A 230,686-nucleotide genomic window follows, 5' to 3' on the forward strand; every position below is an offset into this window, starting at 1 on the left:
GTTTGATTTTGGTTGCGGGTATCGCGTTCAAATAATGGTCCTTGTAAAAAAACACATACCACAGGCGGCCATCATCACCGGTTGCCTCGACAAATTTGCCCTGCAAAAAAACGGCCATCCTTTCTATATCCGCGTGAACCACATGTTTGCGGTCTGTAATGGTCAATTGGGCTGCCATAAAATCCCCTCCTTGATAGTTTGATTATACCATACGAGAGCGGGATTGCGACCATCGGATATTTCGGAACAGGTTTACGATGTTGAAGGATCGCGGGCCGTTCTAAGAAAGATTTTAGACCCGGTTTTGGCTCTGAACCACAAGTAAAAGGTCCGTGGTCTCTCATCTGTGCAAAGTAAAAAAACCGCTGCATGTGGGGGAAATGCCAATTTTTAAATGAACAGGATTAAATTGCAAAACGAATTGATATGCGTTCCGGTCCCGGGTCAGCATTTCAGTACCTTCACGAAAAACTTCACGTACGTCCTTTTATTTAGGGTTTGCTGAACAAATCCGATTCTGAGTTGGTACCCAATTTGTCAACAAGATCTGTCTCAAATATAGCCTTTCTTCACATAGAACGCGTCTAAGTTAAGGAAGCGCAGAAAAAAGGAGGTCTTCCTTCACATAGAGCCCGTCTAAGTTAAGGAAGTGCGGAAAAAAAGGAGGTCTTTCTTCACGTAGAGCTCGTCTACGTGAAGAAAGCGAGGAAAAAAGGAGGTCTTTCTTAACATAGAGCCCGTCTATGTTAAGGAAGCGAGGAAAAAAGGAGGTTTTCCTTCACATAGAGCCCGTCTAAGTTAAGGAAGCGTGGAAAAACGGCGGCCTTTCTTCACATAGAACAGTCAAGTCCAGGTTATTGTGTAAATTTATGGGCAAATGTTTTCAACCACCCTTTCATTTTTTCGGCTTAACTTCCATGGATTTTTTTCTTCATCTCCGGGAAGGGATGTCAAATGCCTTTCAATTTGACATCCCTTCCCGGAGATGAAATCATCCATGATGGAAGTTAAGCTGAAAATGCTGCTAACTATTCTTTCCCATAAGTGACTTCCTCTTCGAGTATTCTGTATCTTGATACTGCATTAAAACGGCACCAACCAAACGAAAAGCAGATTGGGTATTAGGAAAAATGCGAATGACCCTTTCCCTTCTACGAACCTCTTGGTTAAGCCGCTCGAGGGAATTAGTACTCCGTATGTGCATACGGATATTCTCAGGAAAGTTCATGTATTGGATAGTATCTTCAAAACCTTCATCTAAAATGGCCAGGGCTTTTTCAAATCTTGCTTCTGTACCAAATTTGTTTATTAATTCATCTTTAAACTTGCGTATGTCCTCAATCGTAACGGCCTCAAACACGCGCTTAATCATCACCCGGATTTCTGCAGTATCTTTTTTGGGCAGTTTTTCAATGATATTGCGTTTAAAATGAACATTGCACCTTTGCCAAGCAGTGCCAATGAATTCCCGTTGTATTGCTTTCTGAAGGCCCGTGTGAGCATCGGAAATAACGAGTTTTGGTGATTGGAGTCCACGTGATTTAAGTTGTTTAAAAAATGAACTCCAACTCTCCAAACTTTCTGCATGGTCAACGCTTAAACCCAGTATTTCACGTGTATTCTTCTCTGTAATGGCAGTCGCAATATAAACAGCCTTTGATATGACCTTATGGTGCTCCCGTACTTTTATATACATGGCGTCCACAAACACATAAGGGTAGTAGGTTGTATTCAACGGTCTCTCGGCCCAAGCATTCACAATGGGATCCAGTTTTTGCGTAAGGGAAGAGACAAACGACTTGGATACATTCTTACCGCAAAGCTGTTCTACGACATTTGTGACCTTACGGGTAGAGACGCCATTGATGACCATCTCCAACATTGAAAGGACGAAAGCTTGGTCACATCTGGCATACTTTTCAAATAAGGTAGTTGAGAATTCGCCATTACGTGTCCGGGGAACTTTTAATGTAACATTGCCGATGCTCATCAACAGCTCGCGTTCATAGTAACCGTTCCGGTAATCCCGGCGTTCAACAGCGCGTTCATAAGGGCTCGTTTTTAAATAGTCATCCCTTTCCTTTTCCATAAACTCGTTTAACACGAGGACAACCGCTGATTTAATTACCGCGTCAAGATCTGAAGTCATGATGGCTTCTTTTAAAACATCCAAATTTAGGTTAAACTGTAAGTGAGTCATTTTATCTCCTCTTTTCATTGTTTATTGTTGTTGAAAACAGTGTTGCCAAGAGTTGATAAAATGACTCCTTCTTTTTACACAATTATACGGACTTAATCCATAGAACACGTCTAAGTTAAGGAAGCGAGGAAAAAAGGAGGTCTTTCTTAACGTAGAGCTCGTCTATGTTAAGGAAGTGCGAAAAAAGGAGGTCTTCCTTAACATAGAGCCTGTCTGAGTGAAGGAAGCGCAGAAAAAAGGAGGTCTTCCTTCACGTAGAGCCCGTCTAAGTTAAGGAAGCAAGCAAAAATAAAGGCCCTTCTTAACATAGAGCCCGTCTAAGTTAAGGAAGCGAGGAAAAAAGAAGGTCTTCCTTCACGTAGAGCCCGTCTAAGTGAAGGAAGCGTGGAAAAAAGACGGCCTTTCTTCACATAGAACCCATCTAAGTTAAGAAAGCGCGAAAAACGAAGGTCAATCTTAACATATTCTAATCATTGAAACAGCTTTCAATCACAAAGTTTTCCTATATTTTGCATTTAAAGTTTCACAAAATCCTCAGCATCCCTTGCCGATTCTGTAGGTTTTGCTTATTCAGCAAGCCCTATTTCATGTGCAAATTTTTACTCTGCCGTGTTCCATGACGAAGCAAACAAAACAGTTTCTGCAGCCGCCAAGCAGATGCAGGCATATCCGGGAAGGATGGAAAAGAACGATAAGAGTTACAATTTCTTACAATCCAAATTTTTTCTTAATTTGTTATATTTCTATATTGATAAATTTTCAATGAAAAGTATAATAGAATTATGCAATTATCCAAAAATTCTTGGGGAGGATGAGAAATGAGCATCTTTCAGACAAAAGCAATCGCAAACCTTGTAGAAGGGACCCAGGGCAAGCAAGGGCTGAAAAAAGCGCTTGGTGCACTCGATCTCACTTTGCTCGGGATCGGCGCCATTATCGGCACAGGGATATTCGTGCTGACAGGTGTGGCTGCAGCAAACTATTCCGGCCCTGCACTCGTTATTTCCTTTATCCTGTCGGGGCTCGCATGTGGATTTGCTGCCTTGTGTTATGCAGAATTTGCATCAATGGTGCCGGTTGCCGGAAGTGCTTATACTTACGGGTATGCGGCGCTGGGTGAATTTTGGGCATGGATTATCGGCTGGGATTTGATTTTGGAATACGGCCTGGCTGTTTCAACCGTTGCGATCGGCTGGTCCGGATACGCCGTGAACTTGCTTGGAAATCTCGGAGTTCATCTGCCAAAAGCGCTGACGCTTGCACCGATGGACGGTGGCATTGTCAACCTGCCGGCCATTCTCATTATCGCTCTAGTTGCCTGGCTGTTGTATTCAGGGGTCCAGCAGACATCTCGCCTGAACGGCATCATCGTAGCCATAAAAGTAGCCGTTGTCCTGCTGTTTGTGGTGCTTGCTGTCGCACATGTGAAACCGGTCAACTGGCATCCGTTTATGCCGTTCGGATTTAAAGGCGTGCTTTCGGGCGCAGCGGTTATTTTCTTTGCTTACATCGGCTTTGATGCTGTATCGACAGCTGCAGAAGAAACGCGCCGCCCGCAAAAAGACGTGCCGCGCGGAATTTTGTTCTCCTTGTTAATTTGTACCGTGTTGTATATCATCGTTTCCGCCATTTTGACAGGCGTTGTCAAATTCAGCATTTTCAGCAGGCCGGAAGCTGCTTCTGCTCCCGTTGCGTATGCATTGCAGCAAATTGGCATTCACTGGGGTGCGGCACTGGTTTCCGTTGGGGCCATTTGCGGGATTACTTCCGTATTGGTTGTTATGGCATACGGGCAGACGCGTGTATTGTTTGCCATGTCGCGTGACGGACTTTTGCCTAAAATTTTTTCAAAAGTCAGTGAAAAGAGAAAAACTCCAGCGACTTCAACTGTTTTGGTCGGAATCGTCACCGCGATCACAGCCGGGTTCCTCCCGATCAATATTGTGGCTGAGATGACCAATATTGGGACGCTTGCTGCATTTGTGATTGTATGCGTGGCAGTCATTGTGCTCCGCTATAAACGCCCGGATCTGGAACGTCCGTTTAAAACACCGCTTGCCCCGGTTATACCGGCTCTCGGTGCAATTACTTGCGGCATATTGATCGCAAGCCTACAGCCGGCAACCCTGATCCGCTTCGTTGTCTGGTTCGCAATCGGCATGGTGATCTACTTCGGATACAGCATCCGCCACAGTGAGCTGCAACAAGAAGCGAAAAAAACAGCGTAAAACCAAAAATAGATGGCCTGTTTCAACAGGTCATCTATTTTTTGAATTTTTTGCGTTTTATTATTTGTCGTTCACAACAATGTAAGCCGCTTTGACTGGCCCGTGCACGCCGACGATCAAGTTCATTTCAATGTCAGCAGAGTTGCTTGGGCCGGTAATAAAATTGATGCATGACGGGACGGTTTCCCCGTTTTTGATCTTTTCGCGGATCTGTAAGGCGGCCTGCGTCATGCGCGGGACAATCGTGCTTTTCGGTACAATCGCGATATACGTCTTCGGCAGCAGGCTGACCGACCGGCCGCGTTCTTTGCTGCTGAACAAAACCACTGTGCCGGATTCCGCCAATGTGATATCACTGAACGTAATCCCGACATTCGCTTTTTCGCACAGCGCAATATTTTTTTCGCCGATTTCGGGATCCCAGACATGGGTTTCGATTCCCATTTCCGGCCAGCCTTCCTCAATCAGCGGGGTTAAGCCGAATTCCCCGAACCGCTTGTCATTCCAAAGCGAGACAGGCCCGCCGCCGTACAGTTCTACGACTTCGTTTAATTTTCCGGGCAAAGTTTTTGCATCCGTTTCAAAAAAATCAACATGGACACTGAGCGACTGCTGGCGCAATACTTCCAGCAGTTCCTCCTGGTTTGCATTTGGCAGTACATCATATTGCGGCTTATGCTTGTAATCCGGACGGGCAACGCCGGATACAACCGGTTTGCGGCCGAGCCTGCCGGCAATATTATTTAAAAATGCATCCCGGTTTTGGATGGCTCCGTTCATTTTTTCTGCCCCCTGTCTTTCTCCCGCTTTTCAAACCAGTCACGGAAAGGTTCTTTGTTCGGCGCAGGGAAATCGCGCACATCCGTCCACGGTTTCATCGGCCCCGGTCCTTTATGGATCAAATCGTCTTTTAAAAACGGACGGACGACTTTGGAAGCCATTTTTGCCCCGGCCCCGTAAAGTCCAGGTTTTGAAGCGCCGACGCCGAACGCTTTCATCAACAGCCGTTCTGCTACCGGTGAGCGTTTTTCTTTTTCCGCGATCACTTGGCGGTGCTTAATCAAAAGCTCATGCAGCGGAATTTTCACCGGGCAGGCTTCTGTGCAGGCTCCGCAAAGCGAAGAGGCGTACGGGAGTTCTTTGTATTTGTCGTATCCGCCTAAAAGTGGGCTTAATACCGCGCCGATCGGTCCTGGGTAAATGGAGCCGTACGAATGGCCGCCGATATTCCGGTAAACCGGGCATACATTGATGCAGGCTGCACAGCGGATGCACTGCAGCACCTGTTGGAATTCCGTCCCGAGAATATCGGAACGCCCGTTGTCGACAATCACGAGGTGGAATTCTTCCGGCCCGTCGACTTCGCCTGCTTCTTTCGGGCCGGTCACAGTTGTAATATAGCTCGTCAGCCGCTGACCGACCGCGCTCCTCGTTAACAGGCTCACCAAAACTTCGAACTCTTCGTAAGTCGGGACAAGCCGTTCCATCCCCATCACAGCGATCTGTGTTTTCGGGAGGGTTGTGACCATGTCGGCATTCCCTTCATTTGTGACAAGGCCGACCGAACCGCTTTCGGCAATGGCAAAGTTACAGCCGGTAATCCCAATTTCCGCCGATAAAAATTCTTCGCGCAAAACTTTACGTGCAAACGCGGCCAGTTCCTCCGGTTTTTCCGTGCCGGTATAGCCGAGACGGTCGCGAAACACGTCGCGGATTTGATCTTTGTTTTTATGCAAAGCCGGCGCGACGATATGGGAAGGATGGTCGCCGGCCACCTGTAAAATGTACTCGCCGAGGTCGGACTCAACAACAGTGCTGCCCGCTTCCATCAGGGCTTCATTCATGCCGATTTCTTCCGTCACCATCGATTTCGATTTAATCACTTTTTTCGCGTTTTTTTTCTGCACGACTTCTTTAATATACCGGCTCGCTTCTTCAGCGGTCTGGGCAAAGAAGACATGGCCGCCGCGTTTTGATACATTTTCGCTTAATTGATAAAGATAATAGTCCAGATTGTTTAAAACGTGCTGGCGGATTTCTTCGCCGAGCGAACGCCAGTCTTCCCAGTTTCCGAGTTCATTCGCCGCCGCCAGCCGGTTGGTTTGCAGCCGTTCCTGGGCACTGCGGACGGCACCGCGCATAAAATCATCGTTGATGCCTTCTTCGACCCTGCCTTTAAATTTTTCATCACTAATCGATAAACCCATTTTTTTCACCCCTTTGCCGTTTTTTAATCTCTGCTGTTCAAAACTTCTGCAATATGCATAATTTTCATCGGTTTTCCTTTACGCGTCATCCGGCCGCCAATATTCATTAAACAGCCGCAGTCGCCGCCGATTAAAACGTCGGCACCGGTTTCTTCGACGTGCTCCACTTTTTCGTCCACCATTTGCTCGGAGATTTCGCTCATTTTCACGGAGAACGTGCCGCCAAATCCGCAGCATGACAATGCATTAGGTAGTGGCACAAATTCAAGGCCGTCCACATGTTTTAACAGTTTCATAGGCGCGTCTTTTACTCCGAGCAGGCGCGTCATATGGCATGATGGATGGTAGGTGGCCTTTACGTGCAGGCTTGCCCCGACGTCTTCCACTTTTAATACATCCACGAGAAATTGTGTAAATTCGTATGTTTTCGCAGCGAGCGCTTTTGCTTTTGGTTCCCACACCGGGTCGCCTGCAAAAATTTCCGGGTATTCTTTAAACATGTATGCGCATGAGCCGGAAGGGGATACAACGTAATCTGCGTTTTCAAACGCTTTCATCATTTGTTTCATCGCAGGTTTTGTATCTTCCAGATAACCGCTGTTATAGGACGGCTGCCCGCAGCAAATCTGGCCTTTTGGAAGATCAACTTCACAGCCCTGCCGCTCCAGCACTTCCACCATTGCTTTCCCGACATCCGCTTTGAACATGTCGACAAGGCAAGTGATGAACAAACTCACTCTCACAATATTCACCTTCTTAAAGTATTAGGTCAATCATCAGATGACCGGATTACAGTTATTATACTCCTTATAGTGAAAACTTGGCAATGAAAGAAATATAGGTTTTAAAACTTTTGCCCTACGAAACGGCAGTTCTGATTGGTTTCCATTCCGGAATCAAAAAGTTAATTCCATTCTATATGTTTATTTTAATGGAAAGATACAAATAAAACACCTGATTTACCGCTTTTTCTATCTTTAGTGACCTTTCTGGAGAGCCCAGCCTTTTTAGTCAAGCCGAACAGTTCTCTTAACGGAAAAGATGCTGCCTTCCTGTAAATAATTCAAAAATTTTAGATACTTATTTACATTTTATCCTTGTCTCTTTACGATATAAATATATGAACATGTTTGGAAAGGGGATGATGATTTGGTCACTTTGGAAAAACTTGTCGAATTGCCTGCGTTTGGCCGGATTGTGCTTGCCGCCGGAAAGTCAGGAATCAGCCGGGCGGTTACGGGGGTCAATGTGACGGAGAGCGTTGATTGGGCGGATTTTTTTAAGCCGAACGAACTACTTGTCACCACTGGGGTCACCATGGGCAATGATCCTGAAAAATTGGAGGAGATGGTGGCGTTTGCCTGCGGTCGGCGCGCAGCCGGGATTGTCATTAACACGGGCCCGTATATTCCTGAAATTCCAGAGGCGGTCATCCGGTTTGCCGATTCACAACATTTTCCGGTTTTTCAAATGCCATGGGATTACCGGGTAGCAGATTTTATAAAAATTACCGTCCAATTTTTGATGATTGAGCAAGGTAAAGAAGCGCTTTCCCAGCAAATACTTGCGGAACTCCTTTTTAACCCGGGGATGGACCGGGCGTATATGCGGAACGGGCTGTTCAAACTCGGTTTTGGGGAAGATGCAGATTACGGCATCATCGTTTGTACCCAGGACACGGAAAAGCCTGATATGTTGCCGTTTGCACAAACGGTGGAAGATGTTTTCCATGCCCGTTATGCGCAGTATCTGGCCGGCGTTTATGAAGACCAGATTATTTACCTTGTCGACCGTTCAAAAGTGCGGACGCCAGATATCCCGTTTGCAAGGGCAGCGGCAAAAATTCAGGAATCCATTTATAAACGGAATATGGAAAGCCTGCTTGTGGGGATGGGAAATTTTTACCGGGATATTGCCGGGATCCATAAAAGCTACCACGAAGCAAAAATGGTCATCCAGCTTGCCAAGCGCCAAGCTGTACCGCCTATTTGCAAATACAAGGAAATCGGCGCCTATAAAATTCTAATGGAAGTCAAGGATCGCGAAAGGATTGCAGGGTTCCACGGGGATATGCTTGGCAACTTGTACCGCTACGATGAGTTGCACGGCACAGATTATGTCCATTTCCTGAAAATTTATTTGGAAGAAGACGGCCAGACTGCTGCGATCAGCCGCCGCGAATTTATTCACCGCAACACCGTGCTGTATAAGGCGAAAAAAATAGAAACGATACTGGATGCAGACCTGACCCGCAGTTTTACAAAGACCAATCTTTCGCTTGCGTTCATGATTGAAGACATTCTCCAATGAGTATGTGCAACCGCACAAAATAATTTGTTCCAATCATCATTACATTCTGAAAAAAACCTTTTTATAATGAGGTTATCATTTACAAAATAGAAATGGAGCTGTCAATCATGAATGAAGCGGAGATTACGCAAATCCAGCAAGACGATCGGCAGTATGTCATGCACTCGTGGGCGAAACAGGCGTATGTGCGGCCAACGGTAATCACGAAAGCAAAAGGCATTTTTTTCTGGGATGAAAGGGATCATAAGTGCTATGACATGTGCTCCCAGCTTGTTTATTTGAATGTCGGGCACCGGCACCCAAAATTGTTGGAGGCGTTTAAATCGGTCGGGGAAATTCCGCTCGCCGCGCCGGCGTTTGCCACCGCGCCAAAATCTCAACTTGCCCGCAAAATTGTTAAGGCGGCACCGGAAAACATGGCCAAAGTATTTTTTACAAATGGGGGTGCGGACGCCAATGACCATGCTGTGAAAATTGCGCGGATGGCCACCGGGCGTTATAAAATTTTTTCGCGCTATCGTTCCTACCATGGCGCGACATTTGGAGCCGGCAACCTGACAGGGGAATCGCGGCGCTTTCTCGTGGAACCAGGGATCCCCGGTTTTGTAAAATTTGAAACACCCTATCTGTACCGCGAAACGCTGGATTTTGAAAGTGAGGAAGCGGCGTCCGCTTTTTACCTTAACCGTCTGCACAGCCAGATCCTCTATGAAGGGCCTGATCAGATTGCCGCTGTTTTCCTTGAGCCGGTTCCGGGCTCAAATGGCGTCCTCATCCCGCCGAAAGGATATCTTGAAGGCGTGCGCGAATTGTGCAGCCGCTACGGAATCCTGATGATCTGCGACGAAGTGATGACCGGCTTTGGTCGGACGGGCAAAATGTTTGCTGTCCAGCACTATCCTTTTGAACCAGATATGATTACTTTCGCAAAAGGAGTGACAAGCGGATACAGCCCGCTTGGCGGTGTCATTCTCAGCCGGGACGTAGCGGAATACTTCGATGAGCATATTTTTCTGACTGGCCTGACCTACAGCGGTCACACGGTTTCAGCTCAAATTGGCTGTGCCTCGATGGACATTTACCAGGAAGAGAATCTGCTTGAAAATGCCCGCGAAACCGGGGGTGTGCTGGCAGAACGGCTCAAACAGTTGAAAAAATTTCGCGCAGTCGGAGATGTCCGCTCGATCGGCCTCTTTGCCGCAGTCGAGCTCGTAAAAGATAAGGAAACGAAGGAACCGCTTCAGGCATATGGCATGGATTACGGAAAAGATCCGTCCGGCCTTATGAAGAAATTTGTAGCGCTGCTTGCAGAAAAAGGTTTTTATACCTATTCGCATGAGTCAAGTGTGATTATTGCCCCGCCGCTGATCATTACAGCCGAACAGGTGAATGAAGCGATGAACTTGTTTGAAACGGCCCTTCGCGAGTTTGAAGAGAACGTATTGTTTCCTGCAAATACTTTAACGGTAAAATGAGGAAAAGCATTGTTGGGATAGAAAGTTTTTCAAAAACTTCATTGGCGCCGGCCGGTGAACTGCGGAAAGGTAAGGGATTGTTGAAATGGAGGACTTTTTTTATAAACAGCCCGTCCCGATTGATTTCGGGGCCGGCAAGATCAGGAAGCTACCTGAAATCATCAAACAGACAGGCGGAAAAAAGGGCATTTTAATCAGCGCCCCGTCGATGCTCAGACAGGGAATTGCGCAGGATATCATGAAAGAAGCTGGTGGTGCGCTTACGGCGGTGTTTTCAAGTATTCAGCAAAATCCGACCGTAAAAAACACGGATGATTGCGCGCGGATGCTGCGTGAAGAAGGAGCAGATTTCGCGGTTGCCATCGGGGGAGGCAGTGTCCTCGATTGCGCGAAAGCTGCTGCCTGCATCGCGCAGACGCCATACAGCGCGTCTGCGTTTCTGGCAAAAGCACAAACGCTTGTGCAACCGGGCATTCCGCTGATCGCCATTCCCACAACTTCAGGGACTGCGAGCGAAGTGACCAATGTGTCGGTCCTGACCGATACCAAAAAAGGCATTAAGGCGCTGATTTCAAGTGATTTCCTTTACCCCGCGTATGCTCTCGTGGATCCTGAATTGACGCTCTCGTGCCCGAAACATGTTACAGCGTCAAGCGGGCTTGATGTGCTTGCACATTCCCTTGAAGCCTATTATGGGAAAAAGCACCAGCCTTATACAGATATGGCGGCTGAACGGGCTGCAGCGCTCGTGTTTGAATACCTGCTCCCGGCTTACCATGAACCTGGAAATCTGCAGGCGCGGGCAAAAATGAGTGAGGCATCCGTCACAGCCGGGCTTGCTTTTAACATGACGCAGACGGCCGCCGCCCATGCCTGCTCTTACCCGCTGACTCAGGAATTCGGCATTGCGCACGGGGAAGCCTGCGCTTTTACCCTGCCGTCGTTCTGGCGTTTGAACAGTGTGGAAGGACCGGAAAGCGGGCGCCTTGAAGCGTTCAGCCGCTGCCTCGGGTTCAAAGATGCGGACGCGCTTGCCGGTCGTATTGATGAAATGAAAAAAGAAATGGGGCTTATCACGACGCTTGAGGAAGCAGGTATTGAAACGGAAGCAGATCTGGACCGGCTTGTCGCAGCGAGCTTTGCACCAAATATGCAGAATAGCCCAGTGAATATAACAAAAGACAAATTGAAAGTTATGTACAGCCGGCTCGCAGGCGGAAAAGTTAAACTGGCTTGATAAAAGCTTCGGCGTTCATTAGCGGTGAACAGTAGATTTTTTCACAAAAAAATAAACTGAAAATTAGCTTAAAAATAAACATTAAAACAATAAAAATAGTGATTTTGTTTTTTCAGTGATATTCAACAAAAGGAGGAGAAAGGCATGCAGCAACAAAAAATGCTGGTTAATGCACAAAGGTTACAGGAAACGCTGGAAAAGTTTGCGTCATTCGGGCGGACGCCGAATAACGGGGTTACACGGTTATCATTGTCGCAGGAAGATCTTACAGCAAGGGAGTACTTGGAAACTTGCTGTAAGGAAATCGGGATGGAAGTGAAATACGATGACATGGCAAACATGTATGCTACAATGCCCGGCAAAGAAGGCAAGCCGCCTGTGGTGATGGGCTCCCATCTCGATTCCGTCAAGAAGGGCGGACGCTTTGATGGCGTTCTTGGTGTCGCGGCGGCATTGGAAGTGGCTCGCACGATTCATGACAACCGGATCAAATTGGAAATCCCTTTTACCATCGTCAATTTTACAAATGAAGAAGGGGCAAGATTTGAGCCGGCGATGATGTGCTCGGGGGTCATTTCGGGCAAATTTGATAAGCAAACCGTTCTTCAAAGCCGGGATGAGACGGGGATGACATTCGGAGAGGCGCTTTCGGCGAGCGGTTATGCCGGCAGCGTTGAAAACCGCCTGAAGAAAGCAGCCGCCTTTCTTGAAATGCATATCGAGCAAGGTCCGGTCCTGGAAAGTGAAGACAAACAAATCGGAATTGTCGAAGGGGTCGTCGGCATGGTCAATTATGAAATTGAAGTCACTGGCGAATCCAACCATGCTGGCACGACGCCGATGGGCATGAGGAGGGATGCATTGTTCGTTGCTTGTGACATCATCAGGGATGTTCGTGAACAATTGAGTATGCTTGACCCGGAACTTGTTTATACGATGGGGCGGATGAATGTGTATCCGAATATCCATACCGTCATTCCGAATAAAGTGGTGTTCACACTTGAAGCAAGGCACAAAGATCCTCAAGTAGTGTCGCAGGTGGTGAGTACAATCAGGACGTTACCGCAGGAAATGGGCGGATGCACGATTGCTTCAAAAAAATTATGGTCCCGTGATACCGTTGCATTTGATCAGGGCATTGTCAGCCGGCTTGAAAAATCGGCTCAGTCGCTTGGGATTTCCGCCAAAAGAATGTACAGCGGCGCTGGCCATGATGCGCAATTTATTGCAAGCTACCTGCCAACCGCGATGATTTTTGTACCGAGTGCAGGTGGCAAAAGCCACTGTGAGGAAGAACTGACGTCATATGAAGACTGCGCGCGCGGCGCAAACGTGGCACTGGATACCGTGTTGTCTTTGCTTACAGGGCAATAACAGCAAATGAAAACGGAGGGGAACGGATGAAATCACAAATTGAAGAAAACGGTATTGTCATCCTGACGAAGGAAACGGCAGAACAATTGCAGCACTCAAACCTCTGGAATGATGACCTGCGCCCTGCAACAAAAGAAGAGCATACCTGGACAGGAAGGAGTTTTGCAGCTTTATGGATCGGCATGTGCCTGATCATTCCTTCCTATACAATGGCAAGCGGCATGATCTCGCTTGGGATGAACTGGTGGCAGGCACTTCTGACCATTTTTCTTGGAAACTGCGTTGTGCTGGTCCCGATTTTGTTAAATGCGCATGCCGGTGCAAAATTTGGGATTCCTTATCCGGTATTTGCAAGGCTCTGGTTCGGATCAAAAGGCGCACATATTCCGACTTTGGCTCGTGCGATCGTGGCAGCCGGTTGGTTCGGGATTAATACCTGGATCGGCACGACAAGTATTGACGCCTTGATGTCGCGCATGGTCTCGGGCTGGTCCGGCCTGCCTTTTCATACCGGAATTGTATTTCTGCTTTTCTGGGCGTTAAATGTTGGCATTGGGATCAAAGGGCCTGAAGCGATTAAATGGCTTGCCACCATTTCTACACCGGTGGTTGGGGTCTCGTCCATAATTTTATTTATCTGGGCGGCCACCCATGTCAATGGCTGGGGGCCAATACTCACAGCGCCGAGCAAGTTCCAGACGACAGGCGAATTTCTCGCGGTGTTCTTCCCGGCACTGACCGGCGTCATAGCCTTTTGGGCAACGCTTGCGCTTAATATTCCCGATTTTGCCCGCCATGCGGTGAACCAAAAATCGATGATGATTTCCCAGTCGTTTGCGCTGCCGCTGACGATGACAATATTCTCTTTTATCGGCATTTTCGTCACTTCCGCCACCGTTGTGATTTTTGGTCAGGCACTTTGGCAGCCGGTTGATCTGCTTTCAAAATTCCCGACTCTTGTCGTTTTTATCGGGGCCATTGTTGTCGCCATTTCATCCATTACGGTCAATGTCGGCGCGAACCTGGTGGCCCCGGCCCGGGCAGTTGAAAATTTATGGCCGCGGCGCCTGACATTTGCGTCGGGCGCAATTGTGACAGGCCTTTTTGCCATTGCCATGCAGCCATGGTACCTCATGTCAAACTTTCAAAATCTGATTTACGGTTTTCTTGGCACATACGGTGCGCTCCTCGGCCCGATTGACGGTATTGCGATCGCCGATTACTGGATTGTAAGGCGCCGGAGGTTTGACCTAAAAGAACTGTATGAGACGAACGGGCGCTACAACTATTCTTCCGGAATTAATACGAGCGGGGTATTTGCGCTTGTGATCGGCATTGCGGTTCCGGTTGTGGGGCTTCTTGTCCCGGGCCTTAGATTTTTGTGGGACAATGCGTGGACAGTCGGAATCTTAGTTGCCGCTGTTGCCTACAGCTGGCTGATGCGCAATGACAGGAGTTTGTTGTCCCAGAAAGCATATGAAGACATCACCGTTTTTGTCAGCCGTCATGAAAAAGGCGGTGCGGTGACCGCAACCGTTGCGGAACAAAGCAATCAAATATAACTTGCAGGGGGTGTTTGAATGGAATCTTTGACGGTCTCAGCCGTGTTTAAAGAAGTTCGGCGAGATTTATCCGCACAGGAAGCAGTGGAAGAAGCAAACCGTTGTTTATACTGTTATGATGCGCCATGTACGAAAGCCTGCCCGACCGGCATTCCCGTTCCTTCTTTTATCCGGAAAATCGCCACGGGCAATTTGAAAGGTTCCGCGCGTGCGATTCTGGAAGCCAATCCGATGGGGGCGACCTGTGCCCGCGTCTGCCCTACCGAAGAATTGTGCGAAGGGGCATGCGTGCTGAACGAGCTTTCCCTGCCGATTATGATTGGCGATTTGCAGCGGCATGCCGTTAACTGGGCGATGCAGTCCGGGGAGACTCTTTTTGAAAAACGCACGTCAAACGGCATGAAGGTTGCCATTATCGGCAGCGGCCCAGCCGGTTTATCCGCGGCTAGGGAACTGGCGAGGTACGGCTTTGGCGTCACTGTTTATGAAGCAAAGGAAAAAGCGGGCGGACTCGATACATACGGGATTGTCCCGTTCCGCCTTCCCCAGGAAATTCCGCTCTGGGAAGCGGACCAAGTGACAGCTTTGGGCGTGGAGATTTTGACAGAAATAAGGGTCGGCGAAGACATTTCAGCGGAGGAAATCCTCTCCCGCTATGATGCCGTGCTAGTTGCATGCGGAATGGGAAATGTTCCGCGCCTCGGCATCCCCGGAGAGGAGTACAACGGCGTTTTGGATGCAATTGAATTGATCGAGAATATCAAAGAAGGCAGGATAACGAATGAATTTAAGGGCAAAAGGGCGGTTGTCATCGGTGCCGGGAATACAGCGATCGATGCTGCCACCTGCCTGAAGCGCGCGGGGGCGGCGGATGTAAAAATTGTCTACCGCAGAACCGAAGCGGAAATGACGGCTTACAAAAGTGAATACGAATTTGCGAAGCGGGAGGGAATTGAATTCAGATGGCAGTGGCAGCCCGCAGAAATCATCAGCGATGTATCCGGCAATGTTACGGCGCTTTCTTTGAGCCGGGTCGTGCTTGGCGCACCTGATGCCTCTGGAAAACGCAAGATCCAGGCAACAGAAGATCCGAAATTTAGGCTAGAAACAGACGTGGTGGTCCGGGCGATTGGCCAAAACCGCCGTACTGATCTAATCAATGCATTCGGCCTTGTGCATCACCATGGTATTCTTGCAGTGGATCCGGAAACTTATCAAACTTCCAATGAAAAAATTTATGCGGCCGGAGACGTTATTTTTGGCATCGGCCCCACGGAAGCGATGGTAGTCAGTGCGGTTGAACAGGGAAAGAAGGCAGCATATGCCATTCAACGCGCCATGCAGACGCGTTACATGAGAGAGGAGGTTTAGTTTTTGGCAAATTTAAACGTTGAGATTACCGGCATCCGTTCGCCCAATCCTTTCTGGCTGGCATCGGCGCCGCCGACCAATTCCGGCTACCAGGTACAGCGTGCATTTGAAGCCGGATGGGGCGGGGTGGTTTGGAAAACGCTCGGCGATCCGATTTTAAATGTCACGTCCCGGTTCGCCGCACTTTCCTATAGCGGAAGAAGAATGGCCGGTTTCAATAATATTGAACTGATTACAGACCGGCCGCTGGATGTAAACCTGAAAGAAATTACTGAAACGAAAAAGAAATTTTCTGATCGAGCAATTATTGCCTCGGTGATGGTGGAGCCAAAACGGGAAAAATGGCATGAAATTGTCAAAAGGGTGGAGGATGCCGGTGTTGATGGACTCGAATTAAATTTTGGCTGCCCGCACGGCATGGCGGAGCGCGGGATGGGTGCGGCATCCGGCCAGGTCCCGCAGCTGGTTGAACAGCAGACTTACTGGGTCAAGGAAGCCGCAAAAACCCCGGTGATTGTAAAACTGACTCCGAATATAACGGATATTACAGCCACTGCCTTCGCTGCTGTACAGGGTGGAGCCGATGCCGTCAGTATGATCAATACGATTAACAGCCTGATGGGGGTGGACCTCGATACCTGGCAGACCGTCCCCCACGTAGCAGGCCTTGGCACACACGGCGGCTACTGCGGCCCGGCCGTGAAGCCGATCGCATTAAGTATGGTGGCAGAATGTGCCCGCAACCCTGACATCCCCGTCCCGATTTCCGGAATCGGAGGGATCGCCACCTGGAAAGACGCAGCTGAATTTATGCTGATGGGCGCCTCCAATGTCCAAGTTTGCACAGCCGTCATGCACCACGGATTCTCAATCGTGGAGGATATGATTGACGGATTGAACCATTATTTGGATGAAAAAGGGTTGCAATCAGCTTCGGACCTTATTGGAAAATCCGTACCGAAATACAAAAACTGGGGAGAACTCGACCTTAATTACAGGACAGTCGCCCGCATTAACGAGGAGCATTGCATTCATTGCAATAAGTGCTATATCGCTTGTGAGGATACGGCTCACCAGTGTATTGACAGGCTGGTGGATACTTCCGGAAAAAGCATTTTAAGGGTGCGCGAAGAAGACTGCGTCGGCTGCAATCTTTGCTCGCTTGTCTGCCCAGCGGACGGCGCCATCACAATGATACCGTTACGAGGGGAAATGCCGCTTACCTGGAATGAACGCCAGCGAAAAATATCCGGTCTTGAAGCCGACGAAATCACAATCAGTTAAATGGAGGGAAATACATGAAAAAACTTATTAAAAATGGAATTGTTGTAACCGCAGCGGACACTTATGAAGCTGATTTGCTGGTTGATGGGGAGAAAATTATAGAAATAGGACGCAATCTCACAGCAGATGATGCAGAAATCATAGATGCAAAGGGGGCTTATATTTTTCCGGGCGGGGTCGATCCGCATACACACCTAGACATGCCGTTCAACAATACGGTAACCGATGATGACTGGGAAACCGGCACAATTGCCGCAGCATTCGGCGGCACCACCACGATCATTGATTTCTGCCTTACAACAGGGGATGATACGTTGGAAAAAGCCGTTGCGCGCTGGCATGGCAAAGCGGAGGGCAAAGCTGCCATTGATTATGGTTTCCATTTGATGCTTGCCAATCTGGATGAAAAGGTGCTGGAAGAATTGCCACTCTTACTGGAAAAAGAAGGAATCACCTCGCTGAAAGTTTTTATGGCATACGCAAAAGAATTCCAAGCTGATGACCGCACCCTGTTCCGCGCATTTAAAGCCGCAAAAGAAGCAGGCGCGCTCGTAATGGTCCACTGCGAAAATGGGAGCGTCATTGACGAACTGGTTACAAAGGCGCTTGCAGAGGGACACACGGAACCGATTTACCATGCTTTAACCAGGCCTCCCGAAGCGGAAGGGGAAGCGACACACCGGGCAATCGAGCTGGCCCACATGGCGGATTCCCAGCTGTATGTCGTCCATGTCACCTGTGCCGAAGCCGTCAAGCAAATCGCCGAAGCACGCGCCAAAGGATACAAAGTATGGGGAGAAACATGCCCGCAATACCTTGTGCTTGACCAGTCTTATTTGGAAAAACCGGATTTTGAAGGCGCCAAATACGTCTGGTCGCCGCCGCTCCGCGAAAAGCATCACCAGAAAGTGCTGTTTGACGCTTTAAAGGCCGGCATTTTGCAAACCCTTGGCTCGGATCAATGCTCTTTTAACTTTAACGGAAAAAAACAGCTCGGACGCAATGACTTTTCTAAAATCCCGAACGGCGGCCCGTTTATCGAAGACCGGTTCAGTATTTTTTTTTCAGAAGGCGTGAAAAAGGGGATCTTATCCTTGAACCAGTTTGTGGACATTGTTTCCACCCAACCGGCGAAACTGTTCGGCCTGTTCCCGGAAAAAGGAACAATAGCTGTCGGGGCGGACGCAGATCTCGTTATTTTTGATCCGGAAGTAAAGTGCGTAATTTCTGCAAAAACCCATCATATGAACGTGGATTACAGCGCGTTTGAAGGCATGGAAATCACAGGAGAGCCAATCTCTGTTTTATGCCGTGGCAATTTTGTCATCAAAGACAAAAAATTTATTGGCCAGCCGGGAAGTGGGAAATATTTGAAACGCAAAAAAATTAACCAGGGTGCTCTGCAGTCCCCGACAGCAGCCACAGTGTAAAAGGAAAAAATGATGCGCGAATCCATTTTATTCCTGAAAGAAAAAGCGGAGATTGACCGTCTGCTGGATTGCGGATTTCGAATTACAGCGGTAGAAGAGGACCTGAACGGTTCTCTGGTCACCTTTACGAAAGAAAACCGATGCTCAGTGCGGCAGATCGTGACCACGGAAGGAAGAAAGTATTTTCCATTAAAAATTTGATCCATCGGAAACCCGATTGCTTGATGCAATCGGGTTTCCCATTTCCAGAAAATCTATTCCAAAATTTATTTTAACGAATTACTAATTTACCACTTTACTAAACTAAAGAAACACGCTAAAATAAAGTCATAAATTTTACCGAGAACAACACAGAGGGTGAACATATATGAATAAAAAATGGGGACTTTGGACATTAACCACGTTCGTCGTCGGTAATATGGTGGGCGGCGGGGTCTTCATGCTGCCGGCTAATCTCGCAAATAAGGCCGGGGCGCTCGGTTCTACACTTGCGTGGGTGCTGACCGGTTTTGGCGTTTTGATGATTGCGCTCGTGTTCGGAAACCTGGCCATCCGGAAACCGGAACTGAAAGCAGGACCGCAAAGCTACGCACAGTCGCTTTTTAAATCGAAACAGGCAGGCCGGGTCGCCGGCTACAGCATGGCATGGGGCTACTGGGCAGCGAACTGGGCGGCAACGGCTTCCGTCATTATTTCGTTTGCGGGTTATTTAACGACATTTTTCCCGATTATGCAAAGCACGAAAATCCTGTTTACGCTCGGATCTTTCCAAATGGAGACCGGAAAATTTTTGACATTTGCTGTGTGTACAGTCATGCTTTGGGGGATTCAATCGATCCTGTCGCATAGCTTTAACAGTGGCGGAAAAATGAATCTTATCGCGACGGTCACAAAAGTACTCGGCTTTATGATGTTTATCGTCATTACCGTTTTTGCATTCGATGCCGCGAACTTCGGCAATGCGAAAGCTTTTACCGATGCGGACGGCCACGCCGTTTCTCTCTTCGGGCAAATTAACGGCGGCGCCATCTCCACATTGTGGGCGTTTATCGGCATAGAATCGGCAGTGATGCTGTCAAACCGCGCCAAATCACAAAAAGATGTGAAAAAGGCAACACTTCTCGGCCTGTTGATCTCGATCCTGATTTATGTCGGCATTACACTACTGACAATGGGCGCTTTGTCCCAGGCGGAACTGCGCGTTTCACATAAACCGCTTGTCGATGCGCTCGGTCAGGTGCTCGGTGCAAACGGCCAGTATATATTAGCCGCACTGGCGCTCATTTCCTTGTTTGGTTCAACTGTCGGCTGGATTATCGTCAGCTCCGAAGTGCCATACCAGGCGGCAAAGGCCGGCCTTTTTCCGGCATTTTTCGGGAAAACGAACAGAAAAGGATCACCGTCCCGTTCGCTATTGGTAACGAATATCATGACGCAAATCTTTTTATTCTCCACTGTGTCGGACACCATTTCGGAAGCGTACGATTTTGCCATTGTCGTGGCAACACTGGCCTATTTGATTCCGTATCTTGTATCGGTTATTTACCAGTTGAAGCTGGTGGCAGCCGGTGAAACTTATACGTCGCTAGGCGCTCGCACAACAGACGGTATCATTACCGGTATTGCGCTAGTGTATTCGGTATGGGTTATCATTACCGGCACTGCCGATTTAAAAACGTTCTTCCTCGGCATCGGGCTGTTTGTCATCGGCCTGGTTTTATACCCGGTTTTGATGCGGGAAAATAAAGTATATAAAGAAGTGTTGGAGTAACTGCAACCCGTTGGGAAGACTGCTTCCTGACGGGGTTCCTTTGCTTAGGCTAGTCACCCGGCCACCTCTATTGCGAGATGATTCAGAAGTGGAGGCGGATTGTAACCCCCATTTCTTAGGTTCCTTTCTTGGCCGGTTTCCAACGGTCCGCCACTATGACCAGTTGATTCAAGTGGAGGCGGGTTGTAACCTCATTTCGATTCTTGTGCCAGTTTCCAATGGGCCGCCGCTATTGCGAGATGATTCGTACGGAGACGGGTTCAACCCCCGTTTCGCATTCTCCATTCATGTACCGGTTTCCAATGGATTGACACTATGGCCAGATGATTCAGAAGTGGGGGCGGGTTGTAACCCCATTTCGATTCTTGTGCCAGTTTCCAATGGGCCGCCGCTATTGCGAGATGATTCGTACGGAGACGGGTTCAACCCCCGTTTCGCATTCTCCATTCATGTACCGGTTTCCAACGGGCCGACGCTATGGTCAGATGGTTCGGAAGCGGAGGCGGGTTTTAATCCTCTCATTTCGCAGGCTCCCATCAAAAAGAAAAGGATGCCCTATAAAGGACATCCTTTTCTTTTTACAAACTCATCTTCAAAATTTCCCGCACATCTTCCTTGCCCAGTTTTTTAAAGTTGCCGATCGGGCCGAATGGCAAAGCTTTTTCTGCCATGACGTCGAGCTTGTCATCGCCGATATTGTAATCTGCAAGCCGGCTTGGCGCGCCGATTTCGTTAAAGAAAGCGCGGACTGCATCAATGCCAGCAAGTGCAATTTCCTCATCCGTTTTCCCTGCAGGATCCACGCCCCATACCTCAACGGCAAACCGTTTGAAACGCGGGATATTTTCTTTATAGACGTACTTCATCCAGTTCGGGAAGATGATCGCAAGCCCGCCGCCGTGCGGGATATCGTAAACAGCGCTGACGGCGTGCTCGATCGAGTGCGTTGCCCAGTCGGTTTCCACGCCGGTCGCAAGCAGGCCGTTGAGCGCAAAAGTGGAGCTCAGCATTAAGTTTGCGCGCGCATCATAGTCCTCAAGGTTTTGCAGCACTTTACGCGCATTTTCGATCACTGTTTTCATAATCGTTTCTGCAAAACCGGTTTGCAGCGGAATTTCTTTTGTATGCGAAAAATATTGCTCAAATACGTGCGAGAGCGTATCCGAAATGCCGTAAACAGTCTGGTTACGCGGCACGGTAAACGTATTTTCCGGGTCTAAAATCGAGAACGTCGGGAAAGTCATGCTTGCTCCGTGTTTTTGTTGCGTTTCCCAGTTCGTAATCACCGAGCCTTTATTCATCTCTGAACCCGTCGCAGCCAGCGTCAGCACAGTGCCAAGCGGCAGCGCTTTTTCCACTTTCGCCTTTCTTTCGTAAAAATCCCATACATCGCCGTCATACAGGGCACCGCCTGCGATTGCTTTCGAACAGTCGATGACGCTGCCGCCGCCGACAGCAAGAATCCAGTCGAGTTCATTTTCGCGGATCAGGGAGATGCCTTTTTTAACGGTGGACAGGCGCGGATTCGGTTCAACGCCCGCAAGTTCGCGCACATGGCAGCCTTTCTTCTCAAAAATTGCCTGCAATTTGTCATACAAGCCGGAACGTTTGATGCTGCCGCCGCCATATACAAGCAAGATCCGTTTTCCGAGCTGGTCGATTTTTTCATCGAGCTTTTCGAGCTGCCCTTTTCCGAAAATCAGTTCAGTCGGGTTGTAAAACGTAAACGGGTTCATCCAATTCCCTTCTTTCTTTGGAGTTTTACAGACAGATTGTACCACATTTTAGGATGCGCCAATCATTTTAAAAGCTTGCATGAGGAAAACAGTCCTTTTCGTTTAAAATTTGAAAGCGCGTTCTGATCGGTATGTAAGAAAACCTGACAACAAATATAAAAATTTTAAAAAAATTAACGAAAAAGTATTGAAAAAATGGCTGACATCACATATGATAATTTATATAACAAAGATGCGTTATAAAATCTAACATCAGAAAGGAAGAGGCAAATGGTTCCTGCAGATTCGGTCTTTATGTTTGTATCGACGGCGCTTGTTTGGGTCATGACACCTGCGATTGCGCTGTTTTACGGGGGGATGGTGAAAAGCAAAAACGTTTTAAGCACCGCGATGTACAGCTTCGGTTCGCTTGGGATTGTATCGGTATTATGGATTCTTGTTGGTTATTCGCTGGCGTTTTCAACCGGCGGCAACGCGATTCTCGGCGATTTAAGCTGGGCGGGGTTGCACGATGTCACGTTTAAACCGAATGCAGATTACAGTGCGACGATTCCGCATAACTTATTCATGATGTTCCAAATGACGTTTGCGGTTTTAACCATTGCCATTATTTCAGGCGGTTTTGTCGGACGGATGCGGTTTTCGGCATACTTGATTTTCATTTCCTTATGGTGCGTGCTCGTCTATGCGCCTGTTGCCCACTGGGTATGGGGCGTTGGCGGCTGGATCCGCAACCTTGGCGCACTCGACTTTGCAGGCGGCAATGTGGTTCATATTTCTTCCGGCGTGGCGGCCCTCATCCTCGCGCTTGTGCTCGGAAAACGGAAAGAATCCGAGACCGGACGGCATAACTTAATGCTTGTCCTGATCGGCGGCAGTCTCCTTTGGCTCGGGTGGTTCGGATTTAACGTCGGAAGTGCCTTATCGTTAAATGAAGTTGCCATGTATGCTTTCATCAATACCAATACTGCGGCGGCTTGCGGGTTAATCGGCTGGGCCGCGGTGGAATGGATTGTCAATAAAAAGCCGACATTGTCAGGCGCGATCTCGGGCGGCATTGCAGGGCTTGTAGCGATCACGCCGGCAGCCGGGTTTGTAACGCCAATGGCTTCGATCCTGATCGGCCTGGTTGGCGGCATCGTCTGCTTCTGGGGCGTCACGTATTTGAAATCGAAACTCGGCTATGATGATACGCTGGATGCATTCGGCATTCACGGCATCGGTGGCACATGGGGCGGCATTGCAACCGGCCTGTTCGCCTCTAAAGCGGTCAATTCTGCTGGCGCGAACGGTTTGTTCTACGGTGATCCGTCGCTCGTCTGGAAACAGCTCGTCGCCATTGTGTCCACCTATATTTTCGTTGGTATTGCCTCCTTTATTATCATCAAAGCGATCCAATTGTTTATGCCGATCCGTGTTGATGAAGAAGCGGAAAAAAGAGGTCTTGATATTACGTTGCACGGCGAACATGCTTACGGCCAGCCGTACGAAGATGCGGTTTACGAACAGGCTGCAGCAAAATAATAGAAGAAATACCAGCCCCTTTCCAGGCTGCCGGGACAATCCCGGCGGCTTTTATTTTGCTTAGATTGGGAACGCGGTTTAGCGCATCATGCCATTTTCGCCGCAACATTTCCAAAAATCATGTAAAATGAAGATAAATCCTTTTTGGCGGGGGATGGGGATGCGTAAAAGAAAGGTTTCATTGCAGACAAAAATACTGGGGCTTGTGCTGCTTCTGTCTTTTTTGATCATCGGCACGATTTCCGGTTATTTTATGGTGCTGGAGCAGCGCCGAATCGAACAACAGGAAGGGCGCCTGGCGTTAAATATTGCGAAAACGGTGGCGGCAATGCCGGCTGTTGTGAATGCTTTCCAAAGCAAAGATCCGTCCAAAACGATTCAGCCGCTTGCGGAAAAAATCCGCAAAGAAACCGGCGCCGAGTTTATCGTTGTCGGCAACAGGGAAGGGATCCGCTACTCCCATCCGCTCCCGGACCGGATTGGCAAAAAGATGGTTGGCGGTGACAATGAACGGGCCATTTTGAAAGGGGAATCCTATATCTCAAGCGCAAAAGGATCACTTGGCCCGTCATTAAGAGGGAAAACACCGGTACGCGACCGGAACGGAAACATTATTGGCATCGTGTCGGTCGGGTTCATGTTAAGTGATGTGAATCGGCAGACCAACATGCACATGATGAAAGTGGCTGGCGTCGCACTGCTCGCTTTTTTCGGGGCCATTATCGGAAGCGTGCTGCTTGCCCGGGATATCCGTAAAGACACAATGGGGCTTGAACCGTTCGAAATCGCGTCGCTTTACAAAGAAAAGCGGGCCATTTTACATGCGGTTAAAGAAGGGATTATTGCTGTTGACCGGGAAGGGTTTGTCACTACCATGAATCAGCCAGCGAAAAAAATGCTGCATATTGACGGATCGGTCAGGCGTACAAAGATTGACAAGCTGATACCGGCTTCCATTTTTTACGCCGTGTTAAAATCCGGCAAGCCGCAAAAGGACCGGGAAATGGTATGGAAAGACCGGACGCTCATTGTAAACAGTACTCCGATTCTGAATGAACGAGGGAAAGTGCAGGGGGCGGTTGCTTCTTTTCGCGACCGTTCGGAAATTGAACGAATGGCCAATACATTGAGCGAAGTCCGCCAATACTCGGAAGATTTGCGGGCCCAGTCCCATGAATACGCAAATAAGCTGCATGTCCTTTCCGGGCTGTTGCAGCTTGGGGCTTATGAAGACGCAATTGAATTTATCAGGGAAGAGACGGCATCTTTGAAAAACCAGCACGCCCGTGTTTTTGAGAAGATAAAAGACATGAAAGTCCAGGCGGTTTTGCTCGGCAAACTCGGCAAAGCATCCGAAAAAAAGATTCATTTTGATATTGATCCGAACAGTTCTTTAGAAAGGTTGCCAAAGCAAATCGATGTGATGCGGCTGATTGTCATGCTTGGCAATCTGCTCGACAATGCTTTTGAAGCAGCGGGAAAAACCGATCACCCGGCCGTCTTGTTTTTTGCGACAGATATGGGGGATGACATTGTATTTGAAATCAGCGATAACGGACCTGGCATGGAAGAAGCGGTCCTCGGGCATATATTTGAAAGGGGTTTTACAACAAAAGCAAAAGAAGCGAACAGAGGGTTTGGCTTATCCAATGCCGCTCATGCTGTGTCTGAACTTGGAGGTTTTATTGAAGTCCACAGCCACCCCGGGGAAGGAACGGTTTTTACGGTTTATTTGCCGAAAAGGGAGGGTGTCAACAGTTGAAAACAATAAAAGCGGTGATCGCCGAGGATGATTTCCGTGTGGCGCTTGTCCATGAAAAGTTTCTGGCGGAGTTCCCTTGTTTCGAAGTGGTTGGCAAAGCCTTGAATGCAAAAGAAACACTGGCGCTTGTAGAGGAAAAGTCTCCGGATTTTTTGCTTCTGGATGTATATTTTCCCGACCGGATCGGTGTTGATCTGCTTCCTGACCTGCGGGCGTTGTCGCCGCATCTCGACATTATGATGATTACAGCCGCTGTGGAAAAGGATTTTATCGAAAAGGCGCTTCATTATGGGGTGGAACATTATTTAATCAAGCCGGTTTCGCTTAAGCAGTTTAAGGAGACGGTCGAAAAGTATCTGGATAAAAAGCGCCTCCTGGAAACAGCGGGTACGGTGGATCAGGCCTGGGTTGATTCGCTGTTCGGGTCGCCACGCCGGGAAGCGGGGACGCAGGAAACGGAGCTGCCGAAAGGAATTGATGCGATTACGCTGAGCAAAGTAAAAGCAGTGCTGATTCCGGACCAGGGGCAGTCCGCCGAACAGGTCGCCGAAAAAATCGGCGCCTCCCGGACAACCGCCCGCCGCTATTTGGAATACCTGGTTTCAATCCGGACGTGCAGGGCAGAAGTCGAATACGGCATCGTCGGCAGGCCGGAGCGGAAATATTACCTTGTTTAAACGCCTGTACGGCAGGTTGTGAAAACGAGGGTTACAAAAAATGGAAATCGGGTTTTCCATAAGTGTTGGGACCGTGACGGGATACTGGGGAGTACTGGGTACGTGTTGCTCTTGCACGAGGCTCACCGACCATTAGATCGGCCGGGCTTCGTTAGCGAGTACTGGGCACATGTTGCTTTTACACCCTTCCCCCTTTTCTGTTCGTGAACAAAATAAACAAAATAATCAAAATGGATTTTATATCAATAATGTTGAAAACGCTTACAATGGTTGCTTCGTTGGGTAAACTGAAAGAAACGAACGAAGGGGTGGCTGTTTTGTTGGCATTCATGGGTTTTTTGATGATTATTGTTTTCATGTTTTTGATCATGACGAAACGTTTGTCCGCCATGATTGCGTTGATGTTGGTGCCGATCATTTTTGCGGTTATCGGCGGGTTTTGGAAAGGAATCGGGAAGATGGCGATCGACGGGGTTACAAGCGTTGCGCCGACCGGCATTATGATTTTATTTGCCATTCTTTATTTTGGACTCATGATCGACGCGGGGTTATTTGACCCGGTGATCTCGCAAATATTAAAACTCGTAAAAGGGGATCCGCTCAAAATTGCGATCGGGACAGCGGTTTTAGCCGTTTTGGTATCGCTTGACGGGGACGGCACGACCACCTATATGATTACCATATCCGCGATGCTGCCGCTTTACCAGCGGATCGGCATGAAACCGCTCGTGCTTGCGGGCATTGCCGTTTCCGGATCGGGCGTGATGAACCTGCTGCCATGGGGAGGCCCGACAGCTAGGGCAATGAGTGCGCTCGGCCTCGAGACGTCAGATCTATTCACGCCGGTGATTCCGTCTATGATCGGCGGCTTGCTATTTGTCTTTCTCCTTGCTTTTTATCTCGGGCGTAAAGAAAGAAAACGGCTGGGGATCATCAGCTCAGAAAATGAAGCAATTTTGGAACAGGCTGCAGCAGTTGCAGTCGGTGAGGGGAATGAATTAAAGCGCCCGAAACTCATTTGGTTCAACGGCCTTTTGACGATTGCGCTGCTTGTTGGGCTCATTATGGAAGTCCTGCCGACAGCGGTTTTGTTTATGCTCGGTTTTGCCATTGCGGCGATGGTCAACTATCCGAATATGGATGTCCAGAAAGAAAGGGTTGCAGCCTATGCCGGAAATGCGATGTCGGTTGTGGGAATGATTTTTGCAGCCGGGATTTTTACAGGCATTTTGTCCGGGACAAAAATGGTTGATGCAATGGCAAACACATTGATTACCCACGTTCCAGCAGCCTGGGGCCCGCATTTTGCTGTCATCACGGCAGTCATCAGTGCACCGTTTACCTTTTTCATGTCCAATGATGCATTTTATTACGGCGTTCTCCCGCTCGTTGCAAAGGCAGCGGCAGCGTACGGCATTAGCGCGGAGGCAATTGGCAGGGCATCATTGCTCGGGCTTCCGGTCCATTTGCTGAGCCCGCTCGTCCCATCCACCTATCTGCTGGTCGGCATGGTCGGTGCCGAGTTTGGTGATTTGCAGCGTGCTTTCTTAAAATGGGCGTGCGTATCGGCACTCGTTATGATCATTGTGGCATTGGTGATTGGCGTGATTCCATTTTGAAGCAGGAAAAGCGAAAGGATGATGTGTGCCTTTCGCTTTTTTGCACTTGAGGGAGCCTAGGTTTCGTTCCGGTCCTTACAGGCTGGTCTGTGGTTTTCGCGGCTCTTTTCGTAAAATGACCTGAAAGAAAAGAAGCCCGTGTTTACGCGTTCACCGAGGTGCTTTGCCGCATACGAAAACACGGCTTCCCAAAAAAGCGAGATAGAAGGAAGCGGCGGGGTGGAACAAGCCAACCACCGCTTCTGATACGACGTAAAAAGCGACAACAGGCTTGTCAATTAATCCTTTTTGCCGAATCCTGCTGTGTCCGCAACAATTGCTGGCTGATTGTCTCCTGCTGTGCATCCTGCGCAATCGTGTAGCGCGGACGCCTTTTTGTTTCCTGGTAAATTTTACCAATATACTCGCCGATTAACCCCATACTCATTAACATAAAGCCGCCTAAAAACCAAATGGAGATGATAATCGAAGCCCAGCCGTCATCCGCATGGCCGGAAATTTTTACAAAAAGTGCATACAAGCCGGCGATGGTGCTTGATAAAAAAGTAAACAAACCGACAAGGGTAATAAAGTGAATCGGCACCACACTAAAAGAAGTAAGGCCGTCAAAGGCAAACGCCAGCATTTTTTTGAGCGGATACTTGCTCTCGCCGGCTGCCCGTTCTTTCCGGTCGTAAAGCACTTCGGCCGTTTGCAAGCCGATTAACGGCACCACACCGCGCAAAAATAAATTTTGCTCAGGGAAGCGGGAAAGCTCCTCCAGCGCACGCTTACTCATCAGCCGGTAATCCGCATGATTGTATACGAGATCAACGCCGAGTTTTTTCATTGCCCGGTAATACCCCTGGGCAGTCGCTCTTTTAAAAAAGGTATCTTTCTCCCGCTTTTTCCGCACGCCGTACACAATGTCACAGCCGTCGTGAAACTTCAATAGAAATTCGCGCATAACCGAGATGTCATCCTGCAAATCAGCATCGATGGAAATGACACAGTCAGCCTCTTCTTTTGCTGTTTCGAGCCCGGCAAGCAGCGCTTTTTGGTGCCCGAAATTGCGCGAAAGCTTCAATCCTTTGACAAGCCGGTTTTTCCTTACAATTTCCTCGATCATCGTCCATGTCTGGTCACGGCTGCCGTCATCGACAAACAAAATACTGCTTTTCGGGCTGATCAGGCCTTCGTTCATCAAGGAATACACCATTTCCGTCAGCTGGCGTTCCGTTTCGTATAAAACAGCCTCTTCGTTGTAACAGGGAACGACAATGGTCAGTACTGGATTTTCCACGTTAGCAACCTCCAACAAACAGTATTACGGATAGGTTTTGCCAGCGTGCATCACTTTATGCTTGAAAAAGGGAAATGAAGAAAAAGAATGGCAAGATGAGAGATTATGCGGTCTTCTCTATAAAATAACTTAAGTTTTTACATCAACCCCGAGCACCCATTCGGCATGAGTCCTACTTTTTGTGGCAGGCAACAGAACGGAAAAAAACATGGAATGGTAAAAGAGAACAGACCAGACATTGGAAAATCAGGCGGAAACGTGGTATACTAAGATGCGGAGTGCAACGGATGGGGAATATATATTTTACCATCTTAATTATATCATCTCCTCATCCCATTGTCAAATTTATTGGCTTGCGGTGCTACATTTTTCCCTACTGGTTGGGATGCCGGGGTATACCGCTTCATGCCATATAAAATGAACTTATGTTTTGACATCAAGCCAATTTGCATGATGACTACTTTTACAGCAGGCAACAGAGCTAAGATAGTTTGTTCATTTTTTTAAGAAAAATTTTCTATACTCTTACTGTCAGGAAGGGGCCGGTTCTATGCCACACGATGAAGAATGGTTAAAGGAACAAAAACGCGTTGATGATACAATTGAAAAAATGAAGCACGAAAAGGATACACTGCTCTCCAAAGTAAGGGCTGTCCGCGGCGAGGCACAGGAAATCCGCAATACGTTCTGGGAAGACGTAACGGTGAACCTCGATGAGCCGGATGATGTCGTAGAAACATCGGCGAGCGTCCGCCAGCAGGCAGAACTCCTTGCTGAACGCGAACGAAGCTATGGGCATATGGAAAAAGATGTGAAAAAACTTGATCGCCTCATTTATTCTCCATATTTTGCCCGCGTCGATTTTCATGAAGAAGGGGAACCTTCCGAGCCCATTTACATCGGCATTGCTTCCTACCGGGATGAGGATGAGTATCTCGTTTACGATTGGCGTGCGCCAATTTCCAGTATTTATTATGACGGAGTGCCCGGCCCGGTTTCGTACCAGGCGCCGGACGGCAGGCGCGAAGGCATCATGGATTTGAAACGGCAGTTTTTAATCCGGCGCGGCCATATTGAAGCGATGTTTGATACCGGTGTTTCGATTGGCGATGAAATGCTGCAGGAAATGCTTGGAGCAAATGCAAATACCCATATGAAAAATATTGTGGCGACGATTCAGAAAGAACAGAACCGGATTATCCGTGATGTTTCCAGCAATCTTCTGTTCGTGCAAGGGGCCGCCGGAAGCGGAAAAACATCGGTTGCCCTGCAGCGGATTGCGTATTTGCTGTACCGTTACCGCGATTCGCTCCATTCCGAGCAAATGGTTTTATTTTCGCCGAACCAGCTATTTAATCATTATGTGTCAAAAGTGCTCCCGGAGCTCGGGGAAAACAATATGCAGCAGACGACTTTCCTGGAATTTGCCCAGGCACGTGCCGGCAAAAAGCTAAAAGTCGAAAGCCTGCTCGAACAAATGGAAGAAGCGCTCGAAGGCAAAGCCGAAAATAGGAAAGAAGCACAAATCAAAGGCAGCCTTGCCTTTTTCCATGCCGTTCGGGATTATGTGGAAAAACTTTTAAACGGCGGCATCCTTTTCCGCGATATCCGTTTTAAAGGCGAGACGATCGTGGCAAAGGAAAAAATTGCTGAGATGTTTTATGCCTATGATAAAAGTTACTCGCTGTCGAACCGGTTTCAGCTTGTCAGCAAAAAGCTGCTGAAAGAACTGGAACAGATTGCAAAAGAAGAGCGGAAAAAGCCATGGGTGGAAGAAGAAATGGAACTGCTCGGGACGGAAGCTTTTCTTGCCGCCCATCAATATGCCGAGCGCAAATCGCGCAAGAGCAATGATGCGTTCAGCGAGTCCAATTATGAGAAAGAATTTCTGGCGCGTAAAATTGTCAACCGCCGCTTCAGCTCGATCCGAAAACAAATTAAAACGTTCCATTATCTCCATATCCGTGCCCAGTATCTGGATTTTTTACGGCGCGCACCAGAATTTGTTCCCGGTGCGGAAGAACGGCTTGATGCAAAAACGCGCGCCGCTTTCCGTGAAGGGTGGCTGCCCTATGAAGATACCGTGCCGTTTTTGTATCTCTTTGACCTTTTGACAGGCAAAGCAACGAGCAGTTCGATCAAATATGTGTTTATTGATGAAATCCAGGATTATTCGCCGGTCCAGCTTGCCTATTTGCGCTATTTGTTCCCGTACAGCAAGTTTACGATGCTCGGTGACTTGAACCAGTCCATATTCGGCACAAGCGGCCGTTCGCAGATGGAGCTGATCAAGGAGATTTTCGGTGAAGAAAAAGCGCAGGTCGTATACTTGACGAAAAGCTACCGCTCGACTGCCCAGATCACCCGCTTTACGAAAGAAATTTTAGCAGGCGGGGAGAAGATTGAATGGTTTGAACGCGAAGGCGATTTGCCGGTTGTTACGGTGGCCCGCGGCAAGGAAGAAGCTTTGGCAAAAGTTGTACAGTTTGCGAAAAAATACGCAAAAGAGAGCAATACCGTTGCGATCATCGGCAAGTCACGGAAACAGTGTGCCGAAGCGTATGAAACATTGCGGGAAGAACTGGATCTGACCTTTATTGAAAAAGAATACAGCGATCTTCCGGAAGGCATCATCCTGATCCCGTCTTATCTTGCGAAAGGGCTGGAATTTGACAGCGTCATCGTGCTCGATGCTTCGGCGTCTGTATATAAGGATGAAGCAGAACGCACCCTGCTATATACAGTCGGGACGCGGGCGATGCACCACCTCGCCCTTGTCAGCAACGGTCCGGTGACCCCGCTTTTAGATAAAGTGCCTGAGACGCTATACGTTAAGAAATAGGAAACAGGATAACAACGGCCGGCTGCCAAACGCATCAGCCGGCCGTAATCTTTTCCAGTAAGTAAACCAGAATGCAGAATGGTTCGTAATGTTCATGATGTGAGAATCAAATGGATGGTCCTTGAGAATCTTTAAATCGGTTACGGGTGTGATGGCGTCACGAAACAGACATTACTGTTTAGGGAATTTAGCAGGAGTTTTTGGGTGAGGTGCAGAAACATTAACATAAATACTTTTTATATAGGGGGAACGTATGGAAAAGTTTATTAAAATATGGAGGAGTACTTATATTTGGCTTTTGATCTTTCTACCGGTTCTTTTATTCGCAACTTTCGATCATGTCCATATTTCTTTTTTCATCTTAGCCTTTTATTTCTTTGTTCACCTTATCATAGAATTCTATAAAAAAGTTGCAGCCAGGGAAAAAGTTGTTACTGTTTGCTTGATATTGATTTTTCTTTATTTTAGCTTTGTTAAATGAAATAACCAAGGCAGTTGCCTTGGTTATTTCATGTACGAAGTCACAGCGTCATATGAACTTACCAGCTTCGTTCTCGAAGAATTTGAATACAACTTTGTACTCCATTTTACGTATATTGCGGCATTATCTTCGTCAACATATTTTTTAGTAGTCCAATAATAATTTTTGCTCTTTGATACAGGCATGACACTGGTTACTAAACTAGCAGAAGCGGCGCCTTTCCATCCTCCTACTCTTTTAGCAATATAACTAGATACAACTGCTTCAAAAGCCTTGTATAAAGTGCTAGCTATTTTGTTACCAGAAACATTATCGCCTTTATAAGTCGCTTTATATTTCCAACTCCAATTGCCACCAGAGCCGTTTACAAGTTGGACATAAGATACTGTTCCCAAACCCGATGGGTTTGTAGGTGAAGAAGCAATAGGTGTTGTTGTAGAGTTTCCATTTTTATCATAATAAGTAACACTAATAAGCTGAGGAGTAGAAGCAGAATCACTACTATTGCTACTACTTATATCATCATCTGCCTTTACTTTTGATGAAACTAAAGGAATTAAAGGAACAATCAACAAAACACTCAGAAACAATAAAAAATTTTTTTCATAAAAAAACTCCTTTCAATTTTTTGTTTGCACAATTATTATACTACTTTTAAAAATTTTTTCAAAGGGAAAAATGCGTTTTTTCAAAAAATATTTGTTCCATACTTAGAACTTGCTCATTAAGCAAAGTTCCTGGACTTGACAAGAATTCTGGAAGATTGGTTAAACATTAAATACAAGGATTTTATAAAAATACATGAAAAAGCATTGCACTCGTAAGCTTTTCAATGGTAGAAGAAGGAAAAATCAGTCCGTATTTGCAGTATCTCTTCTTAGGCGTATGAGTAGCCCGCTCTTGATAGCCGAACGTATTTCAGGACTTTCGTGGGTATCGGATTTTGGATTTTTGGGGAGCTGGATTATGATTAGAAACTGGAAGTGTTCCAAGATGACTTTGGCCATCTGACATATCGGGAAAATCTTGTCATATACACAATGCGTACCGGCCCATCGTACGTGGTAAACTAAATTTGCACTAATATAAGGAGGAGAAAAAATGGCCTTTTCTCAAAGAATTCTTCCGGCTTCTGTCAACATGAAGGAGTTTGAAAGGTTTTTAAAAAGTGATTATGAAATCGGGATTTTTCTGGAGCTTCACATTTCACAGCTCAAATATGTCGCGGCAATGGCAAAGGCGGAAGGCAAAAAAATGATTTACCATGTGGACTTGATCCAGGGCTTGAAGAGTGATGATTACGCAACGGAATATTTATGCCAGGAGTATCAACCTTTCGGGCTAATTTCCACGAAAGCCAATGTCATACAAAAAGCAAAGCAAAAGGGAGTCGTGTCGATCCAAAGAATGTTCCTGATTGATTCGCATGCGCTTGAGAAAAGTTACAAATTAATTGAACGGACGAAACCTGATTATATTGAAGTTTTGCCGGGAATCGCGCCATGGATGATCACCGAAGTAAAAGAACGGCTTGGCATTCCAATTTTTGCAGGCGGGTTGATCCGTACGCGGGAAGATGTGGAAAAAGCATTGAAAGCCGGAGCGGAAGGCATCACTACCTCGGACACGGAATTGTGGGAAGCCTTTTTGGAAAAGAAATAAAGATAAGCGGCTGTTCCGGGCGGCCGCAGTGGTTTTTTGCATGGGACGGCACCCGGGTGTACAGCGGGCATATTGACAAGCCGACTCCTAACCAGAAGTGGAAGCGATGTGAAACATTCTCCCATTGGAGCCGAATGCAGCCCAGCGGAATCCTAAGTCTGCTGGCAAGGATGTCCGCTTCTTTCAACAAAATCTGGAAAAATCCGGTATATATTTTTTTGTGAACATGGATTGACAAAATTTAAAGTAAGCGTTATCATCATACATAAGTTAATAAACTTGGCAGGAGAACAAAGAGATCCACTCCATTCGCAACAAATTTGCGGGCGTCGTGGGTCTTTTTGTTCTTTTTTGATGAAAGGGACCGGAGTGTTGCCGGATCAGCTTTTAATTCATTCGAAATGGAGGAAGGGGTATGAATCCATATTTAGCAGAATTGGTTGGCACAGCCATCCTGATTATTTTTGGTGGCGGTGTTTGTGCCAATGTCAATTTGAAAAAGTCATTTGCCTACCAGAGCGGCTGGATTGTCATTTCGTTCGGGTGGGGACTTGGCGTCGCCATGGCGGCTTATGCAGTCGGAAAATACAGCGGTGCCCACTTAAATCCCGCACTTACCGTCGGGCTTGCATTTAACGGGGATTTTCCATGGTCGAAAGTGGCCGGGTATATTTTGGCGCAAATGGTCGGAGCCATGATCGGCGCTGCCGTCGTATTTTTTCACTTTTTGCCGCACTGGAAGGAGACGGACGATCCGGGAGCCAAACTTGGCGTATTTTCGACCGGGCCGGCCATTCCAAACTATTTTGCCAATCTTATCAGTGAAATGATTGGGACCTTTGTTCTTGTGCTCGGTGTTCTTACGATCGGGGCAAATAAGTTTACAGACGGGCTGAACCCGTTCATCGTTGGCATGCTGATTGTAGCGATCGGGGTTTCACTTGGCGGGACGACGGGTTATGCGATCAACCCTGCCCGCGACCTTGGCCCGAGAATTGCCCATTTTCTGCTCCCGATTGCAGGGAAAGGGCCTTCGAATTGGGGTTATGCGTGGGTGCCGGTTGCCGGTCCGTTGCTCGGGGGTTCTCTCGGGGGCGTTTTTTACCGGGCTGTGTTTAAAAATGATTGGACGCCCGCGTTTTGGTGTGTTTTGCTAACGTGTTTACTTGTATTATTGATAGTATGGATGATAGAAAACAAGAAAAAGAGAGCGTAAGGAGGAAACGGGATGGAGAAATTTATTTTATCCATTGACCAGGGGACAACAAGTTCAAGAGCTATTCTTTTTAACCAAAAAGGGGAAATTGTGCATACAGCCCAGCAGGAATTTCATCAGTATTTTCCACAGCCTGGCTGGGTGGAACATAATGCGAATGAAGTGTGGGCATCGGTGCTCGCGGTTACGACGACCGTTTTAACAGAAGCAGATGTAGAGCCGAAGCAGATTGCCGCGATTGGGATTACCAACCAGCGTGAGACAACGGTCGTCTGGGATAAAAAGACGGGTCATCCGATTTACAATGCGATTGTCTGGCAGTCGCGGCAGACAGCGGATATTTGCGCTGACTTAAAAGAAAAAGGCTATGCTGATATGGTCCGTGAAAAAACAGGGCTCCTCATCGACCCGTATTTCAGTGGGACAAAAATCAAATGGATTCTCGACCATGTTGACGGAGCAAGAGAACGCGCTGAAAAAGGCGAGCTCCTGTTTGGCACAATCGACACTTGGCTGATCTGGAAATTTTCAGGCGGCAAAGCCCATGTTACCGACTATTCGAACGCGTCCCGGACACTTTTGTACAATATTTACGATTTGAAATGGGATCCCGAGCTGCTTGAAATGCTGGACGTTCCTGCTGCGATGCTTCCGGAAGTCAAACCTTCCTCCCATGTTTATGCGCAAACTGCACCGTACCATTTCTTCGGTGAGGAAATTCCGATCGCAGGCGTGGCGGGCGACCAGCAGGCGGCGCTGTTCGGGCAGGCGTGCTACGAAGAAGGGATGGCGAAAAATACGTACGGCACCGGTTGCTTTATGCTGATGAATACCGGCGAAAAAGCTGTTTCTTCCAAGCATGGCTTGCTGACGACGCTCGCATGGGGTATTGATGGAAAAGTCGAGTATGCCCTTGAAGGCAGCATCTTTGTGGCAGGGTCAGCGATTCAATGGCTGCGTGACGGGATGCGCATGATCAAAGACAGCGCTCAAAGTGAATCGTATGCAGAGCGGGTTGATTCAACAGATGGTGTGTATGTCGTGCCGGCATTTGTCGGGCTTGGGACACCGTACTGGGAAAGCGATGTGCGCGGCTCGGTGTTCGGGCTGACACGGGGCACCACGAAAGAACATTTTATCCGGGCCACGCTTGAATCGCTCGCCTATCAGACGAAAGATGTGCTTGCTGCAATGGAGGCAGATTCCGGACTGCCGCTTAAAACATTGCGTGCGGACGGCGGCGCAGTGAAAAACAATTTTCTCATGCAGTTCCAAAGCGACATGTTAGGCGTGCCGGTTGAGCGCCCGGTTGTGAGCGAGACCACTGCACTTGGCGCCGCATACTTGGCGGGGCTTGCGGTCGGTTACTGGGAATCGCGTGAAGAAATTGCCCGCCAGTGGAAAGTGGAACGCAAATTTGAACCGTCACTCGCGGAAAAAGAACGCGAAGCCTTATATGACGGATGGAAAAAAGCAATCCGTGCAACCATTGCCTTTAAATAGATTTGCAGATTGCTGCAGGCAGCGCGGTAATCTGGCTTAGCCTGCGACCAAATTGGGCAGTCATACGGAAGTGGGCATGCAGTAGGCAACGTGGTTTATCTGGGTTAACCTGCGACCCAAATTGAGCAGCTGTACGGAACCGGGCATGTAGTAGGCAACACGGGTAATCTGGCTTACCCTGCGACCGAACTGGGCAGCCATACGGAAGCGGGTATGCAGTAGGCAACGTGGTTTATGTGGCTTACCCTGCGCTAGCATTGCTGTTGCAGGCGGCCCCTGCTTTTAAAAAGCTTGCAGGGATACCATGGCAATAACACCTTGGATTCTGGGTAGCTGCAATACTAGCAGGCAACTAATAGTTTTGCGTAAGCTTTTACGTAGCCAGCTATTGCGTTGTTATCGCTCATCGTTCTGGCGCCATTGCGTCTATGTTTTAGCCGCAATACTAGCAGGCAATCAATAGTTTTGCGCCAGCTTAACCTGTGAGTTGATGTGGCCAGCTATTGCTATTCGGGCGGCGTTGCCTTCCATGTTTTTCCGGCGCTGCCTTATCTAACGGGGCAACGGCAAGAAACGGGGATTACTACATTTTCCCGGTGCATAACAGCTGAAAATCAGCGGAAGGTCTGTTATAATAAAAACAAGTTCATAAAATGTCAAGAGATGCAGAGAGACCTGGCTTGTTTTATGGGAGTTTTCCATAATGCATGGTTCAGGTCTCTTTTTATTTTATAGGAGGGGACAAAAATGGAATTTTCAGGAAAAGAGCGTGGGGCAGTTTTACAAAACATGAAGGATAAAACGTTCGATCTGCTTGTGATCGGTGGCGGCATTACAGGGGCCGGCATTGCGCTTGACGCAGTGTCGCGCGGCATGTCTGTAGCGCTTGTCGAGATGCAGGATTTCGCGGCGGGCACATCAAGCCGGTCAACCAAACTTGTCCACGGGGGCCTGCGGTACTTGAAACAATTTGAAGTAAAAATGGTGGCGGAAGTCGGAAAAGAGCGCGCCATCGTTTATGAAAACGGCCCGCATGTGACAACGCCGGAATGGATGCTGCTGCCGTTCCATAAGGGCGGGACGTTCGGCGCATTTACAACGAATATCGGCTTGCGGCTGTACGACTTTTTAGCCGGCGTGAAAAAAACGGAACGCCGGAAAATGCTGTCGGCTTCGGAAACCTTAAACAAGGAACCGCTGATCAAAAAAGATGGGCTGAAAGGCGGCGGTTATTATGTCGAATACCGGACGGACGACGCGCGGCTGACCATTGAAGTGATGAAAGCAGCAGTCGCACACGGGGCGCTGGCTGTCAACTATACAAAAGCGGAAGAGTATTTATATGAAAACGGCCGCATCTCGGGGGCCACTGTTCGTGACCAGATCAGCGGGGAAACCGTAAACGTGCGGGCGAAAATGGTCGTCAATGCGACCGGGCCGTGGAGTGACAAAATGCGCAATAAAGACGGGAAAGGGAGCAAAAGCCTCCGCCTCACAAAGGGCGTGCATATTGTGTTTGACCAAAGTATCTTTCCGCTCCGGCAGGCCGTGTATTTTGATACGCCGGACGGCCGCATGGTGTTTGCCATTCCGCGCGGCGACAAAACGTACGTCGGCACAACGGATACATTTTACGACAAAGACCCGATTCACCCGAAACCGCTCCCGAAAGATATTGATTACTTATTAAAAGCGATCCACTTTATGTTTCCAAAAGTCAAAGTGACAGCCCGTGATGTCGAATCAAGCTGGGCCGGCGTCCGTCCATTGATTTACGAAGAAGGAAAAGACGCCTCCGAAATTTCGCGTAAAGATGAAATTTGGGAATCCGACAGCGGCCTCGTGACAATCGCAGGCGGCAAACTGACCGGTTACCGGAAAATGGCGGAAACGGTTGTAGATCTTGTAGCACGCAGGCTTGGCGGCAATTTTCAGCCGTGCCAAACGAAGCACTTGCCGATTTCCGGCGGTGATGTGGGCGGCTCTGAAAATTTGCCGGCGTTTGTCAAAGCAAAAACAAAAGAAGGCGAAGCAAGCGGCCTGTCTGCGGAAGCAAGCCGGGCGATTGCGGAAAAATACGGCACGAACGCGGATCACGTATATGCATATGCGAAAAGCTGGAAAGACGACTATCCGCTACCGCGGGAAGTGTACGCCGTATTGAAATATGCAGTGGAACAAGAAATGGTGGTAAAACCGGTCGATTTCTTCATTCGCCGTACCGGTGCCCTTTTCTTCGATATCAACTGGGTCCGCAAATGGAAAGAGCCGGTTATAACATGGATGGCCGCTGAATTTTCCTGGGATGAAGAGACAGAACAGGCGTACAGGAAAGAATTGGAAGAAGCATTGCGGGAAGCGGTCCCGGAAGTGTAAACTTGTTCCGGGAAAGAGCACAGACCCTGGTGGCGAAAAAGGATTGGTTTCATTTTGGAAGTAACAAGCAAAGACAGCTAGAAAAAAGCAGCGGATATCTGCCCCGCTGCTTTTTTGCGCTTTGCTTGCACCGATATTTTTTAAAAGCAAAATTTTTTTAATATAAAAATAGTGAAAACAGGGAAAACCTGTACTATAATAGAAATATAATGGATGACACTAAAATGTAAGCGCAAACAGAGGGGATGGCAAATGAGGATCAACTTTCGGAATCTTACAGTACAAGTCATTATCGGCATCATTCTGGGTATTATTGTAGGACTTGTTTCACCTAAATTCGGCGCGGAACTGAATATTCTCGCGCAATGGTTTATTAAACTGATCAAAATGCTCGTCCCGCCGATTATCTTCTTTACGGTCATTATCGGGATCGGCGGCATGGGGGATTTGAAAAAAGTCGGTCGAATCGGCGGCAAGGCGCTTATCTATTTTGAAGTCGTCAGCACGGTTGCGCTCGCCATCGGTCTGATTATCGTGAATTTGATCCAACCCGGCCACGGCATTGATACAAGCCATGCGAAAACAAGCCAGGTTTCACAATTCGTCACGCAGGCAAAAGACAGCGAGCACGGTTTTATCGGTTTTATTTCCGGTATTATTCCGGAAAGCATCGCCGGGGCTTTTGTCAAGGGAGATCTTTTACCAATTTTATTTTTTGCGGTACTGTTCGGGGTTGCTGCCGCATCCCTCGGGGAGAGGGCAAAACCGGTTATCCGCTTTTTTGAAGACATGACGGAAGTTTTCTTTAAAATTGTCGGTATTGTCATGAAAGTGTCACCGATCGCTGCATTCGGGGCAATGGCATATACAGTTGGCCAGTTTGGCGCAAGCTCGCTGATCAATCTCGGCGAATTAATGGGGTCTGTCTACCTGACGATGATCATTTTTATCTTGCTTGTCCTCGGCGGGATTGCAAAAGCGTTTGGTTTCAACATTTTCAAGTTCATCGCTTATATAAAGGAAGAACTTTTACTCGTGCTCGGGACCTCTTCATCGGAATCGGCGATGCCTTCCCTGATGAGAAAACTCGAAAAATTCGGTTGTTCAAAATCGGTTGTCGGCCTTGTCGTTCCAACCGGATACTCGTTTAACCTGGACGGCACCGCCATCTATTTGTCGATGGCATCCATTTTCATTGCGCAGGCGTATAATGTGCACCTGACGATCGGGCACCAAATCATGCTGCTGCTGATTTTAATGCTGACATCGAAAGGGGCGGCCGGCGTGACCGGTTCCGGTTTCATTACCCTTGCTGCGACTTTGTCTGCGTTCCCGGTTATCCCGGTTGCAGGGATTGCGCTGTTGATCGGCGTGGACCGGTTCATGTCTGAATCACGCGCGCTCACAAATATTATCGGGAATGCCGTCGCGACGGTCGTCATCTCCAAAACGGAAAAAGAATTTGACAAAAAGGAAGCACTGGAAACGGCTGCCCATCCTACAGAATCGATTCCTTCTTAATAAGAGGCGCTCCGATTGGGGCCCTCTTCTTTTTTAACATTGGCTTTGGAGAATACGCGGGGTAATTGAGAGATAGTTGCACTTTATTGAAGGAAGGATAAGAGGCGTTCCGAGGGGGGACACTCTTATTTTTTTAACATTGACTTTGACTTTGGGCGGTGTGCTTATTTTTGTGTACAATAGGGTGTGTTGAGGGATTTGTCCAGCAGGCCGCCTGCAGCTACGTAATGATATCTATGAAATTTGGAGAATACCGAGTAATTGAGGGATAATTGCACTTTATTGAAGAAGGGAAGTGAGCGCTTTGGAAAACCTGCGTAAAATGCCGCTTTTTAAAGGACTCGGGGACGCGGATCTGGCTGTGATCGCCGATATATCTGTTAAAAAGCATGCAGAAAAGGATGCGCATATTTTTTTCCAGGGGGACCCGCAGGAAGCCGTTTATTTTATTGAAAGCGGGGAAGTGAAAATTTACCGCACCGATGCGAACGGCAAAGAGCAAGTTGTCACACTGCTTCGCGATGGCGACATGTTCCCGCATGTTGGTTTTTTCCGTAAAATAAGCTACCCGGCGAATGCGATGGCGGTTGTAGACACGAATCTCGTTGCGATCCGGATTACTGATTTTGAAAACGTGTTGCTCAACAATCCGCAGCTGACCATGACTTTATACGGTGTGATGAGTGATGAAATCCTTGACTTGCAGGACCGGCTCGAAGCCCAGATTTTAAACAACGCTTACGAGCAAGTAGTCAAACTTTTTCTGCGCCTCACCCGCACACATGGCGTTCAGGAAAAAGACGGGTTTGTCCTCGTGAAAACCCCGCTCAACAACTCCGACCTCGCCAACATGATCGGCGTCACCCGTGAAACGGTCAGCCGCACGATCCGCCAGCTTAAAGAAAAAAACCTCATCCTCCCGCAGGAAAAAGGCACATACCTCATTCACCAGGAAAAACTGACGGAGGAACTGCTCGGGGTATAAAGATTTTCCCGCCGGTAAGAATTAAAGCAAAGAAAGACAAGGGGGCGTCGTGGGAGCGAAATGTCTTTCATCGGGGTGATGAAGGACAAAAGAGAGGCGTCCAGGCAGCGAAATGTCTTTCATTGGGGTGATGAAGGACAAAAGAGGGGCGTCCGGGCAGTGAAATGTTCTTCATCAGAGCTATGAAAGACAAAAGTGAAGTGCCCGCGCAGCGAATTGTCTTTCATCAAGGTGAGTGACCACTGAAAAAAGCCATTTTTTTATGTAAAATTTGCTGTGTAGTGTAAGAAATTTTCTGTAAATGGTACTCTTTACCATAGAAATTAGTAAAAATGACAAATGTTTGGCTATAATTCGCCTTTTTAGAGGATAGTATGGCGGCTATCCTCTTTAAATTTACTGCCAAGGCTGTTAGCTTGGCTTGTAAGCCCATGCTTTTTAGACCGTACCATTTGGCACGATCTAACCCGTGGAAATTCTTCATTTCGCCATTTTTCCCTTCTTGGCATGCTCTTTTTTTATACTTCTCTTTAAATCCCTCCGATTTCTGTTGTTGACTATACTCATAAAATTCTGGGGTGTTGATTCCGATCCCTAATACTTTTCCGACTGTTTTTCCGGTTATGCAAACTTCTCGCATTGGGCAATTTCTACATTGTTCTCTGTCAAAATAGTAATTATACGTTTCTTTTCCACATTTTCTTATATAGTGTTTCTTTTTGATTGTTTTGTTTCCTTGACTACAGAACCACTCGTCAGAATCTTTGTTATAACTGAATCTTTCTTCGTCTATGCGATATGCAGCTTCACTTACAGGGATGTATGCCTTTGCTTTAAGTTCAGAGATTTTGTCTAAGATTGGCTTTTTAAAATAGGCTTTATCACCATATACTTCTGGCATTTTTATTCTCGTTTTCTTGGTTAACTCTAATAATTCATCAAACTTCGTTCCATCCACATAAGCTCCATTACCAGTATGAACAGCTGTAATCATTCGATCTTCTGTTGTCATCATAAATTCCGTTTTATAACCAAAGAAAGGATCATTTTTGCTTTTATACCCTATTCTCGCTTCTTGGTCGACAATCGATCGTACCCCTTTTTGCTCCATAAACTTCGGGTCTGCTAAAATTTCTTTCGCATTATTAACGAGTGCTTTTGTTTCAGGTGCTTTCTCCAGTTCAACTAGTTCTTCTACCTTTGATACCGTTTCTTCAAGATAGGACTTCATTGTTTTTCTAGCTTCATCATGGTTTTCTATTTCTTTATAATCAGGGATTTCTTGGTTGATTTCACTTGGTATTTCTCCGTTTTCTTCTTTAACGGTTTTAAAGATTTTTTTCGCTAATTGTTTCATGACTCGTTCCGGTCTATATTTTTTGGTGTTGGCTTCTGTATGAGTGGAATCAATCGTTATACCAGAAACCTTTTGTAAAATTCCTTTTTCAATGCATTGGTTTATGATTTCAATAATAATTTCATCTATAGTGAGATTGCCTTCTAATCTACTTTTACGAAATTTTGCCAAAAGACTTGGGTGAGGGAGGTCGTCTTCCGGATTGATTCCTAAAAAATACATATATGCAAGGTTTAATGAGCAATTTTCTATAACTTTCTCATCAGATAAGTCATAGAGTTTTTGTAACACCAAGATTTTAACCATAAGTTCGGGCTCTTTTGCTGGCCTTCCATATTCTTTACAGTAAGTTTTTTCAAGCATTTTATTGATAAAACTAAAATCCACTTCATCTCTTAATAATTTAAGTGTATGATTTTCAGGAATTTTATCGTATAATATGGAATAGATGCTTAATTGATTATCTTTTTCTTTAAGCATGATAGATACCCCCAGTTTGGTTTTGGTTTGTAGTATAACTTTATTATACCAAATACTGGGGGCATTTTTTTTCAATTTATTGTACATATAATTATTTTGAATTTTCAGATTGACTTTTTCAGTGGTCCCTCAAGGTGATGAAAGACAAAAGGGGGTTGCCCACGCAGCAAAATGTCTTTCATCGGAGTTATGAAAGACAAAAGAGAGCTGGAATCCGAGCAAATTGTCCTTTTGGGGGATTCAAAAAGACAAAAGAAAGCCGGACCCGGGGTGAATTGTCCTTTTGGAGGTTTCAAAAAGACAAAAGAAAGCCGGACCCGGGGTAAATTGTCTTTTTGGGGGCTTCAAAAAGACAAAAGAGAGCTGGAATCCGAGCAAATTGTCCATTTGGAGGTCTCAAAAAGACAAAAGAAAGTCGGACCAGAGGCAAACTGTCTTTTTGGAGGTCTCAAAAAGACAAAAGAAAGCCGGACCCGGGGCAAATTGTCCTTTTGAAGGTCTCAAAAAGACAAAAGAGAGCTGGGATCCGTACAAATTGTCCTTTTGAAGGTCTCAAAAAGACAAAAGAGAGCTGGAATCCGGGCAAACTGTCCTTTTGGAGGTTTCAAAAAGACAAAAGAAAGCCGGACCCGGGGCAAATTGTCCTTTTGGGGGGTTCAAAAAGACAAAAGAGAGCTGGAATCCGAGCAAACTGTTCTTTTGGAGGTCTCAAAACGACAAAAGAGGAACGCACGCGCAACGAGTTGTCTTTCCCCGGGGCCAGGAAAGAAAAATAAAAAGCAAACCGCCCCTTTTTAAAAGGCTGCCTGGGAGGACAGCCTTTTAAAAGTCAAACGGCTTCTTCGAGCAACCGCTTAAATAGAATATTATTCTCCAGGTGAATGTGCTGGAATGTATCATTTTCAAAATTTTCAAGGCGGTGGTATACGAGCTGGAATGTACGGCATGCCCCTTCTGGCAACGTATAGTCATTCGTAATTTCGCGGAGCCGGTGCAAAATTTCCCCGACAGCAGCATGTTCTGTTTCAAGGTCGGTCAAACCGGCTGTCGCGGCTTTCAGGTTAGCGGCAGTTGGAAGATTTTCGTATGCACGAATGGCAGGAAATTGTTCGGTATCTTCTTTTTCAGTGTGCTCCAGCAGTTCTGCTTTTAATTGGTTAAACAGTTCATGCACTTCGATGAGATGCGGGTGGTTGCCGCCGTGGACACGCATCACTTTTGTTACATACGGGCTCAAGTTTGGCAGTTCCTCGCGCAAAAACGCGTGATGGGTGGCCTGAATATAGTTGACAATTTCCGTATAGCCCGCTTCATTCCAATTTTGCTCAGTGCCTTTTCCGGCATATTGGCCATAAAGGTTGCAAATAGCATCAAGTAGTTCATCTGCTGATAGGTTGCGCTTTTCCGCAGCTTCTTTCACAGACACATTGCCGCCGCAACAAAAATCGATACGATTTGCTTTAAACAGATCCGCCGCTTTTGGGAATAAGGTTACGATTTCCCCGACAGTCTGGCTCGTTGTAAAACGTTCCATCGAATTCACTCCTCCATTTCATTGCTGCCTTCATCATAAACCATCAGCACCTGCTTATTTGTGATGCACATCACAGCAATTGAGGAAAGTTCTTATTTATGTTAAGGAAGCGCGAAAAAACGAAGGCCTTCCTTCACATAGAGTGCGTCTATGTGAAGAAAGCGTGGAAAAATGACGGCCTTCCTACACATAGAAGGCGTCTACATTAAGGAAGCGTGGAAAAACGAAAGCCTTTCTTCACATAGAGTGCGTCTTTGTTAAGGAAGCGTGGAAAAATGACGGCCTTTCTTCACATAGAACCCGTCTACGTTAAGGAAGCACGAAAAAAAGATGTCCTTTCTTCACATAGAGTGCGTCTAAGTTAAGGAAGCGCGGAAAAAAGACGGTCTTTCTTCACCTAGAGCCCGGCTATGTTATTTAATAGAAAAAAAGCATCCCAAAACCTTGGCCATAAGAAGCATGATCTGCCCAAAGAAAAAAGCGCCAATCTAAATTGGCGCCTCCGCAATTATTCCGCTTTGCTTGCTTCTAATTCCACCGTAAATTTGATTTCATCGCCAACGAGGACACCGCCTGTTTCAAGGGCTGCGTTCCAAGTAAGGCCGTAATTGCTCCGTTTTACGGTCCCTTCTGCACTAAAGCCGGCTGTTTCCGCGCCGCTCATCGGGTTTTTCGAAATCCCTTCAAATGTGACTTTAAATGTTTCTTCTTTTGTCACGCCATGAATCGTTAAATCACCGGTAACGTTATAATCATTGTCCCCTGCCTTTGTAACCGACTTGGAAACAAATGTAATATTCGGATATTGTTCAACATCTAAGAAATCAGCAGAACGAAGATGATTATCGCGGTCATCATTTTTCGTATGAATGCTCCTGGCATCAACAATAAAAGAAACTTTTGCATCCGTTAAATCTTGGGGATCAGCTTCGATTTCGGCTTCGAAATTTTGAAAAGACCCTTTTACTTTTGAAATCATCATATGTTTTACTGTGAAATCAATGGTGCTATGTGCATAGTCAACTGCCCATTTTGTTTTTGTCATCCTAAATTCCTCCTGTTTTTAAAACTTACTTTTCGTAACTTAGTTTAATATCGTAAGTTAAAAAAGTCAAGAAAACCGAACCCTTTTTTTAAAAGGGTTCGGTTTCTGAATCAGCAGGTAGGCAACATCCTGCATGTTAATGGTGCTTTTTGCACTTTCTTTTGCAGTATAGTGGTTCTTACACCAGGCAGAATCCTGCATTGTTAACGGTGTTTGCGGGAACAAATTCGGGCACGCCGTAAGTCGCGCAAAAGCCGCGTGCTGAAAACCCGCAGCAATGCGTGTCAATCAATAACTGGAGAAGGTAGGTAATTCCAGCCCAAAAATTGCATGCCAACTTATATATAATGATGCCCATTCCATCGCATCCATATACTCCGGCTCTAGCTCTAGGCCAGATTAGGCAGGTGCAGCCATTCATTCCTTGACCATTACATATGCTTCACTTCAGTTGTCAACCGAGCTTCGCGGCGCAGCCAATCATTTCTGGACAATTGCGTATGCTCAATTCGATCGCCAACTGGGCCCCGCAGTGAGCCATTCAATCTTTGGCCATTATATATGCTTCGTCAACCGAGCCCCGCGACAAAGCCAACCATTTCTTGACCATTACGTATGCTCAATTCGATCGCCAACTGGGCCCCGCAGTGAGCCATTCATTCTTTGGCAATTACATATGCTTCAATTCGATCGCCAACCGAGCTCCGCGGCAAAGCCATTCATTTCTTGACAATTGCGTATGCTCAATTCGATCGCCAACCGAGCTTCGCGGCAAAGCCATTCATTCCTTGGCCATTACGTAAACTTCAATTCGTGTATCAACCGAGCCTCGCAAGCGCAGCCATTCATTCTTTGACAATGCCGTGCAACATGCAGATGTCATTCTGCAAACGGGAACCAGCCCGGCGTTGAGATGATCATCTTCCACAGCGGTTCCGGAATAACGAGCCGTTCGCGGTCGTCTTTTCTTAACGCGGTTTGAATTGCATCCTCCTGGCCGGCTTTAATTTTTTCCACCCAATGCGGCTCCATGACAAGCTCACGGCCGAGGGCAATAAGCGGTACATCGGTTTCCATTGCCTTCAAAACCTCGTCTCCTGTGTGCAGGGAGCCGACGCCGATCAAAGGCACGCGGCCTGCGACATGTTCCACGATCTGTTCCATGCGCGGACGGCCGGGTTCACCGCCGCGGCGGGCTTTAGACCAGAAGTGCTGCAGGGAAATATGCACATAGTCGAGCTCTTTTTCCATCAGCGCATCCAAAAGCGCGAACGTGTCATCCATCGTAATCCCCGGTTCGTACGGTTCTTCCGGGGATAAGCGGTATCCGACTAAAAACGGCCGGTCCGCATATTCCGCCACCGTTTTTTTCACAGCATCGACGACAGCAAGCGGGAATGCAAGCCGTTTTTCCAGACTGCCGCCCCACTCGTCTTCACGCCGGTTCGTATACGGGGAGAAAAATTGTTGAATCAGATAGCCGTTTGCACCGTGAATTTCAACGCCATCAAAACCGGCTTCGATCACGCGGCGTGTTGCTTCGCCAAATGCCTTCACAATTTCAGCGGTTTCTTCTCCCGTCAACGCGCGTGCATGGACACTGCCATCTGACGAATCTGTTTCACTCGCGCTCACAACATCTCCGCCCGGCACGAGTTCAGCCGGGCATTCGCGGCCACCATGGTGGATTTGCACAACCGCTTTTGCACCGTTTTGCTGAATCGTTTGTGCCAGTTTTTTCATGCTCTCAACCATTTCGTCTGTATGTGCGCCAGGTTGCCCGGTAAACGCTTTGCCGTTTTCCGTAACATTGGCACATGCCGTCACGACCATCCCCGGCCCTTTTGCACGTTCTGCATAATAACGCAGCTCAGCATCCGAAATCGTGCCGTCATCATTCGAGGAATAATGGGTCATCGGCGCCATCACGATGCGGTTTTCCGCCCTGACGCCGCTTTTAAACGTAATGGGTTCAAACAGTTTATCGTATTTGCTCATGGTCATGCTCCTTTCCTGGTTGCTATCGCTTTTTTATTATGTTCCAATCTGTAAAAAAACGAAAATGAAAAGCACCGATCAAACCATGCAGGCATATCATATAGGAAAGTATTTTTTACATCATGAATTGGGAGACGTGAATGATGAGTGATGTCCTTTTACTGCTTCAAATGGTGGCAAAAAGGTTGAGTATCCTTTCGTTGATTACAGCGGTATTGCTGTTGTTGTCCCATTTATGGCTGTACGCTGTATTCGCGTTCATCATAATGGGCGGCCTGATTTGCGTTGACCGGATCATTAGTGAAAAAGGCAATTCACGGGCAGCGGAAAACCGGCGCTATTATACTTTGATCGTTGTAACAGATGAAGATTGGTACGAAGAAGAGCATGTGCCGTTTCTTGAAATGGATCATGTCTCCTTAGAGCTGCATTATCAATATGAAGATATCCGTCGCATTAATCCGTTGATCCAGCTGCAGGCGTTTCCCGGATTTGTTCTCGTCGAAACGGATGATACAAAAAGAATAGAGGAATCGTTGCAAAACCCGGCGCTCGTTACGGGAAACTATGCGGAAGTCATCCATTTTCTGAAACAGGAAAGCGCGGCGGAAAGCTGAAAAAGAAACGGAATCCAAACAAAGCCGATGCCCATTTGTTGCGTGAAATTGCTTGGGAGAAGTCTTTTTCCGAAACAGGAAGTGCGACTGGAAAGCTGAAATAGATACGGAAATCCAAGCAAAGCCGATGCCCATTTGTCTCGAAAATTGCGCGGGGTCTGTTTTCTGAAACAGAAAGTGTGACGGGAAACTGAAAAAACGGAATATCAAGCAACCATGGAAAGCCCGATGTCTGTCTGGAGAGGATGCTTTCTAAAACAGGAAACCCGCACCAAAAGAGCAGTCTGTATTCCGAAGTGCGGCGGAAAACGGAAATAGACACGGAAATCCAAGCAAAGCAAAGATGATACTCATTTGTTGCGGAAAATGCATGGGAGCAGTCTTTTTCCGAAACAGGAAGTGTGACGGGAAAGCTAAAATAGATGCGGGAATCCAAGTAAAGCAAAGCCGATGCTCGTTTGTCTCGAAAATTGCGTGGGAGCGGTCTGTTTTCTGAAACAGAAAGCGCGGTGGGAAGCTGAAAAAACTGAATATCAAGCAACCATGCAAAGCCCGATGTCTGTCCGGAGAGGATGCTTTCTAAAACAGGAAACCCGCACCAAAAGAGCAGTCTGTATTCCGAAGTGCGGCGGAAAACGGAAATAGACACGGAAATCCAAGCAAAGCAAAGATGATACTCATTTGTTGCGGAAAATGCATGGGAGCAGTCTTTTTCCGAAACAGGAAGTGTGACGGGAAAGCTAAAATAGATGCGGGAATCCAAGTAAAGCAAAGCCGATGCCCGTTTGTCTCGAAAATTGCGTGGGAGCGGTCTGTTTTCTGAAACAGAAAGCGCGGCGGGAGCTGAAAAAACCGAATATCAAGCAACCATGCAGAGCACGATGTCTGTCCGGAGAGGATTTTGTTTTTTGAAGTAGGAAACCCGCGCCAAAAATTGAAGTAGAACGGGATATTGCGTGGGCTTGATCTTCTGAAACGCGGGAAAGTACGAGAAATTTGAAATGAGGTGGAAATTCAAAAAAGCAAAGTTGCTCCCCGTTTGAGAATTGTGCGGAGATGGTCCGTTGTTTGAAGTCGAAAATCATGGCAGGCAGCGGAACATAAATGAACTTTTTAAGAAAAATCGGAAAGGCTCCTTTTCACTAACATTTCCTGTGTTAAAATGTAAAAAAAGTACGTTCAAGGGGAGCTTTTTCAATGGTGTTTCGAAAAGGGGAAAAGTTAGCAGAAGATTTGTATTCCAATAGCGGCGTCCTGTTGCTGCGAAAAGGGACGTTTCTTACAGAAAGGCTTGCTGCCATTTTAAATAAATATGAAGTCATCCTCGATCCGCAACTGGACGGCAGGCGCATTGCCACCGAAGCGCCCGGGATCTTCCATGACTTATTATATGAGAATATTTACCATGAAATGGAAGAGCTCCAGCACATCATTCAAGTGAAAACAACCCTTTGTGATGCAGAAGTGGAGAGTATGGAAAGAAATTTTCGCAAGCTTTACAAAGAAGTGTTTGCCACCCGGACGTCTATTTTGGAACTAATGGAGCATTTCTCCGCTGACGAATATTTGTTCAAACACTGTATCCATGTCGGGCTGATCGCTGCCAATATCGGGAAAATTTTGAAGCTGCATCCCGAAAAGCAAAGCCTGCTGGCGCAAATGGGGCTTTTCCACGATATTGGCAAGTTCACCATTGACCCGCAAATTCTCAATAAACCGGGAAGGCTAACAGATGAAGAGTTTGCCTTGATCAAGAAGCATCCGGAAGCGGGTTACCGGCTGCTTGAGAAAACATCGCTTGACCCGATGATTTTAAAAGGGGTCCTGATGCACCATGAACGGCTGGACGGCTCAGGCTACCCGGATGGCAGGAAAACCATTCCTTTTCTTGTCAGAATATTATCTGTGGCGGATACGTTTGACGCCATTTGTTCCAACCGCGCATACCGCAGGAGGCAGCCGGTGTTTTTTGCGATTGACGAATTAATGGCAGATGCTGATGCCGGCCGGCTCGATCGGGAAATTGTCCTCCCGTTTGCCAACTTCCTGATGGAAAATTACCGGAAACAACCGATTACACTCCGTAACGGGGTGAAAGGGAGCATTATCCGGATCCATCCGCTTCATCCAAATCAGCCTGTCCTTAAAGTCGAAGGGTACCCGGTTTTAAACCTGATGGAACAAAAGCTGACCTTGTTTCAAATTGCCAATCCTTATTAATCGGGGATTCTTATGTACCCCATGTAAAAAAGACAAAGCGTGTCTTTTTGGAGCCGGAAAGGTGAACCGGAGAGTACGGTCCGGTCCGCCCCGGTAGTTCAACAAAACATTCCCGGAAAGAGCGAAGGGTTTGGCAAAGCGCGGAAGCCTCTGTCACAATAACGCGATTACTACATTCATTCCAAAGCAAGTCGGGCATTGACTTGTCCTGCCCAGGTTTGGTATAGTATTTCTATTCAAATAGCGACGATGAAGGATCAATAGTAGCCGGAACTTTTCCTTTTAAAGCGAGCCGGGGGCGGTGGAAGCCCGGCAAGGAACCCGGTGAAACGGCAGTCCGGAGTTTTTTTCATGGAAAGTGGGTGCGAAAATTTCGCATCAACTGGGGTGGAACCGCGGGAATTCAAGCTCTCGTCCCCAGGCTGTTGCCTGGAGCCGGGAGCTTTTTATATGGAAACATTCCCGTCCCCAGGGGAAACCATTTCAATGAAAAAAGGAGAGATGACAATGAGCGTCACGATGGATCAAATCGTCTCGCACGCGAAACACCGCGGGTTTATTTTCCCGGGTTCGGAAATTTACGGAGGGCTTGCCAACACTTGGGATTATGGCCCGCTCGGCGTCGAATTCAAAAACAACGTTAAAAAAGCCTGGTGGAAAAAATTCATCCAGGAGTCGCCGTACAATGTCGGCCTTGATGCTGCCATTCTGATGAACCCGCGCACATGGGAAGCAAGCGGCCACCTCGGCAATTTTAATGACCCGATGATCGACTGCAAACACTGTAAAGCTCGGCACCGTGCCGACAAACTGATCGAAAATGCCCTGCATGAAAAAGGGATCGACATGATTGTTGACGGCCTGCCGTTTGAAAAAATGGAAGCGCTGATTAAAGAGCATGACATCGCCTGCCCGGATTGCGGCAGCAAAGACTGGACCGGCATTCGCCAGTTTAATCTGATGTTCAAAACGTACCAGGGTGTAACCGAAGACAGCACGAATGAATTGTATTTGCGCCCGGAAACCGCACAAGGCATTTTTGTCAATTTTAAAAATGTACAACGGACAATGCGTAAAAAATTGCCGTTCGGGATTGCCCAAATCGGCAAAAGTTTCCGGAACGAAATCACCCCGGGGAACTTCATTTTCCGCACGCGCGAATTTGAACAGATGGAACTTGAATTTTTCTGCAGGCCGGGCGAAGAGCTGAAATGGTTTGACTACTGGAAACAGTATGCGCGCGAGTTTTTACTGAATCTCGGTATGAGGGAAGAAAACTTGCGGCTGCGCGACCATGAAAAAGAAGAACTATCCCACTACTCGAACGCGACCACCGACTTTGAATACAACTTCCCGTTCGGCTGGGGCGAACTGTGGGGCATAGCCTCCCGTACCGATTACGACCTGAAACGCCATATGGAATATTCCGGCGAGGATTTCACTTATCTTGACCAGGAAACGAATGAACGCTTTGTTCCGTACTGTATTGAGCCGTCGCTTGGGGCGGACCGTGTAGCACTGGCATTTCTGATTGACTCTTATGCAGAAGAGGAACTTGAAGACGGCACAAGCCGTACGGTCATGCACCTGCACCCGGCCCTTGCGCCATACAAAGCCGCGGTTTTGCCGCTGTCGAAAAAATTATCAGCTGAAGCACGCGACATTTTTTCGGATTTGTCGAAAACGTTTATGGTTGATTTTGACGAAACCGGGTCGATCGGCAAGCGCTACCGCCGCCAGGACGAAATTGGCACACCGTTTTGCATCACATACGACTTCGATTCGCGCGACGACCATATGGTGACCGTCCGCGACCGTGACACAATGGAGCAAACCCGTGTGCCAATCACGGAACTTAAAGCCTTTTTGGAAGAAAAAATTAAGTTTTAAAAAAAGCCCGCAACTTGCGGGTTTTTTTCTTTGTTGGTGCGCCGGACAGCCATAAGCAAATCTATCCTGATCGTAATGGATTTTGGCGTTTGGAACGCCTAATTAGACCATAATTAGACATTTTCAACGGGTTTTCGCCTAATTTGTCTAATTGGATGCGGCGTGTTTTGTCCTTTTGACAGGTTCAAAGGGACATTTCATTCCCGGATGCGGCATGTTTTGTCCTTTTGACAGGTTCAAAAGGACATTTCATTCCCGGATGCGGCACGTTTTGTCCTTTTGACAGGTTCAAAAGGACATTTCGGGCCCGAATGGAGCTCCTAATTAGACAATTCCACCGGGTTCGCGCCTCTTTTGGTCTTATGTTTCCAATTGATCCGCCTGCCCCAAGAGGTCATCTTTTCATCCTCAGGTTTTACCTTCCTAACTCTGTTTATCTCTTTACTCCGGATTTGCCGAAAAACCTTGCTTTTTGCATGCTTTGGGCACATTCGGATATTCTACAAAAGAAGCATGATCGAAAATTAGGTACTGTGAGCAAAGACAGTTTGCCCGGGGATATGGCGGGTAAAGATGGACATACCGAAACGCAATTGCGAAATAGTCTTTACAAACCATGGTAACGGGAGTAAGATAGGATGTCGTATGAAAAATTTGTGTTTCATAACTGAACCGCTTAATCCGGAAACGGAACGGGGGAACCAGGTTGGCGGCCGCGCGCCGCTTTGGGGTGAAGCCTTTTTTTAAAAAGGCAGGGCCACTCTTATGCCCGAACCCGACAGCTAACCCCGTCAGCGTTATAAGAGAGGATGTGAAACTGTGATCGGGCAATAGACCACAGGGAAGATAAATTCTCTTTGTGGTTTTTCTTATTTTTGGGGAAGCATTTTTGAAACACTGCAGATAAAAGGAGACAATTCAAATGTTCACCACGATAAAACGATTGTTAATTGGGAGACCGCTGCGTTCAAATGAACTCGAAGGCCAGAAGCTGACCAAGTTAAAAGCACTGGCCATTCTGTCATCCGACGCACTTTCATCTGTTGCATACGGGCCTGAACAGGTGCTGATTGTACTTGCCACAGTGGGGACGCTGGCATTTTGGTATTCTATTCCAATTACAGTCGGCATTTTAATTTTATTGGCTGCACTTATTTTATCTTATCGCCAGGTCATTTACTCTTATCCGCAAGGCGGCGGGGCATACCTTGTCTCGAAAGAAAATCTCGGCGTCACCCCCGGCCTTCTTGCAGGCGGATCCTTGCTGGTGGACTACATTTTAACGGTGGCCGTTTCCGTCTCAGCCGGAACAGATGCCATTACTTCCGCGTTTCAGAGCTTGCATCCGTACAGTGTGCAGATTGCGGTTTTTCTCGTTCTGATCATTACGATTTTGAATTTGCGCGGGCTGACGGAATCAGCCAATGTGCTCGCATACCCGGTTTACCTGTTCGTATTTGCATTGATTGTCATCATTGTTGTCGGTTTATTTAAAACCGTAACGGGGCAAGTTCCGCAAAACCTGCATCCGCATATCGGTACGCCGGTCGCCGGCATTTCACTGTTTCTTTTGCTAAAAGCTTTCTCATCCGGCTGTTCGGCATTGACAGGGGTCGAAGCCATTTCCAACGCGATCCCGAACTTTCGCGACCCGGCACCGAGAAACGCAGCCCGCACGCTTGCCATGATGGGTATCATTCTGGCATCGCTTTTAGCGGGCATCAGTTTTCTCGCATACTGGCTCGGCATTGCGCCGAAAGAAACAGAAACCGTTGTATCGCAAATGGCACACCGGACACTTGGCAACGGTGTTTTGTACTATTTCGTCCAGGCAACTACGGCTTTAATTCTCGTGCTTGCTGCGAACACCGGATTCTCTGCGTTCCCGCAGCTCGCTTTTAACTTGGCGAGGGACAAATTTATGCCGCGCATGTTCACGATCCGCGGTGACCGGCTTGGTTACTCAAACGGAATTATTTTTCTCGGCGTTGCTTCCATGATTTTAATTATCGCATTCCAGGGCAATACCGAGCGCCTCATTCCGTTGTACGCAGTCGGCGTGTTCATTCCGTTTACCCTTGCGCAATGCGGCATGATTGTGAAATGGGTCACTCAAAGACCGAGAGGCTGGGCCGGCAAAATGTCGGTCAACTTTGTCGGTGCCATTATTACATTTAGCGTCCTTGCGATTTTATTCATTACGAAATTCACGCAAGTATGGCCGGTTTTGATTTTCCTGCCGATCGTCATGTTTATTTTCCGGAAAGTGAACCGGCATTACGAGGCGGTCGGCGAGCAGTTGCGGATTAAAGGGGTGTTTCAGGAAGAAATCCACTCCAATGTGATCATTGTCCCGGTGGCCGGCATTACAACGGTCGTGGAACGGACGATTAATTATGCAAAATCGCTCTCGGATCAGGTCATAGCCGTTTATGTCGCTTTTGACCATGAAGACGAGAAGAGAATGGAAGAAAAATGGAAAGAGTGGGACTGTGGTGTCCGCCTTGTCACCCTGCACTCGTCTTACCGGAGCATTGTCCAGCCGCTTGCCAAATTTTTGGAAATTATCCAGCGGAAAGCAAAAGAAAACAAGTACCAGGTCATGGTACTCATTCCACAGTTCATTCCGAAAAAACGCTGGCAAAACATTTTGCACAACCAGTCCGCGCTCCTCATCCGGATGCGCCTTCTCTGGGAAAAAGACGTTGTCGTTGCAACAATGCCCTACCATTTTAAAAAATAACAAATCTGGATGCACCATTTTCACTGCAATACGGCTGTATCAAAAAAGGCTGCCCGCCACGCGTTCGGCAGCCTTTTTTGATGAGCAGAACAAATTACCGTAGACGCTTCGTTCAACATCAAACGCGGCAAAAGCCAAAATAAAAAAGCCGCGCAACGCCGCGCAGCCAAAATCTTATCGGTTCCAAATCAAAAGAAGCAAAACAATCGCCAAAAGGATGCGGTATATCGCAAACGGGACCAGCTTTACCTTGTTGATCAGTGCGAGGAAAAACTTGATCGCGATTAAGGCGAAAATAAACGCGCTGATGAATCCGGTAATAAAGAACGGAATCGTCTCAGGTGTTACGGCACCCCAATGCTTTACAAGCGAAAGAAAGCTCGCGCCAAACATGATCGGCACGGCCATAATAAACGTAAAGTCCGCTGCCGCACGGTGACTCATGCCAAGCAAGACGCCGCCTGAAATCGTGGAGCCGGAACGTGAAAAACCCGGCCACAGGGCAAGACATTGAAAAAGCCCAACCACAAACGCCTGTCTATATGTAATCTGGTCGACCGTCTCCGTCTTCGGCCGACGTGGGCGCGTGAGATCCGCTACAATCATCAAAATGGCTCCAACCACCAGGGCAACAAGTACCGTATTCACCGAAAACAGATGGGCATCAATATAGTCTTCAAACAAAAAGCCGAGCACAGCCGCCGGAACGAGCCCGGTAATCACATGCGTCAATCTCAGCCGTTCACCGTACATCTGCTCTCTCGTAATATTTTTCTTCAGGCCAAGCAAATTTAAAAATCTGTCCCAAAAAACCACAACCATCGCCATAATGGACCCAAGCTGGATCACCACTTTAAATACATTTGCCGCTTCAGTGCCATAAAGATGATTCGATTTCAAAATCAAGTCATCCACAATAATCATATGGCCCGTCGAAGAAACCGGGGCAAACTCTGTCAGCCCCTCCACAAGGCCGAGAATTGCGGCCACAAACAAATTCCACAAATGCAAAAACGTCACCTCCAGACTACATTATTCTACCATGGACACCGGCCAAAACGAATAAATTTTTTACGAACCCCGCCATGCTTAATCAGAAAATAAATTGAATTCAAGTGATTATAAGTTGAAAATGTTTACAATACACTATAAGATAAAGATAAAGAAGCCCGGGGAGGGGAAAAAATGCCTGGAAATCTCAGCTTTGGCGAAGTTCTCATTATTCTTGTTGTTGCCCTATTAATTTTCGGCCCGTCGAAACTCCCGCAGCTTGGAAGGGCAGCCGGCCAAACATTGCGCGAATTCAAAAAAGGCGTGCGTGACGCCATTGACGAAGAAGAAAAGCCGCAAGTGAAAAAAAGTAAATCATAACCATAGGCCGCTGTAAAACGCAGCGGCCCATTTTTTGCATGCACCCCGCCATTTTCCGAACGCTTTTCATGGTAAAACACCGAAAGACGACCGCCCTGACACCTTCACGAGCCGTCGTGTAAAAATACGACCAGCATACTGCCACTTTTCATCTCATTGCCAGTGCTGCAAAAAATGTCTGATCCTTTTTGCGAAAAACGCAGCAGCCAGTTTTTTATTCGCGCTGCCGTCATCCGAACATTTTTCACGGTAAAACACCGAAAGACGACCGCCCTGACACCTTCACGGGCCGAAAATGCAGCCGTAACGTCCTTCCCCGGGGACGGAATCAATTTTCCTGATCGTGCTATATAAGTTGAACCAAACATTAGTAGCCAGAAGCAATGTCTATCCTGATCGTAATTGATTTTGGTGCGAAAAACTTAGATTCATTTTATATAGCAGCGGGAACTGCGGGCTCCCCGTGGGCTGATTCATCTGTGTGGTATATTTCCTTTTATGGCAAGAAAAAATTTTACATATCCCTCGCCGACTAAATTACTTGAACCGGCTATAAATGTGTTAAGATAAGGGTAAAAAGAAAAATGGTTCCTTTGAATCGGAGGGGGCAATAACAATACAATGGAAGACCGGCTGTTTTCTTTATTTCAAAAACGGGGGGTCAGAAGGGTCCTTATCTTTGTGCTGCTCACACTTATCCTGTATTTTCTGCGCAGCATGATGGACCTGATGCTGCTCACCTTTATTTTTTCCTATCTTGTCAACAGACTACAAAAAATTGTGACAAGATGGTTTCCAATCAAACGCAGACTGGCTGTTTTAATCGTGTACATTTTGATTCTTGGCGGCCTCACATTCGGCGTGATCAAATATTTTCCGATCCTGGTCAATGAAATTACCCAGCTTGTTGTACAAATTTCCGATTTCTACACGAAACCCCAGCACAATGAAGTATTGAATTACATTGTAAAAAATATCCAGGAAAAGAAAATCGTCGACTACGCACAAAAAGGCGTTTCCATCCTGCTCGATTATTTTACAAGCATCAGCAAAGTCAGCATCCAGGTCTTCATGGCTATTATCCTGAGTTTGTTTTTCCTGCTTGAAAAAGAGCGGATTATCCGTTTTACAAAACAGTTTAAAACGAGCAAACTTGCAGCGTTTTACGATGAAATCGAATATTTCGGTGTCAAATTTGTAGGGACATTCGGGAAAGTGATCGAGGCCCAGTTCATTATCGCCGTTGTGAATTCCGTGCTTACCACGATCGGCCTCTGGATTCTCGGCTTTCCGCAGTTATTCGGGCTCGCCATTCTCATTTTTGCTCTCGGCCTTATCCCGGTCGCCGGCGTTTTCATCTCGCTCATTCCGCTCTGTATCATCGCTTACAGCATCGGCGGCGGAATGAAAGTACTGTATGTCCTCATTTTGATTGTCATCGTGCATGCCGTGGAAGCCTATGTGCTGAATCCGCAGCTGATGTCCTCAAAAACGAATATGCCTGTTTTTTACACTTTTCTCATTTTAATTTTTTGTGAGCATTTTTTCGGTCTGTGGGGGCTCATTCTTGGTATTCCCATTGTGATGTTCTTCCTTGATGTTCTTGAAGTTACCGGCCAAAGTACGGAGCCAAAGAAAAAAACATAATGTGTACAATACACCAGCCGTTCCAAAAGAGGTAAGCATTTTGGAACGGCTTTTTTCACAGATGAATTCCTTGCTAAACGCTTTCTGACATTGAATTCTCACCAGACTTTAGTCCTAGAGACCGCTTGGGTTTTTAATATTTTAAAAAAATAACTTTTCCCGGAAAATCCATCTTAAAAAACAGAAAAATACCTTCAATAAAAATATTGATGTTATCTGAATAGATTGATATACTCTAAAATAGGGAGTAATGGAAGGTTTCTAAATACTGGAAGCGCACACCAAAAAGATGAGCAGCCGGGAGGTGATGATGTGATTTCATTCCGTCATGTCAACAAATACTATGGTGATTTTCACGTTTTAAAAGATATTAACCTTGAAGTAAAAGAAGGGGAAGTCGTCGTTGTGATCGGGCCTTCCGGATCAGGGAAGAGTACAATGCTCCGCTGCATCAACCGTCTGGAAGACATCACGGACGGCGAGCTCTTCGTCCGCAATATGAAAGTCAATGACAAAAAAACCGATATCAACGATCTTCGCAAAAACATCGGCATGGTCTTCCAGCACTTCAATTTGTATCCGCATAGAACTGTCTTGCAAAATATCACGCTGGCGCCGATCAAAGTGCTGGGCCAAAGTAAGGAAGAAGCGGAAAAAAAGGCGATGCACTACTTGGAAAGGGTGGGCATTCCGGATAAAGCAAACGCCTACCCGTCACAGTTATCAGGCGGCCAGCAGCAACGTGTCGCAATTGCCAGGGGGCTGGCAATGGAGCCGGACATTATGCTGTTTGACGAACCGACATCTGCCTTGGATCCCGAGATGATCGGAGAAGTGCTCGACGTTATGAAAGCACTCGCAAAAGACGGTATGACGATGGTAGTTGTCACGCACGAAATGGGCTTTGCCCGCGAAGTGGCGGACCGCGTCCTTTTCATGGACCAGGGGAGAATCATTGAGGACAATACGCCGGAAGACTTTTTCAAAAACCCGCGTGAAGAACGCGCCCGCACCTTTTTAAACCGTGTGCTGAACCATTAACCACAGGCCATGGTACATACACTTGCAAAACATGTGTATCCGGGCAGGATGCTAAAAATGGAAGCAAACGACCGCGGCTATTGGGTACACGCATGTCGGCCGTCGATCGCCGGTATGCCGGTTACGAATGGTGGCCAAACATCCTGCATCACGCCCGGGCAGGATGCTAAAAATCGGGTGCAAACCATATGCGGTTATCAGGTCCATACATGGCGGCATCAATCGCTGGAAAGCCGGTTACGAATGGTGGCCAAACATCCTGCATCACGCCCGGGCAGGATGCTAAAAATCGGGTGCAAACCATATGCGGTTATCAGGTCCATACATGGCGGCATCAATCGCTGGAAAGCCGGTTACGAATGGTGGCCAAACATCCTGCATCACGCCCGGGCAGGATGCTAAAAATCGGGTGCAAACCATACGCGGTTATCAGGTCCATACATGGCGGCATCAATCGCCGGAAAGCCGGTTACGAATGGTGGCCAAATAACCTGTACCACGCGGGGCAGGATGCCAAAAATCGAAAGCAAACGATCCGCGGCTATCGGGTACACGTAAGGTGGCCGTCAATCGCCGGGAAAGCCGGTTCCAGTCGCAGTCATAAACCATTTGCATTTGCATATACATTCATATCCGGGGATGGTGCGCAATCATGGCCATAAGCCAAGGAATGGTAGGTGCCGGCCCGCGGGAATACCGTGCTACTCAAAGCAGTACCAGCATAAAACATTTATCATTGGGGACTTCCGCAAAGCGCTTGCTTTCGCGGTGACCATAAATAAAAAAGGGGGATTCAAATGGGAAAGGTCAAAAAATGGTTAGCAGCAGGATTGGTTTTCATTTTGGCAGCAGCACTGGTTGCAGGCTGCGGCAAATCAAAATCGACAGGCGGATCCGGTTCTGCAAGCGATGATCCGATCAAAAAAATCGAAGACAGAGGGAAATTGGTCGTTGGAGTCAAATATGATACATATCTATTTGGCTACAAAGACCCGAAAACCGGAAATGTGGAAGGCTTTGATGTAGACATTGCCAAAGCGATTTCCAAGAAAATTTTCGGTGACAAAGTCAAAGTCGAACTGAAAGAAGTCACATCGAAAACCCGGATTCCAATGCTGCAAAACGGCGATGTTGACATGGTTGTCGCTACCATGACGATTTCGCCGGATCGTAAAAAAGTGGTCGACTTCTCGGATGTTTATTTTGACGCCGGCCAGTCGCTCCTTGTGAAAAAAGGAAGCAAGATTAAGAGCGTCAAAGACTTGACGAAAGGCACAAAAGTCTTGACGGTAAAAGGTGCGACATCTGGTGACAACGTCAGAAAAGCCGCTCCGGATACAACCGTGTTAGAGTATGAAAACTATCAAGAAGCATTCACGGCTTTAAAATCCGGCAAAGGCGATGCACTGACAACCGACAACTCGATTCTGTACGGCATGGCCGCCCAAGACTCGAACTACCAGGTTGTAGGTGGCACTTTCACGAAAGAACCGTACGGCATTGCAATGAAAAAAGGCAATACGAAACTCGTAAAAGCCGTCAACAAAGCTTTGAAAGAACTGAAAGACAGCGGGGAATACGACAAAATCAAAAACAAATGGATCAAAGAATAAGGATAAGGGGTGGGCAAAATCGCCCATCCCTTTCTCCTGATTAAACCGCAAAGGAGTGAAACAGCGTGCTTGATTTTTCCATCCTCACCGACAATATCGACTTATACATGAAAGGTTTTGTCAATACGATCAAAATCAGCATCATCGGCCTTGTCGCCAGCTTCATTCTCGGCAACCTCATTGCCGTGTTCAGGCTGGCCCCCGTGAAACTGCTGAATTTTATCGGCGCAGTCTACGTTGAAGTCATCCGCAATATTCCGTTAATCCTGACCGGTTTCTTTTTCTATAACGGGCTCAGCTATTTTCATATTAATTTAAGCGGCTTTATCGCGGGCACCATAGCGCTCTCCATTTACACCGCCGCTTTTATTGCGGAAGCCGTTCGTGCCGGCATTCAATCGGTGGACAAAGGTCAGCTTGAAGCCGCACGGTCAACCGGTCTGACGTATACCCAGGCGATGCGTTACGTCGTCCTCCCGCAGGCGATCAAAATCGTCATTCCGCCGATCGGCAACCAATTCCTGAACCTGGTCAAAAACTCTTCGATCCTCGGTGTTTTTGCGGGACTCGACCTCATGTACTACGCCGATCTCATTCATGAAAAAACATGGATCACTTTTGATACGTATATTTTCGTCGGCATGTTTTATCTCATTCTGACGATCCCGCTCAGCCTGCTTGTCAACTATCTTGAACGCCGGCTGGCCAGAAGCAGTTGAATCATATTTAAAGGAGGGAAATGCGATGGATTTTGCCGGAGCTTATTCAAGTGGAAACCTGGCGTATTTGCTGAAGGGTTTTGCGGTGACATTGGAAGTGGCTTTTGTTGCAATCGTGTTGAGTTTTCTCATCGGCTGTATTCTCGGCATCTTGCGTTACGCCAAAATTCCAATTTTATCGCCAATCGTGGCACTTGTTGTGGAAATCACCCGGAACTTGCCACTGATTTTGATTATTTTCTTTACATATTTTGCCTTGCCTGAAGTCGGCATGAAAATGAGCGTCACGGCAGCAGCCATTTCGGCGCTGACGGTGTTCGAATCCTCGATGATTGCTGAAATTGTGCGCGGCGGCCTGAACGCCATCCCGAAAGGCCAGATCGAAGCTGCCCGTTCATCCGGCTTGAAATATATCCAAACCTTGTGGTACATCATCCTGCCGCAAGCTTTGAAAAAAATGATCCCGCCGCTTGTGAGCCAGTTCATCTCGCTTTTAAAAGATACGTCGCTTGCGATCATCATTGCACTGCCGGAACTGTTACACAATGCAAAAGGGATTTACAACGGGGAAGGCGGATCAAAATACATCATCCCGATTCTGCTCATGGCAGCTTTCATGTATTTTGTTGTCAACTACTTGCTTTCGATTCTCGCGCGCCGGCTCGAAAAGCGCCTCGACCCGGACCGTTCCGCTGCCAAACAGCTTGTGAACACAACAGAAAATTTGCTCTAGGGGAACCTGTCCTGAGGTTCCTTTTTTTTGCGCAGCTTTTCTCATGATAGAGATGTTTGCGATTGCTGATTTTCATTCGCAAAGTTGCAAAATAAATCAAATCCCCATTGCTTTTTTGTGCTAACTGTTATACAATATATATAACAAATAACCCAAATAAAAGAGATGATGTTCATGCTCATGAAAATCGACCTTGAATCGGATGTCCCTATTTACCAACAGCTGCACAACAGCATCATGGAAGGGATTGCGTCAAAAGAGCTGGCACCGGGCGATTCGCTTCCATCGGTAAGGGCGATGGCATCCGATCTCGGCGTCAACATGCACACGGTCAATAAAGCCTACCAAATCTTGAAGCAGGAAGGCTTTATCCAGATCCACCGGCAAAAAGGGGTTGTCATCCAGCCTGACCAGATGCCCCCGGCCGATGAACCATATCTTGAAAGCCTTACGGGAAAACTGCGCCCGCTCATCAGTGAAGCGATCTGCCGCGGCCTGGACGAAAAGCAATTTTTAAAAATATGCGAAAAGCTATACAACGACATTCAAAAGGTGGGAGAACAATGGAAACCATAATGGTATTAATCTTTTTCGGAATGGTTGCCGTCATGATGGCAGTAACACCGTACATTACAAGAAAAACGGAAAGTTTTGGGGTCACCATCCCAGAGGCAGCCTACCTGGATCCTGAACTGAAAAAACTGAGGAAACAATACGCCGCAGTCATTATTGTCTTCAGCATCCTTCTGGCAGCCGCCCTGTTCATAGCTGTAAGCACAAGCCAGTTGCTTCAAACTGGTTTCGCTCTCGCAGTCCTTGTTGACATTGCCGGTAATTTTCTCATCTATCTTTATTTTCACCGAAAAATGAAGGCAATCAAGAAGACGCGGAACTGGGCAGCCGGGAAAAAGCAGGCGATCATCGTCGACCCGAAATTCCGGAGCCAGAAACTCATTTTTTCCAACGCATGGTTTCTGATCCATGCAAGCGTGACAGCAGCCACTTTCCTGATGACATGGTTGTGCTACGGACGGATTCCGGACCGGATCGCCATGCATTATGATTTTAACGGTACACCGACAGACTGGGTGGAAAAATCGTACCGGACCGTGTTTGAACTGCCAACTGTCCAGCTGTTCTTGCTTATCCTGTTCATTTGGCTGAATACGATGATTGCAAAAAGCAAACAGCAGCTCAATGCCGAAAGACCGGAAGCCTCCCTCGAGCAAAATGTCCGTTTCCGGCGCAGATGGTCAGCATTTATGATCATTACAGGCTTGCTTATGATTTTACTATTTTTTGCCATTCAGCTTTCCTTTATTGTGCCGGTCCCGATTGCCTGGTTGTCGTACGGAGGCATGGGCGCGGTCCTGTTGATTGTGGCCGGGGCGGTTTTGCTCTCGGTTATCACCGGGCAGGGCGGCAGCCGCATCCGCGTAGGCAATGGTGCCGTTCAGGGCCGCTTCCAGTATGATGACGATGCGTATTGGAAACTCGGCGTTTTTTACTTCAATCGCAACGATCCTTCCTTATGGGTGGAAAAAAGGTTCGGGAGCGGCTGGACCCTTAACTTTGCGCACCCGGCAGGCTGGATCATCCTCGGGCTCATCATTCTGATTCCGCTTTTGCTTGGTGTTTTCTTTTCTTAAAAAACAAGGGGGCTGCTCCAAAGAATGGAAGCAACCCCTTTTATCATTCACTTTCAAGATCAACCCATTTGTCTGCCCAATTTTGCACTTCATCAAGGACCGGCTTGATCGCCTCGCCTTTTTCTGTCAACCGGTATTCGATCCGGACAGGGCTTTCCGGGTACACTTCCCGTACAAGGATGCCCTGGTCTTCCAGCTCCTTCAGCCGCTCCGAAAGCACCTTTTGGCTGATATGCGGGATAAGCTCCGCCATTTCGTTAAACCGCATCGGCCCATTAGAAAGGACACGGATAATCACGCCAACCCAGCGTTTTCCCAATAGCTGAAACGCCTTTTCGAAACGCGGACATAAACTTTGGTTTCCCATTTTTGTAACGCACCTTTCTCATCAACCCTGCATTCCGGGGCTATATCAACAAAAGCCTTTTTAACCATTATACATGAATTGTAAACTTACTAAAAGTAACTAGCTAACAATCTCTGTCCAGTGGAACTGCTGTGCTTCGCTGAAAAAGCTGGCAAACCCGTGACAGAAATGGCCCTAAAAAATCCCCAAATAAAGACGAAAAAATGAAAATGAGAGGAAATGCACAGTGAAACGGTGCTGCCCCCAAATAAAAAAGCGAAAAGGAAAATGCTCCGATGCGTCCTGGCTGGGTAAAGTTCTTCCAATCCATTGAATTTTCATATAAAATAAAGGGAGTAAAGAAAGGGAGGTTTTTAAGGTGAAAAAATTACTTTTCTATACAGCAGTAGGCTTTGCCGGCTACCAATACTTCAAATCAAAAGAAAACCGTGAAAAAGCGGCAGATGCCTTGAACAAGTTTTATGGAAACGTGGAAAAATGGCTCTCAAATTTTCAGCAATCAAATCGCAGCGGAAACAGGCAATCCGGCACACAAGCCTAAAGGCAGACAGTGATTGGGCGTAGTTACCATTGCGATTCAGTCAGGCGAATGCTTGAAATGATCTCCCACCTGCTCTTTGGCCATGAGGATGGGAGACTTCTTTCATAAATCCGTTAAAATGGACTTGATCATTCACGCCCTCTTCTAATCCCCGTTCACCCACAACTGTAAAATTTTCCCTGGGCCATCACAACAGGGAAGTCGTGAACCTTCCAAATCTCAAATAAAATTTACAGGTGTAAAAACCATACGGAGACGGGTGAAGTATCATGGCCGAAAGCGGGTAAAATAAATACTGAATCTTGAATGTTCCCTGGCAAAATACGGAAACCGAAACAATAAGCCTCATGTAAAAAACTCCCCAAAGCCTGGTGAATATATAAAATGAACCTAAATTTTTCGCGTTAAAATCAATTACGATGGCTACACATACAGAAGTAGGAATGTTTAGTTCAACTTATACAGCAGCCGAAAGCAGAAAACGTGATTCTTAACTTAACGAAAAACGGGTGCGGGAACACGCTGGGTCCGGGAAAGAAGCTGGTTTTAAACCTGGATGGTTCCCTGCAAAGTGCCTATCATAAAATTGACAAATATCAAGTTTTAACCTTTTTGACAAACCCATCCTCATGCCCGAAAATGGCTGTAAGAAGAGTGAACTTTATGCAAACAAAAGCGGTCGTTTTTATTGACGCCGTTTAAGAGAGGGATACAAATGTCAGTGACATCATACGTCGATCAATATGGATATATTGTGCTGCTTTTGGCACTTTTGCTCGAAATGATTGCAGTTCCGCTTCCAGGCGAAGTGCTGATGAGCTATGCCGGTTATATGGTGCACCAGGGGCAGCTCAACTGGATCTTGAGCATTCTCATTGCCGCCACCGGTACATCTGTCGGCATGACAACGGCCTATTTTATCGGGCAGCGGCTCGGCGGCCCGTTTTTACATAAATACGGCCATTTTATCCATCTCGGCCCGTCCCAGCTTGAAAAAACATCGCGCTGGTTTAATAAATATGGGAATAAATTGCTTATCGTCGCGTATTTTATACCAGGTGTCCGCCACATCACCGGCTATTTTTCCGGAATTACGAAACTGCCATTCCGGTCATTTGCCACTTTTGCCTATTCCGGCGCTTTGATTTGGACAAGCACGTTTATTTCCCTCGGGAAGCTGCTTGGCCCGCAGTGGGAGCAGTTTCACGAAGCGGTCAAAAAATATCTCGTCATAGGCGGTATTGTAAGCGCCGGTTTAATCATCGCGTATTATGTGTTCCGCTATTTCCATAAGCAGATTTTCTGGGCGATGATGGCGGTGCTCCGGCGCGTTTTCATGATTTTCCGCAGCCGGGTCCGCGCCGAGTTTGTGATCATCGGCACCACGCTGGTGACATTGTTTTTGATTGTGTTAATGATCACAATGATTCAAAACCTTTTCAGCGAAGATTTCAGTGACTTTAACGAGGTGACCTCTTTAATCGTATCGCTTTTGTTCAAACACCATTGGGCAGGCGTCATGAAAGGGATGCTGGCGCTCAGCTCGCGGCAGGCGCTCATTCTCGTCATGGTGTTGACGGTTCTTTGGATCATTTGGAAAGGCAAAGATCGCACGCACGAATTTTTGATTATGCTGCTTGTTACAATCGGCGGGGAACTGTATCAAAATGTGCTGCATGAAGTGTTCCACCGGATGTCGGAAACGGAAATTCCGACGTTTTCCCACTTTGTCTTCTCATTTCCGAGCGACCAGGCGATGATGATTCTGATCATTTACGGCTATTTTACATATCTCGTTGTCCGGCACGCTGAGATGTTTTGGGTCCATACGTTTATGGATGTACTTCTTTTAGCTGTTCTGTTGTTCGCAGCTGTCAGCCATATTTATTTCGGCCTTGAAATCCCGAGCAACATTGCGGGCGGTTACGTATTCGGCGGCGTCTGGCTTGGCTTAAATATTTTATTGCTGGAAATTTTCCGTATGATATGATGGATAAGAAAGCAAATGTTGGAGGGGAAACATGTTCTCAGACTTTGTCACACAAATTTTAACAGCACTCGCTGATCTGGGTTACTTCGGTGTTGCGATCGGGCTTGCGATTGAGATTATCCCGAGCGAGATTGTCCTTGCCTATGCCGGCTATTTAATTTCCCGGGGAGAGATCAATTATTTCGGCGCCATTGCAGCGGGCACACTTGGCATTTTGATTGCCCAACTGATTTTATACTGGATCGGTGCATACGGTGGGCGCCCGTTCTTGCTAAAGTACGGCAAATATTTGCTGATTCACGAAAGGCATCTCGATGTCGCGGAAGAATGGTTCAACAAGTACGGCGCCGGTGTTATTTTTACGGGCCGATTCATCCCGGTCATCCGCCAGGCCATTTCGATCCCGGCCGGCATTGCCAAAATGTCGTATTTCAAGTTCATTTTTTTCACGCTGCTTGCGACCATTCCGTGGGCGGTGCTGTTTATCTTTCTCGGTGAACGTCTCGCATCAAACTGGGCACAAATTGATGACGTCGCGGCTCCTTATGTCAAGCCGGTGACCATTATCGCGATCGTTATCATTGTGCTTTATATCGCTTACTCGATGTACCGCAAGAAAAAAAAAGCCTGACCCTCTATTTAGGGGGCCGGGCTTTTTCCATAGATGAGGGAAGAATGGAAACAGTGCGGTTCGGATCCCAAGAGCGGCTAACTCCCACCAAATCAAAGATATAGGTTAGCTGCTATAATTGTTCAAAATCCTTAACCAAAAAAACCGCCTGCACAAAGCAGACGGCGAAAAAGGGGGTTAACATGGATGAAAAAGCAAGCCGGATTTTCATCTTGCCTGATTACAAGAAAAAGGATAACGCAGGAAGCTTAAAACAATCTTAACAGGCCGAAATTTTGAAAAAGAGGCATGTTTATCTGCTATGGCCGAAAAAAACCGCCTGCACAAAGCAGACGGCCAAAAAAGGGGGTTAACATGGATGAAAAAGCAAGCCGGATTTTCATCTTGCTTGATTACAAGAAAAAGGATAACGCAGGAAGCTTAAAACAACCTTAACAGGCCGAAATTCCGAAAAGAGGCAGGCTTGCCCACTATGCCCAGAAAAAAACCGCCTGCACAAGGGCGGCCTAAAAAAGGGGGCATATAAAAAAGTAGGTTGTAAGCTCTCTTGCAAAGAAAAGGATACCTGCCGAAACTTAAAAAATGCTTAAAACCTCCGCGTCTCTGGCCATAAAAAAACGCCTGCACAAAGCAGACGAACCAACAAAAGCTCTTACCTGATGACAAACATCAATATACCGCTGGAAAATAAAAAACGCCTTAACTTTGCATGAAAGTTATGTGAAATTCCCCACAAATTATGATCTCGACAAAAATAACAAAATTTCATCAAAATTTTCGTGACAAATTGCCGCTTTTAGATAATAATAATGAAGACAGACTACTAAAACGAGGGATTCTATGGAGTCAAGAGTAGCGAAAAAAAAGAAAAAACGGTCAAGAGTCCGCTGGCGCAGAGTGTTCCTTATGCTCTTTTTACTGCTCATCGTCGCCGGCGCGGGTTACACAGCCTATCAATACTACGCTGGCGTTCATCAGACAGACCCGAATGATGCCTTAAATATGGACAATCTGGAATTTAACGGTAAAAAGGATGCAAATGGCCGCACCAATATTCTCCTTCTCGGAATTGATCGGCGCGGGCAAGAAGATTCAAGAACCGATACCATCATGATTGCCCAATATGACCCGAAGAATAACCAGGTGAAGCTCATTTCGATTATGCGTGACATTTATGCCGAAATTCCGGGGTATAGAAACTATAAAATTAACACAGCCTACTATCTTGGCAATCTGAAGAATCAAAAAAAGGGTGTTGAATTGCTGCGTCAAACACTCAAAACCAATTTTGACATTGATGTGCAATATTATGCACTTGTCGATTTCCAAGGTTTTGTTAAAATTGTCGATACCCTGGCGCCTCAAGGCATTGAAATGAACGTGGAACATAAAATGTCGGAAAACATCGGCTTGACGCTTTATCCTGGAAAACAGCTGATGCATGGGAAACAATTGCTCGCCTACGCACGATTCAGACATGACGCGCAAGGCGACTTTGGCCGGGTTGCCCGCCAGCAAAAAGTGCTTAAAGCGCTCCAATCTGAAGTTTTCAGCGTGAACGGTATCGCCAAAGCGCCGAAACTGCTTGGAACCATTCAGCCGTATATTGCCACCAATATGAGCAAAATGAACATTCTTGCGCTCGCCAAAGACGCCGTCGGAGGCAACCTCAAGGTAAAAACAATGACCGTACCGGTTGCCGGCACCTATACCAATGTCAGCTATCCGGGCGTCGGCGCCGCACTCGAAGTGGACAAAGAAAAAAATATAGAAGCCATCAAACAGTTTTTGGATGAATAACAGGGGCCGGTTCCGGCTCTTTTTTTTGTTGCAGACAGAAAGCCGTACCGGGAGCAAATTGTCCTTTTGGAGGGTTCAAAAAGACAAAAGAAAGCCGGACTAGGAGCAAATTGTCTTTTTGAAGGGTTCGGGACCACTGAAAAAGTCAATCTGAAAATTCAAAATAATTATATGTACAATAAATTGAAAAAAAATGCCCCCAGTATTTGGTATAATAAAGTTATACTACAAACCAAAACCAAACTGGGGGTATCTATCATGCTTAAAGAAAAAGATAATCAATTAAGCATCTATTCCATATTATACGATAAAATTCCTGAAAATCATACACTTAAATTATTAAGAGATGAAGTGGATTTTAGTTTTATCAATAAAATGCTTGAAAAAACTTACTGTAAAGAATATGGAAGGCCAGCAAAAGAGCCCGAACTTATGGTTAAAATCTTGGTGTTACAAAAACTCTATGACTTATCTGATGAGAAAGTTATAGAAAATTGCTCATTAAACCTTGCATATATGTATTTTTTAGGAATCAATCCGGAAGACGACCTCCCTCACCCAAGTCTTTTGGCAAAATTTCGTAAAAGTAGATTAGAAGGCAATCTCACTATAGATGAAATTATTATTGAAATCATAAACCAATGCATTGAAAAAGGAATTTTACAAAAGGTTTCTGGTATAACGATTGATTCCACTCATACAGAAGCCAACACCAAAAAATATAGACCGGAACGAGTCATGAAACAATTAGCGAAAAAAATCTTTAAAACCGTTAAAGAAGAAAACGGAGAAATACCAAGTGAAATCAACCAAGAAATCCCTGATTATAAAGAAATAGAAAACCATGATGAAGCTAGAAAAACAATGAAGTCCTATCTTGAAGAAACGGTATCAAAGGTAGAAGAACTAGTTGAACTGGAGAAAGCACCTGAAACAAAAGCACTCGTTAATAATGCGAAAGAAATTTTAGCAGACCCGAAGTTTATGGAGCAAAAAGGGGTACGATCGATTGTCGACCAAGAAGCGAGAATAGGGTATAAAAGCAAAAATGATCCTTTCTTTGGTTATAAAACGGAATTTATGATGACAACAGAAGATCGAATGATTACAGCTGTTCATACTGGTAATGGAGCTTATGTGGATGGAACGAAGTTTGATGAATTATTAGAGTTAACCAAGAAAACGAGAATAAAAATGCCAGAAGTATATGGTGATAAAGCCTATTTTAAAAAGCCAATCTTAGACAAAATCTCTGAACTTAAAGCAAAGGCATACATCCCTGTAAGTGAAGCTGCATATCGCATAGACGAAGAAAGATTCAGTTATAACAAAGATTCTGACGAGTGGTTCTGTAGTCAAGGAAACAAAACAATCAAAAAGAAACACTATATAAGAAAATGTGGAAAAGAAACGTATAATTACTATTTTGACAGAGAACAATGTAGAAATTGCCCAATGCGAGAAGTTTGCATAACCGGAAAAACAGTCGGAAAAGTATTAGGGATCGGAATCAACACCCCAGAATTTTATGAGTATAGTCAACAACAGAAATCGGAGGGATTTAAAGAGAAGTATAAAAAAAGAGCATGCCAAGAAGGGAAAAATGGCGAAATGAAGAATTTCCACGGGTTAGATCGTGCCAAATGGTACGGTCTAAAAAGCATGGGCTTACAAGCCAAGCTAACAGCCTTGGCAGTAAATTTAAAGAGGATAGCCGCCATACTATCCTCTAAAAAGGCGAATTATAGCCAAACATTTGTCATTTTTACTAATTTCTATGGTAAAGAGTACCATTTACAGAAAATTTCTTACACTACACAGCAAATTTTACATAAAAAAATGGCTTTTTTCAGTGGTCACGAAGGGTTCAAAAAGACAAAAGAGAGCCGTACCGGGAGCAAATTGTCCTTTTGGAGAGCTCTAAAAGACAAAAGAAAGCCGGACCAGGAGCAAATTGTCCTTTTGGAGAGCTCAAAAAGACAAAAGAGAGCTGGACCAGGAGCAAATTGTCCTTTTGGAGAGCTCAAAAAGACAAAAGAGAGTCGGATCAGGGGCGAATTGTCCTTTTGGAGGGCTCAAAAAGACAAAAGAAAGCCGGACCAAGAGCAAATTGTCTTTTTGAAGGGTTCAAAAAGAAAAAAGAGAGCCGTACCGGGAGCAAATTGTCTTTTTGGAGAGCTCAAAAAGACAAAAGAAAGCCGGACCAAGAGCAAATTGTCCTTTTGAAGGGCTCAAAAAGACAAAAGAAAGCCGGACCAAGAGCAAATTGTCTTTTTGAAGGGCCCAAAAAGACAAAAGAAAGCCGGACCAGGAGCAAATTGTCTTTTTGGAGAGTTCAAAAAGACAAAAGAAAGCCGTACCGGGAGCAAATTGTCTTTTTGGAGAGCTCAAAAAGACAAAAGAGAGTCGGACCAAGAGCAAATTGTCCTTTTGGAGGGCTCAAAAAGGCAAAAGAAAGCCAATTAGACAAAAGGGACGAAACCGCATCCAATATGAATTTCAATTTCCCCCTTGTCATGTCACCCGGCAAAGTGTAAAGTATAAATAAGTCAAAATTTTAAGTACGTTCAATCGAATAGCCTTATCAAGAGAGGCGGAGGGACTTGGCCCGATGAAACCTCAGCAACCAGCCCATAAGGCACGGTGCTAAATCCAACAGGTATACCTGAAAAGATAAGGAGAATGTTGTCATCTTGCCTCCTTTTCTGGGAGGCTTTTTTCATATCATTCAAAGGGAGTGTAAAAATTTGGACCTTCTCGAAACGTTAAAAAACCGCATCCTTGTTGCGGACGGGGCAATGGGGACACTGCTATATGCATACGGCGCCGACACATGTTATGAGTCATTCAACCTGACCCATCCGGAAGACATCCACGCGATCCACCGCGCCTATATCGAAGCAGGCGCATCGGTCATCCAGACAAACACGTACAGCGCCAACTATATCAAGCTAGCACAGTATGTCCTGGAAGAAAAAGTAAAAGACATCAACAAAGCGGCCGTCCGGATTGCAAAAGAAGCGGCAAACCGTGATACATTTATACTCGGCACGGTCGGCGGCATCCGCGGACAACGCAAAACCGAAGCAACACTTGCCGAAATCAAGCGTACGTTCCGCGAGCAGATTTTTCACCTCCTGAACGAAGGAGTTGATGCCCTGCTTTTGGAAACGTATTTTGACGCGGAAGAACTGTATACGGTCGTAGACATTGCGAAAAAAGAAGCGGATGTCCCGGTCATCGCCCAGTTCTCGCTTATCGAACCGGGCGTGCTCCAAAACGGAACCCCGGTCCGCGACGCGTTCAAGGAACTTGAAAACCGCGGCGCCGATGTGACCGGCCTGAACTGCCGGCTCGGCCCGCACCACATGATCCAGGCGTTCGAAGAAATCCCGATACCGAAGCGTGCCTTTTTGTCCGCATACCCGAATGCGAGTCTTTTAGATTACGAGGAAGGCAGGTTCACGTTCACGAATAACGCCGATTATTTTAAAACATGCGCCGAAAAACTGGTCGAACAGGGTGTACGCCTGATCGGCGGCTGCTGCGGCACGACGCCGGCTCACGTCAAAGCAATCGCAGAAGGGGTGCAGGGGCTTTTACCTGTCACAGAAAAAACGGTCCGCCCACCGAAAATCGAGATCGCGGCCGCCCCGGCGCAGCACGAACCACCGTTGCATGAAATCGTAAAAAAACGGCGTTCCGTCATTGTCGAATTGGACACACCGAAAACGTTGAACACGGCCCGCTTTTTTGAGGGGGCAAAAGCGCTGCAGGCATCCGGCATTGATGCCCTCACAATGGCCGACAACTCGCTTGCAAGCCCGCGCATCAGCAACACAGCGATTGCTTCAATTTTAAAAGAGAAACATGGCATCCGGCCGCTTGTTCATATTACATGCCGTGATCGTAATTTGATCGGGCTGCAGTCGCACTTAATGGGCCTTGCTGCGCTCGGGATTGACCAGGTGCTTGCCATCACGGGGGATCCGACAAAAATCGGCGACTTCCCGGGAGCGACGAGCGTATACGATTTGTCATCCATGGAACTGATCGCAATGATCAAGCAATTCAATGATGGCATCTCCCATTCCGGCAAATCGCTTCACAGGAAAACGAATTTTTCCGTCGCGGCTGCATTTAACCCGAACGTCCGCAATCTTGATAAAACGGTCGGGAGGTTGGAGCGCAAAATCCGCTACGGTGCCGATTATTTTATCACCCAGCCTGTGTTCAGCACGGAAAAAATCGAGCAAATCCATGAAGCAACGAAGCATTTGGACGCGCCGATCTATCTTGGCATTATGCCGCTTACCAGCTACCGGAACGCGGTCTTTCTGCACAATGAAGTGCCGGGCATCAAACTGACGGATGAAATTTTGGCGGCGATGGAAAAAACAAATGGCGACCCTGCGAAAGCACGTGAAGAAAGCCTTGCGATCAGCCGTACCCTGATCGACGCGGCCCTCGGCTATTTCAACGGCATTTACTTAATTACGCCGCTCGAACGCTACGAACTGACGGTGGAATGCACGCGCTATATCCACGAAAAAACAGCAGTGCAAGGCGCAGGCATTGTCTGAGACTGCAACGAAAAGAGTACAGGCGGATTCATTAAAGTGAAACTTTGATAGCACTGTCCAATTGCAAGATTAAGAAAAGAGCTCAAGAAGGCAAAACGAAACCTTGGCCGGCTTCAGCCCCTGCGAGATGCATGCACTTTAAACTCAATCAAAAGTGGCACCGGCGCCGCCAGCATCGGAACGCGACCCAGCCAGGTACCAAATGTTACCGTACGTCGCAATCTCAATATCAAACGTACAGCCAAAGGGGGAATTTTTCATGGGGCAAACGTTATTTGAACAGCAGCTTGCAAACCGCATTCTCATCCTTGACGGGGCGATGGGGACGATGATCCAGCAGCAACACCTTACCGCGGCAGATTTTGGCGGCGAAGCATACGAAGGCTGCAATGAACACTTGAATCTCACAGCACCCGATGTCATCCGCTCGATTCATGAAGCATATCTCGAAGCGGGGGCTGACATCATCGAAACGAACACATTTGGCGCAACGTCCATCGTCCTTAACGAGTACGGCCTCGGGCATCTCGCTGAAAAAATCAACATCGAAGCCGCGCGCATCGCCAAGCAGGCTGCCAAAAAATTTTCCACACCCGAGCGGCCGCGGTTTGTCGCCGGTTCGATGGGCCCGACAACAAAGACGCTCTCCGTCACGGGCGGCACTACTTTTGACGCGCTCAAAACCGCTTACCAGGAACAGGCTTGCGGGCTCATAAAAGGCGGCGTCGACGTGCTCCTTCTCGAAACATCGCAGGACTTGCTGAACGTCAAAGCCGCTTTTCTTGGCATTACGGACGCATTTAACGAAACCGGAAAAAAACTGCCGCTTCTCATCTCCGGCACCATTGAACCGATGGGCACAACGCTTGCCGGCCAGAACATCGAAGCATTTTACATTTCCGTCGAGCATATGCAGCCGGCCGCAGTCGGGCTTAACTGCGCGACCGGCCCGGAGTTCATGGCCGACTCGATCCGCACACTCGCGGGGCTCGCCAAAACGGCAGTGAGCTGTTACCCGAACGCCGGGCTTCCCGACGAAGAAGGGCATTACCACGAAACACCGGAATCGCTCGCTGTCAAAATGAAAGGCTTCGCCGAAAAAGGCTGGCTCAACATCGCAGGCGGCTGCTGCGGCACAACACCTGCCCATATCAAAGCACTGAATGAAGCACTTGCCGGGCTCCCGCCGCGCCAGCCTGCAAAACAAGAGCACCACGCCGTCTCCGGCATCGAACCCTTTATTTACGATGACCCGTCCACCCGCCCGATTTTTGTCGGCGAACGCACAAACGTCATCGGTTCGCGCAAGTTCCGGCGCCTGATCGCGGAAGGCAAATGGGAAGAAGCGAGCGAAATTGCCCGTACCCAGGTCAAAAACGGCGCACAGATCATCGACATCTGCCTCGCCGACCCGGATCGCGATGAAATCAGTGACATGGAAAATTTTATTTCGATCGCCGTAAAAAAAGTGAAAGTGCCATTTATGATCGATTCCACGGACGAAAACGTAATCGAAAAAGCTTTTACATACTGCCAGGGAAAAAGCATTGTCAATTCCATTAACCTTGAAAACGGGACGGAACGGTTTGAAAAAGTCGTGCCGCTCCTCAAAAAATACGGGGGTGCCGTTGTCGTCGGCACGATCGATGAAGAAGGGATGGCTGTCACTGCCGAACGGAAACTTGAGATAGCGCGCCGCTCTTATGACCTGCTCGTCGATATGTACGGGCTCAACCCGCGTGATCTTATTTTTGACCCGCTCGTGTTCCCGGCCGGCACTGGCGACAAGCAGTATTTTGGCGCAGCAAAAGAAACAGTCGAAGGCATCCGCCTCATCAAAGAAGCGATGCCGGAATGCCAGACGATCCTCGGCGTCAGCAATGTTTCATTCGGGCTGCCACCTGCCGGGCGTGAAGTGCTAAACTCAGTGTTTCTCTACCACTGTACGAAAGCCGGGCTGGATTACGCCATCGTGAACACAGAAAAACTCGAACGCTTTGCGTCCATCCCGGAAGAGAACGTGAAAATGGCCGAAAAACTGTTGTTTGAAACGAGTGACGAAGCCCTTGCCGCGTTCACCGAATATTACCGCGGCAAGGTGCAGGAGAAAAAAGCGCCAAAGCGCACGATGACGCTTGCCGAACGGCTTGCGAATTACGTTGTCGAAGGGACGAAAGAAGGCCTCATCCCGGATCTTGAACAGGCTTTGAAGGAATACCCGGATCCGCTCGCCATTATCAACGGCCCGCTTATGGACGGGATGGCGGAAGTCGGCCGCCTGTTTAACGACAACCAGCTCATCGTCGCAGAAGTCTTGCAGAGTGCGGAAGTGATGAAAGCATCCGTCGCATTCCTTGAGCCTTTTATGGAAAAAAATGAAACAAGCACAAAAGGGAAAGTGCTGCTCGCAACCGTGAAAGGCGACGTCCATGATATCGGCAAAAATCTGGTCGACATCATTTTGTCAAATAATGGCTATAAAGTGGTCGACCTTGGCATCAAAGTGGCGCCGGCTGATCTTATCCACGCCGTCCGTAAAGAGAAACCGGATGTAATCGGGCTATCCGGCCTCCTTGTCAAATCCGCCCAGCAAATGGTCGTCACTGCCCAGGATTTGCGGGAAGCGGGCATCCGTCAGCCGATACTGGTCGGCGGTGCAGCCCTGTCGCGGAAATTCACGGTAAATAAAATCGCTCCGCAATATGAAGGGCTTGTGCTGTATGCAAAAGACGCAATGGAGGGCCTCACGCTTGCGAACAAATTGCAGGATGAATCGGAACGAAGCTCGCTCGAAACGGAACTTGCCAACCAGCGCAGCGGCGGGACAAGGGTGGCGGCCGTGAATGCCGGCGGAGCACCGGTTGCGACTTTACCGCGCCGTTCTTCGGTATCCCCGGATGCGCTCGTTTACCAGCCGGCGGATTTGAAGCGGCATGTGCTGCGCAATTATCCGCTTGCCCATATCGAGCCCTACGTGAACATGCAAATGCTCCTCGGCCACCATTTAGGATTGAAAGGCCGCGTCGAAAAGCTGCTTGCGGAGGGAGACGAACGCGCCCTCAAGTTGAAACAGCAGGTGGATGAACTGCGCGAATGGGTGATGAAAGAAAAATTGCTTCAGCCATCCGCTGTATACCAATTTTTCCCTGCCCAATCGGATGGTAATGATTTGATTCTTTACGAACCGGCTGGAGAGCCTGGTACATTAGATCCGAAATCTTTATCCGTCCTAGAGCGATTTACGTTCCCGCGCCAGGCAAAGCCGCCGTATTTGTGCCTTGCCGATTATGTCCGGAGCGTGGACAGTGGGGTCGTAGATTACGTCTGCATGTTCGCGGTCGTTGCCGGCAAAAACATCCGCCATCATGCACGCTATTTGAAAGAAGCGGGCGAATATTTCAAAAGTCATGCTCTCCAGGCGCTTGCCCTCGAAACGGCAGAAGGTTTCGCCGAGCGACTGCATGAACTGATACGCGGCCAATGGGGCTTCCCGGACCCGGCTGATTTCACAATGCAGCAACGCTTTGCCGCCAAATACCAGGGCCAGCGCTACTCTTTCGGCTACCCGGCCTGCCCGAACCTCGAAGACCAGGCCAAACTGTTTAAATTGTTGCAACCGCAAAAAATCGGCCTCCACTTGACCGAAGGCTACATGATGGAACCCGAAGCCGCCGTCACCGCGCTTGTATTCTCCCATCCTGAGGCAAGATATTTTGCGGTATAACTCCCGAAGCGGGCCCTGGCCCGCTTCGGTTTTTTAAACCATTTACGACTTTTTCAGAGTCCAGTGCCATGTTGCTTTTTACAAAAAACCAAATGATTCGACAAAATCTGCGCTAACCCGATTTTTCTGTTCCGCCCTCAATGTTCCACGGGAAACATTCCACTGAAAACTGTGCATGTTGAACAGGATTTTCTGAACAAATTCCACTTGCCAGCAAGCCCTTCTTCGATATGATAGAAGAATAGACGTACGAACATGCTTGACCCGCTTTCTTTCTATATAAAATAACGCCATGCTTTCACCTACCACGTTCCCTGTGGCATTGAACGTCTACGCTAAATCAACGCCGGCTGAATAAAACCTGTACATCTCAAATTCGGCCAGTGCTGTCATCATCCTTGCATAACTTAACATTCCCAATGGCTGCGAATATTGACGTTTTTGGTGGCATGACAAGATGACAAGATACGATTCATCTCGACAAAACCAGCAATATTTCCACGGAAATACCCATATAAAAAAGCCCGAATACCGAAATCCGGGCTTTACATCCATCTATCTAAAAATGTGCGGCGACTGCGGCTAATTTTCATTCTTCCACTCATGCCGTATCCTTTACGGCATGAGTGGAAAATCCGCATTGAGCCGTTTCGTTCTTTTCTGTTCTTAGCCAATGAAAGTCCAAAAGCTCCATTGCTTTCTAGCAACTTACCAAATGCAAATGGCTTACTTACGGGAGAGGCGGTCTTTTGCACTACCGACCGAGTCCTGGGCCTCGCCTTTCAATTTGTCCATTTTGCCTTCAGCTTGTTTTTCCGCATCGCCGGTGATTTCACCCCACGTATCTTTTGCTTCGCCTTTCAATTTGTTCCCTTTTCCTTTGAGCTTGTCCTTCGTGGAGTCTTGATCCATTTTCATTCCTCCCATTCATATTGTTCATCTTTCCTATTCCCTGATCACAGGCCGATAAACGAAAAATGCAAAAGAAATAAATGGACAGGCTAGTTATCCGACCGGCGCAGATCATTTGCGCAAAATTTGACCTATCACGTCCAAAAGCAAAAAAATAAAGGGCCAAAACCAAATCAAATAGGGGCACCGCCACAACCAAAAATACACCTATTACAACAGGAGAAAGAGATAGAGTTCAATATAAAAAGATTGCAACAAGGCGATATCCATTTGCAAAAAGCAGGCAACAGAGCTGTGATATTTTGTGGAGCGTGGGTAATCGGTGGGGAAAGGGAGCGCATGCGCATCATCTCCGTCCAGCTTCAAAACTGGAATGAAGGAAACGCATGCGTACATAAGTTGGATGGTGTTGCAGAGTGGATGTGCGTTCGGCGTAACGCCCAATTTCAACGATTGCACGCCCGTTCTCAAAGCACCTGAAAACAGCCCCTAGATCATTTTCTTCCATGGTATGTATTTGCCGAGGCCATGGTAATAGCTGGCACAAATAATCGTGCGGCTGAATTGTTTCTGAAATGTATGCACGGAGCAGTTCAGTTTCAGCTGCTGCTGATTGGAAAAAGTAACATAAAGGCCGTCCGCCGTGGCATCAAAGTCTATTATGTTTGCCAGGAAAATGAACTGGCAGTCATACGATCTCGGGGATTTTGTCGGTGTTGCAATCAAACCATCCCCCACCACAATCGGTGCCTTATTAAAGTTAAAAATTTGTTTTGTTCCCTTGAGAACGCCTTCAAAATCGCACATCCGGTAATGGATGCAAGCGTCCCGTAATAATTCAAGCTTGCTCTTCCGTGAGCGAAAAACGCCGTCCTGATCATAAATGACTGTTTGATATTCCGGATCAAATGCGGTATCCAGCGCCATCGTTTCTTTCCTGATTAGGTAGTCAATTTTTTCTGTCACAAAAAATACCCCCTCATGTTAATTTGTGCTTTCCCTCCCGCTTCACTTTCAGGGGCAGAATTGCCAGGGGTGCCATGTCTTGCTGCCATCAAAGTATCCTTCCCCAAAAGAAGAGGGATATCATTGATTTTTATAGTCCTATTATACTATAAATTTCTAAAAAATAAAGCATGAATTTACAATTTTGTTATTATTTTTAATCCATGTAAATCTTGGCCAAAATTTCACGTTTTACCTTAAAAAATATCAAATTTTCCCGCGGAAAACAGGATGTTTTGGAAACCAAAAAATGACGATCGCCGGTTCGCCCTCTTCCTTTGAACCTGTTATTTTACAATCAACCCGGGAATTCAAGGAAAGCGCGCTTTCCAAAAGGGGAAGCAAAGTGGAAAATTTTGAAGAAGTGCTCAGGCAATACCGGCCGATGATTTTTCATATGATCCGCAAACTCCGCATTTACAAAAACATCGATGAGTTCGAACAGATCGGTATGATTGCGCTGTGGGAAGCGTATCAGAACAGGCAGGACGACAAAGGGTCATTCACAAGTTATGCGTACAACACGATCCGCGGGAAAATGCTGACCGAACTCACGAAAAGGCGGAGGGAGGAAGAAATGTTTGCATTTCCGAAAGAGGGGTTTTGGAATGTTGAAGTGGACGAGTCGCTTCGTCCCCCGCTTGAGCTTGAAACATTGCTGTCGTATTGCGACGGCCTTACGGAAAAAGAGAAAAAATGGGTAGTGGCTACTTTTTATGAACAATTGAAACAAGGTGAAATCGCATTTCGCGAAGGCAAATCCGTCGAGGCGGTAAAAAAATGGCGGAGACAAGCCCTTGAGAAAATCAGAAAGAATATGGAACAAAAAGAGAGGAAGCGTTGATGCTTCCTCACTCTGCGATGAAAAACTTGCGCAAGTAGTCATACCATGCTTTTGTGCCCTTGTTGCTTGGGGCGGTTTGTTCGCCATTTTGAAAGGTGACATACGATTTGAATGCGTCACTGTCCGGGTCCGGCCAGTTTTTCCAATGATCCAGGTATGTGTAACCTTCTTTTTTTGCGTACGACGCAAGCTCTTTCACCTGTGCCGGATAATTCGCTGCCTTGTAGAGCGGGTATGACGGCTGAATCATCAGCACGGCATCATCCCAGGCAGCAGCGGCCGTTTTGATATCATCAAGCTGATTGTCCATCGCCACAGCTCCGTTGTTGATTAAAATAAACGGCTCAAACAAAATGAGATCCGGTTTGAAATGGGCGACGTCTTTATACTTGCCTTCACGGATAAACTCGTCGGAATTTAAATGATAGGCAAAGAGGGAAACCGACACATAGCTGCCGTACGCATCTTGCAATGCCTGTTTCAACTGCGGCCCCCAGCCATGCGTATTCGCCCCCATCGCATCCGAACCGACAATCGCAATTTTGTAGGCCCGCTCCTTGGAAAGTGCTGTTTTAAAATCCGCGCGGGCTTTTTTCGGCCAGTTTTTCGTGTAAGCCACTAGGGAAGTCTCCGGCTGGTCCGCTTTGTTTACCGACCGCTTTTTCCCCGTGGCCGGTTCTGCCTTTGCCTTTTCCGCTTTTACTGCTACAGAATCCGGCTTGAACCGGCTTGGATCCGTTTTATACCCCCAGTACAGATGCCCAACTACCAATACGGCAATGACGACAACAGCCGACAAAATCGCCGTGAATATTTTCATACATCATACCTCCGCTCATCATCACTTATGAAACGCCCGTGCAAACCTATAAAAAATTATGACAAAAAAAGACAAATTACACAACCAAAATTGAAAGAAAATCCGCCAAAGGTAAATACAGGAAGATTATCTAACCGGTTTCTTTCTGCAAAATATTGTGGTTTAATACAAAGTGTAACAAATTGTTTAAATTTATTTCAGTTTCCCGCAAATTTCGGGATGATCTATGATATAATGTATGATAGTTTTCTATCTATTTCGCATTTGTGCTGCAAATTTTAGGGGAGGAACTTATGGAAGACACAATTAGTTTAAAAGAATTGGTGCAGGTGCTGCGCAAACGGCTTTCCATGATCGCGCTGATTACACTGGGGGCGATGATTGTGACGGCCATTGTGACCTACTTTGTGATGACGCCTGTCTATGAATCTTCGACACAAATCCTTGTCAATAAAGCAAGCGATGACCAATCGATGTATACCACGAATGCCGTACAGACAAACGTTCAGCTGGTCAATACATATAATGTGATTATTAAGAGCCCGTCAATCTTAGATAAAGTGATTGACGAACTGAAACTCAACATGACAACAGACGAACTGAACGATAAAATTGAAGTCAGTACAGAGCAAAATTCACAAGTCTTTACCTTGACAGTAAAAGATACAAACCCGTATATGGCTGCAAAAATTGCCAATAAAATCGGGGGAGTGTTCAAAAAAGAAGTCAAAAACATTATGAAAGTCGACAATGTGACTGTTATTTCGAAAGCACAAGTGCCTACGGGACCTGTTAGCCCGAAACCATTCCTGAATATTGCGATTGCACTTGTTGTCGGCCTGATGGTGGGTGTTGGGATTGCCTTTCTGCTTGAATACCTCGACAACACGATTAAAGATGAGCAGGATATTGAACAAATGTTGGAATTGCCTGTCCTTGGCGTGATTGGGCAGATTGACGATCAAGAACTGAATGGTTTGAACCGCGCAGGAAAAAAAACAAAAAGAAAGGTTGAGACGGTTGGCGCCTAAAAAAACAAAGCTGTTGAACACGAGAAGAAAATTAATCGCAAAGCTAAATCCAATGTCACCGATTTCCGAACAGTTCCGGACAATCCGTACAAATATCAGTTTTTCTTCCGTTGACAATGACCTGCAGCTTCTAATGGTTACCTCAAGCGGGCCTGGAGAAGGAAAATCGACGATTGTCGGCAACCTGGCAGTCGTCTTTGCCCAGCAGGGGAAAAGGGTCCTCCTTGTTGACGCCGATTTGCGTCGCCCGACCGTTCATTATACGTTCGGCATGACCAATACGTTTGGGCTGACAACGGTTTTGACCAAGCAGGGGACATTGCTGGAGACTGTTTCAAAATGTGATGTGGAAAATCTGCATCTCCTGCCGAGCGGCCCAATTCCGCCAAACCCGGCAGAACTGTTAAGCTCACGGGCAATGAAGGAATTTTTAAAAGAAGCAAAAGAACAGTACGACATTATTTTACTGGATACCCCGCCGGTTTTGGCTGTGACCGATGCGCAGGTGCTGACCAACCAGTGTGATGGCACGATTCTTGTCGTCTCAAGCGGGAAAGCGGAAGTGGAAGCTGTCAAAAAGGCAAAAGAATTGCTGGAATCTGCCAATACCAATCTGCTTGGCGTTGTCCTGAACAACAAGAAAACCCAAAACACGCATTATTATTACTATTACGGAAAAGATTGACACTATTTGCACGTAAGTTTTCCAATAACTATTGAAAAATGGTAAAAATGCACTATAATTTTGTATAGGGTTTGATTCTAATTGAAACAAAATTTCACTTCTTGACAGGTTTGGAGGGGTTCGGGATGATGGATATTCATTGCCATATTTTACCAGGCATTGACGACGGTGCGCAAACGATATACGACAGCCTTGATATGGCAAAACAAGCCGTCTCCCAGGGGATCAAGCAGATTATTGCTACCCCTCATCATATGAATGGAAAATATGAAAACCGCAAAACTGGAATCATTCAAAAAGTAAATGAGTTAAATAAAAGATTGAAAGAAGAACAGATTGATCTGGAGATTCTGCCAGGACAGGAAAACCGGATTTATGGCGAAATTTTGGAAGACTATGAAAAAGGAGAAATTCAAACGCTGGCCGGCACTTCTTACCTCTTTATCGAGTTTCCATCAGGGCATGTGCCGCGCTATGCGGAAACCCTTTTATACGAGATACAAGTGAAGGGCCTGGTGCCGATTATCGTGCATCCGGAAAGGAACGCGGAGCTGATTCAGCATCCGGATCGGTTGTATGAAATGGTGAATAATGGTGTGGCAACACAAATTACAGCCGCAAGCTTAACGGGTGCTTTCGGGAAAAAGATTAAAAAATTCACCGAACAGCTGATAGAAGCGAATCTCACCCATTTTCTTGCATCAGACGCCCATAATGTAAAAACACGTGCTTTTAAAATGGATGAAGCAGCGGACGAAATCGAAAAGAAATACGGTGCAGATATGCTCTATTTCTTTACAGAGAACGCCGAACTGCTTGCAGGCGGCCAATCCATATACAGAGAAATTCCGCAGCCAGTAAGACAAAAGAAACTGTTTGGTTTGTTTTAACTGACTTTCTTTTTAAGTATTTTGGGAAAAGCATCAAGGGTATATGAATGGAACTATGGGGCTGCTCCGCTGTTTTTAGCAAACAGTTTTATCCAATGTTGCTTGATTTTGGAACAGCTATTTCGGGGATGTCTCTCACCCGTTATCGTGCGAGGCACTCGGCCATGCTGTGGGTGTGTGTGCACCTTAGACGCCTGTCGTCAAGAGTATGGTGTGAGGGCGGGTTAGATGCCCGACATTTACTTTTATACCCGAATGCTGGAAGAACAAACATCGATTGTTTTTATCGTACTGCGCAAATCTTAAAAATAAATTAAAATAAGGGGGAATTTACGTGAAAAAAGTGAGAAAGGCGATCATCCCGGCAGCCGGCCTCGGAACACGGTTTTTGCCTGCAACAAAAGCGATGCCGAAAGAAATGTTACCAATTGTGGACAAGCCTACGATCCAATACATAGTCGAAGAAGCCGTTGAATCCGGCATCGAAGACATCATCATTGTAACCGGAAAAGGAAAACGCGCGATCGAAGACCATTTCGACAACGCCTGGGAACTCGAACAGAACCTTGCTGAAAAAGGAAAATTCGACCTCTTAGATAAAGTCCGCTATTCTTCAAATTTGGCCAATATCCACTATATCCGACAGAAAGAACCACTCGGTTTAGGGCATGCCGTTTGGTGTGCACGTAACTTTATCGGTGACGAACCATTTGCAGTTCTTCTTGGCGATGACATCGTCCAAAACGACCCGCCATGCTTAAAACAACTCATTGATCAATATGAAGAAACACGTTCATCTGTAATAGGGGTACAAGAAGTACCGGAAAATGAAACACATCGTTATGGTGTAATTGCTCCCGCTTCTCAAGAAGGTAGAAGATATCAAGTAGAAACATTCGTGGAAAAACCAGCGCCGGGGACAGCACCATCCAATCTTGCGATTATTGGACGGTACTTACTTACTCCAGAAATTTTTATGTTCCTTGATAAACAAGAAAAAGGCGCAGGCGGAGAAATACAATTAACAGATGCAATTCAACAATTGAATCAAATTCAGCGTGTGTTTGCTTATCAATTTGAGGGAAAAAGATATGATGTTGGAGAAAAATTAGGATTTATTCAAACAACTATTGAGTTTGCATTACAAGATCCATCCATAGATCAATCAGTTATCAATTTTATGGATGAACTTTTAAAAAGTTTAAAAACAGAATCTAAATAGGGGAGATAGAATTGTCGGAATCAAGCTTTTTGTCTAAGTCAGTTGTTAGACAAAATCCTCAGGTCCTTGTTTTAAAAGAAAAAAAGTCTTATTTATTAGCAAAAAGAACAACAGATATTATTGGGTCAATATTAGGATTAGTATGTTTTTCTTGGCTATTTTTGATTGTGGCTGTTCTAATAAAACTAGAGGATCCAAAGGGACCAGTTTTTTTTAAGCAAGTACGGACTGGAAAGAATGGAAAAGAGTTCTATATGTATAAATTTCGTTCAATGGTGATGAATGCAGAAGAAAAGTTAAAGGATCTGCTTGAACTTAACGAAGTTTCTGGTGCAATGTTTAAAATGAAAGAGGATCCTCGTGTTACAAAAATTGGTAGATTTATTAGAAAAACAAGTATTGATGAATTGCCACAGCTTTGGAACGTATTAATGGGCGATATGAGTCTTGTTGGTCCTAGACCACCCTTGCCAAGAGAAGTTAAGGAGTATACTGAATATGACTTACAACGTCTACTCGTTACCCCAGGATGTACAGGGTTATGGCAAGTTAGTGGTAGAAATAGTTTAAACTTTAGTCAAATGGTTGAACTGGATTTGTATTATATTAGAGAGAGGTCATTTTTATTTGACTTAATAATTATCTTTAAAACTTTCAAAATAATTATTTCTCCTAATAGTGCTTATTAAGAGATTAATTATTAATAGATATTGGAGTTATTAAATGAGATCAAAATTCTATAACGTAGCATGGATAATTTATGGCCAGGGTGGACGGTTGATTTTTCAAACTGCATATTTCTTTTTGTTGGCTATTATTATGAATCCAAAGCAGTATGGCATATATGTGGCAATAACTTCGCTTATCGTTATCTTAGGACCCTTTTGTGGTGTAGGATTTAATAGTTTAATTGTTAAAATTATTGCTACTGATGTTAAAGAGTTCAGAAATGTTTTTGGAAATACAATTAAAATAACCATATACAGTTACTTTATACTTTTGTTAGTTGGAGAATTAATAATATTTTTATTGTATAGGAATCAGATATTAGTAAATATGCTATTTCTAATTTTAAGTCTAGCGGATTTGTTATTCTTAAAATTAAATGAAATGTCTGCTCAGATATTTATTGCTAAAAATAGGGTAAATGTTTCAGCTAATATACAGAATTTTATAAGTTTGACCCGATTTATGTCTGTTGTGATCTTTTATTTTCTTCATGATAATAGTTCAAATGATATATTAATATGGTCAATGCTATATTTGCTAATTTCTTTACTATATACAATATTGGTATTCATTTATACGCTAACAAAAAATGATTTACCTAATATGAATAGCAAAATTACCTTTAACAATATTAAAGAAGGGATTTTCTTTTCTATAGGTTTATCTTCTCAAGGAATTTATAACGATATAGATAAAACAATATTAGGTAAATACGATAGTTTCCAGCAGACTGGTTATTATGGATTTGCGTATAAAATGTTGGATGTAATATTTATTCCGATTAAAGCAATACTATCATTGACATTTCCAAAGTTCTTCAAAATTGGTAAAAACGAAGGAATAAAAGGTACATATAAATTTGCAAAAAGAATACTTTTTCCTTTAATTATATATTGTATTATTGCTAGTATTGCCTCATTATTATTAGCTCCTACAATATTAGCTCGATTTAATAATGGGGAGTACGAGGAGAGTCTATATTATTTTAATATCCTTTTAATTATTGTCTTTTTAAGATGCGTGCATTACGTTCTATCTGATTCTCTTACAGGAGCTGGGCTTCAAAAGGAAAGAAGTATAGTACAATTAACAATTGCGGCTATTAATACAATATTAAATTTTATACTTATAAGTTACTATAAAGTATATGGAGCAATTATAGTTAGCATATTTTCAGATGCATTAATGGCAATTAGTATTATTTGTATAGTGAGATTTAAGATTACTAAAAGACAGAATAGGAATGAAAATTTATGAAGCTATTCAAAGATTTTTATTTGGCGGTGTTCAATTTTTTAATACCGCATATACCTAATCAATTTATACGTGTTTTTTTGTATAAGTCATTAGGTATGAAAATTGGTGTAAAATGTACTTTCCTACGTCCCATTTTTTTCTATAATCCTTTTAATATTACAATAGGGAATCACTGTGCTATTAATGATAATGTAGTCTTAGATGGAAGAGGTGGGCTTGTAATTAATGATAATGTAAATATATCACCATATGTAAAAATATATACTGCTGAGCATGACTTAAATAGTCCTGATTTTAAGTATGTAGAAGGAGAAGTTATTATAGAGGAGTATGTTTGGATAAGTACAAATGCTATGGTTATGCCGGGAGTTAAAATAGGAGAGGGGGCAGTTGTAGCAGCAGGAGCCGTAGTTACAAAAAATGTTGATCCTTATACAATAGTTGGTGGAATTCCGGCTAAGAAGATAGGTGAGAGAAAAAGAAATTTAGCATATAATCCGAATTTTAAGAAATATTTCCATTGAATTAATTTATTTTGTTTAAAGGCGGCTAAAGATGATTTATTTATATTATATTTTTATTATTTTAGTAGGTGCTATTTCATGGAAACCATTAATACCTGAGCATGGGGGATTAGTACTTACCAGTGTAAAAGCTTGTCTTTTAGTCATTACAATTATCCTAATATTAATTAGAGGAATAAAAGTAAATTTCATAATGATATATAGTATATTCGGTATGTGTGTTTTGACTCTATTCCTAATCCTACAAATAGCAAGGAAAGATAGTGTTGAATATGCAAATACTGGCGATATTTTAAGATCTTACTCTGCATATCTTCTTTTGTTATTATCAATGTTAGTAAGACTAAAAAAAGAGGAATTGCTGAATATTCTGAAAATTATCCAAGTAATGCCTAGTATTAGTGTAATTGTGGGTCTTATATTTTCAATTACAACTAGTTGGAGTTTTATTAAATTTGAATTTACTGGTGTGCCACGTTTACAAGGAAGTAATCCACCTGCTCATTTAGCAGAAATATGTTTTGTTGCTATTATAACATCACTGGCAATATTAGATTTTTATCATATTAATAAAGTTATTCTTGATAGAGGGAAAAGGGCAAAGCTATATATATTTCTTTTTATTAATTCTCTAATTATTTTATTAACATTTACCAGAATAGAAATATTGGGAGTTATTATTATTTTTATTTTTTTCTTAATTCGAAAATTATATTATGCCTTTTTAAAGGATAATTTTTCATATTTATTAGTATCAATACTTTCACTTGGAATAATTCCACTTTTATTTTGTCTTAAAATATTTATACAGCTATTAATAAAAAGATCTACAAATAACTCAGGAGGATTTAATACTTCCGGTAGAGCTGCAGCGTGGAAATACTTTATGGAGAAAGCAAATGAACATCGTTTTTTTGGAAGAGGAATGGGTGCAAGTGAGTCATTATATCCATATAATCCTTATCAAGAATTTGTGGCTCCGCATAACGAGTATATAAGATCGTTTTTAGAGGTAGGGGTGGTAGGATTAATAATTATGTTTATTTTCTTTCTTGTTTATATTAAATGGATTCTAAAGCAGTCCTTTAAAAAGAATGTTATAAGTAATATATTTGTAATTTGTACAATTATTTCAATTAGTATAGTTTCGTACTATGATAACTTGTTTGTAACTGTACATTTTAGTATACCATTTATACTAGCAAATCTATGTTTTATTAATTATGTTCGATTGAAATGCCATTTTGAAGATTCAGATTAACAAACGGTAAAAATTGGAGGAGAAGATGAGAAAAATTGCACTAATTAGTTCAACAGGGGGACATTGGACTCAGCTTTCAATATTATTTAATGAGTTACAAAATACTAAAACTGAACTGCAGATTGTTACAGAGAAAAATAAATCAAATATACTAAATGATAATTTATTATTTTTACATCAACAAGATAGAAAGAACAAGTATTTTCTAGCAATTTTTATTTTAAATATTATAAAGTCTCTTTATTATGTAATAAAATTCAGACCGAACTATGTTATATCAACTGGCGCAGGTGTTGTAATTCCTTATCTTGTATTTTCTAAGATATTTGGAGCAAAAATAATTTTTATTGAGAGCTATGCTAAAATTAATAGTCCTACTATGACTGGTAAGATAGTTTATAAGTTTGCAGATGAATTTTTTGTACAATGGCCAGATATGCTAAAATTTTATCCAAAAGCTTATTATAAGGGGAGTTTATATTGATATTAATCACATTGGGTACTCAAAGATTTCAAATGGATAGAGTTGTGGATGAAATAGACTTCTTAATAGAAAATAAGAAATTGAAAGCTAGTGAAGTAGTTTTACAGTACGGCTATAGTAGGAAATCAAAATATGCTACAAATTATAAGTTGATAGATGAAGCTTTATTTGATGAATTACTAAACAAAGCTGAATTTGTAATATGCCACGGTGGAACATCTTCAATCATTAAGGCCTTAAAAGCTTCAAAAAAAGTTATTGCTGTACCACGTATGTCTAAATTTAAAGAGCATGTAGATGATCATCAGATAGAAATAGTTCAAGTTCTTTATGAGAAAGGTTACATTGAGAAGGTTGAAAATATTAATGAATTGGGCAGTATTATTCAATTATTAAGGAATAAAGATTATGTTAAATACGAATCTAGAGGTCAACTAGCAAAGTATATTGTTTCACATGTTTTAAATATTTAATAGATTTGAGGATGGATTAATGAAAAACGTTTTTATAGTATGGACGAAATATCAAGCAAGAGTTGAAAACCTACTAGTGGATCTAAAAAAAAATTTAGGGGATTTTGAAATTATATATAGAAATAATCCCCCGGCAAAACCAATAAAAAAATTTTTCTTCTATTTAAGATACATGATAAAGGATTATAAAAAAATTAAGCAAGAATTACCGAAGATTATTTTTGTACAAACACCACCTAGTTATGCATTAATTGTACCTTTGTTAGTAAAAAAATTTAATAAAAAAGTAAAAGTAGTATGTGATTTACATAATGCCATGACAAGAAATCCGTGGTTAAGTAGATTAGGTACACAAAAATTATTATCTTATTGTGATATTATAGTAGTTCACAATAAAGTTGTATACGACAATGTAATAAATAATAAGCTATTTAAAAAAGTAGATCATAATAAAATTATCGTTTTAGAAGATAAAACTCCTTATTTTCAAAAAAATACTACTTATATAGATAAACATGGAATAAATTCAAAACCCCTAATATTTTTCCCAGCTTCTTTTAATATGGATGAGCCAATTCTAGATGTAATAAAATGTGCAAAAAATCTCCCGCACTTTCAGTTTATTATGACGGGCAATCAGAAGAAATTAAAAAGAAATTTTAATGTATTACCAGAAGATTTACCAGAAAATGTTGTTATAACAGGATGGATTGAAAATGATGAATATATTAAATTATTATTTGAATGTGATATATTATTAGGTTTAACCATTTACAATGATATTCAGATGAGTGTTAGTAATGAAGGCCTTGGGGCTGAAAAGGTGATGGTATTATCCGACACTAAAGCTTTAAGAGAAATATACAAGAATGGTGCTCTATATACAAAAAATGATTGGAAATCTATAATGAAGGCCTTAGAATATGCTTATAATAGTAGATTAGATTTAAAAGAAAATATAAAAAAGGTTAAAAGATTAAAGGAAGTTCGTTATGGTGAGCAGTTTAGTAGTTTGGTTAAAAAGCTATTTTAGCTATAAAGTTTAATTTGTAATTTATTATATTTTAAGGATGATAAAAATGAAAATAATTTTACTTTCAGGAGGATCCGGGAAACGCCTTTGGCCACTATCAAATGATGCTCGATCAAAACAATTTTTAAAGGTCTTGGAAAATAAAAATCATAATTTAGAATCAATGGTTCAACGAGTATGGAGTCAGTTGAAACAAACGCGGTTGAATAATTCAACAGTTATTGCGACAAGTAAATCTCAAGTGGAAATGATCCAAAGTCAATTGAATGGAGAAGCAGATCTAATAGTAGAACCGACAAGAAGAGATACATTCCCTGCTATTGCCTTAGCGGTATCATATTTGTATACAAATACAGGAGCACGCTTGGATGAAGTAGTTGGAGTCCTTCCAGTCGACCCTTATGTCGAAACAAGTTTTTTTGATAGGGTCAAGGATTTAGAAATGGCTATTCAGAAAAGTGAATCTGATTTGGCATTAATAGGTGTTAAGCCAACTTATCCATCAGAGAAATATGGATACATTGTACCTGAAGACGATTCGATTGATTCTTCTCAAGTTATCAAAGTTAGCCGTTTTACAGAAAAGCCTAATGAAAATAGAGCTAGAGAGTTATTGAAACAAGGTGCAATGTGGAACTGTGGTGTATTTGCTTTTCGTTTAGGATATCTTATTAATTTACTTGAAGAAAAACATTTGCCAATCCATTACGAAGAGCTATTAAAACAATATGCAAGATTACCAAAAATTAGTTTTGATTATGAAGTAGTAGAAAAAGCTAAAAATATTATTGCATTACAATATAATGGATATTGGAAAGATTTGGGAACATGGAATACTTTAACAGAGGAAATGGGAACTAATAAGATAGGAAATGGTATTATCAGTGAAGATAGTATCAATACTCATTTAATCAATGAAATTGATATTCCAGTAACTATCTTAGGCGTTTCGAATGCTGTTATTGCTGTAAGTCCTGACGGTATTCTTGTTTCAGATAAAGAAAAAAGTCCCAAAATTAAAGAGCTTGTCAGTACGTTTAATGATCGACCGATGTATGAAGAGCGTCGTTGGGGGTGGTACCGTGTGCTGGATCATGTTAAGTATAATGGTACTCAAGAAGTCTTAACAAAAAAAATAGGAATTAAGGCTGGATCCAATTTAAGTTATCAATATCATTTAGCACGTAAGGAGACTTGGACGGTCGTAAAAGGTGAAGGCGTTGTTGCATTAAATGGTAGTTTACAGGTAGTAAAAGCAGGCGATGTTTTACAAGTTGAAATTGGAGACAAACATGCAATAAAAGCCACTACTGAGCTTGAAATGATCGAGGTTCAGTCGGGAACAGAGATATTAGAAGAAGATATTGTTCGTATATTTATGGATTGGGATGAAATTGAGGACTATTGTTATAGTATAAAATAATTCTAAAAAATATTTAGGAGATGTTTAAAATGAAGCACATAACAGTTGCGGGCACAGGTTATGTAGGACTAGTTACAGGGGTTTGCCTAGCAGAGGTTGGTCACCATGTTTCTTGTGTAGATAACAATCAGGATAAAATAGATTTATTGAATAGTGGTAAATCTCCTATTTTTGAACCTGGACTAGATGAATTGATGGTAAAGAATAAAAAAGAAGGAAAGCTATTATTTACAACCGATTATAAAAAAACATATGCCCAATCGGATGTTATTTTTATAGGAGTTGGAACACCTGAAAATGCAGACGGCTCTGCAAATTTAAACTATGTTTATACAGTTGCACAGCAGATCGCTGAATCTGTAGAAAGGGATTGCCTAGTTGTTATTAAGTCCACTGTTCCAATTGGAACAAATGATAAAATAGAAGCTTTTATGAAAGAGCATCTTATAAACAATGTTCAGATTGAAGTAGCTTCAAATCCTGAATTCCTTGCCCAGGGTACTGCAGTTCGGGATACTTTACATGCCTCTAGAATTGTAATAGGCGTCGAAAGTGAAAATGCAAAACAAATTCTAACAAGTATCTACGAACCTTTTAAACAACCGATTGTGGCAATGAATCGCCGAAGCGCAGAGATGGTAAAATATGCTTCGAATGACTTCTTGGCTTTGAAAATTTCCTTTGTCAATGATATTGCAAACCTATGTGAAAAGGTTGGTGCGAACATTGAAGATGTCACAAATGGGATGAGCTACGATGAAAGAATTGGCAACCGATTTTTAAATCCGGGGATTGGTTACGGTGGCTCTTGCTTCCCGAAAGATACAAAAGCGTTACACTGGCTTGCGGAAGAAGAAGGATATATTTTAAGAACCGTGAAAGCAGCCATTGATGTGAATGAAAAACAAAAATATGCACTCATCAAAAAAGCACGCAATGATTTTCCAACTTTTAACGAAAAAAAGGTTGCGGTATTGGGGCTCACCTTTAAACCCGGAACGGATGATTTACGTGAAGCACCGTCCATTCCGAACATCCGCTTGCTGCTAAATGAAGGGGCGCGTATACAGGCATTCGATCCGGTTGGGATAGAAAACTATAAGAAACTGTTTCCTGATCAGATTGCTTATAAACACTCTATTGAAGAGGCTTTGGAAGATGCTGATCTTTGCTTTATCTTTACTGAATGGCCGGAAATCAAAGAAATGGATCTGGATTTGTTTAAGAAACAGATGAAGACTCCGCATATCTATGATGGCCGGAACTGCTTTAGTCTGTGTGAAATTGAAAATAAAGGGATTAATTACCATTCAATTGGCCGCCCGAGTGTCGTTGAATTCAGCGTACTCGATGAAGTTCAGGCGTGAAATTAAAACGGAGCACCTCAAATCAGGGTGCTCTTTTTTTCTGCATTTATTCTATAATTTGTCAAATTTTTTTCGGAAAATAGCGGGAAGGGTTGATAAAATAAAAGAGAAAACAATGATACGCATGTTTTTTAAAAAATGAAAGCGGAAACAGGTATGTTGTCGCCTATCTGAACAACTTTAGGAGATGTTTTCATTGACAAAAATTACAGTTGCAGGAACAGGCTATGTGGGTTTATCAAATGCAGTACTTTTGGCGCAACATAATGAAGTCATTGCGCTTGATATTCTTCAGGAAAAAGTGGATATGATCAATAACAAGCGGTCGCCTATTGTGGACCATGAAATCGAAGAGTATCTTGCAACAAAAGATTTAAATTTAGCGGCGATAACTGATAACTATCTTGCTTATAAGGATGCTGAGTATGTCATCATTTCTACCCCGACAAACTATGATCCTGAGAAAAATTATTTCAACACGAGAACAGTGGAAGCTGTAATCGCCAATGTGCTTTCAATTAATCCAAATGCCATTATGGTGATTAAATCGACTGTACCGGTTGGATATACTGAAATGATAAAAGAAAAGTTTGAGACAGACAATGTGATCTTTTCTCCTGAATTCTTACGTGAAGGCAAGGCTTTGTATGATAACTTATATCCTTCGAGAATTATAGTGGGAGAGCAATCAGAACGGGCCAAGGTTTTTGCGGGCTTATTGGCTTAAGGTGCAATTAAAGAAGACATCCCTGTATTGTACACAAATTTAACAGAAGCAGAAGCTATTAAACTATTTGCCAACACTTATCTTGCCATGCGGGTTGCGTTTTTCAATGAGTTAGACTCATATGCGGAAGTTAGGGGATTAAGCACGAAACAAATCATAGAAGGAGTCGGCCTTGATCCGAGGATCGGCAGCCATTACAATAACCCATCGTTTGGCTACGGCGGCTACTGTCTTCCTAAAGACACAAAACAACTACTCGCTAATTACGAGAACGTTCCGAACAACATCATGCAAGCCATCGTCGATGCGAACAGAACAAGAAAAGACCACATTGCCGAAATGATTATCAAGAAACACCCGAAAGTCGTCGGCATTTACCGCCTCACTATGAAAACTGACTCCGACAACTTCCGAGAATCCGCCATCCAAGGCGTCATGAAACGAATCAAAGCAAAAGGCATTGAAGTGGTCGTATACGAACCCGTCCTGCATGAAGAGAAGTTCTTTAATTCAAGGGTAGTCAATGACTTGGAAGAATTCAAAAAGGTCAGCGATGTCATAGTGGCAAACCGGTTATCAGATGATCTGCTTGATGTGGAGGAGAAGGTGTATACGAGGGATTTGTTTAGCCGGGATTGAGGGATTGTTGGGGGCCGGATCCAGCTGGAGATATGCTGAAGTATAAATGGGAGAGTACTTGTCAGAATGATAATCGGCTTACGCTCACTGAATTCAGGACACAGTACCGCAAGAGGCTATATCTTATGATTTTAAAACATGGAAATGCTTGGGCTTATTTTTTATCTGGTCATGAAATACTCTTGTCTGATAACAATTGTAAACCTTCCGATTTCGTCAAGATTTGTTAAAATATAAACTTGGAAAATTAAAGCGTATACAATGAATTTGTATGTAACTAGATACCCAATCTCGATAAAGAAAAGATTTGTATAATAGTACATTCAGTTCAAAACATTACTTTGGAAACACCTGATGATCCCTGGGCTTTTTTCACCATGGCTATGGTAAAAAAAGCGATAATTGCTGAAATATACTATCAACAATTTATTGCGATATGGATATGGTAAACGACGAAAAAATATATTAGACCTTGGTGATAAGGAGTCCTCTATTTTTGTTAGAAATTTACCCAAAATTTTTATGGAATGTCATTTTAAGATGACTATATATTGTCGCTTAGAAAATCGAAAGGAGTTCATAAAATGAAGCTGGTAAAGGTAATTCTTAAGAACTTCCGAGGGTATAATAATACAACTATAGAACTGCATCCGGATTTGAATGTATTAATAGCTGAAAATGATGTTGGCAAAAGTACAATATTGGATGCATTGAATATATTTTTCAATGATGACGCTAAAATTGATACAAGTGATTGCAATATTCACTCGGAAGATAAATTCATTGAAATTGGGGCTTGTTTTCGTCTGGAAGACAACGAGTTGGTAATATTAGATGCAACAAACCCAACCTCGTTGAAAGAAGAACATTTGTTAAATAGAGAAGATCTATTGGAAATTAGAAAAGTGATTAACGCAAGTGGAAAAACCATAACGAAAAGTAGTATTTCTGTCTATTTAAATACTTTTCAACCAACATTATTTGAAAAACCTCTTATTACATATAAACAAAGTGAGCTAAAGCAACTTCTGAACCAATATAAACTTGAGATAGAAAATTTCGATAGTATTAGCAAATCAAAAAAAGCGGATATGAGAATAGCTTTATTTTCACACTTAATAAGTGAACAAACAAGATTTGAAGAAAAACAAATAAATATAAAAGATATACAAGATGATAGCTTGAAAACTTGGGACAAGCTTCGGGATCAGTTACCATACTATACGTTATTCCAATCAGATCGAACAAATACGGATGGAGATAAAGAAGTTCAGGATCCTATGAAGGCAATAACAAAAGAAGTATTAGCAGATCTTAAAGACAAGTTAGAAGAAATTAAAAATGAAGTTGTTAGTAAGGTTGAAAAGATTGGAGAAGAGACAATTGAGAAACTGAAGGAGTTTAATGAGGAAATAGCAAATCAATTAATTACTGTACCAGAGATAAAAAGTTGGGACAGCTTGTTTAAGTTTAACCTAGATACCGATGATGGAGTGCCTCTAAATAAAAGAGGAAGTGGAGTTCGAAGGTTAATATTATTAAGCTATTTTCGTGCACAAGCAGAAAAAGATGCGATTAGAAATAACAGAAGAAACATCATTTATGCGATTGAGGAACCAGAAACATCTCAACATCCAAACTATCAAAGAATGATCATTGATTCATTAAAAACAATCTCAGAAAAAGAACAATATCAAGTCTTTATTACAACACATACTCCGGAGATAGCACAAATGGTCGAAAAAGATTCACTCATTTTATTACAGAAGGATATTGAAGGACATCCGCAAGTAGTTAAGAATGAGGACATTAAAATGCAACAGATAACAAAAACACTAGGCATTCTTCCTTCTATTCATTCAAGGGTTGTAATCTGCGTAGAAGGACCGAATGATGTGAACTTTATAAAAAATATTAACAAATTTGTTCCAGAATTTAAAGAAATAATTGATTTGGAAAATGCGGACATTAGTATTTACTATCTAGGGGGTAGTAATTTAAAAGCATGGGTAAATGAAGATCATTTCAGAAAATCTAATATCTTCGAATTTCATTTATACGATGGGGATATACCTAAATACAGAGATATAGTAAACACAATGAACGAAAAAAATGATGGGAGAAGGTTTGGTGTCGTTACGTCTCTTAGAGAAATGGAAAATTACATTCCTCCTCGCTTAATTGAAGAACAATTTGGTGTTAACTTAGACGAATATCTTTATATGTGGAATGAATTTGATATTCCTGAACACCTAAAAAAGTGTACCCTACCTCATATAACAAATATGAGGGAAAAAGAGAAAAGAATTAAGCAAATATTAAATGGGTGTTTGACAAAGAAAATAACTGCAGATTTATTAAAAGAACATGGTGTTTACGAAGAAATAGCGGGGTGGTTTCAACAGATAAAGGAAATATATGAAAGAACAAGTGGTTTAACAACAACTAGTAGATAATTATTTATCACACCGAAAATCTTGTGGATTTGCAGGATATATAAGGAAACGAGCAGCCCTCATCCGGTTATCTGGCTTACTGGGCTGCTCCTTTGTTTTTTACTGTAAATCTTAAGGCTCTAGTCGCATTCGGCTAATGTTTAAGAAGTTCATGGTTGCAAGTGCTGCGCCACCGAATAGTATTGCTTTTTCCCCAAGTATGGACTGCCTCACTTTTACTTTGTCCGCGATGAAGGAGCTGAGTTGTTGTTGTATTTTATCAGCGAATGAAGGGATGAGCCTTGAGACTTCACTGTTAATAAAGATGGTTTCAGGGTTATACAGCATTGCAATATTATTCATGGCAATTGCCATATATTGAATCATTTCATGGATTAGTTGGACAGCAGGCTGTTCCCCGTTATGGTAAGCATGGCATATGTCCGGAATAATCGCTTCTGCATTGCCTGTACGGTGGCGGTAGTGATCTAGAAGTACTTTCTCCGAACAATATTGTTCCAAGCATCCGTGATTTCCACAAGGACAGCTCAAGCCGTTTGGGACCACAACCATGTGCCCAATTTCACCGCTTAGTCCTTTTTCCCCTCTATACAATTGGTCATCTAGTATAATACCTGCACCCACACCGCTGTGGACACTTACGCTGATTATATTATGCAAAGTATCCGTACAGGCATGATCTGCAAGTGCAAGAAGATTCGCTTCATTTTCCAAAAAAACCGGTACGTCAAAATGCTCCGACAGGGCTTCAGCAATCGGGAGATCCTGCAGGTCATAATAGGGTGTAAAATAAATAGCGTTTTCAAACACCATGCCGTGAATGGCAACGGTAATCCCCGTTAAACCATAGACCGTTTCCGGCGCATGTTTCATGAAATCCGTTATGATTAACTTAAGATCGGATACAATGCTGCTCCTTGAGATGTCCCGAAACGGGTAAAGTTTTCTCTCCCAGCTCTCCCCATTCAAATAACATCCCAATATATCGATATAGTTATAGCCAAGATCAATACTGAGGACGAATCCGGCTTTTTTATTTAACTGCAGCATAATCGGCCGCCTTCCGCCTTGCACGGTACTTTCTCCGCTGCCAATTTCCTCAATGAAATGCCGGTTTAACAAATTTTTAACAATTTCCGAAACAGAAGCTTTGTTTAATCCGATTTTGTCAGAAATCTCCATCCTTGAAGAAGGTTTATGGTTGGCAATATATTCAATGATTAAGTTTTCATTTTGTTCGCGCATCGTTGGCCTGTTTAGAAACATTTTCAAGCCTCTCTTTTTTATTGTGCCTAATTGTTCAAGGAATTACCCTTGAATCTCCATTTTACCAATTCATGTCTATTTGTGAAAGGAAAAAATTGTTTAAAATTTTTCGTGAAAACGTTGACAATTTTGTTGAACGGAATTATTATGAGTTTGTTAGCTAAACAAACTAACTAGTTGGTTTGAAAGATTTAAGTATTTTCTGAGGCTGTTAAGCAAATTTGGAGGGACATCCGATGAAATTTACAAATGGCGTTTGGTTGGCAAGAGAAGGATATACGATCTCATCCCCAATCCATGTTTTTGAGGCGCAAACAGATGAAAAGAAGCTTACGGTTTTTGCACCTTTTAAGAAAGTCCAGTCAAGAGCTGACACATTAAACCTTGGAATGATGACAGTCGATATTACTTCTCCACAAGAAGATGTGTTAAGTGTGAAGCTGACTCACCATGCTGGTGGAATACAAAAAGGGCCTGAATTTCAAGTTCATCGTCAGGAAAAGAAGATACAGGTTACAGAAGATGAACACTTGATTACCGTTACGACCGGGCAGCTATCAGCCAAAATTAATAAGGGAAAATATGAACTTTCCTTTGTTGCAGGAGACCGCCTGCTGACAAAATCAGCTTATAAATCAACAGGTTACGTCTTATCCGATCAAAAAAAGGCTTATATCAAAGAAAGTCTTGATTTGAATGTAGGAGAATACATTTACGGTTTAGGCGAGCGGTTTACAAACTTTGCGAAAAATGGGCAAACAGTTGAAATATGGAATAAAGATGGCGGGACAAGCAGTGAACAGTCGTATAAAAATGTTCCATTCTTTATTAGCAATAAAGGATATGGGGTTTTTGTCAATTATCCTGGCCATGTTTCTTTTGAAATCGGTTCCGAACATGTATCGAAAACGCAGTTCAGTGTGGAAGATGAAACATTGGAATACTTCTTCATTTACGGTCCGACAATGCATGAAATCATCCGGAAGTACACAGATCTGACGGGAAAACCTGCGCTTCCACCGGCTTGGTCATTTGGCCTTTGGCTTAGCACCTCTTTTTGTACGGATTACGATGAAAAAACGGTTAATCAATTTATTGACGGGATGCATGAGCGGGGAATACCGCTTGATGTTTTTCACTTTGATTGTTTCTGGATGAAAGAATTTGAATGGTGTAATTTTGAATGGGATAAGCGTATTTTTCCTGAACCGGAAAAAATGTTACAGCGCTTAAAAGATAAAGGATTGAAAATTTGTGTATGGATCAACCCGTATATCGGGCAAAAGTCGCCGTTATTTGAGGAAGCAAAAAAAGCAGGTTATTTCATTAAACGGAAAGACGGCAGTGTATGGCAATGGGATCTATGGCAGGGCGGCCAGGGAGTCGTTGATTTTACAAATCCTGATGCACGCAAATGGTACACTTCAAAACTTGAGCGCCTACTGGACATGGGAGTGGATGCCTTTAAGACAGATTTCGGGGAAAGAATCCCGGAAGACGTAGTTTATTATGATGGTTCCAACCCAGGCAAAATGCACAATTATTATACTTATCTTTATAATAAAACGGTATTTGACCTGTTAAAAGAAAAGAAAGGCGAACAAAACGCGGTCGTTTTTGCACGTTCTGCGACTGCCGGCAGCCAGCAGTTTCCAGTGCATTGGGGCGGCGACTGCCAATCAAATTATAATTCTATGGCCGAATCATTACGTGGTGGGTTGTCGTTAATGTTATCTGGATTCAGTTTCTGGAGCCATGACATCGGCGGCTTTGAAGAAGGGGCTACACCGGATATTTATAAACGGTGGACCCAGTTTGGGTTGCTTTCCTCACACAGTCGTTATCACGGAAATGTGGAGTACCGGGTTCCGTGGATATTCGACGAGGAAGCGGTAGAGGTCACCAAGAAATTTACAAAACTGAAATACAGTTTAATGCCGTATCTCTTTAAACATGCGGTAGAAGCACACCGGTTTGGCGTTCCTGTGATGCGCCCGATGGTAATGGAATTTCAGGATGACCCGGCTGCAGTTTTGCTTGACAGGCAATATATGCTCGGAGAAAATCTATTGGTTGCCCCCATTTTTAATGAGGATGGAAATGCCGAGTACTATTTGCCTCAAGGAAAGTGGACAAACATTTTAACCGGGAAAGTTTATGAAGGCGGAAAATGGTACCATGAAAACTATGATTATATGGCATTTCCATTGCTGGCCAAGGAAAACAGCATCATTATCTGTGGACCGGAAACAGCGCATGCAGAATACGAATACGGAAAAGAACCGATTATTCATCTCTACGGTTTTGACGGCGAGGATGTAATTAAGGAAACCGTTGTTTATGAGCCGGATGGTCGCGAATCGGTTACGGTTAAAGCGGAAAATAAGAGCGGTACGGTCTATTTAACAGTAAAAGGCCCTGAAAACTATCAAGTCGTTTGGCACCCTCAACATGGAGATGCAGCAGTCATTCAAAATAGATTCCATCATGAAGAAGCCGTTCTTCATAAATAGAAAAGTCCGGCTGGGTTTATTTATCCGGCCGGCCATCTATTCTTTTAAAATGTCTCACGCAAATGATGCCGTGCATTCAATTTATTTAAAAGGAGAATGGGAAAACATGGATGCTCAAACAAAAGAAAGTTTGGATGGCAGAACGGAAAAGCTGAAGATGCCGAATTTGGTTCCTTGGAAAGAAAGAGTGAGTTATGGATTGAGTGATTTCGCCTGCAACCTTTCGTTCCAGATGGTTGGCACTTATTTGATGTATTTCTACACGGATGTCTTTGGGATTAGTGCAGCAATTGTTGGTACCTTGTTCTTGGTTGCGCGTATTGTGGATGCGTTTGATGGGCCTTTCTGGGGTATCATGATTGATCACACCCACACAAAATGGGGGAAGAGCAGACCGTATTTTCTGTGGTTTTCCATTCCTTTTGCTGTATTTTGTGTACTGGTGTTTTCCACCCCATCCATGAGCTTGACGAGTAAAATTGTATGGGCTTACATCACCTATATAGGTGTAGATATTTTGTATTCGGCTGTAAATATTCCAATCACGTCTATTCTTCCCAGCCTGACCAACAATCCGAATGAACGGGTAACATTAAGTACAATCCGTCAATTTCTTGGGACTGCAGGGGCAACGCTGGTTTCTGTTTTAACTTTGCCGATGGTGAATGCATTAGGGCATGGAAATGAGAAACAAGGTTTTTTTCTTACTTCACTCATCATCGCGATCATTGTTGTTGCCATTTTCATGATAACATTTAAAAATACGCGAGAACGGATACAAACGAAGCAATCAAAAAAATCCATCCCGATCAAAGAAGCGGTCAAAGCCCTCAAAAAAAATTGGCCATGGGCGATTATCATTTTTATTAACTTTATTTATTGGTTGGGCATGCAAACCAAATCACAAGTGACGGTCTACTTTTTCAAATACAACATGCATCATGCAGGTCTTGCTTCCCTTATTTTAGGTCTGCAAGTGATCGCTTTGGTTGCTGTTGTTGCAACGCCTGCAACGGCTAAAAAGATTGGAAAACGGAATACGATGCTAATGGGAATGATTCTGGCAATTCTGGGGCAGCTCATTCTGGGAGTCGGGGCTCATACGTTAAGCATCACCACCATTATTATTGCAACCATTGTTGGTTATCTGGGCACCGGTTATGTTTCAGGTTTAATTGCTGTCATGCTGGCAGACTCCGTTGACTATGGTGAATGGAAAAATGGAGTCCGGGCAGAGGGCATTGTGACGTCCTTCTCCAGTTTTAGCGCAAAACTTGGAATGGGACTTGGTGGTGCAATTACTGGAGCCATCTTAAGCGCCGGCGGATACATTGCAAATGCAGCGCAATCTTCAGCTGCTTTAAGGGCTATTGAAGCAAATTATGTTTGGGTTCCAATTATTGGTTTCGGCTTATCCGCTTTAGCGTTGGTTTTCTATAAAGTGGATAAAATCGAAGTAAAAATGCAACGAGATTTAGAATTAAAACATCAGGCGGAAAATTGAACATTTAAACGGATTCTGGGCAATGTAATATAATAATGATATATTAGGAGGAAACAGCAATGGCATATTTTCCAAATGTCAGCAAAATCACTTATTCCGGCAAACAATTGAAAAGCGGTCTTTCGTTTAATCATTACAATCCGAAAGAACTCGTTGGTGGAAAAACGATGGAAGAACAGCTTCGATTCTCAGTCGCATTCTGGCACACCTTTACTGAAAGCGGTACCGATCCGTTTGGCGCAGGCTCCAAGATCCGCCCGTGGGATCGCTTCACAGGCATGGATCTTGCCAAAGCAAGAGTAGAAGCAGCATTTGAATTTTTTGAAAAACTGGGCAACCCTTATTTCTGCTTTCATGACCGCGATATTGCTCCTGAAGGCGATACATTAAGGGAAACAAATAAAAATCTGGACGTTATCGTTGCCATGATTAAAGATTATATGAAAACAAGCAAAGTAAAACTCTTATGGAATACAGCCAATATGTTCACAAATCCACGTTTTGTCCACGGTGCAGCTAGCTCTTGCAACGCAGATGTTTTCGCGTACGCAGCCGCCCAAGTGAAAAAAGGGCTTGAAGTCGGGAAAGAACTGGGCGCTGAAAACTATGTATTTTGGGGCGGCCGGGAAGGCTATGAAACTTTGTTAAATACAGATTTGAAGCTGGAACAGGACAACCTGGCACGGTTCTTCCATATGGCCGTTGATTACGCGAAAGAAATCGGATTTGATGCTCAGTTCTTGCTTGAGCCGAAACCGAAAGAACCGACAAAACATCAATATGATTTTGATGCTGCTACGACTATTGCATTCTTAAAAACTTACGATTTGGTTCAACACTTCAAGCTGAATCTTGAAGCAAATCATGCCACATTGGCCGGCCATACGTTTGAACATGAAATTCGGGTTGCGCGTACCCACGGCTTGCTTGGCTCTTTGGATGCGAACCAGGGTGATCCGCTGCTCGGCTGGGATACAGATGAATTCCCGACAGATCTCTATTCCACCACGCTTGCGATGTATGAAGTATTGAAAAACGGCGGCCTTGGCAGGGGCGGATTGAACTTTGATGCGAAAACACGCCGCGCCTCGTTCACAGATGAAGATCTGTTTTACGCGCATATTGCCGGCATGGACAGCTTTGCCCTTGGATTAAAAGTGGCAAACCGGCTGATTGAAGACCGCGTATTTGATGCCTTTATCGAAAAACGGTACAGCAGCTATAAAGAAGGCATCGGCGCCGATATTGTTTCCGGCAAAGCTGATTTTAAATCACTTGAAAATTATATTCTTGATAAAAAAGAAATTATAAACCAATCTGGCCGCCTGGAACAACTGAAAAATACGCTGAACCATTATATTGTGCAAGAAGCCTATCAAAGTGTAAATGCATAAAATTCCGAACCGGCCTGCCTGGATGAAGGCCGGCCGGTTTATTCAATGGGGAGATTAAGATGAAATATGCAATCGGTGTCGATCTTGGGACAAGTTCTGTTAAAGTATTACTTGTTGACCAAAACGGACAGGTGGTTTCATCTGTTTCTAAATCCTATCCGTTAATGCAGCCGCACCCGGGTTACAGCGAACAGGATCCGGAACAGTGGGTCGAAAAAACGATTCAAGCTTTGAAAGAACTAACGGAAAAATCCGGGGTACCCCGCGATGAAATTGAAGGGCTCAGTTTTTCTGGCCAAATGCACGGGCTTGTGCTGCTGGACGAAAATCTGCAAGTCATCCGCAATGCTATTCTTTGGAACGACACAAGAACAACTGAACAATGCAAAAAAATCGATCAAGTACTGGGTGGCAAGCTGCTGGAAATTACAAAAAATCCGGCCTTAGAAGGGTTCACACTTCCGAAGATACTTTGGGTCCAGCAGTACGAACCGGAAAATTTCCGGAAAACGCGTGTCTTTCTCCTGCCAAAAGATTATCTTCGTTACCGGTTAACCGGAACGATTGGCATGGATTACTCGGATGCAGCGGGCACTCTGTTGTTAGATATCGTCAATCAATCATGGAGCACGGATATTTTGCGCACATTTGACATCCCGGCCGATATTTGCCCGCCGCTTGTTGAGACGGAAGCAGAAGTCGGCACATTATTGCCGGACATCGCTGCGACGTGCGGCCTTTCTCCTGCGACCAAAGTGTTTGCCGGTGGGGCGGACAATGCCTGCGGTGCGATCGGCGCCGGCATTTTAGAAGAAGGCAAAGCACTTTGCAGCATTGGCACATCCGGTGTATTCCTTTCATATGAATCAGACAGCAATAAAAACTTTGGCGGCAAAGTGCATCTTTTTAATCATGGACAGAAAGATGCTTACTATACAATGGGCGTTACACTTGCCGCCGGATACAGTCTGTCCTGGTTTAAGGATACATTCACAAAAGGCGAAGATTTTGCAACATTGCTGGAAGAAGCCGCGCATTCTTCGATCGGGGCAAACGGCCTGCTTTTCATGCCGTTTATTGCCGGGGAAAGAACGCCCTATGCCGATGCAAAAATCCGCGGCACTTTTACAGGCATTGACAGCTCACACACCAGGCGGGATTTTACCCGTGCAGTGATGGAAGGTATTGCCTTCTCTATCAATGAAAGCGTTGAAATTTTTCGAAACTATGGCAAGAACATCGATACCGTGATATCCATCGGCGGCGGTGCGAAAAGTGACCAGTGGCTGCAAATTCAGGCTGATATTTTTCAAGCAAAAGTCATCAAAATTCAGAATGAACAAGGTCCCGGTATGGGCGCCGCTATGATTGCAGCAAGCGGATTAGGATGGTTCTCTTCTCTCAAAGATTGTGCAGCCGCCTTTATCCGGACAGGCCGGACATTTGAGCCGATACCGAAAAACGTGAAGCGTTACCGCGATTTTTACCAGGTTTATAAAGATGTCTATCCGCATACCGTCGCGATCAATCACCAGTTGTTTGATTTAAGGGAGGAATGAGGGGGCTGCAGTAGTGCGGTGGCACCCCCTCAAAAAACATTCAATTTGCTGAACGTATCAGATGTTGGCTTTTTACCCTCATTTATCCGTTGAAACAGTTTTCAAGTGCAAAGTATTTTCTATAAAAAAAATTACATTTTAATATTCTGCTAAACCCTGGAATTTTTTCCAATTCCGGGGTTTTTGCTTATCCTATCTCCAAAAATTTAGAGGGGGAATTTGTGATAAACCCTGAACAATATTTAGAAAATATCGTAATCTTTAAACAAAGTGGTTTTCATTTCTTTTTTAATATGAAAGGGTTCTGCAAACTTGGGAGTGAGATCCACCAGATTAGGGGGGGAGTTATATGAAAAAAGTGAGATTCGTACTCTATGTATTGTTAACGTTCTCTTTGATCATTGGGTTGCCGGTAGGGGCACAGGCAAGCAGCGGGGATACGAATTACTATGAACTCATCAGCAATGAATTTCCTGATGGTTCAAACTCTGAATATACCGGTTCTTTCCGCATTAATAACGATGCTTATGCCGAAAGCAAAAAACTCAGCCCGTCCGCATATCGTATGGATTACGTGGCACCGTTTGACACAGAGAAGAACCAAAATAAAGCCCTGAAAAAAGAGACAAAGTCGATTAAAAAAGATTATGTTAAAGGCGACAGCAAATCGTTCTACGTTCAAAATACAGAAACCAGCGATTTTTCATCCATTTCTGCAACGCTTCTTTATAGCGGCGACCACGCCAACGTTTGGGTGAACAACAACGATATTACAGAGGATGAAGCAGCATTACTTGGAAAAGAATTCGATAATAAAATCTATCAATCAGATGTCGACAACTTTGGAATGCCATCTGATGTCGACCAGAATGGGAAGGTCAATATATTATGCTATGACATTCAAGATGGATTTAGTGGAAGCGGCGGTTACGTGGCTGGGTATTTTTCTCCGCGCGACCTGTATCATTACAGCTATTCCAATGAGTCGGAAATTTTCTATATTGATACCTATCCATTGATGGGCATGTCTGCTACGAAAGATGTTTCGCAAGCTTATTCTACCCTGGCGCATGAGTTTCAACATATGATTAATTTTAACCAAAAAGTATTTGTACAAGGATTGACCGATACGGATACTTGGATGGATGAGGGCCTCTCGATGGCGGCTGAACAAATTTATACCGGTGCACCGTTGAATGACCGGATCGATTACTACAATGAAGATGCGGACATTACAAAAGGCCATTCGCTTTTGTATTGGGATTATGAGGGTGACACATTGGCAAACTATTCTTTGTCATACCTGTTTATGGAGTATTTAAAGGCCCAGTGCGGACAAGGAAACACGATTTATAAGGAATTGATTAATGATCCGCATACTGATTATCAAGCAGTGCAGAATATCATCCATAAATACATTGATCCGAACCTTAGCTTCGGCCAGTTTATGACAGATTTCCGTGCCGCACTTGTCTTGAAAGAGAACACCGGCCTTTACGGATTTAAAGGGGATACTGCTTTTGACGGGCTGAAAGTAAAAACCTACAGCGGCTCCTCAATCAATATAAAAGGCGGCGGAGCCATCGTCAAAGCTTTAAGCTCCAAAGATGATTTTCAAGTTCCTTCTGACAAAGGAACCGATATCACCTATACGCTTCTTGAAAAAGGAGATGCAGGCGCTGTAACGTCCCTGTCAAAACCGTCCGTTCAAACGGTTGGGGATAATGACACAGTAGTTACCGGTACGGCAGACCCGAATGTGACTGTGAAAGTAGCGGTGAGCGGAAAGGAAATTGGTTCCAATTCTACTGATTCAAATGGAAGTTTTTCGGTCAGCATCCCTAAACAAAAAGCCGGAACAGAACTGCATGTGCATACAGAAGACGGCAAGGGCAATCAGAGTGAAGAAACCGTCGTCACTGTTCAGGACAAAACGGCTCCAGCAGCGCCGAAAGTGAATGAAGTAAGCGATGCAAGCACTGCGGTTAAAGGAACCACGGAAGCGGGGGCAAAAGTTACAGTAAAATCTGGCTCAAACATCTTAGGCACGGCAACGGCCGATAGTACTGGTGCATTTAAGGCAACCATCGCAAAACAAAAGGTGGGGACGAAGCTTGTCGTTTATGCGGAAGATGCAGCAGGGAACAAGAGCGCTGAAACAACAGTAACGGTTATTGATAAAACGGCTCCGGCAGCGCCGAAAGTGAATGAAGTAAGTGATGCAAGCACTGCGGTTACAGGAACCACAGAAGCGGGCGCGAAAGTAACAGTAAAATCTGGCTCGAAAATCTTAGGCACGGCAACGGCCGATAAAAACGGTGCATTCAAGGTAACCATCGCAAAACAAAAAGCAGGAACGACTTTGACAGCCTACGCAACAGATAAAGCGGGAAATACAAGTGCAGGCAAATCGTTCAAAGTGGAAGACAAAACAGCACCATCAGCTCCTTCCGTCAATCGGTTTGGTGATAATCAAACAACGATTACAGGTAAAGCAGAAGCCGGTGCCAAAGTGACGATTAAACGTGGCAAAACGGTGCTGGGGACAGGGACAGCAAGTAGTAAAGGCACCTTTTCAGTTAAAATCAAATCGAAGCAAAAGGCAGGAACGGTTCTAACAGCCTATGCGACAGATAAAGCGGGAAATACGGGTGCAGGCAAATCGTTTAAGGTTGTAGATAAAACCGCCCCTGGCATTCCAACAGCCGGAAAGGTCACTTACAAATCAACAACGGTTTCCGGTAAGGCGGAAAAATACGCGACGGTTTATGTTTACAACGGTAGCCATTACGTCGGAAAAGCAACGGCAAATTCAAGAGGAACCTACTCGGTGCATATGAAGAAACAAAAAAGAGGATCCACGCTGAAGATTTATGCAAAAGACAAGGCGGGGAATAAAAGCAAATACCGATATGTAAAGGTGAAGTAAGACGAAACGGCCTCCAGGTAGGGGGCCGTTTCTCCATATCCTGGAATGATAGATCGTTTTAGGTGAAAATTCTATCGCCTTCAGCTGGTGTTTTAAGCTGGGGATATTGGTCAATTATTACCAAATGCAATGAATAGTGTATTCGTATAAGGTATCCCAAACAAGGGAGATACTATGCTGCAACTTTTGTAGACGTCTACACTTTTTGCGTGGTTTTGTATATAATAAAGATATAGGAATAATTGAGGGAGTGTAATTCATGAATAAAGCCAATGAAGCGGCAATCAAAAAAGTGAGAGATTGGCTTGACACGGAAGGAAAATCCATTCAAGATCTTGCTGAGGAAGTAGGAATCAGTAAATCCTTAATGGGACATATTTTAACAGGAAAACGGCAATTTCTTCCAAACAGAATGGCTCAAGTGGCAAAAGTTATGGGGATTACCGTTGAAGAATTGTTAGCTGAAGATCGTTCAGAAAAACCTTATGTACTTTCTTTACGCGGGAAAGCCAATTCGAGGGCTGCCAAACGCCAGTTGGAAAATATGTTATTTGCAATTGAAGATTGTTTACGGATTGAGGAGATCAATCGTGCTACTGGGGAGAAACCATATGAGTAAGCTGAAGTTACAGTCGGAACAAGTTGGTGAAGCTTTCGCCGGGCAATTTTTAACTGATCATTTTGGCGCCGAAATATTTATCGGCCCGGGGATTGAGTTAAAACTTCAAGAAATATCACATGTTATTTTTCAAGATGTGCCGGACAACGAATATTTCGGCGCTACTGTAAATGTTGATTCGGAACAAGTTTTTGTGGCCATCAATACCCGGCAGCCTTTACGCATAAGATATTTTACAGTTGCACATGAATTTTGGCATTTATTAGGATACAAAGAAGTCATTAGTGAAGAAATTGACCATGAAAGAGCAGCTGACCGGTTTGCTGCAGCGGTAATGATGCCTGCCTCGCTTGTCCGTCTGCTATGGGGAAGACTGAAACAGGACTTTGGAGAAGAAAAAGCGATCATCATGATTGCTGACATGGCCGCAGCACCATACGAAGCTGTGGCAAGACGGATACTCGAATTAAAGTTATCAAAATCCCGCCGCTTGATAGCAATAAAAGAAAAAGAGTGGATTTCACTTCGTAAAGCACACCATCTCGCAAACAGCCCGCTTGATGAGCCTTTTCCCATTAAAAGCTTTAGCAAATATGAAAGCGTTATCGCTGAAGCTGTTGAAAAAAGATTATTAAATAAAGCAGAAGCATCTGGAAAATTGGCTCAAATCTCTCCGGAAACGGCGATAAGGTATCAAACGGAAACAAATCGTGAACGCACGATCTCACAGGAAGAGGAAGAAGATTTGTGAGAAGAGGGAAAGTCTTTATTGATACCAATATTATTCAACTCGCGGCTGTTTATAAAAAAAGCGATGTCATCGGGTGGATTAATCAGCTTTACGAGGATGTATACATCCATATCTCAGTTTTGAATGAACTCCTATTGAACAGATCAGTGGCGGAAAAACAAATTCATGAACAAAGGTGGCAACTTTTTGATCCGGATGATGTACAATGTCTTTCTCACGATGAATTTGAAATATATCGTTACTATGAACGATATATTGGAGAGAGCTTTAAGAGGCTTTATGAAAAAAAGAGAAATCTTGGAATGATACTTAAAAGCACAAGCAATCTTGGTGAAATTCACACATTGGCTGCTGCAATGTTATTGCAAGCTAGAATCATTTGCAGCAATGATTATGAGATACGAGAAATTATCCATGATGAAGAAATATGCACAGCAGCCAGTGAATACGATACCCCCGAGCTCATTATACAAGATACACTTGAAGATTTTTGTTTTTTTTGCGTACAACACAAAGTTGCAACCAAAAAGGAAGTGAGGCAACTCTTTAAAGTAGCTAATGCTGAAGATAACGAACCTAAGCGCCAAAGAAAGCTAAATGCTTTAAATGCAAGATTGAATGAACTGTCCGATTCATGAACTAGGGTTTGCTGAACGGATCTGATTTTAGCTTACATCCCATTTGTCAGCAAGCTCTGCCTTAATATATAAAAGAATACATCGGCGAAAATACTTGGTTATTCTTTATGCATTCAATCAGCTTTCAAATGCAAAGTTCTTTTAGTATTTTCTATATAACCCTTGCATTGAATATTTACTAAAGCCCTTCAAGTTTTTGCTAAGTCTAAGAGAATGTAAAATATTTTGTGTAAATGAATAAGTGAAGGTGAACTAGGGCGAAGCGGCCTCCGATAATGGGGGCCGCCCCAGTACAGATAAATCAATATGCGTGGTCTTGTGCCCTGTAACTGCTTGAAAATATCCCCCTTTGAAAATGAGGGGGATATAGAAGAAAAACCGGGTTATACTGTTTCTGCCGATTGAGAGTTAAAGATTTGACGGCGGCGTTCCAGTTCGATACTCATTTTTTCCCGTTGTTGATCCAATTTATAGAAGCAGGTCGTGATGCCGATAAGCAGGCAGATCAACATGGGAATCCATATAAATGAAGCTTCGATATATTTTAAAGCAGTCGGGGTTTGTGTTGCGTTCGGTACATAGCCGCCCATTTTTAAGAATATCCCGATCAGCGCGCTTGCCAGTCCCATGCTTAATTTCACACAAAAGCCCTGGAAAGCAGCAATCATACCGGATATGCTTCTTTTTTTCTGATACTCCGAGTAGTCGATGACATCTGGTTGGATGGCAAATGTTGTCCCAAAAATGCCGTATATGCCGAGACCCGTTACGGCTAATCCGGCAATCAGTATAACTGGGAATGCGCTTCCAAAGTAGATCATCAAATCGCCGATAATGTAAATCGCTGTGCTTAACAGCAAGCAAGCCTTTTTTGATATTTTTTTCTGTAAAAATGGAAGAACAAGCAGCATGGGCAGGCCGGACAAAATACCGAAAAGCCCTACAAAAGTTAACCAGCTGGAACGGCCCAGATTATAGGTAAAATAATAGATAACCGTGGTATTACGGATCACAAATAATGCAAAGTAAAGAAAGTTTAAGATAAAGAACAGGATGCTCTGGCCGGTTAATCCTTTTAGATCCTCCAAAAACGAATGTTTTTCCTGTTTGACAGCCGGGGGTACAACTTCCTCTGTGTTCATAAAGGTAATCACAAATATCAATAAGGCGAGAACAGCATATAACGACATCGTAATGAGAAAACCTTTTTGTGTGCTTCCTTGCCCGAACAGGTTTACAAGTGGCGTTGTAATGGACATCACCAATGCTGTTCCCAATAAAGCGCAAATCATTCTGGTCGTTACAAGCCAGTTTCGTTCATGCACGTCTGAAGTCAGTCTTGGAACGATCGTGTTTAACGGAATATTGACAACGGTATATGCGATATTCAGCAAAGTAAACGTCACATATGCCCAGACCAATTTTCCAGTCATTCCGGTAGCCGGCACGATAAACGTAAGGATGGTAAAAACAGTAAAAGGAACAGCTCCGATGATAAAATAAGGCCTCCCCTGGCCCCATCTCGTATGGGTCCGGTCAACGATCAATCCCATTCCGGTATCCGCAAATGCATCGATAATTTTCGTGACGAGCATCAATGTGCCGGCAGCGGCTGCTGTAATGCCAAAGACGTCCGTATAGAAAAACATCAGATAAGATGCCATTGTCCCGAACACAAGGTTACAACCTAAATCTCCTACACCATACCCCATTCTTTTTTTCCATTTCTCCATTTAACTCACATCCCCTTTTTTGAATTTCCGTTGGGCCGCTGTATCGTAATGGCGCCACAACTGGACATGATGGCGAGGCTGGAAAACCAGCCAATAAGCAAATCATGTCCGCTCTGTCTATCTTGTTGGTGATTCAACAAGGCGGGATATCGCTTTCATATCTTGTTTTAAATGTTGATAGGCAGATTGATAAACTTGATAGCAGGCGTTATATTTTTCATGGTTTTCCGGATTTGGCAGGATCTTTTCATCTAATACCTGCCATTTTTTTACGTCGCCGTAACTTAAAAGCCCTGTTCCGATTCCGGCAAGAATGACATCCCCCATATTGGCTTCCACATCATGGAGCGGGCAAATGACAGGATAGCCGGTTACGTCCGCAAAAATTTGCCGCCAGACTTTGGATTTTGTTACGCCGCCGGCAATGTAGATGGCATTCCCCACGTTTTCACCGGTTGCTTCCATGGCATTTCTTAAAGAATAGGCAACCGCCTCTAAGAATGCACGATAAAGATGCGCTTTTGTATGGGCAAGCGAGAGCCCGATAATGGTGCCCTTGGCATCTGAATCCCATATTGGGGCTCTTTCCCCCATAAAATACGGAAGGACGATAAGGCCATTACTGCCGGCAGGAATTTTCGATGCCTGTTCATTTAAAATATCATAAGCATTTCTGCCGCCATGTTTCTCTGCTTCCAATTCAAACTGGCACAGGGTTTGCTTGAACCATTTGACAATCGCGCCTGCCGTATTGGCTCCTGCGAAACAATACGATAATCGTTTGGCGTCATATAAATAAGGCCAGACAATCAAACCTTTTCCTTTCGCAGGCTGGTCGGAGATAAGTGCAGCACACATCGAAGTGCCGATAGAAGCGGCGTAAATGCCAGATTCCAATACCCCCAGCCCGATGTTTGCAGCGCCGCAGTCGATTCCGCCGGCAATGACGGGCATACCTTCAGAAAGCCCCAGTTCTTCTGCTGCTTTTTTCGTCAATCCGCCAACGATATCCGTTGACTCTACAATCCTTTGCGGCATCATCGACATGGGAATTCCCATTTGATCCATTAATGTTTTGGACCATGTCCTTGTATTCATGTCAAAGATTCCGCCAATATTGCCTGCCGAGGAATAGTCAATCGCAATTTCACCAGTCAAATGATAGATGACGTAATCGTTAGGCGGAAGAAAGAGTTTCGTTTTTTTCCAGTTTTCCGGTTCATGGCGCTTCATCCATAAAATTTTTGTGTAGCCGTAATATGGATCTGCCCCGTTATAAGTGATTTCCTGCAAGTTTTCTTCCCCGATATGCTCGAGCACCCATTTCGTTTCTTCATCAGCTCTCCTGTCCATCCAGATCATGCAAGGCCTTACAGGTTTCATGTTTTCATCCAGCGGTATGCCGGAACCTCCGTAAAGCCCGCTGATTGCAATCCCGGCAATCTTTTCTTTTGAAATGCCGGATTTTTGCACCGTGTTGCGGATAGAGGTTTTGGCTGCATCTAGCCATACGTCCGGCCACTGCTCTGCCCATAGAGGCCTCGGGGTGATAATGTCATATTCTTGCAAGTCCTGGGCAATCAGATGGCCTTCTGTATCCATCAGTACTGTCTTTGTTCCTGAAGTTCCAATGTCTGTCCCTAGTAAATAGTTCATTAAATAAGCTCCTCGTATAATAAATTTCAAATCCAAAGTTGATGTCAATTTCCAGTTCGTTTTGCTCATTGACAAGTGAATATAAGGTTTTTATTCCGGGCGAGCTCGTAATGATAGAATCATTAGATACAAGTGAAGGCACCATCTACAACAAAATCAGCACCGGTTGTAAATGTGCTCGTGTCACCTGCAAGGTATACACAAATGGATTGCAATTCTTCCGGTTTTCCCATCCGGTGAAGCGGGGCCATCTTGTTCCACTGTTCAATTAAAGGCTTCAGGCTTGGGGAATTTAATGTCAGTTCTGTGCCCATATATCCCGGGCTGATACAGTTGACCCGCACATTCTTGTCCGCCCATTCGACAGCCAGTGATTTCGTCAATTGAATAACGCCTGCTTTAGAAGCATTGTAGGAGCATTGCGGCTGCGGTACGTTGACAATATGTCCGGACATGGAGGCTGTATTGATAATCGAACCGCCACCTTGTTGAATCATCACTTTGCCGGCTGCCTGTGCGGTTAAAAAGATCCCTGTAAGGTTTACATCTATGACTTTTTTCCATTGTTCGAAGGTCATTTCTTCAGCCGGGACATTCAGGCAAATCCCTGCATTGCAAAACGCAACATCAATCCGTCCGAATGCATCCAATATTTTTGTGGTCGTTGCCTTTACATCTCTGGGTTTTGTCACATCGGCTTGTACTGCAATGGCCTGGACCGGATGATTTTCTTGCAGTTCTCTGGCGGTTTTTTCTGCTTCTTTTAAATCCACGTCAACAATTGCAATGTCTGCACCCGCTTCAGCAAAAGCAGTGGCAACGCTTTTACCAATCCCTCTTGCACCGCCTGTTACGAAAATCTTTTTTCCATCCAATCTCATTTTCTCGATTATTCCCATTTCGCTTACTCCCCTTTGATAAGTTATTTTATAAAATCATTTTATAAAACTTGTTTATATAATAAAACGCTTTTATGGGAGTGTCAACAGAAAGCGCTTAAAAAACTTCGACCAAAATATTTTAGAAGATTTGAAAAAATTGTCTGTATGATGCCATTCCTAAGTTGTGAGGCATTAGTCTGTATGTTATAGTGAATTTAAACAACTGTTTTTATAAATCGTATTTATATAATGGGGTCATCACATGGCGAATAGCATGACATTGAAAGATATAAAAAAGAATAATTATTCCTTAATCTATCACTTGATTTATCAGCACAAAAAACTTTCCAAACAAGAAATTGCGAATATGCTTCATTTAAGTCTGCCAACCGTTAGCCAGCATTTGACGCAGTTGGAGAAGAAGAATCTAATTCAAAAAAGCGGATACTTCGAATCTTCTGTTGGCAGACGGGCTGCGGCATATACCGTATGTCAACAGGCGCGTATTGGGATCGGAGTTGAAATCCAAAAAGAGAAAGTCCGCATTTTGGCGGTTGATTTACGAGGCACAGTCTTTCAGCAAAAAGAGCTGTATCTGACTTATGCAAATGACGACCATTATTTCAAACAAGTTAGCCAGGAAGTACAGGCATTTATCGATCATTTTGATTTTAAGAAAGAGCAAGTGCTGGGAATTGGATTTGCAGTACAGGCCCTGACTTCTAACGACGGAGAAAAAATTGTGTACGGCAAAATATTGGATTGTACAGGATTGGATATCCATGTTTTTGCCCGGCATCTTGACTATCCTTGCAAGTTCTTGCATGATGCAAAATGTGCGGCTACAACAGAGCTTTGGATGAGAAAAGACATTGGAGATGCAGTATATTTATCGATCGGGACGCATCTTGGCGGGGCGATTATTATCAATGACCAAATTTATATGGGGAAAGATGGGCACAGCGGGACTGTCGAACATATGACAATTGATCCGAATGGTTCTTTGTGTTACTGCGGGAAAAGAGGCTGCATGGAAACGCTCTGTTCCATCCATGCACTATTAAAAAAAGAAGAATCCTTGGCATTTTTCTTCCAGCAAGTTCGTTCAGGGGTGCCTTCCTATGTGGAGAGATGGCATACTTTTATAGAACATCTGGCTTTTTCCATTAATAATATTCGCCTTGTAATCAACCGGGATTTTATTTTAGGCGGGCATATTTCCCCGTATTTAAAAGATGAAGATTTACAAATTCTCCATGAAAAGGTAAATGAGAAGACAGCTTTTCCAAGTGAAGAACCGTTTATTTTTATTAGCCGTTCCAATGAAGACGGTGTGCCGGTTGGTGCTGCCATTCCGTTTATCCAATCGTTTCTGGACAGTATTTAATACAGGCGGCAAATCAAAAACCATATTGAAAATTCAAGATGAAACGGCCTCCAGGTAGGGGGCCCTTTTTAGTATGGAAAAAATATACTTGTGCCTCTTGTGCCCCCTATACAGAAAACTTAGGCCCTGTACAGATTCAACCTTGGATGTCAAATGTTGTCCCGAAAATGCCGTATTTCCAAGACCGGTTAGATAATCGGGAATCCGTTTCCAACTTGATAAAAATCTCTTGATATACATAAGAATGAAAGAACATGGGTATAGGTCTGTATATAAAAGGAGGTTATGGCAGTGAAGGCAGTTACGTTTCAAGGTGCGAAAGACATACAGGTAAAAGAAGTTGATGATCCGTCATTAAAAAAGCGGGATGATATTTTAGTCAGAATTACCTCAACGGCCATTTGCGGATCTGATTTGCATATTTATAACGGAGCTTTGCCGGCGCGCCCGGGATTTGTGATCGGGCATGAACCGATGGGAATCGTTGAAGAGGTCGGCTCGGAAGTCACAAAAGTAAAAAAAGGCGACCGGGTTGTGCTGCCGTTTACGGTTTCGTGCGGGCATTGCTATTACTGCCAGCACGGGATGGAGTCCCAGTGTGACAACTCGAATCCGAATGAAGAGGTCGACACAGGCGGTTTATTTGGTTATACAGAGCGGTACGGAGATATTCCGGGCGGGCAGGCTGAGTACCTGCGTGTACCGTTCGGCAATCAAATGCCGTTTGTGATTCCTGAATCTTGTGAGTTGGAAGACGAGGCACTGCTGTTTTTGTCGGATGTGCTTCCAACGGCATACTGGAGTGTTGAAAATTCCGGTGTGAAACAGGGGGACACGGTCGTTGTGCTCGGCTGCGGGCCAATCGGCTTGATGACCCAGAAATTTGCATGGCTGAACGGGGCCAGTAGGGTGATTGCAGTTGACCATGTGCCCTACCGGTTAAAGCATGCCAAAAAAATGAATAGAGTCGAAGTGTATAATTTTAAAGAATACAATGAAATGGGAAAGTATTTACGTGAGATTACCAATGGCGGGGCTGATGTGGCGATCGATTGCGTCGGCATGGACGGAAAAAAATCCGCGGTTGAAAAGATCGAGCAAAAGCTGAAGCTGCAGGGCGGCACAATCAGCGCAATTCAAATTGCGATGGAAGCGGTCAGGAAGTTTGGCACTATCCAGCTGACAGGGGTATACGGTTCGGTTTACAATGCATTCCCGCTTGGCAGGCTGTTCGAACGCAATATCACCCTGAAAATGGGACAGGCGCCGGCTAAACACCTGATGCCGAAACTCTTTAAAGACATCACAGAGAAAAAGTTTGACCCAACTGAAATCATTACCCATAAAATTTCGCTGGATAAAGCAAGCGAGGCCTATCAATTGTTCAGTGATCATAAAGATGGTTGCATTAAAGTCGTATTAAAACCCTAAAAAATGCCGGCTCCGTATGTTTTCTTAAAAGCGGGGCCGGCATTTTTTTGGGATGCCTGTCAGCGCCCGATTTTGCCGGCAGTTGCCATCAGAACAAGGCCCCAATTAGAAAAGGTATTCATGTCGTACTCCGTGTGAGTGCGTGGATGAAATAAATAAATAGATTGAATTTGAAGGCGCTTACCCATAAAATAATAGTAAAACATGTAAAGGAGCCTCAAAAATGTCGAAAGTATTGGTTGTAAAAGCCCATCCGTTTTCCGAAGAATATTCGCGAACAATGAAAGTGACGAATGTTTTTTTAAAGTCTTACCGGGAGCATCATCCAGACGATGAAATAGAAGAAATCAATTTGTATGATATCACCATTCCTGAAATTGACAGGGACCTGTTGGAAGCGTGGAATAAATTAAAACAAAAGGTTCCTTTTTACGCATTATCAATTGAACAGCAACACAAAGTGACGCTGTTTGATTCTTTTACTGCAAGTTTTTTGGAAAAGGATAAAGTGGTCATTGCAAATCCTTTGTGGAATTTAAGCGTGCCAACTCGTTTAAAAGCTTGGATTGATACCATTACAGTGGCAGGGAAAACCTTCAAATACACAGACCAGGGATCTGTTGGTTTATTGGAAGGAAAAAAAAGCACTGCACATTCAATCAAGCGGAAGTGTCTACAACGGCAGTGACCCTGCAAGCCAATATGTAAAAACGTTATTCACTTTCTTGGGCTTTAAAGATTTTCAACAATTATTTGTTGAGGGAATGGACCACTTTCCTGAACGGGCTGAAGAAATTATGGAGGAAGCTATCAAAAAGGCGGTTGAAATAGGGAAAACATTTTAATGGTTATTTGGCTTGCTAAATACCAGGATCTGGCAAGGATTCTGATCACTCTTCCTGAAAGCTGAACCAATATATAGAGCAGCTGAATCATGCATTTTCATAAGTGCATGATTCTGTAAAGGTGGGGCAGGTTATGCGGGAAAATCGGATTCGTTCAGCAACCCGGTAAAAGTACGGGAAAGAAGAATTTTTATGTTTTTTTCAATTATGCCAGAGGCTCAGGGTATCTTTTCATTTTGAGCAAATGTTAATTTTTATAAGCACGATTGAAAATTGTTTAAATGGAAATGTTTTTTGAAACAAAAGACATAAAGGTTTTATTAGATGCCCATGTCGTAGTGAACGCGCGGCATCAATAGAAAAATGAAAATCAGCCGGTGCATATTATTAGAGTTAGGGAAATGGAATTTTAGACCAAAAAATTTTGTAAGTCAAACCCAGTAGTATGTTGCTAATATTTTAAAAGCTTGATAAAAAGAAATTTAATGAGATGAGCAAAGGAGGGATTGGTTTGGCTTTTCAAGAGTTGAGTTTTCAATCATTTAACGGAAAAGACAACGTAAAAGCTTGGATTTACACACCGATCCGTAAACCGCGCGGGATTGTCCAGGTCGTCCACGGTTTTGGTGAACATTCACGGCGGTATTTACATATGATTTTAAAGTTTAATGAGGCTGGTTTTGTCGTTGCTGCAGATGATCATGTCGGCCATGGAAAGACAGCGTATGATTCCGGCAACTGGGGAGACTGGGGAGATAAAGGTTATATGACGATGGCGGAGGACGAGCATACGCTTCGAAAGATTGTACAGGAACAATATCCTGATTTGCCTTATTTCATGTTTGGGCACAGTATGGGGTCCATGATTGCCAGGGGTTATGCGGCTACTCACGGTGCTGGCTTGTCCGGTTTAATTCTGTGCGGGACTTCAGGCAGGTTCCCGAATGCAAGCAAACTGCTCCCTGTTTTGAAGAACCTGATCGATGATGGCAAGGGGCAAGAAACCGATCCTTCTTATTTGGAAGAACTGATGGGCTGGATGACGGAACGGATTGAACAACCGAAAACGCCAAACGACTGGATAAGTTCCGACCCGGATATTGTGGCAGACCACGCAAACGATCCGTTTAATAATTTTTCAACTCCGCCAAATATACGCTCACTCTACTATTTTGTCCAGATGATGGAGACGATTGTTGGAACGGAGTGGGCAGAAAAGGTGCCGGTATCGATTCCTGTTTATAACATTGCCGGTGACCAGGATCCGGTGGGACAATATGGGGAAGGGGTATATGCTGTATCGAACTGGCTTGTTCAAACCGGACATCACGTAAAAACAAAAGTTTATCCCGGACACCGGCATGAAATTCACAATGACCGGGATATCCGGGATGAAGTGGAAGAGGGCATCATCAGCTTTATCAACGGGATCATCGTAAAATGACGAGAACGGCGGTATAGAAAATAGAAAGCGTTTTCCATACCGCTTTTTTTATTTCCGATTTTGTTTCCCCAGAGGTCAGGGTGAAAATGCTTTGTTGGAGGTGGGAAAAAGAGGGACCCAGGCCCGGCATCTAATAAATGTGCGCAATGAGAAAACAACAGCCGACAATGAATGATAAATGAATCGCGATAGGAGCAGATCACATGCCCCAATTAAATCTGAGAAGAAAATGAGGTGAATAAGAGCCAGGTCGTATTTTTTATCCTTTGGGAAATGGAAAATGTTTCATTAATCTCTTTTTAGAATCCATTTCTAATAACTCAACTTTCGCAGACTGAAACAGGTAGGTATACCTTGATATAATTCGGCAGACCCGCAATCCATTGTTGTAGTTGACTTTTGATCAGTTGTTGAATTTTCTTATTACTTTTATCCAGAGTATCTTCAAGAATCTCGACTAACTGCTGCAATGCAACAGCCCAATCAAGGTCATCTATTTCATCACATAATTCATAAAACATGCCACCTAATGTTCTGTCATCTACACTGCAACGGTTTTGCCATGACAAGACAATATACCTTGCAAACACAATGGTCGTGTGGCTGATAAGCGCGTCATATGAACGACTCTGGAATTCCTTTTGTAGTTTTAATAGGGACTTTGTTGTTTTGAAGAAAACCTCAATATCCCAACGCATCCCGTAAATACGGATGATTTCCTGGTCACTCAGTGTACAGTCTGTACTCAAAATCGCCAACCAGTCGCTTTTCTTGTTGCGGTTGCGAACAAAGACAACTTTAATTGGCACGCCATTGGCCTGCGTTGTATGGATGGAACGCAAGATTCCTTTCTTTCCACTAGTCGGTTTAGCTAGACGATACAATTCATCTAGGCTAACACGCTTACCATCGACAAAATAGCGTTGTTTTAATTTTTTGACCATACCAATTACGTCAAGACCTTGTTCTGTAATCTCCTTGATGAGAGGTTGTTGGGTGAACCACGAATCCATTAGAACATAGGAAGCATCGATACCAGAATTCATCGCCCGGGCAATCATGCCAGGAATCTGTTCTGGTGCCGTTTGTAATGCTTCTTTTCGGCGCTTATAACCGGAGCTGCGTTTATCGATATTTTCGGATATGCCGTTGATCTGGCTCTTTTTCGAACTCAATAATGAGAAGTCAACGGGTAGGAATGTTGCGCCATCAGACCATCCTAATGTCAACATGCGGAATCCTTTGTAAAAACGCATTTTTTGAGATGCATGATCAAAGCAGCGAGCCAGAAGCTCAACGTGTTTGCTTCGGTTCCGGTCATAAGATGAATCATCTAAAATCAATACTTTCGGACGGTCATGACGTGTCAATTTCGAAACTTTTCCAATCACTGAGGCAACCAGTGAAAGGAGGAAACGACGCCAGTTGAACGTTGATTGGTTGAGAAACCGATAAACGGTATCTTTGGCTGGAATGTCTGTAGCTTTCTTACTTTCCAACATCCTGAACCAGTTTTTGTTTTCAAAGATCATACAAAAAATCAATTGAAAAATGTAGGCACAAGAAAAACCAAAGGACTTCGTAATACCGGCGATTCGCAAGTGTTTCAACATATTCAACTCTTTAAATGTTGATTTTATTTCATTTGGTAGTTGATTATTCAGGCTGTTTTTCGCTATCATAGTAGGAGACACCTCTTCTATTTGGTAGTGATTTTCGATAAATCAACTATACCAAAAGTAGAGGTGTTTTTTCATATATTAATTTTACTGTCAAGTGCTGTATCTGAGACGTAATAGACATTAGCCAGCACTGAATTTATTATGATTTTCTAGGTGCGAAAGTTGAGTAATAAGTTAACATTGGAAATGGATTAAACTTTTCATTACTTCCATAAGGAGGGAGGAATGCTGATTGGATGAAGATAGGAAAGAACTCTTAAAGCAATTAGACAATTTAAAAAAACAATTAAAAGAAGCAGAAGAAATCATAGATATTCTTCAGCGAGAGAACGATGACTTAGGGGAGAAATCATGGCTCGAGATGAGCGTAATGATTTGGTTGTTGAAGAAATAGGATCAAAAATTGATAAACTTTTAGATTTTTTAATAGGGGGGAACAAAAATGAAAAATGAACGGTTACATTTTATTTTGAAGGACCGTCACAGTCCGGCTGACGGCAATGTGAATCCGACTTTTGCTGCGCATGAGGCACAAGGCGTCAATTTTTCTTTTTATAATGAAATAATTGGCGATTGGCCGGAAAAGCAGGAAATACATTGTGCATAGCCGGAGTGTTTGCTGCTGAAAAAAGGTGCTTACCGCTGGGCTGTGGACAAAAGAACGCGCTGCTTTCTTGGAGGTAAACGTTCCGCCTGGAAAGGTGCACGGCCAGGTCTTAAAATCGGGCTGCTTATTTGTTTATATGCTTACGTGAACTACATATTTTCACTGATTTCCCCTTGTTCTACACTTGTAAGTGAAAAATTCATCTGAACCTGGCTGCAGCTGATAAAAGCTTCTGTCCAAAAAGGAGGGCACTGAAAAAAAGTGATGTTTTATTTTTATTTAGGGCTTGCTGAATAAGCAAATTCCTAGATTTGGCAGGGATGCTGACAGCTTTGGCATAAATTTAATGCAAGGGTTTTATAAAAAATGTGGGAAAAAGCTTGCATTTGAAACGTACCCTATGTGAAGAAAGGCCGTCAATTTTTCGAGCTTCCTTCACATAGACGGGCTCTATGTGAAGGAAGAGCTTCGTTTTATCGAGCTTCCTTAACGCAAACGCTCTCTATGTGAAGGAAGAGCCTCGTTTTTCCGTGCTTTCTTAACGTAGGCAGCCTCTATGTAAAGAAACAACGTCTTTTTTCCATGCTTCCTTAACATAGAGCTTGCTGAATAACCAAAATTCCTAGCTTTGGCAAAAATTTGGATACAAGGGTGTTATAACCCACATTTCGCACGTCTTAAATAAAATTCATTTTAATTTTTGAATGAACTATATTTAAACATTTTGGTGGGATGATATCTTCTTATTTTTGAGGAATTTTCGATAAAGTTCTATTGAATTCGACATTCTTTTCATGAATTCCTCCTGTTGTGTGTTATTCGCCTTTGTTTTCGACATTTTTTGACACGTATATTGATAGATCATACCCGCATAATTCAATGATTTTTTTGGCTTGTGAATCAATATTATCGGGTAAGAGCCTTAATTTTTGTCGATTTTGATTTATAAGGATCACGGTGATATCTTCTAATTGCTCTAACAATGCTTGACCTGTGGGTTGATAGAGTTTCCTTTTTCCTTTCAAGATTAGAGATAGGTTCTTTTCTTTCAGTTCTTTTCTAACTCGATATTCTAAAATTCCATAGATTAATAAAGCCATCACATACACAATCCCTAAGGCCTCAACCCTTTCCGGGGTTTTCAAGTAAATGGCATCAATCATTTGTGAATCTTTGATTAATCGGAAACGGGTCTCAACGGCCGACTGTCCTTTATAAACCCTCAAAACTTCTTGATTGGATAGTGTCTCCTCGTCTAATTTATTTGTGATTAAAACAAAAGTGCTGAGCATTCTTTTCTTATTTTCGATAAAATCATGATCTTTTTCAAACGATTCCAGTTGTATCTGATAGATTTGTTCTCGTTTTGTCTGTTCGTCCTTTTTAGGTCTTCCTCTCTTTTTTCGTTTGATAGGTTGATCACTCATCTGGACGTTTAGTTTATAACAGAAATATGAAGCCTTTTGTTTTTTCTTAAAAGATTGAATTGCTTCTAGTGCGTCCTCTTTACAATGAAAGATAACTTTACTTAGTTTTTCTATCTCTTTTTTTAATTTTATTTCTTCCTTTTCGATCGCCCGATTTAGGGTTTTCTCTTTTCGTTGATCTAAATTGTTTGAGTGGACAACAAGAAACCGGTAAGGAAGGTTTTGAATTTGTCTTTCAAAAGCTTGAATTTGGTAAATAGCTGCGTCTTTTTTATTGCTAAGTGAGCCTACCCTTTCCCAGTTATTGAGCAACCATGCCTCTTTCTTTAGTTCTGTGCTTAAACCGAATGTATCAGGTAAACGGGAAATAAACGATAAATTTTGTTGTTGAATTTCCGCTAGATTTTCCGTTGTGATTAATGCAGAATCGGCTTGATAAATGAGATTTTTCCAATCTTCATGGGAAAGGATTTTTCTCATCTTTTGAATGAATTCCACATTCCAAGATTTATCCGAAGTATTCCCATTTTCTACTTTTGCAAGAATAGGAATTCGTTCAGGTGTGACCCCCATCCCCAGAACGATTTGTTTTAAGTCAGGCCTATGGGCCTTACTATACCCGTACGTAATTTGCAGTCCATCTTCCTTCGGTTGTTTATATTCACCGTAAACAGAAATTGATGTTGTATCGTTATGGAGTACACCAATAGGAAGATTCAATTTTTTTAATGCTTTTAATGCAAGGGTGGAATATACTTTCCATGCTTCGGCTTTATACAAGTAATCTAATGCTCTTCCTAATGCATCATCATTTAATTGATCGGGTGAAATCGATGTATCGAAAAGCATCTCAGAATCTAGGTTTTGATAGAATTCATGAACCTTATAAAGGGGCTTGCCACTGCATAAAATGTTTAAGACAAGGGCTTTAATCCTTGTTCCGGGTGAGATATGACAACGGACAGAATCCCATTTGACTAAATTATTAATGGTCTTTTCGAGTTCTATTTCATCACACAGTTTAGATAAAAGTTGAGACGGCCCCACATGTAAGGTTAAAATTTGATCTGACATAAAAATTTCCTCATCTTCCTCTAGTTAGATAATCATTCAATTCTACAAAGAAGGAGAAAATTCCTTTAAAAAAATCACAAAATAGAAAAATTTACGTGCGGAATATGCGTTATAAAAATCCAGAGAAAAGCTTGCACTTGAAAGCTGATTCAATGTATAGATATGGAGAAGACAGAATCGTATTTTTAAAGATGGATTCTTCTAGAACTTACTGACAAATTGGGTACAAACTCAGAATCGGATTCGTTCAGCAAGCCCTATTTATACAAGATGCAAAAAAAACGGTGAGACACTATGAATGCTGGTGTCTCGCCGTTTTTATGTTTTCTTTTGAACTTTTTCAGCGGCTTCCCAAAAAGGGAGAAGCTTTTACCATTTGTCATGCTCTTTACAAGGTCCTGAATAGCCTTCGTTCGTAAAACCTTATGAACGGCTTAGTGGCTGCAGGCAGTTACTGATAACTTGGAACTTCCAATGTAATATTGTAATTGTCTAATAGGTTGTATAAGTTATAGATTTCATCCACTTGTTTGTAAGCCCAGCCAATGTCTGTTGCATATTGATGGGAGGCATAGCCATATGTTGCAGCGACATCTGGATTCCATCTCATTTTATACAAGGTATCTTGACCGGCGCCAAGGTAATTGCTGCTGATAAATTTAGCTCCGCCAATGATGGCCGCTTCCGGGGTCGTCCAACCATGTTGATAGGCATACCTGGCTCCATTTTGGACAGCATTGCCATCATTCGCACCTGTCCCATACATATTATAAACAGTCTTGCCATTATACTTGACGCCATTTGCAAGCTGGGATGTGCCATTTCCTGTTTCAAGTAAGGCATGGGCAATCAAGTAAATTTCATTGATTCCATTTTGTTTTGCAGCGGTTAAAAATGCAGATGCTTTCCCGGCTAAAATGCCTTTACCCGCAAGAATTTTTTGGTTCACTTCTGTTGCATTCAAATTGGCAGTCGAAGTTAATTTCAAAAATTGAAGTGAGCGGACTGGATCCGAAACAAAGTTATTCGGATTTAAATAGTATTTCACTTCATTTTTCGTGGCATTTTTCCATGCTTTGTTGTAACTGATTTGGTACCATGTATAGCCGTCATTCCCCTTTACAGTGGATAAGATGGTGACCTTTGTGCCTTCTTTAAGCGTTTCGCCGACTTCATGATTCTTTGTACCGGCACCATCTCTGATATGCCAGTTTCCGTTTTGGACAACACCTGTTGTATGGCTTGTCAGCTTAATGGCATCACTTCTGATATATCGTTCATTTGTATCTGTTTGAGGCGAAACTTTCATTTGAATATTTGCAAGTTCATCCAGTGAAAGATCATATTTTTTTACAATCGATGTCACCTTGCCATTGGATTGTTTTGCAGCGGATGTTAAATAATTTGTGCTGACATAACCAATTTTTCCACCGATTTCTACCTTTGCCCAGCCATCCTCTTCGGAGTAGACCTTTACAGCTGTTCCTTTATCAAGGACTTCAATCACACTTGCTGACTTAGAAGGCCCTTTACGTAAATTTAAATCTGCTGTCGTGTATTTGGTTACCGTAGAATCTGGTGTTGGTTCGGAACTGTTATTGCTGTCATCTGCTGTGCTTGCATCAGGGTCTGCATTTGACAGATAGGATGCGAGCACATAACCGGTTATACCTCTCGCTTTCACTTTTACCCACGGGCCGGAAGCTGTATAAACCGTCACTTTTTCGCCTCTTTGCAGACTTGCTAATATTTTGCCACTTCTGGAGGCTTTGGAACGCAAAACCAGATGGGAACCTTTGTCCACATTGACATATTTCGTCGTTGTTTGGACTGGGGTTGAAGTGCCTGCATTGCTATCGGGATTTGAGTTCGTCAAAAAAGATGCATGGACATACCCCGTTTTGTTACCGGCTTTTACTTTTGCCCAAGCCCCGGAGATTGAGTAAACCGTCACTTTCTCGCCTCTCGGCAAGCTTGCTAAAATGCTGGACGAAGTGGAGGTTTTCGAGCGCAATATTAAATGGGAACCTTTGTCCACGTTGACATACTTCGTCGTTGTTTTGGCTGGAGTTGAAGTGCCTGCATTGCTATCCGGATTTGAGTTCGCCAAAAAAGATGCATGGACATACCCCGTTTTGTTACCGGCTTTTACTTTTGCCCAAGCCCCGGAGATTGAGTAAACCGTCACTTTCTCGCCTCTCGGCAAGCTTGCTAAAATGCTGGACGAAGTGGAGGTTTTCGAGCGCAATATTAAATGGGAACCTTTGTCCACGTTGACATACTTCGTCGTTGTTTTGGCCGGAGTTGAAGTGCCTGCATTGCTATCCGGATTTGAGTTCGCCAAAAAAGATGCATGGACATACCCCGTTTTGCTGCCGGCTTTTACTTTTGCCCAAGCCCCGGAGATTGAGTAAACCGTCACTTTTTCGCCTCTCGGCAAGCTTGCTAAAATGCTGGACGAAGTGGAGGTTTTCGAGCGCAATATTAAATGGGAACCTTTGTCCACGTTGACATACTTCGTCGTTGTTTTGGCTGGAGTTGAAGTGCCTGCATTGCTATCCGGATTTGAGTTCGCCAAAAAAGATGCATGGACATACCCCGTTTTGTTACCGGCTTTTACTTTTGCCCAAGCCCCGGAGATTGAGTAAACCGTCACTTTCTCGCCTCTCGGCAAGCTTGCTAAAATGCTGGACGAAGTGGAGGTTTTCGAGCGCAATATTAAATGGGAACCTTTGTCCACGTTGACATACTTCGTCGTTGTTTTGGCCGGAGTTGAAGTGCCTGCATTGCTATCCGGATTTGAGTTCGCCAAAAAAGATGCATGGACATACCCCGTTTTGCTGCCGGCTTTTACTTTTGCCCAAGCCCCGGAGATTGAGTAAACCGTCACTTTCTCGCCTCTCGGCAAGCTTGCTAAAATGCTGGACGAAGTGGAGGTTTTCGAGCGCAATATTAAATGGGAACCTTTGTCCACGTTGACATACTTCGTCGTTGTTTTGGCTGGAGTTGAAGTGCCTGCATTGCTATCCGGATTTGAGTTCGCCAAAAAAGATGCATGGACATACCCCGTTTTGTTACCGGCTTTTACTTTTGCCCAAGCCCCGGAGATTGAGTAAACCGTCACTTTCTCGCCTCTCGGCAAGCTTGCTAAAATGCTGGACGAAGTGGAGGTTTTCGAGCGCAATATTAAATGGGAACCTTTGTCCACGTTGACATACTTCGTCGTTGTTTTGGCCGGAGTTGAAGTGCCTGCATTGCTATCCGGATTTGAGTTCGCCAAAAAAGATGCATGGACATACCCCGTTTTGCTGCCGGCTTTTACTTTTGCCCAAGCCCCGGAGATTGAGTAAACCGTCACTTTTTCGCCTCTCGGCAAGCTTGCTAAAATGCTGGACGAAGTGGAGGTTTTCGAGCGCAATATTAAATGGGAACCTTTGTCCACGTTGACATACTTCGTCGTTGTTTTGGCTGTGCTCGTTGTTGTTGCGGTACTGCCGGGTTTTGTGCTGGTTAAATATTCCGCACTAACATACCCCGTTTTTGTCCCGGCTTTTACTTCTGCCCAACCATCAGACACATTGTATACCAATACAGCTGTTCCTTTTTTTAAGCTGTCTAATTTGGCGGCACTTTTTGAAGGCTTTGCTCTTAATGTCAAGCTTGAATTCGAATCAACATTGACATATTTTGTCTCTGTTTTTGCTGCGGCTTGTACACTTGAACTATGTAGGATTTTTGTCAGTGAAACGCCCTGTACCGTTTTATCAAAAGCAGGAGTGGACAATACTGCAAAACAAAGTGGTATGACTAAGCCTTTTTTCATTTCAATCTCCTTTCCAATTGGATCTTTCGCCAAACTTAAAATTTCATTCTATGAGTCTTTGTTCTATCAAAATACCCTAAACCTTATCACATTCGTCTAGTAAATTTATCGTCTTTTTTTGGTATTTTTTAAGGGGAACATGCCGTTTTTATTGAAAATATAAACCGAAAGTCCCGAATCGTGTAAAAAATCTCTTTTGACAAATGCCGAAGAGCGTTCAATTGGAAGAAACCCAAAAAACCAGAACAGGTCAGCGATCACTGGCCAGCCAATTCACTAAAAGACGGTGAACACTATGAATGGTAGCGTTCACCGTTTTGCACCTTGCAGCAACCCTTTTTTGACAGTCTTCACGATAGAGCTTACTTCGATTTTGGTTGCGTTAAATCATAAAGGGTAACGCCATCAATTGGAACCTCTGCCCATGGCGCCATTTGGGGATTGTTTTCTATATTTTTGCCATCTTGCAAGGTTTTGCCCATTTGTTTCATATTGCCAAAGGAGCCTCTTCCATTATAAAGTAGTGGATCTTCCCTTGCCGGACATATTTTTTAAACGCGGAAAGGGTCGGGGCCGGGTCACTTCCTGTAAAACCGCCGATGTCCATCACGGGTTGATCTGTTGCAAGCTGATAAGTCGCCGGAGATGCGCACTTACCGTTGCAGCGACCCAAGTGTATGTTGAAGCACCTTTTTGTAACAACTTCACAATCTTTTTACTTGTGGATTCAGACCTTCCAGGAAATCCATCCTGTGCCTTTGGGGTTTATTACAGAAACTTAGTCTAGAGGGCTTCTTTTAAATTTTTCTTAATTTCGCTTGAAAGTTTCGGTAGGGGGGGGACAGACCGAATTTTGCCGCAAGATTTATAGATTGGTGCGGAGGCGAAAAAGCGATCCTTAACTCCTGATCATGCTAAGCATGGCGTTATCGCAATTTGATTTGGATGTCCAGCGGATGCCGGCTTCGTGATTAGATAGCTGAATCGTTGATGAATCGGTATTAATGGAAACAGGGACAGCGGGGATTGCAAAAACGGCCGGCTTGTCCACCCAATCATTTAATGGGCATTTTAATGATAAGAAAACCCTAAAAACAAAACCGGGAGCACAATGCGTACCCCCGGTTTTGTTCCGGCTCTCATGATAAAGCTGTATAAGGCAGCATTCCCTTTTTCCGTGCAACTTTCGAGCATGTGAGGGGGGCATGGAAAACGGACTTTAAATGCCGGAGACCCTTACTTCATTGCATGGCTTACCAAAAACACCCGCCGTAGCCCCCATATCCGCCATAACCGCCGCCGTAACCGCCGACATATGAGGCACCGATGATGATCAACAGGATAAACAATACGACGACTAAAGCGAAACCGCCACTGTAAACGCCGCCATCAGACATCTTTTTAACCTCCTTTCGAAATAGCCATAACATACTATGTGAAATTCTCCATAAGGGAAGGGCGCTTTCTGTAAATCCGTACATGGCTGAACCCGATTATCACCGGCCGGGCTGCGCCAGTCCTATCTACTTCTAAAAATGCTGCAAAAACTTCTTACCAGAAGAAGAAAGGAATTAAAGCCAAAGCAGCGATTGAACCGATGGCAATGCCCCAGCCAAATCCCCATCCCCAACCCCAGCCTCCGTAGCCAAATCCGCCAAGATTGCGGGGGCCTCCAAGCGGCCGAAGGAACACTCTGTTTCCGCTCACATGATGAATAATGCCTCTATGGATCCGTCCATCAACCGTCCGGATTTGGACCGCTCTGCCCCTGTATCGATGGCATAGTGCATGGAAGTGACGATATGACATAAAAATATCCTCCAATCCTTTAGGAATGGTACAGTATATGATTTTTGCCGGCGGATACGGTGGACAAAACGATCAGGCTTTTTGTGGAAATTATCGTGCGGGATTTTGAAACCCGGGTGCAGGGATGAAAATGACATGGAATCGATTTGTACTTTGGAGATAACCACATGTTCAGGGATGCGGTTATCGAATAAATCTTACATGGAATCGATTTGCGCCAAAACCTTTGCATCGGTTTTGAGCAAGTCTTTTACGGAGAGGCTGGTTTTTTCAAGATATTGCTTGACGAGGTAGTATCCGACGCAATAACCGGACATTTTCGGATAGACACGTGAACCGTACAAAATGTTCTGATGTTGCTGTGTTGTTTTTTTAAGGTTTCTATGCGGGTACACGTATTGTCTCCATATCTTTTCCATTTCGTCATTGGAATAAGAAAAGGCCCAGGATGAAACGTATTTACGCCCAAATTTTTCCCTGACTGCATTTTCTGCCAGCCCTTCTAAAATAATCGTATCCAATAAAACATAATCGGCCTCCTCTTTCGGGTATTTTGTAAGCCGGCAAACATGGTTATATTCGTGGACAAATAATGACCTGATTTCTGTTTCGCTGTTCCGGGCCGAAACAAATAAAAATAATTGATCTTTAAAGGCTAACCCTGACTTTCCGTTAAATTCTGTTTGAATCAGTAAATTGGCGGAGTCAGACGGAAAAATATAGATTGGGACATCCGGCCCGTCCCATTCTTTTTTGCAGCAGAGAAATTCATTTTTTACGATTTCCCAAACATGCCGATTTTGCAATTGCCGGACAACCCCGGCTCCGTTATTTTCCGGCTGGTACATGCCATGATAGACCAGATAGTCATAAATTTCCGAAGCACTTGCGCCTTTAAAATGCGCTTTAAACTTTTCGCAAATCGCTATAGGCCGGTGATATAATTGGCGCAGCCACTTGTCCGTTTCGACAACCCCCATATGCCTTCCTCCATTGCTTTTTCTTAACCAAAGTATGTTTTTAAACGATAACGGTTACCGATTTCTGCAATGGTACATACGGTATATAAACGAGCCAGCTGTTTGGATGGCAAGGGAGGGGTTAGAGTGGATCGGGAATATACTTACCTGAATTGTTTGGCAGAACTGGGAGTCGGCGGAGCGCATCCAGGCGGTTTCAAGCTGACACAGGAGATATTATCGGCTGAACATATAGGGAAAAAAACAACAGTGCTTGATGCGGGCTGCGGCACCGGACAGACTGCTGCATACATCGCGCAGCAGTACGGATGCCAAGTGACAGGGCTGGATCATCATCAATTGATGGTGGAAAAAGCCAGGAAAAGAATTCGGTCATTAGGTTTGCCGATACAAATTGTGCACGGGAACACAGAGGCTCTCCCGTTTGCAGACAGTCAATTTGATTTGGTGTTGTCAGAGTCGGTGATCGTTTTTACCGATATGCCCAAAACGGTTCAGGAATTTCGGCGGGTGCTGAAGCCCGGCGGATGTTTAATTGCGATTGAAATGGTTTTGGAGCAACCTGTTTCGCCCCAAAAACTGGCACACATCAAAGATTTTTATGGAGTATCCCGAATTTTAACCGAGGAACAGTGGGTGCAGCTTTTTCAGGAAGCAGGGTTTCCATCCATCCATTCTGAAAAATATGATTTGCAATTTGGAGTTCAAAATGTTCCTGATTTTTCATTGTCGGAGGACGTGGATGTTAAGTATTTTGAGATGCTTGAGCATCATATGATCATGTTTGAATCAACCAAAGAGATCCTCGGCTTCCGAGTTTTCAGATGCAAAACGGTTTAGGGTGCCGATCTGGAATGGCAAGTTCAGCGATACAAAATAAGGAAGCTGGAATATTTGCAGGTTTGTCTTTTTAGGAGCCGGAGGAGAGCGCATGCGACCGGCTCCTTCATTTTTTGGTCCGTACACTTTGTATGGGCAATTTCAAATTCATAGATGGCCCGTTTGAGGAGAAATATTTTATGGGGGATGGGGGCGGACCGGATGGCATTGGAAGTATGTGTAAAATTTTACTCGAAGGGGCAAATGAGTGGAAAAAAATGGGAAGACGCTCTATCATCTAATTGTACACTTCAAGATGAACATCTAGAGAGAGAGGTCTTCCCATGGATATTATATCAATAATTGCTGGATTATTAAAGGATACAAAGAGTCTTATCGAATTTGAAGAACAGCTTAAACTTCTGATGCAGAAGGCTTTTACACAATGGGTTGGGGAAATATTTGAAGAGTTAGATAAAACAATTAAACAGGAGAAGTTAGAGGAGGGCTGGGTGTACTGCCGGAGTGATAACAGAAACATTCAGTTTCTATTTGGAAGTGTGACCTTTAAACGCTCATTAATGCATGACAAGAGAGGAAATTCCCATTATCCTCTGGATGAATGGTTAGGGCTGGTACCACACCAACGATACAGCCCGTTAGTGGAATTAAAGGTGGCAGAGTTGGCAAGTGAGAACACCTATCGGGAAGTAGCTGATATTTTAAAAGAGTGGACAGCAGTGAGTCTTAGTCACACAACTGTAGGGAACATGGTAAAACACGTAGGGAAAACTCAGGCGGAAGCCGATAAGGCACTTGTAGAAGAGCTAGAAATAGCTGTTTCCCTGCCTGAGGGGAAGAAGGTAGACTACCTGTTTTCTGAAGCAGATGGTGTATTCGTTCGGGGACTAAAAAAGAAACAGAGTATGGAAGTCCACCACGCCATTCTCTATGAGGGATGGGAAACCAATGGTAAAAGGGTCTCCCTGCGTCAGCCCACAGTCATCATGACGACGGAAGACATTCAGACATTTTGGGATGAAGTCCAAGCCACAGCTGCCAACACCTACTCCCTCGAAAAAACGCATGTCATTACAAACAGTGATGGAGGTGCGGGATACACAGCTGAACGGTTTCAAACAGCTTTCTCACAGTCGGAATTTCCGGTGCTCAACCAGCTGGATACCTACCACGTTGCACAAGCCATCATAAGGACATTTGGGGGCGGAAAGAGCGAGATCAAGGAGCAAATTAGAAAAGCGATTAGAACGCATGACCTGGACCAATTCACGTTATATTTGGATACGCACGAAAGCACCTTGACGGATAAAAAGGCTCTCAAGAAAATCAAGGAATTCCGTTCGTATATCTTGAAAAACTGGGACCGCATTTTTGACTGGAGAGACAGGGTGAAAAACGTGCCGGAAGGTGCGAGAGGCCTAGGAGCGATGGAATCGAATCAAAGGCATATCTCCTTCAGGATGAAAAAAAGGGGCATGCATTGGAGTGAACTTGGCGCAGAAGCCATGGTGAAAATCAAACAAGGCATACTCAATGGGACATTGAGAGAAGCCTATCTGAAACACCGTTCAAGAAGCGAGAGAAAGCAACGGAACTTGAAACAATTCATCAGGATGTCTCAACTACTCAAGCAGCCTGTACGCCCGTCAGTGGGCGTAAAGCACGGATCAGTTGCCCTGCATTCAAGCAGTTCATCGGCAATGGGACATTTAAGCAAAATATTAGAGCTTTCGTTTTAAGCCTGGCTCAGTGGGGACTGATCGTTGAGGCGCGCGAAATTTACGAGACTCCTGCGGGAAAAGCGAGCCAGGAAAGACCCCGCAGCGAGGTACGAGCGAGGAGGCTCGCCGGCCGCCCGCGGAAAGCGAGTGAATTTCGCGCGCCTCAACATCCCCGTTATCCATCTTTATACGGAAATATTACATCTTTTCCGAAAATTACACCGAGCAAGTAAAGCACGGTAGCCGAAAGTGTACAAAAAGAGTGTCTTGGAATACCCGATATTTAAACCTTGTCGAGAAAAACTTGACACATACCATTGGAAAAAATAGTTGACATCAGAAAAGATTTCAAATAATATCAAATTAATAGATTTACTCTATGAAACCCTCGCAAAACAACCCCGAAAGGAAGGATCCTCATGACAAAAGAATACCTTGACCTCAAAATGGACTTTATGTTCAAACAGCTTTTCGGCCACCCGAGCCGGAAAAACATCACCCTTGCCTTTTTGAATGACTTGCTGAACCGAAAAGGGCAGGACAGAATTGTCGATGTCCAGTATGAGAACACCGCACTCATTAAATCTGACTCGGACGGCAAAACAGGTCTGCTTGATATCCTCGTTTACACATCCAACCATGAGAGAATAAATGTTGAAATCCAGGTGGAAAATCAGCACAATATGCGGGAACGAGTGCTTTATTATTGGACAAAACTTTTCTCTTCCACGTTAGAGGCCGGACAAAATTATACAGAACTTGTTCCTACAATCATGATTTCTATCTTAAATTACCTGCTTTTCCCGCACCAAACCAAACGATTCCATAACCGCTTTCATGTTTATGAGGATTTGGAGTTTTTTATGTGGAGCCCGCATCTGGAATTTCACACATTTGATTTGACAAAGTTCAAGTCAAAGTGGAAAAAATATAGACGAGGGATGAAAGCGAAACCACCGGCAGCCTATCCATGGCTGATGATGCTTTCTGCTGCAGATTACCGGAAAAAGACGATAGACACCGACATTTTGCAGGAATTGGAGGAGTTAGCGATGAATGAGCAGGAAGTACTTGATGCGATCAAAGAGTGGGAAAGCTTAAGTGCGAATCGGGAAAACAAAGTGATGTTAGTATAGTTTTATGGACGTCCCTTAGATTTTTATTGAGTAAACAAGAGGAATTATTTAAAATACAGCTTAAAGACAGGGAAGAATCTGCTCATTTTTGGTGAAGGAAGATGGATCCGTGTTCAGCATATTGTTCTTAAAAATTAAAGGGATATGGTACACTATAGTGAAGAAATAAGTTGTAGATTTGAGGTTGATTCCATGAAAAACTTTCCTCGAACAACGAAATTAAAGAACAGAGATAATACTATATATAAATATTACCCGGGTTTTTCTGAGGATTTTGTTGAGGATATCATAAAGATTTTAAAAGTAAATACTAATGGAATTATTCTTGATCCTTGGAATGGGAGCGGAACAACTACTTATGTAGCATCAAAATTAGGGATTCCATCTATTGGTTTGGATATTAATCCGGTTATGAGTATTATTGCTTCTGCTCGTTTATTTAACATTGAAACCAACCCGTATAATGCAAATTATCTTTTAAAATCATCGGATAAATTTAGAACAAATGTAGAGGAAAATGATGCATTATGTAATTGGTTTCATAAAGATACTGTAAAAATAATTAGAAATATAGAGCGAACTATATTTAATGGCAAATACCTGAGGGAAGTCATCGTGAATAATGATTATTCAAATTTACAAGCATTTTATTGCTTAATCCTTTTTAATGTTTTAAAACATTTAGCCCATGATTTGAAATCTTCCAATCCAACTTGGATAAAGAAGCCAATATTAACAGAAAGGAAGAGTTTTTCAAAAGCAGAAATAGACGAAATATATCTGAATGAATATAACCGTTTAGTTCAAGTATATGAGCATAATAACGTCCATCAAAAAGTGAAACCAAAAATAATCATTGGCCGTTCAGAATCGATCCCATTAGATAATTCGAGTGTTGAAACAATAATTACTTCACCTCCATATTGTACTAGAATTGATTATGCAATTATGACCAGTTTGGAGTTAGCTATATTTAATATTAGTGAAATTGATTTTGTTAAATTAAGACATTCTTTGATTGGCGCGCCTGTCATTCATAAGCAAACACCGAAAGCAATTCGAGAGTGGGGACCAACATGTTTGGAAACATTATCAAAAATAGAAAATCATCATTCCAAAGCTTCCCGAACTTACTATTTGAAAACATATTTACAATATTTTCATTCCATTTTTCTATCTTTAAAAGAAATTGATCGAGTAATGAAAAATGAAGGGAAATGTATCATTGTTATTCAAAATTCCTATTATAAGGATATCTTTATAGATTTGAAACAAATTTTTATAGAAATGATAAAATACTTAGGTTGGCGATTAGTGGGTACTTATGAATTTATTAATCCAAATAATTTGGCTGAGATTAACCCAAGAGGGAAAGAGTATAGAGAAAGCTCGATAACAAAGGAATACGCCGTTATTTTTAGAAAATGGTAAAAAGGAAGTGAAAAAATGTCACAAATAGAACTGCTAACGATAATTGACGATAAAATTGAACAAGTACGTACAAAAAGCTTGGATTTATCATTTAATGAAATAGTGGATATGTATCGCGACGGAGAATTTGAAATTTCTCCGGCATATCAAAGACTTTTCAGGTGGTCAGAAGAAAAACAGTCTCAATTTATAGAATCTTTAATATTAGAAATGCCTATCCCACCTATTTATGTTATAGAAAAAGATGAGGGTCAGTATGAATTAATTGATGGTTTGCAAAGAATATCAACATACCTACACTTTAGAGGGGAATTACCTAATCCCAACAACCATTCAAATGATAAAACGGAAGAAGAAAACGTCGGTTTTTTAACATTAACCGGCTGCGACATTGTAAAGGAATTAAATGGGTTAACATATGAAAAATTGCCAAAAACCTTACAAATAAGACTAAAAAGAAGTTTTGTGCGAGTAGAGGTTATTCGGAAAGGGAGCGACCCGAGGCTAAGATATTATATGTTTAAACGTTTAAATACTGGCGGGGAACTTTTAAGTGAACAAGAAATCCGTAATTGTACAATTCGTTTACTAGACGATACTTTTAATGATTTTATTATCAGGTTAAGTAGTAATAAGCACTTTCAAAATACTATCAGTCATTTGAATGAGGAAAAAATCGAAAAAAAGGAGGATCAAGAATATGTTCTTAAGTATTTCGCATATAAATTGGATAGGGAAAATTATAAAAAGAATATAAGTTCTTTCCTTACAACTTTTATGGAAAAGGTATCTGACGAAAGCCATGAAGAGCATATCAAATTTGATTATGAAAAGGAGAGAAAAGAGTTCGAGAAAACTTTTGGAATATTAGATTTGTCTCTAGGAGAATACGCTTTTGATAAACTTCGAAAGGGAAAGTATATTTCTGGAATTACTTCCACTCATTTTGATGCTTTTACAATGGGAATTCAATCCTACTTAAATATTATTGATACAGAAGATAAACAATTAATGGAACAGTTGGGTGAAGTATTTAAGGCTATTAAGTTAGATCAGGAATTTCTGGATAATGCCTCCGGTGGGGGTAAAAATACAAAAAATTATTTATCTAAGAGAATTGAAGTAGTGCAAAAAAGAGTTGGTGAATTCTTAGATGGACGAAGCTAAAATAATAAATATACGTGAAGAACTTGAGAATGAATTAACTTGGAGAGAAAATGAACTAAAATTGCTAAAGAATCAGTTAGTAAAAATTCAAACAAAAAAAGAACAAAACATTTATAGAAAGTCACTTGTAGTTATGCTGTATGCTCATTATGAGGGGTTTTGCAATTTTGCCTTTCAAACCTATATTATGGCAATTAATGAAGAAAGTTTATTACGAAAGCAAGTGAATAATTATTTAGTAGCAGCATCCATGCATCAAGAATTTACATTGTTTGAAAACGAACAATTTAAAGAACAAACATTTAAGAAAATTTTTGGTCAAAAACCAATTGAAGATAGAAAACTCTTTAAACTGTCAAAAAGAAAATATTTGCTTGATGCATTGGAAAATTTTCTTGAACAAAAAATAATAATACCCGATAAAGTAATAAATACGGAAAGTAATCTTCGGCCCTTGGTACTTAAAAAGCTACTATATAGTCTTGGATTACCTGAAAATTCCTTTTCTAGATACGAAGAACATATCACCGAATTGGTGAATATCAGAAACGCAATCTCACACGGTCAGAAAAAAGGTGGGATAGATGAAAGTACATTTGAAAGATTAGAGAAAACGACAAGGGATATTAATAACGCTATTATTATATTAATATATGATGCATTGAGAAAGAAATTATATTTAAAAGACCATTCCATTGTATTTTAACGAAGAAAAAACAGGAAGTTTCATTAGAGCCTCCTCTGCCAAAAAATAAACCCTTGAGCGAGGCTCTGGAAATTTATTATCTCGGTTTTATTGGCCTTTTTCCGGATTTTCAAATTCACTAGAAATAAAACGGCCATTCTTTTCCAAAAAAGGTATATGTATCTTTTCCTCACAAATGGGTGTTTTTTTCACTACTCTTTGTTGAAAGGAGAAGCTACAAATTATTCACATATCCCCCTGTGAATAACTTAATTCGCTGGTACACCATATTTGCCATGATATGCATAGATGCAATGATTATCATCCGTAAAGATTCAGAGGCAGTCGTAATCACCTTCGAAAGAAACCGTCTTTCTTGTTTTATTCAACGTTGCTTCTGCCTCTATATGTGATGTATCCACGGCGGCTGCTTCCTCAACCGTTTCAACCACGCCTTCCCCTTTATTATATTCAACCACCAATAGCCGGGCTTTTTCCCAAAGATCATTTGTTGCCATGATTTGATCAAAGCGAGCAAAGGAACGGTAACTCGGAATTTTCTCCGTAAATCCACACATGGCGGCAAATAGCGGGTTTGATTTCACTTGTAAATAGACGCTCTCAACCATCACTTCAATATTGAAAAGGGCCAGTTCAAAAGCACGAAAAACGGGCATGAAAGGATGCGGTTTTCTCCCTGCAGGAAAAAAATCCAGCGGGAAAAAGAGCGGAGACATTAATGTTTCCCTAAACTGGAGGAATGGGCGTGAATGAGCAGGAAGTACTTGATGCGATCAAAGAAATCCCCAAATTTTAAATGAACCCGACCTTAAAGGTGCCCTTCTTTTTGGTTTAAAGTATCTCTTCAAACTCAACTATAAGATGTTTGCGGTGAACAAAAAAAGCGTACCCACCCCATTGCCGGTTGTTGGGAACGCTTTTTGTTTATAGGAATTTATTTGCTTTTAACTGCTTTGGCATTGATGTAGCCTATCCATTTGCCTTTGTTGTCATAAAGGGACAGGTAGCTTAGCCCGTTTATATGATAATAAATGTACTTCGCCAAGTATGTTTTGTTTACGGCCCGGATATTTTTCTTCTTCCAGTTAAAGTTTTGATATACGCCGTAGTTCTTGCTGGTTACTTTGACGGATTTGCCGTATTGAATGGCAGCACCTTGCTTGCCGCTTCCGGTTTTTGTTGCCTTGGCATTGATATAGCCTATCCCCGGTCTTTTTTAAATCCCTTCACCTTCTGATGATTCTGCGGCTGTTGCTTTTTTCTCGCCAAAATAGGTGGCCGCTTTCCTGCTTAATTCGACAATTTGACGGGCTATTTCTATAGCTGGATTTTCCTCATTTACAAAGATGCTTTCCAACAGTGCCCCCACATTGCAGCCGGCTGTAACAGCGGCATCTTTCCGGTTAGCAGACAGAGTGGCCGCCTCTTTATAAGGGGTGCCGCCTGCCAAGTCGCAGAAAAAGAGATATGTGTCATACCGGTTGTCTTTTAGTTCCGCCTCCAATTTTTCCCGCAGGTTTTCGTTTGACTCACCTTCCGGGAAATCAATGTAAGCGATGTTTTCCTGGATGCCTACCAACAGTTTGATGGTGGATTGGATGCCGGACGCAAAATGGCCGTGACCGGTGACGATGAATTTTATCATTTTACAACACTCCTAAGAAGCTCAGTACAATCGCCATGATAAAAGTGGCAATGATCAAAATAACTGGGCTGATTTTTTTAGCTTTTAACAGCCAATACATCAGAAACGTATAGGCGAATGGCAGCAGTTTCGGGAAAATCCGGTCAAGAAAGTCTTTTTGCAGCGAAATCGTATGGCCGGCGCTGACTGGAATTTTCGGCGCAAGTTCGATATTGACATATGTTGCGATTAAGCCGCCAATGACTGTTACGCCGAGAATCGTTGCTGCTTGAGAAATGACGCTTGAATTTTCCCGGATTTTGCTGATTGCCCTTGTTCCAAGTGAATAACCGATACGTGCCCAGAAAATGCGGCACAGGAAGATGGCGACATAAGCAAGGAAAAAGACAATTGGGCCGATCAAACTACCTTGTTTTGCAAATGAGGCGGTAATCCCGGCGAGAATTGGCAGGATGGTAAACCAGAAAATTGCATCGCCAATTCCTGCAAGCGGTCCGAAAAGTGCAACTTTCAATCCTTTAATGGTCGAACGGCTTTCTTTTCCTTCTTCGAGGGATAAAAGCAATCCCATCAGAAAAGGAGATGTATGGCAGTTCGTATTGATGAACTCCAGATTATCCTTCATCGTATTGGACAATCCTTCTTTATCGTTTTTATAAATTTTGCGCAAAGCCGGCAACATGGCAAGAAGCCAGCCCGCTGCCTGCATTCTTTCATAGTTGAACGCCGATTGAAGCAAAATGGAACGCAGGCCGAGTTTGGTTAAGTCTCTTTTCGTTAAGGCTTTTGTTTGTTTGGTTTGTTGATTAGATTCCATCTTCATCGTCACCCCCAAAGCGGGCTGCATTTGCAATTTGTTCCTGCAGTTCGCGTTTTTCCCGTGAATGAAAGTACTCGTAAACCGCGGCTGCAACCCCGATTACCGCAACTGGCAGGAGGTTGCTGAAATTGATAAAGCAGGCAGCTAAAAATCCAATCAATAAGTAAGGCATGTAGTTTGCTTTTAACATGACTTTTAGCAGCAACCCAAACCCAACAGCTGGCAAGATGCTTCCGGCAATGCCAAATCCGTGGCTGAGCCAACCCGGCATCGCTTCGACGAGCATTTTCATTGGAGTTTGTGCCAGGTAAGCACTTAAAAACACGACAACACCGTAAGTCAATCCGACAAGTAAAATTGGTAGCAGCGTTAGCCTGGTATAAGCTTTAATATTGGCTTCAGCTGCGTATTTGTCTGCTTTTGCCATGAAGACGGAGAAAATTGAATAATAGAATAAAATAATATATTGCATTAAGAAACTGAAAGGCAGCGCCAGGCCGATTGCCGTGGCAGGGCTTTTTCCTGTCGTGTGGGCAATGACCACTGTCATAACCCCTGCCAAAATGGGGTTTGGCGGCTGGGTCCCGCCGGCCGGTGTTAATCCGGCAAAAGCAAGTTCGGTCAGACCCGCTGCGATAAGTCCCATTTTAACATCGCCCAAAATGATCCCCGTTACGGTACAGACAATCATCGGTCGGAAAATATACAAACCTTCCAGCCAGAAATCGAAACCTGCGATAATGGCAAAAATGGTAATGAGTATGCCTTGCGTTAATGTGATGTCCATTTAGAGCAGCTCCTTAAAAGGTGTATTTTTTCTCACCGGGGACGTCTTGAATATAAACATTTACACCTAATGCCTGGATCGCTTTTAAATCTGCTTTGTCCTGTTCGTCCATATATACTTTTTTCGTAATTTCATCCTTTCCTTGTGAGAAGTGCATATTGCCGATATTCAGTTCTTTTATTGGCACACCGCCTTCGACAAGCTTTCTTGCGGATTGCGGTGTTCTTACAACTATAAAAATTTTTTGGCGTGGTGAAGCTTTTCCAATAATATCGATCGTTTTTTGCAAGGTGAAAAAGCGAATCGAAACGCCTGCAGATTCAGCAGTGGCTGACATTAATTCCTGCTGAAGCGGGTCATTTGCAGTTTCGTCATCCGCAACGATCAAAAGATTTGCACCCAAACTCGATGTCCAAATTACGCCAACCTGTCCGTGTACGAGGCGATTATCAATTCTTGTCAATAAAATATTTGGTGTGGCCATTTCTATTCTCTCCTTTGTCGTTTTATCATGTTGTCATGACAAGTAGTTTTATAAGGTGAAGCTGGTAGTAAATTGCTTTATCTTTTGTTTTATCCAAATAGCCGATAAAGCTATTTACTTGAAGAACTGTAAAATTGATAAAGAGCATTTGCTGTTACAGGTATTGGCAAAGCTTTTTAAACGATCTTTTGTCATGTTGTCATGACAAGTTATCCCGTTATTGGAACCGGGAAGCAGCTGCTTCATCCAAGACAACGGTAAGAGCCGGATGAAGTTGCAAAATTGATGCAGGGACACTTTCCGTTACGGGCCCTGTGAGTGCTTTGTGAATCATTTCAGCTTTTTCCGGGCCGTTTGCGATGAGTAAAATGCGTCTGCTGTTCATAATTGTTTTCATCCCAATTGTGAGTCCGTGGGAAGGGACGTTTCCCACGCCACCAAATTCATCTCCATGCTGTTGTTTGGATGCTTCTGTTAATTCCATGCGGTGTGTAACTGAACCAAACGGCGTGCCCGGTTCGTTAAAAGCAATGTGGCCGTTTTTTCCAATGCCGAGCATGCAAAGATCCAATCCACCTGCCTTATGAAGGTTTTGTTCAAAGAAAGGAAAAGTTTCTGCATACAGACGATGAATTTGATTTTCCGGAATATTTAATGGTCCGTAAAAACGCTCCTGCAAGTATGCATTGCAAGTGCCTTCTAAGTCAATTGGAACTTGATCATATTCATCGATGTTAAAGAAATGCCAATACTTCGGCAGCTCATGTTTGGAAAAGTATTGGACCAATGTATCATAACATTCTATTGGAGAGTTGCCGGTTGCAAGCCCGATATTTGCATGTTCTGATTTTAATAAATCCAAAATGGCTTCAGCCGCCGCTTTCCCAACGTCTTTTTTGCTTTTTACAATGTTAATTTTCATCTCAATCCTCTCTCTCATCAAGGTTAGAATGTTTAAGAAAACTCACCTCCTTTAGTTATGTATCCAGTAAGTACAGCGGAAGCTCACCTTTCACGATGGCTTTTGTAAACTCAAAAGGGTAGCCGCCAGAGAGACCTTGAGTCATCATTTGCATCGCCGGATCTCCTTTTTCAGCTTTTAACATTTTTGCCTGTTCTTTATTCAGGAGCACTGCACGGAATTCCCGTTTAAAGGACATGTTTAATAGATGGTAGTTTCTTTGTAGAATATGGTGCAGACTTTCCGACTCAAGATCCTCATTTTCAAGTCCCGAAAAACGGTCTGCCGGCAAGTACGTTTCTTCCAACATAACAGGGTCCCGGTCGGCCAACCGGATCCTTTTGATCGCATATATTTTTTTCCCGACTTTATATTCCAGGGCGCGTGCAATGTCTATTTCTATTAAATCTCTAATCTGGAAATCTGCAACAATTGTGGAAGGTTTTCTTCCCATCTTTTTGATCGCTTCAACGACATTGATAAAGTTGACTTTATTTTTAGACGCCTCATTTTCAAATGGAGCGACAAAACTTCCTTTTCCTTGTTGTTTGTAGATTCTTTTCATCTTTTCCAATTCATCGAGTGCCTGGCGTACAGTCGTCCGGCTTACCTGATAACGTTCACACAATTCTTTTTCAGTCGGGAGCTTATCATGCGCCTTCAACTTTCCGCTGTCCATTTGTTCTATTAAAATATCCAACAGTTGTGCATACAGCGGCACATAACTTTTTTTATTAATTGGCATTCGCCTCTCTCCTTTTATTGTTATGTTGTCATAACAACTGGCTAACTTTATTAAAACGCTTTCTTGCAGAAAAGTCAATGGATTTTTATTAGAATGCTGGCAGTGGCAAAAAGCAGCTTACTTTCGGCCCATCCAATTTCAATAATTCGCCCCGCTTCATTATGCTGATTTCCAAATGACTGCGGCAAACCTGTACGGTTCTTTTTGCCAGCACCATTTACATGGGGAACAAAAATATTGGTTCAAAAAAGATAAAATATATTGACATTTTTATCTGTTGTGATAATATGGACTACAAATAATTTTAGTTATACTTCATTTTTTTTAACCTGACTAAACATCGACAGATCAGAGAGGATAATCATGATTGAAATTCACAAAAAAATTCGTGAGCTAAGGTTACAAAAAGGACTGACTCTAAAACAATTAAGCGAAAAGACTAATTTAACCATTGGTTTTCTTTCACAAGTTGAAAGAGGGACATCTTCACTTGCCATTACTTCTCTAAAAAAAATTGCAGATAGCTTGGGCGTGGAAATTTCGTACTTTTTCAACCCGACCATCACAGCGCATTATGCCGTAAAGAAGGAGAACCAGAAAACTTTTACAGTGGAAGGGAATGCAACAAAATATATCCGGTTAAGCGGAAACTTTCACAATCGAAATTTGGAGTGTATGCTTGTCACGCTGCAGCCATTTCAAAAAGATGATCAGACATTCAGCCATATGGGCGAGGAGTTTTATTATGTTTTAAAAGGTGAAGTGATATTTAAAATTGACAACAATGAATACCACCTTATGGCAGGTGAATCCATTCACTTTCCTTCTGAAAAAACCCATCAGTGGGAAAATCCGACAGGCGAGGAAACAGTTCTTATAAGTGTATTAACTCCGGTTCTTTTTTAAGAATTGGAGATTTCAATATACCTTTGAAAGGAGCGTTCATATTTTATGAAAGTTGCAACGGATATTGGGGGTACGTTCACAGATCTTGTATACGTCAATGACAGAGGGGATTTAGGTATTGCAAAAAGCCATACGACGCCGCCAAATTTTGAACAAGGTGTAATGGACGTTATACAGCAAGCCGGAATAGAACCGGACGCCATCAAGACATTCATTCATGGAACAACCGTCATTATTAATGCACTGACAGAAAGGAAAGGAGCTAAGACAGGCCTTATCACGACAAAGGGATTCAGAGATGTATTAGAGATTGCGCGCGGGAACAGGCCTGATCTTTATAATGTAAGGTATCAAAAACCAACGCCGTTTGTTGAGAGATATCTAAGAAAAGAAGTAGAGGAGAGGTTAAATTATAAGGGAGAAGAATTAACACCGCTTAATAAAAATGAAATCAAAGAAATTGTAGATTTTTTTAAGAAAGAAAAAGTTGAGGCCATTGCAGTATCTTTTCTGCATTCTTACGCGAATCCAGTCCACGAACAAGAAACGGTGGCGTATATTAAAGCATTATGGCCTGAAGTATTTGTAACAGCTTCCCATGAAATCACAAAGGAATGGCGGGAGTACGAAAGAACAAATACCGCTGTTTTCAATGCATATGTAAAACCAATTGCGACCTCTTATGTGAACAAACTGGATGAAAAACAAAAAAGAAGCAATAACTATATTATGCAATCAAATGGCGGGACGACTACTTTTGAAAACGCCAAAAATATTCCCATCCATATTGTAGAATCCGGCCCTGTTGCAGGCATATTCGGGGCGGCTGTCCTTGGTAATATACTGGGCGAAAAAAATATCATCGCATTTGATGTTGGTGGGACTACAGCAAAGTGTTCACTGATCGAAAATGGTGAAGTAAAAGTTTCAACAGACTATTATATTGAGCGTGATGACCGGCATGCCGGCTATCCAATTAAAACGCCTGTTGTGGATATTGTAGAAATCGGGAATGGCGGGGGATCGATCGCCTGGATAGATGATGCTGGATCTCTTAAAGTAGGGCCTAAGTCTGCTGGTGCTTTGCCGGGTCCTGTTGCTTACGGGCAGGGCGGTACAGAGCCAACAACGACCGATGCAAATTTATTAACCGGAAGACTTTCACCAAAGAATTTTGATTATACTGTAAATATGGACAAGGTCAAAGATGCGATTGAAACTAAAATTGCAAACTATTTTAATATCAGTGCAGAAGAAGCAGCACTCGGGATTATTCGAATTGCCAATTCTAACATGCTCAATGCTTTAAAGTTGATTTCTATACGCAAAGGATATAATCCGCGGGAATTTTCATTAATTGCTTTTGGCGGAGGAGGATCTATGCACGCTGCTGCCCTGGCAAAAGAGCTTGGGGTAAAGAAAGTCATTATTCCGGTCGCTTCATCCGTTTTTTCTGCATGGGGGATGTTAATGACGGATTTAAGGCATGACTATATTCAAACTTACATTACACGCTTAACTGATTTAGATCCGGCTGTCATTAATCGTGAATGGGAGAACCTGGAAAACAATGCTTATCATGAGTTTCTTTATGAAGATGTTAAGAAATCTTCTGTCATGTTTACGAGATTTTTAGACATGAGATATTTGGGGCAGGAGCATACAGTAAAAGTGCCAGTACCGAATGGACGTTGGAATAAAGAAACCTTGGAAACCATCATTCAAAGTTTTCATGAATTGCATGAAAAAACTTATACTTTCAAGTTGGAAAATGCAGAAACGGAAATTGTGAATCTGCATCTGACTGCAGTGGGGATTGTAGAGAAGCCTGAATTAGAAAAAGAACATCGTGATGGTGAAGTAAAAGATGCCATCAAAGAAGTACGCCCGGTTTATTTTGAGGATACGGGTTGGGTGCAAACTGATATTTATGATCGGGATAAGCTGCCGACTTTAAAGACGGTAACGGGACCGGCCATTATAGAAGAAAAGGCTTCTGTCACAGTGCTTTACGAAGGCCAAACGCTGGTTGTCGATGAATATGGAAACCTTATTCTTGAAATAGGAGTGGAGTAACATGATCACTACATCCAAAAAAATTGACCCATTTACGTTGGAAATTGTAAAAGATTCTTTGCTTGCCATTGGAGATGAAATGTTTATAGCGCTGGCGAGAACTTCCATGAGTCCTATTGTATACGAAGTTCTTGACTATGCCAGCGGTTTAACCGATGCGAAAGGCAACCTTCTAACACAAGGAAACGGAGCAACCGGATTTATTGGCATGCTAACCTTTATGGTTAAGGAGACGTTAAATAAATTTGGAGAACAGGATTTAAACCCCGGTGATATTATCATTATTAACGATCCTTATAAGGGCGGGGGTTCGCATTTATCCGATGTCGGCCTCGTCATGCCGATTTTTTACAACGATAAGCTCATTGCATTTTCTGCGAATAAAGCGCACTGGACCGAGGTGGGCGGGAAGGATCCCGGTTCCTTCACAAATGATTCAACTGAAATTTTTCAAGAGGGCTTGCAATTTCCTTGTGTAAAGCTTTTTGAAAAGGGACGAGTCAATCAGGCTGTTGTTGATATGATTGAATCAAATGTGCGCTTTCCCGACTTGTCACTGGGGGATATGTGGGCACAAGTGGCGGCTTTGAAAACCGGAGAAAGGCGTGTTAGGGAGCTTTGCCAAAAACATGGCGAGGAGACTGTGTTGGCTTCAATTGAGCACTACTTGGACCATGGCGAGCAGCTATCCCGGCTCGAATTAAGCCAGTTGCCGAAAGGGACTTTTGAAGCTGAAGATCTCATTGATACAGACGGCATTGGGAACGGCCCCTTTAAAGTAAAAGTAAAGGTGACGATTACTGACGATGAGTTTATTTGTGACTTCAGAGGAAGCCATCCGCAAGTTCCAGGGCCGGTTAACTGCTCGTTAACGGCATTAACTTCTGCGGTCAGGGTCATTTTTCTGGCGGTTACCAATCCATCCCAGGATATTAACGACGGTGTGTTTCGTCCTTTAAAAATTCTTACGGACAAAAAATCTATCTTATCTGCAGAGAGGCCGGTTCCGGTTTCTAATTATTTTGAGTCTATGATTATGGGGGCTGACTTAATATGGAAGGCACTCGCACCGCATTTGCCTGACAGGTTATCGGCCGGCCATTTAACTTCTGTTTGCGCAGTTACGCTTTCTGGCATTCATCCCGATTCAAAAGAACCATTTTTAATTGTTGAGCCTTCAGTTGGAGGATGGGGTGCCGCCAAAGGGGCAGATGGTGCCAGCGGCCAGTTTTGTCTTGGGGATGGTGAAACTTATAATGTACCGGTGGAGGTAGCTGAGACAAGATATGGCGTTCTTGTTGACGAATACCGTTTGCGTAATGATGGTGGTGGAGCCGGAGAATATATCGGGGGGAGAGGCGTCATTCGTTCTTACCGGGCGCTCTCGGACGGCCAGACAGCAACGATTACTTACGGCAGGCACATAACGCCTCCTTGGGGGATGAATGGCGGAGAAAACGGGTCGGTTAACCAATTTTATGTTGAAAAAGCAAATGGGGATATTGATGGCCCGTATGGTTGCTACCCGAGATATCCATTGCAAAAAAATGATGTTGTAAAATTAATGACTGCAACCGGCGGCGGGTATGGAAATCCGTTAAAACGGCCGGCGCAAAAGGTTGTCCAGGATGTAAAAAATGAATATATCTCAATCGAAGAAGCAGAGCAAGTTTTTGGTGTCCGTGTAAATCCTGTTACTTTTGAATATGAAGAAACAGAAACACGAAAAGCATTTGGTCAATGATTTTGGCGCTTCCAACATGAAAATTCAGAAGGGTAAAAAACGGGCAATCATGAAAGTGAAATGATTGCCCGTTAATAAGGCGGGTACTCAAAGGGGGATTTTATATTGGAGGATACAAAAAGCAAAGAATCTGTTGCGACTGATGAGGCATTGATCTCGGTTCCCTTGTCTCAAAGGCAAAATTGGCTTACACCAGCCATGATTTTTGGAGGGTTGGAGTTTACCATCCCGGTTTTGATGATTGGCGCCCAATTGACCTCTTCTTATAGTTTAGGAAAAATATTTTGGGTTTTGGTTGTTGCCCTTGTCCTGTTTCAGTGGATTGGCAACACGATACAAGGGTATATAGGGGCAAAAACAGGCAGGGCATCTTCTGTCATTGCGCGATCCAGCTTTGGTGCAGCCCAGGCCCGTTTTATCGTTGGTTTAACCATTTTTGTTGTCTCGTTAGGATGGTGGGCACTACAGACTGCCGTAGCAGGAAATGCCATTTCTGCGATGGTTCATGTAAATTACGAAAAAGATTGGGGAATGTGGGCAGTGATTACAGTCATTGCGGGATTCATTTTTGCCATCCCCTCAATTATTGGCTACTCATCCATGAAGTGGACAGATTATATTGCCGTACCTGCCGGCCTATTGCTGGTTGTCGGCTGTATCTTCTATGCATTGAGAAATACCGGCTGGCATGAAATGATCAACTGGAGTCCGGCAAATTCAAGTATTGGTTTTCTCGCAGCTGTCAGTCTTGTAATGGGTGTCAATGTTTCTCAATGGGTCATTGCTTCAGATTACACAAGATATGCAAAACCGAGTTGGAAGGATAATTTTCTTATCCCATTGGGCATCGTTGCAGTCGGATTTCCTCTGTTTTTTGTAGGTTCCATTATGTCGGTAGGCGTTGGAGATGCCGACATTGTAAATGTCATGATGAAGTTGGGATTTCCTTTTTGGGGCTTTTTGATTCTTTGGCTGGCAACATGGACCAGCCAACTTGTAAATAACTACAGTATGGGATTAGCGCTGGCGAATATGTTAAATATTAATTCCGGAAAAGGCAGGGCCATTTTGACTTTTATTGGAACGATCATTGCGATCATCGTTGCATTGGCAGGGATACTGGATTATTTTACAGATTTCCTGTATATGACGGCTCTGGTCTATCCTGCGATTGGCGGGGTCATGATGTCTGACTTTTTCATTATAAGAAAACAGCAATGGAAAGATAATAAAGGATGGAACTGGATGGCAACCATTGCTTTAGTGATTGGTGCATTGATTGGATATTTAACGCAATATGTTTACCCATTCGGGTTACCGGCTGTGCAATCCTTAATCGCATCCGGGGCCGTTTATGTGATTGCGATGAAAATAAAGGCGGCGGTGAAACCGGACCATTTTACATCGCCAATATTCAGTCAAAATCCTGAGATGCCTGAACCGCAAAGTGATATTCCGACTTTATAAATTTTAAAGACGTACAAATCTCGCTTTATTTTAGAAGAGATTGTGCCTTTTTTCTTTGAAAAACAACTTCAACCGCAATGTACACAGTATAAAAAGCGGGGAAATTATGTTACGATATTTTTAAAGAAAAATGATTTTAAAAATGATCTGTCTTTTTGGGTGAAGTAAGGAGGGTGCCTGATGAAGAAAGAAAAGGTAACCGATTATTTAAGAAAGGCAACCGAAAACTTTTCATTTCATGATGATTTGGATTTAAGCCCGTTTGAAACGAATGAAATCGCGGCATTTTTCTCTTCCAAGCGCACGACCATCAGCCGCATTTTAAATCAGGGAGTTAAAGAAGGCGAATTGATTAAAATAAATACCCGGCCGGTTTATTTTCTCCACAAACGTACCTTTGAGAAAAATTTTGGAAAATTAAAAGGAAGCGTGTTCAAAAGTTTTCAAGCATTAAGCGAATATATACTGGAAGATTCTGCTGAGATGATTTTCCGAAAATTAATTGGTTACGATAAAAGCCTAAAAGAAGTATTGGAACAAATGAAAACGGCTATTTTTTATCCTGATAACGGGTTGCCGATCATGTTGCTTGGCCCGACCGGTATAGGGAAAACTTATTTGGCCCGGTTAATGTACGAGTATACGAAAGCAAAAAAGCGGATCAAACAGGACGCCCCTTTTTATGTTTTTAATTGTGCACAATATGCCAATAATCCGGAATTGTTGACCAGTTATTTATTTGGCCATGTAAAAGGTGCCTACACAGGGGCGGATAAAGATAAGGCCGGTTTATTGGAGCTGGCGGATGAAGGCATACTATTTTTGGATGAGGCGCATCGGTTGAATAGAGAAGGACAGGAAAAACTTTTTACCTTTATGGATCAGGGGACTTTTTACCGGCTCGGGGACACGGAAATTGCACGGAAAGCCAAAGTAAGGCTCGTTTTCGCGACAACTGAAAAAACAAACAGTTTTCTTGAAACGTTTTTGCGCAGAATTCCGATAAAGGTCAGTGTGCCCAGCCTGGATGAAAGGGGGCCTTTTGAAAAAAGCCAGCTGATTGAACATTTCTTTATGGAGGAGAGCCAGCTTTTTCAGTTGCCGATTGAAGTCAGCCACCAGACATTGGATGCACTTCATAAATATCATTATGAGGGAAATATTGGTGAATGCAAAAATATGATTAAGTACACCTGTGGTAGTGCTTATGCCAAAGCAGCAAAAGGATCTGACAAGATAAAGGTCACGCTGCAGGATCTTCCAAAAGAAATGCTGAAAAATGCACCGCAATTATTTAACCATTTTACAGCCAATGAAGGAAATGTGATATTTTTTTCGGGGCATAAACAATCCATCGGGGGAATGAACGAGCTGGCGATTGATAAAATCAGACATACGTTCAAAAATTGCTTGAAATATTACCAAAAGGTGAAAGACGAAAATATTGAGGAGCAGGTTGCCAATCAAAAAATGTGTGAGGACATCACCGTATTGCTGGATCAATTGATATTTAACAGGCCGGATGACAATATCAATATCATGATGGGATTCACATTGCAAGCCATGCAGGAATTTTTCAGGTACTTGGAAACGAATCACCATATTAAGTACGAAGGCAACAATGTGTATGCTTTGTCATCCTATTTGTTTTTTAAAACCGGGCTTCTCTCCTTAAACCATCAGGATGAAGTGCTTTCTGAACAATTACTGGACGATGTGAAGCAGCGTTACAAGAAAGAATACCAGATTGCTTTAATGGTCAAAACGTTTATTGAAAACAGAATAGAGTTTCAATTAGGCAATGAAGACATTATTATGATGACATTGTTTCTTTCAACAACGAAAATCTCCCATGATGAAAGCAGGATAAAAGCGATGATCATTGCACACGGTTATGCAACAGCCAGCAGTATCGCAAATGTGTGCAACAGAATATTGGGTGTGAATGTTTTTGATTCACTTGATATGGAGATCGAAGCAACGACAGATGATATTATTGAAAAATTGCGCCATTATCTCGAAATCAATGAGACGAACAACGGCCTGATTATTTTTGTCGACATGGGATCGTTGAATCAAATTCAAAATCAAATCCAGGAATATATAGATGGACCGCTATTGTTTATTGACCAGGTGACGACCATGCCAGTGCTGGAAGTGGGACATTGCCTGATGAAAGGGAATACCATTCATGAAATTGCGGAGCATATGCAAACTTTAGAAAGGCCGAAGGTGAACCTGCTCCATCCGAAAAAGAAAAAAGCATATGCCATTGTTACTTCATGTTTTACAGGAATTGGAACTGCCATGCAAATTCAGAAACTATTAGAGAAGAGTATTAAGGACTTTTTGGAAGTGCACATTGTTGCCCACGACTTTGACAGACTTAAAAAGAATGGGATGAATGAAGCCCCTTTTCAACTATACGATGTGTTGGCAATTGTGGGGACAGCGAATCCCGGGATTAATGGGGTGAATTTTATTTCATTGGAAGATATTATTTCGGGCAAAGGGGAAAATGATGTTTTTCGTATATTTGGTAAAATCGCAGAGCCTGATATCATCCGCCGGGTAAATGACAATATTATCCTGAACTTTTCTCTGGACAAGGTGATTGAATCCTTAACCATACTGGATACCGAAAAATTAATTAAGAATGTGGAAAAGAGTATCATTCAGCTTGAAAAACAGATGAACAGAAATTTTTCCAATGATAAAAAAATTGCACTCTATGTTCATATCAGTTGCATGGTTGAAAGATTAATCCGCTTGAGTCCAATTACGGAATATCCTGACCAGGACTTATTTGAACAGGCGCACACACACGAGATTCATGCGATTAAAAGTGCGCTTAGTGTGCTCGAGGATGATTATTGTGTGCAATTAAACATTCCTGAAATCGGTTATATATTCAATATTATGAATGGATAGACCTTTTGTTTTAAGGGTTTATGGGCATTTGGAAAAGAAATGCAAAAAGCATGTCACTAAGTTGGCATGCTTTTTGCATTTTTAAAGATTAGAAAAATCATTGAAAAACTTTTGAAATGGGGAGCGGTTTTATGAGACGTTTTTTATTTGCTACACACGGAGATCTATCTAAATCTTTTATAGATGCTGTTTCGTTGATAGTCGGAGATACTTCAAATGTTTCATATTTTCAAATGACCAAAAATAAATCCGGCGATTCGGCGAAAGATGAATTAAGAAAGATATTAAAAAACAAAAAGGAGGAGGATCACTTTATTGTATTGACGGATATGTTTGGTGGAAGTGTCTGTAACATCTGCACGGAATTGCTGATGGAACTGCAAAATTTTGAGTTGCTGACGGGTGTGAACCTGCCCATGACTTTGACGGTACTGCTGGCTGGTGAAGATACCAGTACAGAAGATCTGATTTCTCAAGGCTTACAGGCAGGAAAAGATGGAATCGTGCATTTGAATCAGTTGTTAGCATCACAGAAAGGAAGTGCCAACGATGATCTCTTTAGTGAGAATTGACGACCGTTTGCTTCACGGCCAGGTTGCTTATGGGTGGACATCATCATTAGGCGTGAATGTCATCCTGGTTGTAAATGATGAAGCCAAAAATGATCAAATGAAAGCGATGGCGCTGAATCTGGCAAAGCCGAACCAAGTCAAACTGTATATTCGCGGAGTGGAGGAATCCGGCGAAATTGTCCGGAAATTTGCCGAGGCAAAAAAAAGCAAAGTACTTGTTTTGGTCAAAAACTCCGCAGATGCACTTTCATTGGCCCAAGGTTCCGGCGGGGCGATTCATTCGGTCAATGTCGGCGGAATGCGCTATTCAGAAGGAAAACTTAAGTTAACAGATTTAGTGGCAGTAGATCAACAGGACTTGGAAAACTTTAAGAAAATGCAGGAACTCGGAGTGGAACTGGAATTCCGGTTATTGCCACGCGACAAGAAGAAAACATTGAGTGACTTGCTCAAAAACTAATGTGATTGGGGGTTGAGTTGGATGCTGATCGATGCATTAATGTTGGGGATTGTTGCCGGCATCGGAATCTTGGATGGGCGTATTTTCGGAGTCATGATGCTGGAACGCCCGCTTGTGACAGGATTATTGGTTGGCCTAGTATTGGGCGATGTAAAGAGCGGCATTATGATTGGTGCGCAATTAGAGTTGATTTGGATGGGAATTGCTGGCATCGGCGCCTCAACGCCACCGGATGTCGTCACAGGCGGTGTGCTTGGCACAGCATTTGCCATTTTGTCGGGACATGGCGTAGCTGTTGCACTGGCACTTGCGGTTCCAATTGCAGTACTGGCACAATCGCTTGGCGTGCTGGTAAGGATTATTAACGGTTACTTCCTTCACAAGGCCGATAAGTATGCCGAAGATGCCAACTTTCGCGGCGTCACTTTGATGATGTGGGTCCCGCCAATTCTGTTTTTCTTAAGTGTTTTTCTTCCAACCTTCCTGGCGATTCTGATGGGGGCAAAGGAGGTAACAGCCTTAATCAATGCGGTGCCGAAAACCATTTTGGATGGTTTAACCATTGCAGGGAATTTGCTGCCTGCAATCGGGTTTGCATTGTTATTGGATATGTTGTTCTCAAAAAAAATGGTGGTCTTTTTCTTCCTCGGTTTTCTCGCGGCTTCTTATTTAAAATTGGATATTACGGCGATTGCTCTATTTGGCACTTGTCTCGCCATTATTATCTATGTTGTGATGAACCGTGATGAAAAAAGCAGCAACACCCAGGCCGGCCCAAATGACTTCGATAACTTAACGGAAGGAGAGATTGACTTTGAGTGAAGCCAAAATAACCAAAAAAGAACTCCGTCAAGTTTTTTGGAGATCGTTTGCCTTGCAAGGGGCCTTTAACTATGAAAGAATGCAGAACTTAGGTTATACGTACGCCATGATCCCGGTCATCCGGAAATTATACCGGAATCATGATGAACAGGTATCAGCATTAAAGCGGCACTTGGAAATGTTTAATACAACCCCTGCTGTGGCTCCGGCAATCATGGGCATCTCCGCAGCGATGGAAGAGCAGAATGCCAATGACCCGAATTTTGACGAAACTTCCATTAATGCGGTCAAGGCATCGTTAATGGGCCCTTTAGCTGGTATAGGTGATTCCCTGTTTTGGGGCACATTCAGGGTCATCGCGGCCGGAATTGGCATCTCTTTTGCGCAACAGGGAAATATTCTCGGGCCGATTTTGTTTTTCCTTTTGTACAACATTCCAAACTTTTTAGTAAAAATTTTCGGCCTGCAATTCGGATACCAGGTTGGCGTAAATTCTCTGGAAAGAATCCAGAAGCAGGGGCTGATGGACCGCATCATGTCCATTACCACCACGATCGGTCTTGTTGTCGTCGGCGGAATGGTTGCAACGATGTTAAATGTTACGACTCCCCTGAAATTCGATATAAATGGGGCAAAGGTTGTCATCCAGGATATATTGGACAAAATCCTGCCCAATATGTTGCCGCTTCTTGTAACATTTATAATTTATTATTTGATGAAAAAGAAAGTGAGCATTACATGGCTGACAGTCGGCATCCTGATAGCAGGCATCCTGCTTCACTGGGTTAAAATATTATAAATATGAAAGGAAGATAAAACATGAACATTGAAGATTACATGAAAGAAACACCTGTAAAAATGAAGGAAATTATTCAAGGGGCAGACGAATTATTTGCGGAAGTCCGAAAAGAAAAATTTAGCCGGATTGTAGTGACAGGATCAGGGACAAGTTACCATTCTGCTGCTCAGACGAAAAAATTGATGCAGCATTTTTTGGGCATTTATGTTGATGTGTTTTACCCATTCCAAATTGACAAGGAAACATTTCTTGATGATGCTTCCAAAACATTGTTGATCGGTATTTCACAGGGAGGAAGCAGTTATTCAACATACCATGCCATGAAAACCGGTAAGGAAGCAGGATGCAGCATTGCTTCAATGGCAGGCACAGAGGGAGCCCTCATTGACGAAATTTCGGACTATATTTTAACCGTCCGTTGCGGGGAAGAAACGGCAGGCGCAAAAACAAAGGGATTCTACTGTACAAAATTGAATCTTACGTTATTTGCATTACAGTTGGCGAAATCATACGGAAGAATATCAGCGGAGGACTATGCAGCTGAAATCACCCAATTAGAGGCATATGCCGACCATTTCCTTGCCATTTATGAACAATCATTGCAATGGGTGTCTCAAAACCGCGAGAACTTGGCTGCAGCAAAAGATATCCGCGTGGTCGGGACAAAGGAAATATACGGCGATACGTTGGAAAGTGCATTAAAACTGCTGGAAACCATGCGTATTCCTGTAACCGGCTATGAATTTGAAGAGTTCGTCCATGGTATTTACAATGCTGTTAACGAGGACTCTACCATCATCATTCTCGATACAGGAGAAGAAGGCCGTGTTGAGACCTTGATCAATGTATTATCTGATTGGACAGACCATATTTATGTGATTGGCAAAAATGGGCGGGAAACGCCAAAAGATTTAAAAGCAGACTTTTTGAATCACCCATTTTATAAAACTTATGAGTACATCATCCCGGTTCAACTGGTCTGTGCGTATGTCCCGCAGTTAAAAGGGATCGACCCAAGTACGCCAAAGGACAAGGATTTCCATAGAAAACTGGGGAGCAAGAAACTGGACCGGTGATTTGTTCAAGTTGTCCTTTTAAGAAAAAATAGCGGCAAACGCCGCTATTTTTTTGTTTTCAAGTTCTGCAGGATCATCATGCTTTTTTCACAAGGGTTAATGGTTTCGGACCTTCATCACAGCCAAAATGTAAGCGCTTTATAAGGTTGTGATGAAGTTGGTCGGGGGCCGAACGTATAATGAAAGTGGAAGGAGGCATGGGAATGAAATTGATGGATAAAGAAGTGCTGAATTTTATACTGGCGCACCAGGAAATTTCACTCGAAACAGTCGGGCAGCTTCTTTCTAAGAAAGAAGAGGAAATACGGAAAATGATCGAGCGGATTAATTCAGTGCTTCCGGGAGGATCAATCCAAATACAGGATAACAAGATTCTTGTTTCCGGTGCCGGCATAGAGGAAAGTTTTGATATGCTGACATTGCAGGAAAAAAGTTTTTTGCAGGAATATGAAGTGGAACTGAGAAGAAACTTGATCATGTATAGGCTGCTCACCCATCAGGACCCTTCCTCGTTGCAACAATTATCAGAACAGTTTTTCGTAAGCAGGAACACAGCTTTTACAGATATTAAAAAGATAAAGGAATTATTTCGGCATGATCCTATTCAATTGAGTTATTCGCGGAAAGGCGGATATCAGTTTAAGGGGCCGGAAATGATTATCCGTAATAAACTGATTCAAATCACAAGAGACCTGATCAAAACTGTATACGGGAAAACGAAAATGATAACGTTTCATCTGCTTTCTGAAACAGATATTCACTTGATGAGAGAAAAGCTGGAGGAAATTGAGCATAATATCGAAATTCAATTAACCGATGAGCAAGTAAATGAATTGCCGTATATTTTGTGTGCGATACTGGCGAGAGCAAAGAATCATCCAATTGAATGGTCTTTTCAAATGCACCGGTATGATATTCGGAATACAAAAGAGTACCCGGTCATCAGAGATGCCTTTCAGGACTATCCATTTCTCAAAGAACCGGATTTGATCTATCTTACCTTGCAAATTTTATCTTCTAATATGATTGAATCAGCGTTTCGATTATCTGACAGTGATGAAATCTCTTTGGCCGTTGATAGATTTGTTGATCGCTTAAAATCAAAACTTGCGATTGGGTTTATTAAAGAATCAGATCTAAAGGAAAAGATTTTGCTGCATATTCAGCCTGCCATCTTTCGTAATTTGCTTGGATTCCAAATTAACAACCCGCTTAAAACAAAATTTATCAAAGATCATGGCTTTATTTATCAAGTTGTTTCCGAGTCAGCTGCCCCTTTTGAAAACTTAATTGGCCATGCCTTATCTCCCGAAGAGCGGGTGTATCTGTCCATGATTGTTTTAGGATGGATGTATCAAACAAAGGAAAATGCAAAATCCATTTTCAAAGCAGTGGTTCTCTGCCATAACGGTACTTCGATTTCCAAATTGCTCCTTGAAAATTTAAAAGAGATGTTTCCGGATTTCGAATTTATCGGGGCTTATTCTTTCCGGCAGTTTGAAAGCCGTCCGATTGAAGTGGATTTTATTTTTACAACGATTCCATATAAAAGCAAGGCGACGACTATCGTTGTGCCGCCATTCCTGGAACAGGAAAGCCGGCAGCAATTGAAAAAACTTGTTCAAAAGCTGCTTGATCTCGACACCAAGAAAAAGGCAAAAGGGATCGTTTATGCGATTAAAGACTTTATTCCTACAGATAAAATGAATCTTGTAGAAGAAACGGTCAAGACCTTTTTTGAAGGTGACAGAAAAAATGAAACTGGTGAAGAAAGTGATGCCTCGGGTCTGAAATTAACGGAACAAAATATCTCCATTTTATCATATGAAATTTCATGGGAAGAGGTGGTGGATACTATATTTGCACCATTACTGGAAAGAAACGCAATAGAACCGTGCTATCTTAAAGCTGTTAAAAGCGCGTTTTATAAACATTATCAAACGATGCTGATTGGTCCCGATGTTTACCTGCCACATGCGAGACCTGATGAAGGGGTCAACTATCCGGATATTCAGATCGTCCTTTTTAAGAAAGCTGTGATGTTTCCAAATCATAGGCCGGTTTCATTAATGGTTGCATTAGCACCTTCAGCAGATAACTCTCATGTTTTAACTTTATCCAAATTAAATGATATTTTTCTTGATTCAAAGGCGCTTAGGCAAATCAAGTCGGCAGCGTCTCCTAAACAACTGCTCAAAATCTTTGAAAGGAGGTGAGGCGGTTGAATAACGGCAACAGTGTTCCCCAGTTTTTTGTGGAGGAGATCTACCATCATTTTGCTGAAATGTTTCAGGAGGCGTTTATCGTTTTAGATGCGGATTACAAAACTCAAGCGGAATTTTTCTGTGCATCCAGCGCGATTCTTAAACAAAGGGAATATGTAAAGCCTTCCTTTTGCAAGGCTGTCATGGAAAGGGAAGCCTTATATCCGACAGGCTTGGCGAACGAGTATATTCAATTTGCAATTCCGCATACGGACGCTTTTCATGTGGAAAAACCGTTTGTTTTTGTCACAAGGCTAAAAAATCATATCCCTTTTATGCATATGGGAACGACTGATATTCCGGTTCAGGCCAAAGTCATTTTTATGCTGGGAATTAAAAATCCGGAAAAACAAGTCGGCTTACTGTCGGATATTATGAAATGTTTCAATGACGGGGATTTTGTCCGGACGATCCTGTCCATTCAAGACACACATGCAATGGCGGATTACTTAAAAAAACAATTTGGAGGTTGATGAAAAATGAAAAGAGTTATTGTCGCTTGTGGTTCAGGTGTGGCAACCAGCCAGACAGTGGCTTCAAAGGTGAAAAGAATCCTGCAGGAAAAGAAGATCAGCGCCGAGGTGGAAGCAGTTGATATCAAATCGCTGGACCGCCATGTGAAAAATTGTGACGTCTATATTGCGATTACAAAGCCGAAAACAGATTATGGCGTTCCCACGCTAAATGGCATTGCGTTTCTTACCGGAATGGGCATGGACAAAGAAGTGGAGAAGCTGGTAGAAGCCTTGAAATAAACCACAAATAAAAGGAGTGGATCGCCGTGGAAGTGTTACAGCATGTTGTTCAGTATGTATTAAATATGGGCGCTTCAGTATTCGTTCCAATCATAATGTTGATTATTGGAATTTGTGCACGGATGAAACTCAGAGAGGCAATTGGCGCAGCCATTATTTTCGGTGTGGCATTTGCCGGTATGAACCTGGTTGTAGGTTATATGTTAGATGCCATTAGCCCGGCGGCACAGTCTTTTGCAAAAAATACGGGCATTTCCCTGACTGCAATTGATGGCGGCTGGACAACCGCCGCATCGATAACCTGGGCTTGGCCGCTCGCCTTTTTGGTTTTCCCGCTCCAGATTGCGATCAATATTGTAATGTTGCTGTTTAAATGGACCAAAACGCTAAACGTGGATATGTGGAATGTGTGGGGAAAATGTTTTGTAGCTGTCATGATTTCCTATATCTCCGGGAGTATTTATTTAGCCTTTGTGGTCGTTGCGATTCAAGTCATCGTAGAATTGAAAATCGGCGATATTTGGGGGAGGGAAATTGAAGATTTAACCGGAATACCCGGCGTAACCGTTCCGCATCACATGACCTTAATTGCCAGTCTGCTTTACCCAATCGATAAGCTGTTGGATAAAATCCCATTTATGAACAAGAAAATGGACGCAGAAGCATTGAAAGAAAAACTCGGTGTTTTTGCAGAAAATCATGTCATGGGTGCCGTTATCGGCTTCTTACTTGGTTTAGTTGCGGGCTACGGCATTTCCAAATCCTTGATTCTCGCTATTCAGGCTGCTACTGCGCTAACACTTTTTCCGATGGTTTCAAAATTATTTATGCAAGCGTTGTCTCCGATATCTGAAGCTATTTCCGAGTTTATGAGGAAGCATTTTGGCGACCGGGAAATCTTTATCGGGCTTGATTGGCCGATACTGGCTGGACGAAATGAAATCTGGGTATCTGCCATTATCTTAATTCCGTTTGAACTGCTTTTCGCTGTTATTTTGCCAGGGAATAAAGTTCTGCCATTCGGCGGCATCATCAACTTATCGATCGCAGTGGCAGTTGTGCTGCTCACAAGGGGAAATCTGCTCCGAATGATTATATACGGGATTGTGACAACCCCTGTATTTCTTTATATTGCAACATTCTTCTCCCCTTATATTACAAGGCTTGCTCAAGAAACGGGAGCAGTGAAGGTTGCAGAGGGGACGATGCTGACATGGAGCACAATTGAAAACGGGGAGTTTAAATTTGCTTTCGCAGAGGCAATGGCAGGGAAATGGTGGGGCATGCTGCTTTCGGTTTTATGGCTCGCACTCTTTGCACTGTTTTACTACGGCAGGAAGAAAGATAATGCCGCTTATTTCGGGCAAAACCATAAGGAACATGTGGCAGATGTTTTTAAAAAGGAGCAGTCTTTATGAGCCATCACCAGTTAGAAAAATGGTTTTGGAGAAGCATGCTGATTCTTGCCGGCATCCTTCTCATTTTAGGCTTTTTAAGCGGAAATTTGATGATGTGGATTATGGCACTTACGATTGGCATTTTGGTCCGCTATTGTGCGTACGATTTGCTTTTCGCTGATTTTGACGCAAAAGCAGACGAAATCAGGCAACGCTATCTTAAGAAGAAGGAGGCGAAATGATGATTTATACCATTACGCTGAACCCTGCCATTGACAGAGTCATCCATATTGATGGCGAACTAACAAGGGGGAGAAATAACACGGTCTCTAACACAGCCTTCGATATAGGAGGGAAGGGGACACATATATCGGTTGTTTTATCCGCCCTGGGCCAGCCAAATATTGCAGCCGGGATGGTCGGTGAAAATCGGAAAGATGAATTGATTGCTTTATTACGGGAGAAACAGGTTGAGTCAGCTTTTTACGTGGTCCCCGGGCAAACCGTCCGTGAAAATTTTGTGATAACCGATGACTCACAGAAGGGCAGCTATATGATTACTCATGCCGGCCCCGTTTTAAAGAAGGAAGATCTTGAAGGCTTTGCAAAAAATTTTATCAAAAGATGCAACCCCGGCGACATCGTGGCAGTGGCAGGTAATCCGCCAAAAACAACGAGACCGGAAGAGTATGAATGGGTCTTAAGGAAAATAAAGGAGACAGGTGTCCAATTGGTGGTCGACGCTTCGGGGCCCTATTTGAAAGCTGCCATCCAGGCAGAACCGGACCTGGTCAAACCCAATCAATTTGAATTTGCTGAGCTGATGCAATTGGAAATCAATAGCATTGAAGATTGTATTGCCGCTTATCAAAAGTCAGAACTATCGAAGATTCCTTACTTTATTGTTTCGTTTGGGAAAGATGGATCTTTGCTATTTTACAACAATCTTGTATATAAAGTCACTCCGCCGGATGTTCATACCGTAAATGATACGGGATGTGGGGATGCATTTGTTGGCGGATTGGTCTATGGCATGTCTTGCAAGCATGATGTAAGGAAAATGTTGAAGTTTGCTACAGCTATCAGTGCTTCAAAGGCAATGCAGGCAACGAGTTCCGGATTTGATATGAAAGAAGCCGGGGAAATCGAGCAGAGTGTGAAGTTTGAATATATTGAAAAAACAGGGAGGAATTGCAATGCTATATGAAGCGGAAAGAAGAGATCTTTGTACAGTTGTGAAAACAATGTTTGACAGATTTAACACAAATGCTGCAGGTGGGAACGTCAGCGTCCGGATGAACGGTAACCATATTATTATGACGCCGACATTAATGTCGCAGGAGAAGCTGTGCAATTTGGAACCTTATCAAATTCTAGTCGTTGATATGAATGAGAATATTGTAGAGGGAGACGGCCGAATTACAAGGGAAATCAATATGCATATGGCTTGTTATCATGAGAATGAATCAATCGGCTGTGTGCTGCATGCCCATCCAAAGGAATCTTTCGTTTTTGCGACTTTGGGAATGGATATGCCGAATTTAACCGAGGCTACACAAAAGCTCGGAAAAATTCCAACACTGGAATACCGCCCGGCAACAACAGTAGAACTGGCAGAAATTGTCCGGAAGCACATGATCTCGTTAGGGGAAAAAGTAACACCGGCAGCCATGCTGCTCAATAAGCACGGTATCCTGATCACAGATGAAACCCTGCACAAAGCCTATGATATGCTTGAAAGAATTGAGTATAATGCATATGTTGCAAGCAAAGCCCTTGTTTTTGAAAAATTGGGCATTGCCGCAATCCCTAACGGGGTCTCCGCTCATTAAGGCTTGGCCGTGCCCAAACAAAACAAAAATCGAAAAGCAGCTCTCCCTATGGCAGCTGGCAGGCGATCCATAGGGAGAGCTTTTTATATGAGTATCGTAACACATAAAGGGGAGGAGCGGAACATCAATCTAATTGGTTATTTTGGTAACACGGATTTGTGAAACATTTAATTATCGTGCTATGATTACGGGAAAGTAGTTTTTGGAGGGAGTTGCAGATGCCATACACAGAATTTGAACAGTCATTAAATGAAGCCTTTTTTTTCGCTACTCCTGGTTTTGTGGAGATAAAGGAAAAGGATGCGTTGTTACAGTGTGAGGGTTTGGATCAAGCGTATATAAAAGAAATTTTCAAATCGGGCGTAAGTATGGATGCCGGACGGGAAGAGGCGGGAGCCGTTTACTATTTTCCAATTGTTCGGGAGATGAAAGTGGTCTCCGTCTTATTGTTGCGGCCGAAACAGGGCGAGAAAGAAAGGTTCGCCCGGGACATTCAATACTTGAAGTTATTGTCAGAACTGGCATGCCAGTGGGTGGCTGAGAAATTAGAAAGGGAATCATGGCAAAAAAGGTTCGGGGAGATCCATCTCGAAACCCGGAAACTGATTCAATCGATCACCGAGCCTTTTTGTCTAGTGGATCAAGACGGATTGATCCAAGAAATGAATGAACATATGGCTTCGCTTTTTCGCAAAAGAAGGACCACCTTAATGGGTGAAAAGATTACGCAATATATCACAAAGGAAAAATGGGAAAGCATCAAAAGTGGGAAAGAAAAGGATGAGACGGTGGTGCAAGTGCCGAGAATTAAGGGGGAAGCCTATTTTGCCACCATTCAACCGGTAAAAAACAAACAGGGGATTGTCTCGTATATGATCCTTTTGAAATCAAAGAAGACAGAAAAACCGGAGCAGGCCGGCCGGCGCCTTTACCATTTTGAGGATATTCTCGGTGTAAGTGAGATTTTAAAACAGACGATCCAGTCGGCAAAAAGGGTGTCGAAAAGCGATGTAACCATCATGCTGCGCGGCGAGAGCGGGACGGGAAAGGAAATGTTTGCCCAGGCCATCCATCATGAAAGTGAGCGGAAAAATCAGCCTTTTGTTGCCTTAAACTGCGCGGCGATACCTGAAAACTTGCTGGAAAGCGAACTGTTTGGCTATGAAAAAGGGGCCTTTACGGGAGCGGAAAAAGAAAAACCGGGGCGCTTTGAACTGGCCAATCACGGCACGCTGTTTTTAGACGAGATCGGGGATATGTCCTTGTATCTGCAGGCAAAAATACTCCGGGTGTTACAGGAAAAAACTTTGGAAAGGATTGGATCAAACAAAAGCAGGAAGATCGATGTCCGCATTATCACAGCAACACACCGGAATTTGGAGGAATTGATCAGAAAGGGAGAATTTCGGGAAGATTTGTATTACCGGATCAGCGTGATTCCCATTTATATTCCGCCACTCAGGGCAAGAAAAGAAGACCTGCCTATCCTGATTGAGCATTTTATTCAAAAGTTTTCAAAAGATTTGAACAGAGATTCGAAAAATTTAGCGGCAGAAACACTCGACAGGCTTATGCAATATGATTGGCCGGGAAATATCCGGGAGTTGCAAAATGTGGTCCGCCATTTTGTGGAATTGCAGATTGGGGACACGGTAACATTGGAAAGCCTCCCATCCTCTTTACAAAGAGGGGCAAAATCATTTCCTCCATCTGTAAAACCGAAACGGACAAATCATTATCAAACCAGACTGGAGAAAAGGAAAGTGCTGGAATTGTTGGAGCGAAACGGCTGGAGTACAGAGGGAAAGAAAAAAACAGCAGCGGATTTGGGCATCAGTTTGGCTACCTTGTACCGGTATTTAAAGAAGATACAGGGATAAAAATGAGAATTATGAGAAACCATGCGAAAAGATGAGAAAAAACGAGAAAACTCAACATTTTACGAGGAAAAACGGCAAAACTGGACGTGCTTTTCTCAAACTGTAAAATGAGAAAAATGATTTTTAAACTTTGAAAATGTCCGAATACATTGCGAAATGAACGATTCTGTCCGTTTATATTTTTGGCACGATATTTGCATTGTATTTGGTGAGGGGTGAGGTCGTGAGCTGGTTCATTCACAAGGAAGACATTGCTTACATAAGCGCCGGCGCAAAATTTTTATCCAGCGGAGGCGGCGGGGATACGAAAATAGCAGCGTATTTGCTTTTGTCTGCTATGGAAGAAGATGACGTGATAGAAGTAAAAACCGCAGTTGAAATGGCAGACGAGTGGGTCGTGCCGGTCGCAGCCGCAGGGTCCACGGTGTTAATGAAAGAAGATCTGCCTGCAGGGGAAGAAATTGTAAAAGCTTTGAAAGAATATGAATCTGTGTCAGGCAGAAAAGCAGACGCTGTGATTTCAATGGAGATTGGGGGGATCAATGCATTAACCCCTTTACTGGCTGCGTTCAAATGCCATCTTCCGGTCATTGATGGCGATGGGATGGGCAGATCCTTCCCCGAACTGGAGATGGTGCATTTCTATCATGCTGGAATCCCGGCCGTTCCGCTCGCCGCCTGTTCAAAAGACGAAACGCTCGTAATAAATGAAGCAAAGCATGTCTCGCGCACTTTGAAAGAATTTATGTTTCAGCAGGATGGGTATTGCCATTTTGCCTGCTTCGGGGCTGCCGGGTCCCGTATGAGGGCGGCCATGGTACCGGGAACATTGAAGCTGGCACTGGAAATTGGAAAAATACTTGCCCAAAACGCCTCTATCTGGGTGAAAGTGCAGCAGTTGCGCCATGCCTTTTTTCAATCTGTATACGGGGAGATGGAGATTGCGTTTGCCGGGAAAATCCGGGCCATCAATCGCTGGTTTGAAGAGAAAATGCTGGTGGGCGCGTTGGAACTGGCCGGGCAGATGGAATACCATAAGCAACGCGCAAAACTGTATTTTCAAAATGAATTTCTTTCTTTTCAAATTCCGGATGCGTGCCATTGTACAACCCCTGATTTAATCATTTTCGTTCATTATGAAACCGGGCTGCCTGTAGCTGTATCGGAACTCCGTGAAGGGATGATGGCCATGGTTTTAACGGTAAAGGCTCCGGGACTGTATCAGACGAAAAAAATGCTTGCACAAACGGGTCCTGAAATGTTCCGGATTCCAAATCAGTTTCTTCAGAAGGAAACGGCCGGGAGGAGGCAGCAAGGTGAAAATTGGCATTGATATTGGCGGGACCAACACGCATGCCGTTTTGGTTTCCGGTGATGGGAAGCTCAAAATGGTTTCCAGTTCTTTGACCACCCCTGATGTCTATACAGGCGTATATCGATCAATGAAGGCCCTGCTGCAAAAATCAGAGATCAGGGCAGAGGAAGTAAAAGGGATTTATATCGGAACAACAGAACTAATGAATGCCGTATACGATGAGAAGGTTTTAGCAAAAACAGCTCTAATCCGCATTGCGAGAAGGCCTGTCAATATCACCCCGGCGCTTAAATGGCCGGCAACACTTCGGCGTTTGATCACAGAGCCGTATTTTATGGAAAGTGATCATGGCTACAACAAGAGCGGCGGCCGGATCGCGGATTTCAAACCGCTCGAACCGCTTTACCAATCCATTGCTGATGGAAAAATTGATGCCGTCTGCATCGTGGGCAGCTACTCCCCTTTGTATGAAAATGAGGAAGTTGCGGTAAAAAATGAAATTCGGAAAAGATTCCCGGAAATGCCTGTTACGGTTTCCCACTCATTTGGCACCCTTGGGTTTATGGAACGGGAAAATGCCGCTTTGCTCAACAGCTTATTGTCGAGAGTGATCAAAAAAATGCTTGCCAATTTAGCGGAAGGCTTCTCCTCTCTCTTGCTGGAATGCCCTTTTTGGCTGACGGAAAATAACGGATCGTTAATGTCTGTTGAACAAGCGATGAAATTCCCAGTTCTAACGCTTGCTTCCGGAGCGGCCAACAGTTTGAAAGGGGCAGCGAAACTTTCCGGGCTTCAAGATGTGATTGCGGTGGATATCGGCGGAAGCAAAGTGTATGCTGCGCGTGTTGCCGGCGGGGATTTGCCTGAAGTCATGGGCTCCTCCGATTTCCCCGGCTTGGAAGCAGGGCTTGAGATGCCGGAAATCATTTCCCTGCCTTTTGGCACAGGGAACAGGCCTGTTATCCGGAAGGGGGAAGTGGAGCTGTTGCCACTGCTTTCGAATGATATTAAGCAATACGGCGTTGCCTGGGGAGGAGATGCACTGACAGTCAGTGATTGCTTTCTTAAGCTCTTTCCTGATGCTTTTTATGACCCCGAACTCCAAACAGAAAAATTAAAATATGTACCAACGAATGATTGTGCGATGGTTGTCCAGTATGTGGTGCAAAAAATAAAAGAAATCCTGGACCGGCTGCAAAATGAAGAAAAAAACCTCCCCATTGTACTGGTCGGCGGAGGCAGCCCGCTTTTTAACCCGAATCTATTCGGAAAGTACCAAAAAGTGCTGAATCCGGCCGGCTATCCGTATAGCGGGGCAATCGGGGCTTGTGATGCGACCATCAGCGAAGTGTCAGATAAAGTGTACTGGTTAAATGACCGCTCAAAAGAAGAAGTGGTGGCCGAAGCAGCTTCTGCCTGCAAATTAGAAGCCATCAAAAAGGGCGCAGATCCTGATACCGTCAAACTTGCTTATATAGAAGAGTATCCTTTTGAGTACATGAAAGGGGAAATTCTCCGGATCAAAATAAAAGCTGTTGGCGAGCAAATTTTATAAAACGGAGGCTGCAAAATGCAAAAAAAATCAAGTCTTGGTGATGATTATGCTCTGTCCCGGGTACCGTCGTCCGGCCGCCAATCGTTGTGGAATATCACCATTGTCCGGGTCGGCTCATTAGCGACGATTTCACAATTTATTCTGGGGGCTTCATTAGGATACGGGATGAACTTTTGGCAGGCTTTTTGGGCAACGATGTTCGGCAGTGTCATCCTTGAAGTCATTAGTTTTCTGCTTGGCTATGCGGGTGCAAAAGAAGGGATGTCAACCAGCCTGCTATCTCGGTGGACGGGCTTTGGCAGGTACGGGTCAAGCATCATTGGCGCTGTAATTGCCATTTCTTGCATCGGCTGGTTTGGCGTACAAAACGCTGTCTTTGCCCAGGGGATCGTACAATCCACGAACGGGGCAATCAGCCTGCCGGTTGCGGCCGCGATTACAGGCTTGGGTGTAACGGTTCTTGTCATCTTTGGTTTTAAAATTTTAAGTGTAACAGCATCCATCGCTGTTCCTGCTTTTCTATTGGCAGTGGCAGTTGGCATTTATGATGTGCTCAACAAATCCTCTATTACGGAGTTAGTGGCAAGCGCACCTGCCGGAAAACCGCTGACAATGGGTGTTGCCGCAACAATGGTGGCGGGCGGGTTTATTATCGGAGCCGTGATTACGCCGGATTTCAGCAGATTTGCCAAAAACGGGAAAGATGTTTTCTGGATGACGATGATCGGCACCATTGTCGGTGAGCTTGGGATCAATATGATTGCCGTACTCATGGCGCTTGCTGCCAAAACAAGTGACGTGGCGAGCATCATGATGCAAACTTCCGGGTGGCTGGGCGCATTGGTTGTTGTTTTTTCCACCGTTAAAATCAATAACTTGAACTTGTATTCCTCATCACTCGGCTTTACGAATATCTTTGACAGCATATTGAACGTCAAATTGAATCGCGGCCTCGTGACGCTCGTCATCGGCATCATCGGGACGTTATTGTCTGTGATGGGCATCCTCGGCCGCTTTACGGATTTTCTTGTTTTTCTCGGGGTTCTGGTGCCGCCGATTGCTGGCATCATTGTCGTGGATTACTTTGTACTGAGAACGCACAAGAAGGAATTGGATGCCAGCCGGATGAAAGGAACCTTGCCGGAGACAGAAGAAAATGTAAACTGGGTTACGATGATTTCCTGGGCTGCGGGTTTTGCAGTCGGATACTTTGTGAAAATGGGGATCCCGTCCATCAATTCATTGGCGGCGAGTGCAGCGGTATATCTGGCAGGCATGCTGATTGTCCAGGCCGTCAGGAAAAACCCCGCTGAAGAAAAAATTGCATCTTAAAGAACCTGAATATTGGAGGCCTAAAAAGTAATGAGAAAAATCGGAATACAGGAAATAGAAGATATCGCAGTTGGAGCCGCCTTGCTGGGCACAGGGGGCGGCGGTGACCCGTACATCGGGAAGCTGATGGCAATCCAGGCAATTGAAGAATACGGCGAGGTCACTTTATTGGATGCGGAAGAAGTGCCGGATGATGCCCTGGTGGTTCCTTCCTCCATGATGGGCGCACCGACTGTCATGCTGGAAAAAGCGCCTAGCGGTGAGGAAGCGTTCGTTGCTTTTCAAAAATTGGAAACGTATCTTGGCGATAAAATTTATGCTACTTTTCCCATTGAGGCCGGCGGGGTCAACTCCATGCTGCCCTTTGCGTTAGCTGCGAAACTGGGGTTGCCTGTTGTCGATGCGGATGGAATGGGGCGGGCTTTTCCGGAACTGCAAATGGTGACATTTTATCTGGACGGGATAGCTGCAACGCCGGCCGTTTTAGCGGATGAAAAAGGAAATACCGTTGTCCTTTCTACCATCGATAATGTTTGGACAGAAAGGATTGCCCGGGCAGCAACGGTCCAAATGGGAGGATCTGCGATGACTGCCATGTACGCGATGAAAGGGAGAAATTTAAAAGAAAGCGGCGTCCGCAATATTTTAAAACTCGAAGAAACCATTGGCAAAACGATCCGGAAAGCAAAGGAAAACAACGCAAATCCAATTCGGGAAGTTGTCAAAAGCGTCAAAGGGTTTCCGCTGTTTTCCGGCAAAGTGAAAGATATTAACCGTAAAACGGAATCCGGATTTGCAAGAGGGACAGCAACGTTTGAAGGCATGCATGAAAATAAAGGAGAGACGCTTACGCTTCGGTTTCAAAACGAGCATCTTTTGGCCCGGACGGAAGAACGTTTATTGTGCATGACCCCGGATTTAATCGCTGTTTTGGATGCGGAAACGGGGCTCCCGATCACAACAGAGGGAATTCGTTACGGCGCCCGGTGTGTTGTCATTGGAATTCCGTGCCATCCAAAATGGAGAACAGAAAAAGGACTGGCAACGGTCGGCCCGAAATATTTCGGATATGATGTGGACTATGTTCCGGTGGAAGAACTTGCAAAAGAAGGAGTGCGTTCATAATGGGAGTTTACCGTGTTGGAATCGACGTTGGCGGCACACATACAGATGCCGTTTTACTGGATGAAAAGAATACTGTGATTGCGGAAACCAAATCGCCGACAACGGAAGACGTGGCAACAGGCATATACCATGCGATGCATAAGATCATCAGCGATGCCAATGTCCCGCGCGATCAAATACACTATGCCATGCTTGGCACGACACATTGTACAAATGCCATTGTAGAAAGAAAGAGATTAAATCATATTGCGGTTGTGAGGATCGGCGCGCCGGCCACATTGGCTGTGAAACCGTTGATCGGCGTTCCGGAAGATTTAAGGGAAGCGTTAGGGAAACACGTTTATCTCGTTCGCGGCGGCCATGAGTTTGACGGCCGGGAAATTACAGCGCTCGATACCCATTATCTTTTTCAAATTGCCAGGGAAGTGAAAGGAAAAGTAGATTCTATTGCGATCACTTCCGTCTTTTCACCTGTTTCCCAGGACCATGAGCACAGGGCAAGCGAAATTTTTAGGGAAGTATTAGGAGATGAGGTTGCGATTTCGTTATCGTCCGAAATTGGTTCCGTCGGCCTGCTTGAACGGGAAAATGCAACCATTTTGAATGCAGCGGTTGTCAATGTTGCCAAAACAGCCGCAGAAGGATTTATTCAGGCACTCGAAAATGAAGGTATCAAAGCACGCGTCTTTTTCGGGCAAAACGACGGCACGCTGATGTCGGTTGATTATGCCGTAAAATATCCGATTTTTACGGTTGCTTGCGGACCGACCAATTCACTGCGCGGCGCTTCTTATTTAAGCCAATTGTCTGATGCGATCGTGGTCGATGTCGGGGGGACGACTTCGGATGCCGGCGTACTTGTCAACTCTTTCCCCCGGGAGTCATCGCTTGCCGTTGAAATCGGCGGAGCGCGGACAAATTTCCGCATGCCGGATCTCATTTCAATCGGTCTTGGCGGCGGGACAATTGTACGAATCCGGGATAACGGGGAGTTCACAATCGGGCCGGACAGCGTCGGTTACAGGCTTCCGGAAAAAGGTTTGATTTTCGGGGGAGACACCCTCACCACCACCGATGTGGCAGTAGCACTTGGAAAAGTGGAACTGGGCGACCCGGAAAAAGTAGCGCATCTTGACAAAAAAGTGATGCAGCAGGTGTATGGCAGAATGGTGGAAATGGTCGAAGAAGCCATCGATAAGATGAAAACAAGTGCGGCACCGGTTCCGGTCATCCTTGTTGGCGGCGGGAGTGTATTGCTGCCGGACTCTTTAAAGGGCGCATCACGGGTCATCCGCCCGGAACATTCCGGTGTTGCCAATGCGATTGGTTCTGCGATTGCACAAGTCAGCGGCCAAATTGAAAAAATTTACGTTCTTGACGAAATAGGCAGGGAACAGGCATTGGAATCTGCCAAATCCCAGGCGAAGCAAGAAGCGATCAAAGCAGGGGCAGATCCCGGCAGCCTTGTCATCGTGGATATAGAAGATGTGCCGCTCGCCTATCTTCCGGGAAATGCGACAAGAATCCGAGTGAAGGCAGCCGGGGAGCTGGGGCGGATGCCAGTTGCCTCGATTTAAATTCTTGGATGTTGAAGCCGGGAAAGCACGTGAATTCTAACTGGTGCCGGATAGGAATGAGAAATCTGCCAAAGATGGATCTTTGGCAGATTTTTAGCAGGGGGGTCAATTTTTCTCCAACCAAACGAGTGTTGGGCAGGGAGCCCCGTCAGGTTTGTCAATCGTTGCTTCACGATGATCTATGGGTTTGTTCTTTCATAATATGATCTAATCGGGATAACCCTTTTTCTGCAGTATGCATCATCTCGTCAAACAATTCCTGCACTGTCGGAATCGTATGAATAAGGCCGACGACCTGTCCGGCCCAAGCATAACCTTTTTCTTCATTCCCGTCATAAATATAGTTGCAATTTGCGCTACCGCTAATCATCTCTTTCAGGTCTTCGTAGGATGCCCCTTCCTGTTCACGTTCCATAATATTCAAGGCAAAGCGGTTTTTCAAGACCCGGCCCGGTGCCCCTAATGTTCTCTTAATCACTACTGTATCCGTTTCTTTTGCATGCACGATGGCCTGCTTATATTTCTCGTGTGCATGAATACATTCTTTGGTGGCAATAAAACGGGTCCCCATTTGAATTCCTTCTGCGCCAAGAGAAAGGGCAGCCAATAATCCACGTCCGTCGCCAATGCCCCCGCCGGCGATTACAGGAATGGATACTTCGTCTGCAACCCGGGGAATGAGCAACATGCCGCCAATGTCGTCCCGGCCTAAATGGCCCCCGCCTTCCTGCCCGACGGCGATCACTGCGTCTGCACCCAATTGTTCAGCTTTTTGTGCTTGTCTTGTTCCAGCCACAAGGACAAGTGTACGAATGTTTTCTCCTTTTATCCTTTCGAAGACCGGTTGCGGGTTACCGCCACTGATGGAAATGGCTGGAACCTTTTCTTCAATGGCCACTTCAAGCAACTCCTCGTACCGGCCGTTATACCTTGCGATTGCAAAGTTTACACCGAAGGGCTTCCCGGTTAATTTTCGTACTTTGTGAATTGCATTGCGAAGTTTTTCAGGTGTTCGCAGCGTCGCGGCAGTGATTTGCCCCAGGCCGCCCGCATTGGAAACAGCAGCAGCTAATTCCGCATATCCGAGATAAGCAAGGCCTCCTTGGATAATGGGGTATTTTATTTTTAATATCTCCGTAATGCGAGTTCTCATTTTTACCGGCCCCTATTTGACTGAATTCCTTTTTTCTTCGTTAAGTGATAGCTTTGCCTTATCATATCACAGATTTCTTCCTCCGGGACGGTGCCGTCAAGAATAACGGAATTCCAATGTTCTTTGTTCAGATGGTATGCCGGAACAACAGCGTGGTATTTCCGGCGATAAAAGTCCAGCCAGCCGTTTTCACCTTTCACATTGATCCAAATATGGCCGTTTCTTTCAAAAATCCAGGCAAAGACTTTTTTATTTTTTTTGTGGCGCATTAATGTCCAATTCTTATCTTTAAAGGGGTAATCTTCATACGTGTTTTCCAGTTTTAAACAGTAATGGATAGCGTCCTCTCTTGTTTTCATTTATGATGCTCCTTCAACATGCTGTTATTTATATTATATAAAAATGTTAGGGATTACCGTCATTTTTTCCTGCTTTCTTAACGTAGGCGTGCTCTATGTAAAGGAAGGTCACCGAATTTTTCTGCCTTCTTAACATAGGCGTGCTCTAAGTAAAGGAAGGGCGTCGATTTTTCCCGCTTTCTTAACGTAGACGGCCCTATGTAAAGGAAGGACGCCGATTTTTTCTGCTTTCTTAACATAGGCGTGCTCTATGTTAAGAAAGGTCATCGAATTTTCTTGCTTTCTTAACGTAGATGCGGTCTATGTAAAGGAAGGGCGTCGAATTTTCTCACTTTCTTAACGTAGGCGTGCTCTATGTTAAGAAAGGTCACCAATTTTTCCTGCTTTCTTAACATAGACATGGTCTATGTAAAGGAAGGACGCTGATTTTTCTTTCTTTTTTAACGTAGACATGCTCTAAGTAAAGGAAGGACGCCGATTTTTCCTACTTTCTTAACATAGGCGTGCTCTATGTTAAGAAAGGTCATCGAATTTTCTTGTTTTCTTAACGTAGATGCGGTCTAAGTAAGGGAGGGACGCCGAATTTTCTCACTTTCTTAACGTAGACATGCTCTATGTAAAGGAAGGACGCCGAATTTTCTCGCTTTCTTAACGTAGACGGGTTCTATGTTAAGGAACAGCGCCGTTTATTCGTATTTTTTGCTTTATATTGGTTTGAGTGGTGAAACTTTTTCAGCGTTCATCCTTCCTTTATCGTATTGTTGTTATTTTATTTTTTTGCGTCACGATTCCTGATGCAATTGGAATTCCCATGCCAATGATTACGATAGGTAAAAACCATTTACCAAACCCGTTTCCCCATCCCATTGCAATCACAATGGATTCCAATAAGATTAAAGCAAAGAAAATCAGACAAATATTTTTCAATTGATTTAGCAGTTTCCGGCTATGCACATAAAATTGTTTTGCATTTGATTCATTTAATCGATCAGGATAATTATAAATATGAGGGAATTTTTCCAAAACCTGCATCAATAGCGCAAGGATTGCCCCCACGCCGGGTAAAATCAAAAGTTCCCATTTTGATCCCCAACGATCGACTTTACCGGAGGCATCATAATGTCCGGGAACTTTTTCTGGAAGTTTCCCCAAACGCTAACCAGAAAAATAATCGAACCAAAGAAAAATAAATAGCCAATTATGTCCCAAAACCATTCGCCTTTTGTCTTGGAAATTTTCAATTTGGGCTGCTTCCGGGAGTTTGGCATGCCATTTCCCTCCAATCCAGTTTCTGATTCATTTCCGTCCAGCCATAAAGTTTTTTGTACATGAAAAAGCCCCCAAGTGCAAGGTTTTTTACATTTCATGAAACCCTTACATTATAGATACGATAAAAGTAACCAAATTCCTTATCAAATTTGAATTTGGTTTTTTATCCGGGCTTCTCTCCGAAGCGGATCGTGTATGGTAAACTAATGATGTCTTTGCCACTTTGAACGGGATTCCAGTTTTCACCATTTGAGTCCATATGAAAAGAAGGGGAATAAAAATTGAAAATGAACCGAACAGGCGCATGGTTTCTACTACTATTCTTAATGCTTTTTTGCAGTGGTTGCGGCCAAACCCAATCCACTAACAGCCAGCCAGTAAAAGAAAAGCAAGTGCAGCATATAAGTGCGGCAAAATCAGAGAGTAAGGCCGACAGTAAAACCGTTAACAAAACAGACAGCAATCATAAAAGTACCGCATCACTTCCAAAAGGAAAACTAAAGGTTTATTTTTTTGATGTCGGGCAAGGGGATAGCATGCTCATCCAAACACCAAAAGGAGAAAATGTGTTAATTGATGGTGGGAATAATGACAAAGGTGATGATGTTGTCCGGTATCTTCGCCAGCTGCATGTCAGCCAATTGGATGATGTGATTGCCACCCATCCGGATGCCGATCATATCGGGGGCCTGGATACGGTTCTGGAAAACTTAAAAGTAAAAAATGTATATGCGCCGCGGGTCGTGAATACAACCAGAACCTATGAAGATTTTTTGCTGGCTGTGAAAAATAGCAGACTTAAAATCAAGCAGGCAAAAGCGAATGTTGATCTTGGGTTGCGGGGGGCATCGATGAAGTTTGTCGGTCCTGTAAAAGATTATCACGAAGAGATGAATGACTGGTCGGCTGTTGTAAAACTTTCCTATGGGGAGAAAGGCACTTTTCTATTCACGGGAGATGCCCCTATCCGTTCTGAAGAAGATATGATTGCAACGCACCAAGATCTTTCATCCCAAGTATTAAAAGTGGGGCATCACGGTTCAAAGACTGCTACAAGTCAGGCGTTTTTGGACGCCGTAAAACCGAAGTACGCGATTATTTCGGTAGCGAAGGTGAATTCGTACGGGCTTCCAAATGACGAGGTGATCAATCGTTTAAAGTCGAATCATATTCAAATTTTCCGGACAGACGAAATGAAAACCATTTTAGCGGTGACCGATGGGAAGTCTATTGAATTCCAGCCGGTTCCGTCTTTAACGCCGAATCATTCGTCTTCGGAAGCGGGAAATGCAACGGCTTCCGGCAAGGCTGCTCCGCCAGTAAAGCAGCCATCCCAGCAAGCCACTTCTAACGGGACATTACAGGCGAAGCTTGATGATCCAACGCCGCAGCAGTATAGTAAAATCAATTTAATGGTTACAGGTTTGACAGGCGCAACGTATCAGGCCACTTTTCATTATAAAAGCAAAGACACCGTCTATCGGGGAACGGTAGGGACGCCGCTTTCGGTTCGAATCAGCAGAGCGGCTCCTGGTTATGAGGTGCGGATTGATATAAAAGCTGTTGTAAAAGGGAAAACATATACCACCCATACTTCTTTTACCCCGCAATAAAGGAGGCCATTTTTGATGAAATATATTGTAGATCGGATCGAAGGGGAATTTGCTGTTTGTGAAAAAGAGGACCGGACGACTGTGGATATCCGTCTAAGTAAGCTCCCATCCGGTGTCAAAGCCGGAGACGTTCTCGTCGTCGAAGATGGAACACTGCGCATTGACAGGCAACAAACAAAGGAACGAAAAGCCCAAATCGAAAAATTGGCGGATGAACTATTTGAGTAGGCAGCAGGGGGGGAGGATCTATCGGGATGCCGATTGGGCGTATAGCTATATCCAAATAGGGTTTGTACTGCCCAACTTTTATAATAAAGAGTACACGGGAATCTATGTGTCCCATTAACTTTTACGATCTGCAAAGAAGGAGGATTGGTAAAGTACTGGAATGTGAAAAAAATAAGGGCATGCCCCGGCCGAGTGACCGGCTTTTAGGCACGCCCTTATTCCTATCATGATTATTTTGCTTTCACCGCTTTTGCGTTGATGTAACCAACCCATTTCCCTTTGCCATCGTACAGGGAAAGATAGGTGAGGCCATTGCTGTGATAATAGGCATACTTGGCAAGGTAGGTTTTATTGGCAGCTTTGACATTTTTCTTTTTCCAGTTAAAGTTCTGGTATACAGCATATTTGCCGTTTGTCACTGTGACATACTTGCTGTAAGGAATTCCGGCACCTTGCTTACCTTGTCCGGTTTTTACAGCATGCGCGTTGATATATCCGGCCCACTTTCCTTTGGCATCATAAAGTGAAAGATAAGTTGAGCCATTTGTATGATGATAGGCATATTTGGCAAGGTAGGTTTTATTGGCAACTTTGACATTTTTCTTTTTCCAGTTAAAGTTCTGGTATACAGCATATTTGCCGTTTGTCACTGTGACATACTTGCTGTAAGGAATTCCGGCACCTTGCTTACCTTGTCCGGTTTTTACAGCATGCGCGTTGATATATCCGGCCCACTTTCCTTTGGCATCATAAAGTGAAAGATAAGTTGAGCCATTTGTATGATGATAGGCATACTTGGCAAGGTAGGTTTTATTGGCAGCTTTGACATTTTTCTTTTTCCAGTTAAAGTTCTGGTATACAGCATATTTGCTGTTTGTCACTGTGACATACTTGCTGTAAGGAATTCCGGCACCTTGCTTACCTTGTCCGGTTTTTACAGCATGCGCGTTGATATATCCGGCCCACTTTCCTTTGGCATCATAAAGTGAAAGATAAGTTGAGCCATTTGTATGATGATAGGCATACTTGGCAAGGTAGGTTTTATTGGCAGCTTTGACATTTTTCTTTTTCCAGTTAAAGTTCTGGTATACAGCATATTTGCTGTTTGTTACTGTCACGTACTTGCCATAATTTATGGCATTCCCTTGTTTGCTGGTTAGCTCATATTTTACAGTCACCATTTTCACGCCGGCAGTATTAGCCTTCAAGCTGTAGCTGTACGATTTTGAAGACGGGGTATAGTGATTTACTTTTGGTAAAGACACTTTTGCGGTGTTGCCGACAGTTGTTCTAACAATTGTATTTGGTGTAATCGGTTCACCCGTTTTCGCATCTACATACTTGATTACTGTGGTTTGTCTGGATACATCGTTGACAGCATCCCTATAAAACTTCAGTGACTGCAAAGCATAGCCGCGGTCATCAAATAGCCCCTGGTTATCCCAAGATGTACCGCCCCAGGCAGGATTGCCGTTGTAATACATTTTGCTGTCTGGGAAATAACCGACAGCACCTGAGCTGGCCCAGCCTGTCCCGTATTTTTCAGCAGCATCTTTATTCGCCTTCCAATTATCCCGGCCAGCGTAAACCGGAATCCAGGCCGGCTCCCAGTAGAATGCCCCGAGGCCGTTTTGCTGGCTCATCAGTGTACTGTATAAACTTGTCAGTGCGTCTACCTGGCCTTGTGGGCCTACCGGGAAAGCATTTGTGTTTTGCCAATTGCTTTGCTCTTCGCCGATTGAATTTGGTGTCCCGTCAGCATCTTTCAAGCTGTTTACCCAAGCTGTTTCCATCACGGCAAACAGTTTGCCGTAGCTGGCGGCCAGTTTTTCCACCTTCGTTAAGGTTTCTGGTGTGTTGGCTTTTGCCGTTACAGACCAGTATGGATAGTATGACGATCCAAGCACATCATAGTCGACACCATCACGTTTCCATGCATTCATAATGTCTGTATACTTTTGCACATCCGGTGTTTCAATGTGTAAAGTGACTAAAGCGTTCGGTACAGTATCGCGAATAGCTTTGATGCCGGATTTGATATAACTGTCAACCCGGGCTGATTTTGTTTTATTATTCCAAATGCCGGTGTATGATTCTCCTGCGTCACGGTTCGTCGTTACGCCCATCATGCCGTTGGTGATCTCATTGCCGACCTGCACCATCCCAACATCCGCGCCTGCGTTCTGGAATTTTTTAATGGTGCCGCTTGTAAAACCGTAAACATCTTTCTGTAACTGGGCGTCACTGTGCCCCCGCCATGCTTTCGGCAAAATTTGCTGCGCCGGGTCTGCCCAGAAATCCGAGTAGTGAAAGTCCAGCAAGATTTTCATCCCGTATTGGGCAGCTTCCTTGGCAATCGCCAGTTCGTGTTCAACGTCAGACTGCCCGCCGCCGTAAATTGCGCCAGTTGAACTTTTTGGATCGTTCCAAATCCGTAATCTGATATAGTTCACGCCGTTATCATGGAGAATTTTTAAGAGGCTTTCCTGATTGCCGCTAAAGTCGTAATATTTTACGCCGGCTTCTTTCAGCGCTTCATAAGATGAGATATCCACCCCGCGAATCGTATCGGAGGACATATTTGTTAACTTGTTAATTGTAACAGTCTGTGCTTTTAAGCCGGTGTCCGTCCCGGTTTCAAACGGGTCTGATTGTGGAGCAGGGGCCGTTGTGCCTGTATTGCCACTCGTGTTATCACTGCTGCCATCATCTGTACCGGTTAATAACTGCTTAAAAGCTGTGAGCGATTGGAGCGGATTGCCCAAGTCATCAAATAATGCCTGGTTATCCACTGAACTCGCGCCTGCCCATTGATCGGCGCCATCAACATATCCGGCTGCCGCCGTTGTTGCCCAGCCTGTCCCGTATTTTTCAGCTGCGTCTTTATTGTGCTGCCAGTGGGTGCCACTATTGCCGGCTTCCACTGCAATCCACACAGCATTGTCGTAAAATGCACCGCAGCCAGCAGTGTTATTTCCATCTGCCGTGATTGCGCTGTAAAGATTGTGCAGATAAGTTGCCTGGCCTTGGGGGCTGACTTCGCCAATTCCATTTTTCAGAATGTCGGAAGCTGTTGACCCGTTGCTTTCCCCGTCTGAATCCTGGTCCGTAAAGGGATAGCTGACACTTAATACTGCGAATTTTTTGCCGGCTTGTTTTGCCGCTTCCATAGCCCCTTTGATATCAGAAATTGCATCCCATGCCGCATATACATTGGCACCCAAAATATCATAATCCACATTTGCACTTTTTAGGTTGTTCGCAATGGTTGTAAACCAGTTTGAACCAGGCCCGGCATAGGCCAATGCAATTTGGATGCTACTGTCAAATGACCGGATTTCTTTCGTTACAGCCGCCAAAATATCGTTGCCGGTTGCCATGTCCTGGCTCAAAAAATTTTGGGCCATGTTGCTTCCCACTGTAACCATATCAGGTGTTACATTGTTGCTTTTTAATTTGTTCAAGGATTCGCTTATATAGCGAACAGCCGTATCTTTTAAGTTATCCGTTGCCCATCCTTTGGGAAGTTTCTGGTTATTTTTGCTTGTGTAAAAATCTGAGAATAAGAAATTAATATTGACTTTCAATCCTGCTGACTTGGCTGCCTGTGCAGTTTTAACGGCGTTTTCGAGCGTCGGGTTCCCGCCGCCGTATGATTTGCCTTCATCATTTGCAGGATTCACGGCAACTTTAAGATTGACATAATTGGCGCCGGAATCTTTTAATAGATTCATAAAGCCTTCTTCATCGAGCGAGCGGCCATTAAAGTCTTTGTATTTTACCCCGGCGGCCAGTTCTGCTTGATAGGGTGTTAAATCAATACCGCGGATGGTATCATCTGTTACAGTGGATACTTTACTGATTAAGGCAGGCAATTTAAAAGCGCCCGTATCTGTCCCGTTGCTGTAGGCCGCCGCAGTATCTGAAGGTGTATCAGCAAGTGCGAATGGCACAGCTAAAGATGGGGCAAAAGAACCAGCCAGCAAAGCGAGCGTAGAACCAGCCACCAGTAAAGACCTTGTTACTTTCTTCATCAAACTTCCCCCTCATTTTTTTCACATACTATTAGATTATACTATAGTTTGGTTTGCGAAAAGAATGGTTAATCATTTTTTCTGCCTGCATTTATTGAGCTGAACAAGGGATGCAGGGAAGGCGTGCGGAAAACAAACGAAGATAGAAGGTGAATACAGATGCTTTGAAATTTTTAATCATCTTTGAATTTATTCAGTCTGATCGGGGGGAACAGCGTGTTATCCCGAATCGCAGCCGTGCATCGGGTGTGTCGCCTATTTTGCTTACTGACAAGGCGGGGTATGTATTCAATTTGCCTAAAAATCTCGCCAATGCAAAAAGAGCAGCGGAATGCCACCTTGCATATATGAATTTTTATTGAAAGAATGCTGTGAGGCCACACGCAATGAACTTGTTCAAAAGATCGTGCAGATATTGGAAAGGCAAAACGATCCGGAAACGACCAGCATGTTTACGTTTCTATCCGACCCGGATCCTGTTGCAGTCCGGAGAATTCTATCATCGCCGTTCAAACGGGCCGAAAATCACGGTTCTTTAGATCGTATATGTATTTTAGCACTTTCAGCAAACAAGGCCAGAATGGTTGTCCGCGACTATGCAGAGCCGCCTGTATGGAAGGTGAAAAACCAAATCCGACAATTTTTTGATGCACAACAAATTGTGGGAGCGCCCAAACCGGCCAGCATTTATTTATTGGCGGCGTGCATGTACCGTGACGGCAGAAAGGAAATGCAGAAGGAAGATGTTCAGGACTGGATGAACTGGGCCATTTATGGGAAAAGGCTCTCCGGGCGGATTATAGCAAAAATGGTAAAAAGAATTCAGGCAAGAGGCGGTATGGCATGGATACATGCAGCCGCAATAAAAAGCTGGTTGATTAGTCAAAAAAAGGAGGAATGGACAGTGGATTTGGATCAAGCCAGAGTCACGCCGGCTTACTTGTGCGGCAGGTTGTTTGCGGTTTTGGAAGCGGTACAATACGAAGCAGTAAAGGGAAACGAAACGATTGCTTCAAGGTTCTATGCGGCAGCTTCATCTACTCCAAGGACAATTTTCGGGCTTTTAATGAGAAATAGCAAATGGCATTTAAGTAAAATTAGTAAAGAAAACAAAGGATATGAAGTTCGTTATCAGCAAAGGATTCAATTAATAACCGGCAAATTGAAAGAATTCCCAGCTGTCCTTGATTTGCAAGGACAGGCTGAGTTTGCGCTAGGCTACTATCATGAAAGACAAGATATATACAAGAAAAAAGAAAATATGCCTGCTGATGCTGCCAATGTAAGTGATTTAAATAAAACCGTTGTTGAGGGGGAGTAATACATGAACATAAATTCAATTATTGATCCAAACAAACGCTATGATTTTGTGCTCGTTTTTGATGTGACGGATGGAAATCCGAACGGTGATCCGGATGCAGGCAATCTGCCGAGACAGGATAAATTATTTGAATTGGATTGAAATAAGCTTATACTCTGCGTAGATCTGAGGATTGAAATAAATATCATGGTATAATTGATAGTAAAGATTAAGTCGCACTCCTCGGACTGGAAGAGAAAGAAGGATCCTGTATGAACACGATGCATCGTAAGTTGGGAACTTTTGCGCTTACCATGACCGGTCTTGGATCCATCATCGGGTCCGGCTGGTTGTTTGGTGCCTGGAAAGCAGCTACGATTGCCGGCCCGGCAGCCATTTTTGCCTGGGTGATCGGAATGGTCGTTATCTTATTTATTGCCCTTTCTTACAGTGAACTGGGGGCCATGTTTCCAGTAGCGGGGGGAATGGTAAAATACACCCAATATTCCCATGGTTCTTTTGTTGGCTTCCTTGCTGCATGGGCGAACTGGATTGCCATTGTTTCCGTTATTCCGAGTGAGGCCATGGCTTCTGTGCAGTATATGAGCTCATGGCATTGGAGCTGGGCACAGAGTTTGGCACATAGCGGAATGCTGACGCCAAAAGGACTCGGCCTTGCTTCTTTGCTACTGTTGATTTATTTTTTTCTGAATTACTGGGCGGTTAGTTTATTTGCAAGGGTAAACTCGCTGATCACTATATTTAAAATCGTGATTCCGGGGTTGACGATTTTTGCACTTTTGATTGTCGGGTTCCATGGCGGCAACTTTACATACGGCCATGCTTTTGCGCCATACGGGTGGTCAAGTGTGTTTACGGCGGTGGCGACATCCGGGATTGTGTTCGCGTTTAACGGCTTTCAAAGTCCGATTAATATGGCGGGCGAAGCGAGAAAGCCGGGCCGGTCGATCCCGATTGCAGTCGTTGGATCTGTTTTAATTGCAACGGTGATTTACGTTCTGCTGCAAATTGCGTTTATCGGGGGTGTCAGCCCTTCTGTCCTGGCACATGGCTGGAATCATTTGAAGTTTAACTCCCCGTTTGCAGATCTTGCCATTGCGTTAAATATTAACTGGCTCGTGATTGTCTTGTATTTGGATGCGTTTGTATCTCCATCCGGCACCGGGACTACTTATACTGCAACAACTGCGCGTATGCTGTATGGTATGGAGAAAAATGGATATTTGCCGCGGTTTATCGGAAAACTGCATCCGGTTTATGGCATTCCGCGCCCGGCAATGTTTGTCAATTTAGTCATCTGTTTTATTTTCCTGTTTGTATTTAAAGGATGGGGTTCACTGGCAGAGGTTATTTCTGTTGCTACGTTGATTTCTTATATCACCGGGCCTGTAACTGTCATGGCATTAAGAAAAACCGCGGGGTACTTGTACCGTCCGCTCCAGGTGAAGGGCATGCAGATCATCGCGCCATGCGGATTTATTTTTGCTTCGCTGACGCTATACTGGGCACGGTGGCCGCTTACCGGGGAAGTTTTCCTCATTATTATGATCGGGCTTCCCATTTATTTTTACTATCAGGCGAAAAGGAAATGGCAGTCTTTTTCGAAAAATTTCAAGTCCGGCATTTGGATGGTCGCCTATCTGATTGTGATGATGGGCATCTCTTATTTTGGAAGTGAGAAATTTGGCGGCCTTAACATGATCCCGTACGGCTGGGACATGGTCCTCATTGCTTTCGTTTCGCTCGGTTTTTACATTTGGGCAGTGAAAAGCGGATACGAAACACCTGACCTGCTTGAAGCTGCAAAATTAAACAAAGCATTGAAAGAGCACGACATGGGTGTGGATGATGATGAAAATGGAAACGGGAAACGAAACCCGGCTTATTCAACGGATTGGCCACACTGATTATCGTAGAATTTGTCTAACAGGGGAATCCCTTAAAACACGTACAAAAAGCAGCAACCCATTTATTATTGAAAAACTGAATACCAAAAAAGCGCAGCTGAACCACTGCGCTTTTTTGATGGATGATGCTCAAAGGAGAAAGTTGCCAGCTACAACAAAATTTTGTCGAAATGTATAGTCTTGGATGGAAAAATGTTATATAATTTAAATAGTTTACACATAAACGATTTTGGGGGAAATGATGAAAAAACTGAGGATCTTTTTATCCATTTTACTGGCGGTTGTTGTATTGGGCGGCGGGGTGGCTTATTTTGCATACCAAAAGCTGCAGCCGGAGAACCATTTTAAAAACGTACCGACCGTCTCTAAAACTGGGAACAACCCGGGCAGTCAAGGCACAACAACACCCAAAATGAAGGAAAACGTATTCAATGTCCTTCTACTCGGTTCAGACGAACGGAAAGGGCAGAAGGTAGGACATTCGGATTCGATTATCTTGCTTCATGTCGATCTGAATAAGCACAAGTATAACATGGCCAGCATTCCCCGTGACACACGCGTGTATCTTGACGGCTACGGCTATACGAAACTGACAAGCGTGCAATATATTAAACAGGCAACAGGCGGCACAACAGCCGGAATTAAAGCCGCAGTCAATTCAATCAGCCAATTGACAGGCATACCGGTCAACTATTATGTAGAAACGAATTATGAAGGCTTGCAGTCGATGGTGGATGCGCTGGGGGCGATTGACGTGGATGTGCCGTTTGATGTAAAACTGACGCACCCCTGGTACCCGGAAAACAATGGAAAAGTCATCGCACAAGGCACGCAGACGCTTGACGGGGAGATGGTGACAGAGCTTGTACATGAACGCTATTCGTTGAAAAATGTGGACTATGACCGTCAGCTGTTGCAGGCAAAAGTGCTGATCGGTATTGCCAAAACCGCACTCCAGCCGAAAAATTTAACAAAACTGCCGAATCTGGTGGACAAATCATCTGATTTTGTCATTGCTACCAATATGTCAAAAACAGATATCGCGAGTCTCGGTCTGCTTGTAAAAAATCTTAACACAGATAAGCAAGTGACTTATTACCAGCTGAACGGCACATCGAAAAGCATGTACGACGATATTTTAAAAAACAACAACTCGGAAATCGTCCTTGACCAGACGGCATTGAAAAAGACCATGAAGCATTTTGAATAAAAGGATTCGGAATGGGGGATTGTGATTTGCATGATGGAGCTGGGATAAGCGGGGACAATCGTGACTTGGAAATAATTTCATCCATGGGAATTTTATGGGAAGTCAACGGCCAGAAAAAGCGGCCATCTACTTTGCATGGAAAATAAATAGATTGCTGCGTAAGCTAATAGGGTTAATTACTTTTTCTGTATGTAAAGGCCCGGTATTTTGAAGGCAGATAAGAGCAAGGTTCCAGATAAGGTTGCTTTGTTTTTACGGAGGCATGATGGGAGGGGCCGGGTCATAAATATTTTATAAGTCTGGTGTACAACGCCGGAAATCTAATTCAGTGGGGGTATCATAATGGCAACAATTTTATACGCCGTCTTTATTGCAATTGCGCTTTATGTTTTAAATGGCATGGCATTTATGAAGTTGGCCCAAAAAGCCGGGCGCGGAGACATTGCCTGGATGGCTTGGGTCCCGGTCTGTAATGTGATCCAGCAGCTTCTTTTGATTAAGAAAAGCGGCTGGTGGGTGCTCATTCTGCTCGTCCCGGTTGTGAACTTTATTTTTATTATCATTTGGCAAGTGAAATTGCTTCAAGCATTCGGCAAGCATGGCGCCTATGTACTGTTGTATATTTTTATTCCCATAGTTTATCAAATTTTATGGATCGTTTGGGCATTTTCCGACGAGACGAAGTACGTGGAAAGGGAAGCAGTGTAAGGATGATAAAAAGATGCCGTTGTTTGGTACGGCATCTTTTTATCATTATGAAGCTAAAGCGGGAAAGCTGCTCTGTTGTTTTAAAAGGGAAACGATCACGAGGCCCACTGCTGTTTTTGGATCCAACAATATACCTGTTAAGGCAAATCGTTGCCGGCAGCAAAATAAATATCATACCAGTCCCGGCGGGTAAGGCTTACTTTTGATGCTTCTGTGATTTTTTTCAGCCTTTCCGGGTTCATTGTTCCGGCAATGACTTGGATTTTCGCCGGGTGCCTTAAAATCCATGCGGTTGCGACGGCCTCTTTGGAGACGCCTTGTGCTTGCGCCAATTTGCCGAGTTTTTCGTTCAATTCCGGGAATTTTGGATCGTCGATAAAGACGCCTTCAAAGAACCCGTACTGGAATGGCGACCAAGCTTGAATGGTGATATCATGCAGGCGGGAATATTCCAGAATTCCGCCGTCATGGTTGATGCTGCGTTCGTCTTTCATATTGACGTGCATCCCGAAGTCAATCATGCCGGTGTGCGCGATGCTGAATTGCAACTGGTTGACAATCAGTTTTTGAGAAACGAATTTTTGGACAAGTTCTACCTGGTACGGATGGAAGTTGCTGACCCCGAACTGGCGGACTTTGCCGGCATCTTGCAGTTCTGAAAAAGCTTCGGCAACTTCTTCCGGTTCCATTAATGGATCAGGGCGGTGTAGCAGGAGTATATCCAGGTAATCGGTTTGGAGCCGTTCCAGAATACCGTCAACCGCTTGTAAAATATGCGATTTGGAAAAATCATACATTTTGTCGCCGATGCCGCATTTTGATTGTAGAATGATATCTTCCCGTTTGATGGAACTGTTTTTCAGCGCATTTGCAAAAATTTTCTCTGATTCTCCTTTTCCGTATATATCGGCATGATCAAAGAAATTGATGCCATGCTCGACTGCTGTTTCAATCATCGTTTGTGCCTCTTTTTCCGATAACGCATTCATCCGCATGCAGCCTAAAGCAACTTCTGATCCCAATATACCGCTCTTGCCAAGATTGATATGATTCATCTTCATACCTCCTGTAAAATTCTTCACAATTTTATTATGAGTTTGGATCGTCTGCTAAGTCAATGAAAAGCACTTGCACGACCGGGAAATGGCGGATCAAATTTGCAAATTGCAGATAGTAAAATCCACTTGAAAATAGGGCGAGTGTCCTTTAAAATAAAACTGAAAAATAAGAAAAGGAGTGAGCGATTTGCCATTGGAACTGGTAATGGAAAAACAGGCCGGTTACAACGTGCATGACCGTTTGTTTAAGGAGCTGATCCAAAACTTTTTTAAGGAATTTATGGAAGCGTTCTTCCCGGATGTGTCAGCGGATCTTGACTACCGCCGGGTGAGGTTTTTGTCGCAGGAACAGTTTACGGACTTTCCGGGCGGCGAACAAAAACGGGTTGACATCCTTGCCGAGACGAAGGTAAAAGGCAAAGACACCGTGATTCTCATCCATGTAGAGCCCCAGTCGTATTACCAGAAACTTTTTCCTGAGCGACTATTTCGCTATTACATGATGATCAGCCTCAGGCACCGGAAACCAGTATTGCCGATTGCCGTATTCAGTTATGAGGAGAAAACAGAGACCCCCGATACGTACACCTTTGCCTTCCACAACATCGAAATTCTTCGTTTTCACTATTTATCCATTCATCTGATTAAGAAAAACTGGAGAGATTATATCCGGAGCAACAATCCCGTTGCCGCAGCATTGCTGAGCAAAATGGGGTATACAAAAAAAGAGCGGGTGCAGGTCAAACTGGAGTTTCTGCGGATGCTGGCCCGGATGGAACTCGACCCTGCAAAAATGAGGCTGTTATATGGTTTCTTTGATTTTTATTTAAAACTGAATGAAAAAGAGGAGGCGGAAGTAATGGAAAACATTAAAATGCTGGATCCGGATGAAGCAGAGCAAGTATTGAAGCTGCCGAATTCTTACTTTGACCGCGGGTATAGGAAGGGAAAAGAAGAAGGAAGGGAAGAAGGAAGAGAAGAAGGAAGAGAAGAAGGAAGAGAAGAAGGTGAAGAAAAGTTAAAAAGATTTATTGCCAACTTGTTAAAAAATCAAGTGGATTTGAAGATCATTGCCCAAGCATCCGGCTTGAGTGAAGAGGAGATCCTGAAAATCAAAAGGCAGATAGAGGGGGGAAAGCATTGAGCCCGGTTTGTGACGAAGCAGAACAAGTAATAAAGCTGCCGAATTCTTACTTTGACCGCGGGTATAGGAAGGGAAAAAAGGAAGGAAGAGAAGAATTGTTACAAACGATTCCAACTGCCATTAAAATGTTGCAGGAAGGTATGGATCTTCAATTCATTGTGGAAAAAACCGGACTGAGCCGGCCGGAAGTGGAAAAAATAAAACAGCAATTGGAGCATTCGTAAGATGGAAGTCAGATTTCCTGGAGTGGATGGAAAAGAAGTTGTCTTAGACTTGCCGAACTATTATTATGATCTCGGGTATAAAAAGGGATTTGAAGAAGGATTTAAAGAAGGCAAAGAAGAAGTGAGAGAACGATTTATTGTCAACTTGTTAAAAAATCCAAGTGGATGTAAAAGTCATTGCCCAAGCATCCGGCTTGAGTGAAGATGAAATCATGAAAAGCAAAAGGGAGAACAATTGGTAAGCATACCATTGTACTTAAAAAACGCCAGTCTATATAACAGGCGGTTTTTAAGTACGTTCTGCCTGGTAAAAGGAATTCCCCGCCGTGCTGCCGAATAAAGATATAAAGCTTCAATACGAATGGGGGATGTTTATGCAAACTGCTTTTATTGCGGGCCATGCGAAGCTTCCGTCCGGGATGGCGGCCCAAAATATTTATGATACTTTGACGATTACGGCGGAAATTGAGATGAAGTACGGTGTCATTCTGGATGTCTCCTGTACACTGGCTACGGAGCACGGAAGGCAATTTATTTCCCATCTGCTTAGGGGCTACAGCTTAAATGATGGTATTGAGGAACCATTGAAGCAACTGCAGGAATTTTACTTAGGCAAAGCTTCAAATGCCTTGATTTCTGCATTTAAAGATTTGTATAGACAGTATCATCTCATATTGAAAACAAAACAGGGGGAATAGCCCCCTCCCATCCAAATTGTGCTTTTGCCAAACTCTATAGGCAGGATTTTTATAGAAAATGCAGAAAAAATACGCACTCGAAAGCCCTTTTTGCATATCTTTTTTATGAATAGCAAACATTCCAGCACTTGCAAAATGAACCGGGCCACAACGGATCGGCCAGCAAGCCCATTGCCGCTTGCTTATGACGCCGTCAAAAATTTCTATACCGGACTCGCCGGTATTTCATTTATGATGCTGCGTTACGATTCCTCCGCATCGCGCTCATCAAACGGCCAGGCCGGCAGCATCTTGTTGAGCGGTTTGTCCGTACGGTAGCCGAGGACGTATTCCGCCTGCATGACCGTGTGAATTTCGCGGGTGCCTTCGTAAATGACCGGCGCTTTGGAATTGCGCAAGTAGCGTTCGACCGGGTATTCGCTTGAGTAGCCGTAAGCGCCGTGAATTTGGACGGCATCGTTGGCGGCTTCATTGGCGAAGTCGCACGCTTGCCATTTGGCGAGCGAAGTTTCGCGGGTGTTGCGCTTGCCTTGGTTTTTCAGTTCGCCAGCGCGGAAAACGAGGAGACGGCTCATTTGGTAGCCTGCTTCCATTTTCGCAATCATTTGCTGGACAAGCTGGTGTTTGCCAATTTCACGCCCGAATGTTTTCCGCTCATGGCAGTATTTTACGCTTGCTTCAAGGCAGGCCTGGATCAGCCCGCACGCGCCGGCTGCCACGGTAAAACGGCCATTGTCAAGCGCCGACATGGCGATTTTGAATCCTTCGCCTTCTTCCCCAAGCAGGTTTTCTTTCGGCACCCGCACATTGTCAAAAAACAGTTCCCCGGTATTTCCGGCTCGGATCCCGAGTTTGCCTTTAATCGCTTTCGAAGAAAAGCCCGGCAATGTGCGCTCCACGATAAATGCGGAAATGCCATGATGTTTTTTCGCTTTATCGGTGTAAGCAAATACGAGAAAATGGTCCGCGACATCGCAAAGCGAGATCCATGTTTTCTGCCCGTTTAAGATATAAAAGTCCCCGTCTTTTTCGGCCGTTGTGCCAATGCCGGCAACATCCGAGCCCGCGTCCGGTTCCGTGAGGCCGAATGCCCCGATTTTCTCGCCTTTTGCTTGCGGGACAAGGTATTTCTGTTTTTGTGCCTCTGTTCCCCACTGCAAAAGGGTGAGGCTGTTTAAGCCGGTGTGGACGCTCACGGCCGTCCGGAAGGCGGTATCCCCCCGCTCGAGTTCTTCGCATACAATCGCGAGCGCGTTATAATCCATGCCGCTTCCGCCATATTTTTCCGGGATGCAGACCCCCATCAGGCCGAGATCCGCCAGCTTTTTCAACAGGCTGGTTTCAAAATGATGGTTCTCATCCCATTCGCGAATGTTAGGCATAATCTCTTTATCTACAAAATTCCGTACGGTTTTCTTTAAAAGTTCCTGTTCTTCCGTTAATTCAAAATGCATGATTCATTCCTCCTTGTACGCTTCAATTTCTTCTTGTGAAAACCCGATCCTGCGTAAAATCTCTTCTGTGTTCTCTCCCGGCATGGGCGGGTGTTGCACGTACCGGACAGGGGTTTCAGATAGTTTTAACGGGCTTGCGACAAGTTTGATTTCCCCGGCAACCGGGTGCTCCATTTTAATAAACATTTCCCTTGCCTCAAGCTGCGGATCGGCCGCTACCTGCTCGAGGCTTTGGATTGGACCACACGGAATTTTCCGCTTCTCCAATGCTTCCCGCCAAAAGGAAACCGGTCGAGTTCGAAAAACTTTTTCCAAAATCGGGATCAATGTCTCACGGTTTTCTACCCGTTTCGGATTTGTCGCGAATCTTTCATCCGATGCAAGTTGCCCCAGGTCGAGCAATTCACAAAGCGTCTGAAACTGGCGGTCGTTTCCAACGGCGATCGCAATCTCCCCGTCGCTCGTTTGAAAAGATTGATAGGGAACAATATTGGGATGCCGGTTGCCTAGCCGTCCGGGAATGTTACCCGACATAAGAAAGTTGCTGGCAATATTAACAAGGGCTGTTGTAGCTGAATCGTAAAGCGAAAGGTCGATTTTCTGCCCTTCCCCCGTATGCTCCCTTGCCAAAAGGGCAGCCTCTATGCCGATGCAGGCGTAAAGCCCGGTTAATACATCGGTAATGGCGACGCCTGTCTTCAGCGGCGGCCCGTTTTCTTCGCCCGTGATGCTCATCAGCCCGCTCATCGCCTGGATAATAAAATCGTAGCCGGGCAAATCTTTGTACGGGCCGGTTTCCCCGAATCCCGTAATCGAGCAGTAGACGAGCCGCGGGTTGAGTGTCCGGAGTGTTTCGTATCCAAGCCCAAGTCGCTCCATCGTACCGGTTTTAAAATTATGGATGACAACATCGCTATTTTTCGCCAGCCTGCGAATGATTTCTTTTCCGCTTTCACGCTTTAAATCTAGCGTAATGCTTTTTTTATTTCGGTTGGTGCACAAATAGTAAGCGCTTACGTTTTGCTGAAACGGTGGTCCCCATCCCCGTGTTTCGTCACTGCCGCCGGGTGCTTCGACTTTGATCACCTCTGCACCGAGATCGCCAAGGATCATCGTGCAGAAAGGCCCGGCCAGCACTCTTGTTAAATCAAGCACTTTTATCCCGGACAATGCGGATTTCAACCTATCCACTCCTTTCAAAAAGTAGAAAAAGCCAGCATTGCATCCATGAGGCACGGATAAAATGACTGGCTTTTTCTGCCGGACAGCTTATCTTGCGGGATAAGCAGGCAGAATAAACAGTTATGTCTTTCTTTAATTGGGGCTTGCTGAATAAGCAAAGTTCCTCGATTTGGCAAGGCTGCTAACAGCTTTGGCAACCATTTAAATGCAAAGGTTTTACCACAGATCCAGGGAAATGCTTGCACTCGAAACCCGATTCAACGTATGGAGAAGATGAAATCTCCCCTTTTCGCAAAAGGATTCTTCTAAATTTTTGAGACAGAGCTTGCAGACAAATTGGGTACAAACTTAGAATCGGATTTGTTCAGCAAGCCCTAATTGGATTACCCCCGGCTGGCTTTGTTCACGCATTCCGGGAAGGGAACATCGCACAAAGCTTGGCGGGTGTTATGTATATAGGATAATCCATTCCGGAAAAATTGTAAATCGTTTTTGAATATTTTTATAAGAAAATCAAAACAAACAGTCAGATTGGCCATGCTGATAGCGGCGGCCTATCCATACAGTCCTAAAGTGCATTCGCATAGCGCGTGATCGTTTCGGATTTCATTCTTATCCAATGTAGGTTGAATGCCAATATCCGGAAAAACTTGATTGTTTTATTTTTGACCGCGGAATTGGGGAATGTTAAATTATAGGAAAATGGTTGTTCAGGAGGGATTTTCATGGATGGGAACAAAAAACAGATCCGGCTGGCAAGAAGGCCTGTTGGAACGCCAACAATGGAGGATTTCGCTTTTACCGAAGCGCCAATTGGCACACCAGGTGAAGGCGAAGTGCTAATTCGAAATGTATATATTTCCGTTGATCCGTACTTAAGGGGAAGAATGGAAGATGTGAAATCGTATATCCCGCCTTTTCAGCTGAATGATGTCATTGTAAGCGGCGTGATCGGACAGGTTGTCGCATCGCAGTCCGCCCAATTTAAAAAGGGCGACATCGTGATCGGCACGCTTGGTTGGGAAACGTATTCTATTGCGCATGAAAAAACGATCCGGAAGCTGGATCCCGATCTTGCACCCATAACGACCCATCTTGGCATTATTGGAATGACCGGGCTCACTGCGTATTTCGGTCTGCTCGATATTGGGAAGCCGAAAGCAGGTGAGACAGTGGTTGTATCGGGTGCTGCAGGGGCGGTTGGCTCCACTGTCGGCCAGATCGCAAAAATCAAAGGGGCGCGTGCTGTCGGAATTGCCGGATCTGAGGAAAAATGCCGCTATCTGACAGAAACGTTAGGGTTTGATGCAGCCATTAATTATAAAACGGAAAATGTCAGAAAGGCACTTAAGGAAGCATGCCCTGACGGTGTTGATGTCTATTTTGACAATGTCGGCGGTGAAATTTCCGACGCGGTCTTTCCGCTATTGAACGATTTTGCGCGCATTCCGGTATGCGGTGCCATATCCGCTTACAATAAAACAGAGCCGGACGTCGGGCCGCGTGTACAGCAATATTTAATCAAAACGAGTTCGCTGATGCAAGGTTTTACAGTCGGCCATTACAGTTCCCGCTTTAAAGAAGCCGGCGCCCAGCTTGCTGCCTGGTTGAACGAAGGCAAATTAAAATATGAAGAAACGATAACAGAAGGTTTTGATTCGATCATTGACGCTTTTCTCGATTTGTTTAAAGGAAAAAATATCGGAAAGCAGCTGGTGAAAATCAGCGAATTTGAATAATGTAGAAAGAAACAATCATCATGGGTGTATGGCTGCACCAGTCGGGACATAACGATGCATTGATCAGGTATGGGGCGAGGATAGAGGCTGCCGTACTTGACAATAAGTTATGTCCTCTTTTGTGCATTCAACCAGTTATATGGAATTTCACAATAAGGCCGGGCATTGTTCTTGCTTCTTTTATATAGAAGAATTCCTGATTATGCTGTAAAGTCGGCCAAAAATTTGGACCGTGGCTGAATCCGCGTTTATAAACCGGAGTGTAATGAGAGAAAGGCAGAGCAAGATGTCTTTTCCCCAACGGTTTCTGTTTCCCGCGTGTTTCTGGAATTTAACAGATGTTCAAAAAAGCTAAAAGCACAATGAAAAACCGAACAGGTCTCATGCAAATCTTCCTTTTTATTGGCGGAGTTTTCATGATTTCACCACAAGAATCCGGCTGTGCGGAGGGAAAATCGTCAAATATCTTTACCTTGCACACGCCTGGTGATTCCGGTATGATAGGGGCACAATGGTGTCGGCGCAGGGGGATATAAATTTGAGAGAACTGCTAACTAACCGGTTTGTCCGGATGATCTTTTTATCGGAACTATTTTTGCAAGCCGGGATCTGGGTACGGAATTTTGCCGTCCTGTTGTTTGTTACAGATAAAACGAACGGAAATCCGCTTGCGGTATCAATGATTTCAGTGGCAGATTATTTGCCCATTTTCATCTTTAGTTTTATCGGCGGGGCATATGCGGATCGCTGGCAGCCAAAGAAAACGATGATCTGGTGCGATTTGCTGAGTGCCGCCTCGGTTTTTGTCGTGATCGGGGCGCTTATATTTGGGTCGTGGCAGGTGATCTTTTTTGCCATGCTCGTTTCTTCCACTTTATCGCAGTTTTCACAGCCGTCAGGTTTAAAGCTGTTTAAAATACATCTGGAAGAACGCCTGATTCAGCAGGGGATGGCGGTCTACCAGACGATTTATGCCGTGTTCATGATTTTTGGCCCTGTGATCGGCACGTTTGCTTATCAAAGGTTAGGCATTGATCTTTCGATAACCATTACCGGCGTAGCTTTCCTGCTCTCCGCAGCGGCCTTGTCTTTTATTCCGCGCGATGAAAAGGTAAAAAAAGCTGAAAATGCGACAAATATTTTCCAGGAAATGAAAAGCGGGGTTCGTTATGTGCTTGCAAAAAAGGAACTCAAGCTGCTTGGCTGCGGATTTCTTACTGCCGGGCTCGGCGTTGGTCTCATTCAGCCGATGAACATTTTTCTTGTAACCGATCGCCTCGGCCTGCCGAAAGAATACCTCCAGTGGCTCGTAATGGTAAACGGGATCGGCATGATTGCAGGCGGCGCGTTTTCAATGTTTTTTTCGAGATCCGTCTCCCCGCTTAAATTGCTCTTTACCGGGTTGCTCGCGAATGCCCTCGGGCTTGCGGTGATCGGCGCGTCAACTTCTCTTTGGCTGACGCTTGCTGCGGAGCTGGTTTCCGGCCTGTTCTTGCCAAGCATTCAAATCGGGATTAGCACGATGGTTTTACAAAATACGGAAGCGGACTATATTGGCAGGGTGAACGGCACGCTTTACCCGCTTTTCACGGGGGCAATGGTGATCACGATGAGCCTTGCCGGCCTGGTGAAAACATGGCTGTCAGTGACGGCTGTTTTTGAAATTGCGGCGTTATTTTTTATCCTCGGCCTCTGCTTTGCCTTCCCGTTAATGAAAGAACGATCACATGCGAGGTGAAGTCTTTGCGGTAGGGGCAAGAGGCGAATAGTTTTTCAAAAAAGTTTTCCAAAAGAGGATGCTTCGAAACGGCGGAAGCACCCTTTTTCGTATATCATTCTGTAAAATATGGATGGACAGCTTCTTTTAAACAGGGCAGTGAAAGGGGAATAGAAGCTTTGGTTTCGAATCGGCAAAAACAAATATTATGGTTGTTACAAAAGTCAGCAGGCCCTCTGAATGCGAAGGCCATTGGGGAACGGCTGGGCATTAGCGACCGGACGGTAAGGGAGGAAATTCGGCAAATCCAACAGAAGAGCGATGCGCTTGGCGTAAAATTGAAAGTGCTCAGGGGAAAAGGATATCTCCTTGAAAAAGTGGACTATCGTCGTTTGCTCCAGTTAGAGGAAAACGGGCTTTTTGCAGAACAGGAGGAAAGGGTCAAGTACATTTTAAAGCGTTTGCTGCTGGAAAAAGATTATGTGAGGCTGGAAGATTTGGAAGCAGACCTATATGTTTCAAAGTCGACACTTCATACTGATTTGAAAAAGGTAAGAAAAATATTAAAAAAGTACGACTTAACTCTGGCTAACCGTCCGCATTACGGAACAAAAGTGGAGGGCGGTGAATTCAAAAAAAGGCTGTGCCTGGCGGATTCCATTTTTGGCTGGCAAAATAAGCCGGGTCAACAAAATACCCCGTTCAATCAGGATTTATTCCAAAAAGTAAAGCAAATCTTGATTCGCATTATTTCCAAATACCGGATACGCTTTTCCGATATAGAATTGCAAAATTTGGCAACCCATATTACCCTTGCATGCAAGAGAATCGAGGACGGGTTCACGATTGAGCCGTTGCCATTTCACTTTAAAGAATCCTACACTTTTGAAAGGAAAGTGGCAAAGGAAATTACCGGGGAAGTGGAAAAATCGGTCGGTATCCCGTTTCCCCCTGCAGAAATAGACTATATTCTCGTCCATTTACTGGGGACAAAACTGATTTCCAAGCATGTAGCGCGGCAAGTATCCGATGAGATTGATGATATTGTTAACGCCATCCTCCATGAACTAAAAACTCAGTTTCGTTGGGATTTTAGCAATGACAAGGAATTCAGAAACGGGCTGACATTGCATCTGCACACATCTTTGAATCGGATGAAATATAAGATGCATATCCGGAACCCATTGCTGAATGAAATGAAAACCAAGTTTCCCATCGCCTTTGAAGGGGCAGTCGCTGCCGGCGAGTGCATTGAAGCGGTTATCCATAAAAAGGTGAATGAGGACGAAATCAGTTATCTTGCCATTCATATTGCCATCGCGCTTGAGCGAATGAGAAAGAAGAAGCGTGTTCTTGTTGTGTGCGCGACAGGGTTGGGCAGCGCCAAAATTTTGTCCTATCAGCTGGAAAACAGATTTGCAAATGAGATGGAGATTGTGGACACGATCAGCTATTACACTCTCTCTGATTATGATTTGTCACGGGTAGACCTGATTGTCAGCACGATCATGATTCCCGATCATTTAGAAGTGCCTGTTGTGGTGGTCAGTCACTTTTTGGAAGAGAATGATGCTATCCACATCCAACGGGAAATCGGCCGTCTGAAAGGGAATGTGCAGAAATATATGGCGCCTTCCAAAATATTTATCCATCAGGAGCTGGATAGCAAGGAGAAAGTCATTCAATTTTTATGCAAAAAACTGGTTGAACAGCATGCCGTTCCGGAAAATTATGCAACACTTGTTTTGAAAAGGGAAGCGATTGCATCCACTGCTTTTGGCAACCTGGTCGCAGTCCCGCATCCGCTTGAACCGGTTACCCACCGCACCTTTTGGACAATTTGTACACTTGCCCGGCCGATTCAGTGGGATGAAGACAAAAAAGTGCAGTTGGTTTGTTTGCTTAATGTCGGAAAAGAAGGCGGCAATCTGAATGCGATGTATAAGTATTTAACCGGGATCGTCCAAAACAAAGCAGCCGTTCAGAAGATCATCAAAAGCAACACAGTGGAAGAGTTGATACAATGCATGGAGGCGGGCTGATTGCTTTTTGCAATTGGCTTTTTTGTTTGATTTTTTCCACTTGCAAGCGGAAAAAAACCGGAATAAAAGTAAAACTTTTTCAAATTATAATGAAAGTGTCAAGAAAAGACAGGAGGAGAGCATCATGGGAGACGAAAAAATCCGGATCTTATTGGTTTGCTCGGCAGGCATGAGCACCAGCCTGCTGATGGAAAAAATGCAAAATTCCGCCCGGGACCGGGGGATCAACGCAGAAGTAATGGCCATGTCCTCAACGGAAGCGGATAAATTTTTGACAAAGGAACATGTGGATGTGCTGCTTTTGGGCCCGCAAGTCCGTTATATGAAAAAGAAATATGAAAAAACGCTGGCAAAAACGGATATTCCTTTGGCCGTCATTGACATGAAAGACTACGGAAAAATGAATGGCGAAAAAGTACTGGATGCTGCGTTGCAACTTGTAAACGCCGGCAAATAAGGAAGGGGGTGTGCAATTTGGAAGAACCGCAAACAATGGATGTCGTCATGGATTTGATTGTTCACAGCGGCAATGCCAAAAGCATTGGGATGGAGGCGCTGGACGCTTCGAAGCAAGGGGACTTTCCGATGGCCCGGCATAAGCTGGAAGAGGCGGATCAGGAATTACTGGTGGCCCACCAGGCTCAGACCAATCTTTTAAAACAGGAAGCATCCGGCCAAACGATTTTCGTATCACTTCTTATGGTACACGGGCAGGATCATTTGATGAATGCCATTACTTTTTTAGATCTGGCAAGGGAATTGGTAGAAGTCTATCAAAATATGAAGGTCACGACAAAAGGGTAACTGCAGCCATTTACAGAGAGGAGCGTGTGCCATTTGGGACAAATCGGTATTTCTATTTATCCGTCGCGCAGCCGTTTTGAAGAGGACAAAGCTTATTTGGATCTGGCAAAGAAATACGATTTTACAAGAATTTTTGCAAGTTTGCTGGAAATTCAGGGGAATAAGGAAGAAGTTATTCAGAAATTTAAAAATATTATCCACTATGGAAACGCAATCGGTATGGAGACGATACTCGATATCAATCCGGGTTTGTTTGAACAATTGGGGATCCGTTACGATGATCTCGGCTTTTTTAAAGATCTTGGGGCATCCGGCATCCGTCTTGATCTTGGATTCACCGGGGCTGAAGAAGCCAAAATGACGCAAAACCCGTACGGCCTCAAGATTGAAGTTAATATGAGTTCAGGAACAAGGTATATCGATCATATCATGAGTTACAGGCCGAATACAGAAAAACTATATGCCTCCCATAATTTTTATCCGCAGAGATACTCGGGCCTTTCACAGAAACATTTTGAACAAACGACAGCCGTTTTCCGGGGATACCCTATTCATACTGCAGCGTTTGTCACTTCCCGCTATGGGGATCTCGGGCCGTGGCCGGTCCAGTCCGGGCTTTGCACACTGGAACAGCACCGCAAACTCAGCCTGCTGACCCAGGTGGCGCACTACCGCATCATGGGAACCATTGATGATATTTTGATTGGCAATGCGTATGCAACGGAAGATGAGTTGCGCGCCATGTCAGCAGTTTATTTGAATGTCCATCCTTCTTTGGAAGTGGAATTGCAGCCGAATCTGTCAAACATTGAACATCAGATTTTGCAGGAAGTTCACCAGTACCGGGGGGATTGTTCCGAATATATGATCCGTTCTTCTGTGACAAGAAGAAAATACCGGGACCACGACATCGAGCCCGGTGATACGCGCCCGATTCAACGCGGGGATCTGTTAATTTGCAATGATCGTTTTGGACAGTACAAAGGGGAGCTTCAGATTGCATTGAAAGAGATGGAGAACGAAGGAAACCGCAATGTTGTCGGCCATGTGAAAGAAGAAGCCGTTTTCTTATTGGATTACCTGCAGCCTTGGTCCACTTTCAAATTGATTTTTTCATAGGGGGTAAAAGAGATGCTTGAGAAAATTGAAGCCATTGCCGGCGCGATTGGAAGCCAGAGACATTTACGGGCGTTGAGAGACGGGATTTTGCTCAGCATGCCACTGATTATTATCGGTTCTTTTTTTCTCATATTGGGCAATCTGCCGATAAACAACTATACCGATTGGTTAGCAAAGATTGAGCTAGCACCTGTCTTTAATAAAATTGTAAACGGTTCTTTCGGCCTGATGGCGATTATCGCCGTGTTCGGAATTGCCAGGAGCCTTGCCGACCATTATGAAGTCGACGGAGTAAGCGCAGGGGTTGTGGCCTTAGCCAGTTTTGTTATTGTAACGCCAGATGTGGTGGCAAAAACCGGTTCGGGCATTCCATATGCTTTTGTAGGCAGCGGCGGGTTATTTGTTGCCATTTTAATCGGACTCATTTCGGCTGAAATTTTTAGATTTTTTGTCCAAAAGAATTTTACCATTAAAATGCCTGAAGGGGTACCGGTAGCGGTTGAAAAGTCATTTGCGGCCTTAATTCCCGGGTTCATGGTCATCCTCGTTTGGAGCTTGGTCTACTTGCTGCTTGGTTTAGCCGGTGTGGAAAATATTCATACTTTATTAACCGGTATTTTAGGAAAGCCGCTTGGTGCGTTGGGTAGCAGTTTATGGGGAACGTTAATCATCATTGCCTTAAACTCCCTGTTCTGGTTTGTCGGCATCCATGGGGCGAATACGATCAATCCGGTCATTCAGCCGATTTGGCTGCAAAACACGGATGCCAACCGGATTGCATTTCAGGCGGGGCATGCGCTGCCACATATTGTAACGAATGAGTTTATGATGAATTTTGTCTGGATGGGCGGCGGCGGCACCACGATCGGCCTTGTCATTTGCCTGTGGCTGTTTGCGAGAAGCAAAAACAATAAAGCGATGGGCTCGCTTTCTGTCGCGCCGGGTGTTTTTAACATCAATGAGCCGGTACTGTTCGGGCTGCCGGTCGTGCTGAACTTTAAACTGCTCATTCCTTTCGTGCTGACGCCTATGGTTACTGCTATCATCACTTATTTTTCAATGGCAACCGGCCTGGTGGCAAAACCTGCAGGAATCGTCGTTCCATGGACAATGCCGCCTGTGATCAGCGGTTACCTTGCAACCGGAGGGAAAATCAGCGGGGCAGTCATCCAGCTCATTACCCTGGCTTTATCTGTCGGCATTTATTACCCGTTCGTTCGCAGCATGGATAAGGCTGAGCTGAGAAATGAAACGGACGAACAACAGGAACCAACGACGAAGGATAGCATTGCTTAATCCATTTAAAAGGCGCTTGTCCTATTTGGCAAGCGCCTTTTAATGGAAATAAAAGAGCAGTATTATTTTGCGCTTAATTTATGCTCAAGCTGTTTTACAATTTGCGCGTGTTTTTCTTCTGTCAGCCTGATTTTGAAAAAGTAGAGCAATGCTGCAATGGCAATTAAAATCATCGGGCCGAAGAAAATGAAAAGTTTAAAGGTGAATAACCCATGGCTTGAGATATCACTTGGGAGGGCATTCCCTGTCATACCGGCAAGTACGGCTGCTATCCCAACAATCCCGTTGGAAAAGGCGCCGGCGAGTTTATCAAGCAAAGGGCGTACGGCTAATGTGACAGACTCATTCCGGTTCCCATTTTTTAATTGCCCGTATTCTACACTGTCGGTAATCGTCATCAGCGCCGCCAGGAAAATCATCGGATAAGGGAAAAAGTACAGCGAAACAGCAACCAAAACAGGAATTAAATGATGCCCGGCCGTTAAAAACAGCACGTAACCGCAAAGCATGAATATAATGCCGCCGGTGTAAATGGTTTTGCGTTTCACCCATTTCACCATGACCGGGAACAGGGCAACAGATACCATTCCTAAGATGGCCGTAATCACGCCGACTAAATAATAATCACTCTGTCTTCCTAACACATATCTAAAATAGTAAATTAAAAGCGAGTTTGTAATCGTATACCCGAAGGCAAAAAGAAAATAAGAGAGTGCCAGCCACATTAACTGGTCATTTTTGCCGAGCACTTTAAACACATCGCGAAGGCGAATCTTCTCGGCGCTTTCCCGGATCAAGTTCTTTGTTTCTTTCGTCCCCCAAATGGTGGCCATCGCCCCTAAAAAAGAGACAAGCGCAATGACAATTGCAAAACCGAGCCACCCGGCGCGTGTTTCCGTCTCACCTGATGTACCGGAAAAAATATGGGAGAAAAAAGTAACGAGCGGTACAACCGCGATGACAACGCCCTGGGCTCCTAACGTAGAGCCGAAACGGGAAATCGTGCCGAATTTGGCCCTTTTATCCGAATCAATCGTTAAAGCCGGCAGCATCGACCAGAAAGAAATATCCTTAATAGAATAAAATACATCAAGAATCACAAAAATAATGCCAAATAGAATCAAATAAAGATACGGGCTTTTTGTCGTTAAGCCGCCTAAATTGGTAAAAATAAGAATCAACGCGATAGAGCTTACAGCCGCCCCGACAAACAGCCATGGCTTAAATTTTCCGTAACGTGTTTCCGTATTATCAATGATGCCGCCGATAAACGGATCTAACGTGATTTCGGCGATACGGATCACGACGATCATGGTTGTTACAATCCCGATCATTTTCTCCCCCAACCCCGAATGGGTGCTGTCGAAAAGCTGGCTGGTGACAAAGATCATAAAATAGGTGCTTAAAGCGCTGTAAAAAGCATCATGGCCAAAAGCCCCGAATGCATATGACAAATACTGTTTCAACTGTTTCATTCTTAACGCCTCCTACCTGGTTTAAAAAGTACATCCTGTCCGCCTGCGTAAAGCTTCGAAATTTTTACTAAAAAGTTATGAAGTTTAAAACGAGAATAATAGAAGAAATCCATAAAAACGCTAACATAAACCGCTTACAAAGTAAAGGATATGCCAATCCCACGGCGATGTCAAGTGATTTTTAGTGAAGTTTTACTAAAATATGTGGCATAATTTTCTCTCCGAACCTGTTTCAAAAAGAGAAAGCCTCCATCCAAAAGAGGCTTCCCTTTTTCCATTCATCTATTCCCTTTTAGGTTCCCCTGTAAAACGTCTGTCTCTTTTCTTATGATCGTGCGTTTCCCCGGCGTCTTCCCGGACAAATGCAAGTCCGTAGCCGGTCGGGCTGATTTCAAGTGTTTCCCGCTGGTTCTTTTTCGATGGCGGGTTCAAGTTTGGGTCAAATTGATTGGTTTCCATAAATCCTCCCTAAGTGGATTCCGGGGTTTTCTGTTCTGTACGTCTCCCCGCTTTTTTCCATACGGCATAAGCAGCTGTAATGAGCAAAAAGAAACATAAAGCGGCATAAAATCCCATCCGGAAATCGGCCACGCGTAGGCTCATCACAAACAGTACCATTATGGCAAAAAGCGAGGCATAAGCGCCCGGAACGCCCCAGATCAGTTTTGATTGATACGTTTCGTGTTCACTCCGTTTTTTTCGCCAAACAAGAAATGTAATTAAATTCAACGCCCAGTTCAAAAAGGTGATATAGGACGATGCCGAAACCAAATAGTTATATAAAGCAGCAGGTAGGAGAAAGGACAGTCCGACAACGAGCAGGCAGCCCGCCCCGGCTGTCAGCCATGCGTACCGGTACAAGCCGTTTTTAGCATGTCTTAAAAACAGGTGCGGCCCCTTTTTTGCCTCTGAAAGCGAAACGATTAACTGGACAGATGTATAATAACTGGCCGCCATGACGGAAAAAGCTGCAAGCAGGATTACAATATTGAAAAAGGAAGCCGCACCACTCATGCCGATCACATCCAATGCATGAACAAAAGGTGATTTATGGACGGAGACGGTATTCCATGCAGTCAGCATGACAAGCACGAGCATCGACAACACATACAGGCCGGCCGAACCGAAAACCATGAACCCGGCTGCCCGCGGAATCTGGATGCGCGGCTTTGCCACCTCCGTGGATGCCATTGCGACCGCGCTGATCCCGGAAAAAGAAAAGATGACAACCAGCATGGATTGAAGCAGCCCGGAAATGCCTTTCGGGAAAAAGGCATGTGGGCTTGAAAAAGGGTTGCGGGCCGCCATCCCGTTCTGCGTGAATAGCACCCAGGCCCCCACGGCAATAAAAGCAATGAGTGCTGCCACTTTAACAACTGCCATTCCCGATTCAATCGGCCCGAAAATCTCCATATTCATGGCATTCAGCACAATAATCACGGCCATAAAAACGATTGCGAGCACGGGAAGCGGCACTTTCGGCAGCCAGTAGTGCGCAAAAACGCCCATCGCGATTGCTTCCGACCCGATCGCCAAAATACTTGAAACAAATAGCGCCCAGCCAATTAAAAAGCCGGCATACTGCCCCAGAAAATGTTCAATATAGACCCGGAAAGACCCTTGCTGCAGGCGGTTTACATTGATGCTCGTCATTGCCCCGAGCACCTGCATCATGAGAAGGCTGCCGATCAAAAAAGCAAGCGAAACGGACGGCCCCGCTTCCCTGACAGCAAGCCCCGAACCTAAAAAGTACCCGGCCCCGATCACTCCACCGATCCCAAGTCCGGCCAAACTGTACTCATTTAATTTGCCGCCCCTTTTTCTCGCCGCTTTCCGCTGGTGCTTGGACACCGTTCCGACATTGATCGTTTTTTGAATTTTGCACACCCTCTTTATCTGCCTTTTCCGTTATCATGCGCCGCCACGGGGGGATCCATACGAAAAATCGTGTCGCTTTAGGTTTTGCCCGGCTTCTAAACGGGGGAGTAAAGAATAACCATGCGATTCGCCGGCAAACCTTCGTTCATTTCCTGGCCTTTTATGCCCGGTTGCCGGCGCTTTTTCCCGGCATAGGTTTTTTTCACCCGGCGCGGAACTTTCCAGCGTCGTATGCGTTTTCCCTGTTTTAATGAAAAATCGAGTATAATAAGGGCAAAGAGGCCGGTTTGGTTTGCACCCTTACTTTGCGGCTGAAGCCAAATATTATTTGATTTTTTAGATCGCATCCTGCAAACCGCGGCCCTTCCTGCAGCATGCTTTTTTTCATAAAAATGCGCAATGGCAGGTTCCTTTTCGCCATTCCAGCCATCAAAAACCTCGCGCTACTGCAGCCGGGGGAGCTTGAAAAACGTGAAAGGTGATATTCATGAATGATCCGTTAAAAGATTATCAAATCAATTTGCAAAATATGGAATACGACCCGCCCCATATCGGTTTGGGGATTGAGCTGCTTCTTGTCATAAAGGGTGAGCTAGAGGTGACGGTCAATCAACATGCGTGCCATTTATCGGAAAATCATCTTTTGCTTATAAACGCCAATGATATCCGTTCGATGAAGGGCAACAAGGAAAATGTGGTGTTATCGCTGCAAATCCCGCTGGAAATGATCGAGGCATATTATCCTGCCATTCATGAATGCCGGTTTGATTGTGACTCCTCCAATGAAGACAATGGGATGTATATGTTTTTTGACCAGATCCGCCAGCTGATGGCAAAAATTTTCATTGCCCACTACCAGCAGAAAGAGGGCAGTGAAATTGAGATTTACAGTATGATTTTTCAGATTGTGCTGATATTAATCCGGAATTTTAAAACCACCTATCTTGGCCGCCATGCCCACTCCAGGATCAACGATGAACGGATGAAAGAGATTCTCGCTTACATTGGGAAAAATTACCGGAAACCAATTACACTCGCGGAAATCGCCAACCGCCATTACTTGTCGCTTTACTACTTATCCCGCTATTTTAAAGAACAAGTGGGCGAAAGCTTCTCCCAATATATCAAACAGCTCCGTTTAAAATCGGCGGTGCGCGAGCTTGTTTATACGGACCACCCGATTACCCGGATTTCCCTGAATAATGGTTTTCCAAATGTAAAGGCATTCAATAAAGCTTTTAAAGAAAAATACCGGCAAACGCCCTCTGAATATCGCCGTCTTCACCAAATTGAACTTTCGGATACGGAGGAAGATTGCGGAAAGAAAAAATCTACATTGCTGACATCGCCCCAGTTTTTCATGGAAGTCAGCAAATACATTTCGGAGCGGGAAAAAAGCACGATGCTGACGGAACTGGCTGTTTCCACCGTTTATATCGCCCTGCCGCCGGAGCCTATGTTCACCGGCGAAAAAGGTGCAAAAATACTGGCAATCGGGAACCTGGAATATGCTTTACATGAAGAGGTGCAGGCGGAGTTGAGGCTCATCCAGGAGGAAATTGGATTTGACTATGTCTATTTTTCCAATCTGTTTTCGGACAGCTTTGCGATGACAACACCCCTCTATCAAATTGGCGGGCAATTTTACCAGATGGATGCCTTGTTGAACAGCTTCCAACGGCTTGGGCTTGTGCCTTTCATTCGCGTGGAGGTAGAAAAAGAAGCAGCAGACAGCGCCGGATATTTGAAGAAGCTGGATGCCTTTTTACAGCACAGCCTTCAATACTTTGGCAGCGCTTTTCTCGGAAAATGGCGGTTTGAATTGGTTTTCCGGGAGTGGGGCGGCACACAAAAAAACTTTTACCACGCCTTTTATCAAACAGTGAAGAAGCGGGCTTCTGCTGTGAAAGTGGGCCTGCGTGTGCCGGTTTCTCTGGAAGCCTCTAAAGATGCCTTTTTAAAGCAAATTTCCGGCGAGTGTGAGTTCGTTTGTTTTACCTGCAACCCAAATGAAAAAGTGGATTTTACCGATATGAATAACCGCACTTTTGAAGGTGTAAAAAACTTCGTAAAGAAAACGTGTAAGCAATTAAAGGATCGTTTATCGTCTGCCGGTTTGGCCAAGGTGCCAATTTTTCTTACGGACTGGAATACACTTTACGGAAATACGATGGATTTAAGCGGTACTTTTTTTCGCTCGGCCCTTATTTTTAAAGAAATGCTCGATGCCATGAAAGAAATAGACGGCTTAGGATTCTGGATTGATACCCATTCCTTGGAAAAAAACAATACAGGCCGGGGCCATATTGCGATGAACGGCATTGCCCTTTTGTATTATTACCAAATCAAACGCCCTGCTTATTTTAACTTGCAGCTGATGGAAAAAATGGCGCTGCAGATTTTAGCTGAAGGGGAGGATTTTGTCATGACAAAAGGGGAAAACGGTTACCAATTGGCCGTGTACAACCCTTCTTATATCAATCCTTCTTATTCTGTCGAAAGCTACTTTCTCCATTCTGTCACAAAGGAAAAGAAAATGGTGATTTCAGGGCTGCCGCCCGGGCGTTACCAAATCCGGAAGCATATTCTGGATCAACATCATGGGGAATTTTATACGAGTTCGATCAATTTGCAGCATCAGGATATTTACGATCCAGAAATCATCACGTTTATCAAGCAGGGAACCCACCCTGACCTGCAAATTTATGAGAAGACAGTGGACTCGGCGCTGTATTTGCAATCCACTCTGACCTTTAATGCATTTCATCTTTTCGAAATCAGGCCATTAGGTTAAAACTTAACGGCCTTTTTTTGCAATTTATCCGGCAATAACAGAAAGGAAAGGCAAATATGGAGGATACACACAGCAAAAATGGAAATGCAAGTGAAGGAAAAGTCATTTAAAATGATAAAATAAAAGCGCTTTCATTCGCGGATTGCGGAAGATAGATTGAAAAATGCATGAACGGAGGTTTTTTGTCATGTCCGGAAAAGTGTTAGAGAACATATTAACCCCGCAACTGGAGGAACTGCGTGAAAAGGGGCTGTACAACATCATTGATACACTGGAAGGCCCCAACGGACCGGTTGTTAAAATTGGCGGCAAAGAAGTCATCAACATGTCTTCAAACAATTATCTCGGGTTAGCAAACGATGAAAGGCTGGTCCAGGCAGCGATTGATGCGACAAAGCAGTACGGTGTCGGGGCCGGCGCTGTCCGGACCATTAACGGAACGATGACAATACATGAAGAGCTGGAAAAAAAGATTGCCGAATTTAAGCATACGGAAGCGGCGATTGCCTTTCAATCCGGATTTAACTGCAATATGGGTGCAATTTCAGCGGTCATGACAAAAAAGGACGCCATTCTTTCTGATGAATTGAACCATGCGTCCATTATTGACGGTTGCCGTTTGTCCGGGGCAAAAATCATCCGGGTGAAACACCAGGACATGGATGACTTGTGGCGGGCTGCAAAAGAAGCGGTTGAAAGCGGCGCCTACGAAAAAATCATGTATATTACCGATGGCGTTTTTTCCATGGACGGGGATGTTGCGAAGCTTCCGGAGATCGTGGAAATTGCCGAGACGTTCGGTTTATTGACGTATGTCGATGATGCTCATGGCTCAGGCGTAATGGGAAACGGCGCAGGAACGGTAAAGCATTTTGGCCTTTCCGATAAAATTGATTTCCAAATTGGCACCCTTTCAAAGGCGATTGGTGTTGTAGGCGGCTATGTGGCCGGCACCCGGCAACTGATTGACTGGCTGAAAGTGCGCGCCCGCCCGTTTTTGTTTTCGACAGCCATGACGCCGGGATCTGCCGCAGCCTGCATAAAGGCGATCGACATCTTAATGGATTCAACAGAGAGAGTCGACCGGCTGTGGGAAAACGCGCGGTATTTAAAAGAAGGCTTGAAAAAAATCGGGTTTAATACCGGGCAATCGGAAACCCCGATTACGCCTTGTATCATCGGCGAAGAAACGGTCACGCAGGAATTTTCGCGCCGTCTTATTGAGGAAGGGGTTTACGCCAAAGCCATCACTTATCCGACCGTGCCAAAGGGAACCGGCAGAGTGCGCAATATGCCTACTGCCGGCCATACGAAAGAAATGCTCGACCAAGTGCTTGCTGTATATCAAAAAGTCGGCGAAGCGCTGAGCGTTATCTGAAACGGCTGTGTGGCGCCCTTTCCAACAGGGGCTGGACCCATTTTCATTTTTAACGGGAGGTTGTTTGTGATGAAAAAAATACTTGTAACCGGCAGCCTGGGGCAAATCGGTACAGAATTAACGATCAGGCTCCGGGAACTTTACGGAGCAGAAAATGTCCTCGCCACGGATATCCGCCATGTGGATGACAGCCCGGTTGTAAACGATGGCCTGTATGCGACACTGGATGTCATGGACGGCGAGCGGATGCAAAAACTGGTCAATGACTATCAGATTGATACGATCATCCATTTGGCGGCGCTCCTGTCCGCAACAGCTGAGGAAAAGCCGCTTTTCGCCTGGAATTTGAATATGGGCGGTCTATTGAATGCGCTAGAGGTGGCGCGGCATTCCAACTGCCAGTTGTTCACGCCAAGCTCGATCGGCGCTTTTGGCCCGTCAACGCCGAAAGACCATACCCCCCAGGACACCATTCAGCGGCCAAATACGATGTACGGTGTTACGAAAGTAAGTGCGGAATTGCTCTGTGATTATTATTTTACAAAATTCGGCGTGGATACCCGCGGCCTCCGCTTTCCCGGCCTGATTTCCCACAAAGCGCTTCCGGGCGGCGGGACGACAGACTATGCGGTGGATATCTATTATGAAGCGTTAAAGCACCAAAAGTATACATCTTATATTGCGAAGGGCACGTATATGGATATGATGTATATGCCGGATGCGATTGATGCGATTATCAAATTAATGGAAGCGGACCCGTCTGGATTAAAACACCGAAATGCCTTTAATATAACGGCCATGAGCTTTGACCCTGAAGAAATTGCCGCTTCAATCCGAAAATATATACCGGCGTTTACGATGGATTACAAGGTTGACCCTGCCAGACAGCAAATTGCCGATTCCTGGCCAAACAGCATTGACGCCACAGCGGCCAAAGAAGAATGGGATTTCAACCCCCAATACGATTTAGACCGCATGACAAAATCGATGCTGGAAAACTTAGCGAACAAACTGGGGGTCGAGTGCAGGTTGATGGAGTCGGTTTGAGTTTTTGCCTGGTTACATGATGAAAATCACAAAGAGGATAGATGAGCAGCATCAATGCTCTATCTATCCTCTTTTTGTAACCGCCGCATGATATGGCATGTTATTTTGTTGCTTCGACACCATCAGTGGCTCGGAGGATTTTTTCAGGAACTGAACCGTAGGGTACAACCGCCCATTGACAACGATTGAATTAACCTTTATATTTAGTCTTGCGAAATGTTGCTTAGGGTAACGAAACTGTTTGTATGATGCCTGCGCTTCTGATGTGGGCGCGGGTGGATGGTGAAGGCGTGTTGATTACGAAAATGATCTCGCTGTGGCCAGTGCTTTCTAATAAGGGTCAGGGCGGATGTTCAAGAAATTGAAGGAGGTTTTGGATGCAAGGGCTGTTTTACCGCTATATACGCTTATACCGTGTGCTGATCAAGAAATTGAACGGCTTATTGGCACAGTTCGGGTTGTCCTATTCGCTCTGGCAGGTGATGTTTTATGTGCGGAATTTCGGCCCGTGCACGCTTGTGGAAATCTGCAAGTATTATCAAATTGAAAAACCGAACGTGACAAGGATTGTCCAAAAGCTGGAAGAACAGGGAAGCGTGGAACAGATCCCGGGAAAAGACCGCCGAGAAAAAGTGATCCGGGTGACGGATAAAGGCGAAAACATTTACCGGCAGTGCCGCGCGGAAATTACCGGATTGGAACAGCAGGCAATGAAGGGGATTCCGGAAGCGGAGCAAAAGATCATATTCGAACTGCTTCCGCAAATCAGAGACAATTTAGATTACAAAGGGGAGGAAACAAATTGAGCAGGCCGAAGTTATGGACAAAGGATTTTATAATCGTTTCGACCGCGAACTTTTTTCTGTATTTTACATTTTACTTATTGATGGCGACCGTTACGCTTTTTGCGACTGACCGATTTCATGCATCGCCAAGCGTGGCCGGCCTGGCATCAGGGATTTTCGTCGTCGGGGTCCTGGTTGCGCGGCTCTTTGCCGGCAAATCGATTGACCGCATCGGCAGGAAAAAGATGCTTTATGCCGGTTTTATTGCGATTCTCATCATTTCATTATTTTATTTTGTGACGAATCAACTGGGTGTTTTACTGGCTGTCCGCTTTTTAAACGGTGCAGCACTTGGAATAGCTTCAACTGCAACAGGAACCATTGTTGCCGGGATCATACCCAATGAACGCCGCGGGGAAGGCACGGGTTATTATGCATTGAGTGTAACACTTGCCGCGGCTGTCGGGCCTTTCGTCGGCATGTTCCTCATTCAGCACGCAAGTTTTAATATGGTATTTGCCTTATGTCTTGTGCTATTGGCTTTGAGCTTTATCTCCGCGCTCTTTTTAAAGGTGCCGAAAGTGGAACTCTCAAAAGCGGATCTGGAAAAGATGAAAGGGCTCAAAATCAGCAATTTCTTTGAGTCGAAAGTGTTCCCGATTGCCATCATCAGCGCATTTGTCGGGCTCGGCTACTCAAGCATCCTGTCTTTTTTGACTTCGTATGCGAAAGAAATGAACCTTGTAGATATTTCAAGCTTTTTCTTTATTGTTTATGCCGTGACGGTGCTGGTGTCCAGGCCGTTTACGGGAAGATGGTTTGATACAAAAGGCGAGAACTTTGTCATGTATCCTTCGTTTCTTTTGTTTGCGGCAGGGCTCGTGCTGCTGAACCAGGCTGACAGCGGACTATTAATTTTATTGGCCGGGATTTTCGTCGGGCTTGGGTACGGCACTTTCTCGGCAAGCGGGCAGGCGATTGCAGTCAAAGTATCGCCGAAAAACCGGATTGGGCTTGCGACTTCAACATTCTTTATTTTTCTTGATGCCGGTGTCGGGGTCGGTCCGTTTTTGCTCGGGCTTTTGGTTCCGTTCGCTGGTTATCACGGCTTGTACGCCATCATGGCTGTTGTCCTTGTCTTTTGCGTATTTCTTTATTATTTTGTCCACGGCAAAAAAGCAGCATCTCTGCAAGGCGTGGTGGAAGAAGCAGAATAATTTGTCTAAACACAAACCCGGGGATTGCCCCCGGGTTTGTGTTTTTTAGTGACTTGCCTGGGTCAAAAGCGAAGTGAACGAGAGCGGGATAGTCCGGTGGAAAGCCAGTGCAGGATCGGCCGGCAAAGACTTGGGAAATCAAAAAAGAAGCAAGGGGCAGGCTCTTTTGATTGCGCAGCGGAAGGTTCCTGTTTTTTCATAAGATAAGTTTAAAAATATTTTATAAAAAATTTGATTATAACTAATTGTTCCGTTTACAATAAACGTAAGCGGAATATTTTTACGTAAAAATAAATAAAAATTTACATAGAGTTTTCGTAAAGGAAAAGGTGGTTATTATGGCGACAATGGCTGATATTGCTAAAATGGCGGGGGTATCCATTGCAACCGTGTCCAGAGTCCTGAATTATGACGATAAGGTCGTTGCATCTGATGAAACAAAGCGAAAAATATTTGAAGCAGCCGAAAGTCTGAACTATACAAAACATATGAACAAAAAAACTGCGAGAAAGGAAAAAATAGCAATTGTACAATGGAGCTCGCAGGAAGAAGAACTGAATGATATTTACTATATGTCCATTCGCTTAGGAGCCGAAAAATGCGCACAGGAACATGGCCTGATCATCTCTCGGATTTATGCCGAGTACGAAAAGATCCCGGGTGATGTGGAAGGAATTTTAGCCATTGGGAAATTCTCAGAACAGCAGATTCAAGTTCTTCAATCTTTTCATAAACCGATTTGCTTTGTGGATACTTATTATGAGGTGGGAAGTGCTGATCAGGTCATGATAGATTTTGAACAGGCAGTTAAAGATGTCATTGATTACTTCGTTCAACAGGGACATCAGCGGATTGGATATATCGGGTCGCTTGCTGAGGATGAAACGAATTCCGGAATTGATCCGCGCAGTCTTGAATATACCAAATATATGCAAAAGTTAGGGCTCTATCGTAAAGAAGATGTTTTCGATTTTAAAGGGAAATATGATGTTCGTGCCGGCTACCAGCAAATGATTTCTGCCATTCGGAACTTGGGGGATCATTTGCCGACAGCTTTTTTTATTGCAAATGATCCGATGGCGATCGGCAGTTTAAAGGCCCTTCATGAAAATAACATCCGGGTTCCGGAACAAGTGAGTCTGATCGGCTTTAATGACGTAAGTGTGTCCCAATATACGGTCCCCGCCTTGAGCACCGTAAAAGTGTATACCGAAGTTTTGGGCGAAGAAGGGGTGACACTGTTGCTAGAACGTATAAACAGTCGGGAAATCCCTAAAAAAGTCAGACTGGGGACAAAACTTGTTATAAGAGAAAGCAGCAAATGAAACGCTTCCCTCGCAAAATATTTACGTAAAAATTATGTAAAAAATCAGCTGAAATGTTTAAATTTTTATTGATTTTTGCGTAAAACGGTGCTAGGATGGGGTTATGAATGATACCGTTTTCACAAAAGTGGAAGAAGGATGGAAGCATTGGGTGGCAGTGCACTTAAATAACGGACAACTTGGAGGAATGCGTGATGTTAAAAAAACAAGAAAAATTTTATTACGGCGGGGATTATAACCCTGAACAATGGGATGAATCTGTGTGGAAAGAAGACATGCGGCTGATGAAAAAAGCCGGCGCCAATTATGTAAGCATCAACATTTTCAGCTGGGCAAGGCTGCAGCCGGATGAAGAAACATATGATTTTTCAACGCTCGATAAAATCATGGATATGCTTGCGGAAAACGGCATCGGGGCGGACCTGGCCACTGCCACTGCGGCCCCGCCGGCATGGCTGTCGCGGAAATATCCCGATTCGCTTCCGGTTGACAAGGACGGGGCGCGCTTTCTGCCGGGGTCGCGCCAGCATTATTGCCCGAACAGCAAAGACTACGCGCGGCTTGCGGCGAAACTGGTGCGCAAAATTGCGGAACGGTACAAAAACCATCCCGCGCTTGTCATGTGGCATGTGAACAATGAGTATGGCTGCCACATTGCCGAATGCTACTGCGACAACTGCAAAAAGGCTTTTCAAACATGGCTCAAAGAAAAATACAGCACGATCGAGAACTTGAATAAAAGCTGGTCAACGGACTTCTGGAGCCAGCGTTATTATGAATGGGAAGAAATCTGTCTACCGGGGAAAACGCCGACTTTTGCCAATCCGATGCAACAGCTCGATTACAAAGCCTTTATGGATGATTCGCTGCTTGCGCTTTATAAAATGGAACGCGATATCCTGAAAGCATATACGCCGGATGTGCCGGTGATGACAAACTTAATGGGGCTGCACAAACCGGTGGACGGATTCCATTGGGCGAAAGAAATGGATCTTGTGACATGGGATGCCTACCCGGATCCGTTTGAGGACATCCCGTATGCGCAATTCATGGCCCATGATTTGACGCGCAGTTTGAAAAAACAGCCGTTTTTGCTAATGGAACAGGCAGCCGGCGCGGTGAACTGGCGGGCGCAAAACGCTGTGAAAGCACCGGGCGTGATGCGGCTTTGGAGTTATGAAGCGGCTGCGCACGGAGCGGATGGCATCATGTTTTTCCAATGGCGCGCATCCCAGGGCGGCGCGGAGAAATTCCATAGCGGGATGGTGCCACATTCCGGGGATGAAGAAAGCCGGAATTTCCGGGAAGTGGTGCAACTCGGTAATGAGTTGAAAAATTTGGAAAAGGTAACGGGTTCAGCATATGCAGCCGATGTTGCGATTGTTTTTGACTGGAAAAACTGGTGGGCATTGGAGCTCGATTCAAAACCTTCTTCGCTTGTAACCTATATTAAACAGCTTCTGCCGTTTTATAAGGTGCTTCATACCCGAAACATCGGTGTCGATTTTATTCACCCGGATGAGGCAATGGACCGGTATAAAGTAGTTTTTGCGCCGGCAAGTTACAGGGTGACAAAGGCATTTGCGGATAAAGTAAAAGACTATGTCGAAAAAGGCGGTTATTTTGTCAGCAATTTCTTCAGCGGCATTGCGGATGAAAACGACCGTGTGTATCTTGGCGGCTATCCGGGCGCGTACCGGGATATTCTTGGCATTTATGTTGAAGAGTTTGCGCCGATGAAAAAAGGGGCGGTGCATCAAATCCGGACCGGGTATGGCGATGCGGCTATTCGCGTGTGGGAGGAAAAGATTCACTTGAAAGGTGCCGAAGCTTTGGCCTGGTTCAAAGACGGCTATTTGGCCGGGTCGCCTGCTGTCACCGCGCATCATTGCGGAAAAGGAAAAGCTTATTATATTGGGACACAGCCGGATGAACAATATTTGTCTTCTCTTTTAAAAGACATTTTACAGGAAGCGGATGTCCGACCAGCTTTGGATGCTCCTCGTGGCGTGGAAGTGGTGGTGCGCAAAAATGGAAATGAAAAATACTTGTTCCTGCTTAACCACACAGATCAGGTTCAGTTTGTGAATGCAGGTGGCACGTACCTGGAACTGATTAACGGGGATACTGAATCAGAAACGGTCCGGCTCTCACCCCGGGACGTAAAAATTTTGCAGGTGGTTGAAAAATAGGGTAGCACGAAGGGGAAAGTCTGTCTTTCGTACTTACCTGCTGATGATCAGGAAAATGCTCATTTTTCGGTTGCTTTCTTGAAAAAACGGTATTTCAGAAACCGCCTGTATTTGGAAACCACTCCGGTCTTTTAAGGTGGACGAACTGCAAAGTCACCGGAGAAGGCGCTCATTTTCGAGACGTATTTTGCGATTTCCGGCAGAAACGCCGATATCTCAGGCGAACTGATTCGTCCCGGCGATACCATATCAAAAAGGATACCCCGCGTCACGCGGGGTATCCTTTTATGCTGCCTGTTCTACAGTCTGTTTGCGTGTTTTCTTTTTTACCGGGGAAAGGCGGCGTTCAATCCAGCCCATGATAAAGTCGGCAACGACAGCCATCAAGGCAGTCGGAATGGCACCGGCTAAAATAATCGATGTGCCATTTGAGACGCTGGTTCCGCGGACGATGATATCTCCGAGTCCGCCTGCGCCGACAAATGTGCCCATGGCTGCAATTCCGATCGCAACGACGAGTGCGGTCCTGAGGCCGGCCATAATGACAGACAATGCAAGTGGAAGTTCCACCATCCGCATGATCTGGAACTTTGTCATCCCCATTGCCTTGCCGGACTCAAGCAAAAATTGATCGACGCTGAGGATGCCGGTATACGTATTTTTTAAAACCGGCAAAAGCGAGTAAAGAAACAGGGCAAGCACGACCGTATTGGTGCCGAGTCCCATAACGAGCATCAACATGGACAGCATCGCCAACGACGGGACCGTTTGGATGATATTGGCAAGTGTGAGAATCCAGGCGCTTAGCTTGCGGCGGCGGGCCATGAAAATCCCGAGCGGAATCGCGACGACCGCTGCAAACAGAACACCATATGCCGACATCAGGAAATGGCGGTAAAATTGTACCCATACATAGTTGCCGTTTTCCCCGTAATAATGAAGTACGCTCCTGATCGTTTCCATGATCACCCCTCCTATTCAAAGTAATGATGTTTTTCTAGAAATTCTTTTGCCACCGTCGACGGTTCTTTCATTTCGACGTCACTTTCATAATTCAACTGCTGCATTGTTTTCGTATCAATTTTTCCAACAAGCTTTTGTAAAACTTTCCTGAGTTCAGGATGTTGTTTTAACGTGTCGTCGCGTACGACAGGGGAGGCGTCATACGGCGGGAAAAAGTGTTTGTCGTCTTTCAGCATAACGAGGTTGTATGCATTGATTCTTCCGTCGGTTGAATAGGCAAGCACAACATCCGCCTTTCCGCTTTTGACGGCTTTATAAACAAGCCCGAGTTCCATCGGGTACGTTTTTCCAAATGTAAATCCGTACGTTTTCACAAAACCGTCGTAACCGTCGCCTTTCCGTTTCAGCCAGGAGTTATCCACGCCAAGCCGCAAATCTTTTGCCACTGGTTTTAATTGGGAAACTTTTGTCAAGTGGTCTTTGTCTGCTAAGGATTTGGTAACAGTAAAGGCATAGGTGTTGGCAAATCCGAAAGAGTCGAACCATGTTTGGTGGAACCGTTTTTCAAACTGTTGTTTGACAATTTTTAACGCTTTTTCCGGGTCGGTCACCGGTTCCATGCCGAGTGCGCCTGCTAGATCCGTCCCGGTGTAGCGGACAGCGGAAATATTGATCTGCCCGCTTGTCATCGCTTTATGGAGCACAATCGAGGAACCAAGATTGTTGACCATATCGACTTTTATATTGGTATAATGTTCGATCATATCTTTTTCCATATAACCGATAATTTGTGTTTCCGTTGAGTTGGTCATGCCGATTTTTACGGACTGGCTGTCTGCGGCACTTAGGCCTGGCAGCGTACAGCCGCCCGCAAAGATGCTTAAGCAGAAAACAAGCAAGAGGGCTGCTAATTTTTTCATGTGCCGTCATCCTTTCTAAGCGGCCTGTTTTTGTTTCCGGATGCCTTTTGGAGTAGCAATCGTTTCAAGCTTTCCAAACAGGTAGTCCACGATAAGCGCCAAAATGGTTACCGGTACTGCGCCGGCCGCGATCATTTCCGGCTGGTACAAATTGAGGCCGCTGAAAATATAGTCTCCGAGGCCGCCTGCACCGATAAAAGAGGCAAGGGTTGCCCAGCCGATTAAATAAACAGTGGAAAGGCGGATACCGGCCATGATCACAGGGATGGCAAGGGGAAGTTCCAAATGGATGACTCTTTCCCATCCGGTCATCCCCATCCCGCGCCCTGCTTCCACCAGTTTCGGGTCGATCCCCTTTACGCCGGTGTACGTGTTCCGCAAGATAGGCAGGACCGAATAGAAAAACAACGCCGCAATGGCGGGAAGCTTTCCAATACCGAAAATCGGAATGAAGAAGGCTAAAATGGCAAGGCTTGGGAAAGTTTGGATAACGCCCGCAATGCCCATCACAATATTTGCTGCCCGCCGGTATTTTGTCAACCAGATGCCAAGCGGAACAGCGACAACGATGCCTAAGATGACAGCCGTGATGGAGATATAGAAATGCTGCCATGTTTTGAACAACAGTTCGCTCCAATTGGCTTCCATAAACTGCATGAAGGCTTCCATGATTTTTCCTCCTAACTGATGATTTCAGATACGGGTTCCTCTTCGCCCCAGATGGAGTCGTAAACGATATCGACAAGGCTTGCTCTCGTGACAATGCCAACAAGCCGGTGTTCATGGTCGACAACAGGCACGTATTTAATGCCTCGTTTTAAAATTTTCCGGACTGTATCGCGGACGAGGGTGTCTTTTTCCACTGCGATTAAATTCGTTTCCACCACGTCTTTGACAAGAACCGGTTTCCTGCGGTTTCGATCGATGATTTCGACATCGATATAGCCGAGGAGCACTTTCCGGCTGTCTACGACAAGTAGGGAGTCAACCCGCTGTTCTTTCATGATTTGGATGGCTTCTGTTAATGTTTTATCGACTGTGACTGTAACGGCTTTCGGGCTCATGATTTGTTCAACGGTCTGGATATTCGGCCGGGCCTGAAGCAGCCGTTCTTTGCCGATAAACGTTTCCACAAATTCGTTGGCCGGTTCGCGGAGAATTTCATCCGGCGTGCCGGTTTGGACCAGTTTGCCGTCGCGCATGATGACAATCTGGTCGGCGAGTTTAATCGCTTCATCCATGTCGTGGGTAACAAATACGATGGTTTTGCCAAGTTCCTTTTGCAGCTTTTTCAATTCGTCCTGCAGGCTGTCGCGGGTAATCGGGTCAAGCGCGCCAAACGGTTCATCCATTAAAATGAGCGGTTGGTCTGCCGCCAGTGCCCGCAAAACGCCGATGCGCTGCTGCTGGCCGCCGCTCAGTTCATGCGGGTAACGGTCCAAAAATTCTTCTGGCATATCGACGAGCTGGAGCAGTTCTTTGGCCCGCTCCCGTTGTTTTTCTTCAGGCCATTTTAGTAATCGCGGGACAAGAGAGATGTTTTGCTGGATTGTCATATGGGGAAATAAACCAATTTGTTGAATCACGTACCCGATTTCTCTTCTCAGTTTAACGGGGTCCGTATCTTTGATGTTTTTGCCATTGATATAAATCGTGCCTTCTGTCGGTTCAATCAGCCTGTTGATCATTTTCATCGTGGTCGTTTTACCGCAGCCGCTCGGGCCGATAAAAACGATAAAACGGCCGGACGCAAATTCGAGATTCAAATCGTCCACGGCGCGTTTGCCGCCCTTATAAATTTTCGAGACGTGGTCAAACTTTAACAATTTTCGCACCTCCAGTTTGTTTTGGGTAGAGATTGGTTACAATATAAGTATACCGTAAAATTTGTAAAATGAAAAGTTTACGTATTGTACTTATTATATAGATGATATATATTGTAATTGAAGGCAATTGGTTCATCATTTTTTACAGTACTTCGGCAAAGCGGCCAAAAGGAGCATTTCTGGAATGGAAGAAAAAACGTTGGACAAAGTTGTCCGGGCGAAAGAACAATATATTGAAAAAATTGCGGACCATATTCGTGCTTTCGGCATCCCGCCAACCGTCGGGCGTGTCCTCGGCATTATCTACATAAATCACCGGCCGATGACGCTCGATGAATTGTCCCAGGCAACAGGCATGAGCAAGACAAGAATGAGCCAGGTAGTCCGCGAAATGGTCGATATGAATATCGCGGAAAAAGTGTTTGAAAAAGGGGTCCGGAAAGATCTTTACAATGTCGGCCTCGATTTTTACGACACTTTTGTTGCCATTTTTACGTCCAATTTGCGGAAAATCATTCATCGCAACAAATTCTTCGAAAAAAAATTTGCGCGTGAGTTGGCAGAACTGAAGGACAATGAAGAGCTGCCGCCGGAAATGGAGAAGCAGCTGAATCATTTTTTAAATGAGCTTTTCAATCTTGCGGAATATTATGATTGGCTTTCGCGGCTTGTCGATTTTTTTGAGAGTGGAAAAATTTTTGAGTATGTACCGAAGAAAAAACAGGAATAAACGGAGGCTGGCCCATGAGCACAGAAAAAGAAAAAATGATCGCCGGGAAGTTGTATAACGCGGGAGACCGGGAACTCACGCAGGCGAGATTGAAGGCCAGGCGCCTCATCCGTACGTTCAATGAAACAGATGAAACCGATTTGGAAACCCGGACAGCATTATTGAAAAAATTATTCGGTTCGACGGGGGAACACCTTTTTATCGAATCGGATTTCCGCTGCGATTACGGGTTTAACATTCATGTCGGGGAGAATTTTTATGCGAATTTCGATTGTGTCATTCTCGACGGGGGACTGGTTGAGATCGGGAAAAACTGCATGCTAGCGCCGGGTGTCCACATTTATACGGCAACACATCCGCTTGATGCGAAAACGCGGGTGTCTGGCCTGGAGTTGACCAAACCGGTGAAAATTGGCGATAACGTCTGGATCGGCGGACGCGCGGTGATTAACCCGGGTGTTACGATCGGCAACAATGCGGTGATCGCATCCGGAGCCGTCGTGGTAAAAGATGTACCCGACAATGCAGTCGTCGGCGGAAACCCGGCGCAAATCATCAAGATGGTGGAAGCATAAGGGAGGCGGCGCCTTCCTTTTTTTGTGGATGTAAGCCTGGTATCAGCGAAACGCGATGGAAACCCCGGGAAGTTGGGAAAAACCGGGAGAGCAGTTAAAGCCAGGGAAAAGAGAGGACGTGGAAAAAAACACTCTCAAAATTGGGGTTATGTAAACATAACCTATCGAGTGACCAGAATCAGTGAAAACTGGCGGCCATCAGTAAAAAAACAGCGGAACGCCAACCATAACAAGCCACCCTGCGGTCAAGGTGGCTTGCCCCTTAATCTTTTTGCCTGGGTGAAACGGCAGCCCAGAGCGCTGCCCCGACAAATGCAGCTATGGCGGCTGATGCAAGCGGATATTTGCTCATCTTGACATAATAACTGTTTCTGCGCATCCAGCCTTTATTCGTGCCCCGTTCATGCAGGCCGTAACCCGGATGGTAGAGGGCGCTGTCCGCTTTCGACTTTGACGGCCGGTCGCTGTGCTGCGTCCGGTACATGGTCAGCTCCATTAATTTATCCATGAACCGTGGCAAGAAGCGGCCTAAGACTGCGACCATTTTTGCCTGCGATCCGACATACATATCCCGCTTCGGGTGCTCGGCTGCAAACAGGATGGCTTCCGCGACGGCTTGAGGCGGGTAAATCATGGACATATAATGCGCCGGTTGTTTCTTAAGGTAGCTGCGCGCATGCTCATTATACGGCGTATCGATCCGGCCGGGGTGAACGAGCGTAATCGAAACGGGCGCATGCTCTTTTTCAAGTTCCATCCGGATGCTTTCCGTAAAACCGTGCAACGCAAATTTAGAGGAAGCATAGGTGGACTGGATGACGGTTCCGCGGTCGCCGAACAGGCTGCCGATATTGATCACAGCGCCGGGCACGCCGCGGCTTTTGTAATGCTGGACGGCTAACCTTGTCCCGTATACGGCGCCCCAGAAATTCGTGTCATACATGCGTTTCATGTCTTCAATGCTGACGTCCATCGCTTCGCCAAAAATTGAAACGCCGGCATTGTTCACCCAGGTGTCAAAGCCGCCGAACGTTTTAATGGCGGTTGCCGCAATATGCTTCACATCTTCTTCGCGGCCGACATCCGCCCGCACCCAGATGGCGGAACTGCCATTATTTTTTAACTCATTGGCAAGAATTTTCAACGCGTGCTCATTCCTTGCCGCGAGTACAAGCCGTGCGCCGCGGGCTGCAGCCATTCTTGCGGTGGCAAGCCCGATCCCGCTCGAAGCGCCGGTGATCACGATGACCTGGTCTGCCAGTTTTTTCAGTGATAATGGTTTTTCCATACTGGCATCCATACTGCCGTTGCCTTGTTGTACATAAGATTGGTCCAATGTATGCCCTCCTTGAAGTTTTTTTGCTGTGTTTCGTAATATATCTATACCCTGATTGCGGTTATTTTTGCAGCAGCAGGATTTGGAAATGGGAGGTTCCGGAATTGAAAAAGCAGGGAAGGCGCGGTTGGGCTTTTTTTTAAGGGATGCATGGGAGAAATTGCTGAAACCGCGATTGCGGAAATCATTTGGAGAGTATTGGCTTCCTTGGCCAAAATCGTTGCCCGGTTCGCGCTACATGGATGGAATAACAGAAAAACCTTGGAAAATCCAAGGTTTGAATGGAGCACGATGCTGTTTTTAAAAATCTGCCTTTTAAAATGGATCATTATTTTCCGTTCCAGAGAAAGACTCAATGGCATGCTCAAGGGCGTTGTATGCCTGGCCGAATGCGCCTGCCGCCGAATCAGTACCTGCATGGCGGTGTTCCGGGATCGAATGCTTCGCCTGTTCGATCGCCGTAATGGCATCTTCAATCATCGTCCCTTTGTCCCCGTACTGCTGGCGGGCATCCTGAAGCTGCCGGATGCAGGCATCTAAATCTGCTGAATCGGGATGATTATAAGCGTTTTCGAGCTTTTCCTTCACTTGTTCCAAAATTTCCTTCATGATTCACACCCATTTCTGTAAAGAATACAAGGCTAGTCTTTCAAGTTTGGTTTCATTTTATGCAATATGGAATGCAAACTAGAAAGAAATTTCATCTTTTGCGCTGGAACCAGCCTGCCCTGGCGGCCGTTTCTGCCCGCGAACTGCCGCTCATCCTGCTTTGCCGCCCGGTTCACGGGTCCAATAGGAAAAAAGCGGCCCGTTTTTTCCAAACACGGGATCGGTTTCCGGCATGCCGGTTTTGCGGATATTTTCGCGCAAGGTTTCATCTGCCCTCATTTGGGTATCATAATCCTGCCCGCCCGGATAACCCCCTGTCACCGCGAACCCGCCTCCTGACTCAATCCGTTTATGCCCGGTTCCGGCCGGCAACAGCACACAATCACCTTCAGATATTGTAAAGATTTTGCCTTTAGGGCCGCCAAGCTGCACTTTGGCATAACCGCTTCGTACCGCAATCACTTCATGGGAATTGCTGTGGAAATGATGGTAAGGGAAAATGGTCCATACCCAGTTGTTTCCCCAATTGTTTTTTTGAAACACTTTCTCAATTTCGTCTGTCCGTCCTTTAAAAACACCGTGGTAAATGAGTACAGGGAGGAACGGATTATTCGGAATCCCGTCGTTCTCCTCAAAATAAAATGCAGAAACATGATCGTTTGCTGCTGTCCCCCCTGCATTTTTGCCATCTGAAGCTGCCATCAATGGAAGCATCCGTTTCATTTTTGTTTTCCCTCCTCCTTCAATTAAGTTTCATGATTTTCCGGCTTCTCGTTCATTCTATCCGAATGCGTTACTCGACCGCCATAGTTATAGGCAGAATTTTCTTGCCTGGTTAAGTTCTATTCTTATCATTGTTTTTCCCTGTTTCTCCTATAGGAAACTTTCACTTTTTACCAAAAGTCCATGGGCTTTTTCTCAAAGTCATTCATCTTGTAAAGCTTGCGGCAACGTTAGTTTAGGATAGACGTCCATGCCACGATGAATGGAGCGTCATTAGGATAGACGACCATGCCACAATGAATGGGACATTAGCGGGAGAAAAAAACAGCCGCGCCATTTTTTAGGTTAGGATACTCCACATCATCTCCTTTTTCCCCTCTAACGCGCAATCTTGTATAATAGTTTAAGAAACCATTTCAGGAGGACGGCAGTTTGGGAAAAAAAGGATGGCTCGTTGTTTTATTGTTTTTCATTACGGTTGGCGTGCTGGGGACCGGTAACTGGTATTATCAGGCGAACACCGGAAAAACGATTGAAAAAGCACAGCAACAATATAAAAAAGACTTGGCAAAAGAAAGGCAGCACAGCCTGGAGGCAAAAGCGGCAAAGGAAAGCGCGGCAAAACAGATTTACGAAAAGCATAAAGGAAAAGAACTGGTATATCTGCCGGTCGGCTCCAGCCTAACAGCGGGGGATTTTGCAACGAAAAAAAGCAAAACGTATACCGCTTTGTTGGCCGGGCGCATCCACCAAGACCTTGGATATGAAGTGAAGACCATCAATGGCTATGGCAAGAGCGGGACCGGTCTGAAGGATCATGGGGCAGACAGTCTTCTCCATATTATTTTCAATCATCCTGATCTTGTGACGATTGAGTTTGGTACATTCGATCTGAACCGGAATGCCAAAAATACTTATGTTTCTACTGGCCAATTTAAGAAAGATCTTGAAAATTTTGTGGATGAAATCAGAAAGGGTACCGGTAAGAAAACAAAAATCATTTTGATCACCACCTGGAACAGCGGCCAGTTGTCCTTCACTTATGACCACGCCATTGAAGAGGTTGGGAAGGCAAAAGGGGTTCCTGTTGCCAATATTGAATCTGTTTGGCTAAACCGTTCCGATACACACGGCCCGAACGGAGAGAAAGCGGCCACGGGCAAAAGCGACGGCTGGCTCGCCAATGACAAAGGGCATAAAGAAATTGCAAATACGGTGTACAAAAAAGCGTATGGGCTGTTAAAGTAAAATACTGGCTGCTTTTCGGAAGGGCAACCCCCGGTCTTTTGGCAGGCGCTCAAGGATTGTGAATATATCGCCCTGTCTTTCAGAAGGCTATCTCTGAAAGACAGGGCTTTTTGCTGTTTTCGGATAAATCACCTCAGTGAAAAACGAATTGTTCGTAATATAAAACAATTTGTTCTTAATATATTTTTAAAAAGCAAGGAAAACAAAGGAATGTTGCGAAAAAGAAAGTATTTTGTTCGTTATTACGAAAAAATGGCGTCGCTTTCAGCTGCATTTATTTTGAGAGACAGTTGATGCAATGCCCATTGTAATTCGTTATCAAGAACTATCGAGATGCAAAAGGTTAACATGCCGTTTCCAATTGTGGTTTTATAAAGTTGGCGTTGCCGGCGTGGCCGGGAGTTCTTCACCGAGAAACGGATTTAGTACGGTGCTGCCTAATACGGCCACCCATGTTTTTAACGTTCTCGTGCCAGGAGTCCTCCTTTTTCTTATTGGTGCAGCGATGGCGCGCACCAGCGCCATAAGCTCCAGCTTCGGAAGGAATAGCGAAAGGCAGCAGAATAGGGCTGTCTGTTTTTTGTGATAAAATGGAAAAGACAATGCAGATGGGAGGGATTCAATTGAAAAAAATTGCCGAGGGCGTTGCGATGCTGGAAATCAACCTGAACCATTTTATCATTCACCCCACTTTGATCTGGGATGAACAGAAAGCGGTTTTGGTAGATGCCGGCATGCCGGGTTCGCTTGATTTGATCCATGCAGAAATGGAGAAGGCGGGCGTGCCGTTTGAAAAATTGGACGCAGTTATTCTGACGCACCAGGATATGGATCATATTGGCAGCGTGCCGGAAATATTGGCAGAGTCCGGCCATTCCATTACGGTGTACGCACACGGGCTGGACAAGCCATATATCGAAGGGGAGAGGCTTCTGATCAAAGCGGATCCGGAAAAGATCGATCCGGCAAGATGGGAATCGATGCCGGAAGAAATGAAACAGATGTATTTGAATCCGCCGAAAGCGAAAGTGGACAAAGTGATCGGGGATGGAGAAGTTCTGCCTTTTGGCGGCGGAATAGAGGTGATTTTTACACCGGGGCATACGCCTGGCCATTGCTGCCTGTATCTTAAAAAGAGCAAAACATTGATCGCTGCGGATGCGATGGTTGCAGACAACGGCAAACTGCATGGCCCCAGACAGCAAGTCACGCCTGATATGGGAACCGCAATGGCTTCATTGAAAAAGCTGCTTGATTTTGATATTGAATCCGTCATCTGCTACCACGGCGGCCTGTGCCATGAAAATGTAAATGAACAGATTCGCAAGCTTGCAGAATGAAATAAGAGCGTGGCAAAAAAGCCACGTTCTTATTTCAGTGCGCCGTGCATGGCGATTCGCTAGGCGGTGTAAGTCCGCTATGGGGGTAGGTAGCGACCAACCATTAGCCAAGAGCAAGGGTGTCCATCGTGAGATGGAATCTGAAGGAAGCTGGAGGCAAAATTCTGACCCGAGGAACACGAACATCATTAGGCGTACTCTCACAGGGTAAGGCTGCTGAACAAGTCAAAGCCCAAAAGCTATCCGGATGTGGAAACGTAAATGGTGCGGGTACATGGAATGAAAGCAAATCACCTTACCACGGGAGGTCTCACGGACAGGTGGAAACAGAGTATGAAACCTGGTTGAAACAAGATTTGCCGTGAGAAGTCAGCAGAAGCCATAGTACGGAGATGCCTGGAGCATCGAAGGAAGGGCTGAACTAAAGGAAGTGGAAGTCAATGAAAGTTACCGAAGAAACGAACAAATGCAGAAAACAGGAAGAAACCTGCTGTCAAAAAGATACTGCGGAACAGGAAGGATATGGCAGAGGGCATAGTTTCAAGAGGATAACTGAAAACAACACCACTAACACCAACAGACAGAACGAATGGATGCTCGAACGAATCCTTTCAAGTAATAACCTGCACCGTGCCTATAAAAAGGTAAAGAAAAACAAAGGTGCGGGCGGTGTCGATGGAATGAAAACAGGTGAACTTTTGGCATACCTAACTGAACATCAGAGGGAACTCGTCCTCTCCATTCGAAATGGGACATACAAGCCCCAACCCGTTAGAAGGGTAGAAATTCCAAAAGACAACGGGAAAACAAGGAAACTTGGAATACCAACGGTAGTAGACCGAGTCATCCAACAAGCCATTTCGCAGGTCCTAGTCCCTATATATGAAAGAAAGTTCTCAGACAATAGCTATGGTTTCCGACCACATAGAAGTACACATCAGGCACTTCTCAAGTGCCAAAAGAATGTAAATGAAGGATACCAGTATGTAGTAGACCTGGACTTAGAACAGTACTTTGACACGGTAAACCATAGTAAGCTTATCCAGATATTGAGTGAAACAATTCACGACGGACGTGTAATCTCCTTAATCCATAAATTCCTAAATGCAGGTGTTATGATCAAAGGAATAAGGACAACAAATGATTTCGGTGTTCCACAAGGAGGACCACTAAGTCCGCTTCTTGCCAATGTAATGTTAAACGAATTGGATAAAGAAATGGAAGCAAGAAATCACCGATTTGTCCGTTACGCTGATGATGTGATCATATTCTGTAAAAGCCGAAGAAGCTGCGAAAGAACATACCATAACATTCTCCCATTCATTGAGAAGAAATTGCGACTCAAAGTGAACCGAGAGAAGACGATGATCACACATATTAGAAACATCAAGTTCCTGAGTTATGGATTTTACCTTTATGAAGGAAAATGCAAATTCCGGGTACACCCGAAGGGTGTTCAAAAATTAAAGGAGAAAATTCGCAGAATCACAGGAAGAAGCAACGGATTAAGCGTAGAGGAAAGAAAGAAAAGGCTAAACGACACTGTCCGAGGATGGGTAAATTACTACAAGCTAGCGGATATGAAAAGTCTGGTAACCAGACTGGACCAATGGACACGAAGAAGAATGCGAATGGTAACTTGGAAAAGATGGAAGAGAGTACGCACAAGATTTTATTGGCTCAAGAAATTAGGGATCAATAAAAGAAAGGCGTGGGAATGGGCTAACACAAGAAAAGGCTACTGGAGAATCTCCGGCAGCCATATCTTAGCTAGAACCCTTACAAACGAACTCTTCCGAAGAGCAAGGTATATAAGTTTTCTGGATTACTATCTGTCTGTACGGTCGTAAACTTTAGAACCGCCGTGTACGGAACCGTACGCACGGTGGTGTGAGAGGTCGGCTAATCAAATAATGATTAGCCTCCTACTCGATTAAGCCAAACCGATGGCTGGAAAAGATGCCGGACATGGGGAAGAAAAGTCCCTGTCTTTCTGTTTTTTCCTTTTCTGGTGTGGGCCGTTTTTTGTCGTTTTTGAGTCATATAGCGGCCGACCTTGCCCCGCAGCCTTCCTTTTCTGGTGTGGGCCGTATCGCCGGTGTGTGATATAAAATGGGTTTTGTTGCCGCTCATGTTCCGGGCGGCCTTGTCATCCTGCCCCCCCTGCCTGGTGCAGGTTCGCCGGCATGTTGATTTGAAAAATGCCCGCCGCCCGAGCTATTTTGCCTTTTGCCGCGGCTTCTCATTCCCCCAGGCCGCCCCACAATGCCCGCTCGGCTTGGTGCGGATCCTTTTCTACTCTGCAATCCTGGCCAAAAATCATCGCGGGCCGCTGCCTTGTGTTATATGGCGGCCATTCGGGGAGCAGACTGCAATTCGGATCGCCATTTTGGGCAAAAGCAATCCACGCCTGATGCATCCGGTCTGCAAGCGCATGCCGGCCGGGTGCATTTCCCGTTAAGTTTTCCGTGCCGGGTTGTTCCAGCGTATGCCACACAAATGGAATTTCCAGGGCATGGCAGGCTTTAAGCGTCCCGTTATAAACGGGGCTTTCCCAGTCAAACTGGTACATCCACACCTTTTCCCCGGTTTGTGCGCGGGTATCTGCCAATTTTAAGGCAGGACCGGTAAATACAAAGTATGTCATGATCCGGTCGTATAATTCCTGGGTAAATGCACTTGGATCTGTAATTTTTGCGGAAAGGGCGTCCCAATACTTTGCAAATGTTTTTTGGAAAACGTCCTGCATCTCTTTAGGGTCCTGCCTTTTCCACACCGGATCGAAAACAGTGAACAGCCGGTATTCGTCCTTATTTGTTCCGATTAAAACCGGAATGTCCTTTGCCGCATTTTCAAGAGCCCTTTCCGGATGTTCCGGCAGCACAATGCCATCTGTAACCGGAAGTAGGCTCATGAAAGGGAGCGAATTCACAGCCTCTGCTAGATTTTTTGCCGGCACCTCTGCCAGTTTTGCAACATCTTTTTTCTCCAGACCAAGCGTTTCCAGTATGCGTCGTGTATTTTTGGCTGCCCGTTCAGGTGTAGCGGTAAAATTGGCCGCCCCGCTTTCGAGAATGGCCTTATGAAACAACCCGCTTGCGGCAGGGGAAGAAAGCAATGCCGCAACACTCATGGCACCTGCAGATTCGCCGAAAATGGTCACGCAGTCCGGATCCCCGCCGAAAGCAGCAATATTTTCTTTTACCCATTTTAAAGCTGCGATCTGATCGAGGATCCCGCAATTTCCGGAGGCCTCATATTTTTCTCCGCCCATTTCGCCAAGATACAGAAAACCGAGCGCTCCGAGCCGGTAATTGATCGTGACCACAACAACATCCCCGTTTTTGGCAAAAGCAGAGCCGTCATAAGAAGGCGCTGAACCTGCCCCGTTAGCAAACGCGCCGCCGTGGATCCATACCATAACAGGACGCCTCTCCCCGTCTGCTCCAGGCGTCCAAATATTAAGATTCAGGCAGTCTTCGTCCATATTTTCAGCCGGATTCCCGAGAAAATCCATCAGTTCAACCGGCGGCTGCCATGCAATTGGCCCGAACTGCGTGCAATCTTTTACGCCTGCCCAGGGTTCGGGCAGTTCCGGCGGGCGGAAACGCAAAGGTCCGATTGGCGGTTTTGCATAGGGAATCCCTTTCCAGATTTGCACACCTTTTTCCTCGTATCCCCGGGCCTTTCCGAAAACGGTTTCAACAATTGCTGTCTTCATTTTTATTCTCCTTTCCGGAATGGATTTCTAAAGTATTCGACGGGAATGTGCAAATTTCCTTTCAGTTTTTTTGAAAAATAGATTGACAACGAACGTACGATCTTTTATTCTGTTTATAGAATGTAAGTTCGGGTGAAGGGGTGCGAAAATATGGCAACCATCATAAGCAGCATTGGCCTAAAGGGAATAGAAGGATATTGTGTTCATGCCGAAGTGCAGATGATGTTGGGGTGCGGGTCCGGGATCACCATTGTCGGGTTGCCGGATGCTTCGGTGAAAGAATCTAAGGAACGAATACGGGGTGCATGTTCATCGATTGGATGTATGCTGTTCCAAAGCAAAACGATTGTCAATCTTTCCCCGGCAGACGAGCGGAAAAACAGTCCTGCACTTGATCTGCCCATTGCAATCGGGCTGATGGCAGAAAACCACTTTTTTCATGCCAGAATTCCTGATCATACTGCCTTTTTGGGCGCGCTCTCACTGGACGGGTCTGTTCAGGCAGTGGCTGGGATGCTTCCGTATGTGATGGCAGCAAGGGGATTAGGCATGAAAAGATTGTATTTGCCAGCCTCTGCGGAACTTCCCTTTTCACAAATGGACGGGATGGATATTATATTTGTCCAGCATTTAAAGGACGTACTCGATTCATTGTCCGGAAAGAAGCTGCCGCCTGTCCGGAAAAAGAGGCAGCTGCAACCAGATGAGTATTCATTCGAAGCAGATTTCAGCATGATTCTTGGGCACCGGCATGCGAAAAAAGTACTGGAGATTGCCGCCGCCGGAAGCCACAATGTTTTAATGTACGGCCCGCCCGGAAGCGGAAAAAGTATGCTGGCTGAGGCTTTTCCTTCGATTTTGCCGCCGCTTTCGGAAACGTCTTCTTTTGAAGTGGCGGGACTCTATCAGCTTGCAAACGTGAAAAGGGGATTTCACCGGAAACCGCCGTTTCGCGCGCCGCATCACGCTTCATCTGCAGTTTCACTCGTCGGTGGGGGTTCCCGGCCGCATCCGGGTGAAATTTCATTAGCCCATCACGGGGTGCTGTTTCTCGATGAAATGGCCGAGTTTCCAAAAAGAACGCTTGATATGCTCAGGCAGCCGCTTGAAAATGGGAAAGTAACCATTAGCAGAGCCGCTTCCACGGTGACTTACCCTGCCCGGTTTATTATGCTTGCGGCCATGAACTTGTGCCCATGCGGTTATCTCGGGTCGCCCCATGCGTATTGCACATGCACGCCAAAACAAATTCAAGCTTATCAAAACCGGATTTCCGGACCGCTGTTAGACCGCTTTGACATATTTTTGCCAGTCGGGACAGTACCGTTACTGGAAGAGTCCGGGAAAATAAACGAAACTTCAGAACAGATCCGAACCCGCGTCACGGAAGCAAGGAAAAGGCAGTACGAAAGGTACGGGGCGGAAGTTTGTAACGGTACAGTGCCAAACGAAATCTTTCTACAAAAAAATCCGCTCGCAAACAGCAGCAGTTTAATGCTCAGGCAGTGGGCAAGCAAGGAAAACTTCAGCAGCCGGGCACAAATGAAAATTCTCAGGCTGGCAAGGACGATTTCAGATTTGCAAGGCAGCCGGGAGCTGTCAGAAGACGCGCTCTGGCAGGCATTGCAAATGAAAAGAAATCATCTTTTTGGAAAAAGAAAGGTGGATGCATATGCAACTTATAATGGAAGAAAAAGCGGAGTATTTGCCGCACGACCGCTTGTTTAAAGAACTTATCCAAACTTTTTTTGCAGATTTCATGGAAGCCTTTTTCCCGGAAGTAGCGCGGTGGATGGACTTTTCTGATGTGGAATTCCTCCAGCAGGATCTGTTTACAGACATCACAGCTGGTGAACAACGCAGAATTGATATTTTGGCAAAATTGAAATTAAAAGGGGAAGACACGGTTGTCCTCATCCATGTGGAACCGCAGTCTTATTATCAAATGGAATTTCCGGAACGGATGTTTATTTACTATTCCCGCATTTATGAAAAATATCGCTTGCCGGTTTTGCCAATTGCTGTTTTCAGTTATAATAAACGCAGGGAAACTCCTTCTCTTTTCACCGTAAGAATCCGCAACTTTGAGTCCATCCGTTTTCGTTATATGTCCATACACTTAATCAGGAAAAACTGGAAAGAATATATTCGAAGCAACAATCCCGTTGCGGCTGCACTGCTCAGCAAAATGGGGTATACAAAAAAAGAAAAAGTACAGGTAAAAGTAGAGTTCTTAAGAATGATGGCCCGCATGGAACTCGACCCGGCAAGAATGGCACTAATCTATGGATTTTTTGATTCTTATTTTAAATTAACGGATAAGGAGGATGAACTT

General features: G+C 44.4%; 183 protein-coding genes, 6 pseudogenes and 2 riboswitches (2 of these 191 running past the window's edge). Of the genes and pseudogenes, 135 read left to right on the forward strand and 54 right to left on the reverse strand.

Annotated elements, in window-relative coordinates:
• On the reverse strand, positions 1–178 hold the beginning of the coding sequence (locus OF158_RS02270; protein WP_035182642.1) for a hypothetical protein. It extends 1,214 nt beyond the left edge of the window; the window shows 178 of its 1,392 coding nt (coding positions 1–178); it begins with the start codon at positions 176–178; its stop codon lies beyond the left edge, outside the window.
• An 846-nt stretch (positions 179–1,024) separates the two neighbouring features.
• Positions 1,025–2,200, reverse strand: a complete 1,176-nt coding sequence (locus OF158_RS02275) for an IS256 family transposase (RefSeq protein WP_048339800.1) — start codon at positions 2,198–2,200, stop codon at positions 1,025–1,027.
• Between the two features lie 818 nt (positions 2,201–3,018).
• Here OF158_RS02275 and OF158_RS02280 point away from each other — a divergent pair.
• On the forward strand, positions 3,019–4,428 hold the full coding sequence (locus tag OF158_RS02280) for a branched-chain amino acid transporter BcaP (protein ID WP_014096311.1): 1,410 nt from the start codon (positions 3,019–3,021) through the stop codon (positions 4,426–4,428).
• Between the two features lie 60 nt (positions 4,429–4,488).
• Here the strand turns inward: OF158_RS02280 and OF158_RS02285 are convergent, their stop codons facing one another.
• Genes OF158_RS02285 through OF158_RS02295 form a run of 3 tightly spaced genes read right to left on the reverse strand, consistent with a single transcriptional unit; the run spans position 4,489 to position 7,378 of the window.
• A complete protein-coding gene (locus OF158_RS02285; RefSeq protein ID WP_014096310.1) occupies positions 4,489–5,208 on the reverse strand; it encodes a LutC/YkgG family protein in 720 nt (239 codons plus the stop codon).
• A complete protein-coding gene (locus OF158_RS02290; protein ID WP_014096309.1) occupies positions 5,205–6,635 on the reverse strand; it encodes a LutB/LldF family L-lactate oxidation iron-sulfur protein in 1,431 nt (476 codons plus the stop codon). Before OF158_RS02290 ends, OF158_RS02285 begins: the two co-directional genes overlap by 4 nt.
• Before the next feature lie 23 nt (positions 6,636–6,658).
• Complete coding sequence (locus OF158_RS02295) at positions 6,659–7,378, reverse strand: (Fe-S)-binding protein (protein WP_035182638.1); 720 nt, start codon at positions 7,376–7,378, stop codon at positions 6,659–6,661.
• Positions 7,379–7,784: 406 nt separating this feature from the next.
• Between OF158_RS02295 and OF158_RS02300 the strand changes: the two genes are divergently transcribed.
• The 10 genes from OF158_RS02300 (at position 7,785) to OF158_RS02345 (ending at position 20,449) form a co-directional block, all read left to right on the forward strand.
• Positions 7,785–8,945 (forward strand): PucR family transcriptional regulator, encoded by a 1,161-nt coding sequence (locus OF158_RS02300; protein WP_014096307.1) that lies wholly within the window; start codon positions 7,785–7,787, stop codon positions 8,943–8,945.
• A 107-nt stretch (positions 8,946–9,052) separates the two neighbouring features.
• Positions 9,053–10,420 carry an aminotransferase class III-fold pyridoxal phosphate-dependent enzyme gene (locus OF158_RS02305; protein ID WP_014096306.1) on the forward strand — a complete coding sequence of 456 codons (1,368 nt, stop codon included), beginning with the start codon at positions 9,053–9,055 and terminating at the stop codon, positions 10,418–10,420.
• Between the two features lie 85 nt (positions 10,421–10,505).
• Positions 10,506–11,657 (forward strand): iron-containing alcohol dehydrogenase family protein, encoded by a 1,152-nt coding sequence (locus OF158_RS02310; protein WP_014096305.1) that lies wholly within the window; start codon positions 10,506–10,508, stop codon positions 11,655–11,657.
• Positions 11,658–11,801: 144 nt separating this feature from the next.
• Positions 11,802–13,031 carry a Zn-dependent hydrolase gene (locus tag OF158_RS02315; protein ID WP_014096304.1) on the forward strand — a complete coding sequence of 410 codons (1,230 nt, stop codon included), beginning with the start codon at positions 11,802–11,804 and terminating at the stop codon, positions 13,029–13,031.
• A 26-nt stretch (positions 13,032–13,057) separates the two neighbouring features.
• A complete protein-coding gene (locus tag OF158_RS02320; protein WP_014096303.1) occupies positions 13,058–14,593 on the forward strand; it encodes an NCS1 family nucleobase:cation symporter-1 in 1,536 nt (511 codons plus the stop codon).
• A gap of 18 nt (positions 14,594–14,611) precedes the next feature.
• Positions 14,612–15,964, forward strand: a complete 1,353-nt coding sequence (locus OF158_RS02325) for an NAD(P)-dependent oxidoreductase (RefSeq protein WP_017550635.1) — start codon at positions 14,612–14,614, stop codon at positions 15,962–15,964.
• 3 nt (positions 15,965–15,967) lie between these two features.
• The gene (gene preA, locus OF158_RS02330; protein WP_035182637.1) at positions 15,968–17,248 is read left to right on the forward strand and encodes an NAD-dependent dihydropyrimidine dehydrogenase subunit PreA; all 1,281 of its coding nucleotides are present in this window, start codon (positions 15,968–15,970) and stop codon (positions 17,246–17,248) included.
• Between the two features lie 14 nt (positions 17,249–17,262).
• On the forward strand, positions 17,263–18,678 hold the full coding sequence (gene hydA, locus OF158_RS02335) for a dihydropyrimidinase (protein ID WP_264302949.1): 1,416 nt from the start codon (positions 17,263–17,265) through the stop codon (positions 18,676–18,678).
• 12 nt (positions 18,679–18,690) lie between these two features.
• Positions 18,691–18,879, forward strand: coding sequence for a hypothetical protein (locus OF158_RS02340; protein ID WP_014096299.1), 189 nt, complete (start codon positions 18,691–18,693; stop codon positions 18,877–18,879).
• A 166-nt stretch (positions 18,880–19,045) separates the two neighbouring features.
• On the forward strand, positions 19,046–20,449 hold the full coding sequence (locus OF158_RS02345; RefSeq protein WP_014096298.1) for an amino acid permease: 1,404 nt from the start codon (positions 19,046–19,048) through the stop codon (positions 20,447–20,449).
• A gap of 578 nt (positions 20,450–21,027) precedes the next feature.
• Here the strand turns inward: OF158_RS02345 and OF158_RS02350 are convergent.
• The gene (locus OF158_RS02350) at positions 21,028–22,185 is read right to left on the reverse strand and encodes an iron-containing alcohol dehydrogenase (protein WP_017550634.1); all 1,158 of its coding nucleotides are present in this window, start codon (positions 22,183–22,185) and stop codon (positions 21,028–21,030) included.
• 270 nt (positions 22,186–22,455) lie between these two features.
• Here OF158_RS02350 and OF158_RS02355 point away from each other — a divergent pair, with 270 nt between their 5' ends.
• From OF158_RS02355 to OF158_RS02370, 4 genes are all read left to right on the forward strand, one after another.
• On the forward strand, positions 22,456–23,709 hold the full coding sequence (locus OF158_RS02355) for an ammonium transporter (RefSeq protein ID WP_017550632.1): 1,254 nt from the start codon (positions 22,456–22,458) through the stop codon (positions 23,707–23,709).
• A 160-nt stretch (positions 23,710–23,869) separates the two neighbouring features.
• The gene (locus OF158_RS02360) at positions 23,870–25,471 is read left to right on the forward strand and encodes an ATP-binding protein (protein WP_026684233.1); all 1,602 of its coding nucleotides are present in this window, start codon (positions 23,870–23,872) and stop codon (positions 25,469–25,471) included.
• A complete protein-coding gene (locus tag OF158_RS02365; RefSeq protein ID WP_017550630.1) occupies positions 25,468–26,148 on the forward strand; it encodes a response regulator in 681 nt (226 codons plus the stop codon). Before OF158_RS02360 ends, OF158_RS02365 begins: the two co-directional genes overlap by 4 nt.
• A 317-nt stretch (positions 26,149–26,465) precedes the next feature.
• The gene (locus OF158_RS02370; protein ID WP_035182639.1) at positions 26,466–27,767 is read left to right on the forward strand and encodes a CitMHS family transporter; all 1,302 of its coding nucleotides are present in this window, start codon (positions 26,466–26,468) and stop codon (positions 27,765–27,767) included.
• A gap of 274 nt (positions 27,768–28,041) precedes the next feature.
• On the opposite strand, the gene OF158_RS02375 is transcribed toward OF158_RS02370, so the two are convergent.
• The gene (locus OF158_RS02375; RefSeq protein WP_017550628.1) at positions 28,042–29,049 is read right to left on the reverse strand and encodes a glycosyltransferase family 2 protein; all 1,008 of its coding nucleotides are present in this window, start codon (positions 29,047–29,049) and stop codon (positions 28,042–28,044) included.
• A gap of 550 nt (positions 29,050–29,599) precedes the next feature.
• Between OF158_RS02375 and helD the strand changes: the two genes are divergently transcribed.
• Entirely contained in the window at positions 29,600–31,891 is a 2,292-nt protein-coding gene (helD, locus tag OF158_RS02380) for an RNA polymerase recycling motor HelD (RefSeq protein ID WP_035182634.1), read from the forward strand.
• Between the two features lie 504 nt (positions 31,892–32,395).
• On the opposite strand, the gene OF158_RS02385 is transcribed toward helD, so the two are convergent.
• Entirely contained in the window at positions 32,396–32,944 is a 549-nt protein-coding gene (locus OF158_RS02385; protein ID WP_128890989.1) for a hypothetical protein, read from the reverse strand.
• Between the two features lie 529 nt (positions 32,945–33,473).
• Here OF158_RS02385 and OF158_RS02390 point away from each other — a divergent pair.
• The 6 genes from OF158_RS02390 to OF158_RS02415 all read left to right on the forward strand — a co-directional run bounded on the left by OF158_RS02390 (position 33,474) and on the right by OF158_RS02415 (position 41,635).
• Positions 33,474–34,034, forward strand: coding sequence for a glycerol-3-phosphate responsive antiterminator (locus OF158_RS02390; RefSeq protein WP_014096283.1), 561 nt, complete (start codon positions 33,474–33,476; stop codon positions 34,032–34,034).
• Positions 34,035–34,449: 415 nt separating this feature from the next.
• Positions 34,450–35,250: an MIP/aquaporin family protein gene (locus tag OF158_RS02395; RefSeq protein WP_035182632.1), complete on the forward strand. Its 801-nt coding sequence runs from the start codon at positions 34,450–34,452 to the stop codon at positions 35,248–35,250.
• Positions 35,251–35,262: 12 nt separating this feature from the next.
• Positions 35,263–36,753, forward strand: a complete 1,491-nt coding sequence (gene glpK, locus OF158_RS02400) for a glycerol kinase GlpK (protein ID WP_017550623.1) — start codon at positions 35,263–35,265, stop codon at positions 36,751–36,753.
• 747 nt (positions 36,754–37,500) lie between these two features.
• Positions 37,501–39,129: a glycerol-3-phosphate dehydrogenase/oxidase gene (locus OF158_RS02405; protein WP_035182630.1), complete on the forward strand. Its 1,629-nt coding sequence runs from the start codon at positions 37,501–37,503 to the stop codon at positions 39,127–39,129.
• A 252-nt stretch (positions 39,130–39,381) separates the two neighbouring features.
• Entirely contained in the window at positions 39,382–40,650 is a 1,269-nt protein-coding gene (dctA, locus tag OF158_RS02410; RefSeq protein ID WP_035182629.1) for a C4-dicarboxylate transporter DctA, read from the forward strand.
• Between the two features lie 304 nt (positions 40,651–40,954).
• Positions 40,955–41,635: a Crp/Fnr family transcriptional regulator gene (locus OF158_RS02415; RefSeq protein ID WP_014096278.1), complete on the forward strand. Its 681-nt coding sequence runs from the start codon at positions 40,955–40,957 to the stop codon at positions 41,633–41,635.
• 361 nt (positions 41,636–41,996) lie between these two features.
• Here the strand turns inward: OF158_RS02415 and OF158_RS02420 are convergent.
• The 4 genes and pseudogenes from OF158_RS02420 to OF158_RS02435 all read right to left on the reverse strand — a co-directional run.
• Positions 41,997–43,472: pseudogene (locus OF158_RS02420) on the reverse strand (IS1182 family transposase); the annotation flags it as partial.
• A gap of 829 nt (positions 43,473–44,301) precedes the next feature.
• Entirely contained in the window at positions 44,302–45,006 is a 705-nt protein-coding gene (gene ric, locus OF158_RS02425; protein WP_035182628.1) for an iron-sulfur cluster repair di-iron protein, read from the reverse strand.
• Positions 45,007–45,514: 508 nt separating this feature from the next.
• Entirely contained in the window at positions 45,515–46,051 is a 537-nt protein-coding gene (locus OF158_RS02430) for a YceI family protein (protein WP_013858263.1), read from the reverse strand.
• Positions 46,052–46,930: 879 nt separating this feature from the next.
• Positions 46,931–48,049 (reverse strand): NADH-dependent flavin oxidoreductase, encoded by a 1,119-nt coding sequence (locus tag OF158_RS02435; RefSeq protein ID WP_035182625.1) that lies wholly within the window; start codon positions 48,047–48,049, stop codon positions 46,931–46,933.
• A gap of 143 nt (positions 48,050–48,192) precedes the next feature.
• Here OF158_RS02435 and OF158_RS02440 point away from each other — a divergent pair, with 143 nt between their 5' ends.
• Positions 48,193–48,666 (forward strand): hypothetical protein, encoded by a 474-nt coding sequence (locus OF158_RS02440; protein ID WP_035182624.1) that lies wholly within the window; start codon positions 48,193–48,195, stop codon positions 48,664–48,666.
• Here the strand turns inward: OF158_RS02440 and OF158_RS02445 are convergent.
• On the reverse strand, positions 48,626–49,438 hold the full coding sequence (locus tag OF158_RS02445; RefSeq protein ID WP_043052522.1) for a hypothetical protein: 813 nt from the start codon (positions 49,436–49,438) through the stop codon (positions 48,626–48,628). The two genes, OF158_RS02440 and OF158_RS02445, sit on opposite strands and share 41 nt — an antisense overlap.
• 425 nt (positions 49,439–49,863) lie before the next feature.
• On the opposite strand from OF158_RS02445, the gene OF158_RS02450 reads away from it, so the two are divergent.
• The 3 genes from OF158_RS02450 (at position 49,864) to OF158_RS02460 (ending at position 55,519) form a co-directional block, all read left to right on the forward strand.
• Entirely contained in the window at positions 49,864–50,886 is a 1,023-nt protein-coding gene (locus OF158_RS02450) for an HD-GYP domain-containing protein (RefSeq protein WP_035182607.1), read from the forward strand.
• Between the two features lie 507 nt (positions 50,887–51,393).
• Positions 51,394–52,776, forward strand: a complete 1,383-nt coding sequence (locus OF158_RS02455) for a glycine--tRNA ligase (RefSeq protein ID WP_026684984.1) — start codon at positions 51,394–51,396, stop codon at positions 52,774–52,776.
• Positions 52,777–53,439: 663 nt separating this feature from the next.
• Positions 53,440–53,589: riboswitch (cyclic di-AMP (ydaO/yuaA leader) on the forward strand.
• A 109-nt stretch (positions 53,590–53,698) separates the two neighbouring features.
• Complete coding sequence (locus tag OF158_RS02460; protein ID WP_035182606.1) at positions 53,699–55,519, forward strand: APC family permease; 1,821 nt, start codon at positions 53,699–53,701, stop codon at positions 55,517–55,519.
• A 174-nt stretch (positions 55,520–55,693) separates the two neighbouring features.
• Here OF158_RS02460 and OF158_RS02465 read toward each other — a convergent pair whose 3' ends face one another.
• Positions 55,694–56,530 carry an undecaprenyl-diphosphate phosphatase gene (locus OF158_RS02465; RefSeq protein ID WP_013858270.1) on the reverse strand — a complete coding sequence of 279 codons (837 nt, stop codon included), beginning with the start codon at positions 56,528–56,530 and terminating at the stop codon, positions 55,694–55,696.
• 174 nt (positions 56,531–56,704) lie between these two features.
• On the opposite strand from OF158_RS02465, the gene OF158_RS02470 reads away from it, so the two are divergent.
• The 9 genes from OF158_RS02470 (at position 56,705) to OF158_RS02510 (ending at position 64,292) form a co-directional block, all read left to right on the forward strand.
• Entirely contained in the window at positions 56,705–56,890 is a 186-nt protein-coding gene (locus OF158_RS02470) for a twin-arginine translocase TatA/TatE family subunit (protein ID WP_017551739.1), read from the forward strand.
• A 621-nt stretch (positions 56,891–57,511) separates the two neighbouring features.
• A complete protein-coding gene (locus tag OF158_RS02475; protein WP_035182604.1) occupies positions 57,512–58,537 on the forward strand; it encodes an AI-2E family transporter in 1,026 nt (341 codons plus the stop codon).
• Between the two features lie 312 nt (positions 58,538–58,849).
• On the forward strand, positions 58,850–59,578 hold the full coding sequence (locus OF158_RS02480) for an amino acid ABC transporter ATP-binding protein (protein ID WP_026684940.1): 729 nt from the start codon (positions 58,850–58,852) through the stop codon (positions 59,576–59,578).
• Positions 59,579–59,635: 57 nt separating this feature from the next.
• On the forward strand, positions 59,636–59,980 hold the full coding sequence (locus OF158_RS02485; RefSeq protein WP_048339801.1) for a hypothetical protein: 345 nt from the start codon (positions 59,636–59,638) through the stop codon (positions 59,978–59,980).
• A gap of 395 nt (positions 59,981–60,375) precedes the next feature.
• The gene (locus tag OF158_RS02490; RefSeq protein WP_014096261.1) at positions 60,376–61,191 is read left to right on the forward strand and encodes a transporter substrate-binding domain-containing protein; all 816 of its coding nucleotides are present in this window, start codon (positions 60,376–60,378) and stop codon (positions 61,189–61,191) included.
• Between the two features lie 65 nt (positions 61,192–61,256).
• Positions 61,257–61,910 (forward strand): amino acid ABC transporter permease, encoded by a 654-nt coding sequence (locus OF158_RS02495; RefSeq protein ID WP_014096260.1) that lies wholly within the window; start codon positions 61,257–61,259, stop codon positions 61,908–61,910.
• Positions 61,911–61,935: 25 nt separating this feature from the next.
• Positions 61,936–62,643: an amino acid ABC transporter permease gene (locus OF158_RS02500; protein WP_035182602.1), complete on the forward strand. Its 708-nt coding sequence runs from the start codon at positions 61,936–61,938 to the stop codon at positions 62,641–62,643.
• 174 nt (positions 62,644–62,817) lie between these two features.
• Positions 62,818–63,219: a GntR family transcriptional regulator gene (locus OF158_RS02505; RefSeq protein WP_035182601.1), complete on the forward strand. Its 402-nt coding sequence runs from the start codon at positions 62,818–62,820 to the stop codon at positions 63,217–63,219.
• Positions 63,207–64,292 (forward strand): DUF1648 domain-containing protein, encoded by a 1,086-nt coding sequence (locus tag OF158_RS02510; RefSeq protein WP_035182599.1) that lies wholly within the window; start codon positions 63,207–63,209, stop codon positions 64,290–64,292. Before OF158_RS02505 ends, OF158_RS02510 begins: the two co-directional genes overlap by 13 nt.
• 43 nt (positions 64,293–64,335) lie before the next feature.
• On the opposite strand, the gene OF158_RS02515 is transcribed toward OF158_RS02510, so the two are convergent.
• Entirely contained in the window at positions 64,336–64,659 is a 324-nt protein-coding gene (locus OF158_RS02515; RefSeq protein ID WP_014096256.1) for a winged helix-turn-helix transcriptional regulator, read from the reverse strand.
• 358 nt (positions 64,660–65,017) lie between these two features.
• Between OF158_RS02515 and OF158_RS02520 the strand changes: the two genes are divergently transcribed.
• From OF158_RS02520 to metH, 7 genes and pseudogenes are all read left to right on the forward strand, one after another.
• Complete coding sequence (locus OF158_RS02520) at positions 65,018–65,200, forward strand: hypothetical protein (RefSeq protein ID WP_014096255.1); 183 nt, start codon at positions 65,018–65,020, stop codon at positions 65,198–65,200.
• 715 nt (positions 65,201–65,915) lie between these two features.
• Positions 65,916–67,190 (forward strand): VTT domain-containing protein, encoded by a 1,275-nt coding sequence (locus OF158_RS02525; RefSeq protein ID WP_014096254.1) that lies wholly within the window; start codon positions 65,916–65,918, stop codon positions 67,188–67,190.
• Positions 67,191–67,221: 31 nt separating this feature from the next.
• The gene (locus OF158_RS02530) at positions 67,222–67,821 is read left to right on the forward strand and encodes an undecaprenyl phosphate transporter UptA (RefSeq protein WP_026685193.1); all 600 of its coding nucleotides are present in this window, start codon (positions 67,222–67,224) and stop codon (positions 67,819–67,821) included.
• Positions 67,822–68,661: 840 nt separating this feature from the next.
• The gene (locus OF158_RS02535) at positions 68,662–69,621 is read left to right on the forward strand and encodes an LCP family protein (protein ID WP_035182595.1); all 960 of its coding nucleotides are present in this window, start codon (positions 68,662–68,664) and stop codon (positions 69,619–69,621) included.
• A 258-nt stretch (positions 69,622–69,879) separates the two neighbouring features.
• A pseudogene (locus OF158_RS02540) lies at positions 69,880–71,355 on the forward strand (IS1182 family transposase); the annotation flags it as partial.
• Between the two features lie 844 nt (positions 71,356–72,199).
• Positions 72,200–72,301, forward strand: a riboswitch (SAM riboswitch).
• Between the two features lie 67 nt (positions 72,302–72,368).
• Entirely contained in the window at positions 72,369–74,204 is a 1,836-nt protein-coding gene (locus tag OF158_RS02545; RefSeq protein ID WP_035182591.1) for a bifunctional homocysteine S-methyltransferase/methylenetetrahydrofolate reductase, read from the forward strand.
• 259 nt (positions 74,205–74,463) lie between these two features.
• Positions 74,464–77,928 carry a methionine synthase gene (gene metH, locus OF158_RS02550; RefSeq protein WP_035182589.1) on the forward strand — a complete coding sequence of 1,155 codons (3,465 nt, stop codon included), beginning with the start codon at positions 74,464–74,466 and terminating at the stop codon, positions 77,926–77,928.
• A 726-nt stretch (positions 77,929–78,654) separates the two neighbouring features.
• Here metH and OF158_RS02555 read toward each other — a convergent pair.
• Together OF158_RS02555 and OF158_RS02560 are read right to left on the reverse strand one after the other, a co-directional pair.
• Entirely contained in the window at positions 78,655–78,840 is a 186-nt protein-coding gene (locus OF158_RS02555) for a CsbD family protein (protein WP_017550938.1), read from the reverse strand.
• Between the two features lie 489 nt (positions 78,841–79,329).
• Entirely contained in the window at positions 79,330–79,806 is a 477-nt protein-coding gene (locus tag OF158_RS02560; RefSeq protein WP_014096247.1) for a competence protein ComK, read from the reverse strand.
• Positions 79,807–80,095: 289 nt separating this feature from the next.
• On the opposite strand from OF158_RS02560, the gene OF158_RS02565 reads away from it, so the two are divergent.
• On the forward strand, positions 80,096–80,689 hold the full coding sequence (locus tag OF158_RS02565; protein WP_014096246.1) for a sigma-70 family RNA polymerase sigma factor: 594 nt from the start codon (positions 80,096–80,098) through the stop codon (positions 80,687–80,689).
• Positions 80,690–80,696: 7 nt separating this feature from the next.
• Here the strand turns inward: OF158_RS02565 and OF158_RS02570 are convergent, their stop codons facing one another.
• Positions 80,697–81,509 (reverse strand): hypothetical protein, encoded by an 813-nt coding sequence (locus OF158_RS02570; RefSeq protein WP_035182585.1) that lies wholly within the window; start codon positions 81,507–81,509, stop codon positions 80,697–80,699.
• 293 nt (positions 81,510–81,802) lie between these two features.
• Here OF158_RS02570 and OF158_RS02575 point away from each other — a divergent pair, with 293 nt between their 5' ends.
• The 15 genes and pseudogenes from OF158_RS02575 to OF158_RS02645 all read left to right on the forward strand — a co-directional run bounded on the left by OF158_RS02575 (position 81,803) and on the right by OF158_RS02645 (position 97,710).
• A complete protein-coding gene (locus tag OF158_RS02575; protein WP_035182584.1) occupies positions 81,803–82,540 on the forward strand; it encodes a YveK family protein in 738 nt (245 codons plus the stop codon).
• On the forward strand, positions 82,530–83,225 hold the full coding sequence (locus OF158_RS02580; RefSeq protein WP_302469435.1) for a CpsD/CapB family tyrosine-protein kinase: 696 nt from the start codon (positions 82,530–82,532) through the stop codon (positions 83,223–83,225). Before OF158_RS02575 ends, OF158_RS02580 begins: the two co-directional genes overlap by 11 nt.
• A 125-nt stretch (positions 83,226–83,350) precedes the next feature.
• Positions 83,351–84,115, forward strand: a complete 765-nt coding sequence (locus tag OF158_RS02585; RefSeq protein WP_035182581.1) for a tyrosine-protein phosphatase — start codon at positions 83,351–83,353, stop codon at positions 84,113–84,115.
• A 334-nt stretch (positions 84,116–84,449) separates the two neighbouring features.
• On the forward strand, positions 84,450–85,337 hold the full coding sequence (gene galU, locus OF158_RS02590) for a UTP--glucose-1-phosphate uridylyltransferase GalU (protein ID WP_035182579.1): 888 nt from the start codon (positions 84,450–84,452) through the stop codon (positions 85,335–85,337).
• An 11-nt stretch (positions 85,338–85,348) separates the two neighbouring features.
• A complete protein-coding gene (locus tag OF158_RS02595) occupies positions 85,349–86,026 on the forward strand; it encodes a sugar transferase (protein WP_035182578.1) in 678 nt (225 codons plus the stop codon).
• Between the two features lie 34 nt (positions 86,027–86,060).
• Positions 86,061–87,323, forward strand: coding sequence for a lipopolysaccharide biosynthesis protein (locus tag OF158_RS02600; protein WP_035182576.1), 1,263 nt, complete (start codon positions 86,061–86,063; stop codon positions 87,321–87,323).
• On the forward strand, positions 87,320–87,847 hold the full coding sequence (locus tag OF158_RS02605; RefSeq protein ID WP_035182574.1) for an acyltransferase: 528 nt from the start codon (positions 87,320–87,322) through the stop codon (positions 87,845–87,847). The genes OF158_RS02600 and OF158_RS02605 overlap by 4 nt, the downstream gene beginning before the upstream one ends.
• A 31-nt stretch (positions 87,848–87,878) precedes the next feature.
• Positions 87,879–89,108, forward strand: coding sequence for an O-antigen ligase family protein (locus OF158_RS02610; RefSeq protein WP_035182573.1), 1,230 nt, complete (start codon positions 87,879–87,881; stop codon positions 89,106–89,108).
• A gap of 25 nt (positions 89,109–89,133) precedes the next feature.
• A complete protein-coding gene (gene pssD / locus OF158_RS02615; protein WP_035182571.1) occupies positions 89,134–89,592 on the forward strand; it encodes a PssD/Cps14F family polysaccharide biosynthesis glycosyltransferase in 459 nt (152 codons plus the stop codon).
• The gene (locus tag OF158_RS02620) at positions 89,589–90,065 is read left to right on the forward strand and encodes a glycosyltransferase (protein WP_043052520.1); all 477 of its coding nucleotides are present in this window, start codon (positions 89,589–89,591) and stop codon (positions 90,063–90,065) included. Before pssD ends, OF158_RS02620 begins: the two co-directional genes overlap by 4 nt.
• Positions 90,066–90,084: 19 nt before the next feature.
• Entirely contained in the window at positions 90,085–91,098 is a 1,014-nt protein-coding gene (locus OF158_RS02625) for a glycosyltransferase (RefSeq protein ID WP_035182570.1), read from the forward strand.
• A 46-nt stretch (positions 91,099–91,144) separates the two neighbouring features.
• Positions 91,145–92,521 (forward strand): sugar phosphate nucleotidyltransferase, encoded by a 1,377-nt coding sequence (locus OF158_RS02630; RefSeq protein WP_035182568.1) that lies wholly within the window; start codon positions 91,145–91,147, stop codon positions 92,519–92,521.
• 29 nt (positions 92,522–92,550) lie between these two features.
• Complete coding sequence (locus tag OF158_RS02635) at positions 92,551–93,888, forward strand: UDP-glucose dehydrogenase family protein (RefSeq protein ID WP_035182566.1); 1,338 nt, start codon at positions 92,551–92,553, stop codon at positions 93,886–93,888.
• Positions 93,889–94,075: 187 nt separating this feature from the next.
• Positions 94,076–95,254, forward strand: a pseudogene (locus tag OF158_RS02640) (nucleotide sugar dehydrogenase).
• Between the two features lie 584 nt (positions 95,255–95,838).
• Positions 95,839–97,710 (forward strand): ATP-binding protein, encoded by a 1,872-nt coding sequence (locus OF158_RS02645; RefSeq protein WP_035182564.1) that lies wholly within the window; start codon positions 95,839–95,841, stop codon positions 97,708–97,710.
• A 111-nt stretch (positions 97,711–97,821) separates the two neighbouring features.
• Here OF158_RS02645 and OF158_RS02650 read toward each other — a convergent pair whose 3' ends face one another.
• The gene (locus tag OF158_RS02650) at positions 97,822–98,976 is read right to left on the reverse strand and encodes an ROK family transcriptional regulator (protein WP_035182563.1); all 1,155 of its coding nucleotides are present in this window, start codon (positions 98,974–98,976) and stop codon (positions 97,822–97,824) included.
• 236 nt (positions 98,977–99,212) lie between these two features.
• Between OF158_RS02650 and yicI the strand changes: the two genes are divergently transcribed.
• The 8 genes from yicI to OF158_RS02690 all read left to right on the forward strand — a co-directional run bounded on the left by yicI (position 99,213) and on the right by OF158_RS02690 (position 110,883).
• Positions 99,213–101,489: an alpha-xylosidase gene (gene yicI / locus OF158_RS02655; protein ID WP_063613105.1), complete on the forward strand. Its 2,277-nt coding sequence runs from the start codon at positions 99,213–99,215 to the stop codon at positions 101,487–101,489.
• A gap of 106 nt (positions 101,490–101,595) precedes the next feature.
• Positions 101,596–102,993, forward strand: coding sequence for an MFS transporter (locus OF158_RS02660; RefSeq protein WP_043052591.1), 1,398 nt, complete (start codon positions 101,596–101,598; stop codon positions 102,991–102,993).
• Between the two features lie 59 nt (positions 102,994–103,052).
• Positions 103,053–104,387: a xylose isomerase gene (gene xylA, locus OF158_RS02665; protein WP_043052519.1), complete on the forward strand. Its 1,335-nt coding sequence runs from the start codon at positions 103,053–103,055 to the stop codon at positions 104,385–104,387.
• A gap of 59 nt (positions 104,388–104,446) precedes the next feature.
• Positions 104,447–105,946, forward strand: coding sequence for a xylulokinase (gene xylB / locus OF158_RS02670; RefSeq protein ID WP_043052518.1), 1,500 nt, complete (start codon positions 104,447–104,449; stop codon positions 105,944–105,946).
• Positions 105,947–106,295: 349 nt separating this feature from the next.
• The gene (locus OF158_RS02675) at positions 106,296–108,875 is read left to right on the forward strand and encodes an Ig-like domain-containing protein (protein WP_035182560.1); all 2,580 of its coding nucleotides are present in this window, start codon (positions 106,296–106,298) and stop codon (positions 108,873–108,875) included.
• A 259-nt stretch (positions 108,876–109,134) separates the two neighbouring features.
• Positions 109,135–109,494, forward strand: coding sequence for a helix-turn-helix domain-containing protein (locus tag OF158_RS02680; RefSeq protein WP_013858322.1), 360 nt, complete (start codon positions 109,135–109,137; stop codon positions 109,492–109,494).
• The gene (locus OF158_RS02685; RefSeq protein WP_013858323.1) at positions 109,487–110,245 is read left to right on the forward strand and encodes an ImmA/IrrE family metallo-endopeptidase; all 759 of its coding nucleotides are present in this window, start codon (positions 109,487–109,489) and stop codon (positions 110,243–110,245) included. The genes OF158_RS02680 and OF158_RS02685 overlap by 8 nt, the downstream gene beginning before the upstream one ends.
• Positions 110,242–110,883, forward strand: a complete 642-nt coding sequence (locus OF158_RS02690) for a hypothetical protein (protein ID WP_017551431.1) — start codon at positions 110,242–110,244, stop codon at positions 110,881–110,883. Before OF158_RS02685 ends, OF158_RS02690 begins: the two co-directional genes overlap by 4 nt.
• Before the next feature lie 383 nt (positions 110,884–111,266).
• Here the strand turns inward: OF158_RS02690 and OF158_RS02695 are convergent, their stop codons facing one another.
• The 3 genes from OF158_RS02695 to OF158_RS02705 form a co-directional block, all read right to left on the reverse strand.
• Complete coding sequence (locus OF158_RS02695; protein ID WP_035182559.1) at positions 111,267–112,616, reverse strand: MFS transporter; 1,350 nt, start codon at positions 112,614–112,616, stop codon at positions 111,267–111,269.
• A gap of 117 nt (positions 112,617–112,733) precedes the next feature.
• Complete coding sequence (locus OF158_RS02700) at positions 112,734–114,272, reverse strand: FGGY-family carbohydrate kinase (RefSeq protein WP_035182558.1); 1,539 nt, start codon at positions 114,270–114,272, stop codon at positions 112,734–112,736.
• Between the two features lie 122 nt (positions 114,273–114,394).
• The gene (locus OF158_RS02705) at positions 114,395–115,171 is read right to left on the reverse strand and encodes an SDR family oxidoreductase (protein WP_035182557.1); all 777 of its coding nucleotides are present in this window, start codon (positions 115,169–115,171) and stop codon (positions 114,395–114,397) included.
• Between the two features lie 244 nt (positions 115,172–115,415).
• Between OF158_RS02705 and OF158_RS02710 the strand changes: the two genes are divergently transcribed.
• From OF158_RS02710 to OF158_RS02730, 5 genes are all read left to right on the forward strand, one after another.
• Positions 115,416–116,540: an ROK family transcriptional regulator gene (locus OF158_RS02710; RefSeq protein ID WP_035182555.1), complete on the forward strand. Its 1,125-nt coding sequence runs from the start codon at positions 115,416–115,418 to the stop codon at positions 116,538–116,540.
• A 291-nt stretch (positions 116,541–116,831) separates the two neighbouring features.
• Positions 116,832–117,971, forward strand: a complete 1,140-nt coding sequence (locus tag OF158_RS02715) for a zinc-dependent alcohol dehydrogenase (RefSeq protein WP_035182553.1) — start codon at positions 116,832–116,834, stop codon at positions 117,969–117,971.
• A 223-nt stretch (positions 117,972–118,194) separates the two neighbouring features.
• Entirely contained in the window at positions 118,195–118,659 is a 465-nt protein-coding gene (locus OF158_RS02720; RefSeq protein ID WP_235221858.1) for an NAD(P)H-dependent oxidoreductase, read from the forward strand.
• Positions 118,592–118,816 (forward strand): NAD(P)H-dependent oxidoreductase, encoded by a 225-nt coding sequence (locus OF158_RS02725; protein WP_235221850.1) that lies wholly within the window; start codon positions 118,592–118,594, stop codon positions 118,814–118,816. Before OF158_RS02720 ends, OF158_RS02725 begins: the two co-directional genes overlap by 68 nt.
• A gap of 511 nt (positions 118,817–119,327) precedes the next feature.
• Positions 119,328–120,260 carry an alpha/beta fold hydrolase gene (locus OF158_RS02730; RefSeq protein ID WP_035182551.1) on the forward strand — a complete coding sequence of 311 codons (933 nt, stop codon included), beginning with the start codon at positions 119,328–119,330 and terminating at the stop codon, positions 120,258–120,260.
• Positions 120,261–120,580: 320 nt separating this feature from the next.
• Here OF158_RS02730 and OF158_RS02735 read toward each other — a convergent pair whose 3' ends face one another.
• The gene (locus tag OF158_RS02735; RefSeq protein WP_043052472.1) at positions 120,581–121,942 is read right to left on the reverse strand and encodes an IS4 family transposase; all 1,362 of its coding nucleotides are present in this window, start codon (positions 121,940–121,942) and stop codon (positions 120,581–120,583) included.
• A 232-nt stretch (positions 121,943–122,174) separates the two neighbouring features.
• Here OF158_RS02735 and OF158_RS02740 point away from each other — a divergent pair, with 232 nt between their 5' ends.
• Positions 122,175–122,336: a hypothetical protein gene (locus OF158_RS02740; RefSeq protein WP_225620948.1), complete on the forward strand. Its 162-nt coding sequence runs from the start codon at positions 122,175–122,177 to the stop codon at positions 122,334–122,336.
• 48 nt (positions 122,337–122,384) lie between these two features.
• Positions 122,385–122,549, forward strand: coding sequence for a hypothetical protein (locus OF158_RS02745; RefSeq protein WP_155375941.1), 165 nt, complete (start codon positions 122,385–122,387; stop codon positions 122,547–122,549).
• 815 nt (positions 122,550–123,364) lie between these two features.
• Here the strand turns inward: OF158_RS02745 and OF158_RS02750 are convergent.
• The 6 genes from OF158_RS02750 to OF158_RS02775 all read right to left on the reverse strand — a co-directional run bounded on the left by OF158_RS02750 (position 123,365) and on the right by OF158_RS02775 (position 131,662).
• Entirely contained in the window at positions 123,365–125,050 is a 1,686-nt protein-coding gene (locus tag OF158_RS02750; RefSeq protein WP_014096930.1) for an IS1634 family transposase, read from the reverse strand.
• A 451-nt stretch (positions 125,051–125,501) separates the two neighbouring features.
• Positions 125,502–128,873, reverse strand: coding sequence for an SH3 domain-containing protein (locus tag OF158_RS02755; RefSeq protein WP_128890994.1), 3,372 nt, complete (start codon positions 128,871–128,873; stop codon positions 125,502–125,504).
• 362 nt (positions 128,874–129,235) lie between these two features.
• On the reverse strand, positions 129,236–129,364 hold the full coding sequence (locus OF158_RS02760) for a hypothetical protein (protein WP_017552072.1): 129 nt from the start codon (positions 129,362–129,364) through the stop codon (positions 129,236–129,238).
• Positions 129,365–130,126: 762 nt separating this feature from the next.
• On the reverse strand, positions 130,127–130,270 hold the full coding sequence (locus OF158_RS02765) for a YjcZ family sporulation protein (protein WP_014096210.1): 144 nt from the start codon (positions 130,268–130,270) through the stop codon (positions 130,127–130,129).
• Positions 130,271–130,424: 154 nt separating this feature from the next.
• On the reverse strand, positions 130,425–130,682 hold the full coding sequence (locus tag OF158_RS02770) for a hypothetical protein (RefSeq protein ID WP_014096209.1): 258 nt from the start codon (positions 130,680–130,682) through the stop codon (positions 130,425–130,427).
• 197 nt (positions 130,683–130,879) lie between these two features.
• Complete coding sequence (locus OF158_RS02775) at positions 130,880–131,662, reverse strand: DUF2268 domain-containing putative Zn-dependent protease (RefSeq protein ID WP_035182542.1); 783 nt, start codon at positions 131,660–131,662, stop codon at positions 130,880–130,882.
• Positions 131,663–131,788: 126 nt separating this feature from the next.
• Here OF158_RS02775 and OF158_RS02780 point away from each other — a divergent pair, with 126 nt between their 5' ends.
• The 6 genes from OF158_RS02780 to OF158_RS02805 all read left to right on the forward strand — a co-directional run bounded on the left by OF158_RS02780 (position 131,789) and on the right by OF158_RS02805 (position 138,663).
• Positions 131,789–132,502 (forward strand): class I SAM-dependent methyltransferase, encoded by a 714-nt coding sequence (locus OF158_RS02780; RefSeq protein ID WP_035182541.1) that lies wholly within the window; start codon positions 131,789–131,791, stop codon positions 132,500–132,502.
• A gap of 323 nt (positions 132,503–132,825) precedes the next feature.
• Complete coding sequence (locus OF158_RS02785) at positions 132,826–134,241, forward strand: ISLre2-like element ISBco6 family transposase (RefSeq protein WP_014095994.1); 1,416 nt, start codon at positions 132,826–132,828, stop codon at positions 134,239–134,241.
• Positions 134,242–134,642: 401 nt separating this feature from the next.
• On the forward strand, positions 134,643–135,359 hold the full coding sequence (locus tag OF158_RS02790) for an Rpn family recombination-promoting nuclease/putative transposase (protein WP_035182533.1): 717 nt from the start codon (positions 134,643–134,645) through the stop codon (positions 135,357–135,359).
• 192 nt (positions 135,360–135,551) lie between these two features.
• Positions 135,552–136,790 (forward strand): DNA methyltransferase, encoded by a 1,239-nt coding sequence (locus OF158_RS02795; protein WP_017552079.1) that lies wholly within the window; start codon positions 135,552–135,554, stop codon positions 136,788–136,790.
• Between the two features lie 15 nt (positions 136,791–136,805).
• Positions 136,806–137,957 carry a DUF262 domain-containing protein gene (locus tag OF158_RS02800; RefSeq protein WP_017552080.1) on the forward strand — a complete coding sequence of 384 codons (1,152 nt, stop codon included), beginning with the start codon at positions 136,806–136,808 and terminating at the stop codon, positions 137,955–137,957.
• Complete coding sequence (locus OF158_RS02805) at positions 137,944–138,663, forward strand: MAE_28990/MAE_18760 family HEPN-like nuclease (RefSeq protein ID WP_017552081.1); 720 nt, start codon at positions 137,944–137,946, stop codon at positions 138,661–138,663. Before OF158_RS02800 ends, OF158_RS02805 begins: the two co-directional genes overlap by 14 nt.
• A gap of 314 nt (positions 138,664–138,977) precedes the next feature.
• On the opposite strand, the gene OF158_RS02810 is transcribed toward OF158_RS02805, so the two are convergent.
• The 7 genes from OF158_RS02810 to OF158_RS02840 all read right to left on the reverse strand — a co-directional run bounded on the left by OF158_RS02810 (position 138,978) and on the right by OF158_RS02840 (position 144,105).
• A complete protein-coding gene (locus tag OF158_RS02810) occupies positions 138,978–139,319 on the reverse strand; it encodes a hypothetical protein (protein ID WP_225620951.1) in 342 nt (113 codons plus the stop codon).
• 560 nt (positions 139,320–139,879) lie between these two features.
• Positions 139,880–140,308: a PTS sugar transporter subunit IIA gene (locus OF158_RS02815; protein WP_014096203.1), complete on the reverse strand. Its 429-nt coding sequence runs from the start codon at positions 140,306–140,308 to the stop codon at positions 139,880–139,882.
• A gap of 1 nt (position 140,309) precedes the next feature.
• Complete coding sequence (gene agaD, locus OF158_RS02820; RefSeq protein ID WP_035182531.1) at positions 140,310–141,131, reverse strand: PTS galactosamine transporter subunit IID; 822 nt, start codon at positions 141,129–141,131, stop codon at positions 140,310–140,312.
• A complete protein-coding gene (agaC, locus tag OF158_RS02825) occupies positions 141,115–141,915 on the reverse strand; it encodes a PTS galactosamine transporter subunit IIC (RefSeq protein ID WP_014096201.1) in 801 nt (266 codons plus the stop codon). Before agaC ends, agaD begins: the two co-directional genes overlap by 17 nt.
• A 13-nt stretch (positions 141,916–141,928) precedes the next feature.
• Positions 141,929–142,399: a PTS galactosamine transporter subunit IIB gene (gene agaB, locus OF158_RS02830; RefSeq protein ID WP_014096200.1), complete on the reverse strand. Its 471-nt coding sequence runs from the start codon at positions 142,397–142,399 to the stop codon at positions 141,929–141,931.
• Positions 142,400–142,616: 217 nt separating this feature from the next.
• On the reverse strand, positions 142,617–143,321 hold the full coding sequence (locus tag OF158_RS02835) for a glucosamine-6-phosphate deaminase (protein WP_014096199.1): 705 nt from the start codon (positions 143,319–143,321) through the stop codon (positions 142,617–142,619).
• Positions 143,322–143,376: 55 nt separating this feature from the next.
• Positions 143,377–144,105 (reverse strand): GntR family transcriptional regulator, encoded by a 729-nt coding sequence (locus OF158_RS02840; protein WP_014096198.1) that lies wholly within the window; start codon positions 144,103–144,105, stop codon positions 143,377–143,379.
• A 363-nt stretch (positions 144,106–144,468) separates the two neighbouring features.
• Here OF158_RS02840 and OF158_RS02845 point away from each other — a divergent pair, with 363 nt between their 5' ends.
• The 23 genes from OF158_RS02845 to OF158_RS02955 all read left to right on the forward strand — a co-directional run bounded on the left by OF158_RS02845 (position 144,469) and on the right by OF158_RS02955 (position 171,990).
• Entirely contained in the window at positions 144,469–145,011 is a 543-nt protein-coding gene (locus OF158_RS02845; protein WP_014096197.1) for a helix-turn-helix domain-containing protein, read from the forward strand.
• Positions 145,012–145,056: 45 nt separating this feature from the next.
• Complete coding sequence (locus OF158_RS02850; RefSeq protein WP_035182528.1) at positions 145,057–147,087, forward strand: hydantoinase/oxoprolinase family protein; 2,031 nt, start codon at positions 145,057–145,059, stop codon at positions 147,085–147,087.
• Position 147,088: 1 nt separating this feature from the next.
• Positions 147,089–148,831, forward strand: a complete 1,743-nt coding sequence (locus tag OF158_RS02855; RefSeq protein ID WP_035182527.1) for a hydantoinase B/oxoprolinase family protein — start codon at positions 147,089–147,091, stop codon at positions 148,829–148,831.
• 105 nt (positions 148,832–148,936) lie between these two features.
• Positions 148,937–150,298 carry a purine-cytosine permease family protein gene (locus tag OF158_RS02860; RefSeq protein ID WP_035182525.1) on the forward strand — a complete coding sequence of 454 codons (1,362 nt, stop codon included), beginning with the start codon at positions 148,937–148,939 and terminating at the stop codon, positions 150,296–150,298.
• A 180-nt stretch (positions 150,299–150,478) separates the two neighbouring features.
• Positions 150,479–153,229, forward strand: coding sequence for a sigma-54-dependent transcriptional regulator (locus tag OF158_RS02865; RefSeq protein ID WP_035182523.1), 2,751 nt, complete (start codon positions 150,479–150,481; stop codon positions 153,227–153,229).
• 131 nt (positions 153,230–153,360) lie between these two features.
• Positions 153,361–153,801 (forward strand): PTS sugar transporter subunit IIA, encoded by a 441-nt coding sequence (locus tag OF158_RS02870; RefSeq protein WP_035182521.1) that lies wholly within the window; start codon positions 153,361–153,363, stop codon positions 153,799–153,801.
• Positions 153,779–154,261, forward strand: coding sequence for a PTS sugar transporter subunit IIB (locus tag OF158_RS02875; protein WP_014096187.1), 483 nt, complete (start codon positions 153,779–153,781; stop codon positions 154,259–154,261). Before OF158_RS02870 ends, OF158_RS02875 begins: the two co-directional genes overlap by 23 nt.
• A gap of 21 nt (positions 154,262–154,282) precedes the next feature.
• Positions 154,283–155,083, forward strand: a complete 801-nt coding sequence (locus OF158_RS02880; protein ID WP_035182520.1) for a PTS mannose/fructose/sorbose/N-acetylgalactosamine transporter subunit IIC — start codon at positions 154,283–154,285, stop codon at positions 155,081–155,083.
• Complete coding sequence (locus OF158_RS02885; protein ID WP_035182518.1) at positions 155,076–155,882, forward strand: PTS system mannose/fructose/sorbose family transporter subunit IID; 807 nt, start codon at positions 155,076–155,078, stop codon at positions 155,880–155,882. Before OF158_RS02880 ends, OF158_RS02885 begins: the two co-directional genes overlap by 8 nt.
• Positions 155,883–155,902: 20 nt before the next feature.
• Positions 155,903–156,958 carry an SIS domain-containing protein gene (locus tag OF158_RS02890; RefSeq protein ID WP_035182517.1) on the forward strand — a complete coding sequence of 352 codons (1,056 nt, stop codon included), beginning with the start codon at positions 155,903–155,905 and terminating at the stop codon, positions 156,956–156,958.
• 203 nt (positions 156,959–157,161) lie between these two features.
• Positions 157,162–159,174, forward strand: a complete 2,013-nt coding sequence (locus OF158_RS02895; RefSeq protein ID WP_035182515.1) for a BglG family transcription antiterminator — start codon at positions 157,162–157,164, stop codon at positions 159,172–159,174.
• A 5-nt stretch (positions 159,175–159,179) separates the two neighbouring features.
• On the forward strand, positions 159,180–159,695 hold the full coding sequence (locus OF158_RS02900; protein ID WP_052042111.1) for a PTS sugar transporter subunit IIA: 516 nt from the start codon (positions 159,180–159,182) through the stop codon (positions 159,693–159,695).
• Between the two features lie 6 nt (positions 159,696–159,701).
• Positions 159,702–159,977 (forward strand): PTS sugar transporter subunit IIB, encoded by a 276-nt coding sequence (locus OF158_RS02905; RefSeq protein WP_035182513.1) that lies wholly within the window; start codon positions 159,702–159,704, stop codon positions 159,975–159,977.
• A 26-nt stretch (positions 159,978–160,003) separates the two neighbouring features.
• Positions 160,004–161,395 (forward strand): PTS galactitol transporter subunit IIC, encoded by a 1,392-nt coding sequence (locus tag OF158_RS02910; RefSeq protein ID WP_035182511.1) that lies wholly within the window; start codon positions 160,004–160,006, stop codon positions 161,393–161,395.
• The gene (locus OF158_RS02915; protein ID WP_035182510.1) at positions 161,392–161,616 is read left to right on the forward strand and encodes a hypothetical protein; all 225 of its coding nucleotides are present in this window, start codon (positions 161,392–161,394) and stop codon (positions 161,614–161,616) included. Before OF158_RS02910 ends, OF158_RS02915 begins: the two co-directional genes overlap by 4 nt.
• On the forward strand, positions 161,616–162,581 hold the full coding sequence (locus OF158_RS02920; RefSeq protein WP_035182509.1) for a 1-phosphofructokinase family hexose kinase: 966 nt from the start codon (positions 161,616–161,618) through the stop codon (positions 162,579–162,581). Before OF158_RS02915 ends, OF158_RS02920 begins: the two co-directional genes overlap by 1 nt.
• Positions 162,571–163,206, forward strand: a complete 636-nt coding sequence (locus OF158_RS02925; protein ID WP_035182508.1) for a class II aldolase/adducin family protein — start codon at positions 162,571–162,573, stop codon at positions 163,204–163,206. The genes OF158_RS02920 and OF158_RS02925 overlap by 11 nt, the downstream gene beginning before the upstream one ends.
• A 305-nt stretch (positions 163,207–163,511) precedes the next feature.
• Positions 163,512–165,086 (forward strand): sigma-54 interaction domain-containing protein, encoded by a 1,575-nt coding sequence (locus OF158_RS02930; RefSeq protein WP_225620952.1) that lies wholly within the window; start codon positions 163,512–163,514, stop codon positions 165,084–165,086.
• A 223-nt stretch (positions 165,087–165,309) separates the two neighbouring features.
• Positions 165,310–166,419: a DUF917 domain-containing protein gene (locus OF158_RS02935; protein ID WP_017550155.1), complete on the forward strand. Its 1,110-nt coding sequence runs from the start codon at positions 165,310–165,312 to the stop codon at positions 166,417–166,419.
• Positions 166,403–167,956 carry a hydantoinase/oxoprolinase N-terminal domain-containing protein gene (locus OF158_RS02940; RefSeq protein WP_017550154.1) on the forward strand — a complete coding sequence of 518 codons (1,554 nt, stop codon included), beginning with the start codon at positions 166,403–166,405 and terminating at the stop codon, positions 167,954–167,956. The genes OF158_RS02935 and OF158_RS02940 overlap by 17 nt, the downstream gene beginning before the upstream one ends.
• 15 nt (positions 167,957–167,971) lie before the next feature.
• A complete protein-coding gene (locus OF158_RS02945; RefSeq protein WP_017550153.1) occupies positions 167,972–169,288 on the forward strand; it encodes a cytosine permease in 1,317 nt (438 codons plus the stop codon).
• A gap of 30 nt (positions 169,289–169,318) precedes the next feature.
• Positions 169,319–170,413 (forward strand): S-methyl thiohydantoin desulfurase family protein, encoded by a 1,095-nt coding sequence (locus tag OF158_RS02950; RefSeq protein WP_014096174.1) that lies wholly within the window; start codon positions 169,319–169,321, stop codon positions 170,411–170,413.
• Positions 170,413–171,990, forward strand: coding sequence for a hydantoinase/oxoprolinase N-terminal domain-containing protein (locus OF158_RS02955; RefSeq protein WP_014096173.1), 1,578 nt, complete (start codon positions 170,413–170,415; stop codon positions 171,988–171,990). Before OF158_RS02950 ends, OF158_RS02955 begins: the two co-directional genes overlap by 1 nt.
• 169 nt (positions 171,991–172,159) lie before the next feature.
• On the opposite strand, the gene OF158_RS02960 is transcribed toward OF158_RS02955, so the two are convergent.
• The 3 genes and pseudogenes from OF158_RS02960 to OF158_RS02970 all read right to left on the reverse strand — a co-directional run bounded on the left by OF158_RS02960 (position 172,160) and on the right by OF158_RS02970 (position 174,770).
• A complete protein-coding gene (locus OF158_RS02960) occupies positions 172,160–173,143 on the reverse strand; it encodes an NAD(P)H-dependent flavin oxidoreductase (protein WP_014096172.1) in 984 nt (327 codons plus the stop codon).
• 2 nt (positions 173,144–173,145) lie between these two features.
• The gene (locus tag OF158_RS02965) at positions 173,146–173,502 is read right to left on the reverse strand and encodes an MmcQ/YjbR family DNA-binding protein (protein ID WP_014096171.1); all 357 of its coding nucleotides are present in this window, start codon (positions 173,500–173,502) and stop codon (positions 173,146–173,148) included.
• A 750-nt stretch (positions 173,503–174,252) separates the two neighbouring features.
• Positions 174,253–174,770 (reverse strand): annotated as a pseudogene (locus tag OF158_RS02970) (DUF1648 domain-containing protein).
• Positions 174,771–175,097: 327 nt separating this feature from the next.
• Here OF158_RS02970 and OF158_RS02975 point away from each other — a divergent pair.
• Together OF158_RS02975 and OF158_RS02980 are read left to right on the forward strand one after the other, a co-directional pair.
• Positions 175,098–176,384 (forward strand): ComEC/Rec2 family competence protein, encoded by a 1,287-nt coding sequence (locus OF158_RS02975; RefSeq protein ID WP_225621015.1) that lies wholly within the window; start codon positions 175,098–175,100, stop codon positions 176,382–176,384.
• A 15-nt stretch (positions 176,385–176,399) separates the two neighbouring features.
• Entirely contained in the window at positions 176,400–176,612 is a 213-nt protein-coding gene (locus tag OF158_RS02980) for a DUF3006 domain-containing protein (RefSeq protein ID WP_013858348.1), read from the forward strand.
• Between the two features lie 230 nt (positions 176,613–176,842).
• Here the strand turns inward: OF158_RS02980 and OF158_RS02985 are convergent, their stop codons facing one another.
• Complete coding sequence (locus OF158_RS02985) at positions 176,843–180,646, reverse strand: glycosyl hydrolase 53 family protein (protein WP_226979858.1); 3,804 nt, start codon at positions 180,644–180,646, stop codon at positions 176,843–176,845.
• A 149-nt stretch (positions 180,647–180,795) separates the two neighbouring features.
• Here OF158_RS02985 and OF158_RS02990 point away from each other — a divergent pair, with 149 nt between their 5' ends.
• From OF158_RS02990 to OF158_RS03015, 6 genes and pseudogenes are all read left to right on the forward strand, one after another.
• Entirely contained in the window at positions 180,796–181,008 is a 213-nt protein-coding gene (locus OF158_RS02990) for a hypothetical protein (RefSeq protein WP_061566620.1), read from the forward strand.
• An 86-nt stretch (positions 181,009–181,094) separates the two neighbouring features.
• Complete coding sequence (locus OF158_RS02995) at positions 181,095–181,967, forward strand: type I-C CRISPR-associated protein Cas8c/Csd1 (RefSeq protein ID WP_225621016.1); 873 nt, start codon at positions 181,095–181,097, stop codon at positions 181,965–181,967.
• Between the two features lie 3 nt (positions 181,968–181,970).
• Positions 181,971–182,087 (forward strand): annotated as a pseudogene (locus OF158_RS03000) (type I CRISPR-associated protein Cas7); the annotation flags it as partial.
• A 131-nt stretch (positions 182,088–182,218) separates the two neighbouring features.
• Positions 182,219–183,874 (forward strand): glutamate/serine transporter AimA, encoded by a 1,656-nt coding sequence (locus tag OF158_RS03005; RefSeq protein WP_035182493.1) that lies wholly within the window; start codon positions 182,219–182,221, stop codon positions 183,872–183,874.
• A gap of 241 nt (positions 183,875–184,115) precedes the next feature.
• On the forward strand, positions 184,116–185,084 hold the full coding sequence (locus tag OF158_RS03010) for an LCP family protein (protein ID WP_035182492.1): 969 nt from the start codon (positions 184,116–184,118) through the stop codon (positions 185,082–185,084).
• 342 nt (positions 185,085–185,426) lie between these two features.
• Entirely contained in the window at positions 185,427–185,792 is a 366-nt protein-coding gene (locus OF158_RS03015) for a DUF5684 domain-containing protein (RefSeq protein ID WP_014096161.1), read from the forward strand.
• Positions 185,793–185,929: 137 nt separating this feature from the next.
• On the opposite strand, the gene OF158_RS03020 is transcribed toward OF158_RS03015, so the two are convergent.
• On the reverse strand, positions 185,930–186,847 hold the full coding sequence (locus OF158_RS03020; protein ID WP_264302950.1) for an aldo/keto reductase: 918 nt from the start codon (positions 186,845–186,847) through the stop codon (positions 185,930–185,932).
• Positions 186,848–187,043: 196 nt separating this feature from the next.
• Between OF158_RS03020 and OF158_RS03025 the strand changes: the two genes are divergently transcribed.
• From OF158_RS03025 to OF158_RS03040, 4 genes and pseudogenes are all read left to right on the forward strand, one after another.
• Positions 187,044–187,994, forward strand: coding sequence for an Rpn family recombination-promoting nuclease/putative transposase (locus OF158_RS03025; RefSeq protein WP_035182501.1), 951 nt, complete (start codon positions 187,044–187,046; stop codon positions 187,992–187,994).
• Entirely contained in the window at positions 187,991–188,218 is a 228-nt protein-coding gene (locus OF158_RS03030; protein ID WP_035182490.1) for a hypothetical protein, read from the forward strand. Before OF158_RS03025 ends, OF158_RS03030 begins: the two co-directional genes overlap by 4 nt.
• A gap of 1 nt (position 188,219) precedes the next feature.
• Positions 188,220–188,460 (forward strand): annotated as a pseudogene (locus OF158_RS03035) (hypothetical protein).
• A 132-nt stretch (positions 188,461–188,592) separates the two neighbouring features.
• Positions 188,593–188,916, forward strand: coding sequence for a DUF3870 domain-containing protein (locus OF158_RS03040; protein WP_035182500.1), 324 nt, complete (start codon positions 188,593–188,595; stop codon positions 188,914–188,916).
• Positions 188,917–189,158: 242 nt separating this feature from the next.
• Here OF158_RS03040 and OF158_RS03045 read toward each other — a convergent pair whose 3' ends face one another.
• Both OF158_RS03045 and OF158_RS03050 read right to left on the reverse strand, forming a co-directional pair.
• Positions 189,159–190,370, reverse strand: a complete 1,212-nt coding sequence (locus tag OF158_RS03045; RefSeq protein WP_035182489.1) for an acyl-CoA dehydrogenase family protein — start codon at positions 190,368–190,370, stop codon at positions 189,159–189,161.
• A 3-nt stretch (positions 190,371–190,373) separates the two neighbouring features.
• The gene (locus tag OF158_RS03050; protein ID WP_035182488.1) at positions 190,374–191,552 is read right to left on the reverse strand and encodes a CaiB/BaiF CoA transferase family protein; all 1,179 of its coding nucleotides are present in this window, start codon (positions 191,550–191,552) and stop codon (positions 190,374–190,376) included.
• Positions 191,553–192,277: 725 nt separating this feature from the next.
• Here OF158_RS03050 and OF158_RS03055 point away from each other — a divergent pair.
• From OF158_RS03055 to celB, 7 genes are all read left to right on the forward strand, one after another.
• On the forward strand, positions 192,278–193,291 hold the full coding sequence (locus OF158_RS03055; RefSeq protein WP_014096152.1) for an NADP-dependent oxidoreductase: 1,014 nt from the start codon (positions 192,278–192,280) through the stop codon (positions 193,289–193,291).
• Positions 193,292–193,829: 538 nt separating this feature from the next.
• Positions 193,830–195,029, forward strand: coding sequence for an MFS transporter (locus tag OF158_RS03060; protein WP_017550182.1), 1,200 nt, complete (start codon positions 193,830–193,832; stop codon positions 195,027–195,029).
• 158 nt (positions 195,030–195,187) lie between these two features.
• Positions 195,188–197,050 carry a BglG family transcription antiterminator gene (locus tag OF158_RS03065; protein ID WP_014096150.1) on the forward strand — a complete coding sequence of 621 codons (1,863 nt, stop codon included), beginning with the start codon at positions 195,188–195,190 and terminating at the stop codon, positions 197,048–197,050.
• Positions 197,051–197,174: 124 nt separating this feature from the next.
• Positions 197,175–197,507 carry a PTS sugar transporter subunit IIB gene (locus tag OF158_RS03070; RefSeq protein ID WP_014096149.1) on the forward strand — a complete coding sequence of 111 codons (333 nt, stop codon included), beginning with the start codon at positions 197,175–197,177 and terminating at the stop codon, positions 197,505–197,507.
• Between the two features lie 35 nt (positions 197,508–197,542).
• The gene (locus OF158_RS03075; protein ID WP_035182499.1) at positions 197,543–197,854 is read left to right on the forward strand and encodes a PTS sugar transporter subunit IIA; all 312 of its coding nucleotides are present in this window, start codon (positions 197,543–197,545) and stop codon (positions 197,852–197,854) included.
• Between the two features lie 33 nt (positions 197,855–197,887).
• On the forward strand, positions 197,888–198,973 hold the full coding sequence (locus OF158_RS03080; protein WP_014096147.1) for a DUF871 domain-containing protein: 1,086 nt from the start codon (positions 197,888–197,890) through the stop codon (positions 198,971–198,973).
• 12 nt (positions 198,974–198,985) lie between these two features.
• Positions 198,986–200,269, forward strand: a complete 1,284-nt coding sequence (gene celB, locus OF158_RS03085) for a PTS cellobiose transporter subunit IIC (RefSeq protein WP_014096146.1) — start codon at positions 198,986–198,988, stop codon at positions 200,267–200,269.
• Positions 200,270–200,331: 62 nt separating this feature from the next.
• Here the strand turns inward: celB and OF158_RS03090 are convergent, their stop codons facing one another.
• From OF158_RS03090 to OF158_RS03100, 3 genes are all read right to left on the reverse strand, one after another.
• Positions 200,332–201,744: a glycoside-pentoside-hexuronide (GPH):cation symporter gene (locus tag OF158_RS03090; RefSeq protein WP_035182484.1), complete on the reverse strand. Its 1,413-nt coding sequence runs from the start codon at positions 201,742–201,744 to the stop codon at positions 200,332–200,334.
• Positions 201,745–202,026: 282 nt separating this feature from the next.
• Positions 202,027–202,203 (reverse strand): hypothetical protein, encoded by a 177-nt coding sequence (locus OF158_RS03095; protein ID WP_014096144.1) that lies wholly within the window; start codon positions 202,201–202,203, stop codon positions 202,027–202,029.
• Positions 202,204–202,212: 9 nt separating this feature from the next.
• A complete protein-coding gene (locus OF158_RS03100; RefSeq protein WP_014096143.1) occupies positions 202,213–203,631 on the reverse strand; it encodes an amino acid permease in 1,419 nt (472 codons plus the stop codon).
• Positions 203,632–204,109: 478 nt separating this feature from the next.
• Between OF158_RS03100 and OF158_RS03105 the strand changes: the two genes are divergently transcribed.
• From OF158_RS03105 to OF158_RS03135, 7 genes are all read left to right on the forward strand, one after another.
• Positions 204,110–206,416 (forward strand): helix-turn-helix domain-containing protein, encoded by a 2,307-nt coding sequence (locus tag OF158_RS03105; RefSeq protein WP_071646880.1) that lies wholly within the window; start codon positions 204,110–204,112, stop codon positions 206,414–206,416.
• Positions 206,417–206,603: 187 nt separating this feature from the next.
• Positions 206,604–207,794, forward strand: a complete 1,191-nt coding sequence (locus OF158_RS03110; RefSeq protein WP_014096141.1) for a glycine C-acetyltransferase — start codon at positions 206,604–206,606, stop codon at positions 207,792–207,794.
• A 60-nt stretch (positions 207,795–207,854) separates the two neighbouring features.
• Positions 207,855–208,841 (forward strand): L-threonine 3-dehydrogenase, encoded by a 987-nt coding sequence (locus OF158_RS03115; RefSeq protein ID WP_114316727.1) that lies wholly within the window; start codon positions 207,855–207,857, stop codon positions 208,839–208,841.
• A gap of 377 nt (positions 208,842–209,218) precedes the next feature.
• Entirely contained in the window at positions 209,219–209,647 is a 429-nt protein-coding gene (locus tag OF158_RS03120; RefSeq protein WP_014096139.1) for a MarR family winged helix-turn-helix transcriptional regulator, read from the forward strand.
• Positions 209,644–210,843: an MFS transporter gene (locus OF158_RS03125; protein ID WP_014096138.1), complete on the forward strand. Its 1,200-nt coding sequence runs from the start codon at positions 209,644–209,646 to the stop codon at positions 210,841–210,843. Before OF158_RS03120 ends, OF158_RS03125 begins: the two co-directional genes overlap by 4 nt.
• Before the next feature lie 338 nt (positions 210,844–211,181).
• Entirely contained in the window at positions 211,182–212,168 is a 987-nt protein-coding gene (locus OF158_RS03130; protein ID WP_017551896.1) for a LacI family DNA-binding transcriptional regulator, read from the forward strand.
• A gap of 194 nt (positions 212,169–212,362) precedes the next feature.
• Positions 212,363–214,360 (forward strand): beta-galactosidase, encoded by a 1,998-nt coding sequence (locus tag OF158_RS03135; RefSeq protein WP_035182479.1) that lies wholly within the window; start codon positions 212,363–212,365, stop codon positions 214,358–214,360.
• 285 nt (positions 214,361–214,645) lie between these two features.
• Here OF158_RS03135 and OF158_RS03140 read toward each other — a convergent pair whose 3' ends face one another.
• The 4 genes from OF158_RS03140 to OF158_RS03155 are packed head-to-tail and all read right to left on the reverse strand — an operon-like array spanning position 214,646 to position 218,069.
• On the reverse strand, positions 214,646–215,323 hold the full coding sequence (locus OF158_RS03140) for an ABC transporter permease (RefSeq protein ID WP_035182477.1): 678 nt from the start codon (positions 215,321–215,323) through the stop codon (positions 214,646–214,648).
• An 11-nt stretch (positions 215,324–215,334) separates the two neighbouring features.
• Positions 215,335–216,243 (reverse strand): osmoprotectant ABC transporter substrate-binding protein, encoded by a 909-nt coding sequence (locus OF158_RS03145; RefSeq protein WP_014096132.1) that lies wholly within the window; start codon positions 216,241–216,243, stop codon positions 215,335–215,337.
• 15 nt (positions 216,244–216,258) lie between these two features.
• Positions 216,259–216,912 (reverse strand): ABC transporter permease, encoded by a 654-nt coding sequence (locus OF158_RS03150; RefSeq protein WP_014096131.1) that lies wholly within the window; start codon positions 216,910–216,912, stop codon positions 216,259–216,261.
• An 11-nt stretch (positions 216,913–216,923) separates the two neighbouring features.
• Positions 216,924–218,069: a betaine/proline/choline family ABC transporter ATP-binding protein gene (locus OF158_RS03155; RefSeq protein ID WP_014096130.1), complete on the reverse strand. Its 1,146-nt coding sequence runs from the start codon at positions 218,067–218,069 to the stop codon at positions 216,924–216,926.
• A gap of 184 nt (positions 218,070–218,253) precedes the next feature.
• Between OF158_RS03155 and OF158_RS03160 the strand changes: the two genes are divergently transcribed.
• Together OF158_RS03160 and OF158_RS03165 are read left to right on the forward strand one after the other, a co-directional pair.
• Positions 218,254–218,799, forward strand: coding sequence for a GbsR/MarR family transcriptional regulator (locus tag OF158_RS03160; protein ID WP_014096129.1), 546 nt, complete (start codon positions 218,254–218,256; stop codon positions 218,797–218,799).
• Positions 218,800–218,813: 14 nt separating this feature from the next.
• The gene (locus OF158_RS03165; RefSeq protein ID WP_014096128.1) at positions 218,814–219,374 is read left to right on the forward strand and encodes a maltose acetyltransferase domain-containing protein; all 561 of its coding nucleotides are present in this window, start codon (positions 218,814–218,816) and stop codon (positions 219,372–219,374) included.
• A 262-nt stretch (positions 219,375–219,636) separates the two neighbouring features.
• Here the strand turns inward: OF158_RS03165 and OF158_RS03170 are convergent, their stop codons facing one another.
• From OF158_RS03170 to OF158_RS03180, 3 genes are all read right to left on the reverse strand, one after another.
• Positions 219,637–220,674 carry an SDR family oxidoreductase gene (locus OF158_RS03170; protein ID WP_043052588.1) on the reverse strand — a complete coding sequence of 346 codons (1,038 nt, stop codon included), beginning with the start codon at positions 220,672–220,674 and terminating at the stop codon, positions 219,637–219,639.
• Positions 220,675–221,025: 351 nt separating this feature from the next.
• Positions 221,026–221,319, reverse strand: coding sequence for a hypothetical protein (locus tag OF158_RS03175; RefSeq protein ID WP_013858390.1), 294 nt, complete (start codon positions 221,317–221,319; stop codon positions 221,026–221,028).
• 150 nt (positions 221,320–221,469) lie between these two features.
• Positions 221,470–222,042, reverse strand: a complete 573-nt coding sequence (locus OF158_RS03180; protein WP_017551904.1) for a cupin domain-containing protein — start codon at positions 222,040–222,042, stop codon at positions 221,470–221,472.
• A 432-nt stretch (positions 222,043–222,474) separates the two neighbouring features.
• Between OF158_RS03180 and OF158_RS03185 the strand changes: the two genes are divergently transcribed.
• The 3 genes from OF158_RS03185 to ltrA all read left to right on the forward strand — a co-directional run bounded on the left by OF158_RS03185 (position 222,475) and on the right by ltrA (position 226,480).
• Positions 222,475–223,290 (forward strand): SGNH/GDSL hydrolase family protein, encoded by an 816-nt coding sequence (locus tag OF158_RS03185; RefSeq protein WP_017551905.1) that lies wholly within the window; start codon positions 222,475–222,477, stop codon positions 223,288–223,290.
• 623 nt (positions 223,291–223,913) lie between these two features.
• Positions 223,914–224,630: an MBL fold metallo-hydrolase gene (locus OF158_RS03190; RefSeq protein ID WP_035182475.1), complete on the forward strand. Its 717-nt coding sequence runs from the start codon at positions 223,914–223,916 to the stop codon at positions 224,628–224,630.
• A 440-nt stretch (positions 224,631–225,070) separates the two neighbouring features.
• Positions 225,071–226,480: a group II intron reverse transcriptase/maturase gene (gene ltrA, locus OF158_RS03195; RefSeq protein WP_043052469.1), complete on the forward strand. Its 1,410-nt coding sequence runs from the start codon at positions 225,071–225,073 to the stop codon at positions 226,478–226,480.
• Positions 226,481–226,872: 392 nt separating this feature from the next.
• Here the strand turns inward: ltrA and OF158_RS03200 are convergent, their stop codons facing one another.
• Complete coding sequence (locus OF158_RS03200) at positions 226,873–228,351, reverse strand: carboxylesterase/lipase family protein (RefSeq protein WP_035182471.1); 1,479 nt, start codon at positions 228,349–228,351, stop codon at positions 226,873–226,875.
• A gap of 150 nt (positions 228,352–228,501) precedes the next feature.
• On the opposite strand from OF158_RS03200, the gene OF158_RS03205 reads away from it, so the two are divergent.
• Both OF158_RS03205 and OF158_RS03210 read left to right on the forward strand, forming a co-directional pair.
• The gene (locus tag OF158_RS03205) at positions 228,502–230,079 is read left to right on the forward strand and encodes a YifB family Mg chelatase-like AAA ATPase (protein WP_014096121.1); all 1,578 of its coding nucleotides are present in this window, start codon (positions 228,502–228,504) and stop codon (positions 230,077–230,079) included.
• Positions 230,024–230,686 carry the 5' portion of an Rpn family recombination-promoting nuclease/putative transposase gene (locus tag OF158_RS03210; RefSeq protein ID WP_014096120.1) on the forward strand. 312 nt of this gene lie beyond the right edge of the window, so 663 of the gene's 975 nt are visible here — the first part of the coding sequence; it begins with the start codon at positions 230,024–230,026; the stop codon falls past the right edge of the window. Before OF158_RS03205 ends, OF158_RS03210 begins: the two co-directional genes overlap by 56 nt.

Origin of the sequence: Weizmannia sp. WK01, assembly GCF_025905465.1 — a bacterium.
In the GTDB taxonomy this organism is placed as follows: domain Bacteria; phylum Bacillota; class Bacilli; order Bacillales; family Bacillaceae_C; genus Weizmannia; species Weizmannia faecalis.

Bases quoted from the DNA above. Each gene is read 5' to 3' on its own strand.
- OF158_RS02835 (WP_014096199.1), bottom strand. From the start codon at position 143,321: ATGAAAATTAACATTGTAAAAAGCAAAAAAGACGTTGGGAAAGCGGCG.
- OF158_RS02925 (WP_035182508.1), top strand. From the start codon at position 162,571: ATGCTATATGAAGCGGAAAGAAGAGATCTTTGTACAGTTGTGAAAACA.
- OF158_RS02710 (WP_035182555.1), top strand. From the start codon at position 115,416: ATGGCGAATAGCATGACATTGAAAGATATAAAAAAGAATAATTATTCC.
- dctA (WP_035182629.1), top strand. From the start codon at position 39,382: ATGAGGATCAACTTTCGGAATCTTACAGTACAAGTCATTATCGGCATC.
- OF158_RS02290 (WP_014096309.1), bottom strand. From the start codon at position 6,635: ATGGGTTTATCGATTAGTGATGAAAAATTTAAAGGCAGGGTCGAAGAA.
- OF158_RS02905 (WP_035182513.1), top strand. From the start codon at position 159,702: ATGAAAAGAGTTATTGTCGCTTGTGGTTCAGGTGTGGCAACCAGCCAG.
- xylB (WP_043052518.1), top strand. From the start codon at position 104,447: ATGAAATATGCAATCGGTGTCGATCTTGGGACAAGTTCTGTTAAAGTA.
- OF158_RS03165 (WP_014096128.1), top strand. From the start codon at position 218,814: ATGAGCACAGAAAAAGAAAAAATGATCGCCGGGAAGTTGTATAACGCG.
- OF158_RS02950 (WP_014096174.1), top strand. From the start codon at position 169,319: ATGAGAAAAATCGGAATACAGGAAATAGAAGATATCGCAGTTGGAGCC.
- OF158_RS03150 (WP_014096131.1), bottom strand. From the start codon at position 216,912: ATGGAAGCCTTCATGCAGTTTATGGAAGCCAATTGGAGCGAACTGTTG.
- OF158_RS03135 (WP_035182479.1), top strand. From the start codon at position 212,363: ATGTTAAAAAAACAAGAAAAATTTTATTACGGCGGGGATTATAACCCT.
- OF158_RS02350 (WP_017550634.1), bottom strand. From the start codon at position 22,185: ATGAACCCGTTTACGTTTTACAACCCGACTGAACTGATTTTCGGAAAA.
- OF158_RS02695 (WP_035182559.1), bottom strand. From the start codon at position 112,616: ATGGAGAAATGGAAAAAAAGAATGGGGTATGGTGTAGGAGATTTAGGT.
- OF158_RS03110 (WP_014096141.1), top strand. From the start codon at position 206,604: ATGTCCGGAAAAGTGTTAGAGAACATATTAACCCCGCAACTGGAGGAA.
- ric (WP_035182628.1), bottom strand. From the start codon at position 45,006: ATGGAACGTTTTACAACGAGCCAGACTGTCGGGGAAATCGTAACCTTA.
- OF158_RS02870 (WP_035182521.1), top strand. From the start codon at position 153,361: ATGAGACGTTTTTTATTTGCTACACACGGAGATCTATCTAAATCTTTT.
- OF158_RS02475 (WP_035182604.1), top strand. From the start codon at position 57,512: ATGGAAGACCGGCTGTTTTCTTTATTTCAAAAACGGGGGGTCAGAAGG.
- OF158_RS02785 (WP_014095994.1), top strand. From the start codon at position 132,826: ATGGATATTATATCAATAATTGCTGGATTATTAAAGGATACAAAGAGT.
- ltrA (WP_043052469.1), top strand. From the start codon at position 225,071: ATGAAAGTTACCGAAGAAACGAACAAATGCAGAAAACAGGAAGAAACC.
- agaB (WP_014096200.1), bottom strand. From the start codon at position 142,399: ATGGCCACACCAAATATTTTATTGACAAGAATTGATAATCGCCTCGTA.
- OF158_RS02610 (WP_035182573.1), top strand. From the start codon at position 87,879: ATGATTTATTTATATTATATTTTTATTATTTTAGTAGGTGCTATTTCA.
- OF158_RS03045 (WP_035182489.1), bottom strand. From the start codon at position 190,370: ATGCATTTTGAATTAACGGAAGAACAGGAACTTTTAAAGAAAACCGTA.
- OF158_RS02985 (WP_226979858.1), bottom strand. From the start codon at position 180,646: ATGAAGAAAGTAACAAGGTCTTTACTGGTGGCTGGTTCTACGCTCGCT.
- OF158_RS02850 (WP_035182528.1), top strand. From the start codon at position 145,057: ATGAAAGTTGCAACGGATATTGGGGGTACGTTCACAGATCTTGTATAC.
- OF158_RS02745 (WP_155375941.1), top strand. From the start codon at position 122,385: ATGAAAAATGAACGGTTACATTTTATTTTGAAGGACCGTCACAGTCCG.
- OF158_RS03070 (WP_014096149.1), top strand. From the start codon at position 197,175: ATGGGAGACGAAAAAATCCGGATCTTATTGGTTTGCTCGGCAGGCATG.
- OF158_RS02340 (WP_014096299.1), top strand. From the start codon at position 18,691: ATGCGCGAATCCATTTTATTCCTGAAAGAAAAAGCGGAGATTGACCGT.
- OF158_RS02530 (WP_026685193.1), top strand. From the start codon at position 67,222: ATGTTCTCAGACTTTGTCACACAAATTTTAACAGCACTCGCTGATCTG.
- hydA (WP_264302949.1), top strand. From the start codon at position 17,263: ATGAAAAAACTTATTAAAAATGGAATTGTTGTAACCGCAGCGGACACT.
- OF158_RS03160 (WP_014096129.1), top strand. From the start codon at position 218,254: ATGGAAGAAAAAACGTTGGACAAAGTTGTCCGGGCGAAAGAACAATAT.
- OF158_RS02945 (WP_017550153.1), top strand. From the start codon at position 167,972: ATGCAAAAAAAATCAAGTCTTGGTGATGATTATGCTCTGTCCCGGGTA.
- OF158_RS02460 (WP_035182606.1), top strand. From the start codon at position 53,699: ATGTTCACCACGATAAAACGATTGTTAATTGGGAGACCGCTGCGTTCA.
- OF158_RS02815 (WP_014096203.1), bottom strand. From the start codon at position 140,308: ATGATAAAATTCATCGTCACCGGTCACGGCCATTTTGCGTCCGGCATC.
- OF158_RS03040 (WP_035182500.1), top strand. From the start codon at position 188,593: ATGCAAACTGCTTTTATTGCGGGCCATGCGAAGCTTCCGTCCGGGATG.
- OF158_RS02975 (WP_225621015.1), top strand. From the start codon at position 175,098: ATGCTTTTTTGCAGTGGTTGCGGCCAAACCCAATCCACTAACAGCCAG.
- OF158_RS02920 (WP_035182509.1), top strand. From the start codon at position 161,616: ATGATTTATACCATTACGCTGAACCCTGCCATTGACAGAGTCATCCAT.
- OF158_RS03170 (WP_043052588.1), bottom strand. From the start codon at position 220,674: ATGGATGCCAGTATGGAAAAACCATTATCACTGAAAAAACTGGCAGAC.
- OF158_RS02735 (WP_043052472.1), bottom strand. From the start codon at position 121,942: ATGATAGCGAAAAACAGCCTGAATAATCAACTACCAAATGAAATAAAA.
- OF158_RS02435 (WP_035182625.1), bottom strand. From the start codon at position 48,049: ATGAGCAAATACGATAAACTGTTTGAACCCATTACGTTTAAAAGCGGC.
- OF158_RS02280 (WP_014096311.1), top strand. From the start codon at position 3,019: ATGAGCATCTTTCAGACAAAAGCAATCGCAAACCTTGTAGAAGGGACC.
- OF158_RS02630 (WP_035182568.1), top strand. From the start codon at position 91,145: ATGAAAATAATTTTACTTTCAGGAGGATCCGGGAAACGCCTTTGGCCA.
- OF158_RS03095 (WP_014096144.1), bottom strand. From the start codon at position 202,203: ATGGAAACCAATCAATTTGACCCAAACTTGAACCCGCCATCGAAAAAG.
- OF158_RS02515 (WP_014096256.1), bottom strand. From the start codon at position 64,659: ATGGGAAACCAAAGTTTATGTCCGCGTTTCGAAAAGGCGTTTCAGCTA.
- OF158_RS03200 (WP_035182471.1), bottom strand. From the start codon at position 228,351: ATGAAGACAGCAATTGTTGAAACCGTTTTCGGAAAGGCCCGGGGATAC.
- helD (WP_035182634.1), top strand. From the start codon at position 29,600: ATGCCACACGATGAAGAATGGTTAAAGGAACAAAAACGCGTTGATGAT.
- OF158_RS02635 (WP_035182566.1), top strand. From the start codon at position 92,551: ATGAAGCACATAACAGTTGCGGGCACAGGTTATGTAGGACTAGTTACA.
- OF158_RS02790 (WP_035182533.1), top strand. From the start codon at position 134,643: ATGACAAAAGAATACCTTGACCTCAAAATGGACTTTATGTTCAAACAG.
- OF158_RS02965 (WP_014096171.1), bottom strand. From the start codon at position 173,502: ATGAAAACAAGAGAGGACGCTATCCATTACTGTTTAAAACTGGAAAAC.
- OF158_RS03005 (WP_035182493.1), top strand. From the start codon at position 182,219: ATGAACACGATGCATCGTAAGTTGGGAACTTTTGCGCTTACCATGACC.
- OF158_RS02430 (WP_013858263.1), bottom strand. From the start codon at position 46,051: ATGACAAAAACAAAATGGGCAGTTGACTATGCACATAGCACCATTGAT.
- OF158_RS02440 (WP_035182624.1), top strand. From the start codon at position 48,193: ATGAGTGATGTCCTTTTACTGCTTCAAATGGTGGCAAAAAGGTTGAGT.
- OF158_RS02995 (WP_225621016.1), top strand. From the start codon at position 181,095: ATGTTTACGTTTCTATCCGACCCGGATCCTGTTGCAGTCCGGAGAATT.
- OF158_RS02305 (WP_014096306.1), top strand. From the start codon at position 9,053: ATGAATGAAGCGGAGATTACGCAAATCCAGCAAGACGATCGGCAGTAT.
- OF158_RS03075 (WP_035182499.1), top strand. From the start codon at position 197,543: ATGGATGTCGTCATGGATTTGATTGTTCACAGCGGCAATGCCAAAAGC.
- OF158_RS02755 (WP_128890994.1), bottom strand. From the start codon at position 128,873: ATGAAAAAAGGCTTAGTCATACCACTTTGTTTTGCAGTATTGTCCACT.
- OF158_RS03120 (WP_014096139.1), top strand. From the start codon at position 209,219: ATGCAAGGGCTGTTTTACCGCTATATACGCTTATACCGTGTGCTGATC.
- OF158_RS02685 (WP_013858323.1), top strand. From the start codon at position 109,487: ATGAGTAAGCTGAAGTTACAGTCGGAACAAGTTGGTGAAGCTTTCGCC.
- OF158_RS03090 (WP_035182484.1), bottom strand. From the start codon at position 201,744: ATGAAACAGTTGAAACAGTATTTGTCATATGCATTCGGGGCTTTTGGC.
- OF158_RS03020 (WP_264302950.1), bottom strand. From the start codon at position 186,847: ATGAATCATATCAATCTTGGCAAGAGCGGTATATTGGGATCAGAAGTT.
- OF158_RS02770 (WP_014096209.1), bottom strand. From the start codon at position 130,682: ATGTCATATCGTCACTTCCATGCACTATGCCATCGATACAGGGGCAGA.
- OF158_RS02760 (WP_017552072.1), bottom strand. From the start codon at position 129,364: ATGAAACAAATGGGCAAAACCTTGCAAGATGGCAAAAATATAGAAAAC.
- OF158_RS02915 (WP_035182510.1), top strand. From the start codon at position 161,392: ATGAGCCATCACCAGTTAGAAAAATGGTTTTGGAGAAGCATGCTGATT.
- OF158_RS02700 (WP_035182558.1), bottom strand. From the start codon at position 114,272: ATGAACTATTTACTAGGGACAGACATTGGAACTTCAGGAACAAAGACA.
- OF158_RS02555 (WP_017550938.1), bottom strand. From the start codon at position 78,840: ATGGATCAAGACTCCACGAAGGACAAGCTCAAAGGAAAAGGGAACAAA.
- OF158_RS02325 (WP_017550635.1), top strand. From the start codon at position 14,612: ATGGAATCTTTGACGGTCTCAGCCGTGTTTAAAGAAGTTCGGCGAGAT.
- OF158_RS02500 (WP_035182602.1), top strand. From the start codon at position 61,936: ATGGATTTTGCCGGAGCTTATTCAAGTGGAAACCTGGCGTATTTGCTG.
- metH (WP_035182589.1), top strand. From the start codon at position 74,464: ATGGGGCAAACGTTATTTGAACAGCAGCTTGCAAACCGCATTCTCATC.
- yicI (WP_063613105.1), top strand. From the start codon at position 99,213: ATGAAATTTACAAATGGCGTTTGGTTGGCAAGAGAAGGATATACGATC.
- OF158_RS02650 (WP_035182563.1), bottom strand. From the start codon at position 98,976: ATGTTTCTAAACAGGCCAACGATGCGCGAACAAAATGAAAACTTAATC.
- OF158_RS03145 (WP_014096132.1), bottom strand. From the start codon at position 216,243: ATGAAAAAATTAGCAGCCCTCTTGCTTGTTTTCTGCTTAAGCATCTTT.
- OF158_RS02675 (WP_035182560.1), top strand. From the start codon at position 106,296: ATGAAAAAAGTGAGATTCGTACTCTATGTATTGTTAACGTTCTCTTTG.
- OF158_RS02765 (WP_014096210.1), bottom strand. From the start codon at position 130,270: ATGTCTGATGGCGGCGTTTACAGTGGCGGTTTCGCTTTAGTCGTCGTA.
- OF158_RS02485 (WP_048339801.1), top strand. From the start codon at position 59,636: ATGGAAGCAAACGACCGCGGCTATTGGGTACACGCATGTCGGCCGTCG.
- OF158_RS02955 (WP_014096173.1), top strand. From the start codon at position 170,413: ATGGGAGTTTACCGTGTTGGAATCGACGTTGGCGGCACACATACAGAT.
- OF158_RS02275 (WP_048339800.1), bottom strand. From the start codon at position 2,200: ATGACTCACTTACAGTTTAACCTAAATTTGGATGTTTTAAAAGAAGCC.
- OF158_RS02980 (WP_013858348.1), top strand. From the start codon at position 176,400: ATGAAATATATTGTAGATCGGATCGAAGGGGAATTTGCTGTTTGTGAA.
- OF158_RS02355 (WP_017550632.1), top strand. From the start codon at position 22,456: ATGGTTCCTGCAGATTCGGTCTTTATGTTTGTATCGACGGCGCTTGTT.
- OF158_RS03010 (WP_035182492.1), top strand. From the start codon at position 184,116: ATGAAAAAACTGAGGATCTTTTTATCCATTTTACTGGCGGTTGTTGTA.
- celB (WP_014096146.1), top strand. From the start codon at position 198,986: ATGCTTGAGAAAATTGAAGCCATTGCCGGCGCGATTGGAAGCCAGAGA.
- xylA (WP_043052519.1), top strand. From the start codon at position 103,053: ATGGCATATTTTCCAAATGTCAGCAAAATCACTTATTCCGGCAAACAA.
- OF158_RS03205 (WP_014096121.1), top strand. From the start codon at position 228,502: ATGGCAACCATCATAAGCAGCATTGGCCTAAAGGGAATAGAAGGATAT.
- OF158_RS02605 (WP_035182574.1), top strand. From the start codon at position 87,320: ATGAAGCTATTCAAAGATTTTTATTTGGCGGTGTTCAATTTTTTAATA.
- OF158_RS02720 (WP_235221858.1), top strand. From the start codon at position 118,195: ATGTCGAAAGTATTGGTTGTAAAAGCCCATCCGTTTTCCGAAGAATAT.
- pssD (WP_035182571.1), top strand. From the start codon at position 89,134: ATGAGAAAAATTGCACTAATTAGTTCAACAGGGGGACATTGGACTCAG.
- OF158_RS02315 (WP_014096304.1), top strand. From the start codon at position 11,802: ATGCAGCAACAAAAAATGCTGGTTAATGCACAAAGGTTACAGGAAACG.
- OF158_RS02570 (WP_035182585.1), bottom strand. From the start codon at position 81,509: ATGAAAATATTCACGGCGATTTTGTCGGCTGTTGTCGTCATTGCCGTA.
- OF158_RS02535 (WP_035182595.1), top strand. From the start codon at position 68,662: ATGGAGTCAAGAGTAGCGAAAAAAAAGAAAAAACGGTCAAGAGTCCGC.
- OF158_RS03105 (WP_071646880.1), top strand. From the start codon at position 204,110: ATGAATGATCCGTTAAAAGATTATCAAATCAATTTGCAAAATATGGAA.
- OF158_RS02525 (WP_014096254.1), top strand. From the start codon at position 65,916: ATGTCAGTGACATCATACGTCGATCAATATGGATATATTGTGCTGCTT.
- OF158_RS02390 (WP_014096283.1), top strand. From the start codon at position 33,474: ATGGCCTTTTCTCAAAGAATTCTTCCGGCTTCTGTCAACATGAAGGAG.
- OF158_RS02750 (WP_014096930.1), bottom strand. From the start codon at position 125,050: ATGTCAGATCAAATTTTAACCTTACATGTGGGGCCGTCTCAACTTTTA.
- OF158_RS02285 (WP_014096310.1), bottom strand. From the start codon at position 5,208: ATGAACGGAGCCATCCAAAACCGGGATGCATTTTTAAATAATATTGCC.
- OF158_RS02310 (WP_014096305.1), top strand. From the start codon at position 10,506: ATGGAGGACTTTTTTTATAAACAGCCCGTCCCGATTGATTTCGGGGCC.
- OF158_RS02680 (WP_013858322.1), top strand. From the start codon at position 109,135: ATGAATAAAGCCAATGAAGCGGCAATCAAAAAAGTGAGAGATTGGCTT.
- OF158_RS02320 (WP_014096303.1), top strand. From the start codon at position 13,058: ATGAAATCACAAATTGAAGAAAACGGTATTGTCATCCTGACGAAGGAA.
- OF158_RS02565 (WP_014096246.1), top strand. From the start codon at position 80,096: ATGACGATCGCCGGTTCGCCCTCTTCCTTTGAACCTGTTATTTTACAA.
- OF158_RS02845 (WP_014096197.1), top strand. From the start codon at position 144,469: ATGATTGAAATTCACAAAAAAATTCGTGAGCTAAGGTTACAAAAAGGA.
- OF158_RS03055 (WP_014096152.1), top strand. From the start codon at position 192,278: ATGGATGGGAACAAAAAACAGATCCGGCTGGCAAGAAGGCCTGTTGGA.
- OF158_RS02775 (WP_035182542.1), bottom strand. From the start codon at position 131,662: ATGGGGGTTGTCGAAACGGACAAGTGGCTGCGCCAATTATATCACCGG.
- OF158_RS02395 (WP_035182632.1), top strand. From the start codon at position 34,450: ATGAATCCATATTTAGCAGAATTGGTTGGCACAGCCATCCTGATTATT.
- OF158_RS02805 (WP_017552081.1), top strand. From the start codon at position 137,944: ATGGACGAAGCTAAAATAATAAATATACGTGAAGAACTTGAGAATGAA.
- OF158_RS02405 (WP_035182630.1), top strand. From the start codon at position 37,501: ATGGAATTTTCAGGAAAAGAGCGTGGGGCAGTTTTACAAAACATGAAG.
- OF158_RS02795 (WP_017552079.1), top strand. From the start codon at position 135,552: ATGAAAAACTTTCCTCGAACAACGAAATTAAAGAACAGAGATAATACT.
- OF158_RS02455 (WP_026684984.1), top strand. From the start codon at position 51,394: ATGAGCGTCACGATGGATCAAATCGTCTCGCACGCGAAACACCGCGGG.
- OF158_RS02875 (WP_014096187.1), top strand. From the start codon at position 153,779: ATGATCTCTTTAGTGAGAATTGACGACCGTTTGCTTCACGGCCAGGTT.
- OF158_RS03015 (WP_014096161.1), top strand. From the start codon at position 185,427: ATGGCAACAATTTTATACGCCGTCTTTATTGCAATTGCGCTTTATGTT.
- OF158_RS02865 (WP_035182523.1), top strand. From the start codon at position 150,479: ATGAAGAAAGAAAAGGTAACCGATTATTTAAGAAAGGCAACCGAAAAC.
- agaC (WP_014096201.1), bottom strand. From the start codon at position 141,915: ATGGACATCACATTAACGCAAGGCATACTCATTACCATTTTTGCCATT.
- OF158_RS02895 (WP_035182515.1), top strand. From the start codon at position 157,162: ATGAAATTGATGGATAAAGAAGTGCTGAATTTTATACTGGCGCACCAG.
- OF158_RS02600 (WP_035182576.1), top strand. From the start codon at position 86,061: ATGAGATCAAAATTCTATAACGTAGCATGGATAATTTATGGCCAGGGT.
- OF158_RS02960 (WP_014096172.1), bottom strand. From the start codon at position 173,143: ATGAGAACTCGCATTACGGAGATATTAAAAATAAAATACCCCATTATC.
- OF158_RS02510 (WP_035182599.1), top strand. From the start codon at position 63,207: ATGGAAACCATAATGGTATTAATCTTTTTCGGAATGGTTGCCGTCATG.
- OF158_RS02660 (WP_043052591.1), top strand. From the start codon at position 101,596: ATGGATGCTCAAACAAAAGAAAGTTTGGATGGCAGAACGGAAAAGCTG.
- OF158_RS03130 (WP_017551896.1), top strand. From the start codon at position 211,182: ATGGCGACAATGGCTGATATTGCTAAAATGGCGGGGGTATCCATTGCA.
- OF158_RS02705 (WP_035182557.1), bottom strand. From the start codon at position 115,171: ATGGGAATAATCGAGAAAATGAGATTGGATGGAAAAAAGATTTTCGTA.
- OF158_RS02505 (WP_035182601.1), top strand. From the start codon at position 62,818: ATGCTCATGAAAATCGACCTTGAATCGGATGTCCCTATTTACCAACAG.
- OF158_RS03140 (WP_035182477.1), bottom strand. From the start codon at position 215,323: ATGGAAACGATCAGGAGCGTACTTCATTATTACGGGGAAAACGGCAAC.
- OF158_RS02345 (WP_014096298.1), top strand. From the start codon at position 19,046: ATGAATAAAAAATGGGGACTTTGGACATTAACCACGTTCGTCGTCGGT.
- glpK (WP_017550623.1), top strand. From the start codon at position 35,263: ATGGAGAAATTTATTTTATCCATTGACCAGGGGACAACAAGTTCAAGA.
- OF158_RS02585 (WP_035182581.1), top strand. From the start codon at position 83,351: ATGATGGATATTCATTGCCATATTTTACCAGGCATTGACGACGGTGCG.
- OF158_RS02625 (WP_035182570.1), top strand. From the start codon at position 90,085: ATGAAAAACGTTTTTATAGTATGGACGAAATATCAAGCAAGAGTTGAA.
- OF158_RS02880 (WP_035182520.1), top strand. From the start codon at position 154,283: ATGCTGATCGATGCATTAATGTTGGGGATTGTTGCCGGCATCGGAATC.
- OF158_RS03175 (WP_013858390.1), bottom strand. From the start codon at position 221,319: ATGAAGGAAATTTTGGAACAAGTGAAGGAAAAGCTCGAAAACGCTTAT.
- OF158_RS02645 (WP_035182564.1), top strand. From the start codon at position 95,839: ATGAAGCTGGTAAAGGTAATTCTTAAGAACTTCCGAGGGTATAATAAT.
- OF158_RS02360 (WP_026684233.1), top strand. From the start codon at position 23,870: ATGCGTAAAAGAAAGGTTTCATTGCAGACAAAAATACTGGGGCTTGTG.
- OF158_RS02450 (WP_035182607.1), top strand. From the start codon at position 49,864: ATGGTGTTTCGAAAAGGGGAAAAGTTAGCAGAAGATTTGTATTCCAAT.
- OF158_RS02810 (WP_225620951.1), bottom strand. From the start codon at position 139,319: ATGCCCGTTTTTCGTGCTTTTGAACTGGCCCTTTTCAATATTGAAGTG.
- OF158_RS03180 (WP_017551904.1), bottom strand. From the start codon at position 222,042: ATGAAACGGATGCTTCCATTGATGGCAGCTTCAGATGGCAAAAATGCA.
- OF158_RS02575 (WP_035182584.1), top strand. From the start codon at position 81,803: ATGGAAGACACAATTAGTTTAAAAGAATTGGTGCAGGTGCTGCGCAAA.
- agaD (WP_035182531.1), bottom strand. From the start codon at position 141,131: ATGAAGATGGAATCTAATCAACAAACCAAACAAACAAAAGCCTTAACG.
- OF158_RS02890 (WP_035182517.1), top strand. From the start codon at position 155,903: ATGAACATTGAAGATTACATGAAAGAAACACCTGTAAAAATGAAGGAA.
- OF158_RS02840 (WP_014096198.1), bottom strand. From the start codon at position 144,105: ATGCCAATTAATAAAAAAAGTTATGTGCCGCTGTATGCACAACTGTTG.
- OF158_RS02490 (WP_014096261.1), top strand. From the start codon at position 60,376: ATGGGAAAGGTCAAAAAATGGTTAGCAGCAGGATTGGTTTTCATTTTG.
- OF158_RS02855 (WP_035182527.1), top strand. From the start codon at position 147,089: ATGATCACTACATCCAAAAAAATTGACCCATTTACGTTGGAAATTGTA.
- OF158_RS02800 (WP_017552080.1), top strand. From the start codon at position 136,806: ATGTCACAAATAGAACTGCTAACGATAATTGACGATAAAATTGAACAA.
- OF158_RS02470 (WP_017551739.1), top strand. From the start codon at position 56,705: ATGCCTGGAAATCTCAGCTTTGGCGAAGTTCTCATTATTCTTGTTGTT.